Annotated in this window: 229 protein-coding genes, 5 tRNA genes and 1 pseudogene (1 of these 235 only partly in view); 101 read left to right on the forward strand and 134 right to left on the reverse strand. The window is 45.2% G+C overall.

Annotated elements, in window-relative coordinates; all coding sequences use genetic code 11:
- Nucleotides 1-1,060: the 3' portion of a dihydroorotase gene (locus tag IPL83_12170; protein ID MBK9039897.1), read on the forward strand. It extends 323 nt beyond the left edge of the window; only the last 1,060 of its 1,383 coding nucleotides appear in the window; the start codon falls outside the window, past its left edge; its stop codon occupies nt 1,058-1,060.
- Here the strand turns inward: IPL83_12170 and IPL83_12175 are convergent.
- Nucleotides 1,057-1,713, reverse strand: a complete 657-nt coding sequence (locus IPL83_12175; protein ID MBK9039898.1) for a hypothetical protein — start codon at nt 1,711-1,713, stop codon at nt 1,057-1,059. The two genes, IPL83_12170 and IPL83_12175, sit on opposite strands and share 4 nt — an antisense overlap.
- A 748-nt stretch (nt 1,714-2,461) precedes the next feature.
- Here IPL83_12175 and IPL83_12180 point away from each other — a divergent pair.
- Together IPL83_12180 and IPL83_12185 are read left to right on the forward strand one after the other, a co-directional pair.
- Nucleotides 2,462-3,031: a hypothetical protein gene (locus IPL83_12180; GenBank protein MBK9039899.1), complete on the forward strand. Its 570-nt coding sequence runs from the start codon at nt 2,462-2,464 to the stop codon at nt 3,029-3,031.
- A gap of 84 nt (nt 3,032-3,115) precedes the next feature.
- Nucleotides 3,116-3,568: a hypothetical protein gene (locus IPL83_12185; GenBank protein ID MBK9039900.1), complete on the forward strand. Its 453-nt coding sequence runs from the start codon at nt 3,116-3,118 to the stop codon at nt 3,566-3,568.
- Here the strand turns inward: IPL83_12185 and IPL83_12190 are convergent.
- Both IPL83_12190 and IPL83_12195 read right to left on the reverse strand, forming a co-directional pair.
- Nucleotides 3,565-4,803 carry a class I SAM-dependent methyltransferase gene (locus IPL83_12190; protein ID MBK9039901.1) on the reverse strand — a complete coding sequence of 413 codons (1,239 nt, stop codon included), beginning with the start codon at nt 4,801-4,803 and terminating at the stop codon, nt 3,565-3,567. The two genes, IPL83_12185 and IPL83_12190, sit on opposite strands and share 4 nt — an antisense overlap.
- 25 nt (nt 4,804-4,828) lie before the next feature.
- The gene (locus tag IPL83_12195; protein MBK9039902.1) at nt 4,829-5,569 is read right to left on the reverse strand and encodes a hypothetical protein; all 741 of its coding nucleotides are present in this window, start codon (nt 5,567-5,569) and stop codon (nt 4,829-4,831) included.
- Nucleotides 5,570-5,733: 164 nt separating this feature from the next.
- On the opposite strand from IPL83_12195, the gene nrdR reads away from it, so the two are divergent.
- The 4 genes from nrdR to IPL83_12215 all read left to right on the forward strand — a co-directional run bounded on the left by nrdR (nt 5,734) and on the right by IPL83_12215 (nt 8,049).
- Complete coding sequence (nrdR, locus tag IPL83_12200; GenBank protein ID MBK9039903.1) at nt 5,734-6,189, forward strand: transcriptional repressor NrdR; 456 nt, start codon at nt 5,734-5,736, stop codon at nt 6,187-6,189.
- The gene (gene nusB, locus IPL83_12205; protein ID MBK9039904.1) at nt 6,186-6,605 is read left to right on the forward strand and encodes a transcription antitermination factor NusB; all 420 of its coding nucleotides are present in this window, start codon (nt 6,186-6,188) and stop codon (nt 6,603-6,605) included. The genes nrdR and nusB overlap by 4 nt, the downstream gene beginning before the upstream one ends.
- Before the next feature lie 31 nt (nt 6,606-6,636).
- The gene (locus IPL83_12210; GenBank protein ID MBK9039905.1) at nt 6,637-7,113 is read left to right on the forward strand and encodes a hypothetical protein; all 477 of its coding nucleotides are present in this window, start codon (nt 6,637-6,639) and stop codon (nt 7,111-7,113) included.
- Between the two features lie 87 nt (nt 7,114-7,200).
- Nucleotides 7,201-8,049, forward strand: a complete 849-nt coding sequence (locus tag IPL83_12215) for a kinase/pyrophosphorylase (protein ID MBK9039906.1) — start codon at nt 7,201-7,203, stop codon at nt 8,047-8,049.
- A 379-nt stretch (nt 8,050-8,428) separates the two neighbouring features.
- On the opposite strand, the gene IPL83_12220 is transcribed toward IPL83_12215, so the two are convergent.
- Nucleotides 8,429-9,271, reverse strand: a complete 843-nt coding sequence (locus IPL83_12220) for a hypothetical protein (protein ID MBK9039907.1) — start codon at nt 9,269-9,271, stop codon at nt 8,429-8,431.
- Nucleotides 9,272-9,768: 497 nt separating this feature from the next.
- Between IPL83_12220 and IPL83_12225 the strand changes: the two genes are divergently transcribed.
- Nucleotides 9,769-9,951: a hypothetical protein gene (locus tag IPL83_12225; GenBank protein MBK9039908.1), complete on the forward strand. Its 183-nt coding sequence runs from the start codon at nt 9,769-9,771 to the stop codon at nt 9,949-9,951.
- A gap of 122 nt (nt 9,952-10,073) precedes the next feature.
- On the opposite strand, the gene IPL83_12230 is transcribed toward IPL83_12225, so the two are convergent.
- On the reverse strand, nt 10,074-10,973 hold the full coding sequence (locus IPL83_12230; GenBank protein MBK9039909.1) for a LysR family transcriptional regulator: 900 nt from the start codon (nt 10,971-10,973) through the stop codon (nt 10,074-10,076).
- Between the two features lie 397 nt (nt 10,974-11,370).
- On the opposite strand from IPL83_12230, the gene IPL83_12235 reads away from it, so the two are divergent.
- From IPL83_12235 to IPL83_12250, 4 genes are all read left to right on the forward strand, one after another.
- Nucleotides 11,371-13,170: a S8 family serine peptidase gene (locus IPL83_12235; protein MBK9039910.1), complete on the forward strand. Its 1,800-nt coding sequence runs from the start codon at nt 11,371-11,373 to the stop codon at nt 13,168-13,170.
- 255 nt (nt 13,171-13,425) lie between these two features.
- Nucleotides 13,426-14,163 (forward strand): hypothetical protein, encoded by a 738-nt coding sequence (locus tag IPL83_12240; GenBank protein MBK9039911.1) that lies wholly within the window; start codon nt 13,426-13,428, stop codon nt 14,161-14,163.
- Nucleotides 14,164-14,165: 2 nt separating this feature from the next.
- On the forward strand, nt 14,166-14,888 hold the full coding sequence (locus IPL83_12245; GenBank protein MBK9039912.1) for a hypothetical protein: 723 nt from the start codon (nt 14,166-14,168) through the stop codon (nt 14,886-14,888).
- Nucleotides 14,889-15,011: 123 nt separating this feature from the next.
- Nucleotides 15,012-15,362, forward strand: a complete 351-nt coding sequence (locus IPL83_12250; protein MBK9039913.1) for a hypothetical protein — start codon at nt 15,012-15,014, stop codon at nt 15,360-15,362.
- A 29-nt stretch (nt 15,363-15,391) separates the two neighbouring features.
- Here IPL83_12250 and IPL83_12255 read toward each other — a convergent pair whose 3' ends face one another.
- The 3 genes from IPL83_12255 to IPL83_12265 all read right to left on the reverse strand — a co-directional run bounded on the left by IPL83_12255 (nt 15,392) and on the right by IPL83_12265 (nt 18,528).
- Nucleotides 15,392-16,807 (reverse strand): insulinase family protein, encoded by a 1,416-nt coding sequence (locus IPL83_12255; GenBank protein MBK9039914.1) that lies wholly within the window; start codon nt 16,805-16,807, stop codon nt 15,392-15,394.
- 3 nt (nt 16,808-16,810) lie between these two features.
- Nucleotides 16,811-17,863, reverse strand: a complete 1,053-nt coding sequence (locus IPL83_12260; GenBank protein MBK9039915.1) for an insulinase family protein — start codon at nt 17,861-17,863, stop codon at nt 16,811-16,813.
- Nucleotides 17,864-18,027: 164 nt separating this feature from the next.
- The gene (locus tag IPL83_12265) at nt 18,028-18,528 is read right to left on the reverse strand and encodes a flagellar basal body-associated FliL family protein (protein ID MBK9039916.1); all 501 of its coding nucleotides are present in this window, start codon (nt 18,526-18,528) and stop codon (nt 18,028-18,030) included.
- 198 nt (nt 18,529-18,726) lie between these two features.
- Between IPL83_12265 and IPL83_12270 the strand changes: the two genes are divergently transcribed.
- Nucleotides 18,727-19,791 carry a L,D-transpeptidase family protein gene (locus IPL83_12270; protein MBK9039917.1) on the forward strand — a complete coding sequence of 355 codons (1,065 nt, stop codon included), beginning with the start codon at nt 18,727-18,729 and terminating at the stop codon, nt 19,789-19,791.
- Here IPL83_12270 and IPL83_12275 read toward each other — a convergent pair.
- From IPL83_12275 to cmk, 7 genes are all read right to left on the reverse strand, one after another.
- On the reverse strand, nt 19,788-19,997 hold the full coding sequence (locus tag IPL83_12275; GenBank protein MBK9039918.1) for a hypothetical protein: 210 nt from the start codon (nt 19,995-19,997) through the stop codon (nt 19,788-19,790). The genes IPL83_12270 and IPL83_12275 overlap by 4 nt on opposite strands.
- Nucleotides 19,998-20,051: 54 nt before the next feature.
- The gene (locus IPL83_12280) at nt 20,052-20,813 is read right to left on the reverse strand and encodes a rhomboid family intramembrane serine protease (GenBank protein MBK9039919.1); all 762 of its coding nucleotides are present in this window, start codon (nt 20,811-20,813) and stop codon (nt 20,052-20,054) included.
- Nucleotides 20,814-20,824: 11 nt separating this feature from the next.
- Nucleotides 20,825-21,253, reverse strand: a complete 429-nt coding sequence (mce, locus tag IPL83_12285) for a methylmalonyl-CoA epimerase (GenBank protein ID MBK9039920.1) — start codon at nt 21,251-21,253, stop codon at nt 20,825-20,827.
- 4 nt (nt 21,254-21,257) lie between these two features.
- A complete protein-coding gene (locus IPL83_12290) occupies nt 21,258-21,881 on the reverse strand; it encodes an HIT domain-containing protein (GenBank protein MBK9039921.1) in 624 nt (207 codons plus the stop codon).
- 14 nt (nt 21,882-21,895) lie between these two features.
- Nucleotides 21,896-22,822: a S49 family peptidase gene (locus IPL83_12295; protein ID MBK9039922.1), complete on the reverse strand. Its 927-nt coding sequence runs from the start codon at nt 22,820-22,822 to the stop codon at nt 21,896-21,898.
- Between the two features lie 155 nt (nt 22,823-22,977).
- Nucleotides 22,978-24,801, reverse strand: a complete 1,824-nt coding sequence (locus IPL83_12300) for a 30S ribosomal protein S1 (protein ID MBK9039923.1) — start codon at nt 24,799-24,801, stop codon at nt 22,978-22,980.
- Nucleotides 24,802-25,082: 281 nt separating this feature from the next.
- Nucleotides 25,083-25,775 (reverse strand): (d)CMP kinase, encoded by a 693-nt coding sequence (gene cmk, locus IPL83_12305; GenBank protein MBK9039924.1) that lies wholly within the window; start codon nt 25,773-25,775, stop codon nt 25,083-25,085.
- A gap of 200 nt (nt 25,776-25,975) precedes the next feature.
- Between cmk and IPL83_12310 the strand changes: the two genes are divergently transcribed.
- From IPL83_12310 to IPL83_12330, 5 genes are read left to right on the forward strand one after another with little or no spacing between them, the layout of a single operon-like run.
- On the forward strand, nt 25,976-27,376 hold the full coding sequence (locus IPL83_12310) for a hypothetical protein (protein ID MBK9039925.1): 1,401 nt from the start codon (nt 25,976-25,978) through the stop codon (nt 27,374-27,376).
- Nucleotides 27,373-28,854 carry a hydantoinase B/oxoprolinase family protein gene (locus tag IPL83_12315; GenBank protein ID MBK9039926.1) on the forward strand — a complete coding sequence of 494 codons (1,482 nt, stop codon included), beginning with the start codon at nt 27,373-27,375 and terminating at the stop codon, nt 28,852-28,854. Before IPL83_12310 ends, IPL83_12315 begins: the two co-directional genes overlap by 4 nt.
- A gap of 51 nt (nt 28,855-28,905) precedes the next feature.
- A complete protein-coding gene (locus IPL83_12320) occupies nt 28,906-29,289 on the forward strand; it encodes a hypothetical protein (protein ID MBK9039927.1) in 384 nt (127 codons plus the stop codon).
- Entirely contained in the window at nt 29,286-29,789 is a 504-nt protein-coding gene (locus tag IPL83_12325; GenBank protein MBK9039928.1) for a response regulator, read from the forward strand. Before IPL83_12320 ends, IPL83_12325 begins: the two co-directional genes overlap by 4 nt.
- Entirely contained in the window at nt 29,737-30,423 is a 687-nt protein-coding gene (locus IPL83_12330; protein ID MBK9039929.1) for a hypothetical protein, read from the forward strand. Before IPL83_12325 ends, IPL83_12330 begins: the two co-directional genes overlap by 53 nt.
- Nucleotides 30,424-30,453: 30 nt before the next feature.
- Here IPL83_12330 and IPL83_12335 read toward each other — a convergent pair whose 3' ends face one another.
- Nucleotides 30,454-30,639, reverse strand: coding sequence for a hypothetical protein (locus IPL83_12335; protein MBK9039930.1), 186 nt, complete (start codon nt 30,637-30,639; stop codon nt 30,454-30,456).
- Nucleotides 30,640-30,926: 287 nt separating this feature from the next.
- Between IPL83_12335 and IPL83_12340 the strand changes: the two genes are divergently transcribed.
- From IPL83_12340 to IPL83_12355, 4 genes are all read left to right on the forward strand, one after another.
- The gene (locus tag IPL83_12340) at nt 30,927-32,777 is read left to right on the forward strand and encodes a hypothetical protein (GenBank protein MBK9039931.1); all 1,851 of its coding nucleotides are present in this window, start codon (nt 30,927-30,929) and stop codon (nt 32,775-32,777) included.
- Nucleotides 32,771-34,894, forward strand: a complete 2,124-nt coding sequence (locus IPL83_12345) for a hypothetical protein (GenBank protein ID MBK9039932.1) — start codon at nt 32,771-32,773, stop codon at nt 34,892-34,894. Before IPL83_12340 ends, IPL83_12345 begins: the two co-directional genes overlap by 7 nt.
- 206 nt (nt 34,895-35,100) lie before the next feature.
- Nucleotides 35,101-35,916, forward strand: a complete 816-nt coding sequence (locus IPL83_12350; protein ID MBK9039933.1) for a hypothetical protein — start codon at nt 35,101-35,103, stop codon at nt 35,914-35,916.
- 316 nt (nt 35,917-36,232) lie between these two features.
- Entirely contained in the window at nt 36,233-37,363 is a 1,131-nt protein-coding gene (locus tag IPL83_12355; protein ID MBK9039934.1) for an SDR family oxidoreductase, read from the forward strand.
- Between the two features lie 38 nt (nt 37,364-37,401).
- On the opposite strand, the gene IPL83_12360 is transcribed toward IPL83_12355, so the two are convergent.
- Together IPL83_12360 and IPL83_12365 are read right to left on the reverse strand one after the other, a co-directional pair.
- The gene (locus IPL83_12360) at nt 37,402-38,808 is read right to left on the reverse strand and encodes an ADP-ribosylglycohydrolase family protein (GenBank protein MBK9039935.1); all 1,407 of its coding nucleotides are present in this window, start codon (nt 38,806-38,808) and stop codon (nt 37,402-37,404) included.
- Between the two features lie 117 nt (nt 38,809-38,925).
- Nucleotides 38,926-42,273, reverse strand: coding sequence for a hypothetical protein (locus tag IPL83_12365; GenBank protein ID MBK9039936.1), 3,348 nt, complete (start codon nt 42,271-42,273; stop codon nt 38,926-38,928).
- Between the two features lie 534 nt (nt 42,274-42,807).
- Between IPL83_12365 and IPL83_12370 the strand changes: the two genes are divergently transcribed.
- Both IPL83_12370 and IPL83_12375 read left to right on the forward strand, forming a co-directional pair.
- Nucleotides 42,808-43,383 (forward strand): hypothetical protein, encoded by a 576-nt coding sequence (locus IPL83_12370; GenBank protein MBK9039937.1) that lies wholly within the window; start codon nt 42,808-42,810, stop codon nt 43,381-43,383.
- Nucleotides 43,380-44,240 carry a nucleotidyl transferase AbiEii/AbiGii toxin family protein gene (locus IPL83_12375; protein ID MBK9039938.1) on the forward strand — a complete coding sequence of 287 codons (861 nt, stop codon included), beginning with the start codon at nt 43,380-43,382 and terminating at the stop codon, nt 44,238-44,240. The genes IPL83_12370 and IPL83_12375 overlap by 4 nt, the downstream gene beginning before the upstream one ends.
- A gap of 340 nt (nt 44,241-44,580) precedes the next feature.
- On the opposite strand, the gene IPL83_12380 is transcribed toward IPL83_12375, so the two are convergent.
- Complete coding sequence (locus IPL83_12380; GenBank protein MBK9039939.1) at nt 44,581-45,297, reverse strand: glycosyltransferase family 2 protein; 717 nt, start codon at nt 45,295-45,297, stop codon at nt 44,581-44,583.
- Nucleotides 45,298-45,404: 107 nt separating this feature from the next.
- Here IPL83_12380 and IPL83_12385 point away from each other — a divergent pair, with 107 nt between their 5' ends.
- Nucleotides 45,405-46,670, forward strand: coding sequence for a hypothetical protein (locus IPL83_12385; protein ID MBK9039940.1), 1,266 nt, complete (start codon nt 45,405-45,407; stop codon nt 46,668-46,670).
- Here the strand turns inward: IPL83_12385 and IPL83_12390 are convergent.
- Together IPL83_12390 and IPL83_12395 are read right to left on the reverse strand one after the other, a co-directional pair.
- Nucleotides 46,660-47,469, reverse strand: a complete 810-nt coding sequence (locus tag IPL83_12390; GenBank protein ID MBK9039941.1) for a hypothetical protein — start codon at nt 47,467-47,469, stop codon at nt 46,660-46,662. The two genes, IPL83_12385 and IPL83_12390, sit on opposite strands and share 11 nt — an antisense overlap.
- Before the next feature lie 212 nt (nt 47,470-47,681).
- The gene (locus IPL83_12395) at nt 47,682-49,268 is read right to left on the reverse strand and encodes a HAMP domain-containing protein (protein MBK9039942.1); all 1,587 of its coding nucleotides are present in this window, start codon (nt 49,266-49,268) and stop codon (nt 47,682-47,684) included.
- Nucleotides 49,269-49,496: 228 nt separating this feature from the next.
- Between IPL83_12395 and IPL83_12400 the strand changes: the two genes are divergently transcribed.
- Together IPL83_12400 and IPL83_12405 are read left to right on the forward strand one after the other, a co-directional pair.
- A complete protein-coding gene (locus IPL83_12400; GenBank protein MBK9039943.1) occupies nt 49,497-49,958 on the forward strand; it encodes a hypothetical protein in 462 nt (153 codons plus the stop codon).
- Between the two features lie 95 nt (nt 49,959-50,053).
- A complete protein-coding gene (locus tag IPL83_12405) occupies nt 50,054-50,581 on the forward strand; it encodes a hypothetical protein (GenBank protein MBK9039944.1) in 528 nt (175 codons plus the stop codon).
- Between the two features lie 358 nt (nt 50,582-50,939).
- Here IPL83_12405 and IPL83_12410 read toward each other — a convergent pair whose 3' ends face one another.
- From IPL83_12410 to IPL83_12430, 5 genes are all read right to left on the reverse strand, one after another.
- Nucleotides 50,940-51,173 (reverse strand): hypothetical protein, encoded by a 234-nt coding sequence (locus tag IPL83_12410; GenBank protein MBK9039945.1) that lies wholly within the window; start codon nt 51,171-51,173, stop codon nt 50,940-50,942.
- A 256-nt stretch (nt 51,174-51,429) separates the two neighbouring features.
- Nucleotides 51,430-52,134 (reverse strand): matrixin family metalloprotease, encoded by a 705-nt coding sequence (locus tag IPL83_12415; GenBank protein ID MBK9039946.1) that lies wholly within the window; start codon nt 52,132-52,134, stop codon nt 51,430-51,432.
- A 1-nt stretch (nt 52,135) separates the two neighbouring features.
- On the reverse strand, nt 52,136-52,474 hold the full coding sequence (locus IPL83_12420) for a hypothetical protein (protein MBK9039947.1): 339 nt from the start codon (nt 52,472-52,474) through the stop codon (nt 52,136-52,138).
- Entirely contained in the window at nt 52,465-53,751 is a 1,287-nt protein-coding gene (locus tag IPL83_12425; GenBank protein ID MBK9039948.1) for a hypothetical protein, read from the reverse strand. The genes IPL83_12420 and IPL83_12425 overlap by 10 nt, the downstream gene beginning before the upstream one ends.
- Nucleotides 53,752-53,761: 10 nt before the next feature.
- Nucleotides 53,762-54,895 (reverse strand): hypothetical protein, encoded by a 1,134-nt coding sequence (locus IPL83_12430; GenBank protein MBK9039949.1) that lies wholly within the window; start codon nt 54,893-54,895, stop codon nt 53,762-53,764.
- Between the two features lie 383 nt (nt 54,896-55,278).
- Between IPL83_12430 and IPL83_12435 the strand changes: the two genes are divergently transcribed.
- Entirely contained in the window at nt 55,279-56,415 is a 1,137-nt protein-coding gene (locus tag IPL83_12435) for a Fic family protein (protein MBK9039950.1), read from the forward strand.
- A gap of 101 nt (nt 56,416-56,516) precedes the next feature.
- Here the strand turns inward: IPL83_12435 and IPL83_12440 are convergent, their stop codons facing one another.
- The 8 genes and pseudogenes from IPL83_12440 to IPL83_12475 all read right to left on the reverse strand — a co-directional run bounded on the left by IPL83_12440 (nt 56,517) and on the right by IPL83_12475 (nt 65,348).
- Nucleotides 56,517-57,014: a hypothetical protein gene (locus tag IPL83_12440; GenBank protein MBK9039951.1), complete on the reverse strand. Its 498-nt coding sequence runs from the start codon at nt 57,012-57,014 to the stop codon at nt 56,517-56,519.
- A gap of 239 nt (nt 57,015-57,253) precedes the next feature.
- The gene (locus IPL83_12445) at nt 57,254-57,421 is read right to left on the reverse strand and encodes a hypothetical protein (protein ID MBK9039952.1); all 168 of its coding nucleotides are present in this window, start codon (nt 57,419-57,421) and stop codon (nt 57,254-57,256) included.
- Entirely contained in the window at nt 57,418-59,598 is a 2,181-nt protein-coding gene (locus tag IPL83_12450) for a hypothetical protein (protein MBK9039953.1), read from the reverse strand. The genes IPL83_12445 and IPL83_12450 overlap by 4 nt, the downstream gene beginning before the upstream one ends.
- Nucleotides 59,595-60,545, reverse strand: a complete 951-nt coding sequence (locus tag IPL83_12455) for a hypothetical protein (protein ID MBK9039954.1) — start codon at nt 60,543-60,545, stop codon at nt 59,595-59,597. The genes IPL83_12450 and IPL83_12455 overlap by 4 nt, the downstream gene beginning before the upstream one ends.
- A 28-nt stretch (nt 60,546-60,573) precedes the next feature.
- Nucleotides 60,574-61,629, reverse strand: a complete 1,056-nt coding sequence (locus IPL83_12460) for a hypothetical protein (protein MBK9039955.1) — start codon at nt 61,627-61,629, stop codon at nt 60,574-60,576.
- Nucleotides 61,630-62,078: 449 nt separating this feature from the next.
- A complete protein-coding gene (locus IPL83_12465) occupies nt 62,079-63,482 on the reverse strand; it encodes a hypothetical protein (GenBank protein ID MBK9039956.1) in 1,404 nt (467 codons plus the stop codon).
- Complete coding sequence (locus IPL83_12470) at nt 63,479-64,135, reverse strand: TetR/AcrR family transcriptional regulator (GenBank protein MBK9039957.1); 657 nt, start codon at nt 64,133-64,135, stop codon at nt 63,479-63,481. The genes IPL83_12465 and IPL83_12470 overlap by 4 nt, the downstream gene beginning before the upstream one ends.
- 12 nt (nt 64,136-64,147) lie before the next feature.
- Nucleotides 64,148-65,348 (reverse strand): annotated as a pseudogene (locus IPL83_12475) (threonine ammonia-lyase).
- An 87-nt stretch (nt 65,349-65,435) separates the two neighbouring features.
- Here IPL83_12475 and IPL83_12480 point away from each other — a divergent pair.
- On the forward strand, nt 65,436-66,173 hold the full coding sequence (locus IPL83_12480; GenBank protein MBK9039958.1) for a hypothetical protein: 738 nt from the start codon (nt 65,436-65,438) through the stop codon (nt 66,171-66,173).
- Between the two features lie 17 nt (nt 66,174-66,190).
- Complete coding sequence (locus tag IPL83_12485) at nt 66,191-66,718, forward strand: hypothetical protein (GenBank protein MBK9039959.1); 528 nt, start codon at nt 66,191-66,193, stop codon at nt 66,716-66,718.
- Between the two features lie 17 nt (nt 66,719-66,735).
- Here the strand turns inward: IPL83_12485 and IPL83_12490 are convergent, their stop codons facing one another.
- The gene (locus IPL83_12490; GenBank protein ID MBK9039960.1) at nt 66,736-66,963 is read right to left on the reverse strand and encodes a hypothetical protein; all 228 of its coding nucleotides are present in this window, start codon (nt 66,961-66,963) and stop codon (nt 66,736-66,738) included.
- A gap of 388 nt (nt 66,964-67,351) precedes the next feature.
- Between IPL83_12490 and IPL83_12495 the strand changes: the two genes are divergently transcribed.
- Nucleotides 67,352-68,230: a hypothetical protein gene (locus IPL83_12495; GenBank protein ID MBK9039961.1), complete on the forward strand. Its 879-nt coding sequence runs from the start codon at nt 67,352-67,354 to the stop codon at nt 68,228-68,230.
- Here IPL83_12495 and IPL83_12500 read toward each other — a convergent pair.
- From IPL83_12500 to tmk, 6 genes are all read right to left on the reverse strand, one after another.
- Entirely contained in the window at nt 68,199-68,996 is a 798-nt protein-coding gene (locus IPL83_12500) for a triose-phosphate isomerase (protein MBK9039962.1), read from the reverse strand. The genes IPL83_12495 and IPL83_12500 overlap by 32 nt on opposite strands.
- 63 nt (nt 68,997-69,059) lie before the next feature.
- The gene (locus IPL83_12505) at nt 69,060-70,262 is read right to left on the reverse strand and encodes a phosphoglycerate kinase (GenBank protein MBK9039963.1); all 1,203 of its coding nucleotides are present in this window, start codon (nt 70,260-70,262) and stop codon (nt 69,060-69,062) included.
- 41 nt (nt 70,263-70,303) lie between these two features.
- Nucleotides 70,304-71,308: a type I glyceraldehyde-3-phosphate dehydrogenase gene (gene gap / locus IPL83_12510; protein MBK9039964.1), complete on the reverse strand. Its 1,005-nt coding sequence runs from the start codon at nt 71,306-71,308 to the stop codon at nt 70,304-70,306.
- Between the two features lie 161 nt (nt 71,309-71,469).
- Nucleotides 71,470-72,285, reverse strand: coding sequence for a TatD family hydrolase (locus tag IPL83_12515; GenBank protein MBK9039965.1), 816 nt, complete (start codon nt 72,283-72,285; stop codon nt 71,470-71,472).
- Nucleotides 72,263-73,231 (reverse strand): DNA polymerase III subunit, encoded by a 969-nt coding sequence (locus IPL83_12520; GenBank protein MBK9039966.1) that lies wholly within the window; start codon nt 73,229-73,231, stop codon nt 72,263-72,265. Before IPL83_12520 ends, IPL83_12515 begins: the two co-directional genes overlap by 23 nt.
- The gene (tmk, locus tag IPL83_12525) at nt 73,207-73,854 is read right to left on the reverse strand and encodes a dTMP kinase (GenBank protein MBK9039967.1); all 648 of its coding nucleotides are present in this window, start codon (nt 73,852-73,854) and stop codon (nt 73,207-73,209) included. Before tmk ends, IPL83_12520 begins: the two co-directional genes overlap by 25 nt.
- A 154-nt stretch (nt 73,855-74,008) precedes the next feature.
- Between tmk and IPL83_12530 the strand changes: the two genes are divergently transcribed.
- The 3 genes from IPL83_12530 to IPL83_12540 all read left to right on the forward strand — a co-directional run bounded on the left by IPL83_12530 (nt 74,009) and on the right by IPL83_12540 (nt 76,589).
- Nucleotides 74,009-74,968, forward strand: a complete 960-nt coding sequence (locus IPL83_12530) for a response regulator (GenBank protein ID MBK9039968.1) — start codon at nt 74,009-74,011, stop codon at nt 74,966-74,968.
- Nucleotides 74,969-75,127: 159 nt separating this feature from the next.
- Nucleotides 75,128-75,553 (forward strand): preprotein translocase subunit SecG, encoded by a 426-nt coding sequence (gene secG, locus IPL83_12535; protein MBK9039969.1) that lies wholly within the window; start codon nt 75,128-75,130, stop codon nt 75,551-75,553.
- Nucleotides 75,554-75,629: 76 nt separating this feature from the next.
- The gene (locus tag IPL83_12540) at nt 75,630-76,589 is read left to right on the forward strand and encodes an AgmX/PglI C-terminal domain-containing protein (GenBank protein ID MBK9039970.1); all 960 of its coding nucleotides are present in this window, start codon (nt 75,630-75,632) and stop codon (nt 76,587-76,589) included.
- Between the two features lie 85 nt (nt 76,590-76,674).
- On the opposite strand, the gene IPL83_12545 is transcribed toward IPL83_12540, so the two are convergent.
- Nucleotides 76,675-77,757, reverse strand: coding sequence for a hypothetical protein (locus IPL83_12545; GenBank protein ID MBK9039971.1), 1,083 nt, complete (start codon nt 77,755-77,757; stop codon nt 76,675-76,677).
- 66 nt (nt 77,758-77,823) lie between these two features.
- On the opposite strand from IPL83_12545, the gene IPL83_12550 reads away from it, so the two are divergent.
- From IPL83_12550 to IPL83_12560, 3 genes are all read left to right on the forward strand, one after another.
- On the forward strand, nt 77,824-78,639 hold the full coding sequence (locus IPL83_12550; protein MBK9039972.1) for a hypothetical protein: 816 nt from the start codon (nt 77,824-77,826) through the stop codon (nt 78,637-78,639).
- Nucleotides 78,627-79,361, forward strand: a complete 735-nt coding sequence (locus IPL83_12555) for a hypothetical protein (GenBank protein ID MBK9039973.1) — start codon at nt 78,627-78,629, stop codon at nt 79,359-79,361. Before IPL83_12550 ends, IPL83_12555 begins: the two co-directional genes overlap by 13 nt.
- A 134-nt stretch (nt 79,362-79,495) precedes the next feature.
- Nucleotides 79,496-79,810, forward strand: coding sequence for a hypothetical protein (locus tag IPL83_12560; protein ID MBK9039974.1), 315 nt, complete (start codon nt 79,496-79,498; stop codon nt 79,808-79,810).
- Between the two features lie 32 nt (nt 79,811-79,842).
- Here the strand turns inward: IPL83_12560 and IPL83_12565 are convergent, their stop codons facing one another.
- From IPL83_12565 to IPL83_12615, 11 genes are all read right to left on the reverse strand, one after another.
- Nucleotides 79,843-81,666: a hypothetical protein gene (locus IPL83_12565; protein ID MBK9039975.1), complete on the reverse strand. Its 1,824-nt coding sequence runs from the start codon at nt 81,664-81,666 to the stop codon at nt 79,843-79,845.
- 107 nt (nt 81,667-81,773) lie between these two features.
- The gene (locus tag IPL83_12570) at nt 81,774-82,385 is read right to left on the reverse strand and encodes a hypothetical protein (protein ID MBK9039976.1); all 612 of its coding nucleotides are present in this window, start codon (nt 82,383-82,385) and stop codon (nt 81,774-81,776) included.
- Nucleotides 82,345-83,172 carry a hypothetical protein gene (locus IPL83_12575; protein ID MBK9039977.1) on the reverse strand — a complete coding sequence of 276 codons (828 nt, stop codon included), beginning with the start codon at nt 83,170-83,172 and terminating at the stop codon, nt 82,345-82,347. Before IPL83_12575 ends, IPL83_12570 begins: the two co-directional genes overlap by 41 nt.
- 55 nt (nt 83,173-83,227) lie before the next feature.
- On the reverse strand, nt 83,228-84,193 hold the full coding sequence (locus IPL83_12580; GenBank protein ID MBK9039978.1) for a hypothetical protein: 966 nt from the start codon (nt 84,191-84,193) through the stop codon (nt 83,228-83,230).
- A 60-nt stretch (nt 84,194-84,253) separates the two neighbouring features.
- Nucleotides 84,254-85,066: a DUF429 domain-containing protein gene (locus IPL83_12585; GenBank protein ID MBK9039979.1), complete on the reverse strand. Its 813-nt coding sequence runs from the start codon at nt 85,064-85,066 to the stop codon at nt 84,254-84,256.
- Between the two features lie 16 nt (nt 85,067-85,082).
- Nucleotides 85,083-86,072, reverse strand: a complete 990-nt coding sequence (locus tag IPL83_12590; protein ID MBK9039980.1) for a galactokinase — start codon at nt 86,070-86,072, stop codon at nt 85,083-85,085.
- Nucleotides 86,073-86,083: 11 nt separating this feature from the next.
- Nucleotides 86,084-87,571, reverse strand: coding sequence for a DUF4340 domain-containing protein (locus tag IPL83_12595; GenBank protein ID MBK9039981.1), 1,488 nt, complete (start codon nt 87,569-87,571; stop codon nt 86,084-86,086).
- Nucleotides 87,568-89,175 (reverse strand): GldG family protein, encoded by a 1,608-nt coding sequence (locus IPL83_12600; protein ID MBK9039982.1) that lies wholly within the window; start codon nt 89,173-89,175, stop codon nt 87,568-87,570. Before IPL83_12600 ends, IPL83_12595 begins: the two co-directional genes overlap by 4 nt.
- A 6-nt stretch (nt 89,176-89,181) precedes the next feature.
- Nucleotides 89,182-89,943, reverse strand: coding sequence for an ABC transporter permease subunit (locus IPL83_12605; GenBank protein ID MBK9039983.1), 762 nt, complete (start codon nt 89,941-89,943; stop codon nt 89,182-89,184).
- Nucleotides 89,940-90,887, reverse strand: coding sequence for an ATP-binding cassette domain-containing protein (locus IPL83_12610; GenBank protein MBK9039984.1), 948 nt, complete (start codon nt 90,885-90,887; stop codon nt 89,940-89,942). The genes IPL83_12605 and IPL83_12610 overlap by 4 nt, the downstream gene beginning before the upstream one ends.
- 103 nt (nt 90,888-90,990) lie before the next feature.
- On the reverse strand, nt 90,991-92,343 hold the full coding sequence (locus IPL83_12615; GenBank protein ID MBK9039985.1) for a hypothetical protein: 1,353 nt from the start codon (nt 92,341-92,343) through the stop codon (nt 90,991-90,993).
- Between the two features lie 122 nt (nt 92,344-92,465).
- On the opposite strand from IPL83_12615, the gene IPL83_12620 reads away from it, so the two are divergent.
- Entirely contained in the window at nt 92,466-92,738 is a 273-nt protein-coding gene (locus tag IPL83_12620; protein ID MBK9039986.1) for a hypothetical protein, read from the forward strand.
- A gap of 15 nt (nt 92,739-92,753) precedes the next feature.
- Here the strand turns inward: IPL83_12620 and IPL83_12625 are convergent, their stop codons facing one another.
- The 7 genes from IPL83_12625 to IPL83_12655 all read right to left on the reverse strand — a co-directional run bounded on the left by IPL83_12625 (nt 92,754) and on the right by IPL83_12655 (nt 97,931).
- A complete protein-coding gene (locus IPL83_12625; GenBank protein ID MBK9039987.1) occupies nt 92,754-94,661 on the reverse strand; it encodes a hypothetical protein in 1,908 nt (635 codons plus the stop codon).
- Nucleotides 94,658-95,167 carry a hypothetical protein gene (locus tag IPL83_12630; GenBank protein ID MBK9039988.1) on the reverse strand — a complete coding sequence of 170 codons (510 nt, stop codon included), beginning with the start codon at nt 95,165-95,167 and terminating at the stop codon, nt 94,658-94,660. The genes IPL83_12625 and IPL83_12630 overlap by 4 nt, the downstream gene beginning before the upstream one ends.
- Before the next feature lie 228 nt (nt 95,168-95,395).
- Nucleotides 95,396-96,376: a hypothetical protein gene (locus IPL83_12635; GenBank protein MBK9039989.1), complete on the reverse strand. Its 981-nt coding sequence runs from the start codon at nt 96,374-96,376 to the stop codon at nt 95,396-95,398.
- Nucleotides 96,377-96,378: 2 nt separating this feature from the next.
- Nucleotides 96,379-96,879 carry a DUF3106 domain-containing protein gene (locus tag IPL83_12640; GenBank protein MBK9039990.1) on the reverse strand — a complete coding sequence of 167 codons (501 nt, stop codon included), beginning with the start codon at nt 96,877-96,879 and terminating at the stop codon, nt 96,379-96,381.
- Nucleotides 96,863-97,033 (reverse strand): hypothetical protein, encoded by a 171-nt coding sequence (locus IPL83_12645; GenBank protein MBK9039991.1) that lies wholly within the window; start codon nt 97,031-97,033, stop codon nt 96,863-96,865. Before IPL83_12645 ends, IPL83_12640 begins: the two co-directional genes overlap by 17 nt.
- Entirely contained in the window at nt 97,033-97,380 is a 348-nt protein-coding gene (locus tag IPL83_12650) for a hypothetical protein (GenBank protein MBK9039992.1), read from the reverse strand. Before IPL83_12650 ends, IPL83_12645 begins: the two co-directional genes overlap by 1 nt.
- Nucleotides 97,377-97,931, reverse strand: coding sequence for an RNA polymerase sigma factor (locus tag IPL83_12655; protein ID MBK9039993.1), 555 nt, complete (start codon nt 97,929-97,931; stop codon nt 97,377-97,379). Before IPL83_12655 ends, IPL83_12650 begins: the two co-directional genes overlap by 4 nt.
- A gap of 213 nt (nt 97,932-98,144) precedes the next feature.
- Between IPL83_12655 and IPL83_12660 the strand changes: the two genes are divergently transcribed.
- The 3 genes from IPL83_12660 (at nt 98,145) to IPL83_12670 (ending at nt 102,942) form a co-directional block, all read left to right on the forward strand.
- Nucleotides 98,145-101,078 (forward strand): hypothetical protein, encoded by a 2,934-nt coding sequence (locus IPL83_12660; protein MBK9039994.1) that lies wholly within the window; start codon nt 98,145-98,147, stop codon nt 101,076-101,078.
- A 24-nt stretch (nt 101,079-101,102) separates the two neighbouring features.
- Nucleotides 101,103-101,672, forward strand: a complete 570-nt coding sequence (locus IPL83_12665) for a hypothetical protein (protein MBK9039995.1) — start codon at nt 101,103-101,105, stop codon at nt 101,670-101,672.
- Between the two features lie 253 nt (nt 101,673-101,925).
- Nucleotides 101,926-102,942 (forward strand): hypothetical protein, encoded by a 1,017-nt coding sequence (locus IPL83_12670; protein ID MBK9039996.1) that lies wholly within the window; start codon nt 101,926-101,928, stop codon nt 102,940-102,942.
- Between the two features lie 50 nt (nt 102,943-102,992).
- Here IPL83_12670 and IPL83_12675 read toward each other — a convergent pair.
- The 9 genes from IPL83_12675 to IPL83_12715 all read right to left on the reverse strand — a co-directional run bounded on the left by IPL83_12675 (nt 102,993) and on the right by IPL83_12715 (nt 112,398).
- Nucleotides 102,993-103,069 (reverse strand) — tRNA-Arg (locus IPL83_12675).
- A gap of 103 nt (nt 103,070-103,172) precedes the next feature.
- Entirely contained in the window at nt 103,173-104,588 is a 1,416-nt protein-coding gene (locus IPL83_12680; protein ID MBK9039997.1) for a sigma-54-dependent Fis family transcriptional regulator, read from the reverse strand.
- Nucleotides 104,589-104,704: 116 nt separating this feature from the next.
- On the reverse strand, nt 104,705-105,658 hold the full coding sequence (locus IPL83_12685) for a hypothetical protein (GenBank protein MBK9039998.1): 954 nt from the start codon (nt 105,656-105,658) through the stop codon (nt 104,705-104,707).
- The gene (locus IPL83_12690) at nt 105,655-106,389 is read right to left on the reverse strand and encodes a hypothetical protein (protein ID MBK9039999.1); all 735 of its coding nucleotides are present in this window, start codon (nt 106,387-106,389) and stop codon (nt 105,655-105,657) included. The genes IPL83_12685 and IPL83_12690 overlap by 4 nt, the downstream gene beginning before the upstream one ends.
- A 2-nt stretch (nt 106,390-106,391) precedes the next feature.
- Entirely contained in the window at nt 106,392-107,612 is a 1,221-nt protein-coding gene (locus tag IPL83_12695) for a type II secretion system F family protein (protein ID MBK9040000.1), read from the reverse strand.
- A 23-nt stretch (nt 107,613-107,635) separates the two neighbouring features.
- The gene (locus tag IPL83_12700) at nt 107,636-108,703 is read right to left on the reverse strand and encodes a type IV pilus twitching motility protein PilT (protein ID MBK9040001.1); all 1,068 of its coding nucleotides are present in this window, start codon (nt 108,701-108,703) and stop codon (nt 107,636-107,638) included.
- Nucleotides 108,700-110,415 (reverse strand): type IV-A pilus assembly ATPase PilB, encoded by a 1,716-nt coding sequence (gene pilB / locus IPL83_12705; protein MBK9040002.1) that lies wholly within the window; start codon nt 110,413-110,415, stop codon nt 108,700-108,702. The genes IPL83_12700 and pilB overlap by 4 nt, the downstream gene beginning before the upstream one ends.
- Before the next feature lie 139 nt (nt 110,416-110,554).
- Nucleotides 110,555-111,448 carry a hypothetical protein gene (locus IPL83_12710; GenBank protein MBK9040003.1) on the reverse strand — a complete coding sequence of 298 codons (894 nt, stop codon included), beginning with the start codon at nt 111,446-111,448 and terminating at the stop codon, nt 110,555-110,557.
- Nucleotides 111,412-112,398 (reverse strand): bifunctional riboflavin kinase/FAD synthetase, encoded by a 987-nt coding sequence (locus tag IPL83_12715; protein ID MBK9040004.1) that lies wholly within the window; start codon nt 112,396-112,398, stop codon nt 111,412-111,414. Before IPL83_12715 ends, IPL83_12710 begins: the two co-directional genes overlap by 37 nt.
- A 45-nt stretch (nt 112,399-112,443) precedes the next feature.
- Between IPL83_12715 and IPL83_12720 the strand changes: the two genes are divergently transcribed.
- The 3 genes from IPL83_12720 (at nt 112,444) to IPL83_12730 (ending at nt 116,986) form a co-directional block, all read left to right on the forward strand.
- Nucleotides 112,444-114,339 carry a CHASE2 domain-containing protein gene (locus tag IPL83_12720; protein MBK9040005.1) on the forward strand — a complete coding sequence of 632 codons (1,896 nt, stop codon included), beginning with the start codon at nt 112,444-112,446 and terminating at the stop codon, nt 114,337-114,339.
- A 15-nt stretch (nt 114,340-114,354) separates the two neighbouring features.
- Nucleotides 114,355-115,773, forward strand: a complete 1,419-nt coding sequence (locus IPL83_12725; protein ID MBK9040006.1) for a sigma-54-dependent Fis family transcriptional regulator — start codon at nt 114,355-114,357, stop codon at nt 115,771-115,773.
- Nucleotides 115,774-116,152: 379 nt separating this feature from the next.
- Nucleotides 116,153-116,986 carry a flagellin FliC gene (locus IPL83_12730; protein ID MBK9040007.1) on the forward strand — a complete coding sequence of 278 codons (834 nt, stop codon included), beginning with the start codon at nt 116,153-116,155 and terminating at the stop codon, nt 116,984-116,986.
- A gap of 103 nt (nt 116,987-117,089) precedes the next feature.
- Here the strand turns inward: IPL83_12730 and IPL83_12735 are convergent, their stop codons facing one another.
- From IPL83_12735 to IPL83_12815, 17 genes are all read right to left on the reverse strand, one after another.
- Nucleotides 117,090-118,208 carry a glycosyltransferase family 9 protein gene (locus IPL83_12735; GenBank protein ID MBK9040008.1) on the reverse strand — a complete coding sequence of 373 codons (1,119 nt, stop codon included), beginning with the start codon at nt 118,206-118,208 and terminating at the stop codon, nt 117,090-117,092.
- Complete coding sequence (locus tag IPL83_12740) at nt 118,148-119,230, reverse strand: glycosyltransferase family 9 protein (GenBank protein ID MBK9040009.1); 1,083 nt, start codon at nt 119,228-119,230, stop codon at nt 118,148-118,150. The genes IPL83_12735 and IPL83_12740 overlap by 61 nt, the downstream gene beginning before the upstream one ends.
- Nucleotides 119,231-119,394: 164 nt before the next feature.
- On the reverse strand, nt 119,395-120,513 hold the full coding sequence (locus IPL83_12745) for a DUF3108 domain-containing protein (GenBank protein MBK9040010.1): 1,119 nt from the start codon (nt 120,511-120,513) through the stop codon (nt 119,395-119,397).
- An 18-nt stretch (nt 120,514-120,531) separates the two neighbouring features.
- Complete coding sequence (locus tag IPL83_12750) at nt 120,532-121,419, reverse strand: lipid A biosynthesis lauroyl acyltransferase (GenBank protein ID MBK9040011.1); 888 nt, start codon at nt 121,417-121,419, stop codon at nt 120,532-120,534.
- Nucleotides 121,379-122,386, reverse strand: coding sequence for a tetraacyldisaccharide 4'-kinase (gene lpxK / locus IPL83_12755; GenBank protein MBK9040012.1), 1,008 nt, complete (start codon nt 122,384-122,386; stop codon nt 121,379-121,381). The genes IPL83_12750 and lpxK overlap by 41 nt, the downstream gene beginning before the upstream one ends.
- 2 nt (nt 122,387-122,388) lie before the next feature.
- Nucleotides 122,389-123,573, reverse strand: coding sequence for a lipid-A-disaccharide synthase (lpxB, locus tag IPL83_12760; GenBank protein MBK9040013.1), 1,185 nt, complete (start codon nt 123,571-123,573; stop codon nt 122,389-122,391).
- A complete protein-coding gene (locus IPL83_12765; GenBank protein ID MBK9040014.1) occupies nt 123,570-124,532 on the reverse strand; it encodes a Gfo/Idh/MocA family oxidoreductase in 963 nt (320 codons plus the stop codon). Before IPL83_12765 ends, lpxB begins: the two co-directional genes overlap by 4 nt.
- Nucleotides 124,529-125,320 carry an acyl-ACP--UDP-N-acetylglucosamine O-acyltransferase gene (gene lpxA / locus IPL83_12770; GenBank protein MBK9040015.1) on the reverse strand — a complete coding sequence of 264 codons (792 nt, stop codon included), beginning with the start codon at nt 125,318-125,320 and terminating at the stop codon, nt 124,529-124,531. Before lpxA ends, IPL83_12765 begins: the two co-directional genes overlap by 4 nt.
- Before the next feature lie 9 nt (nt 125,321-125,329).
- Complete coding sequence (gene fabZ, locus IPL83_12775) at nt 125,330-125,791, reverse strand: 3-hydroxyacyl-ACP dehydratase FabZ (protein ID MBK9040016.1); 462 nt, start codon at nt 125,789-125,791, stop codon at nt 125,330-125,332.
- A 73-nt stretch (nt 125,792-125,864) separates the two neighbouring features.
- A complete protein-coding gene (locus IPL83_12780; GenBank protein MBK9040017.1) occupies nt 125,865-126,353 on the reverse strand; it encodes an OmpH family outer membrane protein in 489 nt (162 codons plus the stop codon).
- Between the two features lie 100 nt (nt 126,354-126,453).
- Nucleotides 126,454-128,847, reverse strand: a complete 2,394-nt coding sequence (gene bamA, locus IPL83_12785; protein MBK9040018.1) for an outer membrane protein assembly factor BamA — start codon at nt 128,845-128,847, stop codon at nt 126,454-126,456.
- Between the two features lie 129 nt (nt 128,848-128,976).
- On the reverse strand, nt 128,977-129,195 hold the full coding sequence (locus IPL83_12790) for a hypothetical protein (protein ID MBK9040019.1): 219 nt from the start codon (nt 129,193-129,195) through the stop codon (nt 128,977-128,979).
- Between the two features lie 423 nt (nt 129,196-129,618).
- Nucleotides 129,619-130,305, reverse strand: a complete 687-nt coding sequence (locus IPL83_12795) for an ABC transporter ATP-binding protein (protein ID MBK9040020.1) — start codon at nt 130,303-130,305, stop codon at nt 129,619-129,621.
- A gap of 10 nt (nt 130,306-130,315) precedes the next feature.
- Nucleotides 130,316-131,542 carry an ABC transporter permease gene (locus IPL83_12800; protein ID MBK9040021.1) on the reverse strand — a complete coding sequence of 409 codons (1,227 nt, stop codon included), beginning with the start codon at nt 131,540-131,542 and terminating at the stop codon, nt 130,316-130,318.
- Nucleotides 131,542-132,600 carry a peptide chain release factor 2 gene (gene prfB / locus IPL83_12805; GenBank protein MBK9040022.1) on the reverse strand — a complete coding sequence of 353 codons (1,059 nt, stop codon included), beginning with the start codon at nt 132,598-132,600 and terminating at the stop codon, nt 131,542-131,544. The genes IPL83_12800 and prfB overlap by 1 nt, the downstream gene beginning before the upstream one ends.
- A gap of 153 nt (nt 132,601-132,753) precedes the next feature.
- Nucleotides 132,754-133,194, reverse strand: a complete 441-nt coding sequence (gene ybeY, locus IPL83_12810) for an rRNA maturation RNase YbeY (GenBank protein ID MBK9040023.1) — start codon at nt 133,192-133,194, stop codon at nt 132,754-132,756.
- Nucleotides 133,191-135,635 (reverse strand): HDIG domain-containing protein, encoded by a 2,445-nt coding sequence (locus IPL83_12815; GenBank protein MBK9040024.1) that lies wholly within the window; start codon nt 135,633-135,635, stop codon nt 133,191-133,193. Before IPL83_12815 ends, ybeY begins: the two co-directional genes overlap by 4 nt.
- A 43-nt stretch (nt 135,636-135,678) precedes the next feature.
- Here IPL83_12815 and mazG point away from each other — a divergent pair, with 43 nt between their 5' ends.
- The gene (gene mazG / locus IPL83_12820) at nt 135,679-136,608 is read left to right on the forward strand and encodes a nucleoside triphosphate pyrophosphohydrolase (GenBank protein MBK9040025.1); all 930 of its coding nucleotides are present in this window, start codon (nt 135,679-135,681) and stop codon (nt 136,606-136,608) included.
- On the opposite strand, the gene murJ is transcribed toward mazG, so the two are convergent.
- A complete protein-coding gene (gene murJ, locus IPL83_12825) occupies nt 136,601-138,163 on the reverse strand; it encodes a murein biosynthesis integral membrane protein MurJ (GenBank protein MBK9040026.1) in 1,563 nt (520 codons plus the stop codon). The two genes, mazG and murJ, sit on opposite strands and share 8 nt — an antisense overlap.
- 210 nt (nt 138,164-138,373) lie before the next feature.
- Here murJ and rpsT point away from each other — a divergent pair, with 210 nt between their 5' ends.
- Complete coding sequence (rpsT, locus tag IPL83_12830; protein ID MBK9040027.1) at nt 138,374-138,646, forward strand: 30S ribosomal protein S20; 273 nt, start codon at nt 138,374-138,376, stop codon at nt 138,644-138,646.
- Between the two features lie 106 nt (nt 138,647-138,752).
- Here the strand turns inward: rpsT and IPL83_12835 are convergent, their stop codons facing one another.
- The 3 genes from IPL83_12835 to IPL83_12845 all read right to left on the reverse strand — a co-directional run bounded on the left by IPL83_12835 (nt 138,753) and on the right by IPL83_12845 (nt 140,811).
- On the reverse strand, nt 138,753-139,136 hold the full coding sequence (locus IPL83_12835; GenBank protein ID MBK9040028.1) for a PilZ domain-containing protein: 384 nt from the start codon (nt 139,134-139,136) through the stop codon (nt 138,753-138,755).
- Between the two features lie 65 nt (nt 139,137-139,201).
- Complete coding sequence (gene holA / locus IPL83_12840) at nt 139,202-140,212, reverse strand: DNA polymerase III subunit delta (protein MBK9040029.1); 1,011 nt, start codon at nt 140,210-140,212, stop codon at nt 139,202-139,204.
- Nucleotides 140,212-140,811, reverse strand: coding sequence for a hypothetical protein (locus IPL83_12845; GenBank protein ID MBK9040030.1), 600 nt, complete (start codon nt 140,809-140,811; stop codon nt 140,212-140,214). Before IPL83_12845 ends, holA begins: the two co-directional genes overlap by 1 nt.
- 77 nt (nt 140,812-140,888) lie before the next feature.
- On the opposite strand from IPL83_12845, the gene IPL83_12850 reads away from it, so the two are divergent.
- The 6 genes from IPL83_12850 to IPL83_12875 all read left to right on the forward strand — a co-directional run bounded on the left by IPL83_12850 (nt 140,889) and on the right by IPL83_12875 (nt 146,638).
- The gene (locus IPL83_12850) at nt 140,889-142,070 is read left to right on the forward strand and encodes an alanine--glyoxylate aminotransferase family protein (protein MBK9040031.1); all 1,182 of its coding nucleotides are present in this window, start codon (nt 140,889-140,891) and stop codon (nt 142,068-142,070) included.
- Nucleotides 142,071-143,045 (forward strand): hydroxyacid dehydrogenase, encoded by a 975-nt coding sequence (locus tag IPL83_12855; GenBank protein ID MBK9040032.1) that lies wholly within the window; start codon nt 142,071-142,073, stop codon nt 143,043-143,045.
- A 227-nt stretch (nt 143,046-143,272) separates the two neighbouring features.
- A complete protein-coding gene (locus tag IPL83_12860; GenBank protein ID MBK9040033.1) occupies nt 143,273-144,565 on the forward strand; it encodes an adenylosuccinate synthase in 1,293 nt (430 codons plus the stop codon).
- 148 nt (nt 144,566-144,713) lie between these two features.
- Nucleotides 144,714-144,789: transfer RNA gene (locus IPL83_12865), tRNA-Lys, on the forward strand.
- A gap of 97 nt (nt 144,790-144,886) precedes the next feature.
- Nucleotides 144,887-144,962, forward strand: a tRNA-Glu gene (locus IPL83_12870).
- A 104-nt stretch (nt 144,963-145,066) separates the two neighbouring features.
- Nucleotides 145,067-146,638, forward strand: a complete 1,572-nt coding sequence (locus IPL83_12875; GenBank protein ID MBK9040034.1) for a GNAT family N-acetyltransferase — start codon at nt 145,067-145,069, stop codon at nt 146,636-146,638.
- Nucleotides 146,639-146,767: 129 nt separating this feature from the next.
- On the opposite strand, the gene IPL83_12880 is transcribed toward IPL83_12875, so the two are convergent.
- From IPL83_12880 to IPL83_12890, 3 genes are all read right to left on the reverse strand, one after another.
- Nucleotides 146,768-147,016 carry a hypothetical protein gene (locus IPL83_12880; GenBank protein ID MBK9040035.1) on the reverse strand — a complete coding sequence of 83 codons (249 nt, stop codon included), beginning with the start codon at nt 147,014-147,016 and terminating at the stop codon, nt 146,768-146,770.
- A 226-nt stretch (nt 147,017-147,242) separates the two neighbouring features.
- Nucleotides 147,243-147,974 carry an SDR family oxidoreductase gene (locus IPL83_12885; protein MBK9040036.1) on the reverse strand — a complete coding sequence of 244 codons (732 nt, stop codon included), beginning with the start codon at nt 147,972-147,974 and terminating at the stop codon, nt 147,243-147,245.
- Between the two features lie 240 nt (nt 147,975-148,214).
- The gene (locus tag IPL83_12890; protein ID MBK9040037.1) at nt 148,215-148,283 is read right to left on the reverse strand and encodes a LysR family transcriptional regulator; all 69 of its coding nucleotides are present in this window, start codon (nt 148,281-148,283) and stop codon (nt 148,215-148,217) included.
- Between the two features lie 272 nt (nt 148,284-148,555).
- Between IPL83_12890 and IPL83_12895 the strand changes: the two genes are divergently transcribed.
- Nucleotides 148,556-149,203, forward strand: a complete 648-nt coding sequence (locus IPL83_12895; GenBank protein ID MBK9040038.1) for a hypothetical protein — start codon at nt 148,556-148,558, stop codon at nt 149,201-149,203.
- A gap of 697 nt (nt 149,204-149,900) precedes the next feature.
- On the opposite strand, the gene IPL83_12900 is transcribed toward IPL83_12895, so the two are convergent.
- From IPL83_12900 to IPL83_12910, 3 genes are all read right to left on the reverse strand, one after another.
- Complete coding sequence (locus tag IPL83_12900) at nt 149,901-150,653, reverse strand: transposase (protein ID MBK9040039.1); 753 nt, start codon at nt 150,651-150,653, stop codon at nt 149,901-149,903.
- Nucleotides 150,654-150,672: 19 nt separating this feature from the next.
- On the reverse strand, nt 150,673-151,194 hold the full coding sequence (locus IPL83_12905) for a transposase (GenBank protein ID MBK9040040.1): 522 nt from the start codon (nt 151,192-151,194) through the stop codon (nt 150,673-150,675).
- A gap of 267 nt (nt 151,195-151,461) precedes the next feature.
- Entirely contained in the window at nt 151,462-151,971 is a 510-nt protein-coding gene (locus tag IPL83_12910; protein ID MBK9040041.1) for a hypothetical protein, read from the reverse strand.
- A 90-nt stretch (nt 151,972-152,061) separates the two neighbouring features.
- On the opposite strand from IPL83_12910, the gene IPL83_12915 reads away from it, so the two are divergent.
- The 3 genes from IPL83_12915 to IPL83_12925 all read left to right on the forward strand — a co-directional run bounded on the left by IPL83_12915 (nt 152,062) and on the right by IPL83_12925 (nt 155,127).
- Nucleotides 152,062-152,934 carry a LysR family transcriptional regulator gene (locus IPL83_12915; protein MBK9040042.1) on the forward strand — a complete coding sequence of 291 codons (873 nt, stop codon included), beginning with the start codon at nt 152,062-152,064 and terminating at the stop codon, nt 152,932-152,934.
- A 718-nt stretch (nt 152,935-153,652) separates the two neighbouring features.
- Complete coding sequence (locus IPL83_12920) at nt 153,653-153,961, forward strand: DUF1543 domain-containing protein (protein MBK9040043.1); 309 nt, start codon at nt 153,653-153,655, stop codon at nt 153,959-153,961.
- A gap of 695 nt (nt 153,962-154,656) precedes the next feature.
- Complete coding sequence (locus IPL83_12925; GenBank protein MBK9040044.1) at nt 154,657-155,127, forward strand: hypothetical protein; 471 nt, start codon at nt 154,657-154,659, stop codon at nt 155,125-155,127.
- Nucleotides 155,128-155,252: 125 nt separating this feature from the next.
- Here the strand turns inward: IPL83_12925 and IPL83_12930 are convergent, their stop codons facing one another.
- Nucleotides 155,253-155,891, reverse strand: coding sequence for a hypothetical protein (locus IPL83_12930; GenBank protein MBK9040045.1), 639 nt, complete (start codon nt 155,889-155,891; stop codon nt 155,253-155,255).
- Nucleotides 155,892-156,114: 223 nt separating this feature from the next.
- On the opposite strand from IPL83_12930, the gene IPL83_12935 reads away from it, so the two are divergent.
- The 5 genes from IPL83_12935 to IPL83_12955 are packed head-to-tail and all read left to right on the forward strand — an operon-like array spanning nt 156,115 to nt 158,335.
- A complete protein-coding gene (locus tag IPL83_12935) occupies nt 156,115-156,447 on the forward strand; it encodes a helix-turn-helix domain-containing protein (GenBank protein MBK9040046.1) in 333 nt (110 codons plus the stop codon).
- Nucleotides 156,444-157,592 (forward strand): IS21 family transposase, encoded by a 1,149-nt coding sequence (locus IPL83_12940; GenBank protein ID MBK9040047.1) that lies wholly within the window; start codon nt 156,444-156,446, stop codon nt 157,590-157,592. Before IPL83_12935 ends, IPL83_12940 begins: the two co-directional genes overlap by 4 nt.
- 2 nt (nt 157,593-157,594) lie before the next feature.
- On the forward strand, nt 157,595-157,846 hold the full coding sequence (locus IPL83_12945; GenBank protein ID MBK9040048.1) for a hypothetical protein: 252 nt from the start codon (nt 157,595-157,597) through the stop codon (nt 157,844-157,846).
- A 46-nt stretch (nt 157,847-157,892) separates the two neighbouring features.
- Nucleotides 157,893-157,994, forward strand: a complete 102-nt coding sequence (locus IPL83_12950; protein MBK9040049.1) for an ATP-binding protein — start codon at nt 157,893-157,895, stop codon at nt 157,992-157,994.
- A complete protein-coding gene (locus IPL83_12955) occupies nt 157,958-158,335 on the forward strand; it encodes an ATP-binding protein (protein ID MBK9040050.1) in 378 nt (125 codons plus the stop codon). The genes IPL83_12950 and IPL83_12955 overlap by 37 nt, the downstream gene beginning before the upstream one ends.
- Nucleotides 158,336-158,394: 59 nt before the next feature.
- Here IPL83_12955 and IPL83_12960 read toward each other — a convergent pair whose 3' ends face one another.
- A complete protein-coding gene (locus IPL83_12960; protein MBK9040051.1) occupies nt 158,395-158,637 on the reverse strand; it encodes a LysR family transcriptional regulator in 243 nt (80 codons plus the stop codon).
- Nucleotides 158,638-158,713: 76 nt separating this feature from the next.
- On the opposite strand from IPL83_12960, the gene IPL83_12965 reads away from it, so the two are divergent.
- From IPL83_12965 to IPL83_12980, 4 genes are all read left to right on the forward strand, one after another.
- Nucleotides 158,714-159,739, forward strand: coding sequence for an NADH:flavin oxidoreductase (locus tag IPL83_12965; protein MBK9040052.1), 1,026 nt, complete (start codon nt 158,714-158,716; stop codon nt 159,737-159,739).
- Between the two features lie 41 nt (nt 159,740-159,780).
- Complete coding sequence (locus tag IPL83_12970) at nt 159,781-159,951, forward strand: hypothetical protein (GenBank protein MBK9040053.1); 171 nt, start codon at nt 159,781-159,783, stop codon at nt 159,949-159,951.
- Between the two features lie 229 nt (nt 159,952-160,180).
- The gene (locus tag IPL83_12975; protein ID MBK9040054.1) at nt 160,181-161,380 is read left to right on the forward strand and encodes a hypothetical protein; all 1,200 of its coding nucleotides are present in this window, start codon (nt 160,181-160,183) and stop codon (nt 161,378-161,380) included.
- Nucleotides 161,377-162,477, forward strand: coding sequence for a hypothetical protein (locus tag IPL83_12980; protein MBK9040055.1), 1,101 nt, complete (start codon nt 161,377-161,379; stop codon nt 162,475-162,477). Before IPL83_12975 ends, IPL83_12980 begins: the two co-directional genes overlap by 4 nt.
- Nucleotides 162,478-162,834: 357 nt before the next feature.
- Here IPL83_12980 and IPL83_12985 read toward each other — a convergent pair whose 3' ends face one another.
- The 4 genes from IPL83_12985 to arsB form a co-directional block, all read right to left on the reverse strand.
- Complete coding sequence (locus IPL83_12985) at nt 162,835-164,448, reverse strand: transglycosylase SLT domain-containing protein (GenBank protein MBK9040056.1); 1,614 nt, start codon at nt 164,446-164,448, stop codon at nt 162,835-162,837.
- Nucleotides 164,445-164,846 (reverse strand): BlaI/MecI/CopY family transcriptional regulator, encoded by a 402-nt coding sequence (locus IPL83_12990; GenBank protein MBK9040057.1) that lies wholly within the window; start codon nt 164,844-164,846, stop codon nt 164,445-164,447. The genes IPL83_12985 and IPL83_12990 overlap by 4 nt, the downstream gene beginning before the upstream one ends.
- A gap of 131 nt (nt 164,847-164,977) precedes the next feature.
- Nucleotides 164,978-165,403, reverse strand: coding sequence for an arsenate reductase ArsC (locus IPL83_12995; GenBank protein MBK9040058.1), 426 nt, complete (start codon nt 165,401-165,403; stop codon nt 164,978-164,980).
- Nucleotides 165,396-166,442 (reverse strand): ACR3 family arsenite efflux transporter, encoded by a 1,047-nt coding sequence (gene arsB / locus IPL83_13000; protein ID MBK9040059.1) that lies wholly within the window; start codon nt 166,440-166,442, stop codon nt 165,396-165,398. Before arsB ends, IPL83_12995 begins: the two co-directional genes overlap by 8 nt.
- A gap of 73 nt (nt 166,443-166,515) precedes the next feature.
- Here arsB and IPL83_13005 point away from each other — a divergent pair, with 73 nt between their 5' ends.
- Entirely contained in the window at nt 166,516-166,863 is a 348-nt protein-coding gene (locus IPL83_13005) for a helix-turn-helix transcriptional regulator (protein ID MBK9040060.1), read from the forward strand.
- A 29-nt stretch (nt 166,864-166,892) separates the two neighbouring features.
- Here the strand turns inward: IPL83_13005 and IPL83_13010 are convergent, their stop codons facing one another.
- Nucleotides 166,893-167,381: a glutathione peroxidase gene (locus tag IPL83_13010; GenBank protein MBK9040061.1), complete on the reverse strand. Its 489-nt coding sequence runs from the start codon at nt 167,379-167,381 to the stop codon at nt 166,893-166,895.
- A gap of 326 nt (nt 167,382-167,707) precedes the next feature.
- Here IPL83_13010 and IPL83_13015 point away from each other — a divergent pair, with 326 nt between their 5' ends.
- Both IPL83_13015 and IPL83_13020 read left to right on the forward strand, forming a co-directional pair.
- A complete protein-coding gene (locus IPL83_13015) occupies nt 167,708-168,214 on the forward strand; it encodes a hypothetical protein (GenBank protein ID MBK9040062.1) in 507 nt (168 codons plus the stop codon).
- Nucleotides 168,215-168,382 carry a hypothetical protein gene (locus IPL83_13020; GenBank protein MBK9040063.1) on the forward strand — a complete coding sequence of 56 codons (168 nt, stop codon included), beginning with the start codon at nt 168,215-168,217 and terminating at the stop codon, nt 168,380-168,382.
- An 88-nt stretch (nt 168,383-168,470) separates the two neighbouring features.
- On the opposite strand, the gene IPL83_13025 is transcribed toward IPL83_13020, so the two are convergent.
- Nucleotides 168,471-169,271, reverse strand: coding sequence for a DUF1295 domain-containing protein (locus tag IPL83_13025; GenBank protein ID MBK9040064.1), 801 nt, complete (start codon nt 169,269-169,271; stop codon nt 168,471-168,473).
- Between the two features lie 173 nt (nt 169,272-169,444).
- On the opposite strand from IPL83_13025, the gene IPL83_13030 reads away from it, so the two are divergent.
- The 3 genes from IPL83_13030 (at nt 169,445) to IPL83_13040 (ending at nt 170,673) form a co-directional block, all read left to right on the forward strand.
- On the forward strand, nt 169,445-169,636 hold the full coding sequence (locus IPL83_13030) for a lipocalin family protein (GenBank protein ID MBK9040065.1): 192 nt from the start codon (nt 169,445-169,447) through the stop codon (nt 169,634-169,636).
- Between the two features lie 3 nt (nt 169,637-169,639).
- Nucleotides 169,640-170,050, forward strand: a complete 411-nt coding sequence (locus tag IPL83_13035) for a DUF2177 family protein (GenBank protein MBK9040066.1) — start codon at nt 169,640-169,642, stop codon at nt 170,048-170,050.
- Between the two features lie 68 nt (nt 170,051-170,118).
- Entirely contained in the window at nt 170,119-170,673 is a 555-nt protein-coding gene (locus IPL83_13040) for a heme-binding protein (protein MBK9040067.1), read from the forward strand.
- Between the two features lie 43 nt (nt 170,674-170,716).
- Here IPL83_13040 and IPL83_13045 read toward each other — a convergent pair whose 3' ends face one another.
- The gene (locus IPL83_13045) at nt 170,717-172,273 is read right to left on the reverse strand and encodes a PCRF domain-containing protein (GenBank protein ID MBK9040068.1); all 1,557 of its coding nucleotides are present in this window, start codon (nt 172,271-172,273) and stop codon (nt 170,717-170,719) included.
- Between the two features lie 491 nt (nt 172,274-172,764).
- On the opposite strand from IPL83_13045, the gene IPL83_13050 reads away from it, so the two are divergent.
- Together IPL83_13050 and IPL83_13055 are read left to right on the forward strand one after the other, a co-directional pair.
- Entirely contained in the window at nt 172,765-173,865 is a 1,101-nt protein-coding gene (locus IPL83_13050) for an alkene reductase (protein MBK9040069.1), read from the forward strand.
- A gap of 12 nt (nt 173,866-173,877) precedes the next feature.
- Nucleotides 173,878-174,024 (forward strand): hypothetical protein, encoded by a 147-nt coding sequence (locus IPL83_13055; protein MBK9040070.1) that lies wholly within the window; start codon nt 173,878-173,880, stop codon nt 174,022-174,024.
- 17 nt (nt 174,025-174,041) lie between these two features.
- Here IPL83_13055 and IPL83_13060 read toward each other — a convergent pair whose 3' ends face one another.
- The 3 genes from IPL83_13060 to IPL83_13070 are packed head-to-tail and all read right to left on the reverse strand — an operon-like array spanning nt 174,042 to nt 176,665.
- On the reverse strand, nt 174,042-174,770 hold the full coding sequence (locus tag IPL83_13060) for a hypothetical protein (GenBank protein ID MBK9040071.1): 729 nt from the start codon (nt 174,768-174,770) through the stop codon (nt 174,042-174,044).
- A gap of 3 nt (nt 174,771-174,773) precedes the next feature.
- On the reverse strand, nt 174,774-175,241 hold the full coding sequence (locus IPL83_13065; GenBank protein ID MBK9040072.1) for an NUDIX hydrolase: 468 nt from the start codon (nt 175,239-175,241) through the stop codon (nt 174,774-174,776).
- Nucleotides 175,238-176,665, reverse strand: coding sequence for a deoxyribodipyrimidine photo-lyase (locus IPL83_13070; GenBank protein MBK9040073.1), 1,428 nt, complete (start codon nt 176,663-176,665; stop codon nt 175,238-175,240). The genes IPL83_13065 and IPL83_13070 overlap by 4 nt, the downstream gene beginning before the upstream one ends.
- A 125-nt stretch (nt 176,666-176,790) precedes the next feature.
- Here IPL83_13070 and IPL83_13075 point away from each other — a divergent pair, with 125 nt between their 5' ends.
- The 4 genes from IPL83_13075 (at nt 176,791) to IPL83_13090 (ending at nt 181,074) form a co-directional block, all read left to right on the forward strand.
- Nucleotides 176,791-177,750 (forward strand): MerR family transcriptional regulator, encoded by a 960-nt coding sequence (locus IPL83_13075; protein MBK9040074.1) that lies wholly within the window; start codon nt 176,791-176,793, stop codon nt 177,748-177,750.
- Between the two features lie 475 nt (nt 177,751-178,225).
- Nucleotides 178,226-179,293 carry a hypothetical protein gene (locus IPL83_13080; protein MBK9040075.1) on the forward strand — a complete coding sequence of 356 codons (1,068 nt, stop codon included), beginning with the start codon at nt 178,226-178,228 and terminating at the stop codon, nt 179,291-179,293.
- 23 nt (nt 179,294-179,316) lie between these two features.
- The gene (locus IPL83_13085; GenBank protein MBK9040076.1) at nt 179,317-180,219 is read left to right on the forward strand and encodes a zinc ABC transporter substrate-binding protein; all 903 of its coding nucleotides are present in this window, start codon (nt 179,317-179,319) and stop codon (nt 180,217-180,219) included.
- A gap of 9 nt (nt 180,220-180,228) precedes the next feature.
- Nucleotides 180,229-181,074 carry a metal ABC transporter permease gene (locus tag IPL83_13090; GenBank protein ID MBK9040077.1) on the forward strand — a complete coding sequence of 282 codons (846 nt, stop codon included), beginning with the start codon at nt 180,229-180,231 and terminating at the stop codon, nt 181,072-181,074.
- Nucleotides 181,075-181,152: 78 nt separating this feature from the next.
- On the opposite strand, the gene IPL83_13095 is transcribed toward IPL83_13090, so the two are convergent.
- The 3 genes from IPL83_13095 to IPL83_13105 all read right to left on the reverse strand — a co-directional run bounded on the left by IPL83_13095 (nt 181,153) and on the right by IPL83_13105 (nt 183,334).
- Entirely contained in the window at nt 181,153-181,830 is a 678-nt protein-coding gene (locus tag IPL83_13095; protein MBK9040078.1) for a hypothetical protein, read from the reverse strand.
- 122 nt (nt 181,831-181,952) lie between these two features.
- Complete coding sequence (locus IPL83_13100) at nt 181,953-182,345, reverse strand: DUF1304 domain-containing protein (protein ID MBK9040079.1); 393 nt, start codon at nt 182,343-182,345, stop codon at nt 181,953-181,955.
- A gap of 50 nt (nt 182,346-182,395) precedes the next feature.
- Entirely contained in the window at nt 182,396-183,334 is a 939-nt protein-coding gene (locus IPL83_13105; protein MBK9040080.1) for a hypothetical protein, read from the reverse strand.
- A gap of 141 nt (nt 183,335-183,475) precedes the next feature.
- Here IPL83_13105 and IPL83_13110 point away from each other — a divergent pair, with 141 nt between their 5' ends.
- Nucleotides 183,476-184,402 (forward strand): SDR family oxidoreductase, encoded by a 927-nt coding sequence (locus IPL83_13110; protein ID MBK9040081.1) that lies wholly within the window; start codon nt 183,476-183,478, stop codon nt 184,400-184,402.
- Between the two features lie 13 nt (nt 184,403-184,415).
- On the opposite strand, the gene IPL83_13115 is transcribed toward IPL83_13110, so the two are convergent.
- Nucleotides 184,416-185,114: a response regulator transcription factor gene (locus IPL83_13115; protein MBK9040082.1), complete on the reverse strand. Its 699-nt coding sequence runs from the start codon at nt 185,112-185,114 to the stop codon at nt 184,416-184,418.
- Between the two features lie 137 nt (nt 185,115-185,251).
- Here IPL83_13115 and IPL83_13120 point away from each other — a divergent pair, with 137 nt between their 5' ends.
- Nucleotides 185,252-185,743: a response regulator gene (locus IPL83_13120; GenBank protein MBK9040083.1), complete on the forward strand. Its 492-nt coding sequence runs from the start codon at nt 185,252-185,254 to the stop codon at nt 185,741-185,743.
- Nucleotides 185,740-187,941 (forward strand): response regulator, encoded by a 2,202-nt coding sequence (locus tag IPL83_13125; GenBank protein MBK9040084.1) that lies wholly within the window; start codon nt 185,740-185,742, stop codon nt 187,939-187,941. Before IPL83_13120 ends, IPL83_13125 begins: the two co-directional genes overlap by 4 nt.
- 104 nt (nt 187,942-188,045) lie before the next feature.
- Here IPL83_13125 and IPL83_13130 read toward each other — a convergent pair whose 3' ends face one another.
- Nucleotides 188,046-188,267: a hypothetical protein gene (locus IPL83_13130; GenBank protein ID MBK9040085.1), complete on the reverse strand. Its 222-nt coding sequence runs from the start codon at nt 188,265-188,267 to the stop codon at nt 188,046-188,048.
- A 12-nt stretch (nt 188,268-188,279) separates the two neighbouring features.
- Here IPL83_13130 and IPL83_13135 point away from each other — a divergent pair, with 12 nt between their 5' ends.
- Nucleotides 188,280-188,762: a macro domain-containing protein gene (locus IPL83_13135; GenBank protein MBK9040086.1), complete on the forward strand. Its 483-nt coding sequence runs from the start codon at nt 188,280-188,282 to the stop codon at nt 188,760-188,762.
- Nucleotides 188,763-188,901: 139 nt separating this feature from the next.
- On the opposite strand, the gene pflA is transcribed toward IPL83_13135, so the two are convergent.
- From pflA to IPL83_13210, 15 genes are all read right to left on the reverse strand, one after another.
- The gene (gene pflA / locus IPL83_13140; protein MBK9040087.1) at nt 188,902-189,639 is read right to left on the reverse strand and encodes a pyruvate formate lyase-activating protein; all 738 of its coding nucleotides are present in this window, start codon (nt 189,637-189,639) and stop codon (nt 188,902-188,904) included.
- On the reverse strand, nt 189,639-191,879 hold the full coding sequence (pflB, locus tag IPL83_13145) for a formate C-acetyltransferase (protein MBK9040088.1): 2,241 nt from the start codon (nt 191,877-191,879) through the stop codon (nt 189,639-189,641). Before pflB ends, pflA begins: the two co-directional genes overlap by 1 nt.
- Before the next feature lie 70 nt (nt 191,880-191,949).
- On the reverse strand, nt 191,950-192,981 hold the full coding sequence (gene hypE, locus IPL83_13150; protein MBK9040089.1) for a hydrogenase expression/formation protein HypE: 1,032 nt from the start codon (nt 192,979-192,981) through the stop codon (nt 191,950-191,952).
- A 12-nt stretch (nt 192,982-192,993) separates the two neighbouring features.
- Complete coding sequence (gene hypD / locus IPL83_13155; GenBank protein ID MBK9040090.1) at nt 192,994-194,109, reverse strand: hydrogenase formation protein HypD; 1,116 nt, start codon at nt 194,107-194,109, stop codon at nt 192,994-192,996.
- A 2-nt stretch (nt 194,110-194,111) separates the two neighbouring features.
- Nucleotides 194,112-194,384, reverse strand: a complete 273-nt coding sequence (locus IPL83_13160) for a HypC/HybG/HupF family hydrogenase formation chaperone (GenBank protein MBK9040091.1) — start codon at nt 194,382-194,384, stop codon at nt 194,112-194,114.
- Nucleotides 194,333-196,666 (reverse strand): carbamoyltransferase HypF, encoded by a 2,334-nt coding sequence (gene hypF, locus IPL83_13165; GenBank protein MBK9040092.1) that lies wholly within the window; start codon nt 196,664-196,666, stop codon nt 194,333-194,335. Before hypF ends, IPL83_13160 begins: the two co-directional genes overlap by 52 nt.
- Nucleotides 196,667-196,679: 13 nt before the next feature.
- The gene (locus IPL83_13170) at nt 196,680-196,946 is read right to left on the reverse strand and encodes a hydrogenase maturation nickel metallochaperone HypA (GenBank protein ID MBK9040093.1); all 267 of its coding nucleotides are present in this window, start codon (nt 196,944-196,946) and stop codon (nt 196,680-196,682) included.
- 59 nt (nt 196,947-197,005) lie between these two features.
- Complete coding sequence (locus IPL83_13175; GenBank protein MBK9040094.1) at nt 197,006-197,434, reverse strand: hydrogenase maturation protease; 429 nt, start codon at nt 197,432-197,434, stop codon at nt 197,006-197,008.
- Nucleotides 197,435-197,447: 13 nt separating this feature from the next.
- On the reverse strand, nt 197,448-198,806 hold the full coding sequence (locus IPL83_13180) for a Ni/Fe hydrogenase subunit alpha (GenBank protein ID MBK9040095.1): 1,359 nt from the start codon (nt 198,804-198,806) through the stop codon (nt 197,448-197,450).
- Entirely contained in the window at nt 198,803-199,702 is a 900-nt protein-coding gene (locus IPL83_13185) for an oxidoreductase (protein MBK9040096.1), read from the reverse strand. The genes IPL83_13180 and IPL83_13185 overlap by 4 nt, the downstream gene beginning before the upstream one ends.
- 3 nt (nt 199,703-199,705) lie before the next feature.
- Nucleotides 199,706-200,536 carry an FAD/NAD(P)-binding protein gene (locus IPL83_13190; protein ID MBK9040097.1) on the reverse strand — a complete coding sequence of 277 codons (831 nt, stop codon included), beginning with the start codon at nt 200,534-200,536 and terminating at the stop codon, nt 199,706-199,708.
- Entirely contained in the window at nt 200,533-201,000 is a 468-nt protein-coding gene (locus IPL83_13195) for a cyclic nucleotide-binding domain-containing protein (GenBank protein MBK9040098.1), read from the reverse strand. The genes IPL83_13190 and IPL83_13195 overlap by 4 nt, the downstream gene beginning before the upstream one ends.
- The gene (locus IPL83_13200; GenBank protein MBK9040099.1) at nt 200,969-202,093 is read right to left on the reverse strand and encodes a 4Fe-4S dicluster domain-containing protein; all 1,125 of its coding nucleotides are present in this window, start codon (nt 202,091-202,093) and stop codon (nt 200,969-200,971) included. The genes IPL83_13195 and IPL83_13200 overlap by 32 nt, the downstream gene beginning before the upstream one ends.
- A 35-nt stretch (nt 202,094-202,128) precedes the next feature.
- Complete coding sequence (locus IPL83_13205; protein MBK9040100.1) at nt 202,129-203,433, reverse strand: acetyl-CoA hydrolase/transferase family protein; 1,305 nt, start codon at nt 203,431-203,433, stop codon at nt 202,129-202,131.
- A gap of 88 nt (nt 203,434-203,521) precedes the next feature.
- Entirely contained in the window at nt 203,522-203,974 is a 453-nt protein-coding gene (locus tag IPL83_13210; protein ID MBK9040101.1) for a MarR family transcriptional regulator, read from the reverse strand.
- Nucleotides 203,975-204,047: 73 nt separating this feature from the next.
- Here IPL83_13210 and IPL83_13215 point away from each other — a divergent pair, with 73 nt between their 5' ends.
- From IPL83_13215 to IPL83_13265, 11 genes are all read left to right on the forward strand, one after another.
- Nucleotides 204,048-204,701, forward strand: coding sequence for an NAD(P)-binding domain-containing protein (locus IPL83_13215; protein ID MBK9040102.1), 654 nt, complete (start codon nt 204,048-204,050; stop codon nt 204,699-204,701).
- Nucleotides 204,702-204,938: 237 nt separating this feature from the next.
- Complete coding sequence (locus IPL83_13220) at nt 204,939-206,162, forward strand: cation:proton antiporter (GenBank protein MBK9040103.1); 1,224 nt, start codon at nt 204,939-204,941, stop codon at nt 206,160-206,162.
- Nucleotides 206,163-206,582: 420 nt separating this feature from the next.
- Nucleotides 206,583-207,035 carry a hypothetical protein gene (locus tag IPL83_13225; GenBank protein ID MBK9040104.1) on the forward strand — a complete coding sequence of 151 codons (453 nt, stop codon included), beginning with the start codon at nt 206,583-206,585 and terminating at the stop codon, nt 207,033-207,035.
- Nucleotides 207,032-208,324, forward strand: coding sequence for a hypothetical protein (locus IPL83_13230; protein MBK9040105.1), 1,293 nt, complete (start codon nt 207,032-207,034; stop codon nt 208,322-208,324). The genes IPL83_13225 and IPL83_13230 overlap by 4 nt, the downstream gene beginning before the upstream one ends.
- On the forward strand, nt 208,321-209,388 hold the full coding sequence (locus IPL83_13235) for a hypothetical protein (protein ID MBK9040106.1): 1,068 nt from the start codon (nt 208,321-208,323) through the stop codon (nt 209,386-209,388). The genes IPL83_13230 and IPL83_13235 overlap by 4 nt, the downstream gene beginning before the upstream one ends.
- A gap of 1 nt (nt 209,389) precedes the next feature.
- Nucleotides 209,390-210,730, forward strand: a complete 1,341-nt coding sequence (locus IPL83_13240) for a hypothetical protein (GenBank protein ID MBK9040107.1) — start codon at nt 209,390-209,392, stop codon at nt 210,728-210,730.
- A 48-nt stretch (nt 210,731-210,778) separates the two neighbouring features.
- Nucleotides 210,779-211,498, forward strand: a complete 720-nt coding sequence (locus IPL83_13245; protein MBK9040108.1) for an ABC transporter ATP-binding protein — start codon at nt 210,779-210,781, stop codon at nt 211,496-211,498.
- Nucleotides 211,495-212,859, forward strand: a complete 1,365-nt coding sequence (locus IPL83_13250; protein ID MBK9040109.1) for an FtsX-like permease family protein — start codon at nt 211,495-211,497, stop codon at nt 212,857-212,859. Before IPL83_13245 ends, IPL83_13250 begins: the two co-directional genes overlap by 4 nt.
- Before the next feature lie 24 nt (nt 212,860-212,883).
- Nucleotides 212,884-213,651, forward strand: coding sequence for an outer membrane lipoprotein-sorting protein (locus IPL83_13255; protein ID MBK9040110.1), 768 nt, complete (start codon nt 212,884-212,886; stop codon nt 213,649-213,651).
- Between the two features lie 5 nt (nt 213,652-213,656).
- Nucleotides 213,657-214,979, forward strand: coding sequence for an ABC transporter permease (locus IPL83_13260; protein ID MBK9040111.1), 1,323 nt, complete (start codon nt 213,657-213,659; stop codon nt 214,977-214,979).
- A gap of 173 nt (nt 214,980-215,152) precedes the next feature.
- Nucleotides 215,153-215,536: a hypothetical protein gene (locus IPL83_13265; protein ID MBK9040112.1), complete on the forward strand. Its 384-nt coding sequence runs from the start codon at nt 215,153-215,155 to the stop codon at nt 215,534-215,536.
- 112 nt (nt 215,537-215,648) lie between these two features.
- On the opposite strand, the gene ppc is transcribed toward IPL83_13265, so the two are convergent.
- Together ppc and IPL83_13275 are read right to left on the reverse strand one after the other, a co-directional pair.
- The gene (ppc, locus tag IPL83_13270; protein ID MBK9040113.1) at nt 215,649-218,294 is read right to left on the reverse strand and encodes a phosphoenolpyruvate carboxylase; all 2,646 of its coding nucleotides are present in this window, start codon (nt 218,292-218,294) and stop codon (nt 215,649-215,651) included.
- The gene (locus tag IPL83_13275; GenBank protein MBK9040114.1) at nt 218,287-218,874 is read right to left on the reverse strand and encodes a DNA-3-methyladenine glycosylase I; all 588 of its coding nucleotides are present in this window, start codon (nt 218,872-218,874) and stop codon (nt 218,287-218,289) included. Before IPL83_13275 ends, ppc begins: the two co-directional genes overlap by 8 nt.
- A 128-nt stretch (nt 218,875-219,002) precedes the next feature.
- Between IPL83_13275 and IPL83_13280 the strand changes: the two genes are divergently transcribed.
- Nucleotides 219,003-219,079 (forward strand) — tRNA-Arg (locus IPL83_13280).
- A gap of 302 nt (nt 219,080-219,381) precedes the next feature.
- On the forward strand, nt 219,382-219,768 hold the full coding sequence (locus IPL83_13285) for a hypothetical protein (protein MBK9040115.1): 387 nt from the start codon (nt 219,382-219,384) through the stop codon (nt 219,766-219,768).
- A gap of 60 nt (nt 219,769-219,828) precedes the next feature.
- Here IPL83_13285 and IPL83_13290 read toward each other — a convergent pair whose 3' ends face one another.
- Both IPL83_13290 and IPL83_13295 read right to left on the reverse strand, forming a co-directional pair.
- Nucleotides 219,829-220,602, reverse strand: coding sequence for a hypothetical protein (locus IPL83_13290; protein ID MBK9040116.1), 774 nt, complete (start codon nt 220,600-220,602; stop codon nt 219,829-219,831).
- Nucleotides 220,603-220,835: 233 nt separating this feature from the next.
- On the reverse strand, nt 220,836-222,176 hold the full coding sequence (locus tag IPL83_13295) for a type IV pilus twitching motility protein PilT (protein MBK9040117.1): 1,341 nt from the start codon (nt 222,174-222,176) through the stop codon (nt 220,836-220,838).
- Between the two features lie 210 nt (nt 222,177-222,386).
- On the opposite strand from IPL83_13295, the gene IPL83_13300 reads away from it, so the two are divergent.
- Nucleotides 222,387-223,010, forward strand: a complete 624-nt coding sequence (locus tag IPL83_13300) for a PilZ domain-containing protein (protein ID MBK9040118.1) — start codon at nt 222,387-222,389, stop codon at nt 223,008-223,010.
- A 44-nt stretch (nt 223,011-223,054) separates the two neighbouring features.
- Here the strand turns inward: IPL83_13300 and IPL83_13305 are convergent, their stop codons facing one another.
- Nucleotides 223,055-223,726, reverse strand: coding sequence for a leucyl/phenylalanyl-tRNA--protein transferase (locus IPL83_13305; protein MBK9040119.1), 672 nt, complete (start codon nt 223,724-223,726; stop codon nt 223,055-223,057).
- Entirely contained in the window at nt 223,723-225,177 is a 1,455-nt protein-coding gene (locus IPL83_13310; GenBank protein ID MBK9040120.1) for an ATP-dependent DNA helicase RecQ, read from the reverse strand. Before IPL83_13310 ends, IPL83_13305 begins: the two co-directional genes overlap by 4 nt.
- 402 nt (nt 225,178-225,579) lie before the next feature.
- On the opposite strand from IPL83_13310, the gene IPL83_13315 reads away from it, so the two are divergent.
- The 6 genes from IPL83_13315 to IPL83_13340 all read left to right on the forward strand — a co-directional run bounded on the left by IPL83_13315 (nt 225,580) and on the right by IPL83_13340 (nt 230,612).
- Nucleotides 225,580-227,685 carry an elongation factor G gene (locus IPL83_13315; protein MBK9040121.1) on the forward strand — a complete coding sequence of 702 codons (2,106 nt, stop codon included), beginning with the start codon at nt 225,580-225,582 and terminating at the stop codon, nt 227,683-227,685.
- Between the two features lie 31 nt (nt 227,686-227,716).
- Nucleotides 227,717-228,271, forward strand: coding sequence for a dCTP deaminase (gene dcd, locus IPL83_13320; GenBank protein ID MBK9040122.1), 555 nt, complete (start codon nt 227,717-227,719; stop codon nt 228,269-228,271).
- 228 nt (nt 228,272-228,499) lie between these two features.
- On the forward strand, nt 228,500-229,543 hold the full coding sequence (locus IPL83_13325) for an HlyC/CorC family transporter (GenBank protein ID MBK9040123.1): 1,044 nt from the start codon (nt 228,500-228,502) through the stop codon (nt 229,541-229,543).
- Nucleotides 229,528-229,863 carry a divalent-cation tolerance protein CutA gene (locus tag IPL83_13330; GenBank protein ID MBK9040124.1) on the forward strand — a complete coding sequence of 112 codons (336 nt, stop codon included), beginning with the start codon at nt 229,528-229,530 and terminating at the stop codon, nt 229,861-229,863. Before IPL83_13325 ends, IPL83_13330 begins: the two co-directional genes overlap by 16 nt.
- 71 nt (nt 229,864-229,934) lie before the next feature.
- Nucleotides 229,935-230,471, forward strand: coding sequence for an orotate phosphoribosyltransferase (pyrE, locus tag IPL83_13335; protein ID MBK9040125.1), 537 nt, complete (start codon nt 229,935-229,937; stop codon nt 230,469-230,471).
- Between the two features lie 64 nt (nt 230,472-230,535).
- A tRNA-Arg gene (locus IPL83_13340) sits at nt 230,536-230,612 on the forward strand.
- The last annotated feature ends 74 nt before the right edge of the window (nt 230,613-230,686 follow it).

Raw genomic sequence — 230,686 nt, forward strand, 5'->3', positions numbered from 1 at the left:
AATGCCAAATACCCGTCCCAGCACTGTTTCAGCACTTGATTTGGCAGATAAGCTAACCCGGGCTAAAAATCGAGCATGGGTACATTATGCATTTTACCTTGGTGCCACTATTGATAATGCATCAAAATTGGCTGAGCTTGAAAATCTTCCTGGATGTTGTGGAGTCAAAATATTTATGGGAAGTTCAACAGGCTCTCTTCTCGTCGCTGACGATGAAAAGCTCAGGGATGTTCTTCGAAATGGTCACAAACGAGTGGCCGTTCATTGTGAGGATGAATTTCGGTTGAAGGAAAGAAAATCCATTGTCGAAACTTCACCTGGAAATGTTCACCTCCACCCTGTGTGGAGGGACGAACAAACAGCCCTACTCGCAACCAAAAGAATTGTAGCCTTGGGAAAGGAAACAGGGCGGCCTCTGCATATTCTCCACGTAACCACTGCCGAGGAAATGGACTTTTTGAGAAAAAACAAAAGCTACTGCACAGTGGAGTGCCTCCCTCAACATCTCAGCTTTTCCTCGCCAGACTGTTACGATCGGCTTGGCACTCTTGCCCAAATGAACCCCCCTATCCGCGATCAACGACATCAAGCAGCTCTGTGGAAAGCTGTACTGGATGGTACCGTCGATGTACTTGGCTCAGACCACGCCCCTCATACCCTCGAAGAAAAGCAACTTCCATATCCTCAAAGTCCGTCCGGCATGACAGGCGTGCAAACAATTCTTCCCGTCATGCTTCATCATATGAGCGAGGGGCGAATCAGTCTGGGTCGAATCGTGGAACTCATGGCTTACAATCCAGCAAAAATCTGGAGTTTGGAAGGCCGAGGAGAACTAAAAGTTGGCGCCCGAGCCGATTTGACTATTGTTGACCTCAACAAGACAGCAGAGATCAAGCGTTCCTGGATTGCTTCCAAATCGGGTTGGTCCCCCTATGAGGGACTTAAAGTTAAAGGCTGGCCAACGATTGTTTTGATCGAGGGTCAAATCGCGATGCGAGAGAATGAGGTCATCGGTTCTCCCCTCGGCTCACCAATCGAATTTTCACCTGGTATTTTCTAGAGCGATTCGTCTTGCTCAGGTTTAGTCCCAGATTGAAGGTTCTTACTCACAATGGCATTGCAGAGTTCGCCAGACTCATCTTCCCGAAAATAAACTCGACCTTCGGCATAGCAAACCCTCTGACACTCAATGCCCTCCGGATTCGCCGTCTTTTCAAGATAGCAGTTTCGTCCAGAGAGACCCGCTTTGTCTGATGCAGGCTTTGAACTGAGAGGCTGGCATCGCTTGCTGAGACTCAATGAAGCTCCCAGCCCGTTCTCATCACTTATCCCCAAGGTATAACCCACACCGCAGAGCAATTCTGAAATATCCAAAAGCTTGAGTGAAAATCCTCCCCCTTCACAAGAAACAAAACCTCTTTGCAAGCCTTCATGTTGAGGTGATTGCAGCAGCCAGTCCAACTGCTCGGTTTCCCGACGCGAACAAACTCCTTCAATGAGAAGAGTCTGAATCCCTGCCTGAATTTCAACAGATGTGTCGACAAAGGCAATTTTATCGAGATCCCAATCTTCAATAACTCGAACCGAGCCTTCAACTGATTCTGAATACCCAGACCGAAGTGCTTCAGACGGTGCGCAGTTTTGATATTGGAAAAGAACCAATGCCCCAAGGCCAGCAATCAGAACAATACGACTTCTCTTTCGATCCCTCATCAATTATCCCCTCCTCATACGACCCGCAATAGGAAGTTCCGCAAAGCTCAATCGACTTTCAATTGTCTAGCGAAGATGGCGTCGAGTGGGCAAACCCTTCTCATTTAAAACCTTTGCAAATCGGCGCTGCCGATTTAAGGAACTTGCCGTTATCAAAGCCACCCCAATAACCACAAATAGAAAAGAAATGAATAATGCCATAGTCTAAAGTCTAGATTACACTCTCCCCAATTCGTGAATGGAATTTCACTTCTGTGTCAAGATAGAACAAAGTCGACCTAGATTTGCAGAGTTTCGGTCTCTCTCCGAGCCACAAACCAGCCACCTCTCTGGAATATCCGAGCGACTGGTGGAGAATCTCCCCTTTGCCTGGCCCTTTGCGGGGCTTTTGAAAGCGGAATGCTGGGACGCAATTTGCGGCCAAATCCTAAAATCGTCTTCAACGCACATTCGAATTTGGGCCTGTTCTTTTAACTGTTGTTCTGAGTCGACCAGATTTACTCAATAAATACAATATGTTACCAATGACGGCGCACGAACATTCATCTGTCTGCCCCTGGCACTCTCCTTGAATCATGAACCTGAGTCAGGAGGTCGAAAATGCCTTATCTGTTGAGTTTAGAAAGTATTGGAGCCATGATAACGATCGCAGCCATTCTCACCCAAGTTTTTTCAGTCATTGTTCACTGAAGAATTCTCTCCTTAGAAAAGCAGAACGACTCGCGATGGAGTTGTAAGCTCACAAGATATGAATAAACTTTCCATGCCCCTCATTTTTTTAGCGCTTTTGTCATCCAGCGGTCTTGCAATTGGCCAAACTCAAATGACAGAGGCCGACCGGAAAACCTTGTCAGAAATCCATATTGGTATTAGCGGCGACCAGGAGTCTTTGCAGACCAATAATAAACTCCTTCTTTCAGCCATTGATTCATTAGGGACCCCACGCATTTTTCCGCAGAGCAGTTACGAAGAAGCAAAGGCAAAAACCTTGGCAGACATAGAAAGTCGACAAATCATCACTCCTGGCTTGGATCCCGAAAGCATCCCGTCATTTCAAACATTGCTCGATATTCCCAATAAAAACCCACCTCTAAAAGACCGACTCTATTCATCGCAAAAATTTTCTCAGAGTCCAAATTTAATTATATTTATGACCTTCGAAAATGGAGTTATACAGGCTCTGGCATTTGATCGCCTGTATGCATTTGTTGAATCCAAGTGGGCGGGCAAAATATCTGACGACGAATCTCTATCTGTTCTGGCGACGCGAGGTGCTTCAGTCGAGCAAATTGATAGAATTGCCCACGATTACAAATAAGTGGACATCGCCCGTTTTTACAGTCAAGCGGAAGGCGAAAATTTTTCGCTCAATGCGGTTGAAAAACGCCTGTTGGAAGATTTGTTGTCAAGCAGACTCTTGGTGAAGACCCCTGCGGGTTATTACGAGGCTTCTAGCAACTTTGCCCTACTGGGAGCTTCCCAATATGGAACAAATACTGACAGAGAACATGAGTTCAATCATGGAGTTTACTTCACTGATGAGCGCTATAGATCTGCGGCAGAGAGGCTTTGGATCTCCTTGTCATTGGCGGAGAAGAACCTTGTTAACCAAGTGATGGAGATTTTCAGAGGGTATAACTTCAAGAATGATCATGACCTTTTCTTGCGTGAGTTTATAGCCTACTTCCGAGATCCGGAAGACCTGAAAAAATCTTACCTACAACCCATTGGTTTTGATAAAGAACTCTTCCCTCAGCTTGAACTCATAAGTAAAAAAGTAAAGGCCCTGGATTCTACGAGCAAGTCCTACCAGGAAATGCTCCAAGCCCGCCATCGACTAAACCTAAAATTTTAAACCTTAGCGATTCGAGCTCCGTAAAATCCGTCCGATCCAACTGGCGAAGGCAGACGATGAAATTCATCTTCTAATTTCCAGCCCGGATGATTCTCAAGGAACCATTTCACTTGAAGCTCATTCTCTGAAGGAAAAACAGAACAGGTCGCGTAAACCATTTTGCCTCCAGATTTTACCATGCTCACATAATTTGTCAGGATTTCCCGCTGAACATGAATAAGCCGATTGCACTCCTCATCCGTCATTTTCCATTTAGAATCTGGATTTCGCCGAATCACTCCGGACCCAGAACAAGGCACATCAAGTAGCAATCTGTCCGCATGCCCAACAAGCCGCTTCACAGTCTTGGAGGATTCAATCAATCTCGTTTCAATCGAATCAACTCCGGCTCGACGGGACCTTTCGCGAAGTTCCTTGAGTTTTCGTTCATGAACGTCCATACAGAGGATTTTGCCGCGATTATTCATCAATGCCGCAAGATGAAGTGATTTCCCACCCGCTCCAGCACAGGCATCAATGACCCTCATTCTTGGTTCTGCCTGAACAAACGGAACTATCAATTGTGAACCCAGATCCTGAACCTCAAAGAACCCCTCCTTGAATGCTTTGGTTTTGAAGACGTTTCGCCTTTCCGGCAATCGAAGAGCGTCAGGGCCGGTAATGACCGTCTGGGATTGAATCAGCTCCTCCCCCAATCGCTGTTTCACTGCCGCTGGATCCGAGCGCAACCGATTCACCCTCAAAAACAAGGGGGCTGGCTGATTAGAGCCTTGAGCAATGGCCTTCCAGGTGTCGCCCAGTTCATTCTCACCCTTTGCCCAGAACCAGTCTGGATAGGATTCCCTCACCGAGTCGGGGCTCGCAAGATCCCAAAGACGAATAATTTTCTCAGGATCTCCACCAAAGCCCTCTCGCTCAAAGGGACCGAGATCATAATCATTTAATATGCACCAGGCCGTCACCGCTGCCTTGAAATCTTGCTCAGAGTATGACTTTGTCGTGCTATCGCACGTAGGATGATCATCCGCAAGACCCATAGCAAACCTCAGGCGTCTCCACCAGCGGATCGTATCGTAAAAAGTCTCGGCAAAAAATTTTCGGTCCTTAGCTCCCATATTTTTGTTCTGGAAAAAATGCCTTTCCAAAACCTTGTCAGCGTAGAATCCCTGATTGAATGATTGATCCAACACTTGAACGAGACCATACAATGCTGGGCGGTGAACTTTCTTTTTCATGGAATTCATGGAGGCCTGATTTCTATCAAAAATTGAAGACTGTGCCCAGCGCAACAAACACACCGTTATATTGCCCGTCGCTCATCAAATGGACATGATTTTTGAGTCCAGTTTCGAAGGTCAGTCCCGTATCTCCGAATAGACGAAATACCCGAACCCCCATGAGCAGTTGATAATCGAAGGAGAGAGGAGACTCATCCGCAATCTGCTTAAAAAAGACCCCAACTCCCGCTCCCCCTCCAAAATAGAGAGGAAACTCACTTTTGGCATCGGGAAATGTGATGACGGGCATTAAGCTCATCTTGAGAACATTTCCTTCACGAAACTTATAGGAATTGAAGTCAACCCGCAGGAGAAGATCCATGGAGTTCACCCACTCCCCCATGCGATAGCTGACTCCCGCCGTGAGCTGACCCATGTCTTTGTTGTCTTTCCCCCCCCACTTATAGGCGTTTTCATCCGTGTATGCCCCAAGGTGCAAACCCAGGTAGCGGGCCTTCTTGGACGAGGCCCCAGCAGGGTTCCGACTGGATTCATCCCCATCCTCAGACCCGCCAGCCCCCCCTCCCTTACTGCGTTCGGCAAAATAACGAGCGGCTGCCTTTTTCCCAATATTAGATTCGGCCGGAGGAGCCTCATCCCTTCCAAAGGCCGTGCCCGCACCCCACATTGCAATGAGAAACACCCCACAAAAAATGGCGAAAACAATAACAGACCGTAAGGAGCTTCTCCGAGAGAAGCTCTCATCTTGAATAAAGGTGCTCATGGGGTCGTATTGTGATTGATTTTCGTTCTTCCATCAAAGGTTTTTTGCTACGTGGCAATTTTCTACATGATTCATCGCTCGCAGGATTGCGTTCGCCTTGACGCCTTGACCCCTTTAGCGTTCTGCACTACAACTGGCGGCTATTCTATGGAAGGTAACTGCCAATGAGATGTCCGCAGTGCGATCACCCGGAAAGTCGGGTTTTGGACACGAGAGTTCAAAAAGAGGGCGAAATTCGCCGTCGCCGCGAGTGCCTGCTGTGTAAATTTCGATTCACAACTGGGGAATCCATTTTATTGAACTTTCCCATGGTTGTTAAGAAGGATGGACGTCGAGAATCTTTTTCAAAGGAAAAGCTCTTTCGAGGTCTTCAACGCGCCTGTCAAAAACGGCCGATCAGCTTGTCGCAGGTGGAGCAGGTAGTTTCCAGAATCTCAAGGCTAGTCCTCGAGGCTTCCGAGAAAGAAGTGCCTGCCGAATATATTGGCCAACACGTCATTCGAGAGTTGCGAGAACTGGACCATGTCGCCTATGTGCGATTTGCCAGTGTGTATAAAACATTTCGCGATATTCAGGAATTTGTAGAAAGTCTCGAAAATGAAACGCGAGCGCCCATATGAGATCAGCTCCCATTCGCCGACAGTCAAGAGAACTCGCTCTTCAGGTATTGTTTCAGCAGGAGTTCGCGCCGGGACTCGATTATCATGCTGGCCTGGAGACTTTCCGCGGAAATTTTGCGGCCCCTCTTGAAGTCTGGAAGTACGCCGAACACCTCCTGGCAGGAATTCAGGACAAAAGGGAGCAGATCGATCAACTTATTTCGAAGAGTGCAGACAATTGGTCGATAGCCAGGATGGCACTCGTCGACCTCAATTTAATGAGGATTGCCGTATTTGAGATGGCCTTTAGCACGGAGATCGTTCCGCCACCTGTCGCAATCAATGAAGCCCTGGAAATCACGAAAAAATATGGAACCAATGATTCAGCAAAGTTTATTAACGCCGTTTTGGATCAGATCAAACAACGAGATCCTTGACCCGCAAATAAAATAGGAATCTGATCTGATCATGGCGATTCAAAAACTTTCACAGGCTGGTGCCTTTGGACCCGGATCGGATCTTTGGATCCTTCCACCCTTGCGGCATTCTGCATGGGCTCGAAAAGTAGATTGGTACCTCAATTTTCAAATTTCACGGGCCAAGGATCACCAATTCCGCAAATTGGACCCAGAACTAGAAGAAATAATGAATACAAACGAACTTCTGCCTCTGATCCCCGTTGAAACTTCACCCGTTACACCCCCCCTATTGATTGCGAGCCACTCTCACCTGCCAAACCAGATGACACTTGAGATTCCAATGGATAAAGAACTGAAAAACTGGGTTCTTCTCTGCCACCACATTTGGAAGAATTTAGGGCGTCCCTCTCTTCGAGTTTTTCTTCCAGGACCAGCACTTTTTGAGAATTTCGTGGAGGAGTGGCCTGACTCCCAAACCGCAACAGATATCTCCTTGGTCAGCGAAATCGCACCTGGACATAACTAGATGGCCAAAGCAATTTTTTTATGAATCGCCCGTTAACAGCGGATTCGATCAACTGAGACATCATTCTCTGAGAGTAGGAAATCACTCATGACTCGACCAAACGGAACTATTTATATAATTTCTGATGGAACTGGGGAAACTGCTGCCACCATGATTCGAGCTGCCCTTGTGCATTTTCACGACAGAGAAATCAATATTGTGCGCAACAAGAATCTCAGAACCGAAGAACAAATAGAGAGTGTGATGAGCGAGGTCTTTGCTCGCCAAGGATTGGTTGTCCACACGGTTGTTAGCAACTCTTTGAGACAAAAAATAAAACAAGCCGCAGCCGAAAAAGGCATCCCAGAAATCGACCTGTTGGGTCCAGTCATGACTATTCTGGAAGGGTATTTTGGGATGGTACAAGGGCAGGAGGCTCATGAGGCAGGGGTTCTCCGCACCGTGGATGAAAAATATTTTAAACGTATTGAAGCCATCGAATACACGGTTCGACATGACGATGGAAAAATTCTTGGTGATCTGGATCAGGCCGACATTGTTCTGATCGGAATCAGCCGTACGAGTAAAACACCCTTATCAATTTTTCTTAGCCATAAAGGTTGGAAAGTAGCTAACGTCCCTCTTGTGATAAATACTCCCCTCCCAGAAGAATTATTTAAAATAGACCAACGCAAAGTCGTTGGACTCATGATTGACGGAGACACTTTGCTCCGAATCAGACGCAAGCGTCTGGAAAAGTTTGGCCAGGACCCTGGAGGAGAATACGCTAGCACACGTTATATTGAACAAGAAATGGAGTACGCCCAAGCGCTCTTCAAGAAAAATCGCAAATGGCCTGTGTTTAACGTTACCGATCGAGCTCTTGAAGAAACAGCCGCAGAAATCCTTCGCATCGTCGCCTCTCGGATGGATCTCCCCTACGATCAAATGCTCTAGATATCAGTTCAAACCACATGATCGACCAGCAATAGTCTTATATGAACTGGCCCACTTGATTGTTGTTCCAAACTCCAAGGGAGCCGGCTGACGCAATCTCGGGATTCCGGGATCTTCAAACATGCGTCCGGCAGCAGCGCTCACGTTGTGAGCACTGCACCAAGCCGAACTCGATCCTGAACCCCTGAGATTGCTTCAGCCGGCTCCCTATGTTTTTTGGACACAACAGAATCACCGAAGGCTTGCTGGCCAACCAAGGATTGCAACTTCGGATGGCGATTCGGAGTTGGCAGTTCTTATTTGGAATTGAAATCCCGATTTAGCGGCACCACAATCAGATTGGAAAGGTACTTCCAATTTTTCGAAATCGGCGAGATACTCATTTTCCAACAGTAGTGATTGATTCAATAGATGAATGGTACTTATCCAAGAGTTTCATAATGGCAGACTTTTCTAATGTAACTACGATGGTCGCATTTTTTTCTTCTACCTCATTTATTACAATAAAGGGATTTTCATTTTCGGTATTTTTTTGATCACTCAACAAGGCTTCTAGAAAACTGGCGATTTCGGAAGGATTGATGTCCCCTTTGAGCTTCAAAGAAAATCGTTTTACAAGAATTCCCTCATCCATATCAAAGGGTAACTTAAAAAAGTCATCAGTAAGAAAGGATAATGACAATGGAATGCCGAGTCCAGCCTGTAGATCTGGATTCTGTTCAAAGATAGACTTCCATTCTAGATAGTCCTCATATTTCTTGTTTGCAATGACAAGAGAAGCTTCATCTGCAATATTCTCAGTGTCCATAACCATAAACAAAACATCCTGCGATGGTTTCGGACCTAGTGTTGCTAATCTGGACAATAAACTCATCAATTCATTTTGTTTGAATTGACCTAGTGGAACATATTCCACCACATCACGGTCGGGATCGATATCAAGCTGGACTTCAAACCTGCCATTCGGTCCCACAGAATAATCAGCATGAAATTCATCATTAGAGTGCAGCAAAGGATATAGAAACTGAAGTCTTCCCTCTTCCTGCTGAGTAACTATTGAAGCGATGTGTTCGTCGATACCACCTTCTGCATTTCTGACTCCCATGACCAACCCACCCAAAAATTTTTGCTTTGAGATACGGACACCTTCCTCAAAAATGCGTGTTTCTCCTTTCAAACGGTAAGGAAACCAGCTCCTAATACGGTAAGTTCCAATGCCCAATTGCTGCAACTTCACTATGGATCTGGGAAAGGAAAAATCGGCCCCACCCCCATTCTTGACCTGCGCTACATAAACGCCGGTCAGGTCGGGAGATAAAATTTTCAAACAGCTTTGAGCTGTGGAACGAGCAGGTGTTTCCTTTTCTACGGAGCTAGCGAAACTCTCCTGTGATGTTGCAAAAGCGAAACAAAATACCGACGAGAAGACTAACAATCTCAAATTCTTCATGATGCAAGGTCCTTTTGATTTCTACTCAGGTTGTCGAAGTTGACTATCACAAGCAATTGGGAATTCAAGTTCATTTGACCGCCTATATGTCGCATGTCGTGAAGGGGGCCGTTCATCGAAATGATTGAGGAAACCATGGGATCGGGTAGGCCGGTGCATTACTGAACCGACCCCACCACAGAACCCATCGCGCCAATTTCTAGCAATGGGCTCTTCAGAAGGAAATACACTTACAGTCGAGCATAGCAGGTGAGTTTGGCATAGCTAATATGCGACATTTCGCAGCCGGTGAACGGATACAAAGCTTCGAGAATAAGGATCTCGATTTTAATACAGCGACTGGGCCACAAGCCTTCGGTGATTCTGTTGGGTCTAAAAGACATAGGGAGCTGGCTGAAGCAATCTCAGGGGTTCAGGATCGAGTTCGGCTTGGTGCAGTGCTCACAACGTGAGCGCTGCTGCCGGACGCATGTTTGAAGATCCCGGAATCCCGAGATTGCTTCAGCCGGCGCCCTTGGAGTTTGCAACAACAATCAAGTGGGCCAGTTCAAGTCTTATAGACCTAGACGAAACCCTATCCAAATCCGTGCTGCAAAGCTCTAAAAAATACGTCAACCATCGGGCCGATCTCACTCAGTTTTTGTGAATACATGTTTACGTTAACTGAATATTTGAAATCCTCGGTTTCGATTTGCGTGAGGCGATTCGTTTTGACTTGCTTGCGAATGCTGTGAGCAGGGAGAAAACCCCAACCTAACCCCGATTCAATCACTCGTTTGAGAGTTCCGACGTTGTCCGACTCAAAAACAACTTCAGGATCAACTCCAACTTCATGAAATTTCTTTTCAATGCTCATCCTAAACGAAGGATACTTTTCGGCAAAAGAGACAAGCGGTCGGGACCCAAGATGCCCCAAATCAACATTTGATGGCAAAGAGGTGTCACGACCTGAGCCGACCAGCCACATTTCGTCTTTAAAGAGAAATCTCTTTTCAAAATGCTCAAACTCAATTCCATATTCCTTCTTTAAGTCTGGAAGAATCGCAATGTTAATATTCTTACTTCTCATCTCACTAATAATTTTGTCACCTGTCCCATATACAAGTTTAATTTTTAACCGCGAATTGTGTTTGAGAAACATTCCAATGATAGGACTAATCATATAAAGTCCAATTGAATTGAGCGTGCCAATTCGCAAATCACCAGAAATCTCCTGCGACATTGTTCTGATGGACACTTCCGCTTGTTGGGTTAAAAACAAAATTCTTTTTGCGTAATCATAGAGCATTTGTCCCTGAATAGTTGATTTAACCTGACGAACACCTCTCACCAACAGTTCAACTCCCAGCTCTTCCTCAAGATTTCGAATCTGCTGACTGACAGCAGGCTGCGTGAGAAATAGTTTATCTGCAGCTGCAGTCATACTCCCCTCGCTCAATACGGCACAAAAAGTCGTGAGCTGTTGCAAATTCATCGGTACTCCTTTAAATCAGCTATTTTAGCACTTTCGATATGGTTTATTTTCGAATTTGCCTTTCAAGTTGCAAGATGTAGGCGTGAAGCATAAGCGATATTTATGAATCTTGGGAGATAGGATTGTAAGTTTTATATATTTATTGTAATAGAAATATATATGCAGCATTATATCTCAATAAAATCAATATGTTAATGTTTTACTCAATCTACACGATATATTGTATTTTTTATAAATTTAAACCATTTTCTTTCGACTTTTTCATCCCAACATATTGAAATTACTATAATTAATTCTCTATTATAAAATTTTCTTATATCATTTTACAAATTTTCTTGAATTGATCCGAGCCTTTCATCTGGGATGTAATTCTCTAGGGACAAAAAAGGGGGAATTTATGAAAGGGGCTACAAAGATACATCCGATTCATCTATCAACTCTTCACGCCGGAGCGATTGGTCTGGGTCTACTTTTGGCTTCCTGTAATGCGACTCGCCTTCAGGACCACAAGCAGATTCGCCATTCGGCCCCAGGGAGTGCAAATGAGGTTGGTACAATCGTCAAAGGAGTTGATGAGAGCCAAGTGGTCGATCTCCTCAACGAGCAACCACAAGCCCGCGCAAGGGTCATCAATAAAAATCACGGAATCTTCGAGATTTTTACCGTCGAGAAAGAAGCGCTTGAAAGTAAATGGCCAAAATCAAAACTGAGTCGAAATAGTTTCTTTCACATTTTTGAACCAGACCCGAATGCTCTTTCCCTGAAACAAAGAATTCATTTGTTGAACAACACATCGAACACGGACATTGCTCCGCAGGAGAAAATAAGACCTTGTGAAGCAAGTCTTGAAGAGCCAACAGCAAGGATCAATGTTATTGAGACCTCAGAAGAGCTCTCAGATCAAGTCATGAACTTGGGAGGATCCTTCACGCTCACAGCAGAAAAAAGTACGCCTCATGCACTTCACATCTCAACTCTCCGTACCGGCTGGCTGGTGACAACTCCGGCGAGTTCTAAGATCGGGCAACAGGCCATTTTTGGCAACTCACTGAACTATAAACCTGATGCCTATGGTGCTTACAACTTCCTCATGGTTGTTCAAGATGATCGCAATGTTTGTGCTGTAACCAATTTTGAATTGGTCGTCACCGGAAATCAGGCCTACGTTGGTCGGGGTCTGCCTGTAGAAGACCTCCTCAGCAAAGTCGATCGAGGACAGTTTCTTCATCTTTTGGACTTGAGAGCTGAAGAAGCACAAGCAGAGTCTGTCGCTCAAGGAGAGGGAATTGTGATTGCTGTGATCGACACCGGCGTGAATTACAATCATCCTGCACTTCTAAAAAATATCTGGACCAACGAAAGGGAAATTCCTGGAAACGGAATCGACGACGATAGCAACGGCCAAACTGATGATCTTGTTGGCTATGATTTCGTGAACGGAGACGAGTGGCCCTTTGACGACCATGGCCACGGAAGCCATGTCAGCGGCCTGGCAGCCTCCTCCTTATTCGGAGTAGCTCCACGAGCTCAGATTATGTCATTGAAGGCGCTTGGTCCGCAGGGCGGTGATGTTGCGAGTCTTGTTGGCGCCATTTACTATGCAGTCGATAACGGTGCGCGAATCCTTAACATGTCCCTTGGGACCTATGGATCACCGGATGCACTCTTGGTTGGTGCCATGGACTACGCAAAAGCCAAAGATGTTGTGGTTGTGGCTGCCGCTGGAAATGGACATCCACTTTTAGGAACTGGAGTTGATACAGATCAGATGGCAAACTATCCATCTGCGCTTCCTCATGATAATATCATTGCTGTTGCCGCCAAGGACTCAAACCCAGCTCATGTCCTTGCCCCCTACTCCAATTATGGCATCAACTCAGTCGACGTTGCAGCACCAGGAGGAAACTCTCCCGAAAATCTCCTTACATCCTGCTATCTCGACAATCCTCTTGGCATTCTGTTCATGGGAATGGTCGGGACCTCGATGGCGGCTCCAAATGTGTCGGGAGTGATTGCCCTCATGTTGAGTTTAAATCCTTATTTGAATTCAGCTCAAGTAAAGGAGATCTTGCTCACAACAGGGCAACAATCTTCAGACTTAGCTAAGCTGATCCGCTCCGGCAGATACATGGATGCATTTGAAGCTGTTCAGGCAAGCAAATGGTCTCTGCCCGGAAAGGTGACCCAGGCCAAGTAAGCACCAGCTATCCTTCGAATAGATGACGTGCCGCAATTGCGGCACGTCTTGAGAAAGCCATTGAAGGATTCTCTGCAGCGGTCCAAACGCCAGCCAGAATAAATCACCAGTCTTGGGCTTGAGTGCGTATCATTTTGAAACGAAGCTATTTTTCTGGCCTTCTGTCTTGAATTGAAACGACTCCCTCTCTTATTTACTCGCCGTGTTGCGAGTTCTTCCCTATAATTAATCATGCCTACCATGAGGAGACTCTTCGTGAATAGAACCCCTTTGACTTTGCTTGCCCTCGTTTTTATGACGGTATTTCTATCGAGCGTTGCACAGGCCAAGCTGTTCCGGAATGCTTACGTCAGTTATGAGCTGCCTCCCAAGTGGAAGTGTTCTCTCGAGGCCACCGAGTGGATTTGCACAAGCGACTTCTACGAGAAAACTCGAGAAGCAATGATCGTCCTTACTGCCAAGGAAGTCGGTCCCTCTGACACACTTCAGACTTATTTGTCATATTTAAATGTCTCCAAAACGATTCCCAGTGTCCTGGGCAAGCCAATTGCATCACAACTTGTCGGAGTTAAAAATCGCGTCATCAACAACCACATGTGGGTCGATGGAATGCACATGGGAAGTGAAGTGCCCTCCTACTACACTCGATATCTTGGAACAGTAAAGGAAAACATTGCCATATTGGTCACATTTACTGCCCACAAAACCCACTACACAAAATACAGCCAGGATTTCCTAAAGGCCATCCAGAGTCTTCAGGTGGTTGCAACGAAATCCATGCTGACCGATAAGCCATTAACTGCTGTCCGTAGCTCCAGAGAAACACTTGGAACTCCGATAGGCCAAGTCTTGCCGTCGGACTTTGGGGCAGAGGTACCACCGGAGGGTTCAGGAAGTGGCAAGGTAGGGTCTTCGCTCTTGGGCATTTTGATTCTGCTCGCTGCCACCGCCTACTATTTTCTATTTATGGGTAAGAAAAAGAGGAGAAAGTAGCAATGAAATTGAAACTCATCATCCTACTTCTTCCATGCTCTCTTTCGTTCGCCATTCAGGCCAAGCAGATATCAACCCCCTTTCTAAATTTTCAAATTTCAAATCGATGGGATTGCAATTTTCAGGATCCCCTTGCCTATGTATGCCGTCTTCAGCAGAACCAACCTGTTCAAGATGCCCTTATCATCGTTTCGGCCAAGGAGGCTGGACCTGAGGATAATTTTAGCTCGTTTCAAAAATATTTGGGAATGCCCAAACCTCTTCAGGCAAAAGGAGCAACACCAAGCATTTCGAAAGTTCAATATGTTAAGATTTTGGACATCCATAAGCAAAAGTGGACAGAGGGGCTTCACTTGAATAGCGAAATCGAGGGCTACTCAACTCGGTACCTGGCCACGGTAAAGGGAAAACTTTCCGTCCTAGTTACTCTTTCAGCTGCTCAAAATCATTGGAAATTCTTTGAACAAGATTTTAAAATGGCTGTCCAGACTCTCCAATTGACAAACAATCCCATTATTTTTTCTGACCCTTACAGACTTGGCCAGAAGCAAAATCTGCAAAATCCCCCGCAAAAGCAGCCGGCCTCCCTCCCTCCGCCAGCCAAGGCAGCCAGAAAACAAGCATCAGTTCAAGCAGAAAGAGCCTCTTCGCCCCCCAATTATGCCCTCATGGGAATTGCCGCTTTGGCCGTTCTCGGCTTAGTTGTTTATGCGGTTAAAAGCTAAAGCAATTCAACTAAAAGCCTGACTGAATCACAGGTTACTTGAGGTGAGGAAGAGAATCCCATATAATGAGAATCAAAACACGATCTTCGAAGTGTAGCTCAGCAGCTCTTGAAAGGAGCATTCATGGTTCTCTTTGACTGGATATCAAAGCTAAACGACTTTATCCGTTTGAATGATGTTACACCCAATTTGTTATTGTTCTTTTTTGCGGTTACTGTTTTGGCCTTTGTTTTTAGTTTGCGAGAATTCACGTCCTGGTTGGCCAAGACCTCCGGGTTACGCCAGGAAATAATTGCGATTCGCGAGTCTCAAAAGCTCCTCGAACAAAAGATCGATATCCTTATGACACTACGAATGAAGGATGTTGACTCAGAGACGACGGAAAAGCCGAACTATTCTTTCGCTTTTAAGGAAGGCCCTGAGCTGCCTGTTGTTTCTCGAACCTCAAGCCCCGCAGAGCACATCTTAAATTAGAGCGAGCTGGCCCGTTTTACCAAATTCGATCAGTTGATAAACTCTTTGTAGCTCATCACCTGAACCACTCCGATTGGACGGAGTTGATCTAGAATCTTACTTTTCGAACCATACACTAAAACCTTAAGACCATCGGGCCTGAGGTGTTTCTTAACAACCTCATTCACCTCTTCCGTGCTTATCTTGCCGATGTCGCTCAGATAATTCGTTAGATACGAATCAGGAACCCCATAAAATCGAAGAGCCAAAAGAGATTGAGCAGTTTTTTCGGCAGTTTCAAGGGCCCTCGGAAACATTCCCCGAAGAAGAGCCTGGGCTTCCTCAACTTCCTTTTCGCTCACCCCTCTATCGCGAAACTCCTGAACGACCTTCAAGGTCTCTCCGACTGTTTCTCCAACTTTGTCATTGCGCGTGAAAGTTGAAATGGTGAAAGGTCCCTTATCTAATCGGGCGTCGAATTCAGAACTGATGGAATAAGTGAGACCGCGACGATCTCGGATTTCATCGACCAATCTGCTACGGAAAGCTCCCCCTAAAATCATATTTGCCACACGTAATTTCAAAAAATCAGGATCCGTGCGTTTGATTCCGGGATGACCTATGCGAATCTGTGTTTGAGCTAAATCTCCCTTATCAATCAACTGTATTTGAACTCCCTTTACTGGTGGAACCTCTGGAAAACTTGCAATTTTTTGATCTCGAGAGGTCCAGGCTTTGAAAGCACCTTCTAGCTCGCCGATAATATCAGGACCCAAATGGCCAACAACGGCAAGCTGGGCATTGTTGGGTCGATAATAAGCAAGGTAATATTTAATTATATTCTTCCGACGCACTCTCTGAACGTCATGCTTTCTTCCCAACACTCGCCGCGCATAGGGATGAGTCCCATAGAGAAATGAATCAAACATCACTTCTGCAAAATCCGATGGATCATCAACTGTTTTTTGGAGAGCCGAAAGAACCTGCTTTTGAACTCGGCGAACTTCCGCCCCTGCAAATGAAGGCTCCGTCACCATTTCGGAAAAATTCTGCATCAAGGCCTGACGATAGGGAGCCAAAGTACTCGCCCCAATCAATGTAAAATCCTGACCGACTTCAACATCAAGTGAGGAAGCAATATCCCCCATCGCATCGGCCAACTGCATGGCATCACGTTTCGCCGAGCCCTTATTGAGTAATTCCCCAACGATTGAAGCGACTCCAGAATTCGCTATTGGGTCAGCACTTGCTCCCGCACGCACCAGAAGTTTCATGCTGAAATAGGGCAGAGTCTTATCTTCGACCAAGAGGACCTTTAAACCGTTTGAGAGAGTGACCTCCCTGTACGGGCGAAGTTCAAATTGGCCAGTTTTACCTCCGCCACTCCCCATTTTACCCGTTAAGGCGCAACCAAACAGAAGGGGCTCAAAAATGCAAATCAATACAATTCCGACAATTATTTTCATCGATCAAACTCCCTTTGCCTCTAGCCCTTTAGGGTTAACACGAATCACTGAACGCTGCTCTGGCTTGAGATATTTTTCAGCAACTGCTTTGATCTGATTCACTGTCACAGCGCTGTATTTGTCCAAGTCCTTAAACAATTGAGTGTAGTCCTCAAAAAAAATCTCGTTAAGAGCTAAAATCCTGGCCTTCCCCCCGACAGTTTTGAGAGAATCAACATAGTCCTTCATAATTTGTGTTTTGGCCTTCTCCAACTCTTTCACAGAAACAAGTTCATTGCGTACCTTCCATAGTTCCGAATATATAGAATTCGCTACCTTGTCGGCGTCCAATCCAGGTTTCACCGATGAAACAATCTGAACAAGACCAGCTTGACCTGAGGTATCCGACCAAACGGCGACTTGATCCGCTATTTGCTGTCGATAAACGAGAGCCTTATGAAGCCGACTCGAAGAGCCGTTACCCAAAATATTAGCCAATAAATCAAGAGCGTAGGAATCCTCAGCCCCAGCGGATTGCCCCTGAAAGGCAATGGCAATCGTGGGACTCTGCACATCCTTAGCTAATCGCGCAGTTCGTTCACCCTTTTGCTCTGGCTCAAGATTTTTTATTTTTTCGGGTAAAGGCTGAGCTGGAATAGCATCATAGTATTTCGCGATGAGCCCTTTTGCAGACTTGATACTGAAGTCCCCCGTAATAATTAAAACCGCATTGTTGGGCGCATAAAAAATTCGATAAAACTCCTTCAAATCATCGATAGATGTGGCATCTAAATCCTTCATGTACCCAATAACGGGCCAACGATAAGGGTGCGTCTTAAATACCGTTTCAAAAACGGTTTCATTCAAATATCCAAACACAGAATTCTCAACGCGGTATCGTCTTTCCTCCTTGACCACTTCGCGCTCCTTCATGATTTCTTTTTCATCAAATACGAGATTTCGAAGTCGGTCAGATTCAATATCCAAGATGAGTTCCAATTTTCCGCTTGGCATGTTCTCATAATACCCGGTGTAGTCGCGAGTGGTAAAGGCGTTGTTAGTGCCTCCGTTCTGCACTGAGTGTCAGAAAAAATAAAAAGCAAAGTGCACGCAACACGAGGACCTCCCCGGTGATTAAAATCACCGCTAACTGAATCCTCATATATTCTCTACGTGGATATGGAACCTGTCAATGCGGACCAGAAATCAACGAAGGACAGATTAAAAGGCCTTCAAAAAAATTACTGCACGACAAAATCCGAAAAATAAACATTTCGAACGACACCTTTGTCGAGAAATCCGTTCATCTCGGCGATAATACGATTCTTTAGCTGCAATTTACCCTGTACCGTTTCAACCTCAGAATACACCGTCGAATTCAAAATTCGAACAATGGCGTCCCGCCCCTCTGCTCCGAGCGAAATGACCTCTTCAAATCCTTCCTCATCCAACATTTCTAAGCTCATTTCCAGCCTGATAAGTCTTCGTGGAACCCCATCCAAATTCGTGTTGAAGGTGTCCAAAGCATACATCACCGGTTTTTGCTGAAGAGACTTGCGGAACTCAACTAACTCCCTGTTTAACTCTTCCTCCGAGGTCACCTTCGCTTTATGACCGATGGTTGAAGAAAAAACCAAAAATGCCCCCGTACCGACCACAGAAAAATTCATTATCAAAAATACCAGTGTGATGATCTTACCAAAATCGCGTTTCGGCTTTTCCTGCTCTTGTGTCTCTGCCATTTAGCACCTCTGACTATCCTTATCGGTGCCCCGACTCAGGTCTTAACGGCAGAATATTTGTCTCGTCTTGAGAAATGACTCAAAATCAGTGACGCCATCGAAATCTTAGCTCTCGACCCATTGCCTCTTCGTTGACTTTCAACCTGTGAAACCATTTAATAGAATGATATGGTCTGTGTTTTTCAGGTTGAATAACAAATGGTTTGCTTCATTTCGATACTATTGACTTTTTCGGGGTTCCTTAGCTGGAGTTCTCCTAGTCATGCTCGCGTGGAAAGCGAAACCAACTTAGTGCCTCCCCAAGAAAAGTTAAAAGAATTAAAGGACGCTGGCCTAGACAAGCCTGACCCAAAGGCGATACCGCCTCCAGAGGGCAGGTATCCCGCAACTCTTGTCCAGCTGAGTGATTCTGACTCTTTTTCTCCCTATGCCTTCCTTGTGGATAAGTCCACAAGGACCCTCACTGTTTGGAGATTTCAAAACGGTGATATCAGTTTGGTTGCTTACTACCCTTCCGATTTAGGACGTCAGTCTGGAAACAAACAGAGTTTAGGGGATTTCAAAACTCCCGAGGGAATTTATTTTTTCCAAAATCGCTATGAGGGCAAACAGATTGATTTTGGTGAATATGGTTCGCGAGCCTTTACCATGGACTATCCAAACTTCTTTGATGTCATGGCAAGCAAAACAGGAAGTGGGATCTGGCTTCATGCTATCCCTCAAACCAAATCACTTTTGCGAGGATCTCGAGGCTGCATTGTTGTCAGAGACGAGGTTATTCAAAAAGTCGGCGAATTCATTTCACTTAAGCACACCCCAATTGTGATTCAGGAAAAAATTGAATACGTAGAGCCTCAAGTCCAGAGAACCACAATGGCTCAGCTGAACTCATGGCTTGAGAATTGGCGAAAAAGTTGGGAAACAAAAGACATCAATACCTACATCTCTTACTACGGAGATCAGTTCAAATCCCTCGGAATGAACCGCTCCGGGTGGAAGCGATTCAAAGAAAACCTCAACTCGAGGTACCAATCTATTCAAGTGCAGACGAGAGACCCCATGATCGTTGTGCACGAAAATGAGGCGATCATCAAGTTTCTTCAGTCCTACCAATCAGACGTGAAGTCTGATTGCGGAGAGAAGACCCTTTATCTAAAAAAGGACGACCAAGGCCAACTTAAAATTGTTGGCGAAGAGTGGTCCGAGACTTTGAAAAAGAAAATCTCAGCTAGCGAAACCAAAGGCTCCAGCGACAGTCTTTAATTGTGATTGTTGTTGAAGTGAGAATCTCCATCTGCCCCGTTTGCTTCTTCTTCCAGAGTCAACTCTACTGCCTTGTGTGCCATGTCAGGAAGTGACTCCAGATGCTTGCTGTATTCTTCTTTTGTGAGAAGTCCTTCCGCATAATTCCAATTTACCATTCGTTGATCAAATTTCAGCTTATTTAGTGATTTTTTCAAATTGCCCATCAAAAATACCTCCAAATAAGGTCGTGAAGTCAAGAGTCAATGTTCATAACGTCATCAATTCCAATACCGAGGAGGGCCACCAGGAGCCCCGTCCTGCTTCGTACCGCGATCATTGTCTACCACCAATCGAAGCTGGGGACCACCCTTTTTCTGAGGCCTTCCTCCGCCTTTAAAGCCAGAAAAACGGCCACGAAATTTGAGAAAAAGATAGCCCGCTGCTAGTCCGCCAAGATGCGCAAGATTAGCAACATTGTTTTCTTGGCCCGAGCTTAAAAGGGTGACAAGCTCAATGCCTCCAAGAAGCGCGACAAAATATTTGGCCTTCATTGGAAAAATCATCATGAAATAGACAATTCTTTCTCCAAAGAGCATTCCAAAAGCCAACATCAAACCAAAAACGGCCCCGGAAGCCCCAATAACTGGCACACCCATCACACTCGAATGCCCTCCAAACAAAGAATAGAGGATCACACCGAGGAGATAAAAAAAGCCGGCCCCCACACCACAGACAAAATAATAGGTCAGAAAAAAACGTGGTCCCCAGCGTGGTTCCAAATCTGCTCCGACCCACCATAAAATAAGCATATTGAACAGAACATGAAGGATTGAATTGGAGTGCAGGAACATATAGGTAAAGGGCTGCCAAACCCAAAAATCAGTGATAATCCGCTCAGGAACGAGTCCAAACCAATTAAAAAGATAGGGTTCGCTCAGAAAAAATCTTTGAATGATCAAAACCCCAATAAACCAAATGACAACATTGACAATGATCAGCTTTTTTACAGTTGGGGTCAGAGGTATTCCCAAGTTCTGCATCTGATAACGATTCATGGCAAGCCCTCGGTGTTTCCTTGCCTGAGCTCAATTAAGACTCCGCCGGCCGAAGAGGGGTGAATAAAAGAAATCAAGCCTTGGTGGGCGCCAGGCTGGGGATTCTCATAGATCAACCGAATCCCAGCGGTCTTGAGATGCTTGAGAAGCTCACTCAAATTCTCCACTCTCAGGCATATGTGATGAATACCTGGCCCTCTCTTTGCCAAAAATTTAGCTATGGGACTCTGAGCACCAAGAGGCTCTAGGAGCTCAATTCTTGATTCATTCGCCAGGTCATAAGTGCCAACCCGAACTCCCTCACTCGGCACATCCTCAACAGTAAGCTTCTCAAATCCAAGAGCTTCATATAGCTTGGCTCCTTCGGCCAAACTTGAGACAGCAATGCCAATATGATCTAGTTCATACGAACCGAGATGATTCATAGGTCTATTCCCCAAAAAACGGACAAATCCGGTTATAAGTTTGCTCCAAAGTTTCAGATACAACTTTGGTTTCCGCGATCAATGGAAAAAAATTGGTGTCCCCGTGCCACCGCGGAATAATATGCCAATGAAGGTGATCAGGAATTCCAGCTCCCGCAACAGCCCCATGGTTGAGTCCAATGTTAAATCCAGCACAACTGTAGGCTTTTTGCAAAATATTAAATGTTCGGCGCACAAGACTCATCAACTCCAAGTACTCCATTTCAGACAAATCAGTTAAATTCCCGCAATGACGAGTTGGAAGCACCAGCAAATGCCCTGTATTGTAAGGGAACTTGTTAAGTACTACCATGGCCAACTCACTTCGGTAAACCACCAAACTTTCGATGGCTGGGCCTTTGAGCTTTGCCGTACAAAAAACGCAGGTATCGTGAGAAATGAGCTTTCGCACGTATTTATAGCGATCCGGTCTTGCCATGATATCTCGTTCAGTTGGCCAAATGTCTGAGGCGAGCTCGTCTATACCCGCCCTTCCTTGAGCGACTCGCCTCTTTTTGGTATCTTTTCTGCTGGATTTTCTTTGCTTTGCGGACTTCTTACTTGCCTTTGTTTTTCTTCTCTTTTCCATTGCACTCCTCAAGTCTACAAAGATCCTGGCATGAGATACAGAGGGCGGCCCAGGAGCTGAGCACGCAAGTCTTTGAATTGTGCGCTTTCAGTTTTAATTTCTGCTGAGGAACTCACCCGAAACCGATCTTGCCAAAATCCAGAAGAAGGAGAAGACAAAGATCTCGGCCGAAACAACTTTGGATTGACCCCGAGACCAGCTAGAGTTCCTGCAACCCGGATAGCATCTTCAAAGGAGCCAACCTGATCAGCAAAGCCAAGACGCACAGCTGTAGCTCCCGTAAAAACTCGACCGTCCGCATACTTATTGATGAGGTCCGGAGAAAGTGAGCGACTTTTTTGAATGGCCTGCTTAAATTGATCATGAACTTCGGTTAGAATCCCCCGAAAGAACTCCCTCTCTTGCAGTTTTATTTGGTATGCACCTGCTATTGGCTCTTCCGGCTCTCCTGTCTTCACAGCAATTTGCTCGTGGGCCCGTCCATCCTGTGATTGGTTGGGTTGAGAAAACTCCATGACCGCACTCATCGAACCCATCAAAGTCCCTGGATTAGCAAGAATACGGTCGGCTCCAGAAGCCGCATAGTAAGCTCCACCGGCGACCACGCTCCCGCCTGACACAACCACTGGCTTTCGAAACTCCTCCCTCACGCGCTTAATCTCTGTATAGAGCTCCTGGCTCGATCCAACCGAACCTCCGGGAGAATTAACATGAATGATCATGCCTTTGATATTTGGATCCTCACGATAGATACGCAAAGTTCGGATAAAGTCTCCTGTATCAAAAATCACCCCTTCCAGTCTCATTGAAAGAAGGGATGGCTCCTTCACTTCGGGAGCCAAAGGATTCCAAATCGAAAAAATATAAACAGAAGAGACTATAAACACGCCAAGAAAAACAAAGGAAATAATCGTCAAGATGCTCTGATAAATATGCCTCATCCCCAACCCCTCCATGAGAGGTCATTCTACTCACAATCTCGTCCCTGGCAAAAACTAAAAAAAAGAGCCACCAAACAAGTTGGTAGCTCTCTTCTTATTTTTGCACTTCAGCAGAGACTCAGAGACCCAATGAAAGGCCTGTCTCAAACCAAAGGCTACTCAGCAGATTCACCCTGTTTGTCGGTCGCCTTCTTGAGGGTATCCCCAAAAAGATCACCGAAGCTCGTTTTTGAAGTTGCTGTCGCCTTTTTAACATAGTCTTCGACGTCAGCTTTCTGCTCTCGAAGCTTGACCAACTTGGCCGAGAGTCCAATCTTTCTAGCATCTTTATCAATCGAAATGATTTCAGCCTTGATGAGATCGCCCACGTTGACAACTTCATCTGGCTTTTCAACACGCTTGGTGCTCAATTCACTGATATGGATCAAGCCCTCGATGTCTGACTCTAGCTCTACAAACACGCCAAAATCAGCCAATTTCACAACTTTTACATCGCGTTGAGAACCAATTGGGTACTTGCCTTCAATATTTGACCAAGGATCAGCTTCGAGCTGCTTGATACCCAGGCTAAAACGCTCATTCTCGATATCGACGCCCAAGACCACCGCGCGAACCTTATCACCCTTTTTATAAACCTCAGAAGGATGATTGATGCGTCGTGTCCATGAGAAATCAGAGATATGAACCAAACCGTCAATACCTTCCTCAATTCCGACAAAGACCCCAAAATCAGTAACAGATTTAACTTCACCCTCAATGATTGTGCCTGGTCCGTAGCTCTCTTTTAGCTCAACCCAAGGATTCACCTCTAATTGTTTCATACCCAGGCTGATGCGCCGATTCTCGCGATCTACCTCGAGAACCTGAACATTGACCTCATCTCCGACCTTTACCAACTGTGAGGGGTGCTTTACTCTCTTGGTCCAGCTCATCTCACTCACATGAATTAGGCCTTCGATTCCTTCTTCAAGCTCTATAAACGCACCATAATCAGCCAAGCTCACAACTTTTCCGGAAAGCTTCTGAGCGACTGGGAATCGCTTTGCAACTTCTTCCCAAGGATCGGCCTTCAGTTGTTTCATACCCAAGCTCACTCGTTCTTTTTCATTATCAAACTTGAGCACAATCACTTCAATTTCATCACCAACGTTCAACAGCTCGGATGGATGCTTAACTCGTCCCCAGCTCATGTCAGTAATGTGCAGGAGACCATCCATTCCACCAAGATCAATGAATGCACCGTAGTCAGTGATGTTCTTCACCATACCTCGGACGACCGATCCTTCTTTCATGGCATCGAGAGTCTGAGTACGTAGACTTTCTCTTTCCTCTTCAAGAAGTGCTCGACGAGACAGCACGATATTGCCCCGACGCTTATTGAACTTAATGACTTTAAATTTATAAGTTTTGCCGATGTACACATCCATGTTGCGAACAGGACGCAAATCAATTTGGCTTCCCGGCAAGAAGGCCTTCACTCCAATGTCAACGCTCAGACCACCCTTGACTTTGGCGATAACGGTTCCTTCAATGACCTCTTCATTTTCGGCAGCTCGCGAAATATCATTCCAAGCCCTGAGCATGTCCGCTTTGTCCTTTGACAAAACGACCATCCCATTTTCATTTTCAATTCGGTCAATAAAAACTTCGACCTCTTCACCAGGCTTCACATTGCGCTCGCCTTCAACCATCCGAAATTCAGAAATCGGAATCATTCCTTCGCTCTTGTAGTTGATATCGACCAATACATAGTCTTCCTGTACTTCAACCACTCGACCGTGAACAACGTCACCAACCTTAAAATCCCGCTCGCCGAGAGACTTCTCAAAAAGCTCCTCGAAATTTTCTACGTTCCTCATTGCTGATTCGAACGCACTGGGATTTGCTGGAACCTCAGAATCCCCAGCATCAAGTGCCGCCAAAACATTGTCTCGCAATATTTGCGCCTTTGATTTGTTGGCTTTTTTATTTGCTACCATTTCCAAAAATTACCTCCTGCGGGAAAAGGATCTTTTCGTCCTTACCCTTCTAAAATTTCTCAAGGCCGTAGCTATTTGAGATAAGCCTCTCGTTATAAGATCTATCTAATCAATGTCAAAGGGATTTTTACACTTTGCCCGTGAGAGTCTGACACCGCAACAGCCACCATGTCTACCCCCAACCACCATCTCCATTGTGTTTGCTGGTCTTCACAGCTTTAAAATGAATCGACCAGAGCTCGCCCGATTTAGCCAGATTGATCATTGTCGAGTGTTCTCAGCTATTTGACGCTCTTTAACCCAAGGTCCTTCCGAATCAAATTTTCGACCATATCCACCACTTCCTCCAACCTGAGATCGCCGGTATCTATACGATGGGCAGAAGGCGGAACCTGAAGAGGTGCAAGCTGACGATGACTATCCTGCTTGTCCCGAAGCGCTTGGGATGCTGCGGTATCTTCCACCTTCAATCCCTCCTCCTGGGCTCTTCTCGCCGCCCGAAGGGCGCTGGCCGCCTCCAGATAAATTTTTATGGGAGCATCGGGAAAAACGACGGTGCCACAGTCACGGCCCTCTGCCACCAGACCCTTAACACCCAAACGGCAATCGCGTTGAGCCTTTAGTAAGCTCGACCTCACAGAAGGAAATTGACTGATCAGACTGGCCGTCTCACCGACTTCCTCACGATAAATCTCTTCGGTCACGTCTTCCCCGTTAAAAAATACCTGGGTCCTCTCGGGGCTCAGCCGAACCTCCCAAGCCGCCTGACGAATGAGTTCAGCGATCTTGGCTTCATCAGTTACGTCAATTTGGTGACTTTTCACCAAATACGCAAGGCCACGATAAAATGCTCCAGTCGAAACCCACCTCCATCCCAACCGACGAGCCACTTCCCGGCTCACCGAAGTTTTTCCGCTGGCGGCAGGCCCATCGATCGTCACAACGAATCCCGCTTTGAGTTTATCTTTAGGCATGGTTTATCTCCATTTTAAGATCTTTAATGGTCATAAATACTCATCAAGCTCCAAACTCCAAATGGGAAATCCCATCTGAAGCAAGTTCTCAATATGTTTTTGCCCTGCGTCGTATGAGACGAGGCCAAGATTTTCATTTGTATCCTTTTTTTGATTTTGAGCATGAACTGTGATTAACAATTCCAGTCAAAGGATTCAAGATGTCGTGGACAATCGGTCTTTATATTGGAGAGTCGTTTGCGGAAATATCCGCAAAACAGGATAATCAGACGGGAATTCCCTTCTGGCGCTGGTACCAGCCGCAAATTCCCCTCGCAAAGGGAATTCAGCGTTTTCTTCAGGAACACAAGATCACAGAGGTCAAAGAAGTTCGGATTGCCACTCGATTGGCTCGTCAAATCATCGCGCGGCGATTGGGTCAAAATCCAGCTTTTTTGGTTACCGAAGGATTTGAAAATTGGCCCATAATGAATCTTCCAGTTATCAATGACCACTTTTCAATACGCCCAAACCGTTCTAAACCGCCTCTTTCAAACCATTTGATTTTTGGGCTCACGGGCCGAATCAACGCCCAGGGCGAAGAAGAAAGGCCTCTCGATCCAGAAGAGCTTGAGTTTCTTGTCGCAAAATTAAAACTGAACAAAGTCAGCCACGCCGTCCTCGGACTTCTTCACGCCACGATGAACCCCTCCCACGAAAAGCGGGTTGAAGAATTTCTTAAGGAACACGGAATTAGGGTCTACCCCTCCTATAATTTGCCCCTTTCCCAAGCAGAAAAGCCCCGTTGGTGGCATTCGATCTTAAATGCCTACCTGGAGCCAGCCTTCAAGGTCCTTATGGAACAAATTGTTTCTGGTTTTGGGGCCACATTGAAGAACGAAAGTCTTCTTCAATTGATTCTCGGAGATTCGGCTCCGGCGCATAAAAATTGGGATTCTCCGCTTGGCTCCTTGTTTGGATCTGCCTTCCTCCTCAATAGAGCAAGAAAAGATCCATCTGAAGCCGTCCTCTATATGGGACTAGAGGAATTTTTTCTTCTGCCTGGACACTGTGAAAACCAACTTGATTGGATGAGCGACTTTGGTCGCGTTTCTTTGCAACACGTTGAAACTCGAGAGCTGCTTTTGCAGCCAAGTTCAGTTATCACTAAGAGTATTTTTGGTTGCCCCACCTTTTCACGTGAAGTAGCCGGTTTTGAGCCTGGTCCAATGTGTTTTGGCAAGGGAGTTAACCCACTCTTTCTCGATCTTCTCTTTGCCAATGACAGACTGGGAGACATTGAAGTGCTTCACCATCACCTCAATCCAAAAATGGGCCAGAGAGTGAAAGAAACTTTCGGAGCCTACAGTCGAGAAGCGCTCGCGGGGTCAAACTACGGAGAATCTGACATTCTAAATTGGATGGAAGAGACCGCTCTGAATTTGTTTGCCTCTGAGATTCGATCCCACAGCCGAAGTAAAAAGATTCGAACGACAGGCCCTATGTCGTCAGTTATGATTCCTCTTCTTGAGCCTCTCCTCAGCGAGTGCCAACTTTCTCCACTTTTTGACTTCAACCAACCGCTCTGTGAACAGCTCCTCAATGTGAAGGTAAGCCAATGATGGGACGTTCTAAACAAATGCAGGATTCCTTCTATTTTGCGCAGCTCAACTGCTTCTTTGAACGTTGGTTTGAACCTTACCAAGCCGCAGCCCTGATGACCGCAGATCATTTGCCAATTTATATCAAATATCAAAACCTACCAGATATCGGAACGCTTCCAGTAGTTACGGAGACTGTTGGGAAATACTTAAAAGTCAGCGCAGGAGATATTGTCCTCACGAACGATCCCTACTGTGGTGGTTCTACTTTAACCGCCATGACTCTGATGATGGGCGTCCATCTTGAGCCAAGAAAGTCGGGTGGAACTGCGGAATTCTTGTTTTGCGTCCGTTTCAACCTGAAACCTCGCCTGCAAATGACAGATACGGTTGAAGATGAAGGAGTTAGAATTCCGCCCACGCCTATTCGTCACAATGGACAACTCAACGAAGGACTTTTACGCGTGATCTCTGATCACCCCCAATGCCCAAGAGATTTTCTCAATGGCGTGCACCGTATGATTGAGGCAATGGACAATTCGGTAAGGCAAATGAAACAGGATACCACTAGTGCTCATTTGGATTGGTCAAAGCCGCGATTGAGGCAATACTTCAAAGAATCCAGTCGACTCTTTTCGGTTCTTTTAGGACGAATTGCCTTCGGAGAAACCTCCCAAGAAATGACTTTGGATTCAGGAGAAAGGCTTCGTCTCAATCTCGATGTAACTGAAGGGAAAATAAAATTTGATTTTTCTGGAAGCGGTCCTTCAGCTCACCTTCACTTAACAGATGGCGCCACTCTGGGCGCGTGCGTGGGGGCGATTCTCTCAGTGATCGAATCGAACATTCCCCTTAATGCGGGTATATTCGACCGTTTTGAGGTCAGGGCACCTCAAGGGACCTTGGTGAATGCGAAATATCCGGCTCCTGTTTACCAAGGAATGACTGACGGGGCTGGTCTGTTAGCCAACTTCATTTTACAAGTTCTGAGTGGAATCGATCCGTCTATCCGGCTCGCTCGCTCCGGCCCCTCACTGTGTTCATTTGAACTCGAATTTGGCAATGGACTTTTTTTCTTTGATACTTTGGAGCCAGGTATGGCTGCCAGTAGCTCCGGTCGAGGACATGACTCCATCAATCCATGGCAGAAAAGCCATTTGGAACCTTCCATTGAAGAAATTGAAAGGCGCTACCCTCTCTTGGTCAAATCTTGCACCATCAGACAAAAGTCGGGGGGCAGTGGCAATTTTGAGGGCGGCAATGGCGCCACCAAAGCAGTTCTGATAAAGTCATCAGCAACGCTTCGTTGGATGATCACTCAGGCCTCACAAAAACCCGAAGGTGGGGAGGGAGGAAAGTCGGCGAGCTCAGCGGAACTTTATCTTCAGAAGGCAAATTCTAAGGAAAGAGAGAAAATGCCTGCACGGGGGGAATTCACGATGAAAGCCGGAGATACTGTTATCATGCACTCCTCTGGTGGCGGAGGCTTTGGCGAATAGGTTCAGCTACTGATAATCATTGATCTTCCGGTCACCAAGGAAAGGCGGCTTGTGAAAACAGACGAATTAATCAAAGTGCTTTTTATTAGAAATTTGGCAAATGGATTGAAGGTTGAAGCCAAACAGACCTCCGGGTTTCCCGTGGTCGGCTTTGAGTCCAGTCAGCTCCTTGTTTCAATCCCTCCTGAGCTTGCCCAAGTTGGAGCACGACTGCATGTCGAATTGGAGTTAAAAAAGGATTTTATTAAAATCGCGATCCCCGTGAAGGGAGTAGTGATGGCGCTAAGAAGTGATCCTGCCCAGCCAAATGAATGCTTTGCAGGACTTAAAATCTCCCAGAAAGACGATAATCTTTGGAAGGAAATGGAAAAGACACTCCTAAAGGTACAGCAAGAGTTAACGGCTCTTTTTGAACGCATGAGGGGCGGATCATGAATTTATCAGCTGACGCATTAACCTTAGAAAGAACGGCTCGCCAATATCTCAAGGCTAAGAAAATACTGATCATCGACCATTCAGCTGCCTCTCGCGAGGGACTCAAGAGTCTTTTTTTAGATCTTGGGGCCGAAGAAAATCAGTTGATAAGTGCCGTAAAATTTTCTGAAGCCTTGGACAACATGAAGAAGCACAAGCCATCGATCATAATTTCTGAGTTTCATGTCGGTGAGCAATCAGCACTTGAACTGAGTATTGAAATGAACAGCTACATAGAGAATCGTCTTGAAAAGCTGTTCATGATTGTCACAACCAACGCATCAGAGACCGCCGTCGCAGAAGCCGCCGAGGGAGATGTTGATGCTTATGTATTGAAACCTTTCTCAAAAAATCACCTGCGAGAGCATATTCTTAGAATTATTTATCCTAAATTGAACCCCTCAGAATATGTTCAGCTTATTGAACAGGGGAAAAAATTTAGAGTTAAAGAACTGGGATGAAGCTGAAAAGTGTTTTAAGAAGGCGGAACCTCTCTGTGAGAGTCGTTCTTCTATCAATTACTATTTAGGAAAGATAAATGAAGGAAGGGGAAATTTAGATGAAGCCTTCACTTGCTTTGAGGAATGTCTGAAAGAAAGCCCCTTGAATTTTCGCTGCCTCAATTCAAAATTGGAGATTCTCGAAAAACAGGAGAAATATCCCGAAGCCTATGGAGTGGCTCAAATAATTAACGCTGCTTTTCCTATGAGCCCTCATCGACTTGGAAAGGTAATTCAATTGGCTGTCTTTACCCAAAATTTTGCAGAAGTTCAAAAACTTTTTGACAAGTTCAAAAAGCTTGACCATCCGCCTCTCTCTCTCAAAAAAATGGTTTCCGCTGCTCTTTATGTCTGCGGAAAATTTCTGGTTCAAAAGAACATGGAGGAGAGTGCTCTTCGAGCCTTCCGCGATGCGGTCATCACTGGAAATAGCGACCCTCTGATGATTGAGAAGTCCGTGATCTTTCTGCTCGAAGCAGGTCGAAAAGATGCAGCTGAAATCTTGCTTAAGCTCTATCCGCCTGAAAGACGTCACGAACCACATTTTCAAAAACTGGAGAAGGACCTGCTGACTCCTTTAGCAAAGCATTCCTAGTATTTTTTATTTTCTAATCTTGTAAGGGTTTTAAGCTGGCCTGCTTGATTGTTGTTCCAAACTCCAAGGGTGCCTGGCTGAACCAAATCTCAGGAGTCCAGGATCTTCAAACATGCGTCCGGCAGCAGCGCTCCCGTTGTGAGCACTGCACCAAGCCGAACTCGATCCTGGACTCCTGAGATTTGGTTCAGCCAGCTCCCCGTGTCTTGGATACAACAGATTCACCCAAGGCTTGCGGGCCAGCCGCTGTATTAGGAGCGCAAGATTATTAGGCTTTTCTTATCATAAGAAGATATTGACAATATGCGTCTAAATACTGTAGACCAAATTTCCACAGAATTGAAGCAATTCCTTGAAATTGGCATTTAGGGAGAGGTTTCGTCGAACTTGTCCTTTTGAGGGCAGTAGGGGTCTGGGTATTCAATATGAACTGGCCGTCTTTCTTAGGAGTTTTAGTAGGCGAAGCTCTATATTCAAAGATTGCCAACTTTAGGGGATGCGAGATGCATAGTATTAACTCTCGGAGGGTCTTTCTTAAAATCTTCATTTCATTCCTTTTAATTGGCTCATTGATTGATAGTGATCCTGCTTTTTCCGCAATTCAAAAGAAGATAGTCGATGATACTCAACAAGAAAGTTTACCCAAGGATGATGGATATCTTGATCCCAGCCATTATTTTGAGTCTTTCTTGGAAAACGACCAAAACTTTGATCAGTCCAACACTGATTTTCAACAGCTTTTGGATTCAGATGCCAAATTTCTTGATGACGACTCGGAATCAGTAAGAAAAATTCTAGAAGATATTGGAGCAAAAAATGGTTTTGACCCACTGACTGAATATCACCGATTAACTTCAGAAATCTTAAGAGAAGGACATAGCAATCATTTATTAACCGAGTTTAATAGCCTTCAAGAGCTTTTAAGAAAAGCATATCCAGGAATTGAATTTGAAAAGGCCATAGAAAGCCGTTGGAGGGAGCAGGTTGTCCTATTAGATTTTGTAAAAAAATTATTTCCAGGACAAAAAATTGAGTACAACTATCGGTCTAGGAGAATGATATTCGATTACACTGGAAAACCCATGGAAATTGATATCTTCCTCCCAGAACTTGGACTGGGATTTGAATATCAAGGAGAGCAACACTATCGCCCGGTGAGCATATTTGGAGGAGAAAAAGGATTTTTGGCAACAACGGCGAGAGACGACTTAAAACGAAAAAAGTTTGCCGAAAATGGTCTTGTCATAATTGAGATTCCATATTGGTGGGGTCGTTCAATGGATTTTGTGACAGATATGCTCATGGAGGAAAAAATGGATTTTTTTTCGCCAATAAGTAACGACGAAAAAGATCAACTGGAAAAGTTTTGGAAAAAGAATCCTATGGGGTATCAATATTTTAAACAGGAACGATTCCAGTTATTGGATAGCAATGGAAAGCTAAAAGCCGAATGGTTATCACCTCAAGGATACCGAGCTTATCATGAAAGCTACAATGAGAATGGCAATATGATGTCAACTTTTATCAATGCGATGGCGGTACTTTCAGAAGATGAAAAAAGGCATTTGCAGCAGTTTTGGTCGGAATTTCATGGAACAAGTAAAGATTATGAGAATGAGCGATCCAAACTAGTAGGTATAGATGGAAAGCTAAAAGCCAAATGGTTATCGCCCCAAGGATACCGAGCTTATCATGAAAGCTACAATGAAAATGGCAATATGATGTCAACTTTTATCAATGCGATGGCAGTGCTTTCAAAAGATGAGAAAAGGCAATTGCAGCAGTTTTGGTCGGGATTTCACGGCACAAGTAAAGATTATGAGAATGAGCGATCCAAACTAGTAGGTGTTGATGGAAAGCTAAAAACCGAATGGTTATCGCCCCAAGGATACCGAGCTTATCATGAAAGCTACAATGAGAATGGTAACATGGTGAGAACTTTTATAAATGCGATGGCAGTGCTTTCAAAAGATGAGAAAAGGCAATTGCAGCAGTTTTGGTCGGCATTTCATGGAACAAGTAAAGATTATGACAATGAGAGGTCCAGACTAGTAGGTGTTGATGGAAAGCTAAAAGCCGAATGGTTATCACCCCAAGGATACCGAGATTATCACGAAAGCTTCAATGAGAATGGCAATATGAAGTCAACTTTTATCAATGCGATGGCAGTGCTTTCAGACGATGAAAAAAGGCAATTGCAGCAGTTTTGGTCTGCATTTCATGGAAGAAGTAAAGATTATGACAATGAGAGGTCCAAACTAGTAGGTTTTGATGGAAAGCTAAAACCGAATGGTTATCACCTCAAGGATACCGAGCTTATCATGAAAGCTTCAATGAGAATGGTAACATGGTGACAACTTTTATCAATCCGATGGCAGTGCTTTCAGACGATGAAAAAAGGCAATTGCAGCAGTTTTGGTCGGCATTTCAGGGCACAAGTAAAGATTATGACAATGAGAGGTCCAAACTAGTAGGTGTTGATGGAAAGCTAAAAGCCGAATGGTTATCGCCCCAAGGATACCGAGATTATCATGAAAGCTACAATGAGAATGGTAACATGGTGACAACTTTTATAAATGCGATGGCAGTGCTTTCAGACGATGAAAAAAGGCAATTGCAGCAGTTTTGGTCGGGATTTCATGGCACAAGTAAAGATTATGACAATGAGATATCCAGACTAGTAGGTGTTGATGGAAAGCTAAAAGCCAAATGGTTATCACCTCAAGGATACCGATCTTATCACGAAAGCTACAATGAGAATGGCAATATGAAGTCAACTTTTATCAATGCGATGGCAGTGCTTTCAAAAGATGAAAAAAGGCAATTGCAGCAGTTTTGGTCTGCATTTCATGGAAGAAGTAAAGATTATGACAATGAGAGGTCCAAACTAGTAGGTGTAGATGGAAAGCTAAAAGCCGAATGGTTATCACCCCAAGGATACCGAGCTTATCACGAAAGCTTCAATGAGAATGGCAATATGATGTCAACTTTTATCAATGCGATGGCAGTGCTTTCAGACGATGAAAAAAGGCAATTGCAGCAGTTTTGGTCGGGATTTCATGGAAGAAGTAAAGATTATGACAATGAGCGGTCCAGACTAGTAGGTGTTGATGGAAAGCTAAAAGCCGAATGGTTATCGCCCCAAGGATACCGATCTTATCACGAAAGCTACAATGAGAATGGCAATATGAAGTCAACTTTTATCAATGCGATGGCAGTGCTTTCAGACGATGAGAAAAGGCAATTGCAGCAGTTTTGGTCGGCATTTCATGGAAGAAGTAAAGATTATGACAATGAGAGGTCCAAATTAGTAGGTGTTGATGGAAAGCTAAAAGCCGAATGGTTATCACCTCAAGGATACCGATCTTATCACGAAAGCTACAATGAGAATGGCAATATGATGGCAACTTTTAAAAATGCGATGGCAGTGCTTTCAGACGATGAAAAAAGGCAATTGCAGCAGTTTTGGTCGGGATTTCATGGCACAAGTAAAGATTATGACAATGAGAGGTCCAGACTAGTAGGTGTTGATGGAAAGCTAAAAGCCGAATGGTTATCACCCCAAGGATACCGAGATTATCACGAAAGCTTCAATGAGAATGGCAATATGAAGTCAACTTTTATCAATGCGATGGCAGTGCTTTCAGACGATGAAAAAAGGCAATTGCAGCAGTTTTGGTCTGCATTTCATGGAAGAAGTAAAGATTATGACAATGAGAGGTCCAAACTAGTAGGTTTTGATGGAAAGCTAAAAACCGAATGGTTATCACCTCAAGGATACCGAGCTTATCATGAAAGCTTCAATGAGAATGGTAACATGGTGACAACTTTTATCAATCCGATGGCAGTGCTTTCAGACGATGAAAAAAGGCAATTGCAGCAGTTTTGGTCGGCATTTCAGGGCACAAGTGAAGATTGGGATCTCTACAGATTAGTTATATTAATGAAAAACAATTCCTCTCAGATTAATGCAAAATACTACTTCAAAGAGGGATTGGAGTTGGCAGTTAGTGACATTTTTAATCAATATAAATCAAAAGGCATTTCATTAAAAGCTTCAATCAAGATTGTAAGGGATAATGTCCGATCTCTATTTTCTAAAGGAGTTCCTGATAACCGTTTTTTTTGGCGTATAAAAAGGGAAAAAGAAAAGATACCTTATTTTCGCACTATCTATCACATGTTGTATGATGATTTAGGGCAATATATTCCGAGGTATAACATAAGCAATGGGATTGAACTTTTGGTCGACGATATTTTAAATCATGAAAAAATGGATAACAATAAACTAAACAGAAAGCTTGTTAGAAAGAGTATAAACCAGTCAATTTCAGGATATCTTCGCAAATTGATTTTCTTAGACCAAGATTACGAAGGCAATAAAGCCATTCAAAGTGATCCAAAAATAACTCAAGATGATAAATGCATGGATATGTTGCGATACCTGAATGCAACGGCGGTTGGCCCCTAAGACTTTAAGCTTATTGCAGTTTTCTTACTTCAATTGAGATTGGCTCTTTACAATAAAATTGTGCTAGATTCAGCCACCCTGATTTTGATGCCCTCTCTCAAGAATTGCCGTTGATAAAATGATAATAGTTGACAAAATTAACGCAAGACGTTACAAGCGAGCTCCCTATTTTTGGGGATTGCTGATTTGAAGTCGAGGAGGACATTTTGTCGCTAGCTAAAATCTCAGTTGCTATGCTGTTGGCCTATTTTGCACTCGTAACGAAAGCACATGCGACAGGACGATGTATGACCGACCTGCTTGCTGTCCGTTCTGGAGTCGCAATTAATGAATCAGAGGTTATAGTCAACGTCGGCAACAGAGTTTGGAAATTTACTGGTCCAAATAGCAGAAGCGGCTCGTTTACCTACGTGGAAGCGATAAAGGGTGTACTTAGTCCTGACCATCTAAGGGTAGCTGTTCTTGTCAAAGCACACGGAGACTACACAACGTCCTCTTCGATATATTTTTACTCTATATCCGGCGAACACCTAAGTACGATGTCCGTCCAAAGAGGAACAGATCTAGTTTGGCCATCTTCTCAACCTGATCGATTGATATTAACATTCTACAAAACCCATTATATTTCTGATTGGGAACTAGATACCAGGTTTGACCAAAATACCATAACGGTTGGGTCTGATATAATCGATATCCAAACTGGAAAAGTCATCAAAACAATCTCCCACAATCTAGGCTGGCATCGTTATCAATCGCGTCCATGGCCTTACAAAGAATATTACGACCCTCAGTTTAAAATTTTGTGGTCGAAAACGGGCGATTTTTTTGCCGACATTGACGGTGATATAGTGAAAATTTACAGATTTGATCAGAAGCAATTGCAATCGAGTTATGAGCGAACCGAAAGCCTTAAAAAGCTTCTAGAGCAACAATTGGCTACACTGGGATTTGCGAACGACGTGACAGAATTTGTGCGAGAAATTGCCGAAGCTATCCAAACTCAAACCGATACAAATGATTGAGAGTGAAGCTCCACCTGACGAGCCGGTAATTTTGGTATCAATACACAAGTTCCATTTAGACCACAAGTAGTTCTAGATTCGGGTCGGTTGGCCCAAGACTCTGTAGATCGAGTAACCGGCTCCGTTTAACATTGACCCAACTCAGTCGCCTCATTGGTAAAACCTGATGCACAACGAAAGATCCCAAAAGCCTTAAGGATCATATTGACCTCTACGTGGATTATCAGAACCATCAGATCATCTCACAGTGAAAGCTTCGAAAGGAAAAATTTAGATTCTAATACAGCGGCTGGCCCGCAAGCCTTCGGTGAATCTGTTGTATCCAAGACACCGGGAGCTGGCTGAACTAAATCTCAGGTGTCCAGGATCGAGTTCGGCTTGGTGCAGCGCTCACAACGGGAGCGCTGCTGCCGGACGCATGTTTGAAGATTCTGGACACCTGAGATTTAGTTCAGCCATGCACCCTTGGAGTTTGGAACAACAATCAAGTCGGCCAGTTTTACTGGACTGGACTGATCTTGAAAGTGAGCGAAAGGTTCACTATCCTATCTGCATCAATAAGAGGGGGTTACTTGTGGCAAAAATTCTCATCACTGGCGCGACGGGCGGATTTGGACTGTTAACTGTACAACACCTGATTAAAGACGGACACAAGGTCGTCGGCACTGCACGTGATATCCGAGGTCGTAACCAGGCCAAAACCAAAGAGTTGGAATCCCTAGGAGCTAAAATTGTTGAAATGGATGTGACGAAGGATGCGAGTGTTGAGAGTGGAGCCAAAGCGGCAATGAGTGCTTGGGGCGGAATTGACGTCTTGATCAACAATGCTGGGGTTGGAGTGATCGGTTTGACAGAATCCTTTACCTCTGAAGATATCCAGAAAATATTTGATGTGAATGTATTTGGCACCCACCGATTGATTCGGGCCATTGCTCCGGCCATGCGAAAGGCCAACAATGGCCTCATCATCAACATCTCAAGTTTGCTTGGAAGAGTGACTGTACCCTTTTATGGCCCTTACAATGCGTCTAAATGGGCCTTAGAAGGGCTCACTGAGAATTATAGAACTGAGCTCTCGCAATTTGGAATTGAAGTCTGTCTTGTCGAGCCAGGAGGTTATCCCACATCCTTTATTGATAACCTTGTTCGCCCAAGTGATCATGATAGATCAAAAGAATATGGTCCAATGGGTGAAATGGCTGAGTCCTTCCTAAAAGGCTTCGAACAAGCTCTTGCTGCAAATCCCGCTCAAGATCCCCAGAAAGTTGCTCAAGCGATCGTCCAACTGGTCAAAGCTCCTCAAGGAACTCGGTCATTTCGAACTGTTGTTGACAGCATGGGAATGGGCGGGCCCGTGGACGAATACAACAATGTTCTCAAAAAAATCACCGAGGGGATTTACGGAAACTTTGGAATCGGGCATCTGCTCCAAGTAAAAGCCAAGTAGGAAATACGATACGAAGTCAGGCCTTCAGACCTACCTCCTCATTTAGCTATGGGAATAGAGACACCAGGCAAGGCCACCAGAACCCTGCAGCTAGGGTCGGTTTTCCAGTCTGCGAGTTTGCTGCTCTGAAACGATTTCTCGGCCTGGGTGAGCCGTGCCTCACGTTCCAAAAATACATAGGGGTCTTCGACGGGAGCCCCTGAAACCAATTTATTAGCGTACATTGTCATCCGCCCGCGATCACGGAACTCTGTTTCTGGGATCCAATCAGTGCCGAAACGAGCACCTAAAATGCCCCCTGCAATTGCCGCGACGGTGTCCGTATCATCTCCCAAATTGACGATGTATCTGAGAATTTCCGATGGATCCGCATTATCCTGCAAAGCAAGCGCAAGCGCATGAACTCCACCCAATAGTACAAAGGGGTTATTCGGATGAATATGACGTCTAAATCTAGACTCAACATAAGGCTCACCCATTTTAAGAACGAAGTCTGAGATTTCCAAATGTGAAATCTGAAGCCCCCCTGCCCATTGCAATACTTTTCCGAGAACTTCTGATACCGAATGTCGATCCGTCTGATCAAATGGCCATGCTTGATCAAAAGGCCATCCCCGCTGATTGAGTTGGCCTGCAATCCCCGCCACTTTGTTCATCGAGCTTGTCAATTGTCCAATCAAATACAGTTCTATAGCGCGCACCTCACGAGGAAGTTCCTCTCGAATTTGGGCGGCCGTGTGTCCCAGGACAAACATTCTCGCTGCCCTGAAAACAGCAAAACTCATTGCAGCCGCACGCAAATCTGCATGAGTCACCAAACTACTCGTTATTGCGGCCAAAGCCAAATCACTGTCTGACCAATCCAGAAGTCCGGCCAGTGGGGCCACCCGCATTGCAGCTCCTATACCACTCGAAGCCGATCCCGAAGATCTGTAATCCACTCCGCGCCGGAGTTTATCGGCAGCACCCGAGAACATCTTGCCAAAGCCTCTCCAGGCGCCCACCTCAAAACCTGAAACCAACAAAGCACCAAACTCTCTCGTGGCCTCGTCTCCCCATTTTCGATGATTGAGCGCTACCAAAAGAAGCGCCATGGCTTGCTGAGTGTCATCACTCGTAAAACCCGGAATTCTCGTTCGATAAAAACGCTTTTCTCCAAGCTTGTCCCATATTTTTCTGAGAGGCAGCTGTTGATCCAAAGACACAAGGCCTCTCTCTCCGTAGATCTCTAGGATTTCATCTCGCGTTAAGGTCTCGGTCAGGAGGCCCAGAGCATCTCCGTAAGCTAAACCTAAAAGGGAGCCCCTTGCGCGATCCATTGTTGCATCGTCTCTCACACGAGGTTCTGTCGCAGAGGACGAATAGCTCGTAAAAAAACCAAACCCAACGAAAACAGCAACCAATAAATAGTGAAATTTGACGGAGCAAGAAAGCTGAGGCTTCACGGCGTGTTCTCCTCTACAAAAAAGGGATGAGAGTTTATTTCTCGGCCCTTACAGACCAGATATACAAAAAGAGGTCAAGTCTTAAAGAGAAAAGGACTTTTCGCTCAGATGTCCCACCTACCTTCTCAGAACACCCGCACAAGAAAGAACTCGGCCGAAATTATTTCTGTTTTGAACTGTAGAAAGGTGAGGGTTTTTTCGAAAAAATGCAGCACTTCCGTGGAGCTTGTAAATCTTCACAATTTCCTGACTGTGGGAGGGTTTGGTATTGGCAATGGCCCGACGATGAACCTCCAATCCCTCAAGCAATGGAACAAGCGCCACCTTTCGTTCGTCATCATCCATAAACTGGCTAATTTTTAAAATATATTCTGTCCCAATCCAGGAGGGGCAAAACCAATTGCGCCCATCGATAAACTTATGCACGAGTTGGGACAGAGTTAAAAAGTGGAGGTTCCGAGGAGTCAACTGAAACAACGATTTTGCGGTCGAAACTGCGTCAGGGTACCTTTGACCACCGAATTTGCTTTGAGAAATAATGAATTCGTTCATACTAACTCGAGTTTCATCGAGAATTTTCTGATGAAAAGGCATCACTTCTTTTGAGAAATCGACAACTCTCTCAAGATACTTTACCAAGCTACTCTCTGAAGTTACCCAGTCGGGCACCCTCTCTCCCTCAAGAAGTGTGCTGACGAGCTCATTTGTATCTTCCTGAGGAGGGCCGCTGACCGCGCCCTGAATAGGAGTCTCTGCGGGAAGTGCCTCGTTGGCAGAAGGCACCCCCTCGACAGAAGGCATCTCTTTCGCAGAAGGCACCACCGCTTCAGGGCGAACTTGTCCTAAGAGATAATCAATATTACGAAGTTCCCCTGCCTCCAACTGATCTCGCTGTTTGAATTCAGGACAGATTGCGGCGAAATCAATTTTCAATGCCCTTGCAAGATTTTGTTGTTGGGCACGAGTATTCACAGAGTCGAGTCGTCTGGTCAACTGAAGACGCGAATCTTCATCCAAAGCAAAAACCGTTTCAATAAATGATTCCCTCCCTTTTGTTAACCAAGTTTTTAAAAAAACAAGGGTCTCGGGATGGTCAAATCCACTCACTTCAAGTCTCAAAATTTTTCCTAGAAAGGAACTTCGCAAATAAGGGGCAGGTAAATTTAAATCAGCCCAACCACTTCCCACTGCCAGACGAGATAACAAGACGTCAAACAATATATGATCAAACCGAGAGTCCTGAGCCCATTTGACAAGCAAGCGATGAAACTCAGTTGCCACAGTTTCTTGAGTGTCATGTTTTGACTTGAGCAATCCCGATAGGCCTTGTTTAAATTTCCTGGTGGCCTGGTCCATCGCTTCGATATCCTGCCCTGATAACATCGGGAGATATTCAAATCCCATCAGAGGCAACACCATAAGATCCGCGTTTTTCGTAGAGCCCAGGAGATCATTGGTCGAGAGTGAAGATTTCGGATCTATTTCACGGATCAACTTTTCAAGGTCCAGTTGAGGATCAACATGCTCGCTCAAGAGACGATGAAAATTAATGTCATCAGGAATAAGGCTTGGATCATTAAGTCCCCTCAAAAGAACTGTATGAGCGACGCGGTGAAGGTCTGCCACCGGGCCAAATTTCTCATAAATTCCATCCATCAGCCCACGTATTTCGATATCGATTTCATCTCCCACTTCAAAAAATCGAACTGTCCCGCGGCCTTCGGTGTAATTGGGATAAAGCCAAGTATCTGGTATATCGATTCTCATTCGGCTCTGAGTGCGCACCGCGAAAGCGTAGTTTGAATTCCGATAGAGAATACGCAATGACACAATCCAGTCTGAAATCAATCCCAGCCATCCTTTCAATTTTCGTTGAGATATCCTCTCGTAAATGAGATCTTTGGGAAATCGCGAATGATCATGAATAGAACGAAGGTCATTATCCAACAACGACCACATCTCATTGAGACGGCTAAAGTGTTCGTTTACCTGAGCCGTCGGCTTTGTCCTGACCTCTCTATTTCCCGTAGCTTTTTCCGTCGTCATATTTTGATCCAAATAAGGGGGCGGATTATTTTTTAACTGTGCTTCTAAGGACGCATTTGGAGTGAATTCAAATTCTGCACCTTTGGAGACTGGCAGCTTTTGCCATGAAAAATTGTCCTTTGAAATATCTGAATGAACAAGATGGGTTTGAGAAACATAAATGGGAATCCGTCGACCTTTGAATGGCAAATAATCGCTTTGACTGAGCCCCAAACTCACAATAAATTTTTCGTAGCCGCTGCGATATAAGGGATGGCTCAATCGAGCCTCGAGATCTCTTGCGATCACTCTCCGAATGACTTTCTCCGACAGTTTATTTCCGTGTAGTGCGATCAGATTGGAATATTTCAAATGATTTTCAGAAATCCAGCCTGAGAACCCTGATTCATTGAAATTCGAATTTTCCACTCCCCATCTAAATAAACTGTCGCACAGCTCAAGAATCCGCCTCAATCCCTTCGCGTCCTCAGGAGTATCGGCCAGTCGAATCTCCAAGGCAGGATACACCCATTCCGGATTTTCTACCGAAAGCCGAAAAAATTTGTCAATATTGAAGGTTCGATACTTCCATGGACTGCCACTTCCTGCAAAGCCTTCTTCTTTTTTGTGATGGGAAAGAAATATTCTTCTTGCCTCAAGGTAAGATAATCTGCCCTTAGAGGCCGTATAAAGCTCTTCAAGAAGCGGCATGTGATTGAAATAAAGGGGAATTGAAAATTTATTGTAAACATCTCCCATCCGGGTCGCGGCGGTTGCGGCATAAATATAATCCGCGTTTAATTCTAAAAATAGCAACCAACGGATGATCTTACTGACATCCACATTTTTGATATCGGAAAATGGGATTCCCCATTTTTCTGTTGGTCGCTCTGAGATTGAGAATCCATCGAGTAGTTCCCTGAGCTCGACATTCACTTGAAATGACGTCTGCCATCCTGGCCCCAATTTGAGTTCCGGTCTGATCCGATCGTAGTTTGCAACCAAGAGGTCTCTTTTTTCGGGGCCCAACGGAGGAGACACCAATTCAATTCCATCTTTTGTGCCTCGTTCATTGACCCACTCCCTATCAAACCACCATTTGTCTCCGCTCCGATCCAAATGAATCTTGTGTTTTTGCCCCTCACTCAAGTGTCCACCAAAGATTTGGCCAACAAATTCCAAAAACTTCATTTCCCAAGACGGGAAATTGGTTTTTAGGGACCCACCAACCACGGGGCCATTCTCGTTCACCTCTGAAAACTCAATTTCAAGTCCCATACGAGGACTTACGACTCCGCCCCAAGCTCTTTCTGAAGTCAAATTGATTGCTAAAGTGAGGCTAGCAACGGCAACGGCTACTACGACCGCGCCAGCACCTGCGACGGCAACTGGACAAAATGGCTTCAGAACCCATGGCTTCAGAACCCGACGAATAAACAATTCCCACCTCCCCCGTTAAAGAGCCAAAGAGCCAAAGAGCCAAAGAGCCAAAGAGCCAAAGAGCCAAAGAGCCAAAGAGCCTGTGGGATAAACCATTTTTTTTGATTTCTTTACTTTTTTTTACATTTAGTAAATTTTTTTTACTTATGTAAGTACTGAGATCACAAAAAGGCTGCGAGTGTTACATTTGTACAAAAAGCCCAGAACCCGTCGCCCCAAAGACGAGGCTTTATTAAACTGGCCGACTTGATTGTTGCTCCAGACTCCAAGTGCCCTTGGAGTTTGGAACAATAATCAAAATGATTGCAATCAGCCCATGTGATCCGACAGTTCAGAGACTTCAGAGAGGATTTCAATACTCTTGGAATGTGCCACATAATTCTATTGACCCAGTTATGATCATACAATGCCTTCTTCTTTAATTTCTCAGAATGAGACACTGCTCGCTACTTTGTAACTCATTGATTCTACGATACTTTCAGTTGCAACGATATAAATGTTTACATGATTATGATAAGGTGTATGCTTTTATAAATGAGCCCACTCAAGAAAGTCGAAACACACTTTAAAGGCAAACCCTTCTCAAGAGATGAGCTCAATCATCTAGGGATAACCTCTGTTCAGTTGAGTGAACTTCTTAAGAAAGAGTCCGTTTACCGATTAAGTCGCGGAATATACGTTCTTGCAGGAGTTGATCTATCAAACGAAACTCAGTTTCAAGCAGCCACAATGCGAATTGATGGTCCTTCAGCAGTCTGTCTGCTCTCTGCACTTTGGTACTATAACCTGACGGATCACATTCCTAAAAAAGTGTGGCTGCTTGTTCCTGAGAACAAGCACACAGCTCATAAAGACATTCGACTCTTGCGTCGTAATAACCCACATTGGAAAATTGGAATTGAGAAACACAAGAGCTTTGCAATCACAAGCCTTGAGCGAACCCTCGTTGACTCTCTCTGCATGAAAAGAATTTTGGGGCCACAAATAGGAATCGATGCCCTTAAAACTGCTCTCAGAGAAAAGAAGACCGCGCTTGATAAGATTATAAGAATGGCAAAGTCGCTCGGAGTCGATCATCGCATAAGTAACTACGTCGAGGTCCTCGCATGAGCCGCGAATCTCAAGCGAAAGCGATCAGGAATTCAATTATCAAAATAGCAAAGAGCGATACTTCGCTAGATGCCAATGAAATTCGTGTGATTCTTTCACTGGAAAGAATCGTAGCTCGGCTATCGAACGATCCAACGCTTGATAAGCATCTTGTTTACAAAGGTGGATTTGTTTTATTGAAAACTCTGAACAGCAACAGATTCACACGAGACTTGGATGCCCTAGGTCTTGATATCGAAAAGGAGCTTGTCGAAAAACTTGTTCCCAGTGCGCTGGATGTTGATTTGAATGACGGCTTTTGGTTTGGTGATGTTCAAGTCGAGTCACTGGATGCACAGGGCGAATATGGCGCCCTACGATTTAATTGCGCATTTCAAATCGGAGATCCACCCGAGAGGGCAGAGGCAATCAAGAAGTTGTCACGACTACATTTTGATGTTGGCTTTGATGATGCGATTCCGAGCGATTTGAAGAAGTCTCAAATGTTTTCACTTCTTGGTTATGAGACTCATGTTTCTTGGCGTGTCTATCCACCAGAATTCATTTTCTCAGAGAAGCTCCAAACATTTGTGAATCGTGCATCTGCCAATTCTCGAGGCAAAGACATTCACGACTTAGGGATTTTATTTGATCAGTGTAATTCAACAAAGTTGACCGATGCGATTCAAGAAACTTTCGCACGCAGGGAAACGGAAATTCCAAAGTCATTAGTCGAGTTCGCAAAAAACGTGGACACTAATGTGCTCGAGAAAAGCTGGAATAGCGTAAAGCTTACGAATGAGGACGCTAGTTTTGAGGATGCCTGGGAACTTTTCCAAAAGCATTTAAAGAAGCTTGACCAAAATTTGACAACTTAGACGTCAAACACAAAGTTGCCACAAATCTAATTTTGTTGGCGAGGTATTTGCTTTTCTCTTCTGCTATGAAGCCAAATTGCCCCCGTTGTTCATGAAGAAAGATCTCAAATTTAATACAGCGGCTGGCCCGCAAGCCGTCGGCGATTCTGTTGTGTCCAAAAGACACAGGGAGCTGGCTGAACTGAATCTCAGGAGTTCAGGATCGAGTTCGGCTTGGTGCAGTGCTCACAACGTGAGCGCTGCTGCCGGACGCATGTTTGAAGATCCTGGACTCCTGAGATTGGTTCAGCCAAGTGCCCTTGGAGTTTGGAACAACAATCAAGTTGGCCAGTTCATGATTTTAATGACCTCGCATTCGACCAATCAGAACATACTTGAACAAGACGAACAAAATTTTTATGCTCGCGCAAACACAGCCTTTAATTGTACCGGTAATCTTTGAAGTACCTATTCTCTTTTTATAATGGACCGAGACTTCGCCAACTCTAAGCCCCTGGCTGAGCGCTTTGACTTGCATTTCAATGGTCCATCCAAAATTTTGATCTTGCATCTTGAGCTGCTTCAGAGCTGGCTGACGGATCAAGCGCATAGGACCCAAGTCAGAATAGCGATAATGAAAGCGAAGAGCCATCACCCAGCCTGCAAAAAAATTTCCAATCCGGGCTTGAGGCAACAGCGCCCCTGCCTCCGCAAGCCCGAGTGTTCTTGAACCAATGACTAGATCAAGATTCTCTTTGCAGAGCTTCTGGTAGAGCTCCTCGAGGTCTCTCGGATCATCGCTGAAGTCTGCATCGATAAAAGCTACAATTTCTGGACTCAGCGACTCGCAAAACTCGATCCCACGAAGACAAGCTTTTCCATAGCCCTTCTGATTTTCTCGGACCACCTGAGCCCCCCACTGAAGGGCGACCTCTGCCGTTCGGTCGGTTGATCCATTGTCGACCACAATGACATTTTCACAAAATCGCGGAGGCAGGGAGCTAAGAACTTTAGCTATGGATTCCTGCTCGTTAAGAGCCGGTATAATAAGGACACAGCGATAATCTCTAACTGACATTGAGTTCCCTGTTTTAAAATGGCAGCTTAGCACTTATTCTTTACAAAGTGACTAGTTCAAAGTTTCTTTTATATTTTCCTTTTCTTTCGCTCGCTATTGGTTCGTGCATGGCACCAAGCTTAATAGCTGACTTCAACTCAACCTGGCTTTTTGCGAGCATGGCTGGTTTAAGCTTATTGTTGGTAGCAATCTATCGCGGATCGCAAAAATGCCCACATAGCATTAAACATTTATTTATTTTGGGCCTATTTTGTCGCGTTGCCTTTGTTCTAGCGGATCCGATTCTCGAGAACGATCACTTCCGGTACCTCTGGGAAGGCGGATTAACCTTTCACGGAGTTTCCCCTTACGGACCTCCTCCCTCAGATGTGAGTTTCGCCAAGGTAAAATCCGCCGTGCGTGAAAAGGTTAGCTATTCAGATATTAGATCCCCCTACCCGCCGCTGGCTCAGGTATTGTTTGTCAGCGCCTACGCAATTTCAGGCGAGTCTATCCTAGGCTATAAGATCCTAGTTTGTTGTCTTGAGTTGCTGCTGTTCTTTCTTTGTTTAGGAAAAGTGAAGCAAGCCTTTGAGCTCGTGGTTTTCTATTGGCTTAATCCACTGGTACTCAAGGAAGTCTCAGGGTCTGGACATTTCGATTTTTTGATTGGCTTAAGTGTGCTTTATGCGCTGAAACGAAATAGGGAATTGGCAATCTTTCCGACTATCATTGCTTCAGCCTTGCTGAAGGTATTTCCACTTGCATATTTGGGAGTAGTTCTGCGCCGTCCCTTTCTGAATACCAAATCAATAGGCATAACCGCTGCGATTTTACTATTTTCGTTAGCTCCTTTTTTGTATTTGGGCTCGATTTTTCCACAAGGATTACTGGCCTTTCATCATCACTGGACTTTGAATTCTTCGGGGTTTTTCTTTCTTAATGAATTCGTCTTCTGGATATGTGACCTTCTGCCATTGAGCGTCCTCTCTGAAGATTTGAAAACCATGATCGCCTCTGAACAACTCGTCCGGATGCTAGCTTGGATACTCATCGGGCTCGTCGCTATGTCTTTACAATTTCACAAAAGGCTTCAGGAAAAATATTGTATCGCAAGGAAGATTCTTCTCCTAACGCTGGCACTTTTTTTTCTGGCTCCTGCCATAAATACTTGGTACTGGCTTTGGATACTGCCGCTGATGATCGATGAAGGTCTCCGCGAATGGAACCTCTTTCCTGTGATCTATTTTGCAGGCTACCTAGCACTTGATCAGCCTGAGCTTTACCGTGATCTACAGCTCTCTATCGCAGTTCTTTTCTGCTGCGGTCTCATTGTACTTTTTGGGCGACTCCAGAGGGAGGCTCTGTGCGGATCTCCTGCAATCAATAGTTGACTGTGTAGCCAAGACCCAAAGCTTGAGTCGCACCTGTGTTGCGACCTGTTATTTTTTGACTTACAAAAATCTGCGCCGAGTTTGCACCATAGGTGCGACTCATTGATAATGCCAATGCGGTGTAGTCTTCCTTCAGAGTATCGAAAGGACCAGCCATAACGTCAGGGCCGTCAGTAGTGACTTTGCTACTGTAGGTTAAAGCATAGGATTCGCGATCGCTGAAAAAGCTCGCTGACAAATCTGTGATTGAAAAAGGTTTGTGACTCGCATCTTGCCGGGTGGTCAATTGATGACCCAAGCGCAACTCAATGGGACCCGTGATATAATAGTAGTTCAGACTATAATCCACTTTTCTTTGTCCATCTGAAATCGCTAGAAAATTATTTCCATCACGTCCGTCGCCTGGCTCCCGAAAGCCCAATGCTCCGACCAGTTCAGAATTACTATTGGACCAGAGTGATTTGTTGTAACGCATGCCAATTTCGCTAATCCCACCGCGCTGAGAGCCCGTTGGAACCATGCTCATCGGATCGGAGCCCTCTTCCATCTTCAAATTTGTATAAACCAGCTTAAAGTCAAATTGGGCGCCATCACCAAGCCCCCAGGAATGAGTGAGTGATAGGCTTGTATTTACGGTTTGACCACTGGCTGCAAAGTCAGCTTTGTCAGAACCTGCCCACATAGCTTTAGCTGTTCCATAGGTTGCGGTGACATCAAATGACTTAGAATCCTCTGTGAGAATATGCGCTTTTGCACAAATAGCCAAGAATGGGATCGTAAATAAAATTATAGCTTTCATAAATTATTTGCCCTTTGTTAGTTTATTAATGCGTTCACGACAGTCTTTAAGACTTTCATTGGGTTCGCATTTTATTGGCGGACCTCCTGAAATTGGCGGAGGAGTGTAAGAGCCGCTAGCAAATATTTGTCCACTGTAAACCATAAGAATTGCGAATATAATTTTTTTCATAGACCTAGATTTCAAACTCTCTCTGCGTAGAAGTCAAAACTTTATGAAGCTTTAGACTCACCATCCTCGAAAGAAGACTGCCCGTGTCGAAGTGGTAGCTCAATTAGAAATCGAGTGTTCGGGCAATGTGCATCTATTGAAATCTTCCCATTGTGTCCTTCGATAATACTTTTGGTAATACTGAGGCCAAGTCCGGTGCCTTTGCCAACAGCCTTAGTAGTAAAGAAAGGTTCCATTATTTTATCTCTGACTTCGGCAGGAATTCCAGGTCCGCTGTCGGTAATTGAAATTTGTAGTTTCTCATCGCAGGATACAACTAATGAAATCTTAATCCATTTTTCAGGAAGAGTCTCAATGGCATCAATGGAATTGCTAATCATGTTAACCAGCACTTGCCCAATTTGAGTCGCGCGACACTCAATCTGGACGTTCGGAACTTCGGATAGTTCCATACCTACGGAATGTGACACAATCTTTTCATTGCAAAGAGTAAGAGTGTCCTCCATCAGCACAGAGATTTGCGTCAACTCAAAGGTGTCATTATTGCCGTCCCGAGAAAAACTCCTAAGACCGCGTATAATCTTAATAATCCGGTTGGTCATGCGACCAATTTTCGGAAGGTCATTTTCAAGGTCTGAAAGCTGATATTTCTGTGCCCTTAATTTCTTCTCAATGTGGTCAGAAATCGCAAGCACCACGGCTAAAGGATTGCTGATCTCGTGAGCGATTCCAGCGGCTAGCTCTCCCAGTGCGGACAAGCGTTCTGCCTTAACGAGCTCTTCCTGGGCCTGCAAAACTTTTTCTCGACTAGAGTTCAAGTCGCGAGTCATCACATTAACGGCCTCCGTCAACGCACCGAACTCATCTCCGGAAAGCACCGGTGTGTGAGCATTTAAGTCTCCCTCCGATACTTTCTTTGCATGCAGGACCAAACGATGGAGGGGACGAGTCAGCGCATTCCCTACAAAATATGAAATTAAAGTGGCAAACAGGAGCGCCAGAAACGCTGGGATCAGCAATTGCATTAATAGCTGAACCTTTGCCTCAGCAACCTCTTGATCCGCTCGGTAGTCAACCTCGAGGACGGAGACGACTTTTCCGTTTTGCAGTCGGATTGGAGCAAAGGCAGAAACCCACATCCCCTCTTTGTCGGAGTACATACCTGAATATTGCGGCAGTCCCGTTTTAAAAACATCTTTTACAATTGGATGCATTGGCAGCGAATTGCCAGAGTAAGTTTTTTCATTGCTCATAGTTACAAAAATCATTTGTTCAGGAGCCCACTCCGGTTGAATCAAAGTGTAAACATCAGAGGTCAATCCATTGGCGGACTTCACTCCTTGCAATATTTTTTGAAGACCAAGAAATTCAGGCCGCGTCGTGAGGTGAGCGTCTTGGGACAATAGCGCTTGGACGACTTCCTCATGGGTCTCACCCGGAATCTGCAACGCCGCCGTTTTTGCGATCGCCTCAAGCTTCTGTCCCAAGAGAATTTCCATGTTTTTACCAATGGAAAGAAAGGCAAGCAGCCCTGTACCGGCCAAACTGACTAGCACAATCACAACGGTGATAATCAGAACCTTGCCAGCAATTGGAAAACTATTTACAAGTCGGGGCAGCGATCTCATACTCTTATTTTCGGATATTGTTGCAAAATTAGTGATTCTCTATGATCAAGTACCTGATTTATCCAATGAATTCTCAATTCGAGAAAGATGGCGGTTGGCCACTAAAACTGTGAGCTTACCAGGCTCCCTTTACACTAAGAACAAAGATAATGCTTGACGTCATATAATTCATCGTGTCAAAAGACAGGGGCCCTGCCTATTTAACTTGTAACCTGAGGAGCTCTCTCTATGAGAACAATCAAAGCGTTATTCATTCCGATCGTGTTTCTGGTTTCTATTTTTTCTTTATATTCTGAGAACAGCCACGGAAGGATGTGCTGCGCCGACGGCCCATACCTCCCGAAAGATACCATCACGATAATAAAGGGAACAGGGAATATTGTGAATCTATTGAATCATCTTCAAGTGATAGATAACGATAAAATTACAATTCCCTATCGGCCGATATTTACATCCATTTCTGGAATCACCTATCAAATAGAGAATGCAGAAGAATGCCTTAGAAAGATTAAACACTTAGTGGCACCCAATACGAGTTATTCTTCCCTGGAAATTAAGGGGCCTGAAGATGACGGGGATGATCAGAATTTGCGATTTATTCTTGAATGGAGATTTTGGGATAAAACGGAATCGGTCACTTGTCCCGTAAAATCAATTAAATCGGTTGTAGGCAAAAGCATGAATTCTTAGTCGAAAAAGAACTGGGCCCCTATCCATTCGCGGGCCCTATTAATAAAAGCGTGTTTGGTAACAGACATGGAATTTAAAACGTTCAGGAGTACAATATGAAAGCTTTGATGTTAATCGCTCTGGTTTCACTTTCCTTGACGACTCAAGCCGGATTTTTTGATCGAAAGATTACGATCACAGATCTAGCGAATGCGTCCGACAGAGCAGCTGAAGCGAAAAAGCTTGCCCAGCAGGGTTTTGACGACGTGGTTTGGCAGTTTTTAAAGGAGAATCACAAAATAAATTCTCCTGTTGATCTCTTTCAGTTTATAAGAGCAAACCGGACTAAATTTGAAAATCAAAACCAAGAAGAAAGTTTTGAATTCCTCATGGCGGTCGTTGAAGACAAAGACGGGATTTCGAAATATCACGGTCTTCCTTTAGAGGATATCAATTTTCAAATTATCAGTGTCTCTGAGTACAGGAAAGGCTTTATAGTTAAACTTAATCTGAACACCAATGGTTGTTACAGTGTCTATTACGATGTAGATTTGTTAATTGAAAAAGATAAACTCGAAGTCACTAAGGAAAAATCAATCAGCCGTCAAAAAATAAGTCAGTCAGAGTTCCCTTGCATGGGTTGAGCTGGCGGTTGGCCCCTAAAACTGTAGGCCTTGCATCTTGAGTCTTGAGCCAACCGCCTCCCACTCCTTTCCTGGACGATCAAAATCGCGACTTTTTTACCACTCAAGAGGAGTGGGCGGATTTGGTGGGAAAGGGTATGATAAATACCGTTCGAGCGCTGGAGGCTTGTATTGAGAATCCGTCGGCCGCCGGTTGTAAAGTCGTATCGAGTGCGCTGCCCCAACAATAAATTCCGTTCTGATATCGAAAGGAAACGAGAAGTTTGAGGCGATGAAGAACATAAATCGTAACATTTGTACAAAAGGGCCAACTGCCGCCCCCCCCCAGAGCTGGGTCATCGGTCCTTCCCTAACGAGGCTAAGGCCGTTGGCTGGGTGGAGGCAGAACCTGAGTCGGTCCATAATAGCCCTTGCGATCTGACACAGGGCTCTGGCCACTAAATTGAGTATTTCTAAGGCTATCCGCCGCAGATCTTGTCGTTTGTTCAGTAAAATTCTCAGGCACATCGTTCCATCCACGAGTATGAACCTTGGGTGGTGTGATACATGAAAAAAATAAGGGCAAGGTAAGAGTGATCAAAATGGACCTCATAGAGACCTCCTCGAAGTAGATTACGAGAGTATTCAGCTGCGTGTACATGACTCTCTCGGTCGAGACAGTTCACAACCTAGTGCATCAGTTCTTCGATTGCTACTTCCACTTCCTAATTTTGAATTTTTTAACTTTTTTTGTAAATTTTGACTTTCGAAATATTTGCCCTCGAGCTGATTCTGGCTGCTAGAACCGGGAAGAGGATTCGGATGAGCCTCCGCGACATGAAAAGCATTGGATAGGGATCCAGACTGTCCTACCTGTATTCACAGTCCAGTGTTTGAATTGTCGTCGCATCCAGAGTCCGCAAGGAAAAGTTTACCGATGATTCTCCATAGAACATGATTGACGAGGACTCCTCATTGTGAACAAGGCCGAGGGAATGTCCGAGCTCATGTAGAGCGACACTTTCTACGTCGAAGTATCCTACACGATTTCGGGAGGTCGAAAAATTATTGGCGATCCCATCAAAGATGATATCCGCGTCTATAATTTCGTTAGCGCGACCATTCACCACGGTTACCGCTAGGCCCCATCCTCGCGAAATAAGGGCTCGACGATTTTTCGGCGCTTTACCCCGTGCTCCTCGTTTCCTAAAATAGAAAGTATTTCGTCCATCGTTTGCAGGGACAGAATAATCTCGAAAATTCGGATCGGACCTAAAAAGCTCAAACCCCGCCGCCTTGTTCCACGTTTCAATGGCGGATTTCACAGCCGCGATGTATTCCTCCGGAAAGGAAGCATCGAAGGAAAAAAGAATTGGGGCGTTTCCTTTCCAGCTGATGCGCTTGTCTCTTATATTTTTTGCATAAAGCTGGTTACATAGATGCTCGATTGCAGGTGACATTACGCGCTGGGGACGATCGCTTGCATCGACTGCGTTTCTGGAAGACCTTTCGCACGCAACCAACCACCAGAGAGTCAAAAGTAAAAAATTCGTCGACCATATTCGCTTTTTCATATTAGTAGGTCTTCATTTTCAATTCGCGATCAAGGGTAAATGAAACACGTTGATCTGCTCGGTTGTCGCAAATGTAAAGATCGTTTATGAGATCGGCGCGAAAGTCTGTGCAATTATATGACGACTGAGATTGGTCCAGATTCTGAACTATCAGAGTCACATCGCTCGCCGAAATTAAGAGGCCACTGTGGTTAAGAAAGGCCCTAGCTCCCTGAGCAGTTAGACAGTCATTGGCAAAACAATGATGGATTGAAAAGTCCTCCATACGATTGGATAGGCCAGATGCCCATTGTCCCACTCCCAAAAAACTCAAGAGAAAAAACACTCGCTTTATGGGCATTTGGAATTCCCGAAGGCGGTAATAGCATCGCCGTTTGGAAAAAGGCCTGCAATCGTTGGATCACGCAGCTCCACCAAGTTACCGCATGAATCGATTTTCAAAGGACCGAGTTGCTTAAGCGATTCCATCGGCTTTTCAAAAAGCGCAAATACGTTCATTTGAACGGTGACCATATTGCCGTGGCCCAGCGAAAAATCGAATGGCACTTCCTGGTTTGACTTTACGAGCTTCTCTACCTTCTCCAGATGAGGTTTAAAAGCGTCAATCACGCACAATCCCTTGTCAAATAAATACCCTGGGCGATTTTGGGGATGTTCCCATCCCATGCTGCACAATAGTTTCACATTTTCATTCGCCCACAATAAGCTATTCAAAATATCCAGACCCCAGCCGCGAGCTTTCGACATGGTATTCGGAATTCTCAAGGTACCGAATTCGGCGTGCGCCATGATATCATCAATAATTTTTTGGTAGTCCTTAGTAAGAATTTCACTCGTCCCGTTCATCCCTTTGATGGACTCCACAGTGCCGGTCAAATCGTAACTGTTCGGCAATGCGAGATACAATTCGTAAAATCCAATTGCATATTGGATAATTTCGAAGTCGGCCCGATTAAGAGTGACTTGATGTCGAGCGGACGACGGTGGACAAACAAGTTCATAGCTCCGATTTGCGGTCTCCGTGATCTTACATCTATATGCGTAACGAGAATTCGCGTTCTGTATAAACATCGGACTGCTCATCATGGTGATCTCAGAATTACGGTGGTCGCGCACGAAAAGTCGAAAATGCTCCAGTGCCGCTATCAACTTGTCGAGATAGTTTTGGAGTTCCTTTTCCGTCGATATTTCAGGGTTTCCGTCGAGATAATAGGAGTTTAACATATAGTCGGGTTGAGATTTAAGTGCCGCAACAGTATTACCCCAATTTTCTCTTAATGCTGGATTCCGTTCGGCTAGCGGTTGGAGTCGAACCACAATTCCTTTCAGCAAAATCAGCGGTTCGAGAAGAGCCTTGATAAAACCTGCGCGGAGATTAGCGGGATCTAATTTCAACGCATCCGCAGCAACACGATCGGCTTGTTCGAAACCCTTGGCGTAGACAAGTTGTTCGGCTCCTTTAGCAATTTCCTCAGCGGCTTCGGAACGCGATAATTCTGATTTCTCGATCGCCTCGACCGAGAACGAATAGCGAAAACCATCGTTATTGTCAGTCAATTTTTTAATGCAGCCGGTGTTTACGAATAAAACTGCAGTGATAAGACTAAGATATTTCATATCGTTTTCCTCATTTCACTTCATATGGCAACTTGCCTGAACAACCAAATTTATTGTCTTGTAACCAAGTAGACATCGTTGAAACCTTTGGTTTGCCGACCAGGTCGGTCCAGAGCAATTTTTTTCTTTTTGCTACTTCTTCTGTTATCATTGGCCCACCAGGACGAGGAAGTGGTGGAAGTGGAACCTGATCGCAGGTGTTCTTGGAATCGCAAAACTGCACTGTTATGATGCAAGAATCACCTTCGCAAACAGTTTTGGACCCTCGAATATCACGATCGGGCTGCTGGTCAAGATATTGAGCGATGAAGTCGAGTAACAGGACCTTGTCGATTCCTTCTTCACTTGCCATGATAAAAAGAGTTTGGATTCGCAAACGTTCTTCCTCATTCAACCGCGAGTTCGCGGTATAATAGTGGACGTATTCGGATCGCATCCAGTCGGCGCGGGTCACCACAAACGCGCGGGAGCCCATATACATACCGCTCTCACAGGCTCTAAAGCTAGTATCCCCGTAACCGTAGGCGAAGGCGTCGATCTGCAAAATGCTGTTAAAAACCTCGCTAATCAATGAACGACAAGCTTCACTGAGACTGACCCCGCCATTAACGAAGTAGGGGTCGGCAGCGGATGCACGTGGGCAACCAAATTTCTCTTCAATCTCGTAAGTGGCGTTAACAAGCACTGAGTCTTTTACGTTGACGGTATCGGGATTTGCTAAATCAAGCACCCGTGTGCCAATGGGAAACCGAATTTGTGTCAGACGCCAGTCTTGTCCCCCGTAGTTCTCCGTTACAACAGGATCCACAGCCGTATAAAGGCCGGAACCGTACATATTGTTCGCTCCAGCTTGTGAGCCGTAATTGCTCCAGAATACACGTGCGGAAATATGCGCTTCATTGAGGAGCGACGGATCATTTTGCGGCCGTTCCGTATCCCAGAAGTCGCCAGGTGCGTGCGATACCCAATTGTAGGTCGTGATGGCCTTATTGAGGGTCACAACTTGCTTCTGAAAATGATTGACCATGGGAGAGATGTCTACATTGTTGAACATCTGTGCCCCGCGTGCTGTCACTGAAAGCATGGTTAAAATCAAGGTGCCCAGGACCTGCTTTGGTAGAAAACCGATTTTAATATTCTTCATTTCTTCTCCCACTGCTAAGTAGCAATTGGCAATATTTCCAAGTCTGTTTCAATTTAATTAGCCATTCAGAAGCATTCACTGAAATAGATCACTCAAAGCCCGATACAAAAAATGACTATTGAGCCAGATCACAATATACACTTCTCGTTTCCGACGACTTTTTGCAATCCATGTGCCTATCCGACCTTTCTCTCCACAAGACATTCTGGTGGTGGGCCACGTCTCGACAGACGCAGAATACCGATGGACTGGGTTGCTCTTTGACCAAAAAATGTAGCAAAGTGACAAGACTCGTCACTATCCTAGATGTCTGGACCTCGAGCGATCCGAATGAATCGGGTACGAAAGATGCAAGCACTTGTTACCTTTATAAGGAAACTAATATGAAAAGTAATTTTAAGTTCTATTTTTTCAGTTCTCTTATCTCAATGGTTCTGACTTCCTATGCCGCCCAGGCTGAACCTGATACGACTTGCGATGAGGTGGTCGGACATCTTCAAACACAGCATCTTAGTGGAATGAGTTTGTGTGATTTGCAAATTCGCTATAAAATTGCGATTGAACGGCTGAAGCGTTCTGGGATAGAAAATCCACTTCAAATTGGAAACGTAATCGGGCCTCGCTTCATTAATATGTCAGATTGGACAAAATATTTGGCAAAGAATGGCGATTCCGAGTTTACCGCATGGAAGGTTTACAAGCCTAGCCCACGTACCTGGGGCAACTGGATGAAGGCTTCCGCCATAATAGACGATGAAAAGACCGAAAATGTATTTATGGGAAAGAATATCAAAGATATTCAGACTTGGATTTTAGCATTGCATGCGATGGCATTGCACAAACTCTATGCAGTACCAAATGGTCAATATCGCGCGGACGTGGAAGAAATCATACCCCTGCATAGTGTAGAGGACGCCTATCCAGTAAAAGACATTCTTGCTATAGCTAATACGCCCTATTTCTCGGAAAAACATCAGAAAAAATTGATGAACTTTGTGCCCCGGCTTTGCAATGAACGCCAAAGTCAGGCTCCGGTTCCCAAAGCTGAAGCAGGAGCTGTTCCTGAGGCTTTTCAATTTAAACACAATCCCGGCGATGTTTCCGAACCCGCGAAATCTTGCGGTGATCTAACGATGGCTATCGCGGACGAAGTCGTTGAGCAAATGGATAGGTGGACAGAATATATGAAGAGTCAATTTCACAATCTTTCACTTAATCCTGAGTCTGTAGATGTGGTGGCTTTTGCGGCCAAGGCTCAACAATGGTTTGTGATCATACATCCCTTTATCGACGGAAATGGCCGAACGAGTCGCTTGATGATGGATTTTATTTTGCGCAAAGCAGGCCTTCCCACTCCTGTCCTGGACGATCAAAATCGCGACTTCTTTACCACTCAAGAGGAGTGGGCGGATTTGGTGGGAAGGGGTATGATAAATACCGTTCGAGCGCTCGAGGCTTGTGTTGAGAATCCGTCGGCCGCCGGTTGTAAAGTCGTATCGAGTGCGCCGCCCCAACAATAAATTCCGTTCTGATATCGAAGGGAAACGATAAGTATGATAGCAAGCTAATGCCACCTGGCTCAGAATTCTTGACTCACAGAATCTTGGGCCAACCGCCGCCCCTATGGATGACCTTTAACTGATTTACCCTGCTTTCTTAACTCGGAGTTAGAGATAATCCCATGTTTCTCTATATAATTGGAAACATCTTCATCTCCTATCGGAGCAAAAAAATCACCGTAATATTCTACAAAGATATCTCTCTTTTCATTATATGATGACATGATATCATCAATTAATTTTTCATCACAAAACTTATAACATTTCCTTGAGTGTTCATTCATAAATTCCCCATTAAATTTATCAAACAATTTTTCAACAACTTTCTGGAGACTTTTTGCAAATGTTGGAGGATTACATAGTGCCACTCTTATGTAAATATGGCCGTCGACTCCTATCATGAATTCTATAAGCGAGTCATTTGTTTTCAATACAAAATTTAGATATCCATTAAATTGATTCTGTATCTTTTGGAAATTCATTTTATCCAAAAAGATAGCTAGTTCATTTGCGCCCGCCTTTTTAGATTGGTAATGAAAATTAATAGATGCCATTCCCATACAAATACTTCCCAGTGCTATCAAAAATCGCTAATGTTATTGGAATACTTTAATTCTTCCCATTTGGGTCCTTTCTTGGCCCAGATCTTATCACAGATCCTGGACCGATTTGGCCCGGCTAGGTCAGAATCGATAAATGAAATTCAGGCCTGAACAAGATCGCTACTCATCTATTTCATCCGTGAGTATTTTTTTTGCTTGCTCTAACACTTTCTCATAGTCGCTAACAAACGGTTCAGTTAATTCTTTTTCAAGTAAGCACTCCAGATTCCATAGGGCTCTTTTTCATCATTTGTTAAATTCGTAATCCCATTTTTGAAATCATCATGTCGACCAACAAAGTTAGCAATGACAATGGCTTCAGCTAAACTAAGTTCAATTGATATTTTTTTGTCTAACTCGTTCATAAGCTTCCTCTCTCTAATACGTTCTTAAGCTGTTCGGGACTTAGTCGCCATGCGCTAATAAAATTCCCATTAGCATAATCTTTCATAACATTTATTCCGGAGGTAACATCGACATAATGTATGACCTTTTGAGTTTGATGATAAGTTCCCTCAATCACTTTTGTCGTTGCGGCCTTAATATGACTTTCAATTGAATTGGCAAATTTCAACAGTGTTTCTTTGCCACTATTACCTGTGATTCCAAAAACCTCAGCATGCTTAAATTTACTTTGAAGTTGACTTGTCAAAGTAATTATCTCTCTAGAAGGGCCCTCTGCAGCCTTCAAGAGGCTCTCGAATTTACCAACTGCTCCAATTTCATTACCAAGGGTTCTTTTGGTAAATTCAATCAAATCAACAATTTCCACCTTCGAGCTAAATTCTAGTTTCGCCGCAGAAGAAGCAATCACTTCCCCTGTCTTCGCGATTTCGTTGACTACCGAGCCATCGAAGCCTCGAATTTTTGATGCGATCTTTTTGAAGATATTGGAAAAAGAGCCAAAACTCTTTACAGATTTTGAGGCTATCTTTTTGCCAACCACCCCACCAAACATGGGCACGAATGCAGCGACTAAACTTATGCCTCTTTCAACAGGACTCAGTTGATGATCGCCAAAGGGAGTCTTTCCGGTGAATGCCTCATAGAGCGAAGCAGCTGTCCCAACTACGGGAATGAATCCCAAGCCAATATTAAGGACTTCATCTCCAATGGACAGGGTATCGGAGGCAGTTTCCAATTTATCGAGATCCTGACTGTCCATGGATTCTGCAAACAATTCATTGGACACCTTCAGCGAGGCTCTCGCTATCTCCTTAACATTCACGTCCTCAGTGGTTGCTTCCGGATACCCCTTGATTCTTTCATTCAACGACTGGCTCCTGGCCAGAACTTCTCGAGACTTTTGAAGATATTCATCGCTGAACTTTTGAAAGTTAAATTTTGATTTAATTAATTTAAATTGCGAATTGCCAAGCTGAATTTCACTATCAATGTACTCTTTGTTTGCTTTTGATAGACCTCCGTCTCGATACCAGTAATTGTCAGTTTCGCAAACACCGATGGCCTTAACAGCCACTCCAATTTTATCATATAGAATGCGCTTTTGAGGCGTGTCCAGTCCCTTGATGCTACTGACAATGTCCCAGACATACGGATTCAACAACTTCCATTCTTTATAGATCTTTTCCATCTGATCAAGATTTTGATCAGCAGCGGATTTATTATAACTATTAATGAGTGACTCTAGCTTCGTAATGGCTGTGTTAACAAGATGACCGCCTTCAACTGAAGCTTCGCCTGAGCTCTCAGCCCTTGCCTCCCTCTCACTGCTTTCCGGTAAGGTCAAAGCCACGCCAAGATTTTCGAGAGAGGTTCCATAATTATTTAAGCGTCGGTTGATATCCTCTATTGCTCCTGCAGTCGAGGCATAACGGCTCGCCAATGAGGGATCATGTTTTTCGTTGTTTTTTACGACCAGACTTTTATTAGATTTTAGCGTTTCATAGAACTTCAATTCAATCGACAGTTTCCTCAGAAGATCAGTCGATATCTCGTCAAAGTTTGCGGTCGACAGTTGACTCAGTTGGTTCTCAAGGTCTAAAATTCTCTCCCGTGACTTTTCTTCCTCTTCGTCTATTTGTTTATATCTATCAATGGCCTCATACACTTTTCTATCGAATTCGCCCCTTTTTTCTATGAGCAGAGCTACGCGCCTGGCTAATTCTGGGTCTAACTGATTCAAGGATAAATCCATCGAAAATGACCGCTTATCTACTTCATTTCCGGTCCTTCTTGAATCAAAGGAATATATTTCGACTGAATCTAGTACAAATGTATAACGATGGTGAGTCTGCGTATTTGCATCAGAAGTAGGTGTCCGAACTGAGAATGATAGCAAATTAGTTCCGAGCTTTAAGACATTATTTGGTATAGGAATGATATGACTGCAAAGCCTATCTGTGCAGCCAGCCGCAATTGAGGAAGGCAGCCCTATGCCATTCAAACTAACAAAATTAATTCCTTCTCTCATTGGAATACAAGACGTACGAGTTTCAAAATTTTCACATCTCACATAAAGAACAGAAGCATGTGACAGTGAAGAAATAATTACTGAGATTGCAAACAAGAGATATTTCATCTGCGGGTCCCCGTACAAACTGAAGGATTGCTTGTGATTGATTGGCAATCTCGAACCGCTGTGGCAAATAACTCATCAAGAGAATTGTCATCTGGGTTCTTTTGGCGCTGTTTGTCTATATTCTCGATATGCCTGATTATGACTTCCAAAGGAGTCCTCTCTCGCTTATCTCCAACTCTAAAAACCAAATGACTCGCAAATCCAGAAGTGGATTTTATTTTTTCCTGAAGAACTCGATATGGCTGCAGCGCAATCTCATACTTCTTAAGGGCCTCCGAGTATGTTTCTTTAATGTCAGGGACTGAAATTGTGCCCAGTCTGGCATTGTAATAGTTAAAATAATACCTGAAATTGTTTGGAATTGTCAAAACGCGAGATTCTAGCTTTTTAAGCCTTAGCTGAACGGATTCGAACTCCTCGATTGAAAAATATTGCTTTTGCGCCAATTCCTTGAGGCTTTGATTAATCGCTTCAAGATCAATCATCATTTTTTCGATTCTTTTTGATATTTGAGTTTTGATTCGATTGGAATACTCAATCAAAATCACTTCTGCTTTTTGGCTCTGGTAAGCTCTTAAATCGTGATTACTGATCTGCTGTTTCTTATCTGAGTTGTACTTCTCTACAATAATTGCTTCAGCTTGAGATGTTGCTTCTGCCTTGCTTTGTTCTTCGTGTAGCAGAATCTCGTTCATCCTACTGTCATAAATTTCCTTCATCTCCATTTCGCATTTATCTGCCCAGGCAAATTTCCTATTTAAACACTCCTCCATTTGGACAGCATATTCAATTCCATCGCAGTTCGTTTTTCGGTACTGAACGCATCCGTTCGGCCAGGGATTTCTACCTCTCTGCCTCGGTTCTTGAATCTTCGTCCTTGCAAGACAGCTATCGCTCCCAATAAGCAAAAGTAAAGTAGAGTAAACGTAAATCATCTTCAATTTCATAGGGCACTTCCTCTTCTCTTCGACAGCTTTATTGCTTCGGACAAATCTTGGCATCTTGAATCCCGTGAGCGATATGTCTACAGAGGTTGTGAATAACCATGTGCTTTGGACTGCGGCAAGTCTTGTAGCTTTTAACGCCAAACTGAGGATGTTGACATACATTCCCCTGCACGCAGGGACAGCCTCCTATGCATGCCATGGCGTTTCCTGATCGTCTGGCGCACCCACAATATGCGGTGCTAGCCTGTGAATTATATTCTAAAACACCACAATGCTCACTCGCAGCTTCTTCGTAGTTCTCTATCCCACATTTTTCGGTCCTGCGTTCAAAATACAAAAACCCACACTTATGGATTGATTTTATGAGGTTGTTGTTTCTAAGGTCACCATCTGACGGCAAACCGTTGTTATACAAATCAATTGCAGATCGATCAGTTTCAATATGGTTTAGCGACGAAAACGCTGCCATGTCGCTTTGCCTTCCATTGAAAAATGAATTTGAAAGGTCAATAACTTTTATGCTTCTCTTGTTTTCTGATGCATTAAAAATGTCAATTGCATAGCTGATGTGATTGTTTCTTAACGCCGACTCGATGGCCCTGCGTTCGATCTCATGAGGTATTCCTTTATATCTATTCCAATTCTCTTGCCGGGACCGATTACGTGGCATCGGCCAACCGCCCATCAATTCACATTTCATCGCCCTGTCAACGACTATGCCTTTTACTTCCTGATGAGAGGGCAAGCCTATGTCGCTGAACTTTGTTAAAAAATTATACAGCTTTAAGCCATTAATAATGTAGGAGGCAAATTCATAAGTAAGATCTCTTTTAATGTAGTCATCATTATCCACAACTAGAAGGCGATACGATCCGTTGCAGACAAGCTTTTCATTAGAAAAGTTGATCACGTCTGTTTCAATTCCTGAAGCACCAAGAGATGTGTTCCATTGAAAGCTGATCTCAGCCCTGCAACTCTGGGCACTAACAAGGGATATGCCGAAAAGGATAAGAAAAAGAGCAAGACCTCTATTTAGCTGGTGGTACATGCAGACAGGAAATTGTCTGTCATCACGGATTTTCATGTTTAGCCTCCTGAGCTTTAAAATAATATTCATTTAATCAATTCCCAACGCAAGAGATGTCAGAAAAGTTCTGATAATCTACCTGCCGCTTCAATAGCATATTCCTTCCGATTCCTGACACCAGCGTCACGTCTATGCATTGCGATCCAATCGGACTAATATTTTCCAATAGCCAACTGGTTCAGTTTCGCCTTGCAACTTGAACAGTTTCCGTCTTTGCCAATTGTGTGCCAGAAAGAATGGGGTATTTTTGACACTAATTCATCGGTGCAGAGCTGCTTAAGATCGATGTATGATCAATATAGTGATTAGACAGAGGCAAAGTGGGTTAGTCTTTGGGAGAAATGTGGCGCTCGCTCAATCGCGGTGTGCAATTTGGTGTCATTTTGAGCTTGTTGAAAAAATGACAATGGCGCAAAAGCCGCGAGCCCATTGGGTAAGGGGCGAATTCACAGATCCAGGAAGCGAGACCGCCTGAGATGAGTACACGCTTCGGGTTCTTCCATCAAACGGGTCGCAGCCTCAATGAGCGCCGCTCTCAAAGCCAATGCCGAACCGGATGTCGCACCCGATGCCGATGCCGATTGGCCCCGAATTTTAAGAAAATTTTGGTAAAAGCTGTCGAGATCCGTATAAAAATACCAATGTGGACGACCTGAGTAATCAAAAGGCATGTCCATCAATTTTTTAAAACCGAGAGGACGATAAAACCTCCAAGACAGCTCATCTCCGTACGTATAGATTCGTCTGCCTTTGAAAGTCATGTTTGGCATAAAATGACCTTCAAACTGAATCATAAACAGCTGATTTAGAAGGAGCAAAAACACATCTGGACTTGAAGAAGGATCGATATAAAAGTTTCCGTACTCTTCAATCTCTCCCGCACCGGACAATTGCTCGCCAGATCCAACAACATGATTTATCGGCCGAGGAAGAAGGCCGTTGGCAAAATGGGAAGCCAAATCCTCAGAGTGAATCTGCTCCATCATCAAGCGGGGCAGGGGTAAAGTTCTCTTTTCTAGGTCCAATATCCAGGGAGGCACTGGGGCCCCGCCCAATACCATAAGACCCAAGTAGCCAATCCGTCCGTAAATGTTCCCCACTCGATGCCCCGTCTGCGATCTCAAATTTGTGAGATGGTGCATGTAATGCTGTTCATCTTCAGCCGAAAAATAATTTTTGATGACCGTGGGCCCATGAAATCCCAACTGCTCCTCCCCCTGTTTAATGGATCCGTAGGGAGCACTGATGATCCGGAGAGTCCCCCTGGTTTGACCAGAGTCATCCAAGACTTCGATATAGGTGGAGTTCTGCATGTATTCGCGGGCCAGTTGCTGCAGACGACTCACGTCCCAGTTTCTTCTCTCAGCCATGGCTCCCGTGGCCACTCCGACCAATCGCTCAATAATTTTGAGATGGCCCGCATGACCCGCAACGACCGCTTGGTGAGCACTCTGATAGATTTTTTTGTATGGTGGTGATGAGGGAGAAGCGAGTACTGTTTCAGGCCTTCTGACAATGGTCTTCAAACCACCCTTTTCGTAATCATATCGAAAAACGACACGAAAATACTTGTTCCCGATATTTGTTTCAGGACTGGCACCTGTCCAATTCTGGTTTATTAAATCCTCGCGATCGAGAGGACCGGCAATCACGTTTTCAATCTGAACAAGAGGATTCTTCATGAGGGATTTGACACAGGGATTGACCGGGCTAAAACGAGGAAAATATCCCTTCTCGGATCTGAGCTTTATCTCGGAGGCCCCGACTGCAAATTGAAGTACAAGCGACATCAATACAAAAAAGCTCGCTTGAATCAGTTTAATTGCAAAAACCCTTGTACAACTGCTCATCGGCTTTCGCTGGCGCTCTCAATGTAGGATATCACTTGCCGATAAATCTGTTTCTTAATGAGTCCGGGACCTGATAACCAATCTGTCGTGAGATTCTCCACGACTCCACCCAAAATAATTGACTGAACGCCCCTTGCCACATTGTAACGAAGTCTGGGGGTCAACTCACTGAGGCACTCCTTACCCTGGAGTATCCGATCAATTCGTTTTGCACCCACCTTGCGAATCTCAGTATAGAGTTTACGATACTTTTCGTCTTGGGCGCAAACGTGAGTGAAAAGCAAAATCACCAATGCCCATCCGCGCTCACGCGCAATCCCCTCGACCGTCGCGTCGATCACTCCTTTTATCTGAGCATCGGCAGTGCTTGCCTCGGTTATTTTCTCGATGACTAACTGTTGGAGTTCACGATAAATGCCGTGCACGACCAGGTACAAAATTTCGCGCTTATCTGGAAAATAGTGTGCGATGTGGGATCGAGCCAAACCGGCCTTGAGACCAATCGTATTGTAGTTAAAGTGCTCATAACCACCCTCTACCAAACACTCCACTGCAGCCCTGATGATTTCAACTTTCCGAACTTCACCTTTGGTTATCCGAAGGGGCAACATTTTTCGATAAAGCGGATCAATCTCCTCAGTTGCCGCCTTCACATGCCACCAGTTCTAAAGAACTCTCGCCCCCTGAGCCCGGAGAATCCTCTTGATCTCTTCGACATGTTCGGAGCTTCTGGTTTCAAGCAAAAATTCGATACTTGTTTCACTGATATCAAGCCCCATTCCCAGGCGATCGTGGTAGACCTCTAAGACGTTGGCCCTTTGATCAGCCAATACACCTGTGATCTTGTGTAAATTGCCAGGAACATCGTTCACGACAACCTGAAGTCGTGCCAATCTTCCGCGACGACTCATACCTCGTTCAATGATATTCGCCAAGGCATTTAGATCGACATTCCCCCGACAGAATAAAGACGGACTTCTTTCCCAAATCCAAGGTCTTTTTTAATGCCGCAGCCAAGGGCATGGCTCCGGCCCCCTCAACAAGGGTCTTGGACCGCTCCAACAAAAAAACCATAGCTTCGGAAATCTCATCGTCTTTGATTCGAATCACTTCGTCGACAAGCCGGGAAATGTAATCCTGATACATCAATTTACTGGGGGCTTTGACTGCTGTTCCATCAGCGATTGTCGGTCGATTGGGAGCTTTCGTCTCTGGTTCGCCTTTAAACAAATGATACATTCCAGGTGTATTGTCACTCACCACACCGTAAATCTTGCACTCCGGACGCAGCATTTTAACCGCTGTTGCAATTCCAGAAATCAAGCCGCCTCCACCAATAGGCACCACGATTGAATCGACATCAGGAAGATCCTCAAGAATTTCCAATCCGATTGTGCCCTGCCCTGCAATCACTTTGGGGTCCTCGTAGGGGTGCACAAACACATAGCCCATTTGCTGCTCAAGTTCTCTGGCCCGAGCATAGGCCTCGTCGAAAAATTCGCCATATAAAATAACCTCAGCTCCGTAGCTTTGGGTCGCCATGACCTTCACAAGAGGAGAATTCACTGGCATCACCACATGCGCCTTCACCCCTGTGTAACTGGCGGAGAGCGCCACACCCTGAGCATGGTTTCCCGCACTGCATGCCACGATTCCTCTCGCCTTTTCAGACTCCGTGAGACTTGATACTTTATTAAAAGCTCCCCGGATCTTAAAGGAACCCGTCATTTGCTGGTTTTCATATTTCAAATAAATATCCGTGCCCAACCACCTCGAACAGCTTCGAGAATGAAGAAGCTGAGTTTTGCTCATTTTGGGCCTGATCACTTGAGCCGCTTGTTCTATGTCTTTCAAATTTATTGGCATACTCCATTTGATAGCTAATTCTGGGCGTTCGTCAAGATCAACAACTCGACCTCTTGGAACAGCTGATCTTATCCGATAGGAACTTTGATGAATCTTCTCTTTCATGCTTTAGGCATTCTTCTTGTTTTCCTACTTCACGCTGATACGCTGTCAGAGTCAGCTAGTACCAAGGACCCGTGTAAGCTCCATCGCGGGAGCTGCGCAGATCAGGCAAAGGACATCAAGGCTATCTCCGAAAAAGCCGCCGAAAAAAATCAACCTGAAGAGATTCTTGATCCTCAGATTGTTCCTTCTCTGAAGGAGTGGTCTGAACTGGAACTTGTAGAGAGAGGCAAAGCCCTCATTAAAGGGTACCAAGAACTGACAAGAGTCCATGGACTGTCATACAGCCCTCAAGTTCTTACATGCAAGGCATACAACGAATCCACGTTTGATCTAAGAGCTAAGGCCTCAAGCTCGTCTGCATCGGGTCTTGCCCAGACAACGAAGAGCACCTGCAGAGATCTCTTCACCCGAGGAGACTGGTTTTCTTCTAAAGTCGCTGGATTTGAACAGATTAAGAATGGGGCCACCTATTACGCGAAAATGAAATCTTTTCCTCTTGCTCAAATGGAGATTGGCCTGGCCATCCTCCATCAGAAATTCGAAGAAAGTAATCCCAAAAATCTTAAAACTGCGCTAAAGAGATACAGAGGGGACGACGATCCGACTATTAACGAGACTTACGCAAAGCGAATTTTAAACTGTGAAAAATGTTTAATAGGATCCTCTGCTGTCACTATAGAATGCCTCAATAAAGCCAAGCCTCCCCAAGAGTCGAAATAGAGAAGGGAAGAATTAACATGCTCAAGACGGTGCAACTCACCAGGAACAATCCTTCAAGCTCTTGCGAAACAGCGAAGGTTATGATGGTATTTGTGATTCATCTCCTTTTCTTTGTCTGCTCACTCCCTACCTTGGCCGAGCCGCCTTGGACCATGAAATCTCAGTTGGAAACGATTCCTTCTTCGAGCGTCAAGCGATTCAGTCTTAGCTTTAGCCAAGGAGACAAATCACTGCCACCCTACGCGCCAGAGTCTCCCCCATTTGGTTTGGTTTCTGAAAAGGAGATCCTTATTGGCGATAGACTTTATTTTTTAACGGGATGGGCCCATGGTGCTCATACGGTTTTATTCCGAGTTTTTGATCCAACAAGTCAAAGCTCGCTGCCCATCTGTGAAAAAATCTCAGAAGCAGAAGAGTCTGACCTCAGATTAGAAAAAAACAATTTGGAAATTCGGATCATCAACTCTGACGACAAGCTTTCTGAAGAATGGATCAGTTGTAAAGAGCAGAAGAAAAACAAGCAAAAGCCAAGTCCAAAGAAATAATAGAATCTGAGCGCTGACTAAAACCCTTCCCAGTAGACCGTCAAACCCTGTATGGGCAGGCACTCACCGGCCAGCTGCCTAGGTCGCAGCCCACAGTCCTGAGGAGTCACGACAAGGCGATCATCGAAATAAAAGAACTGACAGAGATGCTTCCCACAATGAGAACAGCACTCCACCCTTCTCTCTTGCATTTGATTGAGGTTTCCACAGACATGACAACGGCGAAAATGAGTTGGCTTTTGCATTAACTTTGGCTCCTTCTAGGAACTTCTCGTTCAGTTAATACTGAGCCCACGGTTTTCTTCTAGAGACCATCCATCGGCAAGAGCCCAATCCCACCGATTTCCTCTCTGATGAGAGGCCGAGGTTCGCCAGAGGTAAACTCCTCAGTGTCACTTTTGCTTTCACACAGGTGACACCAAAAGGCTAACAAATGGTCCCTATCTCTCGCAAGACAAAATTATTTAAATATTTGATTTCATTAATGAAACATGTAAAACAACTTGACGCATCATCAAACAATCCCAAGAATGTCAGAGGCTTTGCCAGCCTTGTCATATTGTCCCACAAAGTGAGGGATTCATTTGCGGATTGGGCTTTATCCATTATAGGCCAGAAGGCATCATTGTATGGATGTCTCACAATCCTTCGTTCGCACTCGTTTTAGTTTTTCTTCTCATTTTACTTCCGGCTCAACAGAGCTTGGCGATGATCACTTGCCCACCCGATTTGACCTTAAAAGAAAATACCTTGGACAAAAATGAGCGAGAAAAGTGGTGCCAATCGAACAAAGGAGAGCGGCTGGGTTCTTACATTCGCTACTTCGCCGATGGGAAGACCGCCACCGAGGGCTCTTATTTGCTTAATAAAAAAGACGGCCGTTGGCGTTCCTATTTTTCAAATGGACATTTAAAGGAAGAAAATCATTGGCGGAACGGGCGGCTCAATGGCAGTTATCAAACATTTTTTGAAAATCGCCAAATTGAAGAGGAAGGCCGTTATCAGCGAAACTGGAAAACAGGCCTTTGGAAACACTATCTCTCAGACGGAACTTTAAAATCCTCCATTGATTATGGTGCGAGTCACTTTCAGATCTACGGACACTACTATGGCGTGAGCGGAAACTCTGACATCAGCCATTTTACAGCGCTTGACATGACCGCACGCTGGCCGGCCGTACTCGTCGATCGAATGCTGATTGAGACAGGACTCGTCATCGGTTGGGTGGGAGGAAAAAATGATGAATACGTGGTGACGCTCGCACCAGAACTCCGATTTTTGTGGTGTCTAGGTCCTTGGTTTCGATTTGGCCCTCTGGTTGGGTATGAAAAGTGGCCTCGCCTGACTTCCAAGGCAAGTTTTGGCGGCCGACTTTCCTTTATCTTGGAAGGCACTCAAGCGACTGAACTCCATCGTCCTCGTCGCTCATTTACGGAACTTGTTTTTACTGCCAAAGTGCTTTCGTCTGAATACCAGGTTCTTATGGCAGGACTTGATCTCTGGGGATTTTAATTTTCGACTGAATCGAACGGGCATTGAGGTAAATTTCAACAAAACTTTCCAGCGCAAGACTTGCTCCGCCGACCAAAAACCCGTCGACGTCTTGTTGAGCACCAATTGTCTGCGAATTATCTGGCTTGACGCTCCCACCATAAAGAATAGGGATTGTTCGAGCGTGTCTCTCGCCCACCATCGCATTGAGCGCTTTCCTCAGAACCGAATGAGCTTCGCCGGCCTGCTCAGGGCTTGCGACCTTTCCGGTTCCAATCGCCCAGACAGGTTCATAAGCCAGCCAAACCGGTTTTTCCCAGTCTACATCATGAAGTCCTTGCTCCAATTGCTCAACAATAACTCGATTTGTCTCATTCGCCTCACGCTGAGAAAGAGACTCGCCAACACACAGGAGTGGAATCAATCCTTGTCTTTGCACGGCGGACACCTTCTTCGCACATTGCTCATTGGTTTCGCCAAAAAGGCTGCGCCTTTCGCTGTGTCCAACCAGACAATGGGAGGCTCCAATTTCTTTCAGAACAAGTGGTGAATTCTCGCCGGTAAAAGCTCCTTGCGATTCAAAATAGCAATTTTGGGCGCCCCATCCCACCGCCGTGTCAGCAAGGATTTCCCGAGCCACCAATAGATCTATTGCTGGCAAAAAAATAAGAAAGTCTGGATGAAACTCAACATCAACATATCTTCGAAAATCGCGAAGAAAGGTCTCAGCCTCAGACGGAGATTTATACATCTTCCAATTGCCTGCACAAATAATTCTCTTGGCCATTACTGTAACCCCCTTTTCATGGATATGGATATGGGTAAGGATATGGACAGGGAACGAAAAGAATTAGGCCCTCACGGCTTCGATCCCGGGGAGCTTATCTCCCTGGAGATACTCGAGGCTGGCTCCTCCTCCTGTCGAAATGTGACTCATCTTATCGGCTAATCCCGAAGCCTTTGCCGCTGCAGCTGAGTCTCCCCCGCCCACAATCGTCACCGCATCAGAATTGTCAGCCATCACTTGGGCCACGGCAAAAGTTCCCTTCGCCAGAGATGGCTTTTCAAAAACTCCCATTGGTCCATTCCAAAAAATCGTCTTTGCTCGCTTTAATTCTTCACGGTAAATAGCTTGAGTTCTGGGACCAATGTCGACTCCCATCCAGCCGTCTGGAATAACCACTGTTGGAGTGACCTTGGCCTCGTCAACTTTGTCGAAGGCTGGAACAATCACATGATCAACAGGTAACAACAACCTCTTGTTGCGCGCTTTTACCCTTTCGAGCAATTCAGCTGCAAATTTCAATTTGTCCTTCTCAACAAGAGAAGTCCCCACCGCCACTCCCTGGGCTGCAAGAAAAGTGTAGGCCATCGCTCCACCCACAACGAAAGTATCCACCCGATCAATCAGATTTTCAATCACACCAATTTTATCGCTGACTTTTGCTCCACCAAGAACTGTAACAAATGGAGCTTCATGATTAAAAAGAACTTTATCGAGATATTCGATCTCCTTTTTCATCAAAAACCCAATGCCCCTTTCCTTAACCTCCTTGGCAAGTGCCACGATGCTCGTATGAGCTCGATGACTGGATCCAAAGGCATCATTGATGTAAACATCTGTATAACTTGCTATCGCGAGCGCGAGATCCCTGCCATTCTTTTCTTCGTCTGGGTCAAAACGCAGATTCTCAAGAAGGAGAACTTGGCCGTCCTTCCAGCCCTTTAAAATTGCTTTTGGAGCATCGCTTCGAGTGTCGTCAATAAGAACCACATCCAGTCCGAGAAGATGACTCAAGTGAACCCCCACTGGCTCCATCGAATACTTCTTGTCCGTCGGACTCTTTGGTCGCCCAAGATGAGAGGCCAGGATCAACCGAGCTCCCTTGTCGAGAGCGTACCGAATCGTTGGAAGCGCCGCCTGAATGCGGTTATCATCGGTTATCTTTCCGTTTTCCATGGGCACGTTAAAATCAACTCTCAAAAAAACGGCCTTTCCTTTGAGTTCTAATTCCTCGATTGACCGGATACCTTTTAAGGTCTTGGACGACATTCTACTCTCCTCATCAAATATATTTTCTCAGGCCGTCGCAATCAAAGTCCCCGCTCAGCCATATAAAGAGCCATATCCACCATCCGATGAGAAAAGCCCATTTCATTGTCGTACCATGAAAATACCTTGGCAAAATTTTTGCCCATCACCATAGTGCTCGGGATATCTACAATCGAACTCGCCGAGTCTCCAATGAAATCACAACTCACCAGCTCATCTTCTTCACAACGAAGTATTCCCTTAAGTGGTCCGCTGGCTGCAGCCTTTAAAGCCGAGTTGATGAGCTCAACGCTCAGCTCTTTTCTCGTTTCAATGACAAAATCCACCAGACTTGCATCTGGAGTCGGAACCCGAATGGCCAATCCATCAATCTTACCCTTAAGTTCAGGGAGAACCTCGCCGACCGCTTTGGCCGCACCCGTCGTCGTAGGAATCATCGATACCGCCGCAGAACGAGCTCGTCTTAAATCTTTATGGAATGCATCTAAAACCATTTGATCGTTTGTATAGGAGTGAATCGTCGTCATAAAGCCACGTTCAATCCCAAAATTGTCATTCAAGGCCTTTGCCAGCGGCGCCAAGCAATTCGTTGTACACGAAGCATTGCTCAAAACTCTGTGCTTTTTGGGATCGTAAGACTCATGGTTAATTCCATAAACAATTGTTAGGTCAACCCCGTCAGCCGGAGCTGAAACCATAACCCGTTTTGCTCCGGCATCGATATGCTTAAGGAAATCTTCCTTTTTCTTGAACGCACCGGTACATTCAAGGACCAAATCCACTCCCCAGTCTTTCCAAGGAATTTTTGCTGGGTCTTTCTCTGCACAAAGTGGAATTTTCTTTCCTCTCACTTTGATGTCGTTTTCGCCTGCTTCCACAGAATGACCGTAACGACCATGAGTGCTGTCATACTTAAGCAAATGTGCCGCTTGTTTTGCGTCTCCTAGATTATTGATTCCCACAATATCGAACCGGTCGAAACCAGCTCTAAAAAGAATCCGTCCAATCCGTCCAAAACCGTTGATACCCACGCGCAATCGACTCACAGGAACTCCTTTGTTTAATACGACTCATGCCCTAGAGATTGTCGTCTTCTATTACAAGCCAACCAAAAATCCAAGTGCTACACAAAAAACGCGGTGTGCAACTGTGACCCATGAAAAGATGTGAGGCAGCTCCCAACTCAATTTTGGACTCCCAACCGTGTTTAGGATTCCCACCTGAGTTTTGGAAATAATCGCAAAGCATTGCGACAGGTCTGTTCAGACAGGGTTGTCATCGAAATCCCTTTGAGTTCGGCAACCACTCGAGCCGTGTGGACAACAAAGGCAGGTTCGTTTTTCTTTCCGCGCTCGGGAACTGGCGCCAAATAAGGACAATCTGTCTCCACGTGCAAGCGGTCAAGAGGAACCATCTGACAAACTTCGCGCAATGCCCCTGCGCTCTTAAAGGTGACGACCCCACTAAAACTAATATCCAAACCGAGACGAAGACTTTCTTCAGCCAACCATAGACTTCCCGTAAAACAATGAACAAGCCCGCGAATTTTCGCCCCAAACTCTTTTAAGATCTCGATTGTGTCCTCTTCGGCATCGCGAGTATGGATCTCCACCGGCAGGTTTGTTTCGAGAGCCATCTGCAACTGGGATCGAAAGACCTCACGTTGAATCTCACGCGGAGAATGCTCATAATAGTAGTCGAGACCTATCTCACCAACAGCTAAAACTTTGTCCTGCTGAAGGTGAGATCGCATCGTCTGTCCAACCTTCTCGTTGTAAAGACTTGCCTCATGGGGATGAACTCCTAAGGTGCAATAGACCTCGGGACCCAAAGTATTTGCCAAAGCCAGGACCACCTCGTGGTCCTCAGGTGTCGTCCCGATCGTAATGACCCTTTCCACCCCGACCGAGCGCCCATGGGACAGGGCTTCCTGCGGGCTCATTTCTAAAAAATTGAGATGGCTATGAACATCGATCCAGCGTTCAGTGACTTCCAATGTTTTACTCACTTTCTTTTGTCGCATTCATGGCTTCATTGGCGCGAAGGAAAAAGGCATCCCAAGTCAAATGACGATCCCAATTTCTCTGAATGCCCTCTTCGATTTCCAATAACTCACCATGGAGCCAATGCAGAATCCTTGGATCCAGTCGTGACATTTTGTCAATCTCTGGCAAAGAATCTGAATGAATGAAAGGAACTAATCCCTCCCTTTTAAAGAGGGCATCTCGAATCAATTGGCGAGCCCACTGACTGCTTCTAAGACCCTCATCTTGATCCTTTCCAATTTCCATCATCTCACGTGCCATTTCGAAGGGAGCCTTTTCGCCCAATTGTGACCACAACTGAAGAGTGGCCTGGCGCTGTGTGATGACCTCTGGTTCACGTAGCTGGTTGAGTACATCGAGACGACCCATACAGGACGCCTTCATCCAATCCTCAATGCCAGGAATCTGTCCCAATTCCGCGCGCGACAAAGGGGCCAGTCGCACAATCTGAGACCGTGACCGAATGGTGGACAAAACACTGTAGGCACTCACTGCTGTCAGTACAAAATAGGTGCCGTCTTGAGGCTCTTCGAGAGCTTTTAGTAAGGCGTTTGCTGCTTGCACATTGAGGCGGTGAGCCTCTTCAATAATAATAACTCTAGATCGACCCCAGGCCCGCAAGTTCAAGAAGCGAAGAATTTCATGCGATTGCTCAATCTTTATTTGTGTTCCACTCGGAGAGATATGAAGCAAGGCCTCTGATTCTCCCTTTTCTATTCGTCTGCAGGAAGGACACTCTCCACAACCCCGCCGATCCACTTCGCAAACAAGCGCCTGAGCCATTGACCTTGCAAATAGCTTCTTTCCGATACCAGCTGGCCCCACCAATAACAGTGTTGGTGACAGTCGACCCATTTCAACAGCGGAGAGCAAACGATCTTGAGCTGTCTGATGGCCCACTAACTGGCTGAAAAGTCGAGCCATCCCTTTTTCTCCAAGTTTAGAATCAATTGGGCCAACAAAATTTCGGACGTGCTACGACCATCGAGGACCAACCATCTTTTGGGTTCCGTCTTAGACTGATCCAAATAATTGTTCCTCACCCTCTGGTGAAACAACTGCGCTTCCCTTTCAAACCGATCCTTCGTTTGACCACTTTCTTGCTCGCGCTTGGATGTCCTTTCGAGAGAGTTTTCAACTGGAATATCGAGTAAGACAACCAGATCTGCACAGACCCCGTCACTCGCATAATGATTAAGCCACTTCACCGCGGCCTCATTCATGCTCCGTCCCCCGACCTGAAAGGCCATTGTGCTTTCAGTAAAACGGTCGCACAGGACCCACACCCCTTGAGCCAACTGGGGACGAATGACCCGATCCACATGTTGGGCCCGCGCAGCCTCATACAGGAGAAGCTCCGCCCGAGGAACCGGAGTATCCCCCTCGACTCGCAACAACTGTGACCGAATCTCTTCGCCCAGAGGTGTCCCTCCCGGCTCACGAGTCACCACTGAAAGCAGGCCCAAGGTCTGCAGGTGACTCTCTAGACCACGAATAAGAGTTGATTTCCCGGCTCCATCCAAGCCTTCAAAGACTACAAACGCCATATTTCCTTCTCTCCGCTCGAACTTCAAAAGTCACCTACAATAAAGACATTATCCCGCTCTTTGATCTTGCCGCTATGCAATAAAATCGGCTGATAATGTATTTGATCCATCTTCCCCTTACCCACCAGTTCAACGTGACCGATATGGGATACATATGGCTACCTCGAAAAAGATCAAAATTCTGATCGCCGATGATGATCGGCAACTGAGCCGAAGACTTGGCGATTTCCTTTCGGAATGCAATTTCGAGATACACAAGGTCGAAAAGGGAACTGATGTCCTGTATGAGATCAATACCTGGAAACCTCGCATGGTGTTAATTGACCTCATGCTTCCAGAGGGAAACGCCTACGAAATTCTGGAAAAGATCAGGGGAGAATCCAAAGTCCGCGGGTCTTCTCTCCCTCAGATCATCGTTATGTCGGGGCACAACATAAAAAGTAATGTGGAGAAATCGCTTCAACTTGGGGCCAGCGATTACATCATCAAACCCTTTCTGTACGAAGATGTTCTACATCGGTTGATTTTTCATCTGCGCAAAACTCGTATAATCCAGGACCTCAATCCCAATAAAGATAAATCCGTCGAAGAAGGAACTCTCCTGCTCTATCTGACAGACCTGGTCTTGAGAACCGCCAATGCAGCCGATCCCTTGGCCGAAAAACTCTTCAATTTGACCCGAATGGCTGCGATGAAACTGGATGGAGTTCGTTGCTCTATTATCAAGGTTCACAATCATAAGGACGGCGAGGTCATCGCTTCCCATGATTCCAGAGATGCAACCGGAATTAAGTTGGATCTCAACAAGTATCCAGAAATTATCCACGTCTGGCAGACAGGTACTCTCCTAGCGATCGAAAACATTGATATGAGCTCGGAACTCAAAGCCATCAGAGAAAGCCTTAAATCCGTCAACTTTAGCTCCCTCGTCGTCTGCCCCTTGTATCAAAACCAGAAAATCTATGGAGCCCTTTCACTCCGGTTGCCCGCCGAAAAAAAGAGTCTCTCTGACAACGAAATTCGATTTGTAGAAATCATCGGACACAGCCTCAGCCTCGTTCTAAGTGCCTATAATTCCAATAAAAAGGAGGATCTGGAATCTGTTGCCGTGTGAGTTTTCAAAAAAAGAGGGCATTGGACTCCACCCCCCCCCTCTGACATAAACTGATAGATAGCTAGAATATGCAGGAACAATCCAATAAAAATTCATAAAATTTAGATGACGATCAAAATGGCCTCCCCTATACTCCGGGGCTTTGGAGGCGCTTCTTTTATGTTAGCATTCATCACCGTCGTTCACTTATTTATTGCTTTGGTACTCATCATCTTTGTTCTTCTTCAAGACTCCAAGGGTGGCGCCGCAGGGGTTTTTGGCGGTGGAAGTGGATCCAATAGTCTATTTGGGTCAACAGGTGGAGCTGACTTTCTAACCAAAATGACCCGTTATACGGCCATTATGTTTGCGGTAACTTGCCTGGGCCTGGCCTATCTGACTTCCAAACCCCAAAAAAGTTTGATGGATAAATACGTCCCTCCACCGGCTTCTCAAACAGCTCCTTCCAATCCAGAACTTCCGGCAGCGGTTGCAACGCCGCCACCTGCTGATCAATCCAAAAGCCAGGACACAGCTAAGCCGGCCACTGATACTTCGAAAGTTCAGCCCACTCCTACCGATAAAGCTGACAAAGGCGATAAATAGTATTTTTTGGATTCCGCAGGACAGAACACAAAACTTTGATGATTGAAGACTTCTCGGACAGTGCTATGCTTCGATCATGCTTCGTCATCCTGCCAGCTTTATTTTTGCGTGTTGCCTGACTATCGGACTCTCTGTTGTTTCGTTCACTCCTGATTTTAGCCAATTTATGGCGCGATATTTTCATCCAGAAAAGCAGAGCAAATTAGGCACTGAGATAGCCAAATACACCGTGTCTGAAGGAGACCGAGTTTGGCGCCGATTTCACGGAAGACCTCGCAACACTCGTTTATTAAAATCAGGATCGATTCACCACCAGGATCAGCTCTTGGTCGATAAAAAGTCATCTCTTTCCCTGAGCTTTCCAAATGGAACAGAACTTCGGCTATTGGAAAGTACGAAGGCAATCATTGAGCTTTGGAATCCAAACGACACGAATTCTCCTATTTATCTAACCATTTTATTTGGTGATTTCGAACTCCTTCGTGACGGGGCAAAAGGAAAACTCTTTATCGTCAAAGACCGCCAACTTTTCTCCCCTTCCTTTCGTCCAAAAAAGAAAGGTTTCGAACTCACCTTTAAAAGTTCTGAGATCGGAATCGCACGACGTGAGCTAAATCCTAATCCGGAGGAAGAATCGAAGGCTGAAAATCCAAATGACGATATTGAAGGTGAAGAAGCGGCACCTCAACCAGCGGCAGCTGCTCCAACAAAAGAAGCCCTTCCATCGTCGACGGTGGCAAACTTTATTCCGGAAACTCTCACAAATTCCTATATCGAAGATACGATCGTGACCCAAAAGAGCCAATTCCAGAAATGCCAGGCCAATTCTATTCGGGAAACAGGTCCCGTAAATGGTCAGGTGGTGATCAGTTTTACCATCGATCCGCGTGGAAAAATTGAGGAGGCAAAGGTACTACAGACAACAATTGAAAATCAGCAACTCCTCAACTGCTTATTAAGTGTTTTTAGAAACACTCCTTTTCAAGCATTCAAAGGCCAACCCATCACTCGATCTTTTCCTCTGACTTTTGAATGATCAATTTTCTCTGAAACAGAACAGGGAGAGAAAAATTCAAAGAGAAGTAAAAATAAAATCTAAATAATTTGTACCAAGATGAAGGTCAGCGATAGTCATGAAGATAGTCGATTCTATCAGGAACCCAAGGTTCATAACTGCCTTCCAATGCAATGACCGTATCTCCTACCCGCTCCGTTACTGATTTCGGAGCGATGGAGGGAGTCCACTTCTTGTGAATAAGACCATAGCTCTGGAGAACCGATAAGAGATCAGCGAGGGATTCCGCACCGATCCGTTGACGTCGAACCAAATCATCCAGATACCGTGCAAGCTCTTCGTGGGTATAGCCGAAATTGGTCACGAGGTCTTGAGCCACGGTTACGACCAGTTCTCCCGAAAGGCGTCGATCTTGAAACAAGTCTACGGCCGTTTGAAAACTGCTGTAGGTCGGCAGCGTTCGCCTTCCAAATTTCAGATAATAATCAGCGTCTGTGTCTTCAGCCAGATTGATGTAAACCTTCTCGACGGGATCCCCCTGTGCAATCCGTTGCTGCAGATCGACAATTGAATCCATTTGCTCTCCCACGACGGACAAGGACTTGAGGGTCTCTCTCAATTGATCTCCTTCCATTCGACGAGAACAGATGTCAGAAAACAAAGCATAGACAACAGCATCGGACTCACTGTCATCTCCCCACATGATAAAACGCACATCCGTCTTAAATCGAAGACGAAGTAAAAGAAGAGCTTGAATCTTATAACCGACCTGTTGAGTGAGACGCCACCAGCGGCGCGGATGAAGATTCTTCAGATTATCTTTAAAATAAATACCAAAAGGATAGACTCCATCAAAAACCATCTTCTCATAAATTTTGCGTTCCAATTGAGGAGGCGAAGCCGTAATGAAGTAGATGGCAAATTCCCGCTTTGATTTTTCAATGGCCTCTTCAGAATGTTTTTTCAAGGCACGACCAAGTGCTCCCGTCCCAGGAATATTCTTCTTTTGAAAAGCCTTCTCCATCGCTGTCTGCCAACTGCCACCCAAGGTCTCGAAGCGGGTATCCAAATAGGTCTTATCTAGATCCCAAACATAAACCTCTTCGGCACGTTTCTCCGCCTCGCGAGCCGCGTAGGGGAAAAAAACAACATCTGCAGATATTTCAGCGCGAGTTCTCCAGTCCGCCATAGCCAATAGGTATACCATTGAGATTGTCCAGTCGACTACTTCCCAAATTCATGGTAACCGAGACGGATGAAGTTTCGGCCTCTTTTGCAATGCGATAATAACTGGGCTTTTCATCCACTTAAAGTTTGGAGCCCTGCGCTACCACTTCTCTGTTGGAAGAGGGAGCTCATTGTCGGATTTGAACATTTCAATACGTCTGCTCACGAAGCTCTCGACATACAAAGTCGCTGTGCGACGCCTTTGGAGGCAGTGAGGGCCTGCCATCCTCATTTGAGTTTGCCCGAGATCGCTCGCCTTTGGAGCCGAATCAGACTCCTTTCTGAGTGGAGGGAGTGCCTCGAACAACTGTGGCCCACCTATCAATTGCGCTGGAATCATGAATTAGAAGTCACTCTCGAGAAATTGGTTCTGGCTCCCCGGGCCTTTCAGGACTGGTGCTCCCAAAAGCAAGTTGGCGCCCAAGATCTTTCTCCTTTGCGTTCGGTGTCAAATCCTGAAACCTTTGCACCCGTGCTCCTGGCAATAGGGAACTCTGTTCTCTCAAAAAATTTGGGAATCCAAGTTTTAGAGTGGACCGTCGAGTTGGCCCTCATGGATGTGCCTGTGGAAGATCTCATGCCAAAAGCTGAAGTTGATTGGGCTTCTTCGCTCAAAGCAATGAGATATCCAAAGGTGATGGCAAAAGACCAGGAAAAGCACCGCCAAGTGCGTGAGCTCCCTTGGCCCAACCGAACTCAGGCCCAGTGGATCCGCCAAGGAGATCGGGGATTCCTTGAAGTTAAGCTGCACATCGAATCGCAACAGGACTTTCATCGAAAAATCGAAGGCCTTTCGACGATCGAGAAGCGGTTGAACGGAATGGAAGCTCTATGGAAAACCTAAGACCTCGCCAACAAATCATCGAACATTTTGAGAAAGTTTATATCCACAACGACTCCTGGGGCTCTGAGGTTGCTCAGCGAGCGATTCAATTTTTTCCTGAAGCAAAAATTGAAAGGGTCTTCTCGACTCCTCACAAACAGCTCGTCGGAAATCACCTCTCGAGTGAAGAGTTTGATCGCAGCAAAAAAATCATGTACATTCATGAATTCAAAGGGCGATTTTTCAAACGTTGCCCCGGAGCAAAACCAGGACTGGCCTGTTGCAATTACTTCGTTCTCAACCTTGGCCTTCAATGTGACATGAATTGCACCTATTGTTATCTCCAAAGTTATATCAACACTCCGGTCTTGTCTGTTTATTCAAATATCGAACAATCCATTGCCGAACTCGAAGATTTTGCCAAAGCACAGGCCCAAGCAAAAATTCGCATTGGAACTGGTGAAACGACCGACAGCCTCAGCCTTGACGACTTAACTCTTTACTCGCGTAAATTGATCAAATTCTTTCGAAGTGTTCCGAATTGGCGTTTGGAGTTAAAAACCAAGTCAAATAAAGTTGATCAGTTTTTAGATTTAGAACACGAGAGAAATATCATTGTCAGTTGGTCGTTAAATCCACAGCCCATCATTGACAGTGAGGAGTTCGATACCGCCAGTTTGATTGAGCGGCTTGAGGCAGCTCGCAAGTGCCGTGATAAGGATTATTTAATAGGCTTCACCTAGATCCTTTGATTTGGCACCCTGAATGGAAGAACAATTACAGTGAGCTCGTTAAAACCATAGCCAGATATTTTGAGCCCCACGAAGTATTGAGCTTGTCACTTGGAGCTCTGCGGTTTCAGCCTGAGCAAAGGCATATGATGCGCGAACGGTTTGGGGCAAAATCACATGTGACCCGAGCTGAAATGTTTCGAAGCGAAGATGGAAAATACAGATACGATCAGGACTTGCGACGTGAGATGTTTGACTTTCTCTTAAGCCAATTTCGGCAACTGGGATCGTGGAACGTGTTTCTCTGTATGGAAACCCGAGAGAGCTGGATGGGAGCCATGACAGGACTTCCAAAATCAGTCCCAGGCCTTGACGAGTATTTTGATCATCGACCTTTGATCGCATTTCGTGATCACCAAAAGGGAGGAGCGTCGAAGCAATTATCTCAAGGGCCAAATTAGAAATAGACGAATATATCTATTCATCTGAGGATCTATTCATCTGAAGCGCCCTTTTCCGATTCAACTTCAATGGAAACTCGTTTGTTGTGACTCATTAATTCCTCCGTAAATTCGCTAAGGAAATCAACCCGGCTTTCCTTTGAAGTTGTAAATGGATTCATCAAGACAGCTCTGAGGCAGACCAACTTGTCATCGTCAGCTTGAATCTGCTGGTCGATGAGAATCTTATCGATCAACCTCGTGTAGGAAGACCTCTTCATCGTCGTTTTAGAGACAGAAAAAGTTGGACTCAACACAAATTTTTCAAAAACACGGAGAGTGCGATCATTTACTATCGACAATTTTTCGCCCTTGCGACCAAGGCTAAAACAAACCAAATTCAAATCGTGCGAGGGAACTATGATGACCTCTTCCTTCAAAGTCTCCAACAATTGTAAAAGACGATTCCTCCCTCGAATTCCCTTCTCCAAAATCCGACCATACCCATCTGCATTTAACGGAAGTGTCCGATTGGCCATCCAAGTGGCTGCCGCCCCTGTGGCTGCACGCGATCCCTCTATCGTGTAGGCCCATCGATCTGCCTTATACCCCATCAAGTAGGGAGCAGAAAATGATTTCACTTGATAGTGGTGCAAGTCCTTTGTCAAAATAGCGCCACAGGCGTAAGGCACATAACCCAGCTTGTGAGGATCGATAGTAATGGAGTGAACTCGCCCCAGAGCGTAAATGGCTTCAGCTGTGTTAGAGTTTAAACTCAGACCTTGTTCTGAACCCTCTGACATCGTAGCAAAATATCCGCCATATGCTGCGTCAACGTGATGCCATATATCTACACCCAGGCGATCTTTCAGATCGTCTAGAAAATCTTGAACCTGATCGACGGGATCAACGGCACCAAGTTCAGTGGTACCAAGTATGGAAACGATTCCAAGAAGGGGCTGTTCGTTCGAAATAGAAGAAGAAATGATTTCCCTGAGATCCGTGATGCTCATACGTCCACCACTATCAAGTGGCACTTCCACAAGCGATGAAGCTCCGAGGCCCAACATCGATATTATTTTTGGCCAGGAAAAATGACGGTTCGCTGGGACGACAATCAAGGGCGTTTGAAAGGATCTCCCTGTCACGCGAAGAAAAATTTCTTGGAATTTCCATGGACCTTGTTCCAACAAACTGTATCCACTCAAATCAACTGCCCGTCCGTCGCTCTGTGGCCACACTTTTTCCAATTCACTCCATCCCAAAGACCAGGAATAACTGGATTTATTTTGAGTGAAAGCTCCGCTCTCCATGAGATACAAACCCAATGCCATGTTCCGATCTAAACGAAACAAAGCCCGCCACATCGATTCCAGATTTGCAAGGGTCCCGCCGGAGGTAAAATGTCCCTGACCTTGTTTGATATTAAATCCAACCATCTTAAGCAAATCACCAATGGCTTCGGTTTCTAATTCGATGCCAATTTTTGAGGATTCCCTTGAGGTATTGTTTGCATTATGCAAAAGAGCCGTCACATGACCCAATAGGGCTGGCATTGATGTCTCTGAAACCATGTGTCCGAGATAACGGGGAGTAAATTTGGGTGTTTCTCCCTCCAACAAATGAAACAATCGATCGACATAGACATCAATTTCTGATTGTGATTTTCGAAATTGACTCTCTCTCTGATCGTCCTTGGATATGACAGGACCATCCTCAGGAAATAAATCCCTTCTCCACTCTATCCAACGAGCCAGAATCTCTTGCCACTCTTTAAGAAACCAGGGTCCATTCTCAGCCTGTGCACCCAAAAAAAGAGCCTTGAACGCAATATCCCTTGGATCACACTTCTTATTTATAGGACCAATATCGGACATCGAATCCCCACTGCTTTCTGCAAAGAAAATTTTCCCTGTTCGCGATTATCTCTTCGGGCCACAAAGTAATCAACTTCAATCGAATGGCCCAAAATAATGACTTATTCTTAGCGCGATGAATTCTCGCCGCTGCCACCGAACTCCCACATAAGACCAAGCCCAATGTAGAGACTTTTTCCAGGGCTCAGATTGAGTTTACAATCGCCTCTTAGAAAGAGATCGACTGCTAATTTCTGAAGAACTCCAAAGCCAACATGACTGCCTCCCTTAAATGCAAAATCAAACTCCCCCTCTTCGCTCTCTTTTCTCTTATAATAGTTTCCGTCCAATCCGAGAGTGAAGTAGGCTTGCACAGCCATCGCGACTTCATAATCAATTCTAAGACCAACTGAAAAGTTATAAAAAGTAACACCCTTGGCATTGACAGAAAAAATGCTGTATTCAACCTGGGAAACCTCGGAGGGATGGCTAAACCAGAGGCCCCAAGCAGGATAGGTATCCACGACTCCGGCAACTTTAAATGGGAGGAGGGGCCCCAATCCAGCGCCGATATAGTAGCTTTTGTTATCTGGATATCGAACATTCTCTTGAGCGAGAGAAGACTGAAAATCGAGAAAAAGAAATGCCACACAAGCAGAGACTAGGACCAAATGGAAAGTCGAGCGAGCTTTTGATATTTTAAAAATAGAGTTGAACACCAAACTCCGATCCCTTTCCATTTGTCACCATTTCGGAGGCCGCGGGCGGAATTTGTATCGATGATTCCTCTACAATATTTCCGTAGAGTTTCAAAAATCCCAACTCAATAAATAGTCCATATTTGAAAATTGAATTTTCAATTTTGGTCAAACTCTTGTTGGTCACTGGCAGTTCTTTGCGATAGTGAGACTCCAAACCAAAAAAATCAAACAAATAGAGCGTCGTGCTGACTCCCGCAACCTGCTGCTTCTCAATTGCCTCAAGTGGATCTTGAGAGATAAATTCCCGAAGTCCATAATGAAGTGTCAATTGCGATGCTTGAAGACTAGTTCCTATGACTCGCAAATTGAAAAGAGCACTGATAGAGGCAGAATCCGCATCTGGCTTTCTGTATTCAGCTGTGAATCCGATGATTCGATAGTAAACCGAGATTTCTCCCTCAAGGGACTGTGTGTTTGAAATTAGGCCTGGTATTGTGTTTGTCTCGCTCCTATGACTTCCACGATTCCCTCCAAGAGAAAATTCAAAATCTAAGGGTGCTGTATTCATGGCAAGCCAATAATTCATCCATTGAATTTTTTGTTTCTGGCTGAGCCAACCTTCAATCGTCCATCGACTTGATTCTTTCTTTTTTTGAACTTCCTCAATACTTCCAAAGCCCGAGGAAAAGGAAGGTGAGGACCCATAGGCAAATGCGGATGAGTGACTAATTATGCAAAGGCCAATCAGAAGAATGAGGAAATAGAAAACAACAGGACCTCGAAACAGACGAGCACCAAGTTTAATAAGGCAAAGTTTCAATCTCACTGAATTACCCATTTGAAAAAAGAACCCATTAAATTAAAATTGCAATCGCAAAATTCTAAAATGCCAAAATCAAAAAAGCTGCTAAATTGAGCACAAATGAAACAGCCATCAGCAACGGCTTCTTCTCCGCCTCATCTGGCTTTAGATCAGAGATGCCAGGCACTAACATTTCGGGATAAGGCACTCCTCTTTCTCCGTTTTGGTTCAATCCATAGATATCTCTAAGTCTCTTTGATTCTGTTGGAAGCCGAACAAGAGAGAGCTCACGAATTTCATCAATATTGGTGGCTCGCAGCACTTCAACCACAATAATTTCTCTCGAAATTGAAACCACCCGGCCCTCAGCAAAAATCTCGCTGATGGCTCCATCCAGAAACAAAGGGCGCAGACTATCACTTTTTATTCTCACCATTTGCACCTGATCCCCAATCTCGACGGGGGTATTCTCTCCAATATTTATTTTCACCAAATTTTTCTCTCCCTCAGAGAATACCGACTTACCGATCAGGCCATCCGTAATCACAAAGCCCTGATAAGGGACAGAAGCAATGAAGTCTAAAACTAGCTTTTTTGTCGAGCTCACAATTTGTTTGGCAACTGGGATTGAGGCATGCAGTTGAAACTCCTTGTGCCAGAGGCTTCGGCCGTACTGGCCCTCATAGATGCGCATGTGCAATATTTTATCTTTCAAGTACGTGACAACCAAAGCGTCAGCATCAAGAAGTCTTCCTAGAATGATGGCATCCGCAGGCGATAGTTCCCCTCGACTCTGAAAAACGTCCTTTTGGACCAAGTAATTCTTGCTGGCCACAAGAAATCGCTTATTTTCTGTTAAGGTTTCTCGCATTTTCCACCAAGCCTCTTCCGCCGCCTCAGTCAAAAGGGACTCTGTCTTGAGGGGAAATACCGTGATTCTGCGAATGACTTTGTGATCGATTGCTTCCGATGAAGAATTTTGAGCAATTGCCGAAGAGAAAGAGAGCATTATCAAAATAGGAAAAAAGATCTTTGATATTCCCATTCTCCCATCATACTTTTATAAAATAAATTAGACAGCCTTGGTCCTTCGCCTCACGACCTTTTACCAGTGAATTTTTTCTTTGGGATATTCGATCCAGGCATCAGCTTTTGGAAATCCCTTGGGCCTTGGCTCCGTCTGGCCTTTGTATTTGAGAACTGCTGTCAAAGCGCACACAAAGGCATCAAAGGCTGGAGCAAACTCGATCATTGTCTTGGCATCCTGCTCATAAATAAAAGCAATGTCCATTTTTATGAGCTGATCAATGATCGCCTCACGACTTTCCTCCCCCCCAACCGAATGCTTGTGAAAACGAAGGTGAGACTTAGCAAGACCCAAAGTACGCCCAATTCTCCACAAAGAGAGCTTTGGATAAACCTCGATCATCGGAATCGAAAGTCTTCTTTGCAAAAATAGCGCTCGAGCCGTCAAGGGAGCCATATTGGAGCCCAGAGCATGGGGCGGATGGAACTCCTCTTCAAGACCTGAGGAAATATAAAGTTCAGCACATCTCTCCGTATAGGGAGTAAAGAGTTTAGCGGGACGCTTGCGCTGATTCTTCTCACGATAGAACTTCCACATCCACTTGATTTCAGGTTCACCACAACTCTCATATCCCGGACATCTCAAGCGACACCGCAAACACTTGGGCAATTTAAGAGGCGTATCGATGGCCAGGAACTCAAGGTGCCTGCCCTCAGACAATAGTTTTATCAGAAGATGATCGGCAGAAAGTTCCTTTTCAGATTTGATCCTTGAAAAAAGTTGGCTCAGAAAAATCTTATTGTGATCTTGATAGTATTCGACAAATGCCAAACAGCTCTTGTCCGTTTTGCCCCCTCCAAGCGCAAGGCCAGAAAAATGATGAGCTTTCATAAGGAGACTGAGCCCTTCAGATTTTGTAAAGATTCAGAGGCAAAATTTGAAATCCTGATTTTAGGCACGCAGAATCTACCTTTCCCTTTTTACTCGGTTGAGACCAAACGGCCACGCAACCTCCTCCTCCGGCTCCACAAATCTTCACAGACTGAGCTCCCGCCGATAAAACAAGAGCCTTCAACTCTTCAATGCGAGGGCTCGAGAAGTAGGGAGTGAGAGCAACTCTCCAGCGAAACTCCTCGTCAAATAGTCGTGGTATGTCCTGCCAATCTCCTTGCAAAATGGATTTCATCATCGCGTGAGAAACTCGTCCTATTTCGCGCAGTGACTTTAGAACGTCCCTGTCTCCTTCAATAACGGCCTTGATCACTTGCCAGTTGTTAAGCCCACTGTGATGCGGAACCCCCGTGTAAACCAAAGTCATATGCTCTTCAAAAAGACTCTTAGGTATGGGTCTCGTCTCGATGCGCGGCCCATCAGCTGTATAATGAATAAAGTGGAGACCTGACTCAACGGCCGGAAAATAGTCCTGAGTTCCTGTCGGCGAATTGATGAGCTTTGACTCAAGATTGTGCGCCACTTCCACCATTTCAAGAGTTGCCCAAGAGCGACCAATCCACTTGCCAAAAGCCTTTAAAATCGAGACCGTCAGACTTGAACTCCCACCTAGACCAGCTCCCACAGGAGATTCTGATTTTGTATCCAGGCGAAATCCGGAGGGAGGCTTCACATACTCAATGATTCCACGAATAATATCAAAACGCTGATCACCAAAGGCCATAAATTCAGAACCACTTGCAAAAGTTTGCTTGCAGTTCAAATCAGTCAAGTTGACTTCAATCTCGGGCCCCACATGAGGAACGAGCCTGACTTGACTACAAAGCCCCAAGGAAAAATTAATTGTAACACAATGAGGTGCCACCAGGTTGTAAAGCGGCCAGCAGTCAAGTGTGCCGCCAGCCAAGTCGACCCGTGTTGGTGATACGACCTCAATTGTCTCCAAAGCTAAAAACCTTATTCTTTCTTTTTTTCGCCTTCAGGAGAGGTGCCCTGAGACGCTTTTGGAGGTGAAGACGAATTCCCTATTGCAGCATCCATAGCTGACGTCGGAGCTGGATCGGCTGCCTTTTTGATGTCCCTCAACAATGTTTGTCTGGGCAACTCGTTGATCTTTCCAACAGAAACTCCAAGCAACTCGGAAGCCAAATTGGTTTGCGTGTAATAAAGCTCCTCATCAGGGGCCGAATTTATTTCGCTCTTCGCTTTAAAGGAATCACCCCATGTCATTTCGAAAAGTGGCTTTCCTTCGGTATCCGCCAATTTCAAGGAGTTACTCTCCTTACCAAAACCCTTTTTCTTTTTGTTGCCCAAATAGTAGCGCGCTTCCATCTCTTTCAGTTTGGATAGGAGTCCATCTACGGCCGATTGGTCGACCTCCTTGCCGGAAACTGGCTGCACGGGAGTCCATTGTCCATCCTTTTTTACCAATCGAATATCTGTCAAACTTGTTCGTAAAGACAACTCACCGACCGAATCCGACTTAAACTCAAAGGGAATCTTCTTATTTCGAAGCGCATCAAGATTTTTTGAAAGGCGCTGAACGGTATCCTCGGCCACTTTGTATACAGTTGAACGTCCTGAATAATAGGCAAATCCCTCCTTGCCTAGTTTTGACTTGGAAGCCTTCAGCCACCAATGTGGTCCATCGCCCTTCTCGTTTTCAAGCCACAATTCGATTGCGAGCTGTGGTTTATCTAAACCGTAACGCGCCAACACCTGTGGCGTAGTCTCTTCCTCAACAAAATCCGAAGCGCGGTAATTGGTAATTTCAGAGAGATATCGATCAACTTCATCATCTTTTAAAATAACTGATGGGTCTTTCTCATAAATCCACTTTCCATCACGACGGACAAGTTTAAGTTCAATCCCATCCGGTGAGGAAACGACTCTCAAGCCTTTAGCTAAATCTCCAAAATGATATAATTTCTTGTCACGAATCTCGCTCACCTTCTTAGAAAGCACACTATCAATGTCTGAGGAGCCTATCAAAAGGCGATCTCCGTCGCGCAAATAATTCGAACCATCAAATGCCTTTTCTGATCCAATCTGATAGCTGCTTTTCACTCCCTTTGTCGATATAACCTCAACTTTGAGTCTTGGCACCTCAAGGCCGTAGTCAGCCCACTTCTGATTCTTTTCTTCCAATACCTTGGCACTTTGATTGACAATAGAATTCAAAAAACTCGTCGCACTGAAACCGTCCGTCCTATCCTCAACCGGAGCCTTGAGTACGAGAGCGTCTCCCTGGCGCACTAAGTGGAGATTGCCATCGGGCCTCGTGATCTGCAGCTCCTGTACATCCTTTTCATCAATTTTAAAAATTCGGTCCAGTGAGGCCTCAGCCGTCTTAACCTCTTCGCTTCTCTTCATTTCAAAGATAGCGTAAGCTAAAAGGCCCGCCACTATGACCGCAAAAATCAGAGTTGAACGAAAGGACTTCATGCGCCCCTCCTACGAAACCAAACAACCCCACTGGAAGTCAATAGACCCAAGGGCAGGAGCAAGCCTAACAAAACCACAATGACCCTTGTTGTTGGAGACATTACCAACTGAGTGCCTTCGGCCTTCTTGGGACGAACACTGATCAGATCCGCTTCCTTTGCCAAATAGGCGACCGAATTCAAAACCAAATCCCGATTGATCCCCTGAACGATCCAGCCATTCGTTAAGAACTCACTGTCTCCAAAAACAACGGCCGCAAAGTTATCTCCGGCGCTCGGCGAATGAGGATCACCATCGGCAGCTGGAGCAGGTTCTCCTCCGTTTAGCCGACCTTCTGACGACACAGCTACGGCATAAGGCTGCCTCTGGCTCGATGGTTTATTTGGCTTTGTGATGTCAGTCACAACATAACTGGCTTCGTTCGTTTTAACCAACTCTTTGACCTTTAAAGCCGAAGAAGCGTCAGGGGCCTTTCTGACTTCACTTGCTAACGGGAAGGCCGTAAAATTGTTTCCGGATCGAAACGCCTTTGTGATGTCACTGTCCCGGTCAAACAGAACCCCTAGAGCTTCCCCCGCATCTCTCTGTGCAAGGAAATTGAATTCATTCACCAAATAATTATTTGCAAACTCGATCCCAAAGGTCTTTACCAATTGGGCTATATTGCTATTGCTCCCCGGATCGGCGGCTACTAAAAACCTCCCTCCCTTTCGGGCAAAATTTCTCAAAATATCCATCTCTCGATCAAGAATCTGAGAGGTGGGCCCAAGGATAGCCAAGATTCCGGCATCCGCTGGCATTTCCGCTCGATCAACGAGATTCAAGGTTTCAACCTGAAATGAAGAATCCTCTAAGCCCTGTTTTAAAAGAGTCAAGCCAGAGTCCTGAACCTGCTGTTGCTCATGACCTGCCTGCTCTTGAGTGAAATCCTTTTCTCCGTGACCAGTTAAAAAATAGACCTTTTTCTTATCAGTTCTGGTGGCTTTGATGATCGCCGTTGTCACCTGCTCTTCTTGAAGTGGCTGCTGAGCGCGAATCTTACGACCTTGGTATTCAGCGAATAACACGAGACCTGGCTCCCCCTTAATGTCTTTCAGGTATTTTTGAGCTTCGAGATGTTCACGATAGGCATCGACGAAACGGACCTGTACCTTGGGAGAAACGTCCTGGTACATGGCCAAAAGTTCCTTCATCTGGGCCTTTGGTTCCTGATCCTGCATCCCCCGATAAAAAACGACGATCCCGAGATTCTCCTTGAGATCCCCAATCACTTTGCCCGACTGATCTGAAAGCGAGTTCAACTTCTCACTGGTTAAATCAAATGATTTATTAAACCGCACACTGATCATATTCACAGCAGCCAAAAGGGCGACCACCAAAATGATCAGGACTCCCATGTTCATTCCGTGCTTCGTGGTCCTCAGAGTGAAAAACTCCAAATAGAACTTCCAGTCAAGGGCCAAGGCCAATCCGAAACTGACAACTAATACCGCAAGGGGAACGTAAAGAAAATTGGCCCATCCGCCTAAAATAAAGCGTACGGCAACTAAAATTAAAACCGACAATCCACAGAGCAACCAAGAAATTTTTGCCCAACGACTCATATCCCACTACCTCCAACGAGAAGATTCGACAACACGTTCAGAAAGAAAAACAAAAAAAGCCAGAGTGCTCACAAAAAACGTCAGTGAGCTAATACGCAAAGTTCCCTTGAGAAAGGAAACAAACTGCTGAGGAACTGAAATGTGTTCCATCACCGCTGTCAATGTGGCCTGATCCGATATCTCGGCAGCCTGACCCAAGAACCACAAGGACAGATTGAGGATAAGCGCCAGAATAACAGCAAGGACGACTGACTCAGTCACCGAACTGGCAAAGAGCCCAATGGCCACATATATTCCCGTTACCAAAGCCATACCCAGGTACGAAGTAAACAATGGCCCGAGTGAGAAATTCGAAATAAAAAAGGTCCCTAGGGGATATATAAACGACAGACTCAACAAAACCAAGCCGGCCGCAAAACCAGCCAAAAACTTTCCAATGGCAATCTGAGCTGCCGTAATTGGAACTGTTAAGAGCAAATCATAGGTCCTCATTTTCTTCTCTTCGGCCAACAACCTCATCGTCAAGGCTGGAATTGCGAATATCAGGATAATATTAGCGCGAGCAATGTGTGAAGCAAACAAAGTCTGGTGAATATTCAAGCCACCAGACTGAAAGGCCCTCTGAGCAACCTTTTCGAATTGAAAAATTTGTGGCAAATAATTGTAGCTCCAAATGCACGCACACAAGCCAGAAACGGTTAAAAACATGGGACTCGTTACGAGAACTCGAAAATCCTTCCATGCTACCGTCAAGGTTCCACGAATCATTGCACACCTCCCTGAATTCCGTCTTCAATACGATCGGAAGTTAACTGGATAAAAATATCCTCAAGATCCATGCTCATGACCTTCATTTCAAGCAGCCCAACCCCATCAGTCACCAAGCGGTGAGCTATCGCCTCGGTTGTCTCTTCACGTCCGTCAAAATCAACCTGCAAAAGATTTCCCTCGACCTTCACGTGAGATACACCTGCGACCGCCTTTAAAGACTTTTCTGTTGCAGCTGAGGCTCGTCGGATCCTAATAACAAGCTTCTGTCCTCCGGACATTCTTTTCGAAAGACCCGCCATAGAATCTTCAGCAACAATCCTGCCACGATTAATAATGATGATGCGCTCGCAATTGGCTTGAACCTCAGGAAGAATATGAGTTGATAACACAATGGTGTGTTGTCCCTTGAGGCCATAGATCAATTTGCGCATCTCTGCAACCTGCTTGGGATCAAGACCCACCGTCGGTTCATCCAAAATGAGAATTTCTGGATCAGAAACCAAGGCCTGAGCCAATCCAACCCTTTGTTTAAAGCCTTTCGATAGATTTTGTATCAAGCGATTACGAACATCTTGCAAGTTTGTCTTTTCGAGTGCCGCATCAACCATACTCTTTAGCTTCGAAGATTCAACGCCGCGAAGTCGAGCCACATATTGCAGATAGTCCCTCACAAACATATCGCCATAGACGGGGGGAGTTTCCGGCAAATACCCAATACGCCGTTTCACTTCGAGGGGGCATTCGAACACATCGTAATCAGCAACTTTGACAGACCCGGAGGATGGCGCCATATATCCCGTAATGATTTTCATAGTCGTAGACTTACCAGCTCCATTCGGCCCCAGAAAACCGACAACCTCACCCTTCGCGATGGAAAAATTTAAGCGGTCGATGGCCGTGCGATCGCCATAGACCTTCGAAAGATCTCGCACTTCGATCATAAATTCACTCTCCTGGTTTGAAACCTTGGAGTAGATCCTAAACAAATCGTTTGTCCAGTCAAGTTGTGTGTTTGTCGCGTTGCAGGCCTAAAAAATTCACTAACTACTGAAACACGATCTCCAGATGGCGCGCATTTCTATAGGTCACTCTTCCGAGAGTATCACCCTTGATCGGTCGCACATAGCGACATTCTGCCACCGCCACAGCCAATTTCTCTCCCTTTCTCTCTGAGGCCTTGGCTCCAAAATTCTCCTGAGCAATCCACTGCGCTGCCTCTTTGAGGAAGACATCTGTGACAACCTCTTCCTTGTTTCGATGAACAATGCAGAAACTGCCGGGAAAATCCCTCAAGTGAAGCCATAGATCCCAAGCTCTCGCCTTTCTCAGTAGACTCAAATTGTCTCGCGCGGATCGCCCGACATAAGCTAACCACCGATTTCCAACTTGGCGTTTTCGAACTCTTATTCTTTCGCTACCAGGCTCTTTGAGATTCCTGTTGCTGTTGCCTTTTCCATTTAAGGGTCTATTTTTCTCTCCCAAAAAGCTTCCCGTATTCCCAGACTCCAACTCCCTTATCTCGCCCACGATTTGAGTTAGCCTCTCTTGAGTCCCTAACAATTTAATTTGTGTTTCCTTTGCCTTTTTGAAACACTTACCAATGTTTTCAGCCAAGGTTTTTTCCTGATCAATAAATTTTACCCATTCTGTAGGGACCGAAAGATTCTGATGAACCTTCAGCCACTCCCCCAACTGCGCCCAGGGGGCCTCCAATTTATTCTCAATCTCGAGGCGAATCTTGGCGACAATCTTTCTTCGCTTTTCAATTTCTAAATTTACCTCTATTTGATTCGCCCCTTGATTCAATGGCTGCTGCTGAGTCAGCAGTGCTTTGTCTTCCAATACTGAATCCCTTCGAGAGTAGCGGATAAAGAGATCGGGGCGATCCTCCACCCATGCTGCTCTTAGCTCTGAGTGACCTCTTTTATTTTGATCGACCACCGCTTCCTCACTGTCAGAAATGACTAAATCCTTAGGCTTGCTCCACCATATTTTTTTATCACCACAGGAAACCCCCACATTTTGCCCGTGCGGAAACAGACGAACCTCCAATTCACAGTTGCCTGCTGCGATCTCATTTCCAAATACAAGCCGGAGAACCCGACCGGCCCCTTCCATCCAATCTACCTTTGCGAGAGAACGATTCAAAGCGTGTGCATGTAGAAAAAGGCTTGTCGGTTTTTTAATTTTTGGAAGATAATGTGGCCTCTCATCCAAGACCGCCACAAAGGGTCGAGTGGCTGCCAAATCGATCCATATCCAGCGTTCTCGTCCTTGGATGTACAGTTCTAGAACAAGATCTTTAGGTCCCGAATAGACTTTTTGCAAACGAGACCCAATCAAAGACCTGAGCATCTCGACAATATCTTTAAATTCTATTAGGTTCAGCGCCTTCATGGTCTGGATTCTACTGTCCAAAGTATTGAACTGACAACAACCCAATATAGGTTCAATTTTTATTTTCCGATAAGCTGAATGAGCAGAAAGACAACCCACACTTATCAAACGGGGCGACAAGAATGCTAAGACCAGAACATGACCTGCTTTATGTCTGTTTGGAAAATCATTTAAATAATTATACTGATGACGCTGAGACAGAAGGAGATCTGATCAATCGAGTCATTGAAGACTTCGCCTGCAGACTCGTCAGCAGAGGTCACATTCCAACCCAATATTTGGCCGATTTCCACCGCGAACTCGAAGAAGAACTCACCGAAATGCTACAAAAGAAAATCTACGGACATTGGGACCTCGCCCACTACCGGCGCGTCAACTCACGGCAGCCTGCTTAAAAGGCGAACGGCCTCCTATTTGGCAATTCGCGGTGGCACTCTTCTCCCCTGTCCCGCTTTAAGATCTCCTCCAGGACGATGAAGTTGCGGACTCCTCGGGCCTACTCGTTTTGTTGATTGTGGAGTAGTCGCCGTTGGTGGTGATGTTTGGCGGGGGGCGATTTTTGGCTTTGAATCTGCCGCTGGCACCGACGGTGGTACTAACTTCTGCGCTGGTTCTGTTCCCCGATTCTTCGCTAGGCCTTTATAGATTTCCAGAAAGCCCGCAGAGACAGAATCCTTAAATCCTTTGGAACAAATTTCCTTCTGTTTTAAAAGCCGAGCATTATCGATTTCGCATAATTTCGCTGAGTCCAGCACTTTTGATCCGGCAGGTTCAGTTGCGGCAGGACAATCTTTAACTTTGCCGACCTTAGCCACACAATCATTGGCGGTAGTTTCAAAATTAATCAGGGAATCAAACCGACGACTGGTCCATGAAGACCCCGAAGTCGAATAGATCAGATTCATCGGGTCACCTTTCCCACCAGTTTCGGCAAATTTATAGAGGCCCGCCGACCTGAGGTTAAAACTGTTGGTCTCACTATTCTCGCCAAACCAAATCTCAGCAACTACTTCTTTGCAATTGCTTATACATCTCATTGAAATTCTGACATCATCAGACGACCCATTGATATCCTTGATATCCATGGTCATCGTTTTCCCCTTGAGAATCTCGTCTTCGAGAGCGACATTCATACCCTCATCTGAACGCTTTTTCAAATCAATGCCATTTCCAGAGATAGCCAAATCAACTCCAAGTTTGGCGGGATTCGAAGTTCGATCAAGGCTTATCTGAAAGAACGGAACTCGGAGAGCAAAAGTGTCATGGTAGTGTAGCTGGAACAGCTCAAGAAAAGCCTTCTTGTCTGCATCACTCAATTTGTTCGAATCTCTGCCAGTCAGAGATGTGTAAACCGCAAGTGAATGCTCAAAATCTCCGCCCATCTGGCTTTTTGGAATAGATGCAATGATTGCCTGGATTCCTTGACGTGCAAAAGCCTTCATTTTATCCCATGTTTCTGAAACAATAAAAGGTGGTTTCGCCTGGAGATTTTGCTCTGGTTTTGGTCGGTCTTTTGGTTTTTTTGGTTCCTCTGGCTTTGCTGGCTCTTCTGGCTTTTTTGGTTCCTCTGGTTTTGGCTGCTCCGATGCATCCGCAAGGTCACTAGGATTCCCGTCAGCAGACGGCCGAGCGGGTTCAGTCGCAGTTCCTTCAGGCTGAGGCGTCGTTGGCACAGGGCTGCTATAGATCACGCCGTACTTTGTCCTGTTCGAAGCCTTCTTCTCACCTTGATCCGCTGGTGTAGGTACAATAGCTGGCTCACCTTCTCCACTTTTGGATGATGATCCTGATGATGGCGCTACCGGATCGGCAGCTTGGGTTGCTGGAGGCTCCCCCTCTGTCTTATCCTGATCGCCAGGCGACGGAGGAGTTTCTGCCTCTTTGTCATCTGACGGAGTCCCTGCTTTGTCGGTAACTGGAGATGGCGGTGGCGGAGCCCCTGTTATATCTTCAGCTGGTGCTGGATCCATTTCGCCAGTTCGATCATCAGAAGTTTGTGACTGGGCCGAATCAGCGCTATCGCCTCCTTGCGTATCTTCAACAGGAGGAATAACCGGAGTTTCTGGATTTGGCGGAACAACCGGTTCAACGATGGTTCGAGCCACTCCCATTTTGTCTGCAACTAGCTTCTTCGCCTCTTCAAATGTTCGAAACCCCGATCCCAACGTGGAAGAAACAAGTTGGCCAGCTCCCGTCGGCCTATCAATTTTAAAGAGAAAACCTGCATGGGTGTTGTCCTTCGATATCAACACTATCAGATTATCGCAACTTTCATAACAAGCGGAACGAAACTCTACACCCTCTGACTCGACTTTCATGTAATTCTTATCCGGGTTAAATTCTCCTGGAGACCGAGGACTGATCTGGCCTCTGATTGAGGACCAATCACAGCAGAAACATTCGATCGCATAAGGCTCTCACCTGCTGCTGATTCAACACTTGAAACAGCGCCATCTCTTTGCACATCAACTGATGAGCCCGCTTTGCCCAGCTCTGCTGAAACTCCAAGAATAATCTCGGCAGCGGATTCTGGCAACAGACGATGAAGTCCCTCAAGATCATTTACCTCAGCTTCACTTTTTTGCATCAATACTTTGGCAATAATCTGGCGGAGACGTACAGTCTTTTGCTCAGGTGCTAATTTCGCAAAGCTACCTGGTCCTGGCTTTCCGGGATCTATACCGAGAGTTGATGTCCCATTTTTCCTGGGTCTAAAACCGCCGTTATTCACGTTTCTTCCGCAGGCTACAATCAGAGATGCCGTAACCACAACCACAGTTGCCAGCTCAATCGAATAAGGCTTTATTGATTTCATTCTCTTCATATACTCTCCCGATTAGCTCAAATTTCTATAATACAAGGCAATGAAGGACCAAAAACGCCCCATGGAGTGAAGCCACGGAGATAATTCTCGCCCACCCAAAATCCGAGCAAAGGTGGTGCCAAAGAAATTGGGGTATGCCGGATACGTCAAACTCTTCGATGATTGATCTCGTCTGTTTTAGACAAGAGGGACAAACTTTTGTGAACAATTTTTGTCACTTCAGGACGACTAGAGCCCATTTTCGGCAAATGAATAACTGCACCCCACTCGCAAATATCGAGCAGGATCTGCCCCTTCACTATCTGGAAAAGTGGATCTCCCGGCCAAAACCTGAATTCCCCACTTTCGTGAGATTTCATAGGTCCCTATCAAAGTGAAATTTTTTGAGATTGAAGCATCCACGGCAGAAAGGTTCTGGCCCACTTCTGCTCCTAAATAGACCTTCCGAAAACGTCGGCCCAACTCCAGTGAACCTCCATGGGTCGTAAAGTTGGAGGCCAGTGCCATTGTTTCAGATGAAAACATCTGGCTAACGCGATCATCAGAGAGAAGACTCATGTCCCTGTCGTAGTTAAATTTTTCTCCATTTACTCGAACGAGCCAAGGAGTCCAGCCGATATATTCAATAGATAGCTCCGCCAACGGACTTATAATTCTCACTTCTGCCTCTTCAGATGAAGCACTCTCACTGCTCAAATTAATATTACGGACCCCAATACCTAGCCGAAAATTCCAATTCTTACCGACTCGCTCAATTCCAGCCAGCAGGCCACGACGACTGATCTCCCCGCGCTTCCCCCAGTATTCAATTTGCAGAGACATGATGTATTCATCCAAGGGATCGGAGGAGACACCAAGATAGATCGATCCACTCCTAAAAGACTCTTCCTCTAGGCGATTTCGATGGCTCGACGAGCCCAACAAGAGGCGATAGTCATTGGCCAAATGAAAGTCGGCATCAATACTGAATGAACTATTTCCTTCGCCACTTCCTGTTGCACTCAAAAAAAGGAGGTTTGGCGGCGGCTCCATCATTTTCTCAAAGGCAAAAAAATCGTCCTCCTTAACTTCTTTCTTACTTTCTCCAAAAATTTTTACTGGAAAAGTGGTCGCCGCGACAATCACCAGGACCAGCGTCAAAGTACAAAAAAATCCATCTGCCTCCTTTCTGTTTCCAGGTGCTCGCTTACGGCTTCGCTCATTTGTCATGGTTATTCCCCGCTTTGGGGATTTTTGTTCGATAAGCCCTCCAGGCCTCCGATGCTTCCCTTTCGCCGCTCAATGAATCTCTGCCTGAGTTCACGACGCTTACCAGGAGATAGGGCTTTCCACTTTTTAAATCTCTGACGAAATCGCTGTTTCTGCTCCGGAGACATTTGCTGGAAACGTCGCCATCGGCTCTTCATCTGTTGACGACGCTCTGGAGAAAATCTGCGATAGCGGTGCCAAGCACGTAGAATTCTCTGCTTCCTTTCGGGAGGCAGAGATTTAAATTTCTCCCATCGCTCCTGAACCTTTTGCTGCTGCTCTGGAGTCAATGTTTCCCACCGAGCTTTCCCTTCTGAAGCAGCCCCTCCAGAGGACGGCTCGGGCGGTTGGACATTGTCCCCCGAAGATTCCTCCTCGGCCAAAGCTGACAAAGTCCAGATGACAGGACCGGAACCTACCAAACCCCTCATGGCTATCGAGATAAAATTACGTCGATTCATCATTCATCTCCTCATTTTCGTTTTCCTCGATCATGGACATGTCTTCCTCGTTCTCAAGCATGTCCATTTCCATCAGCATATCTAAATTGCGAAGAAGCTCTGGGTCGACGTTCTGTTTGTTCTGCGTCTCCAATTTTACCAATAAGCCTTCCATCATTACACCTCATCCAATTCGGGAGTTTGTTCCAAAAGTTCCAAAGCATCTAAAAAATCCAAATCTTCGAGCAAGTCCAACTCAGCTAACATATCAATGTCATCTCCTTTTGGGATGACAGACAACATTGGCTTTACCGGGTCCCACTTCCGTAACCTAGGCAAAAAGAAAAGGCTCACCGCTAAGGCCACAAGAGAAGACCAGACAGCACCTGTTGCGAATATCTGTTTCAGAAATTCCCGGCGATACTTCTTCTTCAATTCTTGAAGTTCGGGTCCAACAAAACTCATCACACGATTCTGATGATCGCGACTCGGTTTTTCGGAAATGACTGAGTCCCATTTTTTCATCCCGACACCCCCAAAGCAAGTATCAGATTTCTCCGCGCACGAAACAAAAGCGATTTGAGTGAAGGAACCGAAATACTCATATGAGCGGCCAATTCATCATAACTCAAATCCTCCGTCAACCAAGCCACCAGAACCAATCTCTGTGAATCCGGCAGCTGATCAATTTCCTTTTTTACTCGCTCAACCTCTGCCATATTCATGATCGTCTCCTCAAGTTCTCTGCGATCTGGAATTTCAAAACTCTCTGACTCTCCCTCACTCGCTAAGGCTTCAAACAGTCGCCGTTGATCTCGAATCATATTCAAGCAAGTGTGACGAGTGAGCGTATATATCCAGGCGATAAAATTTCCAGTGCCCTCGTATCTCTCAGCCGCTTTCACAACTTTTAACCACACCTCTTGAGCCACGTCCTCAGCCCTTTCTCGATCACCAATCAACCGACAAGCGTAACCCAAAGTTTTTCCACTATGACGTTCAAATAGACGTCCAAATGCACGCTGATCGCCCTTTCCGATTTGGACCATTAGCTCGTCATCACTCTGTTGACTCATAAACCCTATCCTTTGTGAATACCAGCCACAGAGGTCTGTCTGGAAACACACCCCTTGAATAAAAGTTGCGCCTTTCCATTATATATAAATTAATTCAATTAAAACAAATAGTTATCTGGCCCACTTGAGACTGCTCGCACCAAGCCAAACGCAGTGACCGACATCCCACTTTTTTTCGTTGCTCGCAATTGGCGACAATGGTGCAATGTTTCTATGCAACAGCGAATTCGATTTTTTGTCTCTGTCTCCTTATTGATTTTCAATTTTTCTTCTTCTCTGGCCAGCAGTGTTGATCCAAAAATAAAATGGCAGGTCCTTGAAACGGACCACTTCAAGGTTATTTTTGACAGCAATCTGAACGAAGTCGCTAGACTTTTTGCCTGGCAGGCTGAACGAGCTCACTTCTTTCTCCAGCCCATATTTAAGGAATACCCTGCTAAGACTCATATTCTCATCAACGACTCGACTGATTTTGCAAACGGATTTGCTGGATTTTTTCCTTTTCCGATGATCACTGTATTTCCGGTCTTGCCCGATGATCTTGACTCGATTGGATACTACGACAACTGGGCTAGCGAATTGATGATCCATGAATACACCCATATTTTGTCTTTTGAACCAAGCAATGGCTTTTATCGTCCCTTCAAGTATGTTTTTGGTTCAATCATTCATCCGACAGCTATTCTACCCTCGTGGTGGCTGGAAGGCCTTGCGGTCGAAATGGAAACTCGCTTTACTCAACATGGACGACTCAGATCGCCTCAATACGGAGCCAGCCTCAGAAATCTCGTCCTCAGCGACCAACTCAATTCTGAGAGCATCGATCGAATTAACGCCTCAGATATTCCTAGCTGGCCATTTGGACAGCGTCCCTATCTCTTTGGCTCCCTTGTCTGGAACAAGATCATTCAAGAATCGGGAGTGGTGGTGCCGTCCGCCCTTCTGCAAAGATACTCTCAACGTGTGCCATTTCTCCTCAACAGCCCCTTGCAAGATCAGACAAAAAAAACCTATCAAGAAATCCTGTCTGAGCTTTATCAAGAGATCGAACAAAAGGTGGCCAAAGAAGCCTCCAAAATATCGAAGGGACCTTTGGCAAAGGAGGTCCCATTTCATCACGCTGGATCTGGCCAACACAGCCCCGTCATTTCTCCGAATCAAAAATATCTCGCTTATCTCGCTTTTGTCCCAAAACAGAGCGGGCAGATTCGACTCATTGAAAGGAACCCAGGGGCGAAGGAGAGTTTTTCAACAAAACCCTTTCAGCTTTTACTCAAATCCGCCGGAACCAGTCGTATCTCTTGGCTCCCTGATTCAAGTGGGATCATCTATGATCAATCTAAGATCTATAAGCGACACTATCGCTACCGTGATCTTTATCATTACGACCTCGCCAGCAAAAAGTCGAGGCGACTCACTCAGGGCCTCAGGGCCTCCGAACCTGAAGTGAGCCCAAATGGACAGCAAGTGGTCTTTGTGCAAAGTGGCGCTGCAACCTCACAAATTTCCATTTTGAATTTGGCCGACAGCAAAGTTAAGACCCTATTTAAGCCAAAGAGAATTCTGTCCCGAGTTTCCCGACCTCAATTTTTGGGACCGAACGAAATCATCTTTGGTGTTCATAATTCAAACGGCGATACAGGACTAATGGCTCTCAAGCTAAATGAATCTGAACCTCGCACTGTTCTAAAAAATCTCATGCCCGTTCGCCAGCCTCGCTCAACAAAGAAGGGGCTCCTGGTTGTATCAGATCGCAGTGGCGTGAGTAACTTGTACTTGGCCAATAGCAATCTAACTGATGGAAAACCATTGACGAATTCCAAAACGGAAGTTCTCAATGGGGAGTTTGATTCCGTAACCAACGAATTGATTTATAGCCAGCTGGCTAAAGACGGACCCAAATTATTTGGCACTCCTTTTCTGCCAAGTAACTCAATCCCAAAAATTGAGCCCCTGATCACACAACATTGGAAGTCCCCTCCAGAGGGACCCAAGCTAAAAGATGTAAAGATGAGCGAAAGTGAATTTTCCTCCTGGCCTTACCTCTACCCTCGATATTGGATTCCATTTCTTTACCCTGTGGAGGGAGGGGTCTTGATACAAGGAAGCACCTCAGCAGGCGACCCCTTGGGCAAGCACTCTTATGGTTTAGATGCTTCTTATGATTCTGTGACAAGAAAGCCCAGCTATGGATTTTCATACCTCAACAGAACCCTCCCCATTGACTGGACCCTCAGCTACGCTGAAAGCCAGCAATATTTGTCAGGTTACGATCTCACTTTGACCAACCGATCTGCAGGCACCAATGCAGGTTTTTATCTCCCCTTTTTGAGCGATCGCTTTCGCGGTGGCCTTGGATACTCCCACATCGAAACATCAAGTCCAAACGCTCACCTTAAGCGGGAAGGCCCTTCGACATTTCTTTCCTATTCGACTTTTTCGCCTGACACTGAAGAGTCAAATGAACCTAGCCCCGAAGATCTCGCTGGAAACTACAACACCCAAATTTCTCTGGCTCATACGGAATACTTAGAAAGATCCAATTATATTGATTACGGCAGGTCTTCTTTTTCCTGGAACCAAGTCATTTCAAAAGTCCTCCCACCCAACCACAGCTTCGTGACTCAATTGAGAGGTGCTTTTGCTCCCGATATGCCGTGGGCTCGAGTGGTCCCCTTGGGCGACAAGACCGTGGGTGCCAATTACATTGCAAGCCTAGTAACGAGTTCGTTTCTCATGCGTGGCTACCCTTCCACGACCTTCGTCGGCCGCAAAATTATAAATGGAAATTTTGAATATCGCTTTCCGCTGGCCGACATTTATCGAGGAAAAGGGCTTTTCCCTTTGTTCTTTAAAGATCTCAACGCCACCCTTTTTGTTGATGCCGTTTCTGTGGATGGAGGTGCCTTTGATCAAGGTGCGGGCGGATATGTCCAGTCTAGTTTGAGTAAGCCGTTCTGGGGTGCGGGAGGGGAACTCAAAATCTCTACCACTGTCGCCTACCAGCTGCCTTTGACATTTATACTGGGCGGTTACTATGGCTTTGATCGGGAAAAATTGGGCGGATTCCAGGCCTTTTTTGGTATTGGAATTGAAGGCATTTCAGACATTAACCAAAAGCCAAAAAACTCCGAAAAATCAATGTAAAACAAAGCATCAAAGGAACACTCCATGCGCTCTCTGAGCCCTCTGCTTTTGCTGGCTGCGATTCTATCTTCTGATCGGGCACATGCCTTTTCAATGGACACCAATCTTTTTTACCTCTCGGACAGCTTTAGCAATTCCAGTGATTCCACTAGCACCAGAATGTTTGCAGACCTTTCTTTGAACCTGGATCTTGCAAACAAAGGACAGTTTACAATCGGCTGGGGCTATTCAATTCTCAATCTGGGCGACAACAATGGCAGCACAGAAACAAGCTTTAGTCTGACTGAAATGGGACCCCGGTTTGGCTATTACATTGATAAAAACAAGGCTTGGGCAATGTTTTTTACCTATAACCTCCAAGCCAAAGCAACCTACGATACGGGATCAACTCCCCTCGAATGGCGAGGGAGTAGTTATAAATTTGAGTTAGGCTACCGGCCCGAATTGTTTGAACGCCTTCGAGCCGGAATGCATCTGATTTATTACTCCGCTGCTTTTAGTGAAGAACTCTCGAATTCAACCACCTACACACTCATTAGTAACTCACGCGCCATCATCTACCCAGCCTTTTCACTGAGCTATCACTTTGATTAATCTAAAATTAATAAAATAGCTCTCACATTTCAGCACCACTGCCCATCCAGGGGCCGTCCACGTCCACGTCCACGTCCAGCAGAAATTTGACTATTGGGTGTCAAGAATTTCGGCACAATAAGTGATCAAATTTCAAAGGGTATTGACGGCTCGATGAGAATTCAAAGAATGATGGATCAAAATAGTCAGTTCTTTTGAGGTTGGCACGCTTGTTGCGTCGCATGTGAGTGGAGATGTCTTTGGAGGATTGCACATGATTGAACGAGTCACTGCCGGCATTCGCCACCTCATCTTGATTCTTACTTCGGCGACGTTCGTGCAGGCAAGCTTTGCAGGCGCGAGCAAATGTGAGCAGCTGTTAGGAGCAGGTCAAATTTCTGCTCGAGAGCGTACGGCAAGCCTCTCCACAAGTGACGACTTGAGAAATTTCCAGAGCCTGGCCTTTGACGTGGTTGATTCTCGACCCGGAGTTCATGGCGGAAAGCGGCTGATCGTTAAACGTAAGGGACCATGGTTTGATCTCAAAAGCGAAATTGATGAAAAGGTCGGTGACTTGGTTCCGGATCTTCGTGCCAACATTTTCTTATTAGGAAAAAAGGAGGCGGCTTTCTTTGGTTTTGAACTGCTCGACGATTTCACTCTGACAGTTCCAGACGCTAGGGAGCTAAATGGCGCTATCTCGAGATTCAATTCTGGACTTCACCCTGAAGATCCAAGGCGAATTGCCATTTCGGTTTATGAAATTCCAGAAGTCACCAATTCACTGACAGATTATCTAGGAAACTTCATTCATGATGGTCAAATTCCCATTTCACAAAAGGGAAAGGGATTTTTTCATGACATAGGGGCTCACGCAATCGAGGGCTTCTTTGTGGACAATCGTTTGGTCGAGATCATCAAGTCACGAACTGATTTCATCGGAAAGCTTCTTTCTGAATTGCGTCTGGACGTCGATGGAAAATCTGTTCTTCCGGAATTTAAAAGAGCGTCAGCGGAAATAAGGAATAGCCTTGTAAGTATGATTGATCAACTCGGGGCCTTCGGCTCGCTGTTTTTAAATCCAGAGGACAGGATTTTCTTCGGCCGAATCGGATTACAGCAGTACGAAGCCGTAATAGATGATCCAAAACTGAAAGAACTACTACCGGAAGATCTTGTTGAATTCACGAAGTCTGAGGGGGCCACTCCTTTCTTTCTATTCCATCGGTTTTGGATTGCAATGGAAAAGGATTTTCCCAATTTTCTAAAAACCATGATCGTTGAACAATGATGATTTTAGACTATGCGCATTATTTTTGAGACATTTGAAAGATAAGTACATGGTGACCACGGCAAGGATTGAACTTGCGACCTGCAGTTTAGGAAACTGCTGCTCTATCCAACTGAGCTACGTGGTCAACTTCTACTCCACTCAGCGCCCGGCTTTGGGAGGGTTTTCACTTCATATACTGATTTTGAATCAAAGTTAAGACCACATTTGTGCCATCGTGCAAAAACCTGTCACCCTGCTGCTTCTTCATCGATTTCGTCATCGGAGATTGTTCCGAGATTGTATTTCTCTACCCGATAGCGCATCGAACGAAAGGTGATATTGAGCAGTCGAGCAGCCCTCTTCTTGACACCATTGGCCGCATGGATGGCTTTGACCAAGAGCTCCTTTTCGATCTGTCCTATAATTTTGTCCAGTTCTATCCCATCTTCAGTGATCTCGATTTCATGGCTCGATGCCAATTTTCGACCGTTCGGGGTGTTCACAAAAGGAGGGAGAGACTCGGGCAAAATCGTCGCTCCGCCCTCAAGTGCGACTGTTCTTTCAATAATGTTTTCTAACTCGCGTACGTTTCCAGGATATTGATATTTCTTGAGCATATCCATCGCTTCTGCGCTGATACCGTTTATGGATTTGGTCAATCTCTCGTTATACTTTGCTAAAAAGTGGTTCGCTAGAAGAGGAATATCACCGGCACGCTCCCTCAAGGCTGGCATTCTAATATTTATGACATTCAAACGGTAAAACAGATCTTGACGAAAATCACCGGTGCTCACCATTTCCTCAAGATCTCTGTTGGTTGCCGCAATGATTCGTACATCTACCTTGGTGTCGTCAATACCTCCGACCCGGCGAATGACTCGCTCTTGAATGGCGCGGAGAAGCTTGACCTGAATAGACGGAGGAAGCTCCCCCACCTCATCAAGAAATAGGGTCCCACCGTCGGCGACTTCGAATAATCCCGCTTTGTCGACAACAGCCCCCGTAAAGGAGCCCTTCTTGTGTCCAAACATTTCTGATTCCATGAGAGATTCGGGAATTGCGCCACAGTTGATGGTCACAAAAGCCTTGTCCTTTAAGGGTCCATTGTAATGGATCGCTTTGGCTACCATTTCCTTACCTGTTCCGCTTTCGCCAGTAACCAAAATGTTCGTGGGCGTAGATGAAACCCGGCGCACCATCTCAAATATTCGGTGCATGGCATCCGAGTTTCCCACCACACTTTGAAAACTAAACTCCCGGGTCAGCTCCTTTTTTAGAACGCGATTCTCAACTTCAAGATTTTTGCTGCGCAAAGCGTTTGCTATGTTGATTCTTACTTCGTCAATTTTGAATGGCTTCGTCAAATAATCATAGGCCCCCAATTTCATTGCCTCTACGGCATTTTCCGTAGATCCAAAGGCCGTGATCATCATAAACAACATGTCGGGGAACTGATCCTTCACTTGGCGCAGCAGCTCAATTCCAGTCAGATTTGGCATCTGCAAATCAGAGATCACCATGTCGATCGCTTTTTTCTTGAGAATCTCCAGAGCTTTCTGTCCATCTTCGGCACAGGTGACTTCGTAGCCCTCTTTTCGAAGCATGATGTCCAGAAATTCGCGAATTGATTCCTCATCGTCCACAACTAAAATTCTCGGTTTCATTCCCTGATCCCTCTTCCAGTTTGTTTCCCATTTTCTTACGTAAACCTGCTCTTTACAACATTTAACAATAAAGTCCGGACAGGTGGACTCGACAGAGGACCAGAAGGAAGACCTCTTCAGGCTATGCGCAAACGGGGTTTCTCCCCTTGGGTATCAGGACTGGGAAATTCTATGATAAAAGAGGTCCCCTTCTTCGGAGTGGATTCCACGCTGATCGTTGCCCCATGACTATCAAGAATTTTGTGTGCGATAGCAAGGCCCAATCCTGTGCCACCTGGTTTTGTCGTGTGAAACGGTTCAAAAATTCTTCCGCGATTTGACTCTGCAATTCCACAACCATTGTCCTCAATTCTCAGTTGAACTCGTTGGACAAGATCGAGATCCTTCGTTTCAATTTTCAAAACTGGCTCGCTCACCTCTCCCATCGCCTGGTAGGCATTAATAACGATGTTAAGTAAGGCCTGACGAAGTTTGTCTCTGTGCCCATAGATCAATCGACCGCTCTTAAGCACGAGATCCCGCCTGACGGGAACGCGCGAAAGAGTCCCATTTCCTACAAAATCAGATATTTCCTGAATGAGTTGATTCAGATTTATCGGATCCTCGATCCGAGCGTGAGGTCTCACGTAGTCCAAAAACTCCGTAATTAAATCATTCAGTCTGTCGATTTCCTTGAGAACGATGCTCATTAATTTTTTATCTTCAGTAGAAGAAGCGAAATTGGAGGTTGATAAAAGCTGAATACTCCCACTGATGCTTGCCAAAGGATTTCGGATCTCATGCGCGATTCCAGCCGCAAGCTGACCGACGGCAGCCATTTTTTCTTGCTGCCTCATCGCGTACTCAATTTTTTTAATTTGAGTCAAATCTTGAAATGTAAAAACATAACCAAGGATAACACTGTCGGCATTACGCAAAAATCCAAGGGTTATCTCAATTGTGGATTTTTCTCCTCGATAATTTTTGTATTCAACTTCAAAACGATTATTCGTGTTTTGCTCTTGTTGAAGTGCGAACAAACTAAAATCACTATTTAAATCTGGAAAAATAGAGAAAATTGATTTGTTCAACAAATCACGGTCTTCGAGTATCCCAATCGCGGCCTGATTAACTTGACTAACAATTCCATCGAGACCAGTTGTAAAAGTCCCGTTGCCATATTGTCTACAATCATCTGATTGAGATCGCGGAGCACCTCAATATCTCTCTGTCGCTCCGCCAACTCAGAACCCATGAAATTCAATTGCTCACTCAATATCCCACCTAAAAATGCCACGGCATAAAAGGCGATATTGTTCAATCCTACTGCAAAATAGAGTGTTTGACCTTGGATAGATGGCCCAATGATCATTAGAAAACTAAAAAGAATAGAGGTCCAAAGAGCCAAAAGGAGAGCTCCCTTCCTCTGAAAAACCAAGCCACAGAGAATGATGTTCACAAGGTAAAGAAAAAGAAATACCGACTGACTCGTGCCGGTAAAATAGATGAGCACTGTTACAAATAAGGCATCAAAACCAAAGAGACTGGCATTAAAAAAACCATGCCATTTTCCTGCGCTATCAAAAAAATGTATGTAGATCGCATTAAATGAAAACGAAAAAAACAACAATAAATAAAACGGAAGCCACACGTCAAGACTGATGAAAGGTCCTTGCGTTGATTGAAAGACGAGTGCAACCAGCAAGATCGCAACGAGAAATAAAACCCGACAGGCTTCAATCATCAGTAAACGTCGCTTTTCGTTATCCAATCCCATTGGACTGGTGCCCGAAATGCTGGTTACCAAATTGAGAGTTGTCATGATTATTTGTCTCCGACAACGTTAGCCATATTAAAAATTGGCAAGTACATGGCAACAACGAGGACGGCAATGATTCCACCCAAAAAGACCATCAGTAACGGCTCAATCATACTCGTTAATGTATTGGCTGCTTGGTCTACCTCATCCTCATAGAAATCGGCAATTTTCCCCAACATCGTGTCCAAGTTTCCGGTCTGCTCTCCCACCGAAATCATTTGAACAACCATGTTAGGCATATATTTTTCTTGTTTGAGTGGCTCGGCGAGGGTTTTCCCTTTGCTCACAGATGTCTTTGCTTTCTGAATGGCATTTTCAATGATCCAATTGCCGGCCGTGTTGGCCGCAATCTCAAGTGAGTCCATGATTCGTACCCCTGCTTGCAATAGGGTTGACAACGTTCGAGTGAATCGAGCGATAGAACCCTTAAGAATCAAGTCACCAAAGATAGGTACGTCAAGAATAAAGGCGTCGAGAATCTTTCGTCCGTTTTCTGTGGCATAATATGTCTTTAAGGACAGGGGGATTCCGACCACAACCGCAATGACCAAGTACCAATATTTCTGAACCATCTTGCTGGCATTAATTACCCATTGTGTGAGCGTGGGTAATTCCTGACCCATTCCCTCGAACATTGCGACAAACTGTGGAATCACAAATACGAGAATTCCAACAATGACCCCTGTTGCGACGACGACAATGGCTCCTGGATACCACAATGCGCCTACAATTTTTCCCTTCATTTTGACTGATTTTTCAATGTATTCCGCAAGGCGATTGAGGACTCCATCGAGCATACCGCCTTCCTCTCCCGCCGTAATCAAATTGACATACATTCGGTCAAAAACATGACCGTGAACTCCCATGGCTTGGGCCAGCGGCTTTCCTTTTTCAACATCTTCCACAACCTTTTCAAGAACTCGACCTAATGCTGGACTCCTCGCTCCTTGAATCATGGCCTCAAGACTTTGCACGACAGGAACTCCCGCCCCGATAAGCACGGCTAGCTGGCGAGTAAATATCTGAAGATCTTTTCGACTGACAGAATCCTTAAAAAGAGCAAACTTCTTTAACTCCTTATTTAAGCCTCCTCGAGCAGTGATCTTGATCGGAATCATTTTTTGAGCGCGTATTTTTACCCGGGCCTCAGCTTCGTTAAGTGCCTCGACCTCACCCTTAACGAACTTCCCATCAGTGGACTTCGCTTGAAATATATAAATTGGCATAATCTAACACCCAATCGCTGCTTTTAAATGCCAGCCTGTTTTAATAATTTATCAAGTTCCTCAGGATCGGCTGTGACCGAAAATGCACTGCGAATGTCTATTTTTCTTTTGAGAATAAAATTCATCAGGGATTGATTTAGGGTCACCATTCCTGATTTCTCCTGTCCAACCTGCATCATGCCATAGATCTGATGAAGCTTACCTTCCCTGACCAAATTCCGAATTGTCGTATTCATCAATAAAAATTCGACGACTGGAACAACCCCTCCCTTATTTCCAGGGACCAGGCGCTGGCTCACAATGGCGTTAAGGGTAAAACTCAATTGCACCCGAATTCTTGCCTGTTGTTCGGAGGGAAAAACTGAAACGATTCGATTGATTGTCTGCAAAGCTGAATTTGTGTGAAGGGTTGCAAAAACCAAGTGACCAGTTTCAGCAATGAGCAAAGCCGCTTCAATGGTCTCCAAGTCTCTCATTTCACCCAACAAGCAAACATCAAGATCCTGCCTCAATATTGCCTTGAGGGCGTTCTTATAGCCATGAGTATCATGGCCCACTTCTCGCTGGCTCACAATGCAGTTCTTATGGCTATGAACGTACTCGATCGGATCTTCGATAGAAATAATATGCCCGCGACGCTCACGATTCACTTTGTCAACAAGAGCCGCAATTGTCGTTGATTTGCCCGACCCCGTAGGGCCCGTCACCAATACAATTCCAGAAGGAAAATTGGTTACCTTCTCAATGACTGGCGGAAGAGACAACATACGGAGATCAGGAATTTCCAACGGAATTCTTCTAAAAACGCCAGAAACAGCTCCACGTTGAAAAAAGAGATTTCCGCGAAAGCGAGCCATGTTTTTGATTCCAAAACTAAAATCAATTTCCCTTTGTTCCTCAAAACTGCTCTTCTGTAAATCCGTTAAAATGGAATAACACAGCCTTCGCGTGTCCTCTCCTGAAAGATCACGAGTCTTGACCCGGACGATTCTCCCATCTATTCGCAAAACTGGTGGCGATCCAACAACAAGATGCAGATCTGAGGCCCCCTGCTTAACCGCTGCCTTGAGCAACTGGTGAAGTGTAATCATTTTTGGTCTCCGACGGAAGAATTGATAACTTCCTGAACTGTAGTCAAACCCATTTGCAACTTTCTAAGCGCACTTGCTCGGAGAGTCAGCATGCCATCAGCGACAGCTGCCTTTTTCATCTCAAACGGAGTCGCACCTTTCAAAACAGACTCCTTCAAGGCGAGGGTCATGGGCATCATCTCATAAATTGCCACTCGACCCTTGAGCCCCGTGCCATTACATTCTCCACATCCTTCGCCCTTTTTCAAATCTTTAAATGCATCAATCTCTTCGGGCTTAACACCCAATGAAATCAAAACCTCAGGTGCCACGCGGATATCTGTCTTGCAGGAAGTGCAAATTTTTCTCATCAGTCGTTGGGCAATAATTAAGGTGATCGCCTCAGCCACCATGAAACCGGGAACCCCCATGTCCAAGAGACGAGCGACTGAAGCCGGCGCGTCATTTGTATGAAGGGTGCTCAGCACCAAATGACCCGTGGAAGCTGCCTTGAAGGCAATATTTGCGGTTTCCAAATCGCGAATCTCTCCCAACATGATGACTTCAGGATCTTGACGAAGAAAAGCCCTTAAAATCTCCGTAAAACCAACGCCAATTTCTCCCTGAACTTGAACCTGATTTATCCCGTCAAGATTGAACTCAACAGGGTCTTCGGCCGTCGAAATGTTTCTTTTTGGTTCGTTCAGAGCCGCCAGGGCTGAGTACAAAGTCGTTGTCTTGCCGCTCCCTGTAGGTCCGGTCACAAGTGTCATCCCTTGAGGTCGATGAATTGATTCCTGAAAAAGCCCGAGCTGGTGGTCATCCATTCCCAACTTAGTCATATCAACCTGAAGATTTGATTTGTCCAAGATACGGAGCACAATTTTTTCTCCGTAAATAGTCGGAACGCTATTAACCCGAAAATCGATTTCTTTGCCACTCTTCACTCGCACCTTTAGGCGACCGTCCTGAGGTCGCCGTCTCTCTCCAATGTCCATCTTACTGATAATTTTGATTCGGCTCACTACGGCCGCCGCTGTCCCCGGTGGAGGTTGAGTCTTTTCGTGAAGAACTCCATCAATACGAAACCTAATGCGAAATCGCTTTTCATAGGGTTCTATGTGGATATCTGAGGCCTTCAATTTAATGGCCTCTGCCAATGTTGCGTTCACAAAACGAATAATGGGACCCGCACCGGCCTCTGACTCACGATCCACCACCTCGGCTGCCGCTCCGGAACTCACAAATGATTCATCTGCATCCGCAATTTCGGACATGATGCTATCAAACCGAGCAGAGGTGCTTCGATAATACTTATCGATGGCATTGGCAATCGAGACCTCGGAGGCCACGACAACGTCGATTTTACAACGAGTCAGAAGCGCTAAGTCATCTTTCACAAAAATATTTGATGGATCGGCAAATGCCACAACAAGGTTTTTTCCAGCGATCGTCACAGGAATAACGTGGTGCTTTTCACAGACCTGTCCTGAAATCATTTTCAAGGCCTCAGGATCTATCTCAAAGGAGTTAAGATCGATGGTCGGCACATCAAATTGCCTTCCCAGAAATTCTGCCAGATCTTTTTCCGCCACATATCCGAGTCGAACCAGAGCCGAGGTCAGTCTTCCCCCAGAAGCTTTTTGCTCCTTTCTCGCTTGTTCCAATTGATCATAATCAATCAGACTTTCTTTAACTAAGATCTCACCCAGACCCTTTCTTGCAGCACTCATCTGAAACCTTCCTCAGTGTGATCTAAATGACTCATTTTGAGGATTAAGAAGTAAAAAATTGCAAATTGCACACTAGCCCTCTTAAATCTCTCAACATCTTGAAAATGATATCGGAGATTTCAGCGATAATTTTGAAGGCTTATTGTTTAAAAGATTCGCCGGAGACCTCTTGGACGGCAAGAGAAGGTTTTTTATACAGATTTATCAGTTTACTTAAATACTTTTCTCGGTCGAGCTTCTCGCCAAAAGTCCAGCCCGCCCAAATAACATCGGCCCAGCTGGCTATTTCAAATCCATGAATAACTTTGGTTCCAATCTGTTTGGCTTCGTTTATCAGAAAACTCGTCTCCTCTGTCAGATTGAGATCCCATACAACCCCACCTGGCTCAAGAAAATTAAAGTAAAGAAGTTCTGGGATGAGCTCGTTCTCGGGACCGGCCGGAGTCGTATTGATCATGATGCTGTTGGTCCCAGGCAACATGATCAGTTGATTTACCGGAGTAAAAGAAAAATTCACCCCAAAATAAGCCTTTTTTAGATCTGCTATCAAACTCAAACCCTGGTCCAGGAATTGGTTGGTGATTTTAAATTCCCTAAAGCCAATTTTGACCAAAGAAGAGATAGCCACCCTTGCCGCAGCACCCGACCCCACAATCAATGCAGAAGCTTCCACATTCAATCCGTCTCCATACTGACGCAATACATGATGAAAGGCTCCAAAAATAGCGGAATAGGTCCACCATTTTCCTTCGGTTTCAAGAAGCGTATCGGCAGCGCCCAGACTCATCATCCCCGCGTGCTCATGAGGAAAGAACCGTGTGACCAGCTCGCCAAAGGGGCTGCCAATTCTAATTCCTCTGCACTTTTTAAGGGCTTCGCTCAGTTTTAAGTCAAAGGATTCAGGATCAACCACAACAGATTCATATTGATTCTTGCATCCAGCCTCATTGAGTTCAGCTGAAAGAAGATTCCACCTCTCATCCTGAGGATGTAAGGCTATTTCAGTCCAAATTTGTTTTGTTGGCCCTCCCAAAATAACTTTGCCCCCTCAACGTCCATTCTCATCTGTGTTTTCAGCGCCTCAATATCGGAAAATTTCCTCTCTGGGCGATAAAACTCATAAAAGGAAACCCTCACTTCTTGATTATAAAGCTCCCCACTGAAATTTTCCAATATATGGGTTTCAATACGAGGTCCAGATTCTTTGTCCCCAACCGTGGGAGCATCCCCCACGTTCGTAATCGAAGGCCAACTTCGGCCATCGGAAAGACTTATCTTAGTGAGATAGACCCCATAAAGCGGCAGTAGCGTTCCCGGGCTTCTCATATTTGCTGTTGGAAAACCAAATTGCCTCCCCAATTGGCGCCCCTTGATCACAATACCGGAGATCTCAAAACATCGACCCAAAAATTCCCTCACCTCACTCACCTTCCCAAGACCAATTAACTTTCTAATTAGGGTACTTGAGACAATATCACCCTTATGCCTAAAGGGAGGAGCTACGCTTAAATCAAAGCCATACTTGGCAGAAATGGATCGCAAAAAGTCGAGATTTCCCGCCCTCCCTGCACCAAAGCCAAAGTCGTAGCCCACAACAACTTCTCTGGGTTCTAAAAAAGCTTGAATCCGATTTTTCCAAAATACCTCAGGATCCATCCGAGCTAATTCCTCAGAAAAGGGCTCCACAACGAGATAGCTCACTCCCAACAATGCCAGTTGCTCCTTAAGATCGCTTTTGGGAAAGATTCTGAGGAAATCGCCTTGTGGCTGCAGAATTTCCAGAGGATGAGGATCAAAAGTAAGAACAACCAAGGCGGAAGAGCTATGGCGCGATGCGTTTATGCACTCTGCAATAAGGGCTCTGTGACCCAAATGCACGCCATCGAAATTTCCGATGGTTAGCGTAACTCCTCTGAGCGGAGGCTGGATTTGACGAAGACCCCTGATCGTTTCCATGGCCAGAAAAATATCAACTTTCTTCATCTAACCAATTGATTTCTTTCGAAACTATTGATACGTAGCGTTAATATGCCGCAAAGCTGGATTCGAAATTACAGAGCGCGCGTTTTGCTCTGGGGTCGCTACATCTGGAGACGCAATGCTATTTGGACCCGAATCATCCTATCCCTTGCAATAGGAACGGCCTTTGTATTGCTCGACGAAAACTCCAACTATGATCTAAGATTCCATATTCGTGGAATCCAAGAGGTTCATCCCAAAATCGTTCTTTTGGAAATAGATCAAAATGAATGGATAGACTTTCACGGACGAAGTCGCAACCTCATTCGACCACTAAAAGAAATCACTTCTCTGACTGATAGCTTTTTTTGGAATGAAAGATCCTGGCACCGACTCCTTTCGAAGGTTCTCTCTTGTGACCCTCTTGCTGTTGGAGTGAGTTTTTATTTTGGGGAAAATCTCAGCGAATCGAACCAAAACCCCACCGAAAAATCTGTGTTTTCAGATGACAGAGTCATCTGGTCAGCAAGTCAGGACAGCGAGGGACGTAATCTCTACCCCCCATTTTCGCAAAATTTTTCACAAGGCACAGGACTCAACCGACTTCGTGCTGACGAAGATGGAGTCATTAGACACTTTTCTTCATCGCTAGTCCAAATACCTCATTTAACTCAACGTCTAGCTTCAAGGCTTGCCTTAAGGCATTCGAAAGAAATCCAGTTTATTGCAGGAGAAAACTACCTGATTAACTTTCAGGGGAAACCTGGTTCCTATCCCAGAGTTAGTTTTGGAGATATCATCAATGGTCGGGTTGCCCCGGAGTTCTTTCGAAATAAAATAGTCATCATAGGGGGAAGCGACACAGAAGGTCACCTCTATAGAACTCCCGTCGGCGAACTCAATCGTTCCGAAATCATGGCCGAACTTGTTGATAACATATTCAACCATCGCTGGATCCAAAAGCCCGCTAGGTCCTCACTCTTTGTGTATTTGCTGTTCATATTGCTAGTGGCAATCTGGATACAATTTGCATACCCACAGTCGGTGGCCTTTGTCTTTACCGTTTGGCTCGGCACAACCACAACAGCCTTCTCCCTTTGGATATTCGATACCTTTTACATCTGGGTGCCTATTCAGGCAGTTCTTGTACAGTTAGGAGCAACCTACATTTCATTTCTGAGTTATCACTTATCCGTGAAAGATAATCTAAATTGGAGACTTGAACAGGAAAAAATCTACTTCACTCAAGTTGACCAAATGAAACACAATTTTATCAGCCTTTTTAGTCACGACTTGAAAACACCTATAGCTAAAATTCAAGCCATCTGTGACAGACTCATAGCAACTCATCTCGACAGCACTCTTCGGAAAGACCTTGTCTCTCTACGACTGGAGAGTGCAGAGCTACACAAATACATTGAAAAAATTCTTCAAATCTCTAGAGTTGAGTCCACAGATTTTAAGCTGCGCAAAGAAGGATCAGATATTAACGAAATCATTCTTCAAGTTATTGAACAATTGAAACCACTTGCTATTGAAAAATCTATTCGGCTTGATACTAAATTGGAACCAATGTTTTTGATTGAAATCGATAGTATTTTGATTCGTGAAGTGATAATTAACTTGGTCGAGAACGCCATTAAGTACACCCCCAGCGGTGGGACCGTGTTGATCTTTTCTCGGGAAGAGAATAACGTCGTGCAAATCATCGTCACCGATACCGGCGTGGGGATAGCGCCCGCTGAACAAAGTAAGGTTTTCGGTAAGTTTGTCAGAGGTCAGCACCAGGAGTTGCTCACAAAGGGAACTGGACTTGGTTTGTATTTGGTGAAGTATTTTATTGAACTCCATGGTGGTTCAATTCGCTTAGAGAGCGAACTGGGCAAAGGAACCTCGATTGAATTTTCGCTTCCGGTCGAAAACTTAGATGAGAGTGAAATGTTGGGTTTAGAGACTCATCATTAATTGAAGGAGAGAAAAGTGACTGATAGCATAAGAGCATTGATCGTAGATGATGAAGCTGAACTTCGCAAAACCGTTGCTGGTATTCTTCAAGACTGTTTCAGTGAACTCAACGTCAGTATTTCTGAGGCAAGCAATGGTCTTGAGGCCTTAGATAAAATTAGAGCTCAAGATTATGATCTCGTTTTAATGGACGTGAGAATGCCTGCAATGGATGGCCTCACGGCATTGGCTGAGATAAAGAAGCACGACCCACGCACTTTCGTTGTCATTATGACGGCTCATAGCAATCTTCAAGATGCCGTCGAAGCAATCAAAAACGGAGCTTATGATTATCTTGAAAAACCAGTTCAACCAGAAAAACTAAAGGAGCTAGTAAAAAAGGCTATTGAGGCGCGTGAAATGGTTTCCAGTATTGCGCTTTCGAATCCCATCTTTGACGATGATGTTGATAGCGAATTTGTTGGCCCCTCCGATAAGATGAGAGAAATCTTTGATCTCACCAGTCGTCTGAGTAAAGTAGATACAACAGTTCTCATTCGCGGAGAGAACGGAACTGGAAAAGAGCTTGTCGCGAGAGCTATTCATTACAATTCACCACGCAAGCACGGTGAATTTGTGACCATCAACTGTGGAGCTATTCCCGAGAATTTGATGGAGAGTGAACTCTTTGGACACGAAAAGGGAGCCTTTACGGGAGCGATTGAAAGAACCATCGGTAAATTTCAATTTGCAAATAAAGGTACAATTTTCTTGGATGAAATCGGAGAATTAAAACCTGATATGCAAGTGAAGCTGCTTCGTGTACTACAAGATAGAAAATTCGTTCCCGTTGGCGGCACGAGAGAGATTAGAACCAACGCAAGATTTATAGCTGCAACCAATCGAAACTTGGAAAAAATGATTGAAGAAGGTCGCTTTAGAGAGGATCTTTTTTATCGCCTGAACGTCATGCCCTTATTTCTCCCCCCCCTGAGGGATCGTATTGACGATCTTGAAGGGCTGGTTGATTTTTTTATCCGACGTTTTAATCGCAGCTTGCATCGTCATATCAAGGCAATAGAGCCTGAAGCCCTTGCTGCTCTCAAAGCTTATAAATGGCCGGGCAATATCCGAGAACTTGAGAATGTTATTGAGCGAGCTTTTATCATTGAAAATGGGCCTTCTATCAGTTTACCAAGCCTTCCAGAATCAACTCGCAATTTGACGGAGACGGTAGGCGTCGGTGCACAATTTAATTTACCGAGCTACTATTCTGGTCCTTTGGATTTCGATCGCTTCAAGGAAAAATCTGAAAGGGAGTTTATTATTGCGGCTCTCTCAGCGAATAGCGGCAGAATAAACAAAACCGTCGCGCAGGCCAACATTCCTAAGAACACTCTCCTACGAAAGATCAAAAAATATGGAATCAACGTCAGAGAACTTGGACGGGACTAGACCCATAGACCCGACATCGGAATGGCTCGCCCTTAGCCAATCCTTCTTTCGTCTGACCGACCGAGGACTGCTCCTCATCCTTAGTGCTGTATTTTCACCTGCGAAGGTCCTGAAAACCTCGACGAAAATACAGAACTGACTAGACGAAGCTCCTGATTTCCTCGTCCCGACTTAAGCTTGTGCTCGACCGGCCGAAAGAGTAGCTGTCACGAAGACAAGACCTCGACTGGATCACTGGACTCTCTGAGCTCCAGTGGACTTGTGCGAGTTCGAATCTGAGTGACAGAGGGTCATACAAACAAAAATTTTGATGAGTGCTTCTGCACAGTGATGGTCACTGTGAAGGGCCCTCCTCAAGCAAAACCGCAAGGAGAATATCATGGGTATCAGGGTCGCCACCAATATCGCCGCAATCAACGCGCAAAGATCAATGGCTTCTAGCCAACGAAGCATGCAAACAAGCTACGCTCAACTAAGTAGTGGTAGCCGAATCACCAAAGCGGCAGACGATGCAGCTGGCTTATCTATATCTGAAACTTTAAAGTCAACCATTCGTGGATACAGTCAAGCTCAGCGCAACGCAAACGATGGAATTTCGATGATCCAGGTCGCAGAAGGTGGACTTGGAGAAGTTAGTAACATATTGACCCGCCTGAGAGAGCTGGGAGTTCAGGCCGCCTCCGACACCGTCGGGGATCAAGAGAGAAAATTTGTAAACATGGAGGTTCAACAGCTCAAATCTGAGATCCAGCGTATCGCCGAATCGAATCGATTTGGAGACGCGAAACTACTTGATGGATCAGGAGCTGAATATGCTTTCCAAATCGATGTGAATAACAATGACTTTCAGGACCGAATTGCCTTTGACGCATCCAAACAGAACGCAACCCTTGAGTCTCTCGGTATCGACAACTTCGATTTTTCGGATAAAGTCGATGCCCGCGAAGCCTTAAGTGTTCTTGAGGCGGCCCAAAGAAACGTGAACGGAATGAGAGCCAATCTTGGTGCCATTCAAAACCGTTTGGTATCGACAAGTGACAATCTTGGTGTCGCTATCGAGAATTTTTCAGCTGCCAACAGCCGAATTCGGGATACTGACATGGCAACATCATCTGCGGAATTAACTAGAAACAGTGTGCTACTGAATGCTTCAATTGGAGTTTTGGCACAAGCCAATCAAACTCCAACCGCGGCCTTGAGACTTCTTCAATAAATGAAGAGGAACGAGACGTGATAGATATTTGAGTCTAGCAGTTGACCCATGGGGTGGGAAGGCGATCTACCACCGCAATCTTATCAGATTCAGCCTTTGGGCCTCAAGATTCCTTAATGAGACCCATTCTTTCTATCGCCATCAGCACATGTTGAGACTTAATCCGCTCCATGCATTCGTGAGTGCCTAAAGGACAAACCCGAGCCCCATGCTTGCCACAAGGTCGACACTTGAGATTTTCCTGAACAACCTGTGCACGATCACTCCAAGGTCTGTAGCCCAACTTTAAAGTCGTCGGACCAAACTGAGCGATGACTGGAATTGAGGCACAAACTGCCAGATGAGATGCGCCACTGTCGTTTCCTACAAAAAAAGACGACTGTGTCATAAGAGCAAATGTGCTCCAAAGGCTCGTTCGTCCGGCCCAGTTTTTTACAGAAGGTTCGGCAAGGGCAATCTGTTCACAAAGATCTCTTTCTTGCTTCGATCCTGTCAAAACGACTCCGAAATTTCTCCTTGTCAGCTCTTTTACCAATTCTGAATACCCGGCAAGTGTCCATCGCTTCGTGGGCCAAACGCTACCTGGTGCCATCACCACATAGTTTTGGCTCTCTAAACCCAATTGGCTTCGTTGGGACCTTGCCTCTGCAGCAATTTTATCCCTCGCTGCTAGACCAAGAATTCCCTTTTCCATAAGATCCATTGATGCCCATATGGGAATGGCAGGAGTTTGAGTAGAATCCCAGGAGCTCAGAGCAGTTGGATTCTCATATTGTTTTAAATCTGCCATTTTCGCAGCTAAATCTTGGTCAAGGCTGGCAAGTAAAGCTAGCTGCCTCAAGACTTCAGGAAGCTGCAGAGGACGCTTCACTCGAAGATCAAAAAATCCAGAATTCCACCAGTGTGAAAAACCAACGCGCTTTTGAGCTTTGATTCGCCTCACAACGAGCGCGCTCCGAATTGATTCATGGACACACCAAACGCAGTCATATCGTTCGGATGAAAGATCCTTCAGCAAGCGACGATAAGAATCGTTCCCTTCGTTTTTATCAACTTCGAAGACCCGTTCAACAAGACTCAATTCACTGAAGAACGATCCAAATCCCTTTCGGCACACCAGATGGATGGGAGCCCCTGGATGTCTTTTACGCAACTGCAGAATCAAAGGGATGGAGAGTAGGAGGTCTCCGATAAATGCTGTTTGATAGACAATTTGTGCCAAACTTTTCCTTCTTGGACTCCGGCAATAATTTGCCTTAAGTCGACCTGATCGTAGCACATATTCTGATTATGACAACTTCGACGCCAACAGGGTCCGCAGGGAACATCAGCCAATACCGCGACCCCTCTGTCATAGAAATCAATTTCGTGAGAACAGGTGGGACCGAACCAGGCGACGACCCACTTTCCCAAACCAATGCCCATGTGCATCCCCAAACTATCTCCGGTGACAACGATATCACAGGCCGCTACGTTGACCAATCCCTGGCGTAATCCCTCTTGCGAAGGAGACTGAATCACGGGAAGCCCCTTTCCGATTTCCAGATTTCGCGCTGTATCCTCAGGGCCTCCAAGAAGGACTATGCAAACTTCATCTAAATTAAGAAGATCACGAATCAGTTCACGATGCTTTGCTATTGTCATTTTCTTATAGGGAATAGCGTGACTGCATCCCGTATTAATTCCGATCAAAACTTGTCCTGCTCCAGCCCACTCATTCCGACGATTTTGAGACAGTCTTCTTTCAGACTCACTTAACTCAATGATGTAGGGATCTCTTATAAATGGGCCAAGCTCCAAACTCTCGACAAGGAGCTGTGTTTCAGGCTTTCTATTTTTGAAAAATTTCAAATGGTTATCCAATCCTATGCGCCAAAGCTCATCGGCAGCCGGTGTCGCAGGCAAAATGGCCCCCGTTTTGGAGTCTGCAATAAAGCCAAAAACCCTTTCGCATTGAGTTTGTTTGGTTACCCCTATGGCTTTCAGCGACTTATCCACGACGAAGCACAAATCGAATTCCCTGGATGAAAGCTCCAGCAAGTCGTTGGGATGGGTTGTTAATATTCGATCAACATACGGATTATTTTCCAGAAGCTTTTCTGCAGGAGCTTGGGTTACCCATGTGATGTGACTCAATGGATATTTGCGCTTCATCGCCGAAAGAATCGATGTCGCCCTCAAAACAGCTCCGAGGGCCTCCAAATGAACAATAAGGATTCGTTCGTTGATTTTTCGATAATCCACGCAATGAGAATCACAGGGACCAGGATATTGGCAGGGCTTATACCCTGTGAATCGGCTACAATCTGACTTTACCACCGGATCATTATAAACTCGAACACCCATTGGATTCACGACAGCCGAGGCGAAAACAAGCCTATAGTTGAGAAAATATCAAATCTGCAATTCTAAAGGCTAGGCTGAAGACTTTGAAGAGATCCCACCAAAGTACCAATTTTAATCTTACTCTCTATTCGGACGGGAAATTTTCGATCGTCCTTGGTGAGCCAAATAAAAACATCCCCAGTCTTTTGAAACACACCATCTTGCTCAAATTCAATTTTCAGGACTGATGTTTGGATGTTTTTCTCCTTAAATTCAATGGATTCTTCCCTCACAACTTCTGCCCGAAATAAAATATTCTTTCCAGAATCGGCAATCTTGAAAGCTATGACCTTTCCCTGCTTCAAACTGAAAGTCCTCAGGTAAAAGATTGCGCTCAAGACATTTTGAGAATAGGGTTCTATTTTCCAGGAAATCTTTTTGTTCTCTTCTCCCTGGTCACTGGTAACTCGCTTCTCCCAGAAATCTGCTTCGAGTTTGACAAAATCATAAACAGATCTACTTTCCTTAATCTGCTTAGACTCTTTTAAATGCACAGCCAGATTGTAGGGCGTCAATTCCTCGTAATCCAAAAATGTTTCTGCCCAATCATCGACTGCGTAGATACGCTCAAATAAACTATGACTCTTAATACGCATTAAAAAGTGATAAGCTTTTCTGCCATTGACCTCAACCAACGGACGAGACTCCAAGGAGAGCTCCCCGGCTCTCATTCTGAAATAACTCACTGAAAGAACAATTTTCTCTCCCTGTACGAAGGGATCAACAAGAGGTCGGCGACCTAAAAATCCCTCACTGTCCTCCCCCTCAGGCTGACGCTTCCCACTGCTTCGAAATTCCACTTTGCCCTTTCTTACCTCGCCTTTTGTGACGTCGTGTTTAACCCCACCACCAGTTGCGGGGCGCTTTTTTGCAGACTTTTTCCCGAATGCTTTCATGGGTGCCTTGGACCCCTTTGCTGCATTCAGTTCTGCAGATTGAACCGGCCCCTGTGGTACGGAGGCTAAATCATCCACGGGCCTAGTCGGAGGAATTTCCTTAACTCGAATCTTTTTGTCGTATTCTTCATTTATCTCTAGTTTTTCTACCTGTTTATATTGAAGAACGCCTGATGCGCACGAGAAGAGAAGGCAAAGTAAATAGAAAAGGAGTCCCGTGCGGACGATTCTTTTAGATTTACCCAAGTCAGGGCCCTCCAATTTCTAATGGGTGAACTTCTTCCATCGGCGATGAACCCACATCCATTGGTCTGGATGCAGCTTCACAATTTCCTCTATCTTATCATTAAACTTCTGAGTCATGTGTACAAGAGTAGACTCTTTATTTTCCTTCTCTTCCCAGCTTAATTCGTCCTCAATCATGATAATTCCTCGACCGTCGTCCTGCCTGTAAATATAAATGGGCAAGATTGGAGAATGAGTTTTTCGTGCAATCACGGATAACCCGAGGGCGCTCCCTGTTTCAATACCAAAAAATTTTGTTTTTACCCCAATAGGGGGTCCCATGAATTGATCCTGAACAAAAATAACAAAATCATTGGCCTTCAGGGCCCGTAAAATATCAAAACTGCTATGGCGAGCTTTGATGAAACGAGTGCCCATTTTTTCCCTCAGGCCAAACCAAAGCCGATTGATCCACTCGATTTTAAATTCCTTGGAGATCAAATGAACGGGCAAACCCTTGAGAGAAAGCGCGGCAGTTCCAAAATCACCAGCCCCCAAATGACAGGTTAATAAGCAGACCCCACGCTTTCTATTTTGTGCTTCCAATAACTTCTCATATCCATAAATAGTGAAATGGCGAGACAAGTTCTGAGTTTTCAAAAAAGGAAAATAACAAAATTCTACAGCTGTTCGACCCATGTTACACAAAGAACGGCGGCCAATTTTCAAACGTTCATTGTATGTAAGACTTGGAAATGCTCTTTGGAGATTATCAAGAACAAGCTGACGTCTGATACGTAAAACGTCAAACCACAAAATACCTATTAAGTCTCCCAAGCGAAGTTGGATGTGCCTTGGCAACGAAATGATGCACAAACACATTCCCTTAACTAACCAGGCACAAGAGTTCTGCATCCAATTTGTCACGTCCGTCTCCCCATAACAGTCCTAGCCTTGCCTCAAAGAGAAACCCTGTCAGGTCACTGTGCCCAATGAGTTTGATCAAATCTTTACTCGTTGTTAGCACCTTATTCACTTGGGCCTTTTTTAAATCACTCAGAATATTTCGCACATCAGGTTGAGAATAAACATGATGATCTTTAAAGATCGAATGTCCCCTCATCGAATAACCCGCCTGCTTAACTAAGGATTCGAAGGAGGAAGGATTTCCTATACCAGAAACAAGCCAAACGGCCTCGCCTTTTTCCAAAGGAATTCCCTCCGTAACTGAACGCGTTGCCAACAAACAATAGTTCACCTCTATCATTCGATCCGCCGAAACCCATTTCTCTATTGCCTGACGCCAACCCACATAGTTTTCTTCGCTTCCTAGATTTCGCTTATTGAGAACAACAAAGTTGGCTCTTTCTAAAGAACTCAGCCTCTCCCGTGCTCTCCCTTTCGGCAAGGAATTCAAATGCCAAAGTGGGGCTGAAAGATCACAAACCACAATGTCCATTTGTCTATAAAGCCGCCGGTGTTGAAAAGCATCATCGGCGAGGATCCACCTCACTGGTGTTTGTGCTAACAAGGTCTCGCCCGCCAAAACGCGATCAGGATGAACGAACACAGGAGCATCAGGAAATCTTCTCGCCAGCATTGTCGGTTCATCGCCCCAGATTGGTATTGCATGAACATCAGATGAGACTCTCTGAACGCCCTTGTAACATCCCTTGTATCCTCGACTGATGACACCGACTGGGATTTTCAATTTCTGGGACCAGGCCACAAGGTCTGCAACAATGGGAGTTTTTCCTGTCCCACCGGCAGTGAGATTACCGACACTGACCACAGGCACACTCAGTTTGTGACTCAAACAGATGCCCGAATCATAGGACCAATTCCGCAAACTCATGACTCCCTGATAGAGGAAGCCAAAAGGATCAGAGTCCATCTTCAAAGGACCCTTTCATCTTTCTGAATCTTATTCTTTAAAGAAAAAAACATCTCCAGCTCCTCTGCCACTCTGACTGTTGCTCCCTTTTTTCCCAGGCGATTTTTTGCTTCATGCATTTCGAGCGACATCAACCGCCGCGCTTCTGCCGATTCGACAAGCAGGCTCAGAGATTCTCCCAGAACTGTCGGGGTGGCACGATCCTGAAAAAATTCAGGACAAGTTTCTCTACCCAAGATTAAATTGATCATTCCAAAGTACGGTATGTGTTTTACAAACTTTTTTGCTAAATATGCTGTTATGGTATTCATGCGATACATGATGTTCATGGGCTTCTCGAGAAGCCCCACTAGGAGTGTGGCTGTTCCACTAGCGGCAAGGACCACATCCGTCATTCTGACCATGTCGATCGGAGGCATCTGAATGATCCTCAAAGGTATACCAATATCACCTATGGCAAGCCGTAGTTTTTCCTTATCCAAAGTGGGCGCAACTAAAAGCGCCACTTTTAATCGTGGGAATTTTTTAAGAAGCCATTCGGCCGTTTCGAGTTGGATATGAAGATGATGCTTGATCTCTGAGTCACGACTTCCCGGCATAAGCCCCAAAAGCACATCATCAGCTTTGATTCCAAAGCGATTTCGGACGCGGTCATTCTCTTCCTTATCAGAAACTCTCTCATCTAACTCATCCAAAAGGGGGTGGCCAACAAACTGGCATGGGATTTTATGACGGTCATAAAATTCCTTTTCAAAAGGAAAGAGAACAAGCATTTTGTCTACGCACTTTTTAATGGTCTTGACCCGTCCTTGTCTCCAGGCCCAAACTTGTGGCGAAATATAATAAACGACAGGTATTCCCAATTTCTTGAGTTTTGCTGCTAGCCGAAGATTGAAGTCGGGATAATCCAACAACAAAGCGACGTCAGGACGTCGCCTCTTTGCCTCAGACAAGAGGCTGTTAAAAGCCCCCTTTATAATACCCCAATGAGAAATCACCTCTTGAATTCCCACAACTGCCATTTCCTCAGATTTGCCAAGGCGCTCAAATCCAAGGTCTTCCATTGCTCTGGTTCCAACACCAAAAGCTTTCATATCTCTATTTTGTTTCTTCCAATATTCAAGGAGTCGCTGAGCGTAGAGCGCACTTGAGGCCTCCGCTGCAACCACCAGCACCTGAAAACTCATCGAGCCACAACCCGCTCCCGACGCTGGCGAATTTCTCGATCGATCTGTTCAGCCAGTCTTAAGGCAACAAGCCCATCGTGCCCACTCACGATAGGCGCGGTTCCGCTTTGAATACAATCGACGAAAGCCGTCGTCTCTGCCAATAGGGCGTCACCCTTCTCGAGATTCCAACTCTGCTGCTCCAGAGGAACATTTTCACCACTCCAATCTCCCGTTTTGGTCAGAAGAGACACTTCTCCCCCTCCAAAATCCATTGATAAGTACTGATTGGCTTGAAAAACTCGAAATTTTCTCTCAGATTTTTGGGATACGCGAGAAGCAGTGATATTTGCAACTGCTCCACACTTAAATTCAACTCTCGCATTTGCAATATCGATCTCCCTTGTCAAAACGGGAGTGCCGATCGCTGAGACCGCAACTGGCTCGCTATTAACCAGGGACAAGACGACATCAAGATCATGAATCATCAAGTCAAGAACAACGGAGACATCAAAGCCGCGCGGTTTAAAGGGCGCAAGGCGATGACATTCCATAAACAAGGGATTTTTTAGCCTTTCCCTCACCGCAATAAAAGCGGGATTAAATCTCTCAATGTGCCCAACCTGAAGCTTCAAGCCATGTCTCTCGGCCAGCCGACAAAGCTCTTCACCCTCTTGGGAGTTCATCGTCATCGGCTTTTCAACTTGCACATGAACGCCATTTTCTAAAAAAAATTTGGCAATTTCAAAATGAGAGGTCGTCGTAGAAGCAACCGTCACAGCATCCACCTGAGGAGCTAACAATCTATAATCGGCAAATGAGGGCACCCCAAGTTCACGCCCAACTTCTTGGCTCCTCTCCTCGCTTGAATCGCAGACTCCCACCAGACAGACATTGGGTAAGGCCTTGTACTTTTGGGCGTGGAATCGGCCCAGGTAACCAACTCCAATGACTGCACACCGCAAGGGGCTCTGCTTCATCGAGCAATTCCCTTTTTGGACTGACGAACAAATTCCAATAGTCTTCCAATTTCATCAGACGGCTGGCAAAGCCGCTCAATTTTTTCAATAGCCTCTTCAATTGTTCCCTCGCCTCTAATCAAAAATCGAATAGCCCGATGAATGCTTTCAATTGTCTCCTTAGAAAATCCAGAACGCTCCAATCCAATTTTGTTCGTGGCCCTTATTGTCGCGTAATTGCCAGAGGCAATTGAATAGGGAAGAATATCTTTATTCACAGCCGTATCACCGGCAATATAACAGTGCGTACCCAAAGTGATAAACTGGCTAAACAAACATCCACCGCTGATTTTCACGTGATCCTCAACTATGACATGACCAGCAAATTGGGCACAATTGGCGACAACAACCTCATTGCCAATCTTGCAATCGTGAGCCAAGTGAACATAGGCCATAAGAAGGCAATTGTTACCAATAAGCGTCGTTCCTCCTCCTTTGGGAGTACCTAAGTTCAAAGTGCAGAACTCGCGAATCGTATTATTATCACCAATTATGAGCTTTGTGACTTCACCTTTATAAGTGAGGTCCTGAGGAGGAGTTCCGACCGCAGCGCCTTGAAGAAAGTGGTTACCGCTCCCAATTTCAACAATTCCGGCCTCATTTCCAATGACAACATGACTCTCGACCACACAGCCTTTCCCAATTTTTGTTCTTCCCTTGATCACGGAATAGGGACCGATAGACACGTCCTCCGCTAGATCTGCCTCTTTTGAGACAATGGCTGTAGGATGTATAGACAATTTACTCACTCCAGAAAATCAGTTGGACTGGGAACTCACGTCTGTCATATAGGCCATAATTTCAGCCTCAGCAACCTTTTGATCGTCCACCTCAATATAGCAACCCATCAGAATCATGCTCTTTCGCTCGCGCAAAATTTCAGCCTTTATGATCATGGAATCTCCTGGTACGACGGGAGCCCGAAATTTGGCATTTCTGATAAAGGCAATCGCCACATCCATCGGTGGATCTGTTGATCGATAGGCCGCCAATGCGCCCGCTTGAGCCATCGCCTCAATGAGAATAACGCCCGGCACCACTGATCGATGAGGAAAGTGCCCCGTAAAAAAATGCTCATTGATAGTCACGTTCTTGAGGGCAATAATTTTCCCCCCCTCGCGCGATTTTGGAGAGGGACCTTCAGTCCTAGAAATCAGCTTATCCACAAAGAAAAAAGGATACCTGTGAGGAAGAATTTTTTGAATTTGATCTGCCCTCATACCCGGTTCTAACGGAAATCCCATTCCCAACCCCAATTCATCTTTATTAAATGTAATTGTACGAATTCAAAAACTACTTCGCTGCTTCGAAGTCTTTAATCAAGCGGTCTGTCAGGTCGACCTCCTTTATCGCAAAAAGAACATTCTGCTCAGACTTCTCCAGGATCATTGTGTAGCCTTCCTTCTGCGCCACTTTTTCAAGAATTTCCCTCAATTTTTTTACAATCGGTAACGTCAAATCACGTTCCTTTTTCTGAATCTCCAGCTGACTTTGACCGACCAACTCCTGATATTTCATCATCTGTGTGCGAATTTCATTGGTCTTCTTTTCTTTTACTTCATCAGAAAGAACCAACTTCTTTTTTTCAAAATCTTCATTCATTGCCTTGATATCGGCTTCCTTCTTTTCAAGTTCTTTCTTTTTCTTGTTGAATTCTGCTTCAAGAGTTTCCTTTGCCTTTTTCCCAACTGTGGTCGTTTGAATTGCTTTTTGCATATCCACATAACCAAGTTTCAGGGGTGTCTCCGCCCATACAGAAGCAGAAAGAGCGAACAATACCATCCCGATAACACCTTTGCTGAACCTTGAAAATATCACTTTATTTACCTCACTTTAGCCTGGTCAATAATTAGTCTACGAAATCCGCTCATTAAAACACAATTTAGAATGGAGCACCAATAGCAAATTGGAAGTTAATTGAATCCTCTCTGAACTGCAACTTCCTCTCAAATGGAAATCCCCATTCGAATCGAAGTGGACCGATCGGCGAAAACCAACGAAATCCAAATCCCGCGTCACTTCGAAAATCACTCAATGCCAAAGTATCATCGGCATTACCGATATCATAAAAAACAACGCCATTGATATTTGCCTCGGTAATGAGTGGGAACTGAAATTCAAGGTTGTAATAGAACTGTTGAGTGCCGCCATAGGGACGAAGTGCCGTGTAGCTCGCATACTGATCGCCTGCTGCTATCGCTTCATCATAGGACTTCTGACTCCTCACCCGTTTCCCGATCGAAAACCAATCATATCCACGAAGACTGTTCGCTCCACCCAACAAAAACAACTCATTAAAAGGCTCGCTCTTACTTGGATCATTGGATTGAATGAAACCATAGGTTAAATTGTTCCTCCATATCACGTCCCAAAACAGTCTCTTGTAGTACCTGAAGGTTCCGAAGCCTTTTGTGTAAGAAAGATCCCCACCAAGCCCTGCGTATTCAAGGTTTAAGCTAGAAAAGAGACCGTCTTTCGGCGCAAAACGATCATCTCGCTTGTCATACTCGAGTGTCACAGTCACAGAACTGGTGACCCCGTTAACTGTCTCAACAGGAAAAATGGTCGGATCGCCTTCACTGCTCAGCTTAATATCCGTGTCGTCGATTTTATAGCGCAAAAAACCTTTGAGATACGGAGCCAAAGGATGCCCAATTCGAATCGCTCCGCCATTCTTTGTCTCTTCATACTCACTCAAAATTCGACGGCTCTGATAGGCGTCAAATCCTACCGACCACTCGGTATCCCGAAAGTAGGGTTCAGTAAAGTTGACGTTAAACTGAGATTGCTTCTTACTGAGATCAAGGGAAACACTCAATTTCTGCCCTTTACCCAGCAAATTTGTCTGGCTGACCTGGCCATTAAATACAAAGCCCGCGTAGGTACTGTACCCTGCTCCAACTTGTATCGTTCCTGTGTTTCTCTCTTTGACGACAATGTCGATATCCATTCGATCATTGTTTCCTTTTGGTGTTCGAGTATTAAGGGTCACGTCTTCAAAATAGCCGAGACGTTTGACGTTGGCGATGGACTCTCGCTTGCGAGTTTCATTGTAGAGCTCTCCTTCGTTTATTTGAAACTCGCGCCGAACAACCTTGTCCCGCGTTTTTGTATTCCCTAATACATTGATTCTTCCAATATAAACCTTATTGCCCTTGTCTATTTCAAAGGTAACATCCACCCTCTTGTCTTTTTCTCGAATTGAGGTCCGAGGAATAATATTGGCAAAAGCGTACCCGAGATCACCATACTTTGCCTGCAAGACACGCAAGTCATTTTGCAGAGTCTCATAGACGAACTGGTTGCCCTCCTTAACGCCCACCTGGGCCATCAATTCCTCATTGGAAAATAGAAGATCCCCCGTGAAATCAACTCCCCCAATATCGAATTGGTCCCCTTCATCTACTCGAATTGTGATGTAGATACCCTTTTTGTCTGGGGTTACATAAACCTGAGGGCGATCTATCTTGACCTGAACAAATCCCTCGTTAAAGTAAAGAAAATTCAGGATCTGCATATCTCGATCAAAGGCGTCTTGCTTAAAAGATCCAGACCCCCCCATAAAACTAAAAAAACTACCTTCCTGAGTGGCCATCACGGATTTTAATTTACCGCTCCCCAGCTTTTTGTTCCCAATGAAGCTCACACGCTTCACTTTCACCATTTCATTTTCTTCGATATCGAATCGCAGATTAACGCTTTCATTTTCCTTTACGGTCACCAAGCTGTGATTGATGCGGGCCAGAAAATATCCTTTTTCTTCGTAAAGCTTCTCCATTTTCTGGACGGCTTCTCGAATCTTTGTGTAATCCAGTATTTGGTAGGCTTTCAAACCCGAAGCTTCGGACAAAGCTGTGTCCTCTACTTCGGAATTACCCTTGTATTCAATCCCGACAATTGAAGGCTTTTCGACCACAGTATAGGTCAAAACAGTTCCATCGCCTCCGTCCTCCTGGTCGACAATGACATCATAAAAAAAACCGGACTTAAAAAGTTCCTTCACGTCCTGGCGAACCCTCTCGAAGCTCAGCGGTTCACCTTCAAGTGACTTCAGACGAGCTCGAATAGCATCCTCTTCGATCTTTTTATTCCCTTTGATAGCAATTTTTCGAACAATTAAAATAGTGGGATGAATGGGAGCGGCCTTACGGACAGACGCTGCTCTTTTCGAGGAACGACGAGCGGCAGGCTCCCTCGCTCCCTCGTTCTCCTGTCCCCAAACTATATGCCAGGGAATAATCATTGCCATCAAAAAGCCAACTACGAGTCTCGTCAAGGTGAGAAATTCCTAATGGTTTTAAATACTTAAAGTCATACTGAGACCGGAGCCTAGCCCGAAGCAGCTGGTTTGTCAAAATCTGCGAGAAGGGAGGTTTCCATTTTTTTTCAGCAACGCACATTGCCGTCAAGCAAAACCCCTTGAAATCCCCTGTAACGCATTAAGCTGGCCTGCTTGATTGTTGTTCCAAACTCCAAGGGTGCCGGCTGAAGAGGATCTTAGGAATTCAGGATCTTCAAACATGCGTCCGGCAGCAGCGCTCACGTCGTGAGCACTGCACCAAGCCGAACTCGATCCTGAAATCCTAAGATCTGCTTCAGCCAGGCTCCCGTGTCTTTTGGACACAACAGAATCACCGAAGGCTTGCGGGCCAAGCAAGGATTCCTACTTCGCAAAGGCGATCATGACAGATGATCCTTAAGGCTTCTGGAGTCTCTCATTGCACACCAGGCTTTGTGGATGAGGCGATTGATATTGGCTCTGAGTATGGAGTAGGTGTGATTTAGAGAATCCTCGGCGTCCGTCCGACTTTAAGGATCTTGATTTTAATGCAGCGGCTGGGCCGCAAGCCTTCGGTGGATCTGCTGTATCCAAAAACACAGGGAGCTGGCTGAAGCAATCTCAGGGGTTCAGGATCGAGTTCGGCTTGGTGCAGTGCTCACAACGTGAGCGCTGCTGCCGGACGCATGTTTGAAGATCCTGAACCCCTGAGATTGCTTCAGCCATGAACCTTGGAGTTTGGAACAACAATCACGGGGCCAGTTTATGTTATGTGAAGAGAGCCGTGGAGTCCTTCACCCAGAGCCCATCTTTCATGCGATGCACCCGAGGAAACTGAGAGGCAAACTCTTGATCATGCGTGACGACCACTAATGTCAGCTCCATCCTCTGCTTGAGTTCAAAAAATAATTCTTGGATTCGGTGACTGTTCTTGGTGTCAAGATTCCCTGTGGGCTCATCGGCAAGAAGAATTTCTGGCTCGTTCAGAAGAGCTCTCGCAATAGCCACTCGTTGCTGCTCTCCCCCGCTCAATTCGGAGGGAAAGTGGTCCTTCCTGTCCATCATCCCCAAGGTGGCCATGAGTTCTTCCGCCCGCTCTCGTGCCATTCGCTTTGACCGTCCGCCGATACGGGCAGGCATCATCACGTTTTCAATAGCAGTAAATTCTCCCATCAGGTGGTGAAATTGAAACACGAATCCAAGCTTCGAATTGCGAAATTTGGCCAAGTCTTCGTCTGATTGACGAAACAGATCCTTACCTCGATAGAGAACAGTCCCCATGGAAGGCTTGTCGAGTGTTCCCATGATGTGCAGCAAAGTGCTCTTTCCAGCTCCACTGGCTCCCACGATGCATACTGCATCCCCTTTGTTCACATTCAAATCAAGTCCCTTGAGAATATCCAAGCGGCCAGATCCCATAGGATAAAATTTTTGAATGCCACGCGCCGAGAGCATAGGTAGGCTATCAATCATAACGAAGTCCTTCCACGGGAGGTAATTTTGCCCCGCGCCTGGCTGGGGCCAATGTCGCAAGGTAACAGATCAACATGGAGACACCAAGGATGGCTGAGAGATCAGTCAATCTAAACTCAATGTCGACTCTTTCTAACTTATAAACTTCACCAGGAAGAAGTCCCCAGCGCTTTTCTGCGTAGACAAAACCAAAACTTAAAGCAGCTCCGAGAAGAAGCCCCATGAGGGATCCAATCCCACCGATGAGGAGACCTTGAATGGTGAATAATTTCACTAAAAACTTTTGCGTCGCACCTAAAGTCTTCAAAATCGAAATGTCTCCAAATCGTCGCATGACACTGACAAAAAGGGTGCTTGAAATATTGAAACAGGCCGCAATAACCATGATCAACAACACAAAAAATATAACAAGCTTTTCAAGTTTTACGGCCTCAAACAAATTGCGATTGACATCCTCCCAGTCACGAGTCCAATAGGAGTGGCCCAAAGCTTGGCTGAGAGCAAAGGCAACTTCCTTTGCCTTGTCATCTTCGTCAAGCTTCAATCTGTATCCCATAATCTGATCACCAATCTGTGCAAAATCCTGAGCAGCCGACAGTTGGGTCAATACAAATCGCTGATTCCAATCGTGACGACCAAGGTCCAAGATTCCTCTCACAAAAAATTTCTTAAGCCGAGGGTGAATTGATGAACTGTCAAATTCTCCCGACAGAGGAATGACCACTCTAAATACATCTCCAACAGAAAGATGAAAGGACTCTGCCAAACCTCGTCCCACAAGAGCACCATCAACACCTTCAGCATTGGCCCCAAAGGCAAACTCCCCGCCAATTATTCTATTTTTCAACCGAAGTACTTTCTCGTAGCTAGTGGGATCTACACCTTGCACGACAACTCCCGCCACTCTTTTTTGGTGAGCAATGACCGCTTCAAGATATACAAAGGGAGTTTCAGCCTTTATGTGGGATGATGTCTTGTGTATCTGATCAAGAAATTCCTGCTTATCATTGATGGGCTGACCTCTCTTCATAACTAGAACGTGTCCCACAGAATCAATCACTGAATTTTTTAGTGTTGTCTCAAATCCGCTGACCACGGCCATTGCTACAACCATTGAGGCCACCCCAATGACAAGGCCAAAAATACTTAAGATAGTGGTGAGGTTTAAAAACTTTTGACCAGACCGAAAAAATTTCCAAACCAGCCAAAGCTGATACACTAACCACCACCGGTTGAAGTTGAGACCATCGCTTGAGACTTAAGAAACGCCTCAATAAACTCATCCAAATGACCATCCAGCACACGATCGGGATTCCCCGATTCTGTGTCCGTCCGATGATCCTTCACCATCTTATAAGGATGCAAAACATAGGAACGAATCTGACTGCCCCATTCGTTCTCAGCCTTTGCACCCTCAATGATTTCTTTTTCCTTTTTTCGCCTTTCTAACTCCCTCTCATACAGGGCCGCCCGAAGCATCTTGTATGCCCTCTCACGATTAGAAATTTGACTCCGCTCATTCTGACACTGGACGACCACTCCGGTTGGCAAATGAGTGATCCTCACTGCTGAATCGGTTCTGTTCACGTGCTGGCCACCGGCCCCACCGGAACGATAGGTATCAATGCGAAGATCCTCGTCCTTGATGACTATCTCAATGTCATCTTCCACCTCAGGCCAGGCGTAAACGGAGGCAAAACTTGTATGACGTCTCGCATTAGAATCGAAGGGACTTATTCTTACCAAGCGATGAACTCCTGACTCTGATTTCAAATTCCCGAAGGCATAGGGTCCCTCAATCAGAAGCGTGGCAGATTTGATTCCGGCACCCTCGCCATCAGTAAGAGCCAAAGTTTCTAATCGATAACCTTTTTGTTCCGCATACCGAATATACATTCGATAGAGCATCTGGGCCCAATCGCAGGCCTCTGTTCCTCCGGCGCCTGCATTGATGCTCAAATAAGCACTGTTCAGGTCTGTCTCCCCGCTCATGAGTACTTTTAACTCAAAACCTTGAATCACTGACCCAATGCCAACGAGCTCTTGCTTGATTTCCAGAAAAGATTTTTCATCTTCTTCCTCGACGACCATTTCAAGAAGGACCCCAGAGTCCTCGATTCTTTGATTGAGAGTGTGCCAATCAGCCACAGATTTCTCTAGAAAGACCTTCTCGGAATTAATTTTCTGCATTTCTTTGTGATTGTTCCAGATCGCCGGATTTTGAGCTTGCTGCTCTAGTTCTTCTGCTCTCTTCGCTTTTCCCGCGATGTCAAAGATACCCCCTCAGATCAAGGGTTCTGACCTTATACTCACTCAATTGGGATCTTATTTCTGCTAAGTCTGTTGCTATGGACATGATTGCTCCTTCTGGTCCCACAAGCTCCAGAGACTAGCAAATCAAAGACTGTCAGGCAACCACTGCCTGAATCATCAGTACTCCTGCCAAAATTTTTCCCAAATTTCATCTTGAATTTTAAACATACGCTGGGCATCTCGTTGCGATTTCTCATGCTCAAAGCCTAACAGATGCAAAAGACCATGCAAAACAAGATAAGACAACTCCTCCTTGACTCCCAAATGATGATCCCTTGCCTGACGACGAACGACCTCAAGAGAAAATACCAACTCCCCCAAACTGTCGTCATCAATACCAGCGAAACTAAGAACGTCCGTCGCGTAGCTTTTCTTTCGATACTTACGATTGAGTTGCCGAGCCTCCGGCACAGAAAGAAACACAACCACTACCTGAGATGCTTTTCCGGTGCCCTTTATTCTTCTTTTGGCGAGAGCTTTCAGAAAATAATTCACGCATAAATAGATAAAGGCTCTCGGCACTCGGCCCGGAGTGCGATTGATGATGAGGCAACTCATGCCGAGTGAGTACCCTTCTTCTCAGACTTACCAACAGAGGCTTGCTGTTGAGACGACGACTTCCCGGAACCATAGTGGTAGGGGTTCGTTTGAGGATAATCAATGCGCTGATGATAGATGCCAAGCAAAATCCGTTTGAAAGATTTCTCGATGACGGATAAATCTGCCAAAGTCAAATTGCATTCGTTCAACTGACCGTCGAGAAATTTTGCCTGAATGATATTTTTGACCAAATTTTGAAGTCGTGTCGCCGTTGGTTCATCTAATGATCGCGCCGCTGCTTCTATACTGTCTGCTAACATGACAAGAGCAGCTTCACGGAACTGCGGTTTAGGACCAGGATAACGAAAATCATCTTCAATAACCTGATCAACATTTCTATCGGCCTCATCTAAAGCCTTATTATGAAAATAGGAAATCAATGTTGTTCCATGGTGCTGAAGAACCCCGTCAATGATTGGCTTACCCAGCTTGTGCTTGAGTCCCATCTCAACTCCATCTTTAACATGAGCGATGAGAATGGTCTTGGAGAGATAGGGAGAAATGTGATCATGAGGATTATGTCCCTGTCTCTGGTTTTCAATGAAGTACTGGGCATGCGGCATCTTTCCGATATCGTGATAATATGACATTACCTTGCCCAAAAGAGCATTGGCGCCAATCTCCTTTGCGGCAGCTTCAACCATGCTTCCAACAACAAGTGAGTGATGATACGTCCCTGGTGCTTTGACGATCATTTCCTGCATCAACGGATGGTTGAGATTACTCAACTCCAACAGCTTTACATCCGTCGTATAATTAAATCCCGTCTCGAGGAGAGGCACAATCATCATCGCCACCATTGAAGAGAGTAATCCTCCCAACAAACCAGCCGGAACATTCCAAAGAAGATCATTCAACAGAGCCTCGCTCCCAATCCCCTGGATGAGCGTGAAAAGCGCGATAATCAGAGCCTGAATCAGACCTGTTCGAATTCCAGCCAAATAGATGTCATTTCTCTTTTTACAAGCGTAAACGCCGCGGGCCGCCGCCACTCCCCCAATCAGCGAAACCACTAGGAAACTAAAATTAAAATCCACCATAATGGCCCCGGCCGTGGCGATAAAGGCTGTAAAAAGCCATACCACCTCACCCGAACTGATCACCAACCCCACGAGCATTGGTCCAGCGGCAAAGGGAGCCGCGTAAAGGAAAACACTCGGAGGAATCAATTTGCCATACTTTACAACAAAAGCCGCATCCGTCATAAATAGAAACACTTTGGCAAGAAAGACCACCACCACTGTCACTAAAGCCATGACAGCAAAATCTCTGTTTTCAACTTTGATTCTCTTTTGAGTGAATCGGCGAGAGTAAGAGAAAAACACAAGAATCAAAGTCAAAAATAGAAGGGCCGTCACCAAAGAAATAAAGTCACTGCGGCGATCAGACTTCAAGTTTCGAATCTCTCCCAATAAAGTGACGTGAATCGGCTGAACAACGGCCCCCTCGGCAATGACCGTCTGGTTTTTTGCAATGCTGAGTTGGACAGGCAACACAGAATTCCGGGCCTTGAGCTTTCGTCCTGTTGTCTCCTGTCGATTGAATGTCAAATTTGGAACCAATAGAGAAAACGATAAGCTGAGTAAATGCTTTGCGTCTTTTGGAGACAATTGCTCCGTCCCAGGAATTCCTTCAAAATTAAAATTTTTTCGAGTCCTTAGGTCCTTGAGTTCTCCCCTGACAGAGGTATATTCTTCTCCGCCTCCCTCACGATCTACGACTCTCACAGTCAGAGCCGAGTCTGGCGCTGAAAGTAAATTATTGGATTCATCTATTACCCGGAAGTTCGACCATTTGCTGATTGCCTCTATAAGGATATTTTCAAGACGTGCACTGAATCGCCTTTCAATGAGCCACTGAAAGAGAATATCTGACACTCCGTAACCCAGCTCCTGTTCAAAAACTTTCTTATTTTGAAAGAATTTACTTTCTACATCTTCACGTTTGGACTCGCTGACCGGCCATTCCACGCTTTTCACAAGCAGACGCATATGCCGCCATGATTTATAAATATTTCGCGCTATATTTTCGTAAACGTCGGGATCATAATCAAATACGGGCAGCACGCCTTGTTCGGCTTCTTTTCTCTTCAATTCGGTAGCAACTTCATCAATAATTTGAAATCCAATGGGTGATTTGATATCCGAAGTCGCAACATCGCCGACCTGTAGAAAATAAGGAAAATCTATGTCCCAAAAAAGCAGAAATGAAAGAAGAACAGAAAAAGAGAGCAACAAAGCCAGGCGTCGAAACTTAAACTGAGAATCCACCCTGTGGACAATCTTGCCAACCAGCGTCTGCTCAAATCCCAAATTATCAACCCACTCCAAAAATCGACGAGAGTGGTCAATATACTTGGTTCGAGAATGAATTTCATTTTTACGCTTATCTTTACCCAAAGATCATGATTTCCTTCGCAAACTGCTCTATCTATTTTTCGGTATGCCCACGAAAAAAGATGCAAGTTCCCCGACTCAGTGGCATGAATCCGGACTTAAAGATAGACAATTGTCCCTCACATTTAAAGTCAAGGTGTGTAAAGGTGTTAAAGTGGCGTCTGAAATTCCAAAAAATCTAAGTGATTTCAATTCATTAATAAATATTGTCGCCTCTTTGCGGGGACCTAATGGCTGCCCCTGGGACCAAGAACAGACACACCAAAGTCTCTCTCGCTTTGCGATAGAGGAAGCCCATGAGCTGGCGGAGGCTATTGACAGCGGCCTCGACCAAAATATGATCGAGGAACTCGGCGATCTGATGCTTCAGGTTGTTCTCCACAGTGAGATTGCCCGCCAAGAAGAGCGATTCAGTATCGAGGATGTTATTTCAAATATTTGCAATAAAATGGTCCGCCGGCACCCCCATGTCTTTGGCGATCTCAAAGTCCAAGGGAGCAAGGAGGTCTTAAGCAATTGGGCGAAGATAAAGGCCGAGGAGAAGGGACTTCGAGAGGATTTTATTGAACTTCGTAATCCAGAAAAAATGCCCTCCCTCATCACAGCGCACAAAATTGGAGAAAAGACCGCTGAATATCACTTTGACTGGCAGGAGCCTAAGGAAGTAATGGCTAAGATTGAAGAGGAGCTCGAAGAATTAAGGTCCGCACTGGCCTCCAAAAAATCAGACGAAATTGAACATGAGATAGGAGACCTGCTCTTTAGCCTTGCCCAACTCGCCCGCCATCTTGAGATGGAAGGAGAATCTGCGCTCCGAAAAACAAACCACCGGTTTGCCCAACGATTCAAAAAGATGCAGGAATTCTCTCGTGAGGACAGTAAGATCTTCACTGAACTTTCAAAGATGGAATTGGAATGGTATTGGTCCAAAGCCAAAGAAAATGAAGCAAGTACCAAGCAAAAAATTCCTAAGTGAATCTACGTTTAAGTAATTGAATAAACTGGCGCGCTTCCCTTACTCCAAAATAGGCAGAAATAAACATATAGAGAGCTGCACCCGGTCCAACGAGGATGGCTAACTTGAGGCTTTTAATAAGACTTCCTGCCTCGGGCCAAAAACCAGAAAGCAACAAATGCGCGCCCCAAAGCCACAATCCCATCACAACTAGACCGGGAATCCATTTGAAGGAAGCCCAAAAAATCTGCGCTACACCAAGGGGGCCTATCATTGATCGGTAACAGAGCATTAGAATCAAAACATTAAAAATTCCGGAAAGGGTCGTAGCACTCACCAAACCCATAAGTCCAAAGGACCTGGTCATCCCACTAGCAACACCCAAATGAAAAAGGAGAGTTAAAACTGAAACGACCGCTGGCAACCAAGTATTTTTTCGAGCATAAAAACTAGGCACTAAAACGCGGCTAAAGCTCGATGCCAAAAGCAAAATCGTGTAAATTTGAATAACTTTTGCGGTAACAGTGGCATCCACTTTTGAAAACTGACCTCGCATAAACAGAGCCTCTGACAAAGACTGCGCCACAAGAAAAAGTCCCACCGCGCATGGGACCGTCAAAAATAGGAGAAATTGGAGATGGTCAGTCGCCGACTGAAGCATCTCCTTAAATTTCTTTTCTGCATTGAGCTGGGAAAGACTTGGGAGCATGGCGGCGCCAAGGCTCACGGCAATAATCGCCTGCGGCAATTCAAGGATCCTATCTCCCCAGTATATATATGAGTGGGCCCCTTCAGGTAGCTCGCTTGCTAAATTTACATTTACAATTGCGATGATTTGCAGGACACCCAACCCCGCTACTCCTGGCAGCATATTAATCAAAACTCGCTTCACGCTCGGAACAGCCCAAGGCTTCCATCTTAAGCGCGGCAGAAGACCCATCTTCCAGAGCAAATGTGCCACGAGAAGCATCTGGCCCAAACCACCGACCAGAACTCCCCAAGCCAAAAACTCTCCCGCAGGACGCTGTGCAAAGCCATCGGGAATGAACGCAAATAGAATAAAAATAGCATTAAACAAAGCCGGGGCCATGGCCGGAATGAGAAATTTCTTCCAGGCATTCGCAATCGCCATGTAAAAGGCAAAGAGAGTAACAAAAAATACATAAGAAAACATGACTCGAGCAAGCCACACGGTGGTATCAAGCTTCCCTGCAATGGCATTGTAGCCATCCCCCCCCACAAGAACACTCATCAATTGGGGCATCCAAATGATGCCGATCGCAGACAAAATTCCCGTCAACAAAACAAGCAGAGTAAAAATTCCGCTCGCCAAGGCCCTGGCCTCAGAACTAAGCGTTTCCGGCGAGACACCCTTTTCTGCTTCTGCAATTTTGCGATCTATGTAAATGGGCATAAAACTAACGGAGAGAGACCCCTCGCCCAATACCCTCCGGAACAGGTTCGGCAAACGAAATGCCACGACAAAAGCATCGGTTACCGTCCGGGAAAAATAGGAGGCAAGCACGATATCTCGAACCAAGCCCAGGATCCGACTCGCGATCGTGCCTAGGGACATAGCCCCGGCCGACCTCATAACAGATTGTTTTTTCTCATGCTTTTCCAAAAGACTCGCTCATTTCACTTCTCCGGCTTTATGGGCTCTGCGCTTGCGCTCCGCCCCAGTCTATGATATGTCCGGACGACTAATGTGTTTAAGAGTGTATCTTTGTTAAGTTTTTTCCCGTAAGACTCTCAATTGAATAGAGTTAATCATTGGAGGTTATAATTGGCAAATCATAAGTCAGCCGCAAAACGGGCCCGCCAGACAGTAGTTAAAACAGCGCGCAACTCACGTGGCAAGAGTGCCGTTCGAACCTACGAAAAGAACCTACAGAAGGCCTTGGAGCTAGGAGATAAAAATTCAGTTCAACAATTGCTGGTTTTGTTCTCTTCTAAAGCAGGAAAAGCGGCCCAAAAAGGTGTCTGCACAGCTAAATCTGTCTCAAGAAAAATTGGCAGACTTTCTAAACAAGTTCACCAGTTGGTTTCATCCAAATAGTTTTCATTTTCAAAGCTATTTCTCGCTGAATGATTAACACAATGAAATCTGCTATTCGGGTTGCGCGACAGCCCTGAATAGCCACAAAATTCATTGGGGTTAAACACTAAATTTCGGGGTTTTGAGTTTCAGCGGCCAATTTGGAAGCCACGTATATTCTGATTCTTCTTTTCATCTGAAAGTCTAAATTTTGAAACTCAATTCCAAATTTCTTGCCCTGAGGATGGCAGTAACGCACAGCTCCTCTCACGACCACATATTGGAAATCCAGCAAAAGAAATGTGAGGAGAATAAGTTGATTTTCCTGCATGGGAATATTCGATCCGATGAGCATTCCACCCTCACCAATTTCCCAGCTGTTTCCAATGTAATATTGACCCTTAAGCAAAATCCCAATTTGGCGCACAAAAGCACGGCGAGGAACTCTCCGTCGTCTTCTGCCGCTCTCCGCAACTGGACTTCCTTTATTTATTTCTTCTGTATTCGTCATTTTCGCCCACGATAAATCCAATTCCGCACATCTGCTGAACCTATCGGCACAATATCGAGCGAGCTTTATTGTGCACAAGTTCGAATGATGAAGTTTTCCAACCAAATATGACTTGAAAGCGGGGTGGATTTAAGAGCTCGATCTGTCTCATGAAGGGCTACCAAGGTTCGATTGATTTTATCGAAGGACCAACTGCGAGACTGATTAATGTATTCCTGTAGAAAAAATTGGGAAACTCCTGCTTTGGCGCTCAGACTTTTTCCACCCAATCCTTCAGATAATCCCTCGCGCACTATATGGAGAATACGGACATGGCGAGTGATCAGACTCAAGGCCCCAACTTCGCTTTGGCCGTGCTCCAAAAGATTGGCGAGACAAATCAAAGCATGAGCCCTATCTTTCCGACCAATGGCATTGGCTAAATCAAAGACGCTGTCAATTCTTGAGCGAGAAACGAGCCGCATGACATCGTCTTCATTTATTGGCCGTTTATCATCTCCTAGATATTGGGCCATCTTCAGCATCTCATTGTTAATTTCGCCAAGATTATTACCTACAAATTGTTGAAGTAGAAAAACTGCACCCGCCTCAATCTGAGTCCCGTGACTGAAAGCGATGTATTCAATCCACTGGCGCATTTGATTATCAAAGGGCCTCCTCAACTCGACGACAGTGCCAGTCTCGTTGACGACGCGAAAGTACTTTTTTCTCTTATCGACTTTTTCGGTCACAATGACAAAAGTGGTTGTAGCAACTGGGTTCTCCAACACCGGGAATAGTGATTCCCAATCTTTATCTTTTAATCCACTGCCAATTTTATAAAGAACAAAGCGACGCGGACTGAGCATAGTCAAGGTCTCGACAGCATCCTTTACTTGCGAAGGAGAAGTCTCCGGATAATGGAATTGATCGTAGCTAAAGTCATCCGATCCATCAGAGAGAGTCTTTCGCTTGAGCAACCTAACGGTTTCATCAACCATATAACTGTCATCACCATACACGAAATAAAGCGGACCCGGAGATTTCTTCTCCAGGTGCTTTTGCAGTTTCCTCAAATCCCATACTATTTTTGACATCAAAAACTTTCTGTCAATCGGTCGTGAACCTCAACCATCATATCCTCGGCCATTTTTGCGATATTTTGATGACGATCACTTTGGTTATATAGTGCATTTGCTGAATTGATTCCCGCCGAACCCAAGGCAGGAGCAGAATAAGCCCGTTCATTCTGAACAACATCTTGCCAAATAATTTTGTTATCTGAAATACGACGAAGCAGAACGCGCGCTGACACATGAATCCGATACTCAGTGGTAAGAACAGCGCCCAAAGGTAGGAGTTTGATTTCGTTCTGAGTGGCCTTGGCACTGCGAACAAACCGCAGATCTTCGACAATCCCTTCGAGAACGACGGCCGCATCCTCTTTGTCTACGACACGAGCAACACCACTGCGAGCCATTTGGCGGATCAATTCGTTGGTAAAATATGTTTCGATTCCAACTTCGCTCGTCGAATTTTTAAATACCACGATAGCCACTTGATTATAGCCACCTGGCAAGGCGCGCTCATGAAAACCCAGCCGGTACCCACAAGCAAGAGGCGCAAACAGAAAAATTAAAACAAAGGCCCTTTTCAGAAATTCCACGAAACCAAGGTATCGAGACTCAGCCTGCATATCAAGCCCAATTGAGAGTTGCCAGAGAGTGGCGAATAGTATATTTCTACAGCACTTTTTCTCAGGAATTGGATACGATGGAGAGTCACCAGATGTTCCCCTACCGACTTCTTGCCCCTGGCCCAGTCCCGCTCTCTGATGGAGTTCGACAGGCCTTGGCCGAACCCATGATTCACCACCGCAGCGAGGCTTTTCAGTTCATCTTAAAAGAAGCTCTTGAATTGCTGAAGCATGTGTTTCAAACATCGCAGCCGGTGATGATTCTAAACGCTGCAGGAAGCGGAGCAATGGAAGCCGCGCTGGTCAACACTCTCTCTCCGGGAGACGAGGCTCTTTTTATTGTTTCCGGCAAATTTGGCGAACGCTGGCTCAAGATGGGAAAATCTTTTGGACTCAAATGTCAGGTTTTGGAGACTCAATGGGGTTCGGCGACTCAGCCCCATGAGCTTGCAGCAGCACTCACTCAATACCCACAGGTGAAGGCCGTCTTTAGTCAGGCCTGTGAGACGAGCACCGCAGTGGCTCATCCCATCAAAGAACTGAGCGAAGTTGTTCACGCTCATCACCCCGCAACTCTCTTTATTGTTGATGCCATGACGGCCATGGGTGCCATGGAATTACCCATGGACAAATGGAAATTGGACGTTGTTGTCTCGGGATCGCAAAAGGCATTTATGCTCCCAGCAGGTCTTTCATTTATTTCGCTTTCTGAGAGAGCCTGGCTGGCTTACGAAAAATGCCGTATGCCGAAGTTTTATTTTGATCTCGGACCTGAGCTCAAGGCGAATCAAGGCAATGAAACTCGATTTAGTTCAGGAGTTGCTCTCATTCGTGGACTTCATTGCTCCCTGAAAGAAAGCTTTGCGGAAAATGGATTGAGCCGCTCAATTCGTCGCTCCCAAAGGCTGGCAAAGGCGACTCGCGAGATTTTTATTCATTATGGCTGGAGGATTTACGCCCAATCCCCCTCCTCATCGGTCACTGCAGCCTGGATTCCAGAAGAACTTCAAGAGAAAAAGATAGGATCCTTGTTACTGAAGAAATTCAACATTTATGTTGCCGGTGGCCAAGACAGCTTGAAAGGCAAGATCATGCGAGTGGGCCATTTAGGACATATTACCGACGAGGACCAACTTTTTTTCGCGCAAGCCTTGGGTTTGGTTCTTCAAGAATGCGGATGGGCAAAGGCTTCGGCCCAACAAATTGAGCAGGCCGTCCAACTCACCAAAAATCTCCTCAAAAACGAAACTGCCGTTTAGGTGACCACAAGTAATTATCCTCTCAACAAAATTTTGGTCACAGATATATTTACAGGCGAGTCTCTCGCTCTTTTGAGGGCGAGATTTGGATCAAAGGTTTTTCTCACCAAAGACCGAAGGCCGACCTCCGAAGAGCTGCAGGGAACTCAAGGACTCCTGATCCGTAGCCGCACGCGCATTGATCAGGAGCTTCTTGACCAAATTCCTGAACTTCAAATTGTTGTCACTGCGACGAGTGGATTTGATCACATTGACCTGCCTGCCTGTAAGGCCCGAGGGGTTCTTGTGATGCACACTCCTGAAGCCAATGCGCCGAGCGTCTGCGAACTTACCTTTGGTCTCATGATCACATTGTTTCGACGACTTGATGAAATGAAAAAGACAGTACACAACGGACAATGGAAAGACTCTCTCCCCTGGGGAAGAGAGCTTTATGGTCAGCATCTCGGAATTTTTGGACTTGGCCGGATTGGTTCCCGCGTTGCAAAAGTTGCCAAATGCTTTGGCATGAAAGTCTCCGCTCATGACCCCTACCAATCAGATGAGGTGTTTGCTCAACTTGATGTTGAGCGTCTGGGTCTTTCAGAGCTGCTCATCACCTCTGATATCGTCAGCCTCCATGTGCCACTCACTCAGGAAACGCGTCACCTCATTAATCATCGAACCCTTGGAGTTATCAATCGCTCGGCTATTTTGGTAAACACTTCGCGGGGCCCGGTAATCAATGATATTGAAGTTATCGAAGCCTTGGAGCTCAATCAACTGGGGGGCCTTTGCCTGGACGTCTTTGAACGAGAGCCTCTCAATCATAGTTCAAAGCTCTTAAAACTGCCAAATGTTGTGCTCAGCTGCCACATTGGCGCCTACACCGAAGCCGCATTTCAAAGGGCTTCTCTTGAAGCCGTGCAAAAAATAATTTTGTGGTCGAAATCCGGAGAACACTCGGACTCCTTGCCTCCTCCAGTTATTTGGTAAGGGTTCTCATTGTCCCATTGCGATACTGCGCGCCGCGTCTCTTTCTTTGGAAGATTTAGAAAATCGAAAGGGACGTTTTTATTGAAAATTGAATTCGGATGCGTATTATGCCGGACTGGTTAACAAATAAGGTCCCTCGAATTCTGATACCCTCAGATGCGATCGGCCTGTTTCTTTCTGTCGCTTTGCCTTAATGGCTCTGCGGATGGCGAGCTGTAGGGGAATTTATGCCAGGAATTGTTGTTGTTGGTTCGCAATGGGGTGACGAAGGAAAAGGCAAAGTCGTTGATGTTTTTTCCGCTGAAGCCGATTATGTCGTTCGATATCAAGGGGGTGCAAATGCCGGGCACACTCTGATTGTTGATGGAAAAAAAACAGTTCTTCATTTGGTTCCCTCTGGCATTCTCCACCCGACAGCCACCTGTATCATTGCTGCAGGGGTCGTGCTCGACGTTGAAACCCTATGGGATGAAATCTGTGCCCTTAAAGTTAACGGGCTTCTTTCAAATCCGGCCCAACTTCTCATTTCAGATTCCGCCACTGTTATCGGTGGCTATCACAAAGCCTTAGACCTCGCTCGAGAGACCGCGGCCGGAAACGAAAAAATTGGAACGACAGGACGAGGAATTGGCCCTGCTTATGAAGACCGAGCGAGTCGCAAGGCCTTGCTATTTGGAGATCTGTTTCAAACAGACACCCTTCGACGCAAGCTTGAAGTCTCTCTTGAGGAAAAGAATTTTCTATTGGAGAAGTTTTACAAGACTAAACCCATAGATCTCGACGAACAAATCGAAATGTTTAAAAAGCTCGCTACCGATCTTGCTCCCTATCGTTGCCGCGATACCTCCTTGATTATTCACAAGGCTCTTAAAAAGGGGAAAAAGGTTCTTTTCGAAGGAGCTCAGGGGTCTCTGCTCGACTTGGTTCATGGCACTTATCCCTTTGTGACAAGCTCATCGACTTTGGCTGGTTCGGCTTGCGTTGGAGCCGGCGTGGGCCCGGGAGCCATTGATAAAGTCATAGGAATCACCAAAGGTTACACAACCCGAGTTGGCAGCGGTCCCTTTCCAACTGAGTGCGACAACGACGTAGGGGAGACAATCCGGGAAAGAGGTCGTGAATTTGGAGCAACGACGGGTCGAAAGCGACGTTGCGGCTGGCTCGATCTTGTCGCTCTCAAATATGCGATTAGAATCAACGGCATTACAAATATCGCCCTGATGAAAATTGATGTTTTAAGCGGCTTTAACGAGATCATGGTTTGCACGGCCTACGAACTTGATGGCCGCAACATCAAAGAATACCCGGTCACTCCTGGCGACCTGGCCCGCTGTAAACCCATCTATCAAAAGCTCTCTGGATGGAAAGATGACATCAGCCAGGCACGTCATGCAGAGGATCTCCCAAAAACTGTCCGAGACTATATTGACTTCATTAGTCGTGAGCTCGAAACGCCGATCGACGTGGTTTCTGTTGGACCAGGCCGGGATGAAACCCTTTGGATAAGACCTCTGTTTTAACAGTACCTTACCGACTTGGGGGGATCAGCCAAGAGTCCTGCCATTTTCTTGAATTGAGTGTTGACAGGCAGGGGCAAATACTTGAAATATGTGGACCCTTAGGCAAGTAAGTGAATCTTAACGGAAACGAACGAGCCCAAACACAAGTGATCCGCTAGCTCAGCTGGTAGAGCATCTCACTTTTAATGAGAGGGTCGATGGTTCGAGTCCATCGCGGGTCACCAACTAGTTTTTGTTCGGTTAGAATTTGTTCGCTTAGTTTTATTTCTGTTGAGTGGTTCTCTTTTTGTTCTAAGTGTTTTTGATCTCAGTTTTTTCAGAGTCCCCTTCGTCTAGAGGCCTAGGACAACTCCCTTTCACGGAGTAGACACGAGTTCGAATCTCGTAGGGGACGCCAATTTCTCCGGTGTAGAACCTGCACTGACTCAAATTCAAAATTCTTTCCTTCTGATAGAGGGCTCTGGGGGCTTCCCGGATGCTGATGCCCGGTCGGGAGTGTTTATGACGTCAGAGAAAGAGCATCGCAAACTTGAAAACAAGTCAGATTGGCCAGAGTCTTTATCTCGATTTGTCGCGCATTATTCGACAAGAACTGAAGCAACTTCAACAAAAGAAACACCAGCAAACTTCATTCGAGTGATTGATTCTGACATTGGACGTACTGTCGATTTCAATCGAATTGCTGTCCATCACATTGTTTTGCCTCCAGGATGCCGGACCTATAGCCCTCACGCCGAAAGCCTCGAAGAAGAATTTGTCTTTGTTATCAAAGGGAAACCTCATCTCTGGCTCAGTGGCTATATTCACGATCTTAGTGAACACTTCGCCATTGGGTTTCCTGCTGGAACTGGCATCGCTCACACGTTTATTAACAACACGGATACCGACGTTCTTCTTCTCGTTGCTGGAGACAAAACAAAGAAGGAAAACCTCTGTTCTTTTCCCATCAACCCTGAACTTAAAAAGGATTGCCAGATATGGTGGGAAAATCCCCCGGATCATTCGCTAGGTCCACACAATGGTTTTCCTGGGCCAATAAAAGAATCTGAGAGGGCAAAAGAACCATCACGCCACATTCTAGATTGTAAGGCTCAAGGAAAAAGAAAGCCCTTTCATTATCCAGGCGACAACGAAACCTTTGGTGAAGGCTTTAGGCTGACAGATCACATTGGACTTAAAAATCTTGGAATTTCCTATGATTATTTACCTCCAGGCACAAGGAGTGCTTTTCCTCATGCACATACTCACGAGGAAGAATTCGTTTATGTAATCAAAGGAAATCCAACAGTTTGGCTTGATGGTTTTGTAAAGACAATTGGGCCTGATGATTTTGCGGCGTATCCCTCAAATACCGGCCTTGCCCATGTGCTCATAAACGAAACAGATGAAGAGGTCATTTATCTTTGCATTGGTGAAACGCAGGAATTTCCATCTGAAAAGATCACCTATCCATTGAATCCTTTGAGACAAAAGGAATGCCGTCGCAAGGGTTGGTATTGGGACGATCTTAAAACCCCTGTTTCAGGTTCACACCTAGCAAAATCGGATAAATACAAAAAGAAACATCTAGAACTTCAAGTTTGTACTGAATCTGACGCCACTCAAGTTTTAGAGATTTTTAAACGCTCGCCTACATATTTTCAAAGGGTCGATGGATGTCTTCCAACTCTACAAATGGCGAAACATGCCATTGTCGATGGGCCTAAAAAACACGGCGAAGAATATTTCAAAGAGTGCTTGATTATAAAACTCAACGATCAACCTATTGGAATCCTCGATATTCACGCCCATCATCCAGAAAAAGAAATCTGTTATTTGGGGTTACTGCTAATTCCTGAAGATCTGTTTTCTCGTGGCCTCGGTCGAAGATGCTATGCACTTGCAGAAGATTACGTTTTGCGGGCGTTTGGTTGCAAAAAGATTCGGCTCGGTATTTCCAATGACAATGATGTTTCTGGCTTCTGGCAGAAAATGGGCTTTGAATTCAATGGTAAAACCTATGACTGGAAGGGCGAACAAAAGACCGCTACAGTCCGTGAGTTTGACAAGGACTTGAAGGTAAAAAGTGTATAGTCCGCAGATCTTTGACCGGTCAGGAGAATGAGATGCCACTGATGGCCAATCCCATGGAAGCACTTGTGAGTTAGCAACAAGGGGTGGACTCCGGAATGCCAATTGATCCCAGCGAAAATGACCTGACTCCTAATCCTCACTTTTCCCGCCTGAACCGTAATCTTGAGAATAAGAATCAACCTCTTTGGTCCCCTCTTTACCAGTGTATGGATTGTAGTTTCCTTTTGTTGTATAGTTATCCGATTTTGTGGAGTTGGGCGACGTTCTATAGTGCGGTTGAATGTAGGTCCCATCTTTCTTTGTGTACCCTCTAACATAAACATCACTCGCAAATGAAATCGATCCAAGAAAAGTCACTGTCTCAAACGGAGCAGACACTCCAAATCCTGCTACCAAATGTTACCATTTTTCTGTCGAAGCCCTGTAAATCGGCACAACCTTGCGGTTGGCGGTCGGCACTCGCCTCTTCCATCGTTTTGCGAAGATGGCCACAATGCAAATGCAGGTAATTTTGGGGGCTTTAGGGGCTTTCCACGTCTTGGGGAATCGGGCCAATCCAAGAATCTAAGTCTGGAAATGCCACGTAAAGCAATTCAATCAGAAACTACCAAGGGATGCGCTCGCCCTTGTGAACTAGCTGGCCATGTGGAAACCGGTCGCGAGCCATTGTTACAAGATCAACGACAGTACTCGCACCCTTGTCAACTTCCATGGGCGCTGCTTGAGTTCCCAGATCGGTCTTTACCCACCCAGGATGGGCGGCTGCAACAGCGATCTTCTTGCTCGCCAAAGTCTTCGACTGAATCAGTGTTAGCATATTGAGACCAGCCTTAGACGTCGAGTATCCTACAGTCATAAATTGTGCGACATGTGGCCAACTGCTTTCAGCAGAAGCTATCGACCCAAGCGCGGATGAGTGGTTGATCACGCGAGCATCTTCACTCAGCGAAAGAAGCGGTACCATGGCTTCTGTCATTGCATGAGGAGCGATCAGGTTGACTTCGAGAGTGCGACGAATTTTTTCTGAGTTTGTAGGTTCTCCGTCCCACTCAAGTGCGATCCCTGCGTTATTCACGAGGACATCGAGCTTACCAAAAGCCTTTTTCAAATAGGCGGAAAGTTTCGCGATATCCTCAGAATTAGTAACTTCGAGTTGTACACTTTGGGCTTCACAACCTGCGGCCACGAGTTCTGCGGCCGCTGCCTCCCCTGCCTTTTGATCACGCGATGTGAGCACAATTGTGTACCCAAGCAAACCAAGTTGCCGCGCAATCTCCTTACCCAAGCCTTTGTTCGCTCCTGTAATTAGCGCAACCCTGTTGTTCTTTTTGCCCATAAATTTCTCCTTTACCAAATAAGTACTGAATTTGTAGCTCGGAAGGCTTTACATCAAATGGTATGACGAAAGAATTGTTGGTGTAAAGTAAGGAGTTGATTGCCCCGGTGTTTCAGCACCCATTTTGTTGAAACGTGGAAGCGATGAAGGTTAATGGCACTATTGGCACTTCAGTTTATTCGAGGTTTCAAGTTGAGGCCCCGACACAAGGGCCTCAAAAATGAACTTTAATTTGCTCGTTTACAGCTGCATTCCCTTTCGACTGCGGAGAAACAGGGTTGTTCCAAGCTCCTTCTCTAAAGCTCTAATACGCTGAGGGACTCCGGTCTGGGTGAGATGAAGATCTTGCTCGGATAAGTAAAATTATCGAACACAACAGAAGCCCACCCTCCTTCGAAATCTGATACTGGTACCCCTCTGAAAACTGTCACACTAAGTATATTAAAAAAAATGTGGAATGATTACATGAAAGGCTGGTTTCCTTGGCTTTCAACTAGATTCTACATTTTCTGGTTTGTGTTGTTGAATCCGTAAAAAAAACTAATATTATTTATACTAATCACACTTTCAGAGAGGAACCCATGAGACCTTCAATCGCCTTGATGTTGTTGTTTCCAATGATGGCATTTGGCAACACAGACACAGATTTCAAGTCTGGTGATCCCTCGGGCGAAGAAAAAACTTCGACTATTCAGATAACTGACCCTCACTCGGCCCTTAGAAAAAGAGAACATACTCTATCTTGGAAGTATTCCTCTGGCAGCGGGGAACTTGAAATTGAAGGCCTGACAGGTAGCCTAGAGACGCACTCAGGCGAATCAAATATTTCGTATGGCTACAATACAGGCAGATTTGAACCCGGCATTGCCTTTTATTCGACAGTAAGTAAAGGTGAAGATACTAAATCGTCAGTTGGTCTATTTACCCTTTATGGTAGGCTTAATATTATTGAAAACATACCCGGCAACGACTACATACCTTACCTGGCCCTTGCTTTTCAGTCATATGCAGAAGAAGGCGAATCATCTGGAATTGATTATGACTCTGACGGAAGAGGATTGGCATTTCAGCTGGGAATCTCAATTTTCCCTCTAAGTGAAATCTGTGCGGTGGAGATCGGATTTTTTTCAAGCAAGATTTCAGGAGACTTCAAATTGGATGGATCGCAATCGGTCGACTTTGATCTAAAGAGGTCTGGTCTTGGGGTTGGGTATTCAATTTATTTTTGAGGTCGAGGCCTAAAGCCGCGATACTGATTAGGCTCAAGAAAGGGAACACGGCAACTGTTCCCCTTGCCACCAAATGTTACCATTTGTTACCAAATTGACCGATTGCTACACGCATCAACTCCAACCAACTAGAACTATCCTCCACTCGTAAGCCTCTGTTAAAACTGGTGAGAATAAAAATCTGTTAGGCCGATCAATTAGTTAAAAAACTTGCCAGGTCGCCTTTTCACGGAGTAGACACGAGTTCGAATCTCGTAGGGGACGCCAATTTTTTTCTTCAATATTTTCAGTGGCTCGCACGATAGGACATCTCCGACTCTCGAACTAAAATTCACAATATTATTTACATATCCTACGGCACACTGTGCAGAACCACAGATCCAAATCAGAAATATAGTACAATCTTCAGAGCACAAATCGTTATTAACCTCGGACCTTTGATCCACACTGCAAACAAAGTTCGCTTGTGCATATTATCTATAACCTAAACAACATGACCATAAGTCGGATCCATCTAAAAAAGTTCTGGTTTCAAAAGGTGATATTTGATTCACCTTTGAATTACACAGTTAAATTGCATCTTCAATGGCACGCCTAATAGCATCCCCTGGTGTTTCCAGGTGGCCCGTACTTTCGATTTGGAGATGTCTCATTTTTAGTTGAAAATCTGGAACCGCTTTCGTGAAATCGTGTCTGACTATGCTGCCTTTCCTATTTTTTTGTCAACGGTTTCCATTTGCAATTTTTCAATTCTTGCGATCACAGTTTTGATGTGCATGTATCCCTTCACCGTACGGAAGTTTTCCTCCGCTTTCAGGAACACGGCCGCCAACCAGCGTTGCGAGAGTTTTCCTTTTCGCCGCTTCCCTCTGTATTCTGGGTTATAATTCTTGATGTTGTGTTCTCGATGACGAACCGACGAGAATAGATTCTCGATTCCATTTGTTGTATGAAGAGCTTTATAAAGATCCTTATGCACGTTCAAAATATGCAAGGTTAAAAGCTCTGGAAGGGCCTCTCTGAGAGACATCGCAGCTGAGCTATTGATTAGCATCAATTCCTGCTCCAAAGTCTCCAGTGCCGCCTTGGCGTCTTCATATTTCCCATGCCCAAGAGCCGCCACGTATTGTTGATGGATCCGCTTGCGGTATTTCTTGGCGAGGTGCTTTTGTAGATTGTGATCCTTGTGAATTGTGCAACGTTGATGGATGAGTTTCTTTCCGAACTTGTTGCGAAGAGTCTTAATAAGACCTTTGCCTCCGTCAGTTACAAATAGCACCCGTGCGGTCAAGTTGAGATTGCGATGTTCAAGATCCGCCAATAATTCATTGCAAATGTCGCTATTCTCCGTGGCGCCTTCCCAGTAGCCCAACACCATTTTCTTTCCCGCAACTGAAATTCCAAGCGCGGTGATAAATGCAACTCCTCCGCGATGAACGCTGTCCAGCATGATGGCAAAGGGATCAAATTCAGAGATCTCGCTCGAAAAATTGTTTCAACTGTTTGCTTGTGGCCTCGACAAAGTGGCGTGAGACCGACGATGGCGACACTCCAAACGCGTGTGCGGCGTCTTGTACAGTTTCGCTATAGCGGCGCGCCGATAAGCCTGACATCATCTTCGTCAGCAGCTCCTCTGAGAACTGACCACGTTCTCTGAGCTTTGCATAGCTGGGAAGAGTGACCTCACCCCGAGTGCCGCGAAGTCGCGGCACCATGACCGCCACTTTCTGGTCACCTATAAACGCAGACCCTCGCTGGGAGGCCCACTTATAAATATCCCCTGTCGGCGCGTAATCGGGACCTGCTATATTTTCCCGATCCATCAGCAGGATCGACTCCACCAACATCCGTCCTATTTCGTGATTCAGTGAGTCGATCGATGCTTTTCCCCAACGGATTGTCTGAGCAACTTTCAATGCAAAATTGTCTTCGCCCAACAGCTGCTGAATTTGATTTGCGGATTGCTTTCTCTGTCTGGTACTTCTTTTCATGAGGGTGCCTTTCTTTTGTAAGATAGTGGAATCATTCCACGAAAGGCTGGTGCCCTCAACTTTCAACTAGATTTGAGATTTCTCCTTCGATTTCGAATGGCGCATAAGCCTCGCCCTTACCAACAACAGCTCCCTTTTCATCGCCAAATCCTCGCACGACAAAATCACTGCTGATTAAAATTAAAATATAAATACGTGATTTCAGTTCTTTCCTCCTATTCTATCAAGAAAACAACTCGATCACTTTCACTTCCAAGCGGTGGCTTCTTACCAGCCACCACACTGCGAATGACACTCTTGAGAATTCTTTCCCTCAGCTTTGCACGATTCATAGCAATCAAGGCCCGTGGGCAGTTCCTTGCATTGCAAGTGGTAAATGCTCGACTTGCCCCCTTGTGACTCCAAATTTTTCGTCTCCAGCGTCGCTAAAGGCGAACTGTTTGCACGCGCACTTCGATAGGTAAGATGTCCGACTAAGTTATCGCCGCTGTTTTGACCTTGAAATAAATCTACTTTTACAGCTGTGCCAGTATGCTCAACTCTTTGACTCGACATCTTTCCACTTAAATTAAAGTCACCAAACCAACAGTGCACATCTCCATAATTTAGAATAAAGTTACCCTGATAAAATTCTATGGTGACTTCACCGCTGCCGCAGATATCGGCAATAACCTCTACTGAACATTTCACCCTCTTGTTAGGCATCGAACTCTCGGCATTGGTCTTCACAACTGCCATCAATGCCATTGCACATAAAATCATCTGGCTTTTTTTCATAAACTCCCCTTTTCAGCCCTTAGGCGTGATCAACAAATACAAAAAACAAATGGATATTAAAAGCTTCTTTATGTATATTTTTGGTAGCTTATGGATACCAAAAAACTGCGATTTTTTACTGTGCTTTGCGAGACTGGTCACATGCGTGAGGCCGCAAAACTACTGAATATCTCACACGCAGGACTTTCGAAGGCTATTCACACACTGGAAGTAGAATTGGGTACTGTGCTTGTAACAAAGGATGGGCGTGGCGTAAGGGTCACACCCGAAGGACGAAAGCTTTTAAGCAGAATCAAAGACTGTTTAACAGCAGAAGAAAACCTACTCAGCCAAATCGCTGGTGACCATCAATGTGCAGAAATTAAAATAGGTACATTTGAGGTGTTCTCAACATATTTAAGCCCGAAGTTTGTCCAAGCTATGGAAAAACATACCGAGGTATCATTTGAAGAACTCGGGCCAGGAAATCTGGAGACCGCCATCATCAACGGCCAAGTCGATTTCGGAATCACTTACCTACCAATCCCACGCCCAAATCTAGATCACCTCGAAATCACGAAAATTCGCATGGGTATTTTTGGAAATAAAAAATTTTCAGCAGAGAAAAAAAGCTTCGAAGAATTGCCATTTGTCGTTCCTATTACAAATATTGACGGTGCGCCTACCAAAGTGAAGGGTCTCGACGGCTGGCCTGACGATCGAATACAGAGAAATATTAAATATTCAGTTTCTCTTATGGAAACCGCTTTAGCCCTTTCACGAGAGGGCCTTGCCGTCGGTTACTTCCCCAAATTTGTAGTTGAATTGCACAATCAATATGCGAAACTCGAGTACAGCTTTAAAGAGTTTTCTCCCCCATCCAAAATATCAGGGCTCCAACCAGTTTATGCCGTAAAGCGAAAGGACCGTGCCGAAGACGCAAGCTTTAAGTCATTATGTAAAGTGTTGCGCGGACTAACCTAAGTCCCCAGCATTCAAACTCGCCTCACACACAGATCGAAACTACACGACCAGCGGACGCCAAGTTAATCCGGTTCTACTCGGTTCATGGTGGGTAAATAAAAAAAAGTCATTTGAGCACAAGCATTTTGGGTATCTGTGTCTATACAATTTAAAACTTTTAACGCCGTAAGCTCGCTTCTGTATTAGCTTTAATGAGGAAATTCCGGCATTTTTCAAGGAAGAAAAATTGCTATTCTTTGCATGAAGCCAATCTTTTCCGTCTCTTATGATTTCAATGCCCAGCCTCTCGAGCTCTTCATACTCCCCAGTTTGATTGCCCCGAGGATCGCTTAGTGCCTTAAGCAAAAATCGATTGTCACCAATACCAACTGGCCTCTGCATAGTATCCAGCTCATAATGATATCTTGCTAAGGTTCGTTTAAGTTGTTCCAGATCCAAACGCCCCACGGCAGTCTTCGCCTCGACTGTATATCGATTTGTTAGAGTTTCTAGGCAACCGCCCGATGAGCGACTCTTCTGCCTCCTCCAAACGAACCTTGTTTGTTGTTTAATGAAGTTTAAGGGGTTAAGTTGAGCATCTGACATCGTTTGTCTTTGATGGTAAACAGCCTATAGCCCTAGACAAAAATGGCTCACCGTACGATTGTGAATGTTGTTTTCAGTCAATGGGGAGAATACACGTGTACTACCTGCTTCTGCATTTGGTTAGGAGGGCTTTGTGAATTTGTATCTCGTTCATTGTGGCTTCTATGATGGTTCTGTCTGCGACGGGCTCTATGAAAGCCATGCTAATTTTTTCGTTGTTGCAGAAAGCTTTGAAGATGCTCGTATAAAAGCCAAAACAATACCTGAGTTTCATAGTAAAAAGATGCACGTTGATGGACTGCAAGAAATCAGGATGGTCAATGGTTACAAACTTCAACTTCAAGCGGATGTACTGAAACCTAACCACACAGAGATAATAAATTTTAAACACCGTGACTTAGCACCTAATCCAACCATTCAGACTGGAAGTACAAATGTCTGAATTTCAATTTTTTAAAGCTAAAGATAAAATTGATGATTTGGTTTCAACTGAGTCCCAACGCACCAAGGGAATGTGAGAACAACTACTAGCCTATGCGGAAAAACTTGCTAAAGAGATGAGGTGCAAGGGACTTCGACTATGCACTGGTATCGACAATGAACTTGGCAAGAAATTTTATGAACGCCACAACTGGAAGCTGCGAGCTGCAGTTTGTAAGAAAAACTTGGTCATTGATAAGGAAACTAAGACAGGTAATTTCGCTCACCCGATTTAGTATCACCCTAACGGGAACAAGTCATTTCATTCAAGTTCATCCGAAGCCATCCCTCACTTGTAAAAATAAATTTACTTCTTCGGCTAGATTGCATGAAAAAGGAATCCACTTCTACATCACTTCCATATGATATTCGAACTTCCGAGGGCTATCATCTATAAACTCGGTTCATAAAATTCTTTTTGCAACTTTCTTCGCTTCTATAGATCATCGCCATAATTTTCAATGGACTTCAATGGACGTATTTTCAACCAAGTTAACTCGTGTACGCCAGCAGCTCAGTTCTAAGACGAGTCACTAGGGAGTTTCAACTTTTTCTTCTGTATTTTCGAACATTCACAAAACTACTCAGAGTAGTTGGGCGAACCAAGGGTTGACTTCTCACTCCGTTCATCAAATAATTTAACCGAGAGGTGAATAAATGGTTCGACTGTTGGTCCCAATTGCAATTCTGTTCGTTACGATCTTTGCCTCAGCTTCGAATCCACCACCCAAAATATTTATCGATAAAGGCGCATGCCCTTTTGAATGTTGCACCTACCGCGAATGGACCGTTGAAAAGGACACTGAGATTTTCGACAAAATCAATGGGACAAAGAAAGTTGGGAAAGCAATCAAAGGAGCAGAGGTCACAGGTCTTACGGGCGAGGTTCATACTGTGCCAATGAAGATAAAAAGAAAATCTGGAAAAGAGTTCTTTCTGTTAACCTATCAGGGTGAAGGATTCTGGAAAATTTGGCAGGACGGCGCTGTAAAATCTAATGTCGAGCAAGATTGGAAAGAAGACAAGAAGCCTACAAGTACCTGGTGGGTGCAAATTAAACTGAAAGATGGAACCGTCGGTTGGACCAAAGAAACCGGCAATTTTGGCAACATGGATGCCTGCGGCTAGAGTAGACCGCAATTGCCAGCAGCTCAGTTTGAAAACGCGATACTAGGGAACGCCAATTTGCATTCTGAGCCATTGAGCTATCCAACGTCATCGACTCTTTGATCTCGCAAATTCCCCAAGTGATGTCAAAATTGATCCCAAATCTTATTGAGCCATCCAAGAGCTCTGGGATCTTTTGTAATCACTCGAACTGTTTGATGGCAAGAATATGGACATCCCGATATTTTAAGCGGCACAAGCCCAGCGCCCTCGATAAAATAATCAGGCAAATACCCAAGCGCCAATCCGCCTCGAATGATATTTTCCATCAACTTTAACCCGCAGACCTTGTATTTAATTTGTCTGGGAAACTTATCATCTCGCCAGCCGTCGATACTGGAGGCCTTCGCGATTTTCCCCAGGATCGCCGAGTCCGGTGAAACGAATGGATGCGTCAATATTTCCTCCATTGGAATAGCTTGCTTCGGCCTGTATTTCTTGAGTAGCGGGTGTTCTTTTGAAGCGCAGGTATTGAATTCAACTTTCGCTATAACTTTTGCGGCGACATCCGCTGGCGGTTCCATCGTAATTAAAGCCAGGTGAGCCTCGCCATCCATAACCTGTTCAATGGCCTTTTGCTCTCCACGGATTAAAAATTGGGTCCGAGCTTGCGGGTAATGCCGACCAATGGTGCGCAAAAGGTCGATCCCATACGAAGTCTGCAAAATTTCCTCGCTTGAGATATAAATGTTCAGGCTTCCGGCCTCTTTGCCCGTTAGCTCCAACCGGACATCCTCTTCCAACTGAAGGATCTGGGCCGCCTGGCCGATTCGGCTTGAGTTGACCCACCCAATTCAAAGAAGCTGACCCACCCAATTCGGATGAGCTGACCCAGGCGTTTCGGGGAATTGACCCACCTATATTCGACTTGAGCACTGAGTCATAAATCCAGGCAGCGACTAAATCTTCAATCCCGTGGCACCTATCCTTAAACAAAAGGAGGGTTCCATGACTCAACGGAGAACTTCAGTTGCCATGCAAAATCAAATTTTAGAACTTCACACTCAAGGCCGCAGCATCCGCAAGATTGCGCAGGCCCTTAAGATCGCCAGGAATACCGTCAGAGCTTGCATCAGAGACTCAGGTCCACCATCATCAGTCCCCTCGGTAGTGGGTTTCGCACAGAGCCAGCCTGTCCCAATCAACTGGGAATTTATCGCGACCGAGTTCAACAAAGGTGTCCCTCTTAAAATTCTTCACAAAGAACACGCCATCGAAGTCATGACCTATATGATTTTCTATCATCGTTTCAGACGGCGATTCCCAAAAAACCGCAGGTGACAATCAGACTTCAACACAATCCCGGCGAAAAAATCTTCTTCGATTTTTCAGATGGGATTTCAATCACTGATCCAAGGACTCAAGCTAAGATTAAAACTCAACTCTTCGTCGGAACCTTGCCATGGAGTTCATACACCGTCGGTGAGTTTACCTTCGGACAAAAGCAACCTGAGTTCTTCAGAGCCATTGAAAACTCATTCATCAAACTCGGTGGCACCCCAAAGTACGCAGTCGTTGACAATCTTAAGCCCGGCGTCACAAGAGCCCATATCTATGATCCCGACACCAACCAGTCCTTCATTGAGTTCAGCAACCATCATGGATTTGCCGTCCTCCCAGCAAGGCCTCGACGGCCCAAAGATAAAGCCGCGGTGGAAGGCGCAATCGGCATTATACAAAAACAATTCTTCAACGAAGTCAGAGATCAAATCTTTTATTCAATATTTGATCTCAATCAAAGATTTCAAAAATATCTCAACGAACTCAACTCTGCACCCATGAAGGATCATGATGGAATTTCAAGAGAGGATAGATTCGAAAATGAAAGACCTCTTTTGCAAACTGTAAACCCCAATTCATTTGAACTCTCCGTCTGGAAGACCTGTAAGGTTCATCCAGATTGCCATATTCAAGTCGATTCCAAATTCTACTCCGTCCCGCATCAGTTTGTCGGCACCACGGTCAAAGCCCGAATCAAAATAAATACCGTCGAGATATTTACTGCGGATTCAGATTCAATCGCAATCCACGCAAAAGTAAAATCCCCAGACAGGGCCTCCACCATCGACGCCCACTACCCAGAACACCAAGTCGCCACCGCCCGATTCGAAGTGGCCTCGGCTCTCAGGCAAGCGCAAAATATCGGATCCAAAACTTTTGAACTCTTTCAAAAATTCTTCCGTGATCCTTATCCCCTCAAGTCTCTCAGAAGGGCTCAGGGCATCCTCAGGTTAGTTCACAAAAATGAAGTCTCAAAGGCTGATCTCGAGTACGCGGCGACACAAGCCCTTATTTTCAATAAAACCCAGTTCAATTTCATCAGAGCTTCGGCTCTCCATCACAAAGTAGGAGGTACAAGACCACGCATCATTAAACCTGAACGAGATCCCAATTTAATTTATCTACATAACAACAAGGAACCTTAATTATGGAAGCACAGGCAAAACGTATCGCCTATGACCTTAGATTTTTCGGTATTCACCAAAACATCGATTCTAGGTCTCAAGAAGCTGTGAGTAAAAATCTGCATCCTCTGGAGTTTTTGTCCCTCATCCTCGAGGATGAGAAAAACTTCAGACGAGATCGTCTATCAAAATCTCTTACCAGACGAGCGAAGTTCAGACACCAGGCGGACTTCGAAGATTGGGACATGAGTTTTGACAGGGGACTGACAAAGTAAAACTCAAGGAGCTTTCGGTTCTATCATTTTAAAAAATAAAGAGAACTTGATCATTCTGGGTCGCACTGGCGAAGGCAAGACCCATTTGGCAATCACACTCGGGAGAAAGATTTGCCAAGAAAACTTGTCAGTGTCTTTTTACCCGTAAACCTCATGTTTGAAGAAGTTCTCGCAGCCAGAAGCTCGGGCAAGATGATTGGATTTCTCACCAGACTCAATTCCACACAAGTGCTTATCCTCGATGATTTTGGACTCAGGCAATATTCGCATGAAGAAGCCAATGTACTTGTTGAACTTCTCGAAGCGCGGGCCAGAAAAGGACCTGTCATCGTCACATCCCAGATTGATCCCAAGGGTTGGTTCAAGCTCTTCGAAGACCCAGTCATTGCCGAAGCCATCGTGGATAGAATGATCAACCCCAGCCAGAGAATAAATCTCAAGGGGGGGTCTTACCGCGAAAAACTAAATCAGCTTCCCAGAGGAAAATAACTTGTGGAAATCTGCTAGCTCGTTTATTTAGCAGTTCTGTCGCCGCCGGGTGGGTCAATTCACCGAATCGGGTGGGTCAATAAGTCTGAATCGTGCACCGCCTTCTTCTTGAGCAGCATACCTTCAGGGGTTAAACGAATGCCCCGTCCAGACTTAAAAAAAAGTGGAGTTTGCAACTCCTCTTCCAAACGACTGATCGCCTTACTCAAAGAGCCTGCCGAGACATTGATTTGCTGGGCAGCGCGATTGACGTTTTCAATCTGGGCTACGGCCAAAAAGTACTTTAACTCGAATATTTCCATAATCGAAATATATATTTCACAATCGTTTCTTTTTCAATCTTAAAACCAGGGCTATAAGAATGCAAGGAGGTACATAATGTCTATCAACCGCCATACGCCCTATAGATTTAAGACCGGACAGACGATGAGGAATCGAGTCATAGTACCACCTATGGCTTCGCAGACCGCCGATGAAAGTGGATTTGTTACCGATCGCACCATTGAACACTATAGACGCCTCGGTCGTTCAAATGCTGGCCTGATTTTCGTGGAATACAGTTTTATTCATCAAACAGGAAAGGGTGAAGCATACCAACTTGGGGCTGACTCCGACGCCAACGTCCCGGGGCTCAAAGAAATCGCTTCAGCTCTCCATCAATCATCGGCAATGGCTGGCCTTCAGTTGGTTCACGTTGGCGGGAAGACATCCACGGAATTGACGGGGACGCCACTTATGGGGCCAAGCGCAGTTCCTGTTCCCGTAAAAGGATGGGAGCCAGAAACGCCGATGCCTATGACGGAGGACCATATCCAAAACTGGACAGAGTGGTTCGTGGAAGCTGCGAGACGAGCTGCCGCGGCGGAATTTGATTTTGTTGAGCTGCATGCGGCTCATGGCTATGGTCTCAATCAGTGGCTTTCACCGCTCACGAACAAAAGGAAAGACTCATTCGGTGGAACTATTGAGGGGCGAAGTCGCTTACTGCTGCGAATCGCGGAGAAAATTAAAGATACCTATCCAGATATATTGCTGTCTGTGCGGCTGCCAGCTCAAGACCATCTTGACGGCGGATTAACGGTCGATGAGATGGCCTGGGTCGTTTCACAACTTGAATCCATCGGCGTGGATTTGATTGACGTATCCTCTGGCATTGGGGGCTGGCGAAGGCCCGAAGGAAGATCAGGCCAAGGCTATCTTGTTGCAGATGCTGCTCAGCTAAAAGCGCAAACTGCTGTTCCGGTCATGGGAGTTGGCGGAATTGAGACAGGCGAATTCATTGATGAGATTCTTGATGCCGCACAAGTTGATTTTGCAGCCGTAGGGCGAGCTATTCTTCAAGATCCTGAAAGTTGGAGCAAGAAAAATCTAATCGCGATGCCCTTAGAAATGGCTGCGATATGAACATCGCCAGCAGAATTCGAGCACTCCGCTTGGGACGCCGAATGACAATCAAGGCAATCGCGACACAGACAGGAGTGCCCGCTTCGAGTTATCGAGATTGGGAGTATGGACGCAAGGTCATAATGAATCGACTTCATGTCCGCAATTACTTTTATGAATCTACTTTTCATCGGATCCAGGGCAAGGCTCTTAAATTGACCTTCGCTTTCTGAATAATTCGACAGTCTATCGGATTCGCCGTGTACAATCGAAAATCGAGAACCATAACCGAAAGAATCGCTTCTTACATCAATCGGAAATGACAATTTGCCTACTTATTCTGGCAAGAAATGGCAAAGACATGGGAGCGATAAAAATAATGGGCATAAAAATAAGATATCTACATGGCATGATGATTGCTAGCCTTTCTAGGACCTTATTGAGTTTGCAAGGAGACGGAACATGGTTTCTGGATCGCCAGTCTGGGTTTTTCGGATATTCTTAATTTTTCATCTGGCTATTTCGCTAGAATCGAGAGCCTCTGACAATGCGACCGTCCCCGGGACATCAGGACCGCCGCCTGCAATTTTTTTGGAGATCGCTTCAACATATGAGCGACTCTACAGATCCACAAACTCGGTCGAAGAAAAAATATTCGTGGTTAAACACTATTTGGATGTACTTAATTATTTGGTGGCGTTAGCTCAATCACGCGAGGCCGCTGATCGCTTGCCTCCAAGTTTTCTTCTCATTCCCAACCCCTCGGCATTGCCTGAGCCTCATGGAAACCCTAAATCGGTTCCCTTAAAATTGGAAGACCTGTCTCCCGAGCAAGTCAATCGTCTCAATCAGCTCGTTGAAAGTTTAGTGGCCATCAACAAGAAAGATCAGGCGGATGAATGGTCAGAAATTGTCGATACAGTTGAGCGCGCAGAGAGCGATCCGCAACTGGATCAAATAATCGATGATATGACGAAATACCTTAATGAGCAAATTTCACCTCGCTTACAACAAGATCAGTTGCCCATCGATATTTTGTTGGGTCAGCCAGGCCAGGGCGAATCCTTTGCGTCGCTCATACGTCAGATTTCAGATCAAGAGAGCAAACAGCCCGGCCATTCAGTTGGCAAGATTCGCGCAGGTTTTCTGCGAATATTGAGGTCAAGCGTAGAGACCGCAGCGACAAAGTGGAATCATTTTCGCCGAAGCCGATGGGACAAATCCAGCAAAGAATTTCAGGCGCGACAAGCAATAAAGGAGGAGCGACGTCGCTCGAAGAAGAAGGCGAGAATTCAGGCCGCCTATGACAGACATGTCAAAAGAGTTGGTCGCTTTGATAGAGAAACTTTCGATTCTTTTCGGTGGAAATACGAAAACCCGCAGAGGTCCCTCAAAATGTCAGAAATGGTTGGTATCCATTTGGGTTTGATCTTCTACTACGGTGCAGGTTATGGTCTTGCCATAGGTGGTGGCTGGTTTGCTTTGCAATTGTGGGGACTTGCAATCACAGACTCCTTAAACGTTTCGCACTGGCCAGTGACCCTTCAATATTTGGTCATGGCTGAATGGCTGGGAGGATCGGTTGCAGCTCCCATCGCTGGAGTCGCATACGGGATTAAGAAGGCTCGTGAGACTTGCGAAGCTTATCTGATGGATCGATGATGAAATGCAATCCCCTCCTCTTTTCCCTTGTGTTGATAATTGGGGAGCCTGCCAAGGGCAGTTCTTGGAAGGACTATTGTCGTCAACTCTTGGGCGGATCCCGAAACTCTTCGTCACTTGTTGTTGAGGCCTTGCCACGAATCGAGTCACTTGAATTGCCGCCCAGGCTTCGGAAGGCCGTCCGCCAAATGGGGGCCCCCATGGGTCCGCATCTCAGGGGCCGCCAGTTTTCTTTGACGGGATACTCCCCTACCATGAAACTTCACCCGGCCGCCATGGGAGAGGGATTGCAAGCTCACTTTATTGCCAAATTGATAAGGGCAATAGAACCAAACGTCGAATTCAGGGGATATGACGACATCGACTCCAAAACAGATTTCATCATGATTCACGATCCATGGCAGGGAACTGGAGGCCCCGAGCCTCGAGGCTCAAGTTTTCCTCGGGGGGAATGGGGGGAGCTTGTTGGATATCACTCACTTGCGATGCCTTTGCTTAAGGCTGCTAATGCGTCGTATTCAAATTTGCCCCCAAGAAATGAACTCCGTCGAAGGCTTAAGATCTCCGAAAATCTTAAGATTGTTAGCCTATATGTTTTTCGAATGGACATCAATAGTCCTGGGTTTGCCTCTCTCATTGAGAAATTACATAGAATATATCCGTTTGACATTGCCATTCTAAGTGATGCTCGCGATCAGGAATTTTTAAGCTGCACCGGAAATCTGTTATCAAATTTTAATTGTGCGAGGCTGAGCGAGATTAAGGTTGGTGAGATTTCGACGAAATCAATCATTCTCAATGATACACGTGGTTGGCTTCCACATATCAATCGAATCGCAGACTTGTCGGTTGTTCATGGCCCCATTGATTTTTTGGCCCCATTGCAGGTGGGAACGCCAGTTCTTGTAGTCAATGATGAATTCTCACTGAGGCGTTTTCATCGCCAGGGCTACGAGCGTTTGCGTGAATTGGCGGAACTTACTGGTGCCGCATTATTCGCTCAAGATTTATCCCAGATTGATTCTGATCAATTGAACACAATTTTTGCCCACGAGCACTTTAGGCGTCCTTCGAAATACCTATTTGGCGGGGTATGACTCCTCTTGAAATGGTTATCCGCGCCTTGATGGAACGGGTGAGGGCACACTAAGGAATACAGCATCGACTAAGTATGAGCAGGATTATAATTTGTCTGCGGATTTAATGCCAAATGCGAAGTGAAAATATTGCATCGACATGCAGCTTTTTAGGAAATCACTTTTAGAAACAAGATCCGAAAGCGCAACTGGACCATTGAAGCAAACCTACACTCACAGGAATCTAGTTATCTTCAGGAGCCACCAAAAGAGTTGCTCGCAGAGGGCTTGAAAAATGTCGTACTTGATGGGGAAAGATCGCATTTCAGCGCAGTCAAAAGAAAGGAACTCCACCCATCGCATGAAGTCCCAGAAGCTCTATTGCAATGAGTGCGGATTTTTCATGATCAAGATCGCCGCCATCAATTTTGGCAGGTAATTTTTGTCGCCCTCATAACCGTTCCGAATGAGAGTCCAAGCGTCTCTTGAACCGAGAGCGTTCATCCCTTTCTGAACTGCATTTTCACCCATGTTGTATGCGAGAACTGAAAGATGCCAGTCTTTGAATCGCAGATTATTGGACTGGAGATACCGCATAGCTGCGTCGGTGTTCAACCCGACATCCAGACGCTCGTCTTTTTGACTTTCCACCCTCAAACCGTAATTTATTGCGGTCGATGGAATGAACTGCCAGAGACCGGCGGCCTTCATTGATGTGTTGCTCTGACCCTCAGTCAAATTCTGATACCCAGATTCAATGATTGGTACCGCCATGATCTCGATAGGAATGCCATACTTTTTCAATTGTTCGCCGATTGCCGCTCTGTAATTCTGCATGCGAGACAACGAATCTCTCATGAAATCGCGACCCTCAGGTGTACCGATATAGCGATTCAGTTGTGTGAGCACAAGATCATTGATGACAACGGGGAATCCCGATTCACTCTGAGCTCGAAAGGCCATTGCTTTGGCTTGTGACATGCTCACCCGGCGGTCTTGAACTAGGCCCTTTGATGCAACGGCGGTGGCGCCCATGATCGATGCGAGCAGAAGTCCGACCGAAATGCTGATCGACCGTCCAATTCTGGTTGATGATTTTGATAACATTTTCTCTATCCTCCTTTTGAGTAAGTTGCCTTCAACCAAAAATGTGAGGCCTGTCGCGCAAACAGGCACATACTTCTGATTGATTGCGGTTTGCGCCACCTCGACGAGGCAGCGAGCATAGGCCTGAGATTCGACTTTATTTTGGTCGACCAGCGCCTCATCACAGGCAAATTCTTGAATTTCTGAGATCCAACGATTCCAAAAATGAACTAAGGGGTTGATGATGCAGATCAGTCTCATCCCACACATGACATAAACCCATCGGGTATCACCGTGACGGTGATGCTGAAGTTCATGGGCAATCGCCATTCTGTAATCTTCGCGCCGCTCAACCAGTGACGATGGCACAACAATATTCGCCTGACCCGGCAACCAGTATGAGAACGGAACCTGAATGCCATCATTGATTAAAATACGAACTCGCCCCAGTTTTCTAACTAAAAACGAGTTCCTCTTTGTCTTAAATAAGACTCTGAGATCGCGGCCTATAAAAAGACCTCCCAAAACCAATACCACTGTACCCAAAATAGTCCATGCGATTGCCACCTGATCAGCTTGTAGAATGGATGACCCCATTGGCGTAGGTAAACTCAAGTAGCCTCCCTTATCGGGAGCCGTGTAATCTTGAGAAAAACTTTTGATCGACTGGGCCGACCATACTTTTGCGGCAGGAGAAAAGACTTCGTTCCTCGGGAGTAGCGGATGAATCACAGACAGGATCAAAATGATCGACATCGCAGCATAGTGAAGTCTAAGTTCTGTTCCCGAGCCCATATTTAACTTTGCTCTTCTCAGTGAAAATGAAAATAGACTCAGGCCGACAAACCCAATCACAATCAAAAGATTCATGTTCAGATAAGTAGACAAAATTTGGGCCAAGCTCACTTGCGCCCTCCAGCCTGGTCAATCAAGTGTTTGAGTTCCTTTAAATCATTTTCATCTAATCTGCCCGAATCAAGAAGCTGGCGTACTAAAGCCATTGGTGTTCCATCGAAAACGCGTTCAACAACATGCCTTACCGTCTTGGCTTCGTAATCATTCTTCTTTAGCCGTGGAATATAGATATGACCTCGTCCTTCTTTGCGAGTTTTCAAAATCTCCTTTTGCTCCAAGATTCGCAAGATAGTTGATACCGATGTGTAAGCGAGATCTCTTGCTTTCGGCAATTGCCCAATCACGTCCGCAACAGACCCCTCTCCCAATCTCCAGAGGATGGTCATCAATTCCAATTCGGTTTCGGTCAGCAGCTTGCCATTGGCTTCTTTGGACTTTGCTTTTTTCATGTATCCCCCACAATCAAAAGACTAACTAAGAGCTTAGTAGATAACAACTAAAAACTTAGTTTTCAGGACCTCAAAGGAATTTGCTATGATATTTCAGTCATTTAGGTAAGAGGCTTCCGCGCTCAATTTGACTACTTTGAAATGTCAGACTTAAACGAAAGCAAACGCTCTTTGATTTCATTCTTTGCGCGTCGGAATGCACTTTCCTTTTCTGATTCAGGAGCGGAGGCTGGATCTTGAATCGGCCAATGAAGTCGCTTCGCTCTTGAAGGCAACATAGGACAAACTTCTTCGGCACAAAGTGTGATGACATAATCAAGATTTTCAAGAAATTTCAGTGGAAGCTGCTCTGTCGATTTTGACCAGTTTTTTGAAATATCGATGTCATCTTCCTTGAGAATTTCGATAGCCCAAGGCTGAACCCTTCCCGAGGGCTCCGAACCAGCACTTTCAACTACAGCACTGCTTCCAAAGAGGGATTTTGCTAATCCCTCCGCCAACTGACTTCTCGCCGAATTGGCAACGCAAAGAAAGAGAATATGAACTGACTTAGACATCAATAGGCTCCTTAAAAAATTTTCTTTTGATCCACAATGAAACTGAAACAAGAAGAATTAAAACTGGGACTTCCACTAAAGGCCCAATGACTGCCGCAAATGCGGCACCGTGATGGATGCCAAAGGTGGCAACTGCGACCGCAATTGCTAGTTCAAAATTATTTGAAGCTGCTGTAAATGAAAGCGTCGCCGCCTTCTCATAATCTGCGCCCGCTCTTTTGCTCATGTAAAATGAAACCAGAAACATCAAAACAAAATAAACGAGCAGTGGCATTGCAATTCGAAGAACGTCTAACGGCAACTGAATGATTTGGTCACCTTTAAGCGAAAACATCACGACGATAGTAAAGAGAAGAAACACCAATGTCAGAGGCGAAATTCGAGGAACAAATACCTCCTCAAACCATTTGCGTCCTTTAGATCGAATCAAAATCCTGCGACTAAAGTAGCCAGTGAAAAATGGTATTCCAAGATAGATAAGAACCGCAAGGGCAACATCCTGAATGGTGATCGCAACTTCAACTGAAGTGAGTCCGAGCCACTTTGGCATCGTCGTCAAAAAGAAATACGCCAGGAATGGAAAAGTAAAAATCTGAAATATGGAATTCAGAGCGACAAGCCCAGCACAATATTCTCTACTTCCACCAGCCAAATCATTCCAAACGATCACCATCGCGATACAACGTGCAAGGCCGATCAGAATAAGCCCTGTCATGTATTCGGGATAGTCGCGTAGAAAAATCATCGCGAGACAAAACATTAAGATAGGTCCCACAAGCCAATTCTGCACAAGCGACAGCAGAAGAACTTTGAAGTTGGAAAAAACCTTCGCCATCTCCTCGTATCTGACCTTTGCCAGAGGCGGATACATCATGAGTATCAGCCCGACCGCAATTGGGATTGAAGTAGAGCCTATTGACAATTTCTCCAGAATGAGCGGGATTGCGGGCACAAACCAGCCAAGCAGTACACCAAATGCCATTGCACAGAAGATCCAAAGCGTTAAATAGCGATCGAGAAACGAAAGCCTTCGTAACATTGATATTGATGCATTGCTCTCACCCATTAACTTCTCCGTTGATTATCGTTTGCATACGATATAACTTTGGCCGATGGCGTTGGCAAGAACTGATGGATTTCCAGATAAGGATGTTCAACTTGCTGAGTGGTGCAAAGCGCTAACTCATCCTGCACGTATTATTATTCTTCGCACGCTCGCAAGTCGTGGCGAGTGTATCTGCGGCGAGCTTGTAGTTGATCTTCCCCTATCTCAAGCATCCGTGAGTCAACATCTAAAAGCACTGAAGGAAGTAGGCCTAATTAAAGGCGAGATCGAAGATCCTCACTCAAAATACTGTGTGAACAAGGGGAATTTCGAGAGACTTGTCACAGCGCTAAACAAATTTGCAGCAAATGTCATCGCGGATCTTGACGACGAAGCATGTGTCGTTAAGGAGTGACAACAAATAACTATATCAATTTGTCTTCTTTATTTTGAAAGCGCAGCGTTTATTGCGGCAATCAACTGAACATCATCTGGCTCTGTTTTTGAAGGAAACCTGTTGATTAGCTTTCCAGTCCGATTAACTAGGAATTTTTCAAAATTCCAAGCAATTTCCTTTTCTGCATTTTCAGATTTCGTAAGCCACCTAAAGAGCGGATCTTTCTGAGCTCCACTAACAACCATTTTAGGGGTTAAAGGAAAACTAACCCCATAATTTAGTTTACAAAATTTCTTCACTTCATCATTTCCCTCCGGGGTCTGCGATCCAAAATCATTGCTGGGCACTCCCAAAACCACAAGTCCCTTATCCTTGAACCTCTGATGAAGTTTTTCCAATCCATCAAGCTGTCCTGTATAACCACAGCGCGTAGCAATATTTACGACGAGGACAACTTTACCCTTATATTCACTCAGATCCATGGCGATTCCTTTGTTAGACAAAACTAGAAATATAAATGCAAAAGCTATTCTCATATCTTCCTCACTAGCAAAGATTTAGAAAGAAATCTGGATTTTTCTTCGACCACCGCCAAATCCCTTTGGGCCCCATTTTGCTACCCCAAGAAAATTATGATTTGGTCTCAAAATACAAAACTGCCATGGTAAACCAAAGTCCACAACTACAAAATTTCGAAAATTGACTTGCTCAGCACCACAAAAAGATAGCCAGGAATCTGTCATCCTGTTTTGACTCATGACCGATATGGAATTCATTTCTTTAGCTCCGCTGGAAATTTCATTGACACGCCCAAATCCAAGAAAATAGACTTCGGCATTCGGTGAGGTTTTTTTTGAAATAGTTGCTTGTTCTTACTGTCTTGCTTTCGACCTTTCCAGCATTTAGTTTGGTCACGATTTCAAAGGAATACCTCTTCCCGCCAAACAAATTGGCAACTGTCGAAAGCGAAATTCAAAAAGCCGCCACTCGAGATTCTGAGATGCAAGAGTATCCCGTTTTTATTTCGATTGACCGAGAAAATGGAATTAGCCTGGGGTGTCCACCGCACATGCCAAAGACCGATACAACTGGATGCTCGCTGTATTTCTCTCTCAAATTCGATTCGCTCTCACTGATCATTAAAAAGGGTTTGTCACTTTCTTTTAAGTCTCAGCAGGTTGTTGATCAACTGAAAGCGATTGATCCGGAATCGACGCAAGACCATCAACATTTCGGTTCGCCATTTGAAAAAGCGGATTCCTTTTCCAGTCATTACTATTGTCAAGTAGAAAACCTAGAAAGAGAAAAGGCTTGGCAATGCTATCTTTTTATTACTGAAAGCCTTGGGGGACCTGGTGAATCGAAATGAGTGAACTCTAAACTGAAGTTCAGAGTTCACTCGACATCGACCGCTCAGTCTTTGATGGTTTTGACTGGTTCAGCGACCTGCAATCGTCTTCAAGACATTCAACTCTCCTACCAGCAGGCGGGCGCGACAAGTTTTGGACTAAAAATCCTTGGAAGCTACAATCAATGACGGAATATGCGAAAGTGGAGAAGTCTGTATTTACGCATTTCGAACGACCGGCATCTAAACGCTCTACAAGCACCTCTTCATATTCCCTCTATTTGAACAAACTTGGCGGCAAGGGAATGAAAACAGAAGTCCTTTTTGCGTACTCCGAAAATCCGGGCCGAGATTTCATAAGATGTTCAAGCATAGACACTCCAGAAACTTTTAGAATTAAATAAGTCACTCCGATGGGGGAAATAATCGTCGCCCAACCAAAGGGTAAATCAATAACCATGATCCAAATACCCCACCACTGCAAAACTTCTCCAAAGTAGTTGGGGTGTCGCGACCAGCTCCAAAGCCCCTCGGTCATCAATTTGCCCTTGTTCTCAGATTTGCGCTTGAACCTTCTCAGCTGCTCATCTGCAATCGTCTCAAAAAGAAAACCGGATGCGGCCACAATGAGTCCAAGCCAACTGATCCAGGACAATGTGGTGGAAGCGGCTTCATCTATGGCGAGTAAGACGGGAGTGAGAAACAGATAGAGTATAAAAGGCTGGAGAACAAAAACTTGCAGATAGGACCGCCAAAGCCAATTCTGGCCCCAAGCTTTTCGCCAGTTATTGTAGCGAACATCTTCAGCTCTGTGAGAGAGATTGCGCCATCCCACATGAATAAAGAGTCGAGTTGCCCAAACGGTCAATAGGATGAGAATCGCAATGGCCCTCTGAGAAACAGACGAGAGCCCATGAGGAGCTCCCCATAGCGCAGCCCCCAAGGCGGTGAGTATAAAAGCTGGCCCCCAAAGTACGTCAGCTAAGTCATTTTTCTTTAGCAAAAGAGCTGGAATGGATACGACTTGAAACAAAATAATTGCCACCAAGAATCCAATTGACCAAACATTAACGGTCATTAACCCCCCTCAATCTTGAAGCAATCGAGTTTCCATAGAACAAAATTGACGATTGAGATTGCTTGATATCCACATACAAACTCTAACAGAATCGATCGATTTGTATAGAATTATCTATACATACTAAATTCCTTAATGTAAGATGGTAGATGGAGTCCCAAGGAGGAGCATTATTGGATACTGGCCCTCGGCGAGAAGAATTCCGAAAATCTATATTCGCGGTAGTCGTTGGATCACCAAGGCTTGATTTTGGATGGATTCTCTCCCGGACTCCTGTGTTAACTGAAAGTAGTATTGAAAAAGCTCTGAGTGCCGCAGAGTCTGTGGGATATGATCGCGAATTATTTAAATCTTTTCAAAGGTAACATATGGAAAAGCTAAAACAGTTTTTTGTAGCTTTGGTTCTATTTGCGGTGTTTGATTTTATATGGCTTGGCTTTGTCATGAAAGATTTCAATATGCGCCAATTGGCCGAGATCGGGAGATTTGAAAACGGTATTTTTCAGATGTACTATCCAGCAGCTTTATCCACGTACTTTTTGATGGCACTGGCTGTGCCTCTTTATGTTTTGCCAAAATTGACGAGGCAGGATTCTCTGTTAAAAGTATTTTCTTCTGGCGCAATCTTGGGAATGATAATTTATGGCGTGTTTGACATGACAAATTTGGCGATCCTAAAAAACTACCCTGTGGCCTTTATTGCCCCCGATATCGCATGGGGAACATTTGTTTTCGGCCTGGTGTCGGTATTTACCTTAAAACTGGACAGGCAAAGATGAATACTTCTTCAATAGCCTCAATCTGTAAAATAGTTTTTTTAGTCATGCCAATGTACTCGGGAGTAACTATGGCCACCGAAGAACCAAAATATAAAATAGAATCCAAAGGTGATCTTTACGAAGTTCGGAATTATGACTCTACCTTGGTTGCGGAAACAACGATTGATGCCAACTTTGAAGATGCGGGCAATCGAGCCTTCAGAATATTGGCAGACTATATTTTTGGCAACAATGCGATTGAGACCAAAATCGAAATGACCGCGCCTGTTTCCCAAGTAAAATCAAAAAAAATAGAAATGACTGCACCCGTAAATTTAAGCAAGAATGATATGGGCTTTGTGGTCCAATTCACCATGCCAGCCACATTTACCTTGGAGAATATCCCTAAGCCCAATGACGAGAGAGTTCTCATTCGCGAAATTCCAAAGCGAAAGGTGGCAGTGTTTAGCTATTCGGGCTCGTGGTCTGAGGATCGCTACAAACGAAAACTTGCGGAGTTTCGGTCAGCCCTAGAAAAGGATCAAATTAAAACCTTAGGCGAACCGGTTTTTGCGAGGTATAATTCTCCATTTCAACTTTGGTTTTTAAGACGCAATGAAATTTGGCTCGAGGTTGCTCATTGAATGAGTCACGAAAATTTCTTTCTCAGCAGGATTTCCTCGAAACTCATCCACAACCATCGACTCCAAAGCTCCGACATCTCTTCTCTGCATTCTCAACTTGGTTAGAGATTCTATCCAGAAGCTGCTTCAAAATTCGCTCAATGGACAAAAACCGTCCTCCTGCAACAAACGGATCTAAGTTACCATCCAGAACATCGTCGATTGACTGAGATTCTACAATGCTTGCCATTCGCGTATCAACCACGACACCTAATTTCCTTTTATAGGATCTAACAAAAGGAACGGCGGACCCAGTATTTTCCATTTTGGCCACATCACTTCTTCTCTGTTGGCGAGCCCGCTCCTTTTGCTCCTCCTGCTTTTGCTTAACTTTCGCCCTCACAATCTCCAGCGCTACCTCTCTGTTTTGATGTTGCGAACGATAGGTTGACATCACAACTTGAATGCCAGTGTGAATATGGATCACTCGGACCGCAGATTCTGTCTTATTGACATGCTGCCCGCCAGGCCCACGTGATTTCTTGATGGGTTCAATCAAAAATTCTTCATCGGTGAACCTAGTTTTATCGTCTACAGAGACTGTCGGGTCGGAAGGTCCAGGCAATACAGTAACCAAAACATTTACGGTGGTGATTTTTTCCTCGTTGCCCTTCTTTACGGTTGCTCCGCGCAATTCGCCCATCGCGGCCATAAGTCTATGAATCCCAGATTCCCATTCCAGAGCCCGAAAAACCCCTGGACCCTCAATTTTTATTACAATACTACTAATACCCTGACTCGATCTACTAGACGCGCTATTGTGAATGACCTCAGATGTAGAAATAATTTCAGTCTTCCACTTTCTCTTCTCCGCATAACTAAGATACATTTCTTTCAACAGGTAAACAAAAAGATCGGAATTTGCGTCTTTCATACTGATTTCAATATAGGCCGAATCACGATTTATCTCTGGTTGCCAAGTATTTTCAAGCTGGATAAGGCGATCCAAAATACTATCCCAATATCTTCTCACAGAATCAATCCAAGCCTTGGCTTCTTCACGAAACATAGAAATCAACTGCAGCGTGTTCGCTTTGTCATTCGATACCTGCGCCTCAGTCATTGCCAATATGGCCGCTTCCATACTGCGTACTTCAACCTCATTTTTTTCGATGTCATCAACTTCCTTTTTAATTTTCCCGAAAGCTTCCAATAGAGCCAACTCGAAGAAGACTTCTGGATCTCGCGATTTCAACTGATTGAGTTGCACCCTGTAGTCGATACCCAGATCATTGATCGCTTTCCATTTTTCATTGAGAGCCACTAGGACTTGCACAAGCAGTTTCTGAGTGGATTCGGGCAACTGAGCTTCGCCAGTAATTGGCTTGTGACCAGTGAGGAAAAATCGGCAGGAGACGCTCTCGTGACCTGATTTTATATTTTGCGACTGTGCGAGGCCAATGTGCAAAAAAAAGACGATCCAAAGTCCCACCAATATCATTGGAATTCTGATCACATTTCCGAAGCCGCTTGTGCACGCTGTCTTTTTTAATGGCCGAAAGGATTGTTTTGGGGACTTGGTTCCGGGTAGCTTTGCCAGAGGAGCTAAAAATGTTTTCATAATGAGACGAGCTTGCAAACTCAGTTCCACATGACAAAGAATCTTCGATCAGACAGGGGCCGAGTGCCAAGATTTTTTAGTCCAAGTCCCGTTCTTTCCTCAATATATTGAGATCACAAGATTTTTTTATTTTTATTTAAAATTACGGATAGACCTTTAGCGATAGTCCACCAGCTGCATCTAAAATAAGATGCGTTGAAAACAAGGGCACTAAGATCAGAGATGAAATAATTTTCCTTCTGAATTGATAATAACATGAATATTTTACGCAACAAAACTCAAACTAGTTAGCTATAGCTGTTAGGTTGGTTTCAGAATACTGCGCTTGCGTCATTTAAGTAGCCACAAGTTTGCAGTGCTGAGATATTGCGATCCGTGCAGAGCTCTCCTTTCGTACACACAAACAAGACTTGACATCTGTTCTACTGGATTCAAGATGATCACACCGGGGCGTACCTATCGGAATATACTTTAGAAATGAGAGACTTCTTATGAGCCAAAATCTTGTTCTTTCTCCAATTAAACTGGGATCTTTGTCGCTGCCCAATCGAGTGATAATGGCGCCACTGACTCGATGTCGAGCAAGTCAGAGCCATATTCCAAACGAAATGATGGCTGAGTACTATTCGCAACGAACGAGTGCAGGATTGATCATTGCAGAGGCCACGATGGTAATGAAAGGCAACTCCTCTTTTATTGCAGAGCCAGGAATTTATTCTCAAGATCAAGTTGCAGGATGGAAAAAAGTAACAAAGGCAGTTCATCAAAATGGCGGAAGGATTTTTTTGCAGCTTTGGCATGGAGGGCGCGCCTGTCATCCTACTTTGAATGAGGGCCAGGAATCCGTAGCCCCCTCTGCGATCGCTATTGAGAGCGAGATTCAGACACTCCAAGGCAAAGTACCACACGTTGTTCCTCGTGCACTCCGCGATGATGAAATTCCTGGCATTGTAGCCGGTTTTTCTGTCGCTGCACAAAACGCCAAGGATGCAGGGTTCGACGGAGTTGAAGTGCATGGCGCCAACGGATATCTTCTAGATGAGTTTTTGCGAGATTCCTCTAACAAAAGATCGGGTCCCTATGGTGGTTCACTGCAAAACCGTGCTAAGCTTTTGCTTGAAGTCACCGATGCAGTGATTGGCATCTGGGATGCGGGCCACGTGGGTGTCCGAATATCTCCTCTGAACAGTTATAACAGCATGAAGGATTCAGACCCTCTGGGCCTAACTCTTTATGTCGCTCAGCAACTCAACCAGAGAAGAATTGCTTATCTTCATCTCATGCGAGCAGACTTTTTTGGCAAGCAAAGTGGTGATGTGGTGACTTCCGCTCGCAAGGGGTTCTCTGGTGTATTGATCGGAAATATGGGTTACACACCTGCGGAGGCCAATGAAGCTATTAAAGCAAATCTTATTGATGCGGTCTCATTTGGACATCATTATGTGAGCAATCCCGATCTCGTTGGCTGTATCGAAAAGAATATTCCATTTGTAGAACCCGATGCTTCAACTTTTTATACGCCAGGCCCCAAAGGATATACAGACTACCCGAGAAGGGTGCCAATCGCCGATTCTAATCAGGCACACATTTAAGGGAATGGACCTGTGAATATCGCTCTTATTCTTGGTGGACTTTTTTTCGCTTTGATTATTGCATTTGTTGCGGGAATGGTATTTCTTCCTGAACTCTTTGGAATTTCAAAGAAAACAAAACCAGAAGAAGAGGAGAGCCAAGACGAATTCAAATTGTGAGTTCCATTTCCCTCAAATCAGATATCACCTCTCAAACCAATAGTGAGAGAATGAATCCAAGCGAAATTGTAAACCTTGTCATTGTCAGCGCCACCTTCGACTGTGCGATAACCTCCAAATAAAACAAACTGAGAATTCGTAATAGGCCGTTCAATAAAGAGAGCGAGATCAATCGCCCTTCCCTGTGGGGCCGCAAGAGCATCCACATCAAATCGAAATAGAAAATTGTCAGACAAACCTCTCGATGCTTGAAAATTCACCAAAGGAACAAAACCTAGATTCCTTTTGCGCGCCATCAAGCTCCCTTGCGAAAGAGCCACCTCAGCATCGCGGACTTTTGCTGTAAATCCCCACCGAATATCCCAATCGCCTCTTTTTTCAAGAGCATAGGAATACGTCAAGCGATAGGAGTTAAATTTATAATAGCCCTCAGTTTCAACACCTGCCTGAAAGATGGAATCATCAAAAACCGTAGTTTCCTTAAGTCGCGCGCTCTTGCGTATTGAAAAGGGGGCATACAGAGCACGCAACTCGTGTCGCTCCCAGCGATGCCCAAGATATATCCGATAACTCGGAAACGGACCTTTGCCAAATTCAGTAAAAGAAAAATCAGTTCCCCCTTTTCCTGGAATTCTTTGGTCATTCCGTGTTTGACCTGTCGATGCCAGCTCAAGGGCGTAAAAATATTTGGCCGCTGCGTAATCAGTAAGAAGCATACTCGCCATTAAAAATGCAATTCTCTTCATATCTCAATTTCCTCCGGTGAAAAAATAGACGAAATTATTATCTTGGTACTCTGTTGGCAAATTGTTCAATCTCGGATTTGCTAATAGTGAGGACTTAATAAAGTATTGGGTCATGGGTCGAACTTCCTCAGAATTAATTGAAAATTCGATCGATAGAAATTGCACGTCCAACAACTCTTCAGATTGAACAACAATCGGCGAGTCATCTACCCGTTGCACCCGAAATACCCAGTAGACATCGGACGGATCGCGACGATAACGGACACAGAAAGGAGTCACAAGCTCACCCAGTTGATTTGTTTCCTCCCTAAGTTCACGCAAGGCTGCAACAGAAAGTGATTCTCCGTTTTCTACAAAACCGCCGGGCAAAATCCAGTGGTTCTTGGCCTTCCCATAGTTCGGTTTGACCAATAGGACCCGTCCGCTCTCGATAAGCAAACATCCTACACCTATTGTTGAAGTGGGATTCATATTAAACCCCGATTGTACATACGAAGAAAATGCATCTTTTGCTGCGAGTGAAATACAATCGGCTCAGGATAGTCTCTCCCAATTTTTATGGATTTGATTGCCTTTTGTGGCGCCTCTAAAGACAACAAATGAATTTCTGAAGAAGAAAGGGATTTGAGCTCTGGCACCCATCTTTTTATATACTTACATTCAGGATCAATTTTTTTCGATTGGAGAACTGGATTGAATATCCGAAAGTAAGGTTGGGCATCACAGCCTGTCGAAGCACACCACTGCCAGCCACCGTTATTTGCAGCTAAATCAAAATCCAAAAGTTTTTCGGCAAAATAAGCTTCACCCTTCCTCCAGTCCACGAGTAAGTCCTTAACTAAAAATGAGGCGGCAATCATTCTCAATCGATTGTGCATCCATCCCGTCTGATTCAACTGCCTCATCCCCGCATCGACAATCGGAAAGCCCGTTCGGCCTTGACACCAAGCTTCAAAATTGGCCTGACTTCCCTCCCAAGCGATTCCGTCACAATCCTTCTTGAATGAGCCCTGAACAACATACGGATAGCGATCAAGAATCATTTGATAGAAATCGCGCCATATTAACTCCGACAACCAAATCGACGTCCCCCGATTGGGGCTTTTAAAACATAGGCGGACACATTCTCGAATTGAAATGGTCCCAAACCTAAGGTGCATAGACAATCCTGATGTACCTCGACTCAATCCCGGAAAGTCGCGGGTTTTGTGATACTCAGGCAAGCCAGCGGCCCACTTTTTTAAACACCCAAGCCCATTTCTTCTGCCTGCTCTCTGGGAACGAACTAAAATCGATGAATTCTCAAATCCGAGATCCTCGAGGCTTGGAAAATCTAGAACAGATGAAATACTTCCGGAGGCTAGATATGCCCCTTTATCCCTCTTTTTTGGAAGATAATCTTTTGAAGTTAACTTCTTGAGCCAGGCGTTCTTATAGGGAGTGTACATCTTGTAAGGGCTGCCATCCGATTTATTCAGTTCAGGTCCAGAAAATATAACATGGTCTTTAAAAGACAAGCCCTTGATATTCTCCCTTTTCAATGATCTAAGAACTGCATTGTCACGTCGTTTTGCGTACGGCTCATAGTCTTCATTAAAAAACACAGCATTGGCTTTCATTTTTTTTGCTATTTTAGGGATCTCAATCACTGGGTCTCCAGTTCGAACAATTAAGCGAGATCCCAATTTCTTTAGTTGATTGTCAATTTCTCGGATTGATTCGTAAATGAAAGAAACCCTTGGATCTGATTTTGATTTTAACTTGCCCAAAATATGGGTATCAAAAACAAAAACCACGACAATTCGATTGGATTCAGAACAAGCCCTGGTCAACGCCTCATGATCCTCTAATCGAAGATCACGTCTGAGCCAAACAATACTCAAATCATGGTTCATCTTTTTCCTTTTGACTAAAAAAGCAGACGATTCCCAACTCACATCTTTCCGTCGAGGCTATCTCAACTCCCTCCTATTGTATAGATTATTCTATACAATAGGAGGGAATATGCTAGAATGAATTGATGAGAAATACTGGGGAAACATATAAAATACGACAAGTCATTGATCTAACCGGAGTGAGTGAGTTTTTACTGCGCGCCTGGGAGGATCGCTACGCGGCCATTAAACCGGCACGATCTAAAACAGGACGTCGCCTCTATAGTCAAAATGATGTTCTAAAAGTACGGGCTCTGTTCTCGCTGACCCAGATGGGACATCGAGTGGGAGACATCGCTCAATTGGGCTTGAATGAACTCAATCAGATGCTTAATCAAGACCTTGGGAATGGAAATCTTGAGAATCCAAATCTGAGCCCTTTCGTAAAAGAAATAATGACACAGGCCAAGCAATTTGCCTGGCAAGATGTACGCAAGCTCATTTTGGGGAATCATAAAATGTGGACACAGCAAAAGGGAAAGACTAGATCCCTGAATTGGATTCACAGCTTGATTGTACCTCTTCTCTCTGAGATAGGCCGACAGACTGATGCCGGTCACCTCTCTATTGCCGAAGAGCATATTTTGTCTGCTATCATCAAAGAAAGCTTGAGCTTTCAATTTGATAAAAGACCGCCAAATAAGAAAAGACCGCGCATCGTTTTCGCCACTCCTGAGGGAGATTATCATGACATGGGAATTGCAATTGGGGCTTACGTCGCAAATAGCCTGGGTGCTAACACTCTTTTTCTTGGGGCACACATGCCAAAAACTGAGCTCGCAGCGGTCTGTGTTCGATATAAGACCACTCATTTGGTTCTCAGTTCCACTTCCGACAAAATAGATGGGGCAAAGGATCAGTATCTCAAATACTTAAATTTTTTAGATCGCAATTTGAATACTAAAATTTCGATTTGGCTAGCCGGAAGAAATTCTCAGAAATATGAACCTTCATTAAAACGACCGTTTCGGATCATTGAGTCTTTCGAAGTATTCGAAACAGAAGTTAGAAAAGCGGTTCGTCTGTCGGAGACTCTCAGGCAGTAGGGCAAACCTGCAAGTCTCATGAATCAGGGTTAAGGTTAAGCATTAGAATCAAGAATCAATCTAGCTTATCAAAACCAATTGCATTTTATTTCTACGCCAGCTATAAAAGAGGCGTGAGAATAAAATTGTTTTTTTTCATTGCTGCTCGCTTCTGTTTTCACTCAATTTCTATTTTATCCCACTTACACGTTCAACCTGACGTCAAACATACGCTTGAAAGCGAATGTCTGCTTTGTACGGTCATTCATACTTCTTCAAGCGCAGATACTCCAAAATTTGATTCGATTCAAAGTAACACCATTAAACACTTAGCAAAAATCAAATATGACTCCTCTCTCTTCCTTGAATTTGAGAATGAAAATGAATTCGCTCGTGGACCACCTCCTTCAGGCATTTCCCATCTCTCACTGAATTAAAGACATGCCAATTTCAAATTGAATTTGAATATTTGATCGCTATCGATCGGAGGTACTCTATGAGACAACTCATTTCACTTGTTATTTTACTTTCCTGCTCATTCAGTCATGCCCAAGGCAGATCGAATCCTGATATCAGCGTTAATTTTCTTGGACTCTATTTAAATGGAAATGGGGTCTCAAGTGACCCACAGGAGCCAGCACACAAAGGCTTTTCTCTGCAAGAGGCTGAACTTCAATTCATGTCTGACGTAGATTCATATTTGCGGGCCAGCGCCCTCTTTTCTGTGGGTAAAGAGGCCGGCGGCGAATATGCTATCGATCCAGAGGAGATCTTTCTTGAGACAATATCGCTTCCAAAAATCAGCTTACGTGCCGGTAAATTTAAGATGGCGTTTGGCAAACACAACCAACTTCACACGCATGCTTTCCCCTTTATTGATGCTCCCCTGATTCTCCAGAGATTGGTTGGTGAGGAAGGACTCAATGAAAGTGGAATCTCAGCTGCTCTGCTCCTACCTGCTTCTTGGTATTCTGAACTGACGCTCCAGGCTTTTAGTCTGACAAATGAAGAGCTCTATGGCAGCACAGATTCAAACCACACAGGCGGACTCGTTCGCTTCAAAAATTTGTGGGATTTGACGGACGATCTCACACTGGAATTTGGCGTTTCAAGCACGCAGGGCAGAAATGAACTCAATGAAATTGCTGAGGTGACTGGTACAGACCTCACCCTTAAGTGGCGTCCAGCCAAAGGGGGCAAATACAACGCCTTTATTTGGTCCACAGAATATTTGGATAGTCGTCGACCTGGCCGATTGCTCGATCCAGCCGATTCTAGCTCCCCATCTATTGCTGCTCTCGCCGGATATGCGACTTGGGTCCAATACCAATTTACTCAGCGCTGGTGGGCTCAAGCGCGCTATGAGGTCCTGGGTACAACCCACTCCGAAGGCATACCTAAACAAAATAAACAGAGCTTTTTGGTTGGTTTCTTCCCCACTGAATTCTCCGGGTTCCGCCTTCAATATGATCACCTCGAGTCATCTGGAAACGATAGACATGAGGACACCATTGGATTGCAGTACAACGTCACCATTGGCGCTCACCCTGCTCATTCCTACTAATCATTCTTAAGAAGGAGATGCCAGTGAAACAGATCTTTTTGGTTATTGTTCTTTTATTTTTTTCTGCCCCTTTGGCTTTTGCAAAATTGAATGTGGTCACAACCATCACTGACTTACGAGCGGTCGCTGAAGAAGTTGGCGGAGAACATATTTTTGTTGAAAGTATCGCAAAGGGCACTCAAGATCCCCACTTTATCGAAGCAAAGCCTTCCTTTATGATTAAAGTGAGCCGGGCAGATCTCTTGGTTTCTGTGGGGCTCGATTTGGAAGTGGGCTGGCTGCCCAGTCTCATGCAAGGGGCACGAAATCCAAAAATAGCGAAGGGTCAAAAGGGATTCCTTGAGGTCGGTTCACTCGTTCAACCGATCGAAGTCACCACTGGTAAAATCTCACGCGCTGCGGGTGACGTCCACCCACTGGGCAATCCACATGTCACTCTCGACCCACAGAGGCTTGGAGATATTGCAGTTATTATTTCCGAAAGACTTGGTGAACTCGATCCCGGGAACGCTGCTCAATATCAAAAAAACGCAAAGTCCTTGAAATCGCGTTTAATAAAGAAAACGGTAGACTGGCAGGCTCGAATCGAGAGGTCTGGAATTAAAAAAATTGTGTCGTATCACAAAACCTTATCCTATTTCTTTGATCGATTTCAAATCTCGAACGAAGCAATACTTGAACCTAAACCAGGCCTTCCACCCACCTCTGGTCACATTCTGAATGTGATAGATCTGATGAAAAACAAGAAAATATCACTTATCTTGGTCGAAAACTATTTTGACCCTACCGTAACTAACAAGATTGTGAATGAACTTCCAAGTGTCAGAACAGAAACTGTGGCCGTTGCCGTCGATGGATCACCTCAAGTGAAAACGATTGATGATCTGTTTGAGAAATTAGTTGCGTCCATCGAGGGAAAAAATTAGGGGGTTCTGATGCAGCACGATTGGATCCAAGTATTTCACTTTTTAGCGGCACCATTTGCCATGTGTCTCATTCTTGCTGGGATTCATTGCTACCTAGGCCTTCACGTTTTAGCTAGAGGTGTTATATTTGTTGATTTAAGTTTAGCGCAGGTCGCTGCCTTTGGCGCAACTCTAGCTATTTATTTTGGATTCGAGCATCACTCGCCTGCTACCTACCTGACTTCTCTCGGCTGCACGTTTTGTGCAGCCGCATTGTTTGCAATGGCTCGAAAACATGAAAAGCTTTTCTCGCAAGAAGCCATCATTGGGATCGTGTATGCCCTGGCTTCTGCTGCGGTCGTTCTTGTCGTCGACAAAATTGCACATGGTGCTGAACACATCAAAGATCTCCTGGTCGGGCAAGTTCTTTGGGTAACCTGGACAGATGTGCTTAAGACGGGACTCATCTATCTGGGCGTTTCGATGGTTCACTATATTTTTCGTCACCAACTTTTGGCAGCTTCGTTTCATGGTTCCACCAATAATTCAGGTTTTTGGGATTTCTTGTTTTATGCCCTTTTTGGTGTCGTTATCACTTCTTCCGTAAGCGTGGCCGGCGTGCTACAGGTCTTTGCTTATCTGATTGTTCCATCTGTCGTCGGAACTCTTTTCTTCAAAACCATACGTGCACGACTTCTATTTGGGTGGACCCTGGGATTTGCCCTGAGCTTTTCATGCCTGTGGCTCAGTTACATCTGGGATCTACCTGCCGGCGCGTTTATTGTTGTCTGTTTTTCGTCATTGCCCATTCTGTTGCTTATGGGCAAAGTCATGCATCGCTTGAAGGCCTCGGTTCAGGAACAGCCATCCGTGTAGGAGCGGTCAAGAGATGAATGCAAGGATAACAAACAAAAAGATAGAAATTCACTGAAAAAGGCCTTTAGAAATTATCTTTTATTTGCTGCTGGCTGCAATACCATCAAACATCAGGCCTACAGTAAAATAGGACCCAGATAGATCTATTGCGTTAAGACTGTTAATTGTTCCAGTACTCTTAAAGCCCTTTACCTCATTGGATTCAACTCCACCTTCCACAACAAGATAGAATTTCTTGTAACCAATCGCCACTGATCCTCCATAGCTGGAGTAGGAACTTGCAAACCAAGCATTGGTATCCTTTCGAGTCAACTCTCCGTCTTGCGTGGCAGTCTTCATCTTATAACTTGTGTTGGTCCCGCCGAATCCAGCAAAAGCATCTATCCGAACGATGTCCGTTTTAAAAAATGGAACTCGCACCACGGCCAAAGCTGAATCCTGATCAATCTGAGACTCAAACTCAGTGGACGAAACAGAGACCAGCTCATCTCTCGAAATGTTGCGTTTTGTATAACGGAGCCCCACATCGACATACTTTAGAACGGGGTACAAAATCTCGGCGCCGAACTGTGGCATTGAATCCACTTCCTTTAATCCTTGAGCATTTAACTCCGCGTTGACGTTTACTGGATCGACCACAGTCGATCCAATAAATACTCGTCCTTGAACTGGGACGTTGTTAGCCAAAGCTACATGTGCCGCTGAGATGATCGTCAAAATACAAATCAGGAGAGAAATATAATGATAACGCCACATTTTCACAGACTCCTTCAACAAGATATGTTTGTTGGCACTTCTAAACTTTAGGAATATATGAGATTTCGCGCAAGTCCAGAGCACAGCAGGTCTAGCCACAAATTTGAACCTTCCGGCCTCGACTATTTAATAATGTGAAAGGAGAGAAAGAAAAATCCAAGTAAGGGAGGTATCGCCTGCAGCAATGCAGCCATACGCAACCGGGGGACAGAAAACCAAAGCACACATCCAGAAACTACCATGGATACACCACAAAAACTCGTTAAAACACCTGCAAGCATGATTTGCTTTTGCATAACAAAATAGAGTCCCAATAGTGTACCCACACTGAGATACAAATTATAAAAACCCTGATTAAAGGCCCAAATTTTCTGAATTTGATGGTCGGCTTCAGAAATACCCAATTTTTTATGGAATCCATCACGCTGAAAGAGGATTGCCTCGAAGAAAAAGAAACCAATATGAATGAGGGCCGCGATACCAAAAAGAAAAAAACTGATCCATTCCACTTTCATAGAATCAACCAGAACATGAATTCAATCAAAATTCAAGACCTCCTTTGAGTTCACTTTCCCGACTCACTTCCGAGGCGAGAGCGCCCCAACCGCTCCAGGTCTTCACGAACTAGCTCCGCCATTCTGGTCCACTGGCTTACGCCGACATGCTCCTCGTCAATGAGCATGTGATAGGCATGTCGTTCATCGAGGGTCAGAGCCTGGATTTCGATAAATTTAAAATTTGGGAAATAAGTCTGAGTGATCTCCTTCACTCCCTGTGCATTCACCACGAGATCGCGAGGATCAATAAAAACAACTCCCTTGAGAGGAAGTTGTTTTTTAATACTGAGCTCTTTGTCAAATTCTGAAAGAATGTCGAACGTGGAAAAAGTTGGCATCAGTCCGATAAAATCAAAATGGCGATATTTGAAGGGAATACCGCTAGGAACAAGCATTCTGTTCGGCCAAACTGCTCGAACCGTGTCCATAACCCAAGCAGGAACATGAACTGAAAGCGCAGGCGAAAATCCAAGGAAGTAGTCGCAATGAATTCCTTGAGATATATGCCTTTCGAGAAGAAGAAGACCCCCTAGCGAATATCCCGAACATACAAAGGGCCTCGTCAGTTCCTTTGACCAAATCTTAATCTGCTCATTCCAAGCGTCTCTCTGCAACGAAAAAACTGATTCCGGATCAGCCTTGTGCCCAACCAAACGTGGAGCCAGGACATTGAACCCTGCATTCTGTAACAATCGGGCAATCGGTTTCATTCCCTCCGCATCAAAATTCAGTCCGTGAAGAACGATGGCTGAACCAATCGGATTCTCTACGGACAATACGACATCTTCCGTCCTCTTAGAATGAGGCGACTGCTCAGATAGCGATTTCGTCAAACCTCCAACATAAGCACTGATTCCCCAGCTCCTGAAGGCAATGAATCCTAATACACCAAAAACCAGAATTGAAATGGCTGCGTATTTCATATAAGTCATACTATATTCAAACAAAGCCCCTCTTGCAACCGCCTCTCATTGCTGCGTTTCCACTCCAAGCTTTGTCAAGAAATCTCCATACTCCCTTTAAACTGGATTCGCACACTTCTGATAAATGAGCCAGACTTGCCGCAATTGGATTCACGGAGGTCTTCCATGAGAGATGAAAAATTGGTCGTCTTAGTGACTGGATGCAGCTCAGGAATAGGATTCGCCCTTGCTCAAGAACTCTATAAATTAAATTCATTTCGAGTGGTTGTCACCGCGCGCCCTTCCTCAGTGCATCGCTTAATTCAGGCATTTACAGAAAATGAAAATTTTATCATAAGGGAGTTAGACGTTAGATCTGAAAGAAGTCGCGAAGCCATCATTTCCGACATTTATAGGAAATGGAAGTCAATTGACGTGATTGTCAACAACGCGGGAATCTCCTACCGCTCAGTCATGGAACACATGGATGCGACATCTGAACTCCACCAAATAGAAACGAACTACATTGGACCGATAGACCTTATCCGTCGCATCATCCCTTCAATGAGAGAAAAGGGTTTTGGACGAATCATTAATGTTTCTTCTGTCAGCGGATTCATCGCGATGCCAACAATGGCCTCCTACACAGCCTCTAAACATGCTCTTGAAGGAGCCTCAGAATCTCTCTGGCACGAACTGAAGCCATTTGGAATACGCGTCAGCCTCGTCCAGCCAGGCTTCGTGAATTCAGAGTCCTACAAAAAAGTATACCTCACAAAAACGGCGACCTTGAGCCAAGAACTCGAGGGTCCGTACTCCGACTATTATCATCACATGGCGCCTTTTATTGAAAAACTCATGCTCCTTTCTCAGAGGACTCCGAGAGATATCGCAAAGAAAATTATAGGACTCATCCTGAAAAGACATCCGCGCCTCTTCATCCCCGCGACTCCCGACGCACTACTTTTTGGATGTCTAAAAAAACTTATTCCACGACGTGTTTTTCATTTGCTGATGTTTTGGCTACTGCCCAATTCAAAGCAATGGGCTACGAATCATCAGTCGCTCTCCAAGACCCCTCTGCTCGCGTTTCCGCCAGCCAGCAAGTCTTAAAAATAAGAGAGCGCTAAGTCTGTTTTGGCTGGACCACAATGGAATATCCAACGCCCTTAATTGTAACCAGCCTGACCCTTGATCCTTTGGTTTTTCGTCTGAGATTGGCAATATGGCTGTCAACGGTTCTGTCCGTTATGGAGGTCCCAGGCCACACAATATCCAGAATTTTCTCTCGACTAAACACAATTTCTTGCCTTCTCGACAAGAGATCTAGAATTCTCGTTTCTATGAGAGTCAATTGCAAATCCTCTTTTGCCTCCCCCTTATCTAGGAATACTTTGCATTTAGCGAAATCAATTGTCAGATCACCAACGCGCCGGATTTCACTGTGAGCCATGTCTCTCCTGCTCTTTTCTATTTTTGAAAAAAGCCTTGCTCTGAGCTCAAGCGGTTCAAATGGCTTCATAATAAAGTCGTCGGCTCCCAGGCTAAATGCCGTAACTTTGTGAGAAACAGAGGGCTCTCCCGTGAGAAAAACAATAGGAATATCTTTTAATATTCCCTTGGAGATATTCTTGAAAATAAAATCAATCCCGTTTCCATCCGGCAACTCAATATCTACGAGAATGGCATCGAATTGGGAAGAAAGTAATGCCCTTTCTGCCTCCTTAATTCTCTCTACCACCAAAAGATCAACGCCAGGCAGAGTGCCCCGAACGAGCACATGATAAACAGGGTCATCCTCGATATATAATATTCGGGCACGCATCTGGCCACCTTATTTGGTCTGCTTAGACTCGTCAAATTCATATGGAGGAAACTTCATACTCGCTCCATTCCCAAATAAACTTAACCCCCTAAGCTTCCATGGGGAGATACTCAAAATAAGCGGAAGGGCAGGCTGAAATGCAGCAAAGAGAAGATTTTTCAATATCGACAAATCCTTCGACGGGAAGCTTAGAGCCACAAGTAAGTTTTGTCTCACCCTTGAGGATTCTGATCGTCGAGGATGACTTTACCTTTGAGCCCATTTGGGAATTTATTTTTTCCTCACTTGGAGTCCCAGTTCAATACAAGTGGGCGATTAGCTATACCGAAGCTGCAAAGTTGATGATACACACTCTAACCCAGAAGCCATTATTTGATATTGTTATCTCAGACATTTTTTTGTCAGGCCCGGAGTCAGGCTTGGATCTTTGGAAAAAATTCGCAAAGCATTTTCCTAAAACCTTCCTGTTGATCTCTCGATCGGAAGAATCTAAGGTGCGGAAGCACGCGGATCATGCTGAATTTGCTCCGACTTATATCCGGAAGCCTTTAGAACCTGACTCTTGCATTCAGATTTTAAAGGAAATGATTGGAAAGAGATCAGTTGCCAAAAAGGATTCTGAAGCTTGAACTTTAAAAGGCGCTTTTTTTGGAAGTTTGTCTTGTTTTTTGGAATGGGTGCGCTCGCCCTGGTATCGACAAAATTGCAGTTGGAACACTCGAAGACCAGGCAATTAATCAGTAGAAGGTACGGGGCACAAAAGAAGCAAACAACATTGAACTCAGTCGTCTCCGAGTTGAGAACCTGGGAGCCACTCCTCAGTCATAGCGCTCCCTCTAAAGAGATATCTCCCTCTTCGTTGGATTTCTTGAAAGCTTCGACAAAAAAAATAGATACTTATTTTGAAACACTAAACTCATTAGATTCAGAAGGTGCGGAAGAGAAGTCCTTGTTTCATGCTCTCAGGAATGAATGGATCGAAAAGTCATTGAAGATTCAATCACTTCAAACTATTGACTCTGTAGCAGAAATTAACTTAACTAAAATTGGATTTTTAATCGATCATTTAAATGAACTAAATAGAGAAGTTGCTGAGGAGGTCCATCCAATCATCCTCTCTGAGTCTTCGTTTATTGAAAGTCACATCGACTGGCTTTTCTATGGCTCTTTGTCTTTGACCCTCCTTTCAGGTCTCTTTCTTGTTTATGACCACAAATCGATGCGCAGAGTTCTCCTTTCACTCAAAAAATCTCAGGATGAGGCTGTGCGATCCTCGAATTTAAAAACCCAATTTCTCGCTACGATAAGCCATGAAATCAGAACTCCTCTTAACGGAATTGTTGCTTTGTCCGACCTCCTTATCAAGAGGCAAGCTGAAAAACCCGATCCGCAATTTCTCCAGACGATATCTGATTCCGGAAAAACTCTGATGAGAATTGTAGACGATATCCTGGAATTCTCCAAGTATGAGTCTGGCCTAGTTGACATCAAGTACAAGAATTTTGAATTAAAAAATCTCATCGACGGTATTTTAGGTGGACTAAATCCAAAAGCCGAAGCCAAGGGAATTTACTTGGTTTCTAAATTTAGGCAAGGATTGCCAGTAAGGGTAATCGGAGACAAGGAACGCTTATCTCAAATCTTATTCAATATCATTGGGAACGCGATTAAGTTTACAAGCACGGGCGGTGTCATCCTAACGGTAGAAAGACTCCGAGAAGATGGCGAGGATTTCAGATTTACAATCCAGGATACCGGCATTGGCATGACACCGGACCAAACTGCGAAGATCTTTCAACCTTTTGTTCAATTTGAGAAGTCCGGCACATCCGGGGAGCCTGGATGTGGACTCGGTCTCTGTATCAGCCAAAAGCTTGTTCAAGCTATGGGAGGCGAGCTCAAAGTCTTTTCCAAAGCTCAAAGTGGCACTGAGATAAATTTCGAAATTCCATTGAAACTGACGAGAGATAGAGATGCAGGTCCAACTGCTTCAGTAGTAAAGAAAACTAAAAAGATAACAAGAGAAACAGAGACACGAGGTCAGAATTATCGAGATCTAATTTTGGTTGCTGAAGATGTGAAGTCAAATCAAATTGTCATATCAGCTATTTTGAAGGAGTTGGGTTTTCAGTCCGTTATAGCCAAAAATGGAAGCGAGGCCCTTTCTATGGTTATTCAAAGAGGAAAGTCGTTTGCTATGATCCTTATGGATTGCCAAATGCCTGAAATGGATGGATTTGAAGCCACTAAAAGAATAAAGAAGCTTGGAAATCACTTTATTCCAGTGTTGGCAATGACTGCCGACGTGAGTGCTCAAAACAAGATCGCGTGTATGAATTCAGGAATGGATGAAGTGATTGCGAAGCCAATTTCTTTGGAATATATGAAGGCCCGATTAGATTGCTATTTGGGTGCTGAATATAAAGCGACGCTGCCAATCGCTCTGGAATCTCTCAGCGAAAAAATTGGGAGGGTGGCTACAGGTAAGGTTTTGAAATTCTATTTGGAAAGCCTCAGGGAGATTTTGTCTTTTGAAAAAATCTTTGATCGATACAAGGACCTGACTGAATTGACGCGGCTTGGTCACAAACTCAAGTCATCCTCATATACGGTCGGAGCCATCGAATTAGGGAAGGCCTTTGAAAAATTGGAATCCTGTAGTGATTTCGATTCGGCCATCGGATTTTTCAACGACGATATTCGACCACTCATTTACAAAACCTACAGAGAAATGAACTCGTTAAGCCTGAGAACTGAAAAGAAAGCAATCAATCTGAGCTCCTACAGAAATATTGAATCACGGGCCACCAGCCATGTTCGAGGATAGGAGTTGAAGTGAGTACAGGCGGAACCTTGAAAAAATTAAAAATCGATAACCGCCTTGATAGTCATCTCAGGTTTCAATTTTCTCAATGGAATTGACCCGGCCGGTCAATCTAGGTGTTTTGCCTCAGGATCACGGAGCATGGCCTCAATAAATACCTCTCCACTCAGCTCAAAAACTTTTGTGAGTTCAGGCGTACAATTGAGAAGCAACGAGAAATTTGACCAACGCAAGCACTTCACTGAGATCCAATTTGATGAATTACAAATCATCTGGTAGTTAGTTAAGGTTCCATAAGGACAATCTAAACTCGTCTTAATCTTTCTCAAAGGAGCTTCAAAATGATTCGCGAAGTTGAAGGGGATATCTTACTCTCAAAGGCAGAGGCCCTCGCTCATGGTGTCGCCGTGGATGACGATTTCAAACAAGGTCTGGCTTTACAGCTTCGTGAACGATGGCCTTCACTTTACAAGGACTTTCGTCACTACTGTCAGACTCAATCTCCGAGCGAAGGGGAATTCTGGACCTGGAAGGGAGCGGGAAGCAGCGCCATCATCAATCTTCTCACCCAAAAGCCGCCTCTCTCCAAAGGACAACATCCGGGTAAGGCGACCTTGAGCAATGTTGGCCATTGCTTGAAGAAATTGGCCTCGGAAGTTAAATCAAATGGTTACAAGAGTCTTGCCATCACAAAACTTGCCACAGGGGTCGGAGGTCTCGAATGGAAAGACGTAAAACCTTTGATAGACCAACATCTAGGTTCACTTGATATCCCCGTGTTTGTGTATTCCAAATATGTGAAGGATAAATCGGGCGAGCAATAAAATTGTAAATAAGGGGGGGGTATCATGGGTAAAATGGCTTTGCTCACGGGAGCAAGTGAGAGGATTGGAGAATGCATTTGCAGTTCGTTTGGCAGATGACCAATTCAAGATTGAAGTCCGAAGATCACTGAAAATAAGTTTATTCGGTCTCTAGTCCAACTCGTCTAAATATTTCCTGAACTCTTACCAGTTGCTCTCGGCTTGGGGGCAATGTTTTATCTAATTCATATTTAAAGCCCATTTGCTTCCATTTGTATTCGCCCATTTTATGAAAGGGAAGCACCTGGACCTTCGCAATGTTCTTTCTCTTGGATATCAAATTTGCGAGCGAAGTGACCTCATCCTCTGAATCGGTCAGACCAGGAACAAGAACAAAGCGCACCCAGGTTTTTTTTTCGATTTGCTCCAAGTAATCAAGCATGTTCAATGTTGGCCCCAATTTAACTCCCGTCACTTTTCTGTACGTCTTGGGGTCAAAGGCCTTAATGTCGAGTAGAACCAAGTTCACAGAATCAACAGCCGAAGATTGTTTCGAATTTATCTGAAAGTTAAATCCGGAGGTATCGAGAGCCGTATGAATATTAGCCTCGCGACAAGCGTCCGCAAGATCTCCTATGAAGTCAGGTTGGAGAAGCGGTTCTCCGCCTGTAAATGTAACTCCGCCTCCAGACTTTTCAAAATAAGCTCGGTATCGCCAAATCTCACGAAAGAGTTCCTCTGTCGTCACCTCACGCCCTTCATGTGGATGACGGGTATCGGGATTGTGACAATACAGGCAACGAAGCGAACAGCCTTGCATAAAAACAAGATAGCGAACCCCAGGACCATCCACGGTACCGCAAGTTTCAATTGAGTGAATGCGTCCTTTCACGGACATCAGGTGCCTAATTTTTCGTGAAAAGTGCGGCGCACAACCTCTTCCTGCTGCTCACGAGTCAATTTGATAAAATTGACGGCATATCCCGACACACGAATTGTGAGTTGTGGAAACTCCTCGGGGTGATCCATCGCCTTTAAAAGAGTATCGCGATCAAGCACATTCACATTCATGTGATGACCCCCATCGTGAAAATAGGCTGTCAACAATCCGATCAAATTTGTAACTTGATCTCTCTCTGTTGATCCCAAGGCCTTCGGAATAATAGAGAATGTGTTGGAGATGCCATCCCTGGCGTAGCGATAAGGAATCTTTGCCACTGACTCCATTGCTGCCACTGCGCCATGGGTCTCGCGGCCATGCATAGGATTTGCTCCTGGAGCAAAGGCTTCGCCAAGTCTTCTCCCGTCAGGAGTACACCCCGTCTTTTTTCCATAGACAACATTTGAAGTGATCGTCAGAACAGACAAAGTGGGAATTGCTTCCCGGTAAGTCTTTTGCTTTCGCAGTTTATTCATGAAGCGCTTCACAATATCGACCGCGATCAAATCAACCCGATCATCATTATTGCCATACTGGGGATAGTTTTCGGTGCTCCGAATAAAATCTACCGCAAGCCCACGCTCATCCCTCACCACTTTAACTTCTGAATAACGAATGGCAGACAAAGAATCTGCGACGACTGACAAGCCAGCCATGCCAGTCGCAAGAAACCGCTCCACGTGAGTGTCGTGCAATGACATTTCAATTTTTTCATAGCAGTATTTGTCATGCATATAGTGAATCACGTTCAAAGTATTCACATAAAGGTGTGCCAACCATTCCAACATCAAATCAAATTTATGAAGCACGTCTTCATATTGAAGAACATCGCCCATCACTGGAGCGAATTCCGGACCGACCTGCTGACCGCTGATCTCGTCGCGACCACCGTTAATCGCATAGAGCAAGCATTTTGCAAGATTGGCGCGAGCACCAAAAAATTGCATTTGCTTTCCAATTTTAGCCGCAGAAACACAGCAGGCAATTGCATAGTCGTCGCCAAACGTATGGCGCATCAGATCATCATTTTCATATTGTATCGAACTCTTATCGATCGAAACTTTTGCGCAATACTGTTTGAAAGGCTCGGGCAAGCGTTCCGCCCACAATACAGTGAGATTTGGCTCTGGCGCAGGACCCAGATTGTACAAAGTGTGCAAAAATCTGAAGCTCGTACGAGTCACCAAAGACCGTCCGTCTTCGCTCATACCTCCAATGGATTCCGTGACCCAGGTTGGATCTCCTGAAAAGAGCTGATCATATTCGGGAGTCCGAGAAAATCGAACCATCCTCAATTTCATCACAAACTGATCCACCAACTCCTGGGCCTGAGTTTCAGTCAATTCTCCAGCTTTCAAATCTCTTTCTATATATATATCAAAGAAAGAGGAGACTCTTCCCAACGACATGGCTGCCCCATTCTGCTCTTTGACGGCAGACAGATAGGCAAAATAGGTCCACTGAATCGCTTCTTTCGCTGTGTTAGCTGGCCGACTGATATCAAAACCATAACTGGCAGCCATCACCTTGAGGGACTGAAGGGCTTTGATTTGCTCAAAAAGCTCTTCGCGGCTACGAAGACTATCAGACTCAAGATCAATTTCTTCGCAGTCTTTGAGATCATTTTCCTTTTTTTTAATTAAACGATCAACTCCATAAAGAGCCACTCTTCTATAGTCGCCTATGATTCGCCCTCGACCGTAGGCATCTGGAAGACCCGTGATGATTCCTGACTTTCTCGCAGCCATCATCTCTGGCGTGTAAGCCGCAAAAACTCCATCATTGTGAGTTTTTCGATGTTTCTGAAAAAAATCAATAAGGCTTGGGTTCATCTTGTAACCGTAAGACTCTAAAGCATCCGCCGCCATCCGTACTCCACCGTAAGCGACAAGTGCCCTCTTCAGTGGTCTATCTGTTTGAAGGCCAACTATTTTTTCCAAATTCTTATCAATGTATCCGGGCCCGTGAGAGGTAATTGAAGAAACAACTTCGGTATCGGCATCAAGAATTCCCTTTTGTCTTTCCTCCTTCATGAGACCAAGCACTCGATCCCATAGCTCAGACGTTTCCTGGCTTGGACCAACAAGAAAGCTCGCATCACCTTCATAGGCTTGATAATTTTTCTGGATAAAATCGCGCACGTTTATCTCAGATTCCCAACGACCTGATTCCCACCGACCGGTAACATTGTATTTCATACTTCCCCCCCCGAATTGAAATAAGGCTACTACATGGAGGTCCGAAACTAAAGACCATTAAAAACAACTTTTAACAAATTCTTGGCAACTGTTCTCCACTCTGTTTTTCAAGAGAATAAGTTGTGCCGAATTCTGTTTCAATGAGCAAACGCCCAACAGAGCCATCCAATACAGTTCCGATAGCGGAGGAAGAGGGATCAAATTTTTTTAAGATCTTAAGGCATTCTGCCACAGCTGAATTGGGGACGATTGCTACCATCGTTCCTTCATTGGCACAAAACAAGGGATCAAGACCCAGCATTTCGCAGGCACCAGAAACCGAACTATCAACACATATCATTTTTTCCTTTATTTTCATCTCAAGAACTCGCGTTTGCGCAAGCTCAATCAGCGCTGTGGCCAAACCGCCTCGAGTTAAATCCCGCATGACGTGAACTTCTGCATTTGATCTCAAGAGCTCCTTCACTCGTGGCCATAGATGAGAACAATCAGACTGGATCGATGATTCAAAGCCGAGATTTGCTCGATCTGCCATAATAGATATTCCGTGCCGGCCAATGGGGCCACTGAGAACAATCACATCTCCCGTACAGATATTTCTTGGAACAAAAGAATTCTTTGAAGGAGGTATCCCAATTCCACTGACATTGATATAAATGCCATCTCCTCTTCCCCGTTCAACAACCTTTGTGTCGCCCGCAACAACTTTGACTCCGATTTCCCGAGCGGCCTGAGCCATCGAATCGACGATTCGAATAAAATCTTTGATCGCCAGACCCTCCTCCAAGATAAAACCAACGGACAACCATCGTGGCTCGGCCCCTCCCATAGCCAAATCATTGCATGTTCCCGTCACGGCCAACTTGCCTATGTCTCCACCTCGAAAAAAAATTGGATTCACAACAAAGGAATCTGTCGCAAAACATAACTTGGAACTATCCAAAAATAGATTGGCACAATCACTTGCCTCATTTAAACAATTCGAATCAAATGCCGGTTTTAAAATTTCATCAATCAATTGCTGTGTGAGGCGCCCACCTCCCCCATGAGCCAAGGTGATCGTAGGATATCTTTCAAATGGAAATCGACAGATCCAATCCATATTAGGCTCTCTCTATTCTTTCGTTAACTTTCCTTCGAACCGACGATATTTCCAATACGCAGCACAGGCCCCTTCATTCGAAACCATCGTCGCACCCAAGGGATTGTCAGGATGACAAATCCTATCAAAAGCCTCACAATCGTGGGGCTTCCTTATTCCTTGCAAGATCAGTCCACTGATGCAGTTTACAGGAGACACCGATAACTCTCTTTCAGCTAATTTTTCTCTAAAGCGAATTTCAGCATCGAATTTGCGATAGGCTTCACTCAAAGTTAATCCGCTCCCATCAATTGCACCAAGACCCCGCCACTCTTTCTTTACAATCACGAACACGTCCTTCAAGATATCTTGAGCCACAGGATTTCCGCCCTCCGATACCGCGCGCGTGTACTGATTTTCGACTTCGAACCGACCTTCTTCAAGCTGGCGAACAAGGAGGTAAATTCCCTCTAAAAGATCGAGCGGTTCAAAACCCGTAATGACGATCGGAGTTTTGTATTTTGCAGAAATAGGTGCGTACTCATGATAACCCATAACCGCGCACACGTGACCGGCCGCAAGAAATCCCTGGACTCGATTTTCGGCCGCTGACAGAATACTTTCCATCGCTGGCGGAACCAGGACATGAGACACGAGAACCGAGAAGTTCTGGATTCCCTTTTTATCAGCCATGTAAATAGCCATTGCGTTCGCAGGCGCGGTCGTTTCAAATCCAATTGCAAAAAAAACAACTTCTCTATCTGGATTCCTCTCGGCCAACTGAAGGGCATCCATAGGAGAGTAGACAATGCGCACATCTGCGCCCTGGGCCTTGGCTGAAAATAAATCCTGATGACTACCTGGAACCCTTAACATATCTCCAAAGGTACAAAATATAAGATTCGGAATCTTGGCCAGCACGATAGCACAATCTATTTTGTCAATCGGTGTGACACAGACTGGACAGCCCGGTCCGTGTACCAATTCGATTTTATCTGGCAACATTTGATCTATCCCATAGCGAACGATGCTGTGAGTTTGTCCTCCACAGATCTCCATCAGAACCCAAGGGCGAGTGCAGATCCTGCGGATTGAATCGATAATTTTCGCAGCCCGAATTGGATCCCGGTATTCAGCCATAAATTTCACGTTCAGTCTCCTGGCTTTCCCAGTTCCCCCATTTCTCCCAGTGTCCGATAAATCAAATCGGCTTCGTCCTTCTTTAGGCGGGTGATGGCAAAACCCACATGAACCAGGACGTAATCCCCCACAACAGCCTCTGGCACGTAGGTTAAGTTCACTTCTTTCACAATTCCACCAAAACTCACAAAACCTCCGCGGAGAATGAGATCTGCTCGATCTGGCAAGCGAATCACTTCGGTTGTTGAAATTTTCTCAATGCGACCAGGTACTCCGAGACACATACAATTTGTCCTACCGCAATTCCCCCATCATTGGAAGGAATGTCTCTATTCCAAAAAACTTCGATTCTACGTTCACGCAAAGCTCTCACTACAAGCTCAAGAAGGAGCGCATTTTGAAAAACTCCCCCACTTAGAACGACAGGCTTTTTTTTACAAAATTCCAAATTCCTCTGTAAAATCTCAATCAAGAGAGTGACCAATAACTGATGAAAATCAAAGGCAAGGACCGTCCTCTTTTCCTTTTCGCAAGGCTCAATGCAACAGGCCGAAAAGAGACTTCGAACGTAGTCTCTCCAATCCCACCGGAACAGACCGTCAGATCCCGTTTCGAAAAGAATCGATTTCAATTCAACAGAGAATCCACTGCTACCGAGGTCAGTCTCGCCCAACTTCTCAGCCAAGCTCTCGAGTTCAATGGCTGCCTGCCCCTCATAACTTGAAAAATGTCGTACCTCTAAAAGAGATGAAACTCCATCGAAAAAACGGCCGAGGCTAGATGATTTGACGGAGACTGGCCGCAATGATTCCATCTGCTCAATTGAAAATTGACATCGAAGATTTTGCCACCAGAAGCTTGAAACAATTTGGTCCAAAGAAACTCCGGCCTCGCGGAGAAGACTGAAGGCCACCCTCCAGGGTTCACGTGAAGCTCGGTCGCCACCGAGCAATGGAAAAGCCCGAAAGCTAGCGATTCTCTTCAATTCATCTTGGGAAAACAAAATAACCTCTGAGCCCCAGCTAGAACCATCTGTTCCATACCCAGTCCCATCCCATGCCACTCCTACCACTGGCTTTGAATTCAATTCCCTCTCTGCCAGAACACCGGCAATATGAGCACAGTGATGCTGCACGGGTATATACTCCTCACCGCAGACTTCGTTAGCCATGATGCTACTGCGATAGTCAGGATGAAGATCGAAAATAACCAGCGGATTTTCTATTGAATATTCCTTGAGCCAGTCTGATCTGAGCTTGCGATGACGATCGTCCACCCCAGTCGCGCCCATTTGTCCAAGATAGGGACTCAAGACGATACTCCGACCCGTCCCAACTGCAATTGAATTTTTCAGATCGGCTCCAAGAGCGATGAGGGGTTTTGGCTGGAGTCTCTTCACTGACAATCTCAGAGGATATCCCCTCCCCCGGCGAAGACAGCAAGTCTCACCCATCACAACTTGAACCACAGAATCATCGCCAGAGTGGGCTATTTCCAAGTCATGATCCAAAAATAAATCTGCAATGCCCCTGAGCTCAGAAAGAGCCTGCTCAATTCGAAAGCAAATTGGCTCACTTCCGCGATTTCCACTGGTGGCGACCAGCGGACCCCCAAACATTTTTAATAATTCAAGATAGTAGGCGGAAGATGCAAGCATGATTCCCACACGATGAAGTCCGGGTGCCACCCCGTCGCACAAAAGCAGTGTTGGCGATTTTTTTCTTAACAAAACAATTGGAGCCACAGGGCTCTCCAATGCTTTGATTTCCTCATCCCCAACCAGCGAGATCGCTCGGGCCTGAGAAATATCCTGAACCATCACAGCAAAGGGCTTTGCTGGCCGTCTCTTTCTTCTTCTCAACTCCTCAATACTTTCAATGCCCCTTGCATCACACATCAAGTGAAATCCTGAGCTCCCCTTTACGGCAAGAATCTTTCCTGATTTGAGCGCCGCACAGGCGAGCTGAAGGGCTTCCTTTGCGCTCGCCAAAGGCTCTCCGCTCGGGGTTCTCAATTTGAGAGATGGACCACACTGAGGACAAGAGATACCCTGAACGTGAAAACGTCGATTCTCAGGATCCTCGTACTCATCCTGACATTCAGAGCAAAACGGAAAGGACCTCCAAGAAGTCAACTTCCTATCATAGGGCATCCCAATAGAGACACTCTGGCGAGGCCCACATTCGGCGCATGAAATAAAAGAAAAGCCGAACCTTCGATCCTTTGGGTCCTGATATTCCTTTCTACATTCGCTGCAAATGGCTCTGTCGGGGCTAAGAACTGAGGATTTTGGATTAAAAAAATGGCTTTCATCAATTTTAAAATTGAATTCACGAACAACTGGAGAAAGGTACTTTTTTTCAACCACTTCTCCCGCTTCTCCAATGAGTTGCTCAAATTTCTCGAGATCCCCTGCATTTTGCGATTGTGCCTCGATGAGGACAGCATCTGATTCGTTCAAAACTCGTCCTGTAATCCCATGGGCTTTCGCCATTCTTAGAATTTTTGGTCGAATTCCCATTCCCTGAACAAGACCCGTGATCCGAAACTCAATTCGAATAGACACCTTGATTGATCCTTTAGTCTTCAGCGACTTGAACTGACATCAAAACAGCGTCCTGAGCTCTCGGATCATGAATATCAGAGGAGATTTCAAAGTTAACCTGGGCCTTCTCAGCAAGACTTCCCCTTGCATCCTCCGCAAAATGCTCAAGAAAATGCTCTGGAGTCAAATGCGAGAGCGCGCCAATCCACACAGAAATACTGACAACAGCCTTCGCTTTTTCGCTTTTTGCTATTCTATTCACTTCGCGAACAAGATCCTTCATCATTGCAACTTCATGCATTTTCCGCTCTCCTTACTCGCTATTCTCAATTGCCCTAAAAAAGACCTATTTTTGCTCTCTCAACTTGTGGCAAACTCCTGGCGAACGTAAGCGATAACTTCTGGAATCATTGATCGCATTCCAGAGCTCAGCTCTTCGCCCATTTGAAAATTTACCCCTTTTACTCCGATAACAATCAATTCATCTGGTATTTTATCCAAAGCTCGAGAGAGTTCAATGGCCTGACCTACTCCGAGCACATGAGAAGAAGTACCTGACAGACTGGCTGGGAGCGAGTCTTCCTTTGCATCCCACTTTTTTATCGGAACTAAATCGTCGGTTTCCATTGCATCAAGTACAATAACCTTTCTATGAGAGCTGAAGATATCTAGCAAATCTGTAATATCGCCACTGCTCTTAATGACAGAAAAAAGGGTTTCCCCTCCGCTGATCAACTGATCAGCTACGATCCAAGAAAAAGCATCGTCTCCGCGATTCGGATTAGCCAAACAGACTAGAGCCTTATGGGTTAGCATCTTCACGCTCAATTTTCAAAAAATGAGTGGCACAGGAAATACAGGGGTCATAATTCCGAACCGTCTGCTCACAACGATGTCGAAGTTCGTTTTCTGATGACGAAAAATAATGCCGAACGACCTCAAAAAGATCAGATTCGATTGTCTTTTGATTCTGCGAAGTCGGCGGTATAATTTTAGCCTCTTTGATTTTTCCATCGGAGCCAATTTCGTAACGATGATAAAGAAGACCCCGAGGAGCCTCAGTACACCCATGGCCAATCCCCGCTTTTACCTCATAGTTGACAAAGGCCGGCCCCCTGGCCGAATAAGCTTCAATAATCCTAAGACTTTCCTCGCAAGCGAACAAAATCTCCAACGAGCGAACAATAATACTCTTGAAAGGATTTCGACAATCTTTGACTTCAAAATTAATGTCCCTTGCACACTCTCGTACATTCTCTGGCAGCCTGGCTTCATTGTGAAAATATCTCGCAAGTGGACCAACCAGGTATTCGCCCCTCTCCTTTAGAACCGAATGTAGGGCGTTAGATCGAGCGACATGGAGTTCCTGAAAATGGTCTAAATACGATGGCACTTCAATGTCCAATCCTCTATTGGAAATGATTCGACCACTGTTAATGGGGTATTCCTTTGGATGAAAGAATGAGACAAATTCGTAGTCCCTCTCAAAATCAGGGAACTCCAAGTTCGCCACAAAGCGAACTGTTTCCGCAGCGATGTCTCTTGCTTGCTTCAAAGGCTCCAGCATTTTTCGCAGTTGGGAAGGGTCCGGTAGCTTATAAAACCCACCTACCTTCACATTGATGGGGTGAATCTCGCGGCCTCCGACCAATTTCATGAGATCATTCCCAATTTTCTTAAGTTGCAATCCCTGAGAAACCACCTTTGGATATTTCTTTGCCATTGTTATGGCATCTTCAAAACCGAGAAAATCAGGAGCATGGAGCATATAGACATGCAAGGTATGACTCTCAATCCACTCCCCACAAAAAATCAAACGACGTAACTCACAAATTTCATTCGTCAGTTCAATGCCCAATGCGGATTCCATCGCCTGAACAGCGCTCATTTGATAGGCAATCGGACAAATTCCACAAATGCGGGAAGTGATGTCACAAGCTTCCGTCAAATCACGGCCACGTAACAAAGCCTCAAAATACCTCGGGGGTTCAAATATTTTAAATTGTACCTCCTCGATCTCCTGCCCTTTTGTACGAATATAAAGAGATCCCTCTCCTTCTACTCGTGCCAAGTAGTCAACTTTAATTGTTCTTGTTTTAAGACCGGACTGGGCACCTGGTCTAATTCCCGCCTTAATTTTAATTTCAGAATCAGAACTCATGTGTCTTTCCTATTTGTGTCTTCCCTATCTGTGTCTCGGCCAACCAATGACTCAGTCTCTCCCAATGCCTCGGCCTTCTCCCTGTTTTTTTGAAAATCTTCCGAAGCCTCGTGAAAAGTTTTGTTGCCAGTATAATAGGTTTGCAGGGATCTGCTCACGAAGTCCGGAGACGCCCTTTTCATGGAGACCATCCAATCTCCCAGAGCACGAGGATTGGAACTATCTTGAGGCCCATAGCAGCCATAACAACCTCGGTTAAATCGGGGACATATTGATCCGCAGCCTGCATGGGTGATAGGCCCCAGGCAAGGCGTCCCATGAGCCACCATAACACAGACGTTGCCATCTAATTTACAATCGACACACTCACTGTAAGAGTTAATATTTGGTTTGCGTCCGTGTAAAAATGCCGAAATAACCTCTAAAAGTTGAGTCTTATTGATTGGACAACCCTGGAGTTCAAAATCAACCTTGACGTGGTTTGAAATCGGAGTCGAAGTCGCCAGAGCGCTGATATAATCCGGCTGGGCATAGACGTATTTTCTATATTCCTCTTCACGAGCATAATTGCGCAAGGCCTGCACCCCACCCGAAGTCGCACAGGCTCCGATTGTCACCAAATGCCGCGATTGATTCCGAACATCCTTGATTCGGTCGGCGTCGTGAGAGGTCGTGATTGAGCCCTCAACCAATGAAAGATCATAAGGACCAGGGAGAACGTGACGACTCGCTTCTGCAAAGTTAGCGATCTCAATGATTTCAGCAATACCAAGCAGCTCATCCTCACAATCAAGCAAACTCAATTGACAGCCATCGCAGGACGCAAATTTCCAAACGGCCAACTTAGGCTTGATTTTAGCTCTATTATTCCTCGCCTGACTCGACTTCTTTCTCATGAATCAAAATTCTCTTCTCAGAAAAGTGGAACTCAATCTATCAAATGAAAAAACAGGACCGTCTTTGCAGATAAACTCTCCACCGTATTGACAATGACCGCAAAAACCCACCGCGCATTGCATGTTGCGCTCCATGGAAACGTAAATGTCTCTCTCTGCTATCCCGCGTCCTAAAAGGGGGTCCGCAATAAAGCGCATCATGATCTCAGGTCCGCAAACCATCACAAGGCTTTTCTTAGGGTCCAAATCTAAGTTCGGAATCAATTTTGTTACGGCCCCGACGTGACCCTTCCAACTCGGTCCGGCCGCGTCGACAGCCACGCTCAGTTCAACCCCGAGCTTTCGCCATTGACTGAACTCCTTTTTAAAAACCAAATCTTTAGGGGACCTCGCTCCATAGAGAACACTCAAACGACCATATCTGCTCTTGTTAGCCAGGTAAGCGTAAATAACAGGACGCAAAGGAGCCAGGCCGATTCCGCCTGCGATTAAAAATATATCCTTCTCTAGTGCCTTGTCCAGAGGCCATGGCACTCCAAAGGGTCCTCTGAGTCCAAGTTGGCTTTTCTCTGTCAATATTTTCATTCTTCTTGTCACGGTTCCTACTGCCCGAATGGTGTGAATATAGCGATCAGCCTTGGCGGAGTCTCCGCTGATAGAAATGGGAACCTCTCCCACTCCAAACTGGTAAAGCATATTGAACTGGCCTGGCGAAAACTCCATGCTTTGCTGAGAATCTTCGGGAACCAACTCGATCGTGAACACATCACTCGTCTCCTGAGTGCACTTAACAATGCGATAGGGAACTGGAAGGAGGGAATTTTTTGATTTCAATGGCCACCCTTTCCATAAATGTCAATGAGTTGCAAACGAGTTGCACTCAACCGACCCGCAATAACCAAAGCAATTTTCTTCATCAAAAGGTATCCAAGTTCGGGATTATTTTCTGCCTTTTTCCGCAAGCACCCGCCGTCAAATTCAATCAAATGGGCTTGCTCCAAAACTCTCACGTCAAATTTCCACTTAAAAGGCTCCACCAGCCACGACCACCCAATAATCTCACCTGCTCCAAGTGTTTCAACCAAGAGAGCTCCATGCCCCTGCATGTGTGTCTCTATAGCCACTCTCCCCTTTTTAAGAACATAAAAAGCCTGAGCCGCATCGCCCTCGTGAGCAAGATACTGATCGGCCTTAACGACTCGATTTTTTCCGCATCCACCAATGAGGTTTAGATATTCCTGAGGAAAATGACTGAAGAACACACAGTCATTCAATAGGTCCGAAATTTTTTTCATCATCAAACGCCCTTATCTCTTCTGTTAAATCTATACCCACCGGGCACCAACTAATGCAGCGGCCACATCCGACACATCCAGATTTTCCGTATTGATCAAACCAACTTGAGACTTTGTGAGTCAACCACTGACGATATCGAGATTTGCCGCTCTGCCTAACACTGCCGCCATGAATATAGCTATGATCAAGGCTAAAGCAAGAATCCCATTTTCTCCATCTCTCCGCGTGATCACCTTTTAAATCAGTCGTATCTTCAACTCTTGAACAAAAACAAGTGGGACAAACCAAAGTGCAGTTCGCACAGTTGAGGCATTTCTTAGAAATCTCATCCCAGCGAACACTATGAAAGGATCTGTCTAATAACTTTTTATCCTCGACTGGCTTCATCGATCGCACCTGCGCGTCCGCCACCATGGCGACCTGCTGACTTGAAATGAGTGACTCCTCGATAGAAGTCGGATACAAACATTTCATTCGACGCAGTTCTTCCATCAACTTCTCCCCTTCGGGAGAACCGGACTTCAGCAAAAATCGATGATTGTCGACTTCAGGAACCTCAACCAACAAGAGATCAAAACCCTCCGATATGCCTGGTCCGGTCTTCATCGATGCACAAAAACATGTTGGTGCGACAGACATACACTGAACTGCTATCAAAATCGTCGTCGCTCGTCTTTCTTGATATGGCCTATCAACGGCTGGTCCCTCCAAAAAAATCTGATCTTGGATTCGAATAGCGGCAAGCTCACAAGCCCTCACTCCCAAAAATGCACGACGTGAGCAAGTTATCTTCTCGGGAGTAAATAAGAGCTTCCCATCTTTGTTTTTATGAGATTTCCAAAGACGCTCTTTCGGAACAAACAAAAATTTCTTCCAACTGTCTGGACCAACAGTGAACCCAAAGTAAGCCCGGTCGTCCCGCTGAGCAAGGCGGTAAAAACCCCTTTCTTGTTTCTCCGTATAGCCTCGAGGTAAGTCTTCCACCTTTTTTAGAACATCGTAGACAATCGCTTGATCCCTCACTTGGGGGCCTACGACCTCAATCCCAGAATCTTGAAGCAACTGAATCAGCGTCGCTAATCCACCCTCACCCATCTGTTCCTCGAATTGAGGCAAGTTCAATTGAGTTTTCATGTTTTTTTCTTAAGACCCTCGCAGAAATTCCACCAATTTTTATGCAGAGTCTCTCTGTCATCGGGATGAGAGATTTCAATCAAGGCATTGGCTCGTTCTGAAAGCGTCTTTCCGTAGAGATCCACCATGCCATATTCTGTAACAATGAAATGAACCAAGGCCCTAGGAGTCACAACACCTGCCCCGACATTGAGATTCGCCACGATCCGAGGCGCCCCATTCTTCGCGCGACTGGTTAGAGCGATGATCGGCTTCCCCCCTTCAGAGAGAGACGCTCCCAAAATAAAATCCAACTGGCCTCCCGATCCAGATATCATCCGACCTCCAATTGAATCGGCGCAGACCTGTCCAGTCAAATCGACTTCCACGGCCGAGTTAATTGCAACGACTTTTGGATTGCGAGCAATATTGATTGGATTATTGATATAACCGACATCCAACTGAACCGTCGCCTGATTGTCGTGAACAAAGCGATAGAGCTCTCGCGATCCCATCAAAAAAGAGGAGACGGTCTTTCCCTTGTGCAGCTTCTTCCTACTGTTATCTACCACTCCAGCTTGGATCAGTTTCAAAGCCCCGTCTGACCACATTTCGGTATGAATCCCAAGATATTTTCGATTGGAAAGCTGACCCAATACGGCGTCGGGTATTGCCCCGATACCCATTTGCAGAGTTGAGCCGTCCTCCACTAAATCTGCCACATAATTTCCAATTTGTTGCTCTATAGGCGTTGGCAAGGTCGGCATTTCTTCAGGCAATTCGTCATCAACCTGAACCGCATAATTGATTTTGCTCACATGAAGAAATCCATCCCCATGTGTTCGAGGCATGTGAGGATTAATCTGAGCGATCACAATTTTGGCTTGTTCCAGAGCGGCTGGAATAATATCGACACTCGTGCCCAAGGAACAATCGCCGTGTTGGTCCGGCGGAGAAACGTGAATAAAAACCACATCAATCTTCACTCTTTTTGAACGTATTAACTGTGGGATTTCTGATAGCGAGCAGGGCAGATAATCAACCTGAGGAGGGCAGAATCGGCTGCGGAGGTTAGCTCCCATAAAAAAGGATGAAACTTTAAAACTATCCCTATAATTTCTATCTGCATAAGGAGCTGACCCGCTTGTATGGAGATGAAAAATCTCGACATTTTTCAGACGGTCAGATTGCTGCACCATAGCTTCTATCAGACGATGAGGAGTTGCCGCAGCTCCTTGAATCAGAACTCGATCTCCAGATCGAACTGCTTGCACTGCCTCGTGGGCGCTCACCCAGTTTACTTTCGAGGTCTGAAGCTTCATGCCGCTCACTCCTTCTTGTATTAACTCATGATGACCGGAATTTATACCGCATAATCGGCCGCGACTCCAGATCAGCCTGACACTTCCGTCATGAATTTTTGTGAATCAGCCTATTTAGTGCTTCAGCATTATTTTTACCCAACACCTTGCAATATTGTTGGTAAAGATTTTTCCAACATTGATTGATTTTTGGTAAGAATTCCACTCCCTTCACCTGCAGGCAGACAACAACCTGACGTCCAGACTTCTTGCGCCTGAGGTATTTCTTTTCCTCCAACTGCCCCAGGAGACGAGTGAGAGTTGAACGATCTAAATCCATCAATTTCGCCAATACAGACGATGAAGCCGAATAAGCCTCGGATTTTCCCAAAGCCATTAGGAGAAAAGCCTGACTGGGCGACATTTCCAAATTTTTAAAGGCCTCAAAAGCCAAACGATCGATCCTACGATAAAATCGACTCATCGTAAAATAAAGACAAGCCCGAAAGCAATTGTCCAATTCTGATTCATTTGAAAAAGGCCCTTGCGTCTTCTTAATCATTGTATATACAATTGTATATACAATGATTAAGAAGTCAATAGGACATTTACAACACTTTTCAAGGAGTTTTTAAATGGGAAATTTAAAGGTAGCTGTTCTCGGATCTGGAACGGTAGGGGAAGTCCTCGCCAACGGCTTCCTAAAATATGGATACGAAGTGATGCGTGGCAGTCGAAACCCCTCAAAATTGAGCGATTGGAAATCAAAGAATTCAAAAAACGCAAGGATTGGCACATTTGAGGAGTCTGCCTTATTTGGAGACATTGTTGTTTTAGCAGTAAAAGGTACCGTTGCTGAGCAAGTGATAAAAAGCCTTTCTCCTTCCTCAATCAAAGGCAAGACAATCATTGACGTTACAAATCCAATTGCAGACGTTCCACCAACCAACGGTGTGCTCAACTTCTTTACCGCAGCTAATAGCTCTCTCATGGAAGTCCTTCAAAAGGTAGCGCCCCAGGCCAATTTCGTAAAGGCCTTTTCCTGTGTCGGGGGACCTTTCATGGTGGACCCTTCTTTTCCCGGTGGAAAGCCCACCATGTTTATCTGCGGAACCAGCAGTCAGGCCAAAGGCAAAGTTCGAGAAATTCTCACTCAGTTTGGCTGGGACACCGAAGACATGGGGGGCGTTGAGGCCGCACGCGCTATTGAACCTCTTTGTATTCTTTGGTGTATTCCTGGCCTGTTGAACAACAAGTGGGGACATGCCTTTAAACTTCTGAAAATATAACTTTTGGTGAGGTTCCAATATTATCAGCAGAGGGAGATCCCCTCCTTCTGCTGAGAATCTTCTTACATTACTCGATTCGCCAGCGCAAATAAACCTGGCATCCCATCGCAGCTTTCAATAAATATTCGGGGCGACCCACAAAGTCGGATGACTCCTTCTTTGTTTTCGGGCATTGTACCCACCATCTTCTGGAATTTTTAAAATGGGTTGGGTTCTCATAGAGATGGGATTTATCTTATGCCATTACTGACCACTTTGCTGATCCTTATCATCGTCGCCAGACTTTTTGGCCAAATTTTTCAGCGGTATCAACTGCCTTCAATTGTGGGAGAGATGTTGGCCGGCGTTCTGCTTGGGCCCAGCCTCCTGAACCTCATCCATACAAATGCCGCCCTTGCAGGAATATCAGAGCTCGCCGTGTTTCTCGTCGTTCTTTCCGCTGGATTGGAAATGAATTTTAAGGATATTGTCAGCGCCCTCACAAGCAAAGGTATCGTGATCGCCATTCTGGGATTTATTATTCCTCTGACTGCAGGAATGCTTGTTGGCATTGCCTTTCAGCTGACCATTATGAAAACTATTTTTTTGGGGCTATGTATTTCTATCACCGCCTTGCCTGTGGCCATCAGAATTCTCCAAAACTTTGGCATTCTGGATTCTGATATCGCTCGATACTCCATAGCGACAGCGATATTTAATGATGTGGCTGCCCTTCTGGCTCTGGGAGTAATTCTCAACCTGCCCTCTCAGGGCTCTATGTTGGCGGTGGGGATCTCAATTTTTATTATTGGAAGCAAACTCATCTTTCTTGCTGCCTGCATTCTGGGATTCAATTGGTTTATTGAGCAATTAGTTGACCGCGGAATCCATATCCAAAAGATTCCAGAAAAAATCGTCGAGATTCTGGGAAATGAAGCCCTATTTGGAATTGTTGTGCTTTTTGCCCTTGTTTTTGGCTCTCTGAGCGAAATTCTGGGCTTTCATTTTGTCATTGGCGCATTTTTTGGTGCGCTCTTGATTGATAAGAAGTTCTTTCTTGTATCTCGATATCATGAACTTGAAAGAACTCTTGGATCGATTACAGGTGGATTTCTGGCTCCCGTTTTCTTTGCTTATTTGGGCCTAGAATTCAATGTGAAGGCGATGGATTCGGCCTTATTCGTCGTCGTCGTTTTAATTGTGTCAGTTCTATCAAAAGTATTTTCCGGCTGGCTGGGAGGTAAACTTCTTTCCCTTCCCCACGCGGATTGTCTTGGCATAGGCGTTATTCTTAATGGCCGGGGAATCATGGAATTGGTCGTCGCTGGAATAGCCTACCAGCGGGGACTCATTGAACAGGGATTGTTTTCGACCTTGGTTCTCATGGGTGTTTTTACTACCATTATCACCCCACTTATGTTTAGAAAATGGGTGTCTCCCTTGCTCCCCAAACGGCTCTACTCAAACAAATTGCCTGTTTAGGACCTTTTGCAATACAACTAAACCCTATTATCAGTATCGAAGCTACGAAACTTCGACTCAATTCGTAGACGCAACAGGGCTATTCATCATTGTCTTACAGCTGGACTTAATCTTTCTGAAACGCTTTGGCATACTAATCTCAACTCCAAGGACGTCGCGGCTTTTAGAGCTCTGACAGGGAGTTGATTGAAGGTTTTTTGACTTTTCTCAACTTTGAGAGGAAACACCATGGCCGGTTTCTCCATTCAAGTCCCGCTACCGTTACCGCGACCGCGACCGCTCAAATCTGAAGCTGAAGTGAATTGCTTCTCTTCATCCTGTCAAAAATGGATGGGGGTGGCTTTCCCAGCGCCTTACCTCGCACAAAACAGAGTGATAGGATTTTTCTCAAGAACCCAAGAATTAGTGGGGGGGTTCGCCTTGATCACTCAACCTCCCTTTCGAGTGATTTCAAGTCTCCCTGATGAGGCAGTCGCAAAAATTTCACATCTTAAATACGAACACGATTCCCTTTTTGAAATCACTGGATTGTGGCTTAACCCAAGTTACAAAAGTCGTCTGACCAATTTTCTCTTCTACTTAACAATTTACAAAGAAATTAGATTTTTACGAAGACCGTACTTTATTTACGCCTACTCTTCCTCGAAACCAAAATTGGGAGAGATCTATTCCATTGCAAAACCCGTCACAATCTACCAAGGCCCCACTCTCCTCTTACCAGGTATGGCTGGCCCGGATGATGAAATCGTCCAGATTGGCTCCGTCGAAGCACTCAACAAAGCCTGGAGGTCAAATCCTGGTTTTCTTTTTAATCGACTGCGTCGCCCTCGTTCCTCCAGTTTTTATCAAAAACCAATGGATATAGAATTATGATAGAACCTAAACTGATAGATTTGATAGATTCGGAATTATCTTCGGGCGAGAAAAATCAATTTACCAAGAAGGCCACTGGCCTCCAGGCCGACTCAAGCCTTACCGAAAGCGTTGTTGAGAAAATTTTTAAAGACCGCTCGCACTGCCGCCTAGCTGATATTCAGGATGAGCCCGAATTGCTACGGTTTATGAATATGCAGCCAATGCAAACGAAGAACTGGTCTCTCAGTTTTCAACGCGGGAAAGACTACTTTTCTTTTTATCGATTGAGCGGAGGGTCATTTTTCCCATTTGTCATGACAAACTCCCAAGGATCCATATGTGGATCATCGGGACTCATCAGAACCTCGACAGCTGTCAGAGGGGAGCCAAGCCTATTGGGATATTTGTGCGATCTGCGCGTGGATCCGCGAGCGCCTGCAAGACGAAAATCTGATTGGCGATCTATTTATCTGGATCTCATCACTCAGCTTCGCACAACTCAGAACCCAAATGAAAGATGTGACTACTTTGTAACATCTGTTCTCGATACGAATCTTCGGGCACTTCAAGTATTGACGAAAAAGTTAGCAGGAATTCAATATCTTCCGCTGCAGCAATACAATGCGCGAAGCCTGCTTTTTCATCCCTGGCCAGGTATCTACAATCGATTGGACAATCACCTGCTTGTAAAAACCAATCAAAAAATTGATCGGGCCTATCTCGAGGACTGGCAAAAAATGAATGCAGGCTCTTTAGGTCTCCCTTATCTGCCTGATCAAATGGCCATAGATAAATACTTGGGACATCTCGATAACCACTGGCGCCCCCTCAATCCCTTCCCCACGATTGAGGTGACAGATAAAGTAGGAAACAAACTTGGTGCCTGCTGGCCATGGCTCGGATCAAGTGTGCGCGCTCCGGTCGTGCAAGGGCTCTCACCATTCCTCACTCGGATGGGCGGATTGCTTCCAAAGTTTGGTCGTGCACCAATTGTCAACGGTCAACCAATGTCTCAAATATACCTGACTCACTTGATGATTCATCCCCACCTCCCCAAAGAACAAAAACATAAGGTGCTTCGAAAACTCGTCCTTGAAACCTACAAACTGGCGGCTGAGGAAAAAGTACACTTGATTACTTGGATCGAAGGGAGATGGCCAGCTGCACCTCATGCCAATCTTCCTGATGGTCTCATTTTTGATATGCCTGCGACCATGTATCAGGTCGTCCCCACTTCTTCGCTCTCCGATTCTCGTCTCCTGCTTCCGCATCACACTCCTCTCTATCTCGAAGGAGCGTCCTTATGAAGGAATGCATGAAAGAATATCTGACGACGAGCTCTCCAGAATCGCCCCTCCCCTTTCGTCATGCCACCAACATTGATTGGTGCGGAAAGTGGTTTGAAGTTGCAAGAAAGCGTGGCGAAAATCACATTGTCTCCTTTGGTCGCGGAATACCTGACCCGAACCAAAATGGCCTTGTCCAGAAAAAAGAATTCCACAATTTCTCTCACACTGAGATGGACGGCATCTCGGCGATGAATGTTTGCTTACAAAAGCTAGGACAAGGCTCAAGGTTTTTTCCCGAAATGAAGAACAAAGAGGCTCCCTCCGGATTAGAAAATATCCATGCTCTTCGCAGGGCCTTAAAAAAGCAATCCGGAGCGAATGCCGATTGGATACCTCCAAACCAACCAATCAGAAATCTCAATGAAACGGCTGTGCTAGGATTCTCAGCCGATGAAACCTCTCGCATCCTAAAAGCCCTGCCTTCGCAAAAAACCAATTTGGATGGTCTTCTGTTGAGCTTGCTGGACACTAAAGCAAGGGAGCTCCTAAAAGATCCCAACCAAACAGCTAAGTGGCTTTTTCCCATCAATATGCGAGGGACTTCAATGGCAGTCGACGCGATCTGTAACCAAGTGAGCTTTATCACTCTGCTGAGCCACCCCCCTTGGTCTTCAAGCCAAATCCAAGACCAAATCAAACAGGCCCTACAAAATTCAGAACACTGGGCAAACTGGAATGTCTGTTCGATGGGCAAATATTTCGGGAACTTTGGTATGAGCTACCTTTCAAAGCGAAGCTCCAAACGAAATTTTTGGATGGGAACCTTCTCTAATCTGGGCAGCTGGCAGACAGATACCTTTTACAAGGAATGGGATCCAAGTGAGGTTTGGTTCACCTCTCCTCCCGGATCTCCCAACTATCCAATAGGATTTGTCCATTGTGTTTTTAACGGAAAACTGAGTTTAAGCCTTAAGCTTCACCCATTTACTGGACGCGATGTGATCTGGGCAAACGACACCCTAGAATTCATGCGTCAAAAATTGCTTCGCTCCTCAAAAACTGATGTTTCGACTGAGCCTTAATGTGAATTCACAGAAACAGAAACACCGTCGCACTCTCTCTCGTGTACCATTTTTAATCATCACGCTCCTTTGCTGCTACATGATCCCACCCCTGTGGCCATCCGCACTTGCTGCGGCAGTATGGGACAATTTTCAGATCTCCACCAAATGGTTTTCGACTCTCACCGAATCAAATGTTTCCTACGAAGATCTGAATCGTAGCAATGCACTCAAGATTCCTTCTCAAATTCTGGATTCTCAACTCCGCGAGGATCTTCGCGCCTACTATTCAAGTTTCGTGGTTACTCTGCGGCCCACTTTATCGCTTTCTCGAAGGACCCAAGCTGAAGGCTTAGATCTAAACACCAAAACAGCCAGCACCACCCTGATCAGATGGAATGAAGCTTTCGTACAGTGGAACCTTTCGGACTCATTGTTCACTGTCTATGGCGTTCAAAATTTCCAGTGGGGACCCGCTGAGTCTTTTAATCCAAGCAATGGGATTTTTCGTGAAACGGCTCAGCAGAAAATTCTAACTCACCAATCAAGAGGAAAGCATCTCCTTCGCTTCAATTACTCCTGGACCCCTCAAATAAATACAATATTTTTAGCGGAGCTATCTGATAATAGCGGCGATAGTCCGTTTCTCAAGGATGTAGAGTTTCGCCAAAAGGTACTTCAAAAAACTGAACTCAATTGGAATTCGGGATCCGACTATGCCGGAATCGTCGTCGGGGGTGAAGATTCCTCGTCTCCCTATTTTGGAGAATACTTTAATTTGTCGATATTTGAAGGGCTGAGCCTTTACGGTGATGGCAAACATCAAAGAGGAAGCGAAAGCTGGTATCCAACAGAGAATGCAAGCACCTCACTGGTCACCCTGGAACAGACTCAGCAGGAGTCTCTCCAGTTTTTTTCATCGGGCGTTCTGGGGCTGCGTTACGCTTTTGAGAATGGTTCTGATTTGCACTACGAGTTGATCAGCTACGCACCTGGATACAGCGAACAAGATCACCAGATTTTTCTTCGAGCACTCGTCCCCTCCTCCATCGGCCAAATGCAAAAAACCTCCACTTGGATTCATCGTGTCGATGGATTGGGTCTGGAATTTCCCGGCCAAAAATTCTCTTATATATCCTTGAGAGTTCCTGATTTTTTCAGGATTTTAAACTGGAATTTAATGGCAAGAGCGATACGATCACACACAGATCAGAGCTACCAGTACTATGTCAGCTCGGACTGGACCATGGGACCTGCCGGCACCTGGACTCTGGCTGGGTTGTTTTCACCAAGCGCACAAAACAAAGAGTTGGGCTCACCCGCTCACACTACTATATATTTTGGCTATGAGCATGTATGGTAGTAACACTGTCCGGTGAGCACACAAAGCCATGAAGACTGAGGCGAGAAAATGATTAAGCAAACTGACCCGAAAGCCGCATTCAAGGTCCCTGAAAAATTCATTGTGACTGTTCAAAATCTCAAGAAATCTTATCTCTTAGGAGAAACTAGGGTCCACGCCCTGAACGGTGTAAATTTGCATCTCAGCGCCGGAGCATTTACTGCCCTTATCGGAGCTTCTGGGTCTGGTAAAAGCACCCTTTTGAATATGATTGGCTGCATAGATGACCCAAGCGAGGGCACTGTCCTCATCGATGAAATCAATATACAAAATCTGAATGACACAGAAAAAAGTCGCTTAAGAAATCAAAAAATTGGATTTATATTTCAATCGTTCAATCTGATTCCAGTCCTTAATGTTTTCGAGAATGTTGAACTTCCTCTTCTGATCCAACCTCATCTCACTCGAAAAGAAAGGGAATATCGAGTTCATCAAGCCATCTCAGACGTTGGCCTAAAGGATTTTATACTCCACCGACCGGACCAACTTTCTGGGGGACAAAGACAAAGAGTGGCAATTGCTCGAGCCTTGGTCACTCAACCACGCCTGGTCTTAGCCGATGAGCCCACTGCCAACCTGGATTCTCAGACCTCTCATAAAATTATCGATCTCATGCTTGAACTCAACAGAAAACACAATGTTACTTTTCTATTTTCAACTCATGATGAAAAGCTCATGAAAAGAGTGTCCCATATTTTACATATTCAGGATGGTTTAATGACTTTATGATCAAATTCTGGAAGCTCGCCTTTTATAACCTGAGGAGAAATCGTCGACGCAATTTGGCTACAATGATTTCCATTTCGTTTGGCCTTATCGGCCTCATGATGTTCGGCGGATACGTCAATCGCACCGACAACTTTTTGCGCGTTTACACCATCTTCGCTCTCAATACCGGTCACATCGCCATTTATGCCAGAGATGGACTTGAAAAGTTTCGCTATAAACCTCAAAACCACAGTTTTGATGTCGTCTCTCAAGCTAAGATCGAAACCATACTAAATGGACACAAAGAGAAAATAGACTCTTATTCCAAAATCTTATCTGGCACTGGCCTAGTGGGAAATGGCTGCCAAAGTTTTCCCTTCTATGTATCGTCCATAGAACCCGAAATCGACCTGAAATTGCGTACTCATGAGCAAATGCTGAAATGGGCTCCAGAATTATCCAAATTCATTAAAGGCCGCGCCCTCGGCGAATACAAAGAGGAGACCTCTCCTTTGTCTATTAGCAAAGGACTCGCCCGACTACTGCACAAACCACTGGTGTTTGATGAGGTTCCTGTCGGAGGAAATCAAATAAGGGCCATTGATTGCTCTAGCCCAGATGCAAAACAACTCATTGAATCGGATTCAAACATCCAGCTTCTGACTGGAACTTGGCAGGGAACGACCTCTGCCTTAGATGGCGAAATTGTCTCTCAATTTTCGACAGGATTTTCAGAAACAGATCAGGGGGCCTTAATAGCACCACTCAAGTACCTCCAGAATCTCTTCGATACGGATCGTATTGGTCACTACTCTGTTTGGCTTCGCAGTCCGAGTAAAATTGATTCTGTCATGGCAACTCTCAAATCTGAACTCGCGGCAAATGATATATTGGCAGATACTTATCCCTGGTATCACGAAGACCTCAGCCCAACCTACAATGGGGCTCTCAGATTTCTCCGAGTCATGATTGCCTTTATTGGAATCGTCTTGTCAGCTATTATTACCTTGTCCATATTGAATTCATCCACCATGACTGTAACCGAGCGCTCAGCCGAAATAGGGATGATGAGAGCTCTCGGATTTACTCGAAATCGAATTCGCCTTGTTTTTGTTCAAGAGGCCGGACTGGTTGGATGTCTTGGACTATTTGGCGGGCTTCTTTTGGGAAACCTTATTATCACGCTCATAAATGCTCAAAACATTCCATTTACTCCCCCTGGAGCCTCCCATGAAATTCCCATGCTTCTCCTGCCTCACTTTGGTTTTACTGTAATTACTTGTGGATCTATTCTTCTCCTAAATTTACTTACAACATGGTTTGTTGTTGGGCAAATCAGTCAAAAGAATATTTCTCATCTGATTATGGGACATCATGGTTAAGTCATTTTCAATATTGGAGATTCTATGCGGACAACACAAAGACATACTCTGTATCTCAGAATCATATGCGCGTGCCTTCTCTTCGCGACACTCGCTCAGGGTGAAAGCAAATATTCGGCAGAATCTCTATTAAAGGAGTCCGACCGGGCTCGTGGAGCTGCTGATCAAACCGAAGGAATATCATGGAAAGCCCACATCCATACAGAGGACAACGGAAATACCTCCAATATCGACTATCTCATCAAAGTTCGTGGAGACAATGCAATCGCCGAGGCACTTTTCCCCCCTCGAAATAAAGGACAGATAAGCCTCTTCAACAATCGTAGCGTTTGGTTTTATAAACCGGGTTTAAAAAAACCCGTTTCGGTATCACCACGCCAAAAGCTATCTGGCCAAGCGGCCAATGGTGATATTGCCTCGACAAATTACGCCCGCGATTATATTGGGAAAATTGTGGGAGAGGAAAATCTCGATGGAATTCAGACTTACAAATTGGAACTGAAAGCCAAGGTAAAGGATGTCACTTACGATCAAATCCTCTACTGGATATCAAAGGACAAGCGGCTGGCGATCAAGGCCGACTTCCTAACAGTGAACGGGGCTCCCTTTAAAAGGGCTACTTTCCAATATGATAACCATCTTTCTCTTGGCGGAAAGACCTTCCCCTTTGTGAGCAAGATGAGCATTGTCGACGTAAACAATGAAAAAAATCTGACGACTCTCTCGTATCAGGAACCAAAAGAAGAAAAGCACTCCGCAAACATCTTCAATATCAATAATATTATTAGGTGATGAGAATGAAATGGCCCCAAACTCTTCTCTTAGCATGGAGAAATGTAATTCGACACTGGAGACATTCACTCTCAACCCTCATTGCGATTGCGGGTGGCTTCACTGCGATTTGCCTTTTTGATGGCTTCATGGAGGGAATCAAACAGCAAAGTTTGGAGTCGTTTTCAGTTCGTTTTATGATGGGCGATGTCATTATCGAAAGGCCCGAGACCCAATTTCATCTCACGGACGGCGATTTTTCTTATACTTTGAGCAAAGAAGAGCAGATCTTTCTTGAAGAATTTTTCCAGCAGGATCCTGATTTTTTGATGCGCTCTCGATTTCTTGGCGTCCTCGGCATGGCTGACAATGGATCCACTCATGCAATTTTTTACGGAAGTGGATATGATTTAATTGACGGGACAAAAATGCGGGGACCCATTTGGGACTGGAATACTCTGGCCGGAAAACCATTGCACCTGTCCAATCCATTCTCTGCCCTGCTGGGGCAGGGACTTGGAAAGCGTTTGGGCTGCGAGATGGAAAACCCCAAACCAGAGCTTCATCCGGAGGGTGGTTATGCCCACGAAGACAGGCCATTTCGCTGTCAATCAAATAGACTTCAGATTTCGGCTACCACCGAGTCGGGACAGATCAATGCCTTCGATGTTGAAGTGGCCGGAATTATAGATGTATCTATTCGGGAATTGGATTCCAAATACATTAGTTTTTCTCTCGAAACCGCTCAACGATTACTCAACACTGATCGTATTTTGCGCACCACCGTAAAACTCAAGGATCCCTCCATGGTTGGACCGTTTACTTCTCGCTTGCGGGAGAAGGCTCGGGAAAGAGGATTTAATTTTGATATAATACCCGTGATGGAACATCAGGTATCAAAAATTACTCGCGACGGATTAAGACTCATTTCCTTATTTCGAGGACTTTTTATGACGATTGTTATTCTGATCAGTATTCTGTCTATTGCTAACACAATGATGAAAGCTGTGACTGAGCGAACCAGAGAAATTGGCACCTTGCGAAGTCTCGGTCTCCTTCCAAACGAAATCCGCAGAATCTTTGCTTGCGAAGGCACATTTATCGCAGTCAACTCGAGTCTTCTGGGCTTGGTATTTACGCTTATCATTTCGACCTTAATCAATATCAGTCGACTCAGCTACTCCGCCGGCATATTGGCAACTCCCTTGCCATTGCGTGTATTTTGGGTACCAGAATCTTGGGGGAGCATCTCCATCTTGCTGATGAGTCTCGCTTTTGTGACGGCCTGGGTGGCCTCAAGAAAGGCAACTTCCAGAGTCATTGCCGATAATCTCCGTCATGTGACATAGGAAAGTTCAGTGACAACCCCTCAAATGCCCTACTTACAGGTGTTTTGCAGATCTTTCCCATTTTTTGCGATGCTTTTATCATTGTGATCTTATTTCTCTTCTGCTAGTGTCCCCGATCCAGAGAATGCTAAAAGGAAATCAAAAACAATTAATCACAACCTTCAGGAGGCTCTATGCTTCGTTTTCTAGTTTTGGCTACAACTTCATTCTTATCGATCGCCCCACTCGCACAGGCATCTTTTGGCCGAGCACCAACCAAAACTGGAGATTACTGTCTAGACCAAGGCTTTGAAGTGCTGAAAAAGAGATTTGGAGCGGATCACGACATTGCATTCAAATACACAGTTGGAGAAAGCCCGAGAGTTTCCAATGCGCTTCAATATGCTTATACCATTAGCGATCTCTGTTCTGGAGTTTTTTATCTTTCCACTGGTGCTGGAATTGACATTCAAAACTGCACAAATGTTCATTATGGGCGAGTTCCTAAAAAATTCGTTGGGATTGAAGCGGACGGCCAATGCAAACAGATTTTGCCACACTCTGAACCTGTTGAATAAGTTCATTAGTGACGATGTGGTAACATCTATTCATTTATAAACCGAAGTGTGGCACGAACAGAACTGGTGATCTCAGGAGTTAGTGCCATACAGATATCTCTCTGTCGCTCTTCTATCCTGTGTTTCTCATTCCAGCAGAAATACCACTGATGGTCAGAGCAAGAATTCTTTGCGCCCAGGTGTCGTCAGGATTTTCGCGATATATTTTTAGAAAATGGCACTGCAAAATATTTAAGACATCTACGTAAGGAGTTCTTACGCTGATAGATCTTCGCAATACGGGATTGTCTTCCAAAAGCCTTTTGTGACCAGTGATTTGAGCCAATGTCGAAACAGACAGTCGATAGGCTTCAATTATCTCAAGAGTCAGATCTTGATTCCCCTGACTCACGAGAGTATCTGAATAGCGTTTAAAAACAGAGATATCGACTTTGGCCAATACCATTTCCAACAAATCCAGCGTTGCTTTGAAAAATGGCCACTCTTTGTACATCAATCTGAGTTGGCGAAGCTCACCCCTTGCTATTGACGCCTCTAAGGCCTCCCCAAGTCCAAACCACGACGGAAGCAAACCGCGGTTTTGGGTCCAAGAATAGACCCAAGGAATTGCCCTCAATGAATCAAGGTTAATGCCTGCCTTTCTTCGTGCTGGACGACTTCCAATCTTAAAGAGCGCTAATTCCTGGACCGGCGTCACCTCTGTAAAATATGAAATGAATCTTTCGTTTTCGTAAATGAATTTTCGAAAAGAGCGACTTGAGTCTTCAGCGAGTCGATCCACAATTGAATACCAAATTTTCTTTTCTTTTGGAGGCCTAGATACAGCGGCTTCAAGAACTCCGGCCACATAGAGATCCAGCGTACGTTCAGCAATTCCGGGAAGACCAAATTTGCCGTGAACTGTTTCTCCTTGTTCTGTTACCCGCAAACGTCCATTTCCACTTCCCCGCGGAAGCGCCAACAGAGCCAAATGAATTGGGCCACCACCTCGACCAATGCTACCCCCTCGCCCGTGAAAGAACTCAAAACCAATTCCCTTCTGGTGAGCCAATTCCTCCAGCTCTGTTTGAATTTGATGAAGAAGCCAAGCTGAAGCCAAACGCCCTGATCGCTTCGCTGAATCCGAATACCCAAGCATTACCATTTGGTAATTTCCCACATATTTCCTATAGTAAGAAAGATCGAGAAGCGATTCTAAAATCCTTCGACCATTTTTTAGGGCCTCGGGAGTTTCAAACAGAGGTACGACTGGCAAATGCCTCTTGAGATTTGCTATTTTTAACAAGACAAACGCTTCTAGTAAATCAGAAGGTTCCTCGGTCATTGAAATCACATAAGATCGGAAGCAATCTTCAGGAAAATCATTGATGAGGTTGCAAGTGTCCAGCACTTCTCGTCCCAATGCCGACCACTCCGGAGGTCTCTCAATTATTTTTTCGTCATTCAAAATATCAAGCAGGACTTTTTGTTTTCCTTGCTCATTCAGTTCGCGATAATTCTCTTTAAAGAGATGGAAAACCAGTTCAGCAACAACTTCTTCATGCACATCAGAGGATTGACGTATATCCAAACTCAAGAGGGCCACTCCAAATATCTCTAAGCGGCGAATCAAATCAAGAGTCCTTCCTTGCGCCAAATCATTTGCTCCAATGGAAACCAGACTTCGATACACAACCTTCAAAGGCTCAATTATTTCACTCTTTCCAATTAGATTTCCTCGCGAAACTTCCAAGCCATTCAGATTTTTCAGAACCACTTGTTTTGACTTTTCAATATCATGACTAAGTTTATCAAGTAGGATCCGATAGGGTTCAGCCGGCTCCCCACCCCCAACCAAATCCAAGAGTTCAGAAGAGGCGCTCTTAAAGGACATCTCCTTGAGAAGCCAGTCGACTTCGCTCAAAATTAATTGATAGCCACTAGACATTCCCTTGTAAAGAACCTGTCTTGTTACCTGGGCTGTCACATAGGGATTTCCATCTCGATCGCCACCTACCCAAGAAGAGAAACGTATTGGCCTGGCATTCAAACTTATTTCTTCTTTCAAATATCTCAGCGCCGAATCATTCAATCTTCGATAAAATCGAGGAACCGCATCCCAAAGCACTTCTTCGACAATGGAAAATCCGCTGAGGGATTCCGTAAAAGGAGTCGGACCGGCCTCCTGAACAATTTCCGTCAAACACAGGGCACGAATATTCCTATCTAAGGATTTTTTTGCCTGTTCCTTTTCCCATCTGGTAGAATCTCTCCGGTCCAGAATTGCCAAATTTTGTGTCACATGCTTATAACGGCGAATGGCGGATTGGCGCATCGATTCTGTCGGATGAGACGTCAAAACAAGATCTACTTCCATTTGATTTAATTTCTCGACAACTTGAGAAATCATTTTTGGTTTCAAGTTTTTTAAAAAAGCCTCCACACTCCCCTTTTGCGGAAGACTGGAATGTGTCTCATAATAGAGACGACGCCGAGTTCTATGGTGCTGTTCTGCCGCGTTTGCGAGGCGAAGGAACTCTGTAAAAGACCTCGCAATTTTGAAAGACTTTTCAGATCCTGATAGCCTGAGAAATCTTTCGATACTTCCGATTGATCTACGGCTTCCTCGTCTCAAATCCTTTGCCCAACGGCGAACAAGTTCAACCTCCTTGAGGAATTCTGGAGAATGAGATTCGGCCAATACCCTGCCCAGTCGAGAGCCCAAATCTCTAATATTCGATCTCAAGGCCTGTGCGCTATAGGTTCCTGATTTAACCACTTGCTGCTAATTCCTTTCCAGCCTTTAGTTCCTTGTATCTAAAACAGCTCGTCAAATGATCGTTAACCATTCCAACTGCCTGCATATGTGCATAAACAATAGTTGAACCAACAAATTTAAAACCTCGCTTCTTGAGATCTTTGCTCCAGAGATCAGATATTTCAGTTTTGGCAGGAAGGTCCCCCATATTTTTTCGGCGATTATGAATGGGTTTTCCTTTAACAAAGGCCCATTGATAACTCGAGAAGGAACCAAATTCCTTTTGAACGTCTAAAAAACATTGCGCGTTTGTTATGGCAGACGCAATCTTCAACCTATTTCTGACTATCAGTGCATTATTTAAAAGCTTTTGAACCTCTCTCTTTCCGTACTTGGCTACGACTTCAGGATCAAAATTTGCGAACGCCCTTCGATATCCCTCTCGCTTACGTAGAATGGTCAACCAGGATAAGCCCGCCTGCGCCCCTTCCAAAATTAAAAACTCAAATAACTTTCTGTCATCATAAACAGGAACTCCCCATTCAAGATCGTGATAATTGACATAGAGAGGATCCTGGCCACACCACCCACAGCGCTTCATCAAATAGTTCCTTTCAAGAATGATATGTTTATAAACCATATGCCGTAAAATATGGTCAATACAGGATTCTGATATTTCGCTTGTCAGATGAACCAGATTTGGCTAGGTTTTCGAGCGTCATACTCCTTGCGCCCGTAGCTCAGTTGGATAGAGCGTTAGCCTCCGAAGCTAAAGGTCAGAGATTCGAGTTCTCTCGGGCGCGCCATCTTGCCATCTATGTCATTGCCAAGGTAAAGTCCCTCTCTGTTGCTTAATTCTTGGATATTGTTAAACAATTAGACAAGATTTTTTTCTAACTAGTTGAAACTACATACTTGAAGTTCGGTTCGAAGTTTGCTTATCAGAACAGTAACGCATCTTGTTTTATTCACCGAGCGAAAATTTATTACTACTTAGGATGAGTGGAATGCCTCAATTGCGCCAATGGATGGGGATTTTTACGATTGTAGTTGCTTTAAATGAGCATCAGTTCGCCGAGGCGGGCCCCCTTCTTCTCGAGGCTCTGAAATGGCTTCCCAGTCGGGTGATCTGGGAAAGGACGACGGCGAAGCCCTTCTTCAGGAGCTCACAGAAACAGAGAGCTTGGAAAAAGAGCTCAGAGATGACCCAGCAAAAGATACGAATAAACAAGTCACAGACAGAAACCCTGCGTGGTCCAGCCTTCCTCCAGCAAACAGCGAGAAGGCGCGCCTAAGTCATCAGGATAGTGACGTCGATGAAAAAATAAATGCGTTTCACAGGGGTCAAGAACTACATGCGACTCCAGTACCTAAACTATCGATCGAGGAACTGGAGGACAGATGTTCGCCAAGACCACATCGCCCACCTCATATGACCCGAGAGAAAACGACTAAAAATAGAAAATTTATTACTATTACTTTCAAAGAACAGTAGTCGCCCCAATTATAGCTATAGTTACAGAATATAAATTTTCGAGCTCAAGTTCAAACATTCTCAAGAGCGTTGTGAATTTGTCCTTCTTTGAATCTCCCGCATTTCATCATCAAGAAAGTAGGCAGCATTCTCCCCGAGCTTGCGAACGCGTTCGATAATCACCCGAGCCTGATCGAATCTTCCGTTTGCCATAAGCATATTCACATATGCTCTGGTCACTTTAATCTGAATGACTCCAGGCTTTGATTCGAGAATATGATCAAAATATGTCATTGCCATTTCAATTTTGCTCGTTATCGCCAAAACTTTGGCATACTCAAATAGAATTTCGCTCTCTCGTCCTCCAGCCTTTACATAATCGGCGAACGTCAAAGTCGCGTCATTCCATCTTCCTAACTTAGACTGCACGAGTGCCAAGGCCGATGTGTACTTAATTTCCTTTGAATTGTGGAGGTGCAACTTCGACAGCGTCGTTGCAACACAGTTCAATTCAGCACGCCTTTCACAAATCTCGGCTTTTCTCTCTAAATCTGCGATCTGAGCTATACCTGCTAGTTCCTTCCCTTTTATCAAAGCTATTTCAACAGCGTACGAATCCCATTGTATGACATGGATCACTCCCAAAACCAACAATACGGCTGCACCAACAAGTCCAGCAGCCGTTCTCGAATCGCTCTGAGACTCAGCGTGGGCTGATCTTAAAGAACTTGTCCAACCGCACTCACACACCGCCATTTGCATAAATATTCGATCCTTCGTGATCGTTTTGCCACAGATCGGACAGCTGAGATGTCTGAGCTTCCCCTGATGAATTATATTTGTGCCATAAGCCATTGTGCAATTCCCTTCAATATGTTTCAAATCGAGACAAGTCGAATCTCTCCAAATACTTGCGCTCTTGAACATATCGCAAGAATTATGCCTCCCAAACCTGGGACCATTTCTCTTAGTTCGGCGAAAACTGTTAAGTGAACGACAAGGTTCAGTATCCTAACACTTTCTAGAACAAAGAGATTATCCTGAGCCACCTCCTCAAGCCTCATTTCGTTGCAGGAATGACTGAAGCATTAATCCTCTCCAGGTACGCGCGCCTTTTGGAACCCTTCTCCCTCTTCTATAACCTCACTATTGTCCGCGAAGGGATCCTGTCGCTGAGGCACGGGCTTCTGCGGTGGCAACTTCTGTGGTGGTGGCGGCTTCTGTGGTGCTGTCTTCTCACCTTGAGGCTCAGTTTGGCCCCGCATTTTATCCTTCAGCAGTCTTTCTTTTACGTCGATAACAAAATCTTTAATGCCTTCATCTACTTCAACTTGAGCCACCATCGCTCCATCGATAGACTGACGATCGTTGACGATCTCGTAGGCGTCGGAAGCACGAATATCTCCTCTTTCCACAGCTTTTGCGATTTCAACATCCATGATTTGCATGCCGTCTTTTTTTCCAACCAGCATGGAATTTTCGATTTGAAATGTTTTTCCTTCGCGAATAAGATTGGCAACAGCCTCATTATTAACCAAAATATCCTGAAAGCACTTAAGTTTTGTTTTATCAAAATTTAGAACAAGTTTCTGGGAAACCACCAGCCGCAAGGTTTCCGCTAAAACAGTACGAATCTCCGCCTGTTCGCCTGATGCAAAACTACTGATAATTCGATCAATCGTCTTTGCTGCAGAGTTAGTATGAAGTGTTGACAATACCAAGTGCCCGGTTTCGGCCGCATGTATTGCCGCCATCATGGTTTCCTGATCGCGCATCTCCCCAACAAGTATGACATCGGGATCCTCTCGCATGGCGGCCCTAAGAGCTGTCCCAAACGTAACAAAATCGTGTCCTAAGGATCTTTGGTTAACTAAACATTTTTTACTCTCGTGGATATATTCAATAGGATCCTCAATCGTTACAATATGGCCTTTCTGATGTTCATTTATGTAATCAATCATTGCAGCTAAAGTCGTTGACTTCCCAGACCCAGTCGGTCCAGTGAGCAAAATCAATCCATTGTAATAGGAACATGCCTTTTTCAATACTGGGGGCATTCGCAGTTCATCAAGAGTTGGAGGCTTCATGGGCAACAATCTCAAAACAAATGCCATCCCATGTCGCTGATGAAAGAGGTGGGCCCGAAAGACTCCAATACCAGGAGATTGAAACGAAAAATCGACGCTCTTTTTTTCCTCGAATTCTTTACGCTGGCGGTCTCCTAGAATCGGATAAACTAAATTTTTTACCTCATCAGGCTTGAAGGGAGGAATATCTATTTTCTCCATTTGGCCGCGAACCCGAATCATAGGCGGATTATTTGCGGAGACATGAAGATCGGAACCTCCATTGCGTAATAAGCATTTGAGAAGACTGAGAAAAAGTCTTCCTGCTCGGGGAGGCGTATTCTGGTTGATCGAGGATTCCATCCAAGTTCATTTCGGATTATTGAGGCTACTTATCGAGAGAGGGGAAAAAATCTGGCCTTACAATGGTTTCGATTTGAGATCGTCTCAATTTGGGATTCTCACTGAAAAATTTCCGGGATTCTTCCCAGCTGCAATTGGGACATTTGCATTTGTCACTTAAAATTGGCACCTTCCCCCAATATTCCATTCGAATATGCCGATAACAGTGCGATGAGCAAAGGACTTAGAAACTTTATTCCAAGGGCGCCTAGGTATGTGCTACGACCCAACGACGAGCGCTTTCTGCGATTTGCGCATCACGATGATCGGAGTAATTCCTATGCAACCAGATTTTTAAACCTTTCTGAAACTGGCCTCGCCTTTGTGATCGATCGCGATACGGCTCCACAAATTGGTGATATCATCAAGATTGAGTTCCCTGTTCCAGGTGACGGCCAAGTCGCCTGGTTTGCTCGCGTTATTCGAATTGAAGAATATGTCGCCGAAAAAAGTTGGCATCGGCGCCTCGACCAGAGTCTAGACGATTATGTTGTTGTCGGAGTCAGATTCCACGATCTCCCGGTAGGACATCAGAATGCCATTCGCGCAGCGCTCAATCATAAATTCAACGCAATACTAAGGGAACGTTACCGAGAAAATTTCTATCAATTTAGCAGCTTTTTGGCCGCCCACTTCTGGAAGAGTGTGGTCTACCTGGCACTAGCTATCACGACTTTTCTCATTCTCTATTTTTTCTCGCTCCCTAGCGCCAATTATGATCAAGACCATGGAGCCCCCTGGGGACAGCGTTTTCCCGCTCTCAATTTTTTTTCTGAGAAAAAAGGGAACGAGTAGCTCGTCACCTGCAAATTGCGCTCACAAGAAACAATGGAGCCCGGTCACTTAAATAGGTCTTTTGCCGCACGTTTTGCTTCGGCTACCCAAGCCAGATAGGTTCCGCGGTCGATCGAGCGAGCGCCCAAAACCTTCATGTGAGGAGTGAGAGTTTGAATATCCATCCACTGCATACCTTGTGCTTTTAATCTCTCAATAAGACTTAATAAACACACTTTTGATGCGTTATCCTGACAGTAAAACATACTTTCTGCACTGAATACGCCTCCAACACAAACTCCATACAATCCACCAATCAGGCTTCCTTGATCCCAACATTCAACACTGTGAGCGAAACCCATCTTGTGAAATTCCAAGTAAGCATTTACCATCTGAGGAGTAATCCAAGTTCCCGTCTGATCGGGACGATAACTATCGGCACAAGATTCAATGACTCCTAAAAAATCTTTATTTACCGTCACATTCCAAGAACATCGTCGCAGATATTTGGCAAGCGACCTCGGTATGTGCAATTCATCGAAAACCAAAACTCCCCGCTGAGGTGGACAAAACCAAAGAATCGGGTCGCTCTCGGAGTGCGGCCACGGAAAAATACCGAAACTGTAAGCTTCAAAAAGAAGGTCAGGAGTTACTTCATCAGTCACGGCCACAACTCCCTCGGCCAGGGCGTGACGAGGATCTAAAAAAAATTCCCGACGCTCTTTATAGAGGTTCAATGCTTTAAGCAATTGTCACACCGGCCACAGGACGATGCCCCCTTCAGTCCAAAATGCCTATAAATGATTGCAAGCCTACATTGGTCGCTTTGACTAAACTGGACCATCGACAGCAAAGCTTTTTGCAAAGATCGCAACCGCTTTTCGTGGAGCACTGGATCCATGAGCTCGTCGGGCGGATCCCCAAGAATTTGGTAGGTTCTCAGATCACGGTTTTCCCACTCCAGCACACCCCACCTTTCAAGTAAATTCAGAGTCGTTTCAACTCGAAAGTCTCGACTGTTATAAAAGTTCATTTGTTGCCGAAGATATTCGGCTCCCTCTGCCACGACTTCGTTTCGCCTTATTGACAATAAATTCAAAATACTCCGAATAAATCCAGGATCCGGAGTTGTCCATTTGATAAAATCAGATTGGATACTAACATCATCCTGATCAAACAAAAGATGCACCCACGATGGCTGACCATCACGACCCGCACGCCCGATTTCCTGATAATAAGATTCCAAAGAGCCCGGAAGTTCGCTGTGAACAATAAGCCGAATATCAGCCTTGTCCACCCCTAACCCAAAGGCTGGAGTCGCCAACATCAAGCCATCTTCAGAGCGGAGAAACATTTCCTGATTATTGCGTCTCACATCATCAGGCAATTGGCCATGATAACGAAAGAAAGAAAACCCCAGTCGCCGCAACTCCTGGGATGTTTTTTCAAGCGTGGAAACCAAAGAGAAATAAACGACCCCGGGACCTCGTATTTGATGCCTGAGCCCGACAATATTTCTGATTTTCTCATCAAGTCCAACAACTCCGTGCACACTGATGTGAAGGTTGTCCCTTTCAATACCTGAGATAAACTCCTGGGCATCCTCCCCGAAACGAAGTTCACGACGAATATCATGGCGAATTTCGGGTGTTGCCGTTGCAGTCAATGCCGCTGTGGGAGGAGCTCCTAACTCCATCCTGATATCGCCTAGCCGCGAATAGTCTGGGCGAAAATCACTTCCCCACTGCGAAATACAATGGGCCTCATCCACAACCAACAGCGATATCCTGTTTTTTTCCAAGGCCTGGCGAAACTCGAGTTTTCGAAATCGCTCTGGAGTTACGTAAAGGATCTTAAAACTCCCTTCTGCCAATTGACGGTAGGCTCGTTCTCTCTCCAATTTACCGAGCGAAGAATTAATATAGGCAGCAGCAATGCCGCGCTTCTTCAGCGCATCAACCTGATCTTTCATGAGAGCAATGAGAGGAGAAAAAACAAGCGTCAGCCCCGGAAGAATCTGACTTGGAAGTTGATAGCAAAGGGATTTACCAGCCCCGGTCGACATGACAACCAGAGCCGACCCGCCCGAAACTAAAAAATCCACCACTTCAGCCTGGCCTGGCCGGAATTCAGAATGTCCAAAAAGACGTTCCAGAACCTCAACGTGCGACTCAAGCTTCCTATTCATGAAGCCTCATTCTCACACAAATAAAATAAATATTCTCTAATAATATCAAATACTTCAATCGACTCATTTTCCATTAACTCAATTTCGGTCACAAGAATAACATGCGAACATCCGACTCGGCTCCATCTTTGAGACGATGTTCCTTCGCGCATATATTACGGCATTTTATCATCTCTTTTTGCTCTTTGGTAAACTTCATGCTAACTATCTGCCCCGCTGGATTTTCTAATTAGCTGATCGAATTTGTTAACTAATTGACTTTCCGCGATATTGGCAAAACTTTCGATCAATTGAAAGGCGGCAGACGGACTCCCCCTCCATTTTGGTGGGTTGTTTTTTCTTCCGCTGATTTTTCTCATCTCAGGATCACAAGATGAGGACGTAAAAGAGAGGTTAGGTTTCATGTCTAAATGGGATATTAATAAGGTTCGAAATATCGGGATTTCCGCCCACATTGATTCGGGCAAGACAACCCTAACTGAGCGCATACTCTTTTACACTGGACGGATACATGCCATTCATGACGTTCGTGGAAAAGATGGGGTTGGGGCAAAAATGGATTCCATGGAACTGGAAAGAGAACGTGGAATTACAATCCAATCAGCTGCCACCAACGTTCATTGGAAAGACATTGAGATCAATATCATCGACACCCCCGGCCACGTGGATTTCACAATTGAAGTAGAACGGGCCCTCAGAGTTCTTGATGGAGCTGTGTTGGTTCTCTGTGGAGTTGCCGGTGTTCAATCTCAGTCACTGACTGTTGATCGTCAAATGCGTCGCTACAACGTTCCACGCGTGGCCTTTATCAACAAACTTGATCGGGCCGGAGCTAATCCCTATCGTGTCACCGAGATGCTACGCGATAAATTGCGCCATAACGCCGTTATGATGCAAATCCCAATTGGCGCCGAAGACAAGTTTGAAGGAATCATCGACTTGGTCACAATGAAAGCCTATTACTTTCACGGCGATAATGGAGAAAATATCGAAGAAAAGGACATTCCTGCGGATTTCCTTGATCGAGCCAAACAATTTCGTAAGGAATTGATTGGAAAGGCAGCTGATTTTGATGATGTCGTGGGAGAGAAGTACTTAATGGAAGAGGAGCCCACAAACGATGAAATCAAGACCGCAATCAGGAAAGGCTGCCTGAGTCTCGAACTCACTCCTGTTTTTATTGGATCGGCCTACAAAAATAAGGGTGTTCAGAAACTTCTTGATGGAGTCAGTGAGTACCTTCCCAATCCAGCCGAGGTCATCAATAAGGGTCTTGATCAGGCCAATAATGAGGCAGAGGTTATTCTGTCGTCGACAGGAGACAAGCCCCTTGTCGCTCTTGCCTTTAAACTTGAAGATGGACGATTTGGTCAGTTGACCTATATGAGACTCTATCAAGGAACAATGAAAAGAGGGGACTTTATTACCAATATGGCCAACGGTAAGAAAGTCAAAATCCCGCGCCTCGTGCGGATGCATTCAGATGAAATGCAAGAAATCGAAGATGCTTCTGCGGGAGACATCGTGGCTCTGTTTGGTGTTGACTGCTCTTCGGGGGATACCTTCACCGATGGAACTGTTGAGATCACCATGACCTCAATGTTTGTTCCTGATGCTGTGATTTCTCTGGCCATTTCACCGAAAGACAAAACTGCGGCGGCAAACTTTTCTAAAGCTCTCAGTAAGTTCCGCAAAGAAGATCCAACCTTCCGCGTTCACCGTGACGAGGAATCCAACGAAACGATCATCAGCGGAATGGGAGAACTCCATCTTGATGTCTACATTGAGAGGATGAAAAGAGAGTTCAAAGTCGAAACGATTGCGGGAGCCCCCCAAGTAGCCTATCGAGAAACAATTGGGATAGAAGCCGGTTATGATTATACCCATAAAAAGCAAACCGGTGGATCTGGTCAGTTTGCTAAAGTTATCGGGAAAATGCGTCCCATTCCTCCCGAGAACGGCATCAATTACAAATTCAACTGTAATGTTGTGGGCGGTCGCATTCCCAAAGAATTTATTCCAGCCGTTGACAAGGGCTTTCAGGAAGCCGTCAAAAAGGGAACACTCATTGGATTCCCCATCGTCAACATTGAGTTGGACTTGGATGATGGAGCCTACCATGACGTCGATTCAAGCGAAATGGCCTTCCGCATTTGCGCCATTCAGGCCTTTCGTCAAGGTTATGAGAAGGCCAACCCAACTGCCCTCGAGCCTTTGATGAAACTCGAGGTTTCTGCACCAGAAGAATTTCAAGGCAGCGTGATGGGCCAGGTGAATCAACGAAGGGGAATGATCGGCGGGACCCGCACCGAAGAGGGGTTTGTTACCGTTGAGGCAGAAGTTCCCCTTTCAGAGATGTTTGGCTATTCGACTGACTTACGTTCGGCGACCCAAGGCAAAGGAGAATTTACAATGGAGTTCTCACGATATGCCGCTTGTCCCCGAAGTATTCAAGAAGAGCTCGTAAAGAAATATCATGAAAGATTGGCAGCTGAAGCAAAGAAATAGCCAGACCTAGTTACGTCTTAAAGAGGGAACCATGATCCTCAGCGATAAAACGATCGGTGAGATGTTGAGCCGCGGAGAGCTCGGCATTGAGCCTTTGACGAGCCAATCGATTCAACCTGCATCTGTTGACTGCCGCCTCGGCAGTCATTTCTTGATGCTTGAAGATCGAGGTATGTCTGTTCTGGAGCTCAGTTCTGAAATCAAATATCGGGAATTCAATGGCGAGGCTATTGTGATGCCTCCTCAATCTTTTTTGCTTGCAACCACCATGGAGTACGTACGATTGCCCAACAACCTCACAGCTTTTGTGGAGGGGCGCAGCTCCATTGGAAGAATGGGGCTCTTCATTCAAAATGCAGGATGGGTAGATCCTGGCTTTGAAGGACAAATTACTCTTGAACTTTTTAATGCCAACTCACTTCCCATTCGTCTAGAAGCTGGGCGAAGAATTTGCCAACTGGTTTTTTGCAAGATGGACCAAATGGCTTTAAATCCTTATCGTGGTAAATACCAAGGCCAAATGTTAACCACAGGCAGCCGGGTCTTCCTTGATTCCGAGGCGAGTCAGATTCCTGACCCGTCTTAACTCTTGGGCATAATCCAAATAATCTATTTATTTTAAGTATTTCGATATAATCCCAGATCTGTTCATTGAGTTTGTTGTGCTTTTTAAAGGAATCTGGCAAGATTCGATATCTGTGGTCGGAACGGTGTTGTTCCTAAAATAAGGATGATTTTTTCTCTCAATGGATAATGGTCAGTCTAGGAAAATTTTTGCTCAAATATTTGTGGGAGTTTCTGAGGCCCTAAAAGGATGAGCCTCTTAGTCATTTACATATTTTTCTCCGTGTCGATTTCCTTTGCCTGTTCTCTCATGGAATCGGTTATTTTATCGGTCTCTCCTGCTTATATGATGATTGCGGCAAAGAAGGGCCGTCGCAGTGGCCAAATTCTCCAGGAACTAAAGTCTCAAATCGACCGACCATTAGCGGCCATTCTCACTGCCAACACCGTTGCAAATACTGTTGGTGCGGCCGCAGTGGGGGTCGAGATCCATAGTCTTTATGGGAATGAGTTCGTCGCCGTGGGCTCAGTAATCCTGACTTTGGTGATTCTTATTTTTTCGGAGATAATCCCAAAGACAATGGGCACTATGTACTGGAAAACCCTTGCGCCCATGTGTAGTTATACCATTCGAGCCCTGATCATTGTCACCTATCCTTTTGTGCTCTTGTCTGAAGGCCTTCGGGGATTGCTTGGGAGAAGGCCCGCCCATCGCATGACCCGAGAGGAAATGATCATGACGGCAGAAATGGGAGCCAATGAAGGAACTTTGCATCCCAAAGAAAGCCACGTGATTCGCAACCTTCTCATGCTCGATAAGGTAAAAGTTTCCGACATTATGACCCCTCGATCAGTTATCTTCGCATTTGAGGAAGGAAAGACGGTGGGGGAAGTTATGTCAGAACACCTCCCTCTGCGGTTTTCCCGAATTCCGATTTACAACGAAAACCTAGATAACATCATCGGAATGACTCATCGTTACAAGCTCATGGAAGCAGCTTCCCATGATCATGACAGCGTAACTATTGAAAAACTCATGAGTCCCATCCACACGATTCCAGAGGGTGTCTCCGTTGCGGCAGCACTTGATCAATTCATCAAGCGCCGTGAGCACATCTTTCTGGTCGTGGATGACTACGGAACAACGAGCGGACTGGTGAGTCTCGAGGATGCGGTCGAGACTCTTCTTGGGGTCGAAATCGTCGATGAATTGGACTCTGTTACCGACATGAGACAATATGCCAGAGAGCTTTGGCGTGACCGCAAGCAACAGAAGGCATGGCCAGTAAAGTGAGCCAAACCAGATTGATCTTCGTTTATGTCACCACTCCAAGCGAGCAAATCGCCCTGGAGATTGCGAAAGCAGCTATCAATGAAAAACTCGGTGCCTGCGCCAATATTCTTCCGGAGATGAAATCCGTCTATGAATGGCAGGGGAATTTATGCGAAGAATCTGAAACTCTGCTGATCATTAAGACGGAAGCTTCACGCTATCAGGATCTTGAAAAGAAGGTTTTGGAACTTCATCCCCATGAGTGTCCTTGCATCGTTGCTCTCCCCATACAGGATGGGCACTCCAAATTCCTTTCTTGGATTGAAAAACAGACTTCCTAAACCAACCCCATTGCTGATAATCAGTCACTCACTCACTTTTCATTCATTCTCAAGGAGGTCTCATGACTCAAATTCCCAAAATGGAACTTGCCGCAGAAATCTACAGAGTAGCTTACCTCACCGGCAACTTTAAATTGCGATCTGGACAGCTTTCAAAAGAGTATTTTGATAAGTATCGCTTTGAATCTCAACCGCGCCTGCTCAAGGCAATTGCCAGCCACCTTGTCCCTATGATCCCACCCGAGACCGAAGTGCTGGCTGGTTTAGAGATGGGTGGTATACCTATTGCCACAGCCCTCTCCCTCGAAACGGGCTTGCCCATCGTTTTCGTCCGAAAGGAAGCCAAAGATTATGGGACCTGTCTCTTTGCCGAAGGCTCCGAGATTAAGGGAAAACATGTTTGTGTCGTAGAGGACGTTGTTACAACAGGTGGACAGATCGTTCTCTCAACTAAGGATTTGCGAGGTTCCGGAGCAATTATTCACCATGTTATCTGTGTCATTCACCGTGGAACAGGCCAGCAGCCAGAATCCCTAACGGAATCAGGGCTCATCCTCTCTGCGCTCTTTACGATGAGTGAACTCAAAAATTCCGTAAATATTACTTAATCCCTCTTCAAATTCTTGGCACTTGACGCTATTGAAGCTATAACCAAGAAGATTTTTAGTCCACGCACCCTTAGCTCAATTGGATAGAGTATGTGACTTCGGATCACAGGGTTCCAGGTTCGAGTCCTGGAGGGTGCGCCAATTCTCATTTTGAAATTTTTGTAAAATCCATTAAATTTAAAGACTTAGGCCAATATAGTCTGGGTCATTGCTGA

It is taken from the genome of Bdellovibrionales bacterium (assembly GCA_016716765.1).
Lineage (GTDB): Bacteria > Bdellovibrionota > Bdellovibrionia > Bdellovibrionales > UBA1609 > JADJVA01.

Coding starts and splice junctions, on each gene's coding strand:
- IPL83_12175 (MBK9039898.1), bottom strand. CDS start 1,713: ATGAGGGATCGAAAGAGAAGTCGTATTGTTCTGATTGCTGGCCTTGGG.
- IPL83_12180 (MBK9039899.1), top strand. CDS start 2,462: ATGAATAAACTTTCCATGCCCCTCATTTTTTTAGCGCTTTTGTCATCC.
- IPL83_12190 (MBK9039901.1), bottom strand. CDS start 4,803: ATGAAAAAGAAAGTTCACCGCCCAGCATTGTATGGTCTCGTTCAAGTG.
- IPL83_12195 (MBK9039902.1), bottom strand. CDS start 5,569: ATGAGCACCTTTATTCAAGATGAGAGCTTCTCTCGGAGAAGCTCCTTA.
- nrdR (MBK9039903.1), top strand. CDS start 5,734: ATGAGATGTCCGCAGTGCGATCACCCGGAAAGTCGGGTTTTGGACACG.
- nusB (MBK9039904.1), top strand. CDS start 6,186: ATGAGATCAGCTCCCATTCGCCGACAGTCAAGAGAACTCGCTCTTCAG.
- IPL83_12210 (MBK9039905.1), top strand. CDS start 6,637: ATGGCGATTCAAAAACTTTCACAGGCTGGTGCCTTTGGACCCGGATCG.
- IPL83_12215 (MBK9039906.1), top strand. CDS start 7,201: ATGACTCGACCAAACGGAACTATTTATATAATTTCTGATGGAACTGGG.
- IPL83_12225 (MBK9039908.1), top strand. CDS start 9,769: ATGCGACATTTCGCAGCCGGTGAACGGATACAAAGCTTCGAGAATAAG.
- IPL83_12230 (MBK9039909.1), bottom strand. CDS start 10,973: ATGAATTTGCAACAGCTCACGACTTTTTGTGCCGTATTGAGCGAGGGG.
- IPL83_12235 (MBK9039910.1), top strand. CDS start 11,371: ATGAAAGGGGCTACAAAGATACATCCGATTCATCTATCAACTCTTCAC.
- IPL83_12245 (MBK9039912.1), top strand. CDS start 14,166: ATGAAATTGAAACTCATCATCCTACTTCTTCCATGCTCTCTTTCGTTC.
- IPL83_12250 (MBK9039913.1), top strand. CDS start 15,012: ATGGTTCTCTTTGACTGGATATCAAAGCTAAACGACTTTATCCGTTTG.
- IPL83_12255 (MBK9039914.1), bottom strand. CDS start 16,807: ATGAAAATAATTGTCGGAATTGTATTGATTTGCATTTTTGAGCCCCTT.
- IPL83_12265 (MBK9039916.1), bottom strand. CDS start 18,528: ATGGCAGAGACACAAGAGCAGGAAAAGCCGAAACGCGATTTTGGTAAG.
- IPL83_12270 (MBK9039917.1), top strand. CDS start 18,727: ATGGTTTGCTTCATTTCGATACTATTGACTTTTTCGGGGTTCCTTAGC.
- IPL83_12275 (MBK9039918.1), bottom strand. CDS start 19,997: ATGGGCAATTTGAAAAAATCACTAAATAAGCTGAAATTTGATCAACGA.
- IPL83_12280 (MBK9039919.1), bottom strand. CDS start 20,813: ATGCAGAACTTGGGAATACCTCTGACCCCAACTGTAAAAAAGCTGATC.
- mce (MBK9039920.1), bottom strand. CDS start 21,253: ATGAATCATCTCGGTTCGTATGAACTAGATCATATTGGCATTGCTGTC.
- IPL83_12290 (MBK9039921.1), bottom strand. CDS start 21,881: ATGGAAAAGAGAAGAAAAACAAAGGCAAGTAAGAAGTCCGCAAAGCAA.
- IPL83_12295 (MBK9039922.1), bottom strand. CDS start 22,822: ATGAGGCATATTTATCAGAGCATCTTGACGATTATTTCCTTTGTTTTT.
- IPL83_12300 (MBK9039923.1), bottom strand. CDS start 24,801: ATGGTAGCAAATAAAAAAGCCAACAAATCAAAGGCGCAAATATTGCGA.
- cmk (MBK9039924.1), bottom strand. CDS start 25,775: ATGCCTAAAGATAAACTCAAAGCGGGATTCGTTGTGACGATCGATGGG.
- IPL83_12310 (MBK9039925.1), top strand. CDS start 25,976: ATGTCGTGGACAATCGGTCTTTATATTGGAGAGTCGTTTGCGGAAATA.
- IPL83_12315 (MBK9039926.1), top strand. CDS start 27,373: ATGATGGGACGTTCTAAACAAATGCAGGATTCCTTCTATTTTGCGCAG.
- IPL83_12325 (MBK9039928.1), top strand. CDS start 29,286: ATGAATTTATCAGCTGACGCATTAACCTTAGAAAGAACGGCTCGCCAA.
- IPL83_12330 (MBK9039929.1), top strand. CDS start 29,737: ATGTTCAGCTTATTGAACAGGGGAAAAAATTTAGAGTTAAAGAACTGG.
- IPL83_12340 (MBK9039931.1), top strand. CDS start 30,927: ATGCATAGTATTAACTCTCGGAGGGTCTTTCTTAAAATCTTCATTTCA.
- IPL83_12345 (MBK9039932.1), top strand. CDS start 32,771: ATGGTGACAACTTTTATCAATCCGATGGCAGTGCTTTCAGACGATGAA.
- IPL83_12370 (MBK9039937.1), top strand. CDS start 42,808: ATGAGCCCACTCAAGAAAGTCGAAACACACTTTAAAGGCAAACCCTTC.
- IPL83_12375 (MBK9039938.1), top strand. CDS start 43,380: ATGAGCCGCGAATCTCAAGCGAAAGCGATCAGGAATTCAATTATCAAA.
- IPL83_12380 (MBK9039939.1), bottom strand. CDS start 45,297: ATGTCAGTTAGAGATTATCGCTGTGTCCTTATTATACCGGCTCTTAAC.
- IPL83_12385 (MBK9039940.1), top strand. CDS start 45,405: ATGGCACCAAGCTTAATAGCTGACTTCAACTCAACCTGGCTTTTTGCG.
- IPL83_12390 (MBK9039941.1), bottom strand. CDS start 47,469: ATGAAAGCTATAATTTTATTTACGATCCCATTCTTGGCTATTTGTGCA.
- IPL83_12395 (MBK9039942.1), bottom strand. CDS start 49,268: ATGAGATCGCTGCCCCGACTTGTAAATAGTTTTCCAATTGCTGGCAAG.
- IPL83_12400 (MBK9039943.1), top strand. CDS start 49,497: ATGAGAACAATCAAAGCGTTATTCATTCCGATCGTGTTTCTGGTTTCT.
- IPL83_12405 (MBK9039944.1), top strand. CDS start 50,054: ATGAAAGCTTTGATGTTAATCGCTCTGGTTTCACTTTCCTTGACGACT.
- IPL83_12410 (MBK9039945.1), bottom strand. CDS start 51,173: ATGAGGTCCATTTTGATCACTCTTACCTTGCCCTTATTTTTTTCATGT.
- IPL83_12415 (MBK9039946.1), bottom strand. CDS start 52,134: ATGAAAAAGCGAATATGGTCGACGAATTTTTTACTTTTGACTCTCTGG.
- IPL83_12420 (MBK9039947.1), bottom strand. CDS start 52,474: ATGCCCATAAAGCGAGTGTTTTTTCTCTTGAGTTTTTTGGGAGTGGGA.
- IPL83_12425 (MBK9039948.1), bottom strand. CDS start 53,751: ATGAAATATCTTAGTCTTATCACTGCAGTTTTATTCGTAAACACCGGC.
- IPL83_12430 (MBK9039949.1), bottom strand. CDS start 54,895: ATGAAGAATATTAAAATCGGTTTTCTACCAAAGCAGGTCCTGGGCACC.
- IPL83_12435 (MBK9039950.1), top strand. CDS start 55,279: ATGAAAAGTAATTTTAAGTTCTATTTTTTCAGTTCTCTTATCTCAATG.
- IPL83_12440 (MBK9039951.1), bottom strand. CDS start 57,014: ATGGGAATGGCATCTATTAATTTTCATTACCAATCTAAAAAGGCGGGC.
- IPL83_12445 (MBK9039952.1), bottom strand. CDS start 57,421: ATGAACGAGTTAGACAAAAAAATATCAATTGAACTTAGTTTAGCTGAA.
- IPL83_12450 (MBK9039953.1), bottom strand. CDS start 59,598: ATGAAATATCTCTTGTTTGCAATCTCAGTAATTATTTCTTCACTGTCA.
- IPL83_12455 (MBK9039954.1), bottom strand. CDS start 60,545: ATGAAATTGAAGATGATTTACGTTTACTCTACTTTACTTTTGCTTATT.
- IPL83_12460 (MBK9039955.1), bottom strand. CDS start 61,629: ATGAAAATCCGTGATGACAGACAATTTCCTGTCTGCATGTACCACCAG.
- IPL83_12465 (MBK9039956.1), bottom strand. CDS start 63,482: ATGAGCAGTTGTACAAGGGTTTTTGCAATTAAACTGATTCAAGCGAGC.
- IPL83_12480 (MBK9039958.1), top strand. CDS start 65,436: ATGAATCTTCTCTTTCATGCTTTAGGCATTCTTCTTGTTTTCCTACTT.
- IPL83_12485 (MBK9039959.1), top strand. CDS start 66,191: ATGCTCAAGACGGTGCAACTCACCAGGAACAATCCTTCAAGCTCTTGC.
- IPL83_12490 (MBK9039960.1), bottom strand. CDS start 66,963: ATGCAAAAGCCAACTCATTTTCGCCGTTGTCATGTCTGTGGAAACCTC.
- IPL83_12495 (MBK9039961.1), top strand. CDS start 67,352: ATGTCTCACAATCCTTCGTTCGCACTCGTTTTAGTTTTTCTTCTCATT.
- IPL83_12500 (MBK9039962.1), bottom strand. CDS start 68,996: ATGGCCAAGAGAATTATTTGTGCAGGCAATTGGAAGATGTATAAATCT.
- IPL83_12505 (MBK9039963.1), bottom strand. CDS start 70,262: ATGTCGTCCAAGACCTTAAAAGGTATCCGGTCAATCGAGGAATTAGAA.
- IPL83_12515 (MBK9039965.1), bottom strand. CDS start 72,285: ATGCGACAAAAGAAAGTGAGTAAAACATTGGAAGTCACTGAACGCTGG.
- IPL83_12520 (MBK9039966.1), bottom strand. CDS start 73,231: ATGGCTCGACTTTTCAGCCAGTTAGTGGGCCATCAGACAGCTCAAGAT.
- tmk (MBK9039967.1), bottom strand. CDS start 73,854: ATGGCGTTTGTAGTCTTTGAAGGCTTGGATGGAGCCGGGAAATCAACT.
- IPL83_12530 (MBK9039968.1), top strand. CDS start 74,009: ATGGCTACCTCGAAAAAGATCAAAATTCTGATCGCCGATGATGATCGG.
- secG (MBK9039969.1), top strand. CDS start 75,128: ATGTTAGCATTCATCACCGTCGTTCACTTATTTATTGCTTTGGTACTC.
- IPL83_12540 (MBK9039970.1), top strand. CDS start 75,630: ATGCTTCGTCATCCTGCCAGCTTTATTTTTGCGTGTTGCCTGACTATC.
- IPL83_12545 (MBK9039971.1), bottom strand. CDS start 77,757: ATGGCGGACTGGAGAACTCGCGCTGAAATATCTGCAGATGTTGTTTTT.
- IPL83_12550 (MBK9039972.1), top strand. CDS start 77,824: ATGAAGTTTCGGCCTCTTTTGCAATGCGATAATAACTGGGCTTTTCAT.
- IPL83_12555 (MBK9039973.1), top strand. CDS start 78,627: ATGGAAAACCTAAGACCTCGCCAACAAATCATCGAACATTTTGAGAAA.
- IPL83_12560 (MBK9039974.1), top strand. CDS start 79,496: ATGATGCGCGAACGGTTTGGGGCAAAATCACATGTGACCCGAGCTGAA.
- IPL83_12565 (MBK9039975.1), bottom strand. CDS start 81,666: ATGTCCGATATTGGTCCTATAAATAAGAAGTGTGATCCAAGGGATATT.
- IPL83_12570 (MBK9039976.1), bottom strand. CDS start 82,385: ATGGAAAGGGATCGGAGTTTGGTGTTCAACTCTATTTTTAAAATATCA.
- IPL83_12580 (MBK9039978.1), bottom strand. CDS start 84,193: ATGGGAATATCAAAGATCTTTTTTCCTATTTTGATAATGCTCTCTTTC.
- IPL83_12585 (MBK9039979.1), bottom strand. CDS start 85,066: ATGAAAGCTCATCATTTTTCTGGCCTTGCGCTTGGAGGGGGCAAAACG.
- IPL83_12595 (MBK9039981.1), bottom strand. CDS start 87,571: ATGAAGTCCTTTCGTTCAACTCTGATTTTTGCGGTCATAGTGGCGGGC.
- IPL83_12600 (MBK9039982.1), bottom strand. CDS start 89,175: ATGAGTCGTTGGGCAAAAATTTCTTGGTTGCTCTGTGGATTGTCGGTT.
- IPL83_12605 (MBK9039983.1), bottom strand. CDS start 89,943: ATGATTCGTGGAACCTTGACGGTAGCATGGAAGGATTTTCGAGTTCTC.
- IPL83_12610 (MBK9039984.1), bottom strand. CDS start 90,887: ATGATCGAAGTGCGAGATCTTTCGAAGGTCTATGGCGATCGCACGGCC.
- IPL83_12615 (MBK9039985.1), bottom strand. CDS start 92,343: ATGAAGGCGCTGAACCTAATAGAATTTAAAGATATTGTCGAGATGCTC.
- IPL83_12620 (MBK9039986.1), top strand. CDS start 92,466: ATGCTAAGACCAGAACATGACCTGCTTTATGTCTGTTTGGAAAATCAT.
- IPL83_12625 (MBK9039987.1), bottom strand. CDS start 94,661: ATGAAAGTCGAGTCAGAGGGTGTAGAGTTTCGTTCCGCTTGTTATGAA.
- IPL83_12630 (MBK9039988.1), bottom strand. CDS start 95,167: ATGAAGAGAATGAAATCAATAAAGCCTTATTCGATTGAGCTGGCAACT.
- IPL83_12635 (MBK9039989.1), bottom strand. CDS start 96,376: ATGACAAATGAGCGAAGCCGTAAGCGAGCACCTGGAAACAGAAAGGAG.
- IPL83_12640 (MBK9039990.1), bottom strand. CDS start 96,879: ATGATGAATCGACGTAATTTTATCTCGATAGCCATGAGGGGTTTGGTA.
- IPL83_12645 (MBK9039991.1), bottom strand. CDS start 97,033: ATGATGGAAGGCTTATTGGTAAAATTGGAGACGCAGAACAAACAGAAC.
- IPL83_12650 (MBK9039992.1), bottom strand. CDS start 97,380: ATGAAAAAATGGGACTCAGTCATTTCCGAAAAACCGAGTCGCGATCAT.
- IPL83_12655 (MBK9039993.1), bottom strand. CDS start 97,931: ATGAGTCAACAGAGTGATGACGAGCTAATGGTCCAAATCGGAAAGGGC.
- IPL83_12660 (MBK9039994.1), top strand. CDS start 98,145: ATGCAACAGCGAATTCGATTTTTTGTCTCTGTCTCCTTATTGATTTTC.
- IPL83_12665 (MBK9039995.1), top strand. CDS start 101,103: ATGCGCTCTCTGAGCCCTCTGCTTTTGCTGGCTGCGATTCTATCTTCT.
- IPL83_12670 (MBK9039996.1), top strand. CDS start 101,926: ATGATTGAACGAGTCACTGCCGGCATTCGCCACCTCATCTTGATTCTT.
- IPL83_12680 (MBK9039997.1), bottom strand. CDS start 104,588: ATGAAACCGAGAATTTTAGTTGTGGACGATGAGGAATCAATTCGCGAA.
- IPL83_12690 (MBK9039999.1), bottom strand. CDS start 106,389: ATGACAACTCTCAATTTGGTAACCAGCATTTCGGGCACCAGTCCAATG.
- IPL83_12695 (MBK9040000.1), bottom strand. CDS start 107,612: ATGCCAATTTATATATTTCAAGCGAAGTCCACTGATGGGAAGTTCGTT.
- IPL83_12700 (MBK9040001.1), bottom strand. CDS start 108,703: ATGATTACACTTCACCAGTTGCTCAAGGCAGCGGTTAAGCAGGGGGCC.
- pilB (MBK9040002.1), bottom strand. CDS start 110,415: ATGAGTGCTGCAAGAAAGGGTCTGGGTGAGATCTTAGTTAAAGAAAGT.
- IPL83_12715 (MBK9040004.1), bottom strand. CDS start 112,398: ATGAAGAAAGTTGATATTTTTCTGGCCATGGAAACGATCAGGGGTCTT.
- IPL83_12720 (MBK9040005.1), top strand. CDS start 112,444: ATGCCGCAAAGCTGGATTCGAAATTACAGAGCGCGCGTTTTGCTCTGG.
- IPL83_12730 (MBK9040007.1), top strand. CDS start 116,153: ATGGGTATCAGGGTCGCCACCAATATCGCCGCAATCAACGCGCAAAGA.
- lpxK (MBK9040012.1), bottom strand. CDS start 122,386: ATGGACTCTGATCCTTTTGGCTTCCTCTATCAGGGAGTCATGAGTTTG.
- lpxB (MBK9040013.1), bottom strand. CDS start 123,573: ATGAGTTTTCAGGTGCTGGTGGTTGCAGCGGAGGCCTCAAGTGCGCTC.
- IPL83_12765 (MBK9040014.1), bottom strand. CDS start 124,532: ATGAAGCAGAGCCCCTTGCGGTGTGCAGTCATTGGAGTTGGTTACCTG.
- fabZ (MBK9040016.1), bottom strand. CDS start 125,791: ATGAGGGCAGATCAAATTCAAAAAATTCTTCCTCACAGGTATCCTTTT.
- IPL83_12780 (MBK9040017.1), bottom strand. CDS start 126,353: ATGGTATTGTTCGCTCTTTCTGCTTCTGTATGGGCGGAGACACCCCTG.
- IPL83_12795 (MBK9040020.1), bottom strand. CDS start 130,305: ATGCTCTCGGCGCGTGGCATTCAAAAATTTTATCCTATGGGATCTGGC.
- ybeY (MBK9040023.1), bottom strand. CDS start 133,194: ATGAGTTGCCTCATCATCAATCGCACTCCGGGCCGAGTGCCGAGAGCC.
- mazG (MBK9040025.1), top strand. CDS start 135,679: ATGCCCACGAAAAAAGATGCAAGTTCCCCGACTCAGTGGCATGAATCC.
- murJ (MBK9040026.1), bottom strand. CDS start 138,163: ATGTCCCTAGGCACGATCGCGAGTCGGATCCTGGGCTTGGTTCGAGAT.
- IPL83_12835 (MBK9040028.1), bottom strand. CDS start 139,136: ATGACGAATACAGAAGAAATAAATAAAGGAAGTCCAGTTGCGGAGAGC.
- holA (MBK9040029.1), bottom strand. CDS start 140,212: ATGTCAAAAATAGTATGGGATTTGAGGAAACTGCAAAAGCACCTGGAG.
- IPL83_12845 (MBK9040030.1), bottom strand. CDS start 140,811: ATGCAGGCTGAGTCTCGATACCTTGGTTTCGTGGAATTTCTGAAAAGG.
- IPL83_12850 (MBK9040031.1), top strand. CDS start 140,889: ATGGAGAGTCACCAGATGTTCCCCTACCGACTTCTTGCCCCTGGCCCA.
- IPL83_12860 (MBK9040033.1), top strand. CDS start 143,273: ATGCCAGGAATTGTTGTTGTTGGTTCGCAATGGGGTGACGAAGGAAAA.
- IPL83_12875 (MBK9040034.1), top strand. CDS start 145,067: ATGACGTCAGAGAAAGAGCATCGCAAACTTGAAAACAAGTCAGATTGG.
- IPL83_12885 (MBK9040036.1), bottom strand. CDS start 147,974: ATGGGCAAAAAGAACAACAGGGTTGCGCTAATTACAGGAGCGAACAAA.
- IPL83_12895 (MBK9040038.1), top strand. CDS start 148,556: ATGAGACCTTCAATCGCCTTGATGTTGTTGTTTCCAATGATGGCATTT.
- IPL83_12900 (MBK9040039.1), bottom strand. CDS start 150,653: ATGCTGGACAGCGTTCATCGCGGAGGAGTTGCATTTATCACCGCGCTT.
- IPL83_12905 (MBK9040040.1), bottom strand. CDS start 151,194: ATGAAAAGAAGTACCAGACAGAGAAAGCAATCCGCAAATCAAATTCAG.
- IPL83_12910 (MBK9040041.1), bottom strand. CDS start 151,971: ATGAAAAAAAGCCAGATGATTTTATGTGCAATGGCATTGATGGCAGTT.
- IPL83_12915 (MBK9040042.1), top strand. CDS start 152,062: ATGGATACCAAAAAACTGCGATTTTTTACTGTGCTTTGCGAGACTGGT.
- IPL83_12925 (MBK9040044.1), top strand. CDS start 154,657: ATGGTTCGACTGTTGGTCCCAATTGCAATTCTGTTCGTTACGATCTTT.
- IPL83_12935 (MBK9040046.1), top strand. CDS start 156,115: ATGACTCAACGGAGAACTTCAGTTGCCATGCAAAATCAAATTTTAGAA.
- IPL83_12945 (MBK9040048.1), top strand. CDS start 157,595: ATGGAAGCACAGGCAAAACGTATCGCCTATGACCTTAGATTTTTCGGT.
- IPL83_12960 (MBK9040051.1), bottom strand. CDS start 158,637: ATGGAAATATTCGAGTTAAAGTACTTTTTGGCCGTAGCCCAGATTGAA.
- IPL83_12965 (MBK9040052.1), top strand. CDS start 158,714: ATGTCTATCAACCGCCATACGCCCTATAGATTTAAGACCGGACAGACG.
- IPL83_12970 (MBK9040053.1), top strand. CDS start 159,781: ATGACAATCAAGGCAATCGCGACACAGACAGGAGTGCCCGCTTCGAGT.
- IPL83_12975 (MBK9040054.1), top strand. CDS start 160,181: ATGGTTTCTGGATCGCCAGTCTGGGTTTTTCGGATATTCTTAATTTTT.
- IPL83_12980 (MBK9040055.1), top strand. CDS start 161,377: ATGATGAAATGCAATCCCCTCCTCTTTTCCCTTGTGTTGATAATTGGG.
- IPL83_12990 (MBK9040057.1), bottom strand. CDS start 164,846: ATGAAAAAAGCAAAGTCCAAAGAAGCCAATGGCAAGCTGCTGACCGAA.
- IPL83_12995 (MBK9040058.1), bottom strand. CDS start 165,403: ATGTCTAAGTCAGTTCATATTCTCTTTCTTTGCGTTGCCAATTCGGCG.
- arsB (MBK9040059.1), bottom strand. CDS start 166,442: ATGTTACGAAGGCTTTCGTTTCTCGATCGCTATTTAACGCTTTGGATC.
- IPL83_13005 (MBK9040060.1), top strand. CDS start 166,516: ATGGCGTTGGCAAGAACTGATGGATTTCCAGATAAGGATGTTCAACTT.
- IPL83_13010 (MBK9040061.1), bottom strand. CDS start 167,381: ATGAGAATAGCTTTTGCATTTATATTTCTAGTTTTGTCTAACAAAGGA.
- IPL83_13025 (MBK9040064.1), bottom strand. CDS start 169,271: ATGACCGTTAATGTTTGGTCAATTGGATTCTTGGTGGCAATTATTTTG.
- IPL83_13035 (MBK9040066.1), top strand. CDS start 169,640: ATGGAAAAGCTAAAACAGTTTTTTGTAGCTTTGGTTCTATTTGCGGTG.
- IPL83_13040 (MBK9040067.1), top strand. CDS start 170,119: ATGGCCACCGAAGAACCAAAATATAAAATAGAATCCAAAGGTGATCTT.
- IPL83_13045 (MBK9040068.1), bottom strand. CDS start 172,273: ATGAAAACATTTTTAGCTCCTCTGGCAAAGCTACCCGGAACCAAGTCC.
- IPL83_13050 (MBK9040069.1), top strand. CDS start 172,765: ATGAGCCAAAATCTTGTTCTTTCTCCAATTAAACTGGGATCTTTGTCG.
- IPL83_13060 (MBK9040071.1), bottom strand. CDS start 174,770: ATGAAGAGAATTGCATTTTTAATGGCGAGTATGCTTCTTACTGATTAC.
- IPL83_13065 (MBK9040072.1), bottom strand. CDS start 175,241: ATGAATCCCACTTCAACAATAGGTGTAGGATGTTTGCTTATCGAGAGC.
- IPL83_13070 (MBK9040073.1), bottom strand. CDS start 176,665: ATGAACCATGATTTGAGTATTGTTTGGCTCAGACGTGATCTTCGATTA.
- IPL83_13075 (MBK9040074.1), top strand. CDS start 176,791: ATGAGAAATACTGGGGAAACATATAAAATACGACAAGTCATTGATCTA.
- IPL83_13080 (MBK9040075.1), top strand. CDS start 178,226: ATGAGACAACTCATTTCACTTGTTATTTTACTTTCCTGCTCATTCAGT.
- IPL83_13090 (MBK9040077.1), top strand. CDS start 180,229: ATGCAGCACGATTGGATCCAAGTATTTCACTTTTTAGCGGCACCATTT.
- IPL83_13095 (MBK9040078.1), bottom strand. CDS start 181,830: ATGTGGCGTTATCATTATATTTCTCTCCTGATTTGTATTTTGACGATC.
- IPL83_13100 (MBK9040079.1), bottom strand. CDS start 182,345: ATGAAAGTGGAATGGATCAGTTTTTTTCTTTTTGGTATCGCGGCCCTC.
- IPL83_13110 (MBK9040081.1), top strand. CDS start 183,476: ATGAGAGATGAAAAATTGGTCGTCTTAGTGACTGGATGCAGCTCAGGA.
- IPL83_13115 (MBK9040082.1), bottom strand. CDS start 185,114: ATGCGTGCCCGAATATTATATATCGAGGATGACCCTGTTTATCATGTG.
- IPL83_13120 (MBK9040083.1), top strand. CDS start 185,252: ATGCAGCAAAGAGAAGATTTTTCAATATCGACAAATCCTTCGACGGGA.
- IPL83_13135 (MBK9040086.1), top strand. CDS start 188,280: ATGATTCGCGAAGTTGAAGGGGATATCTTACTCTCAAAGGCAGAGGCC.
- pflA (MBK9040087.1), bottom strand. CDS start 189,639: ATGTCCGTGAAAGGACGCATTCACTCAATTGAAACTTGCGGTACCGTG.
- pflB (MBK9040088.1), bottom strand. CDS start 191,879: ATGAAATACAATGTTACCGGTCGGTGGGAATCAGGTCGTTGGGAATCT.
- hypE (MBK9040089.1), bottom strand. CDS start 192,981: ATGGATTGGATCTGTCGATTTCCATTTGAAAGATATCCTACGATCACC.
- IPL83_13160 (MBK9040091.1), bottom strand. CDS start 194,384: ATGTGTCTCGGAGTACCTGGTCGCATTGAGAAAATTTCAACAACCGAA.
- IPL83_13170 (MBK9040093.1), bottom strand. CDS start 196,946: ATGCATGAAGTTGCAATGATGAAGGATCTTGTTCGCGAAGTGAATAGA.
- IPL83_13180 (MBK9040095.1), bottom strand. CDS start 198,806: ATGAGTTCTGATTCTGAAATTAAAATTAAGGCGGGAATTAGACCAGGT.
- IPL83_13185 (MBK9040096.1), bottom strand. CDS start 199,702: ATGAGAAAGAAGTCGAGTCAGGCGAGGAATAATAGAGCTAAAATCAAG.
- IPL83_13195 (MBK9040098.1), bottom strand. CDS start 201,000: ATGATGAAAAAAATTTCGGACCTATTGAATGACTGTGTGTTCTTCAGT.
- IPL83_13200 (MBK9040099.1), bottom strand. CDS start 202,093: ATGGGTGAGGGTGGATTAGCGACGCTGATTCAGTTGCTTCAAGATTCT.
- IPL83_13205 (MBK9040100.1), bottom strand. CDS start 203,433: ATGAAGCTTCAGACCTCGAAAGTAAACTGGGTGAGCGCCCACGAGGCA.
- IPL83_13210 (MBK9040101.1), bottom strand. CDS start 203,974: ATGATTAAGAAGACGCAAGGGCCTTTTTCAAATGAATCAGAATTGGAC.
- IPL83_13215 (MBK9040102.1), top strand. CDS start 204,048: ATGGGAAATTTAAAGGTAGCTGTTCTCGGATCTGGAACGGTAGGGGAA.
- IPL83_13220 (MBK9040103.1), top strand. CDS start 204,939: ATGCCATTACTGACCACTTTGCTGATCCTTATCATCGTCGCCAGACTT.
- IPL83_13230 (MBK9040105.1), top strand. CDS start 207,032: ATGATAGAACCTAAACTGATAGATTTGATAGATTCGGAATTATCTTCG.
- IPL83_13235 (MBK9040106.1), top strand. CDS start 208,321: ATGAAGGAATGCATGAAAGAATATCTGACGACGAGCTCTCCAGAATCG.
- IPL83_13245 (MBK9040108.1), top strand. CDS start 210,779: ATGATTAAGCAAACTGACCCGAAAGCCGCATTCAAGGTCCCTGAAAAA.
- IPL83_13250 (MBK9040109.1), top strand. CDS start 211,495: ATGATCAAATTCTGGAAGCTCGCCTTTTATAACCTGAGGAGAAATCGT.
- IPL83_13255 (MBK9040110.1), top strand. CDS start 212,884: ATGCGGACAACACAAAGACATACTCTGTATCTCAGAATCATATGCGCG.
- IPL83_13260 (MBK9040111.1), top strand. CDS start 213,657: ATGAAATGGCCCCAAACTCTTCTCTTAGCATGGAGAAATGTAATTCGA.
- IPL83_13265 (MBK9040112.1), top strand. CDS start 215,153: ATGCTTCGTTTTCTAGTTTTGGCTACAACTTCATTCTTATCGATCGCC.
- IPL83_13275 (MBK9040114.1), bottom strand. CDS start 218,874: ATGAAGCGCTGTGGGTGGTGTGGCCAGGATCCTCTCTATGTCAATTAT.
- IPL83_13285 (MBK9040115.1), top strand. CDS start 219,382: ATGGCTTCCCAGTCGGGTGATCTGGGAAAGGACGACGGCGAAGCCCTT.
- IPL83_13290 (MBK9040116.1), bottom strand. CDS start 220,602: ATGGCTTATGGCACAAATATAATTCATCAGGGGAAGCTCAGACATCTC.
- IPL83_13295 (MBK9040117.1), bottom strand. CDS start 222,176: ATGGAATCCTCGATCAACCAGAATACGCCTCCCCGAGCAGGAAGACTT.
- IPL83_13300 (MBK9040118.1), top strand. CDS start 222,387: ATGAGCAAAGGACTTAGAAACTTTATTCCAAGGGCGCCTAGGTATGTG.
- IPL83_13310 (MBK9040120.1), bottom strand. CDS start 225,177: ATGAATAGGAAGCTTGAGTCGCACGTTGAGGTTCTGGAACGTCTTTTT.
- IPL83_13315 (MBK9040121.1), top strand. CDS start 225,580: ATGTCTAAATGGGATATTAATAAGGTTCGAAATATCGGGATTTCCGCC.
- dcd (MBK9040122.1), top strand. CDS start 227,717: ATGATCCTCAGCGATAAAACGATCGGTGAGATGTTGAGCCGCGGAGAG.
- IPL83_13325 (MBK9040123.1), top strand. CDS start 228,500: ATGAGCCTCTTAGTCATTTACATATTTTTCTCCGTGTCGATTTCCTTT.
- IPL83_13330 (MBK9040124.1), top strand. CDS start 229,528: ATGGCCAGTAAAGTGAGCCAAACCAGATTGATCTTCGTTTATGTCACC.